Below are 191,888 nucleotides of genomic sequence, written 5' to 3'. Positions count from 1 at the left end.
ATGTACCGTTCTTTCTACTTCTACTGCTTCATTACCATTTGCATCTGTTACATTATACGTAACGATGTATGAACCTATAGTACCTGCAATAACAGCACTATCATCAATAACAATCGTTCCTGTTAACGTAGTATTGTCGTCATAATTATCTGTTGCAGCTGCATTTAACTCTGTATACGCATCTTCTACCTCTAATACTTGTGGGTTTGCTCCTGTTAATGTAATTTCTGGTATTGTTATATCATTAACCGTTATTGAAAACTCACTAGTTAATGTCTCATTACCTGATCCATCGGTTGCAGTTATCGTAAAAGTATACGTAGTACCAGCTACTGCAGCAGCATCTAAAGTAATTATACCATCTACATCAATACCTACTCCAGTTCCTGTAATAGACCAAGTTACATCTTCATCTGCAGAAACAGAGCCTAAAGCTGTAAGACCTTCATTTATATCTGCAACTATAGCAGTTGTTGTAATTACTGGATCTGTTGCGTCATTTATCGTAATGGTAAATGTTTTTGAACTTCCTGGACAACCTTGGGTTTGACTAATAAAATTACCTCCTTCAGAGACAGGAAGTGATCCAACAGTAATAGTACCAACGACAGCCTCAGTTTTTGTATTGATGACAACTACACCATTCCCGCGATTGTTCACATATAATTTAGCACCATCTGGAGTTAAAGAAAGTCCATAAGGACTTGCAACAGAAATATTTTTAGTAACTCTATTAGTTGCTGTATTGATAACAGATACAAAATTACCTTGTGAATTTGCGACATACAATGTCTTACCATCTGGACTCATGCAATTAGAACCAGGGTATAAGCCTCCTACACCTATAGTGGTTATTACTGTATTTGTTGCCGTATTAATTACAGAAACTGATTTTGACTGCGCATTGGTCACATAAACGGTGCTACCATCTGGGGTAATTGATAAGTGTGCAGGAGATACTTGACAAGGTATATTGGCCAATAAGTTGTAATTTATAGTTTCATAAACAACGACCTTAAAATCGCTGGTATTAGCAATATATAATTTACTACCATCAGGTGATGTTATAATTCCTTGGGCATAGCCACTGGATGGCAAAGTAATTGTTCTTGTAACCAAGTTTGTTGCAGTACTGATAATGGCAACTTTGTTAATATTATAACACACATAAAGCGTGCTACCATCTGGACTAACAGTAGATGAAGTAGGATTTGTAAGCGCAATAGTTGCTGTTACCGTGTTTGTTGCTGTACTGATTACAGATATATTGTTTGACTGCTTGTTTACAACATATACTGCACTTCCATTTGGATTTGCAGCTACATTAGATGGTAGAGTACCTACAGGTATAGTGGTAATTACTACATCACTTAAAGTATTAATTACACTAACATCATTGGATTGAAAGTTTGCGATATATGCATATGCTGCATCTTTGGGTGTTACTGTTATAGTAGCAACTATTGGCCCTCCAGTTGTATTGGCAGCCATAAATGATGGAATAGATCCTGTTCCGCTTGAAGCAAGTCCTATACCTGGTTGAGAATTCGTCCAAGTATACCCTTGAGCAGTTCCAGAAAAAGAAATTGCATCAATACTAGTGCCCGAATCTGCTAAAATATTTTCGGGTTGGTCAACTGTAACTAAAGGCTTAACTATAAGTTCTACGTTTTCAGATGTATCAGTAAGAGTGCCTGAAGTAACTGTTCTTCTATACCAAGTGGTTTGCGTTAAACCAGCTGGTGAATAATTATTTGTATTGTTTGTGCCGCTTGCTGGAGTAAATTCATTTATTAAACCTGTAGTTGAGCTTTCCCACAAATAAGTATAATTAGAACCGTCGCCACCTTCGGCAACACTGCCTGTTAAAATAGCAAAATCATCTCCTGCACAAACTGTTTGATTTTCTGAAATTATATTGTTGTTAATTGGTTCTTGTCTATTTACTGTTAATGAATACGTTTTAGTAGAAGCATCTTCCGCTGTTACTATAATTGTAATTGTATTTAAACCATCACTTAAAGCTAAAGCATCCGATGCTGCGCCAGAATTTACTGTTGTTCCGTTTACTGTGATTGTTGCATTTGCATCTGCTGTTGTTGGGGTAACTGTAATACTTGTTGTTGCATTACTAACATCTGCTGTTGTATATTCTAATGTACTTGTTGCAAATATTGGATTTAACGCGCCAGCTGTGGTTGTTAAGGCAGAAAGGTTGGCATTGTTAGATAAAGGAGATACAGGATTGTTTCTTGTTACTGAAACTGAACTCGAAGCGAAATTAGTAATAACAACATCTGTTTTTCCGTCTCCATCCATATCGCCAAGGACTATACCGTTAGGATAGGTATTCCCTGAAAAAATTGTAGCAGCATCAAAAGATAAACTGCCAATAGTACTTGTATTTCTGCGAACTGAAGCATTAGAATAAGTATTATGACTTTGTACAAAATCTGGCTTACCATCTCCATCTATATCGCCTATCTCAAAAAAACCATTATGAGGAAGATCTAATCTAGTATCAAAAGAAAAGCTTCCTGATACGCTAGTATTTCTAAAAATACTAGGGTTTGCGATTAAATCTAGCTTTCCGTCGCCATCCATATCCGCTAATTTCACTGGAGTAGAACGACTGGTGGTCACAATAAGAACCTGAGGTTCAAAGGATATACTACCAGATGTTGTTGTATTGCGTAATAATGAGACTTTATCAAGATTTGAAGCAGTAACCGCAATATCTGGTTTACCATCTCCATCAATATCTCCTACTGCCAAATTATAAGTACCATTACTTGAACCAAAAGTAATTTCAGGACCAAAACTTACAACGCCGAGTGAACTTGTGTTTTTTTGTATACCGACTAGATTTTGTCTACCCAATGCATATACAATATCTAACTTTCCATCACTGTCTATATCACTTAGCTCAACCCAATAAGTCATACCATTTGGACTACTAGAGGCACTAAGAACGTCGACACGATTTCCAAAACTAACATTGCCAAGAGTACTTGTATTAAGATATATACTAACTCCGCTGCCATAATGGCTAGATGCAGCAATATCTAGTTTACCGTCACCATCAATATCTCCTATGGCTACATTTCTTGGTTGCCCAGAAACTGATATGTCTATTTTATCGGCAAAACTAATAGTACCTGGGTTACCTGTATTTCGTAATATAGATAATGTGTTGGCATTAAAATTACAAACGATCAGATCCGGTTTACCGTCGCCATCTATATCTCCAATAGAAACACCACCTGGTTGAGTACCAACAGAAAAACCTAATGAATTATCAAAATCATTTGAGGTGATATTTTCGTTATTGGGTGTAAATGTTGGATTAAAATGGATTCTACTATAAACTGCCAATATAGTTTCTGTATTTAACACAGTAATAGGCGCATACGTTGCACCAGAAGGCACAGTAACTGTTAAGCTGGTCGCTGTTGCAGCGCTAACTACTGCGCTAGTCGCCCCAAAAAATACAATATTATTTGCGGGTGTTGTATTAAAGTTCGTTCCTGTTATGGTAAGCGTTTCTCCTACATCTCCTGATAAGGGACTAAATGAGGTGATTGTTGCTGGTGCATCTACCAATACTGAGTTAGATGATGCTACACTGTTCAAGGTTAATGTTGCATTGTTTGCTGCTGCTCTCCGAATAAAGCTACTGAATTCTGAATCCTGAATAAAAAACGAAAGTTCTTCACTCTCAACTTTACTAGAAAATGCAGTTACACGATTATTTTCAATTGATTTTTTGATAACAGTAAAAATATCATTCTCATAGAAGAATGAATCATTATTACTAAACGTTGCGGTAATTGCAAACAAGAAGCTTACAAGAATAAGTGTAATTTTTTTAAACATAGGTTTGGTTAAGTTTTATAACATTATTAATATCTGTAGATAATTCTACTTTTCAGCGGTGAGGAACGCTCCAATAAAAATGTTTAGGGCCAATCTTATGTTTAAGTAAAAAAACGTAAAGATAATTGCGCAAATATACATTAATTACTTAATTTAAGTATTTTTATTATCAATTAAACCCAAATACTTTATAAAGAATGTTAAAACCTGTTTTTTAATGCTCATAAATAATAGCACATTTTCTAATAAAAGAATAAAAATTGCAACAATTTAAATTCTATTTTTTCTCTTTTAAGATAAACAAAAAAGCTGTCTTAATTTATGAGACGATTTCCTATGCATAGGTTAAGGTCTAGCGCCAGATCATATTAGTATTAATGAAACATTAACAAGTAGTAATTTAGTAAATAAAAAAAACTAGAATACATACTCTGTTTTTCTTTGTGATAATCTTTTGATAAATATTATTTTTTTCACAAACGATCGGCGTACTCCAAATATTTAAAATGGATATTTAAACTTTTAACCCAAGTAATTACGTACTCATAACTTTAAAAATAGCGATAGTCTTCGTAACTTTGCATGTATTATGAACAAATACCTAGACATCATAAAAAACTCTTACACTGGTTATTGGAACTACATCCAAAAATCTGTATTGATGGAGCTTAATTGGGAAAATTATTTCTACGGATTAATCCTAATTTCGTTGGTTGTTTGGGGTTTAGAAATGCTGTTTCCATGGCGCAAAAATCAAGCTATTTTTAGAAAAGATTTTTGGCTAGATATCTTTTACATGTTCTTCAACTTCTTTTTATTAAACCTAATTGTACTTATTGCTTTGTCAAATACAGCGGCACAATTGTTTAATGACGTTTTAGGAGTTATAAATATATCAATTGCTGATTTTCAATTAGTAGAAATCAACGCGCTGCCTTTTTGGGCTAGAATTTTAATCTTTTTTGTGGTGGTAGATTTTGTGCAATGGTGCACTCATAGATTGTTACATCAATTCGAGTTTCTTTGGAATTTTCACAAAGTACATCACTCTGTAAAACAAATGGGTTTTGCTGCTCATTTGCGTTATCATTGGATGGAACCAGTAATTTACAGTTCTATAAAATACATTCCGTTGGCAATTATTGGTGGCTTTTCTGCACAAGATGTTGCACTAGTTCATTTCTTTAATATTACCATTGGGCATTTAAATCACGCAAATATTAATTGGGATTATGGTTTTTTAAAATATGTTTTAAACAACCCAAAAATGCATATTTGGCATCATGCAAAAGAGTTGCCAAAAGAAAGAAGCAATGGTGTTAATTTTGCCATTACTTTAAGCATTTGGGATTATCTTTTTAAAACAAATTACATTCCGTATTCTGGTAGAGATATCGAATTAGGTTTTGACGGTGATGAACATTTTCCGAAAAATTTCATCGAACAAGAATTTTATCCTTTAGAAAAAAAATAAAATTACTTATTACGACCTCTTTCATCAGGATATAAACTTGGTAAACTATCGCTTTGAACAAAAGCTTTTGTATCAATATTTATTCCGGTTACTTTTCCTTTAAAAGCAGCACCAGTATCAATATTCCAAACGTTGGCAATATTCATTGGCCAAGGTTCATTGTAATTTGTTGTTGGTGTATGACCAATATATATTTCTTTATAGTGTAATAATCTCTTCGGATAAAACATAGAGACTTTTTGAATACTTGTATCCATTACCAAAAGCATTTCCCACAAAGATCTATCTAAATAAAAAAGTTCTTGAAATTTTTCATGTTCAACGCCATGAACAGAAGTAAAACCTGCATGCAGAAACAATCTATTTTGATTGTCTAAATAATATAATGGCAAGTTTTCTAAAAAAAGTAGATGCTGTTGTCTTTTTTCATCAGCAAAACCGTCATAACTATCCATTGTTTCTTTACCGCCGTGCATGTACCAAGAAGGGTGCACAACACCAGTTTTTAACCAATTTTGACACCAAAAATCATGGTTTCCTTTAATAATAATGCAATTAAATTTCTCTGAAAGATTGATTAAAAAATCGATGACTTGTGCAGATTCGCTCCAACCATCTACATAATCGCCCATAAAAATAAGTGTATCTTCTTCTTTAATTTCTAGCTTATTTAAAACCTGAAGTAAGGCTTTTAATCCGCCATGAATGTCGCCAATTGCAAAAGTGCTCATGTAATTTTTTTTGTAAAATTAACTATTTATCAAAAAAAAGAAAAGGATTTTGGATTAAAATTAGATTAAAAATCAATCTTGACCGATAAGCAATGACAAGACTGCTATCGATTCTAGCGCCAAGAACCAAAACTTGACTGCAATTAACCATGAACTGTAAATAAAAGGAAAAAATCTCTTTTTTATTGTCTTAAAACGAATTCTAAAAAAATAAGCTGCTCTTTAAAAAAAAACTCTTTATTTCAGAAGTATCTATAAAACTAAACTATTTTTAATAATACAATAATAATTAAAAATATTGCCCAATACCAAAAACCAAGCCTCCTCTTGAATCATTTTGATTATTATTTACCCTAAAACCATAATCGATTCTAAAAGTAGCATTGTATATTTTTTTACTAATAAAGCGCAGCCCAAAACCAGAATACATGTGCAAGTTTTCACTTTTTAAAAAGTCATTAATTTCGCCTCCAGGATTTCTCCAAGCGCCAAAATCTGTAAACAGATTTGTTTGTATTGTTAGCCAATTTTTATCGTAAATTGTGTGTCTGTATTCTGTGTTCCAAACAATGCTTCCTGTTCCTCTATCAACCAAAATACCAACACCTCGCAGGTTCACGTTGTTATCTAAAGCAAAAGGTGCAAAAGGTGTGTTTTCATTTGATGATAAACCAAAACGCATTCTATTTGCCCAATTTCCCTTTTCGCCAATTCTTTTGTAATAGAAAAAATCATTCCAAAAAATATAAAAATCATTCTGATAATCATTTTCTGTAAGCACGTATTGTGCGTACAAGACGCTTTTAAATCCGCATACATATTGATACAAATAATCTAAATCGTCAAACGTATAAACGAGTTTAAAAAGTGTTTTATTGAGATTTAAAGCTTGTGGAATTTCTGGATCTGTAAAGCCAGATAAATATTGATACTTTTCTTTAAAAAGGTTGAACCCGAATTGAATTTGATTTTCAAAATTAATTTGATGCACGCCTAAAACTTCAAAAGAAATATTATTGTACACATAATTTGCGCTCTTATCTTTAAAATACAAGGGCTCTTCGCTCTTCCAGTTTTGATGATTTATTTTTAACCCCCATTTTCTAGAAAACAGATTTGGAGCACTAAAATTAATGGCGTACGAATCAAATCGGTTGTTTTGATAAAATCCGCCGAAGGCAATATTTCTTCCTAAGAAATTATAATCGTACAACCCTAATTTATACGCAAACTGTTTGTTTGTAGTTGTCCAGAAATTAATATCTGGAGTAATCGTTAAGTTTTCTTCAACAGTAATTAAAACGTTGTAATAATTATCATAGTTATGAGAAATTTGGTAGTATGCATGACTAATTGCTGGTAATCTTTTTAACTGAATTATGTCTTTCTCTAAAATCGTTGAATCTAAAGTAGTATTTATTTTGGTGCTTAAAAAGTTTCTTAAAAATGAAATTTTTGTTTTTTTCGCTCCTTTAATTTCAACTTCTAAAACTTTTTTTTCTTGCGAAAAAACAGCCGAAATCAATGTAAAAAAAAGCAAAAAAAGTAGCCAATGTTTAAATTTCATTTTTGTGCAACAACTAATTTTAGTGTGTTCGATTTATCAAATAAGATTCAGCCTTAGAACCTTAAATTATAAACAAAAAATTAAATTTTAAATGTCATAATTGGTAATGCCAAATGATTTGAAATATCTTCAGAAATACTACCCGCAAAAATATGAGACAAGCCTTTTCTACCATGCGTACTTAGCACAATTAAGTCTGAGCCAACTGCGTTTGAAAAACTTAAAATTCCGTTTTCGATAGATTTTGCACAAACAAAATTAACATTTATTAATCTGTCTGTATTTCCTTCTGCTTTCATTAAAAAATTGTTTGCTAAAGCATCCATTTCTGGAGTAGTTTTAAATTTTTCATTGGGTAGATTCACATACAACAGATGCTTTTTTGCGTTTAAAAACGCTAAAGAAGCTAACATTCTATTAAATGCTGGTATGGATTCTTCAGAGAAATCAGTTGCAAAAACGATATCAGAAAAATCTACATCTAACAAATCGTTTTTAATTACCAAGACTGGCAAATCAGAATATCTAATAACTTTTTCTGTATTAGAACCCATAAAGAATTCCTTTAAACCACTAGCGCCGTGAGATCCCATAATAACTAAATCTGCACTTACTTCTTTTGCAATGGCATTTATTTCGCTAAAAACTTTGTAATGTTTAATAATAGGGATAACCTTAACCCCTTTTAAATAGTCTTTTTGCAAAAACTTTTTAAACCGAACCTCTGCTAATTTTAAAAAGAAAACTGCTTTTTCTTGACTAAAGTCTGCGCTTTGAGACAAGTTAACTTCTTGAATATCTAACATATGCAAAGCATAAATTTCTATGTCTACTTTTTTTGATAAAAGTGCTGCAGCTTTTAATGCATATTCAGAATGGTTAGAGAAATCTATAGGTACTATTATTTTTTTCATCATAAAATTTTTAGAGGTTGTAACACAAAGTTACTTATAATTCACTTTTTAATTTACAACATTTATCATATTTAAAAAAGTTATTGTTTGTATAATCTTCTAAGTGTTTCTTCTGCTGGTTTGTTTTGTGGCGTAAATCTGTTGTTGTTTCCGCCACCAACTTCTTGGTGTTTGTGAAACCATTTCCAGGCAAAACCACCAGCAAACCAATCTTCTTTCCAAAATTGATTATGTATAGCTTGCAAGCCATTTACTTGTGCTTGTAAATTAATAGTACCTTCTATATTATCTACAAACCAAGGTTTTTTTGCATTATAATCAACACTTCTATACCCAAATTCTGTAAATAAAATTGGTTTATTATATTGTTTCTGAATTCTTATAATTTCTTGTTTATGAGGTTTCCAGCCAATTTCTAACTCTTGCACAGTTGGTGTTTTTTTATCACTTAAAGGAAAATATGCATCAATACCAATAAAATCGATTTCATTCCAAAAAGGCACTCTTTTATACTCATCCCAATTTGCGGCATAGGTTAGTTTTCCTTTATACACTTTTCTAATTTCTTTAATTAGGCTTTGCCAATATTGAGGCCTTTGCATCACAAATTTTTCTAGTTCTGTTCCTATACAAAACATATCTGCACTTATTTCTTGGGCTGCTTTTGCGTATGTTAAAATAAATGCTGAATACGAATCTTCTAGAATTTTCCATTGCTCATCAGAATGCATTTCTATTAAACCTGTAAACTCTCCTCGCCAAACCCAAATTTGAGGTTTCACCATAATTTTTACATCATTCTTTTGAAACTCTTTTGCATATTGCAACAAGCCATTTTTTGTTTCGCCAAACCACTGTCTGTCTGTATTGTGTGTAATTTTAGGCGATGCCAATTCTTTTATAAAACCAAAAGGCATCAATGCAACATAATTACTTTGAACCTTTAAAACAGGGTTCGTGTGTGTAGTATCAATTTTATCTCTTGACGCCACAAAACTTAGTCCGTTAATCTTTTTGGTTTGACTTTTACAAGATATTTGTAAAAAGATGAGTGCTAAAAAAAGAAATTTCGTTGTTTTCATAAATCTCTTTAAAAATACTAATTTTAATTAAAACAAAGCTCTTAAGCCAATGTTAAAACTTTGTCCTAAACCGGTATCATTTCCTCTTACAAACTTACTATATAAAACCTCTAAATTTAAGGTGGTATTTAGCTGGTATTTTCCTCCAAAACCTACGGATGTAAAGTCTTGATTAAAATCACCTATTCTTTGATAATGTTGTACAAATCCTAAAACAGTTGTTTTATCACTTGGAAAATAACTCATAAAAATACCCGGCGCTAACACAAAAGTTTTGTTTGCAAAACTAGCTTCATCACCAAAATTATACTCTGTATTTAATTCTGTAAATAACTGCCATTTTCCGCTTGGATACGTGTAATCATAGAAAAAACGATTTTGAAATGTAAGTGCAGTTTGATCTAAAAAAACTCCGTTTACATCTATTTCATCAGCAATTAAGGGAATATGGAACGCACTTTGAACAGAAAAATTACCAACCTTTGATATTGGTTGCCATTTTAAAGCGGGTGCAAAAGAGGATACTCCATTTCTTGAACTAGTATCATCAGCAAAATTAAAAACAGTTGTTGCACTTTTACCATTTATTACATTTGTTCTGTATTCTAATAATAAACCAATATTTAGGCGGTTGTTGTCAGAAATACCTGTAAAAATATCTACGGTTGATGTAAAAAAGGTTGCTCTTGCTTTATCCGCTTTAACACCGTTATAATTACCTTTCGTTTCTGTATATAGATTGTTAAAAAACTTAATATCCCACTGACCTTTGTTTAATAATTTTGATGGCGTATACGTTTGTATGTTACTTTTTACACTATCATCTTGTTGAGCAACAGCATTAAAACTGACAAATATCATTGCAATACAGGTACTCTTTAAAAATCTATTTTTCATTTTTCTGATAGTTTTGTAGCTTTACTATTATTCTATTTTATGTCTTTAGAACCTCTAAATACTTACAATTTTTTAAAATGTTTTTCTATTTATAACTATTCTAAATTAGTTTTCGCTATTAAGGTCTTAACTTTAACATCGACTTAAAGCAGAAATCAATCAATTATGGAGCATGTTGTTATTATTGGAAATGGAATTGCAGGAATTACCGCTGCAAGACATATCAGAAAAAATTCTGACAAAAAAATTACAGTAGTTTCGGCAGAATCTAAATTCTTTTTTTCTAGAACTGCGCTTATGTATGTGTACATGGGGCATCAAAAATTTGAACATACGCAACCTTATGAAAATTGGTTTTGGAAAAAAAATCGCATCGATCTAAAAGAAGGTTTGGTAGAAAATATAAATACTGATCAAAAAAAATTAATTTTTAAAGATACTTCTACAATTTCTTATGACCGATTAATTATTGCCACAGGTTCTAAACCTAATAAATTTGGATGGAAAGGTCAAGATTTAGAAGGTGTTATGGGCATGTATCACAAACAAGATTTAGAAAACTTAGAAAAACATGCGCCTAATAATATCGTTTGCAAAAGAGCGGTAATTGTTGGTGGCGGATTAATAGGAATTGAATTGGCAGAAATGCTAGTAAGCAGAAAAATTCCGGTTACTTTTTTGGTTCGAGAAGATAGTTTTTGGAACGGGGTTTTACCTGCTCAAGAATCAGAAATGATTAATAAACATATTTTAGAACATCATATAGATTTACGTTTAAGCACCAATTTAAAAGAAATTAAAGCGGATAAAAACAGTAAAGTAACTTCGGTAATTATAGAAGAAACTGGCGAAGAAATTGAATGTAATGTTGTTGGCTTAACTGCTGGTGTTACGCCAAATATCGATTTTATAAAAGGTTCAAAAATTGACATAAAAAAAGGTGTTTTAGTAAATCGCTTTTTAGAAACTAATATTGCTGATGTTTATGCAATTGGCGATTGTGCCGAACAACACGAAGCAATTGGGCAACGAAGAACTATTGAAGCAGTTTGGTATACAGGTAGAATGATGGGAGAAACGGTTGCGCAAACAATTTGCGACAATAAAACCGAATACAAACCAGGTCATTGGTTTAATTCGGCTAAATTTTTAGACATAGAATACCAAACCTATGGTTGGGTTTTTAGTGAACGAAATAAGCAGGAAAATGAAACTTATTTTCAATGGCAGCATCCAAAAGAAAATAAATGCATTACAATTTCTTATAATGCAAACTCTCGACAATTTTTAGGAATTAATACCTTCGGGATTCGAATGCGCCATGAAATTTTTGATAAATGGTTATCCAAAAATAAAACGATTGAACATGTTTTAGAATATTTAGCGGATGCTAATTTTGATCCTGAATTTTACAAACTGCATGAAGCAGAAATTGTGGCGAAATTCAATCAAGAAAACAATACAAACATCCAATTAAAAAAGAAAAGTTGGAAACGGATTTTTAGTATTTAAGAATCATTAGATAGAAAAAAATTAACCAAATTAATTTATCATAAAACTAATATATTATTGTGAAATTTATAAAAAACATAGGTTTAGTTGTCTTTATTATTGGATTAACAATCTTTACGACATCCATTTTTACAGGTTCATTTAACTTAACGCAAAAAGAATTAAATTCTTATATCTCTGATAAGGGCTATAAAAGTGATGTTTTAAAAGAAGCCCTTTCTAAAGCAATTGTTACCTCTAATAACATTAATATTTTTGAATTTTCGAGCAAAGTAACCGCAGCTTTTGAAACCTCAAATAATTATTATGATGCACAAATTGCAAAATATAGCGCAGAAAAAAACTGGGCTAAAAAAAGTGAACAATACGAATATAAAATCTTTGGAAAACCTCACAGTTTAAGTTACGAATTAGCTAAAAAATCAGGCAAAGGATTCATTAAAGAGAACCCTGGTCTCGTTTGGTTTTTAACTTTTGGACTAGGTATTATCGGTGCTTTATTATTTATTCTTCCGAATCTTATTTTGTTAGGAAAACCAGGTATAAAAAACGACGGAATTTACCACGAATCGGCTACAAATCGTGGTTGGATAGCTTGGTTAGTGCTTGTTTATTTAGTTACTTTTTATTTAGTGCTTTATTTTAGACCAGATTATTTGGTAAACTGGACGTTTATTTTTGATCCAATTAGCAACTTTTTAAATGGCGGCGATGCAAGCCAATGGTTTGTTTATGGCTTTTTATACTGTACAATTATGTTGGTAATGGGTACCAGAATGTACATTAAGTATAGACATAATAAATATCAAATTGTAAGAACAACTTCTGTTTTATTCTTTCAAATTGTATTTGCTTTTTTAATTCCAGAAATAATGACCAGTTTAAATATGCCTGGTTACGATTTTAAAAGTGCCTTTCCTTTAGACTATGATTTTTTCTTTGAATGGAATATAGAAAGTCTTAAAAATAGTGGCGGAATTGGAATCTTTATTTTAGTCTGGGGGATTGTTTTAACCCTGGTAATTGTACCAGTAATGGTATATTTCTTTGGTAAAAGATGGTATTGTTCTTGGGTTTGTGGTTGTGGTGGTTTGGCAGAAACTTTAGGCGATCCTTACAGACAAAACTCAGACAAAACATTAAAATCCTGGAAACTAGAACGATGGTTAATTCATGCTGTTTTAGCATTTTCTTTACTGATGACTGCCGTTACTTTGTATTGTTATTTTTCTGGAACACAGTCTTTTTTAGGCATTAAATCTCAATGGATAAAAGACACCTACAGTTTCTTAATTGGCGCTTGGTTTGCAGGTGTAATTGGTACCGGATTTTACCCTATTTTTGGCAACCGTGTTTGGTGTAGATTTGGCTGCCCTTTAGCGGCTTATTTAGGATTTGTTCAGCGTTTTAAATCGCGTTTTAGAATTACAACAAATGGTGGTCAATGTATTTCTTGCGGAAATTGTTCTACGTATTGTGAGCAAGGAATTGATGTAAGAGCATACGCGCAAAAGGGCGAAAACATTGTGCGTTCTAGTTGTGTTGGCTGCGGAATTTGTTCGGCAGTTTGCCCAAGAGGTGTTCTAAAATTAGAAAATGGACCAGAAGATGGTAGAATTAATCCTACAGAAATTTTGTTAGGAAATGATGTTGATTTAATGTCATTAATTAATAAAAAATAGGTTTTCAGTGATCAATTATCAATTATTGCGAAAAATAAAATGAAATATTTCTTTACACTATATATTATACTATCAACCTTTGGTTTTTCTAATCAGAAGAAATATCAAAAAGAATACTATTCAAACGGACAAATAGAAAAAGAAGGTTGGACATTCAATAGCTCTAAGGTTGATTATTGGAAATTTTACTACGAAAACGGGAGCCTAAAAAAAGAAGGTCTTTTTAAAGATAATTTAGAAACAAAATATTGGTATTTTTACAGCGAAAATGCGGGTAAAGAAAAACAAGGGCATTTTAAATTTGGAAAAAAATATGGTTGGTGGTTATTTTATGATAAAAACGGGAACATTCATCATAAATGTCAATTGCAAAACAATCAAAAAAACGGGTATTGTTTGGTATATCTAGAAGGTAAATTGATAAAAGCTTCTAAATATAAAGACGGAAAAAAGTTAAATGAATGGAGAGATTTTTCATCCTTTAAAAAAGAAAATACCCTTAGCGATTTACAATAAATGAAACCAATTATAAAAGTTATTATTCCTGCTTATAATGAGCAGGATTCTATTGCCAAAGTTATTAATGACATCCCAGAAATTGTAGACGAAATAATAGTTGTCAGTAATAATTCTTCGGATAATACAGAAATAAATGCTAAAAATGCAGGTGCAACCGTTTTAAAAGAACAAAGGAAAGGATATGGTTATGCCTGTTTAAAAGGAATGGATTATATTTCAAAACAAGAAATAAAACCAGAAATTATTGTATTTTTAGACGGTGATTATTCTGATTATCCAGAACAATTAACCGAAATTATAGCTCCAATTATAAATGATAATATTGATTTTGTAATTGGTGCTCGTGTAAAAGAATTAAGAGAAAAGGGTTCTATGACCCCACAACAAGTTTTTGGAAATTGGCTGGCAACCTCTTTAATGAAACTATTGTTTAGAGCAAAGTTCACAGATTTAGGCCCTTTTAGAGCTATAAAGTATGGTAAACTGTTAGCGTTAAATATGCAAGACAAAACTTATGGATGGACAGTAGAGATGCAATTAAAGGCTTTAAAGCAAAAATTAACATATACAGAAATTTTTATGAAATACAGAAACAGAATTGGTGTTTCTAAAGTGTCAGGTACAATAAAAGGTACTATATTTGCAGGAATTAAAATTTTAGGTTGGATTTTTAAATACAGTTTTAAATAATGTTTTTAGAATATTTTATTATCGTCATTTACACCATTTCGTTGTTGCTCATTTTTATGTACGCAGTAGCGCAATTAAATTTACTTTTTAACTATTTAAAGTATAAAAACAAAGAAGATAACTCAGTCAAATTCGATTTCACGAATTCAGAAGAGATTCCTTACGTAACTATACAATTGCCCGTTTACAACGAGTTGTATGTTATGAAAAGGTTGCTAAAAAACATAGCCAAAATAAATTATCCTATTGATAAACTAGAAATTCAAGTCTTAGACGATTCTACGGATGAATCTGTAGAAATGACGGCTAAACATATTAAAAAAGTACAAGAATTAGGTATTGATATTCAGCATATTAGACGAACTAACAGACAAGGTTACAAAGCCGGAGCTTTAAAAGAAGGTTTAAAAACTGCAAAAGGAGAATTTATCGCCATTTTTGATGCAGATTTTTTACCCAAACCTAATTGGTTGTATGAAACTGTTCCTTATTTTAAGGATCCACAAATAGGTGTTGTTCAAACAAGATGGAGTCATATCAACAGAAATTACTCTACACTAACAAAAATTCAAGCATTTATGCTAGATGCACATTTTACCTTAGAACAAGTAGGTAGAAATAGTCAAGGCCATTTTATTAATTTTAATGGAACTGCAGGTGTTTGGCGTAAAGAATGTATTTATGACGCTGGTAACTGGGAAGGTGATACACTTACAGAAGATATCGATTTAAGCTACAGAGCACAACTTAAAAATTGGAAATTCAAATACCTAGAAAAAGTTGAAACTCCTGCCGAACTACCAGTGGTTATTAGTGCTGCTAGAACGCAGCAATTTAGATGGAATAAAGGTGGAGCTGAAAATTTTCAAAAAATGGCAAAACGTATTATTACCAGTAAAAACATTTCTGTTAAAACAAAAATTCACGGTTTATTACACTTGCTAAACAGCTCTATGTTTATCTGCATATTTTTAGTAGCTGTTTTAAGCATACCAATGTTGTACATTAAAAACGAATATGCACATTTAAAAAATTATTTTTATGTGATGAGCTTTTTTGTACTTAGTTCATTAATATTTTTTGTTTGTTATTGGTACATGTACAAAAATATTTATGGCAAAGGATTTAAAAATTTCTTTAGATATATATTTGCTTTTTTCACCTTCTTTTCTGTGGCAATGGGCTTTTCACTACACAATACTATAGCGGTTTTAGAAGGTCATTTTGGTAAAAAGAGTGAGTTTGTTAGAACTCCGAAATTTAATATCATAACGCTAAAAGATGGCTGGAAAAACAACAAATACATCAAGAAAAAACCATCTATTCACGTAATTTTAGAAGGATTATTAGCTCTATATTTTGTTTTTGGAATGTATAGCGCTTTTGTGGTAGGCGATCAAGGTGGTGATTTTGGACTATTTCCTTTTCACTTTATGCTTTTTGTTGGGTTTGGTTACGTATTTTTTAAATCGATTTTTTCAAAAGCATAATGTCTTTTTTTATAAAAAATAAAAATGTGCTACTAACTTTAATTAGCACAATTCTTTATTTTTTATTTGCCTATTTTTTAGAAAGAACAGAATTTTATAAACTCACATTTTTGTGGGTTTTTCTTTTTGGTTGTTTTTACTTTCTGATAAAGCAAAACAATCTATCTTTTACTAGTTTAGCGGCTATTTCTATTCTTTTTAGATTGATTTTTTTATTTTCAATACCTAATCTATCACAAGATTTTTATAGATTTATATGGGATGGAAGGATGATTTTAAAAGGATTTAATCCATATTTATTTGTACCAGAAGTATTTATTCAACAAGAATTTTATCCAATTTCTCAGGCTTCAGAATTGTATCAAGGCATGGGCGAACTAAACGGAAGCCATTTCTCTAACTATCCACCTTTAAACCAATTGTGCTTTTTAATTGCTGCATTATTTTCTAGCAAAAGTATCTTTGGATCAGTAATTGTTTTAAGGTTGCTAATTATTTTTGCTGATATAGGAATATTATATTTTGGGAAAAAACTTTTGGAAACTTTAAACCTACCAATTAAAAATATTTTTTGGTATGCATTAAATCCCTTTGTAATCATAGAGTTAACTGGTAATCTACATTTTGAACCGGTAATGATTTTCTTTTTAATTTGGGCACTGTACAAATTACAACAACAAAAATGGGTTTTAGCAGCAATTTTAATTGCCTGTTCTATTTCTGTAAAATTAATTCCGTTGTTATTTCTTCCTTTATTTTATCAATGGTTCGTAAAAACGAATATTAGTACAAACAAAATGAAGCAATCTGCTTCTGAAAAAGACATAATTTGGAAGTTTACTCAACTAAAAAAAAGGATTCCCCGCTTATCCGAATTAAGTAAATTATTTTTATTTTACAGTATAGTTCTATCAACAACATTATTATTTTTTCTTCCTTTTTACGCATCAGAATTAATTGCAAACTATACAAATTCCGTAAGTTTATGGTTTAAAGATTTTGAGTTTAACGCAAGTTTCTATTACCTTTTTAGAGAAATTGGCTACCTTTTTAGAGGCTATAATGAAATTGCAATTCTTGGAAAAATATTACCAATTTTAACTATTCTTTTTTTAATTGTAATTAGTTTATTTAGAAAGAATAAAACAATGATTCAGTTAATAACTGCTCTTTTATTTGGCTTGTGTTTTTACTACTTTACAGCAACTACAATTCATCCTTGGTATTTAGCAACTCCTATAATTTTATCGGTTTTTACCAAGTATAAATTTCCAATCGTTTGGAGCTTAGTAGTTATTTTAAGTTATCAAGGATATTCTAATCCTACATGGAAAGAAAATTTGTGGATTGTTGCAATTGAATATAGTATCGTGTTTTCCTTTTTAATTTATGAAATAAAAAATATAAACGTTAAAAAGCTTACAATTTAATAATTTATTAAAAAATGAGTGAGTATATTTTTATATATTAGTGGTTAATTTTGTTTCTATGGGAAAGCTTACGATAAAAGATATTGCAAAAGAATTTAATGTTTCTATTTCTACTGTTTCTAAAGCACTGAATGACAGCTATGAAATTAGCGAAGCTACCAAATCTAAAATTCAAAAATACGCCAAAGAACATAATTACAAGCCTAACTTTAATGCACTAAGTTTAAAAAACAGAAGTACTAAAACTATCGGAATTATCATTCCTACCATGTTAAAATATTTCTTTGCACAAGTGTTTAAAGGGATAGAAAAAACAGCTTTAGAAAGAGGTTATAAAGTAATTGCATGCATCTCTAATGAATCGTATACTAAAGAAGTTGAGATTATAGAAATGCTTTCTAATGGCAGTATCGATGGTTTTATTGTTTCATTAGCCAAAGAAACCGAATTAAAAGAAAATTATAAGCACTTACAAGAAGCTATCGATAATGGTACACCAGTAGTAATGTTTGATAGGGTTGCACAAACTCTTGCTTGTGACAAAGTAATTACTGATGATTTTAATGGCGCACAAAACACGGTTGAAACTTTATATAAAAGTGGTCATAAAAACATTGCTTTTGTTTCTACTATGAGTGATTTTCATATTGGGAAGCAACGCTTTTTGGGATACAAAAAAGGATTAGAAAATGTTGGTTTATCATACAATGACAATTTAGTGATTAATATTTTTGAAAGAGATTACAAAAAATATGAAGCTATTTTAATTCCTTTTTTACAAAATAATAAAATCGACAGCATTATTACAACAGGAGAATCTGCGGCAGTTGCTGCCATGAAAGCAGGCTTAAAAGTAGGTCTTGTAATACCTAAAGATTTATCTGTAATTGCGTTCTCTAACGGAATTTTAGCAAGACATTCAAGCCCTAAAATGACAACAATTAGTCAGCATGGTGAGCAAATGGGAGAAACCGCTGCTAAAATCTTAATTGATAAATTAGAAAAAAAACATACAGAAATTGTTACTAAAGTGATAAAGACTGATTTAGTAATTCGAGATTCTACAAGATAAAAATGATTGATTTTTCTAAAGTAAAATTAGTAGTTTCTGATATGGACGGAACGTTACTAAACTCAAAAGGTAAAGTGAGTCCACAATTTTTTACCCTTTTTAAAGAACTACAAAAACACAACATTCATTTTTGTGCAGCAAGTGGCAGACAACATAATAGTATTGTTGATAAATTAGCAGCCATAAAAAATGATATTCATGTAATTGCAGAAAATGGTGCAATTGCTAAAAAAGGTGAAGAAATTCTTTTAATAAATTCTTTAGCATCCCAAAAAATTACGAATATTATTCCTCTTTTAAGAAATATTAAAGATGCAAACATAGTTTTGTGTTCGCAAAATTCTGCGTTTATAGAAAGTAGAGATGAGCGTTTTATTTCTTTATTTCAAGAATATTATCACAGTTTTGAAGTAGTTGATGACTTAATGGAAATTGCAAAAACAACGACTGTTTTAAAAATTGCAATTTATCATTTTGATTCATCCGAAGCTTTTATTTATCCCGTAATACAACATTTAAAAAACGATTATCTTTTAAAAATATCTGGTCAAAACTGGTTAGATATTTCTGATGAAAAAGCCAATAAAGGAAACGCTTTAAGAGAAGTTCAAAGACGATTAAATGTTACCAAAGAAGAAACGATGGTTTTTGGCGATTATCATAATGACATCGAAATGTTGCAAGAAGCCAACTTTAGTTTTGCTATGAAAAATGCTCATAAAGACATTAAAGAATTGGCAAATTATGAAACAGAAAGCAATGATAATTTTGGAGTTGAGGCTGTTTTAGAAGAGCTTATTCAAAGTAAATAGTTGTTTCGCTTAATAGTAATTTCGCAAAGATTCGCAGAGGTTTTTTTTGCAAAGATCCACAGAGAAAAAACATTGATTTGTATTTATATCCCGCAAATTTGTAAAGATTTACGCGGAAAAATTATTTTTCCTATGTTGCTATTTGGTTAGAAATAAAATTAAAATTCATGGGCGTATAATTTTCATAATGTTTTAATTTTGCTTCTGTGAATCTCTGCGAAAAAACCCTGTGTTACTTTGTGGAATATTCACGCAAAAAAATTATTTCTACACCTCAATTGAAACCACCAAACCTTCATTACTTCTCACATTAAAAACAGTTTCATCTTCAAAAATTAAATACTGTCCTTTTATACCAACTAATTTACCGGTATAACTTGGCGTTTTAATTAAGTTTAAACTTTTTGGTTTATCTGGATATTTTAAAACAGGAAAGTTGATATGAGTTTCCGTATTATTTTCAATAAAATACTGTTTTGCTTCATCAGGAATGTATTGTTTTAGCTTTTCTCTCCACTCTAACAAATTTTCATCTTCAATATCATTCTTAAGCATTTTACGCCAATTAGTTTTATCACCAACATAATTTTTTAAAGCAACTTCTGTAATTCCTGCTAAATAACGGTTTGGCACCTCAACAATTTCGATCGCTTCGTGCGCTCCTTGATCAATCCATCTTGTTGGTATTTGCCCTTTTCTAGTTACACCAACTTTTACATTGCTAGAATTTGCTAAATACACAATATGTGGCTGTAATTGTACAGACTTTTCATAGGCCAAATCTCTGTCTTCAACATCTAAATGTGCAGTACTTAATTCTGGTCTCATGATCCAATCTGCAGCATTCGGTATCTCAAAAAAGCAGTTTTTACAAAAACCTTGTCTATAAATTTTCTTTTCTAAGTGACAATTTAAACATTCGTAAGTAACAAAACTAATCGTTACCTCCCTGTTTAACAATTGATTAATATTCAAAAAATCAGATTTCATGTCTAAATAATACTGAATTTCCTCTAAATTTTCAGTTTTCATTTTTTTTAGCACTCCTTGATATTTCATAACCAATTTTTAGTATTTTTAGCTTCGAACAAACTTACGTAAAAAACATAACTTACTTTATGCCTTTTCCTATTGTAAATTCTATAATTTCTTGGTTTTTAAAAAAACGAGTACATCAAATAGAACTATTTGTAAAATATCCTTTTGATGTACAAGAAGAACTTTTATTAAAACTTGTTTCAGCTGCAAAAAACACTGAATTTGGAAAAGAGCACAATTTTTCGTCCATACAAAAATATAGAGAATTCAGGAAAAATGTTCCTATTCAAAAATACGAAAGCATAGAGCCTTTAATTGAACGTTGTAGAAAAGGAGAGCAAAATTTGTTTTGGCCAACACATATAAAATGGTTTGCAAAATCTAGCGGAACGACCAACGCAAAAAGTAAATTTATTCCTGTTAGTGATGAGGCTTTAGAGTATTGCCACATGAAAGCTGGTAAAGACATGTTGTGTTTGTACATCAATAACAACGAGGAAACACAATTATTTACTGGTAAAGGCTTAAAATTAGGCGGGAGCTCGGCTATTTACGAAGACAACAATTCTTACTTTGGCGATTTGTCTGCTATTATTACAGAAAATTTGCCTTTTTGGGCAGATTACAGTTCTGCTCCTAGTCAAGAAGTTGCTTTAATGGCCGAATGGGAAACCAAAATGGAAGCCATAATTGATGAAACTATCAATGAAGATATTACCAGTTTGGTTGGTGTGCCAAGTTGGATGTTGGTGCTTTTAAACAGGGTTTTAGAGAGAACAGGTAAAAATAATATTACAGAAGTTTGGCCTAATTTAGAAGTATACTTTCATGGTGGTGTAAACTTTAATCCATACAGAGAACAGTATAAGAAACTGATTCCGAAAGCAGATTTTAAATATTATGAAATCTATAATGCATCCGAAGGATTTTTTGCAATTCAGGATAGAAATGATTCTAAAGAATTATTACTGATGTTAGATTACGGTATTTTCTATGAATTTATTCCGATGTCAAAGTATCAAGGAGAAAGCTCTAAAACAATTCCTTTATCAAAAGTAAAAACAGGAGTTGATTATGCCTTAATTATCACTACAAATAGTGGATTGTGGCGTTATTTAATAGGTGATACAATTCGGTTTACTTCATTATTACCATTTAGAATTCAGATTACAGGTAGAACAAAACATTTTATAAATGTATTTGGCGAAGAGTTAAATATTGAAAATGTTGAAGATGCTTTAAAATTAGCTTGCGAAAAAACAGGTGCTCTAATTACAGATTATACGGTTGGTCCTATTTTTATGAAAGATAAAAAAAGTGGTGGTCATGAATGGATAATTGAATTTAACCAAACACCAGAAAACATGAACTATTTTACAGAATTACTAGACAATGCACTAAAGTCTATCAATTCTGATTACGAAGCAAAACGTTACAACTCGTTAACACTTGCAATGCCAAAAATTCATGTTGCAAAAGGTGGTTTATTTTACGATTGGTTAAAGAATAAAGGAAAACTTGGCGGCCAACACAAAGTACCAAGATTATCTAATTCTAGAGAGTTTGTAGAAGAATTGTTAGCGTTATAAAACTAAATTTTACGCTCTACAACATAATCAATCATCATCATTAAAGAATTTTTATATGGCGATTCTGGGTAGTTTTCTAAAATAGCTAAAGCCTTATTTTTATAATTGTACATTTTATTTGTAGTGTACGCTATACCGCCATTTTCTTTTACAAAAGCAATGACTTCTTTTACACGTTTTTTGTCTTTATTGTGTTTTTTAATAGAGTTAATAATCCAACTTTTTTCTTTAGATGTACAGGTGTTTAAAGTGTGTATTAAAGGCAATGTCATTTTTTGTTCTTTAATATCAATCCCAGTAGGTTTACCAATTTTTTCATCTGTATAATCAAACAAATCGTCTTTTATCTGAAAAGCAATACCTATGTATTCTCCAAATTTTCGCATTTGCTGAATTGTATCTTGATTTGCACCAACAGAGGCCGCTCCAATTCCGCAGCATGCAGCAACTAAAGTGGCTGTTTTTTGACGAATAATATCAAAGTAAATATCTTCTGTAATGTCTAACTTTCTTGCTTTTTCTATTTGTAATAATTCGCCTTCACTCATTTCACGAACTGCAATAGAAATTAATTTTAACAAATCGAAATCTTCATTATCAATCGATAATAATAATCCTTTAGACAATAAAAAATCGCCTACTAAAACTGCAATTTTATTTTTCCAGAGTGCATTAATAGAGAAAAAACCTCTACGTCTGTTGCTGTCATCAACAACATCATCGTGTACTAAAGTTGCTGTATGAATTAATTCTACTACAGATGCGCCTCTATACGTTCGTTCATCAAAACCACCATCAGAAACCATTTTTGCTACTAAAAAAACAAACATTGGTCGCATTTGTTTTCCTTTTCTTCGAACAATATAATACGTAATTCTGTTTAAAAGCGGAACTTTAGAGAGCATCGAGTCTTTGAACTTTTTTTCAAAAAGTTCCATCTCTTTTTTAATAGGAAGTTTAATAAGTTCTACTGGCTTCATTTATGTTGCAAAAATACTAAATATAACTAAAACCTTACCCATTCTAGGAACTCGTAAAGTCTAAAAATTTGTTAAGTTTTATTCGCCAATTGTCCGCACGCAGCGTCAATATCTTTACCTCTACTTTTTCTTACGTTTACAGTAATATCATTCATTTCTAAATTAGAAATATAATTATTTATAGCTGATGAACTTGCTTGCTGAAATTCGCCATCATCAATAGGGTTGTATTCTATTAAATTAACTTTACAAGGCACCGCTTTACAAAAATCTACCAATGCAATGATGTCTTCTCTTTTATCATTAATCCCTTCCCAAACAATATATTCGTAAGTAATTGCTCGTTTTGTTTTTTCGTACCAATATTCTAAAGACTCTTTTAAATCTTTTAAAGGAAAATTCGTATTAAAAGGCATTATAGAGGTTCTAACCTCATCTATAGCTGAATGTAAGGAAACTGCTAAATGGAATTTAACGTCTTCATCTGCCATCATTTTTATCATTTTTGGCACACCAGAAGTAGAAACAGTTATTCTTTTTGACGACATGTTTAAGCCTTCTGGAGAAGTAATCATTTCGATGGATTTCAGCACGTTTTTATAGTTCATTAAGGGCTCGCCCATTCCCATAAAAACAATATTTGTTAATTTACGATTGTGATATAATCTACTTTGTTTGTCTATAATTACCACCTGATCGTAAATTTCATCCGGATTTAGATTACGCATCCTTTTTAAACGAGAAGTTGCACAAAACTTACAATCTAAACTACAACCTACTTGACTAGAAACACACGCTGTTGTTCTTTTTTTGGTTGGAATTAAAACGGATTCTACTACAAAACCATCGTGTAATTTAATGCCGTTTTTGATCGTACCATCTGCACTTTTTTGCATAGAATCTACCTTAATATGATTGATTACAAAATTTGCTTCTAACATTTCTCTGGTTTCTTTAGAAATGTTGGTCATGTCTTCGAAAGTATGCAAAGACTTGCTCCAAAGCCATTCATAAACTTGATTTCCACGAAAAGATTTATCGCCATTTTCTACAAAAAAATCGCGTAATTGTTCTTTAGTTAAGGCTCTAATGTCTTTCTTGTTATCCAAAATATTACTTTAAAGTTTTAAAAAATTGAAGATTTATTTCTACAAAAATACGCATATAATTTGAGCTTATGAGTGTCTTTTATAAGTACCTCTGCGTTAGCGATTGTAATGAAAATCCTTTTGTGAGGTACAAACAAAAGATTGTAATGGAAAGCGCGCCCTTTTTAGGGAACGCCCAAAACAAAAAAAAACTGACAATTATAAACTGTCAGTTTTTAAATTTTAAATAGTAAAGTTACCTATATAATTAGCATTGCATCTCCATATGTAGAGAATTTATAACCTTCTTTAATGGCAACTTTGTAAGCATCCATTAAAAAATCGTATCCTGCAAATGCAGCAGACATCATCATTAATGTAGATTTTGGTGGATGAAAATTTGTAATCATGCTGTTTGCGATGCTAAAATCATACGGAGGAAAAACAAATTTATTTGTCCATCCTTCATACGCATTTAATTCTTGTTTAGAAGAAACTGATGATTCAACCGTTCTCATTACCGTTGTACCAACTGCACAAATTCTTCTTTTATCAATTTTTGCTTGGTTAATTTTTGTAACGGCTGCGGCAGGAATCACAATTTGCTCAGAATCTACTTTGTGTTTCGATAAATCTTCTACTTCTACAGCACTAAAAGTTCCTAAACCAACATGTAATGTCATCTCTGCAAAATCAATTCCTTTAATTTCTAATCGCTTTAATAAGTGTTTAGAAAAATGCAAACCAGCGGTTGGTGCAGCAACTGCGCCTTCATGTTTTGCATAAATTGTTTGATAACGTTCGTCATCTATTGGTTCTACTTCTCTATTAAGCGTTTTTGGCAAAGGAGTTTGCCCTAATTCTAGTAATTTTTCTCTAAAAGCTTCGTAACTTCCGTCGTATAAAAAACGTAAAGTTCTACCTCTAGATGTAGTGTTGTCTATAACTTCTGCAACTAAACTATCGTCATCTCCAAAAAATAATTTGTTTCCGATTCTAATTTTTCTTGCCGGATCTACCAAAACATCCCACAATCTATTTTCTGCATTTAGTTCTCTAAGTAAGAAAACCTCAATTCTTGCGCCAGTTTTTTCTTTGTTTCCAAACATTCTTGCAGGGAAAACTTTTGTATTGTTTAACATCATTACGTCACCTTCTTCAAAGTAATCAATAACGTCTTTAAACATTTTATGTTCTATAGTTTGGTCTTTTCTATTTAACACCATTAAACGAGATTCATCTCTATGTTCTGCAGGATATACTGCATACAATTCTTCTGGCAATTCAAAATCAAATTGTGATAATTTCATATGTATATTTAGCTATAAAAGAGGCAAATATACGATATCGGAATAGGCGTTGTCAAGTGTTTGGCACTTTATATTTATAGTTTATCTATTTTAATGCCAATTTGTTGCATATCATCCCAAAATTTTTGGTATGATTTGGTAACAACCTCCGCATTTAAAATTTTGATAGGAACTCTTAAAGCCAAAGGTGCAAAAGCCATCGCCATTCTATGATCATTGTAGGTTTTTATAGCAATATTTTTAATAATTGCGGATGATTTATCTAAATGCAAACTTACATCTGTTACAGAAATCGTAGCTCCTAATTTTGTTAACTCGTCATTTAAAGCAATTAATCTGTCTGTTTCTTTAATTTTTAGCGTGTGTAAACCAGTTAAATTACAAGCAACACCTTCTGCAAAACAAGTTACAGCAATGGTTTGTGCAATATCTGGCGCATTTTTTAAATCGATTTCTAAAATTTCTTTAGTACTTGCTTTTACTTTTTTTAGGCTAATGGAATTCTCGCTAAAAGTAGTTTCTACTCCAAAGTGCTCATAGATTTCTGCCAAACAAGAATCGCCTTGTAAACTTTCTTTTTTATAGGCTGATAAATTAATTTCTGAACCAACATCCGCCAAAGCAATAATTGAATAAAAATAACTTGCCGAGCTCCAATCGGATTCTACAACAACCGTTTGTTTTTGTATTTCTTTCTTCGGATAAACCTTTATGGTATTCCCTTCAAAAGAATTCTTAATTTCTAATTGCGTTAACAAACTCAACGTCATATTTATATAAGGTACAGAAGTAATTTTACCAATCAATTCTATTTCTAATCCATTTTCTAGTTTAGAGGCAATCAGCAATAATGAAGATATATATTGACTACTTACATTCCCGTTAATTTGAACTTTTTCTGTAGTAATTTTTGTTCCTTGAATTCTAATTGGCGGATACCCAACTTTGTCTTGGTAACTAATAGTTGCACCTAAATCTTTTAGTGCATTTACCAAGATTTCTATAGGTCTATTTTGCATTCTTTCAGAACCTGTTAAAACAGTTTCTCTACCTTCATTTGCAGCAAAATAGGATGTTAAAAAACGCATTGCTGTACCTGCATGACCAATATCTACAATTTCATCGCTTGTAGAAAGTGCGTGTTGCATGTGCACAGAATCATCTGAATCTGATAAGTTTTCGATAACAATTTCTGGAAATAGTTTTTGTAAAATCAGCAATCTATTCGATTCGCTTTTAGAACCAGAAATGGTAATATTTTCGTTTATTCTTTTATCCGCTAAAACATTTAACAATATGTCCATTCTAAAACCTAATTTTAATTCTTATTTTTAACCTCCAAACTTACAACGAACCAACATGAAAAAAATTCTTTTACTGGTAATTTGCATTTTTTTATCTGCGAATGTCAAAGTTACTGCACAAAAAAAACTTACCAAAGTTTCTGACGAATATTTTAGTGCTGTAAAATGGCGAAATATTGGTCCTTTTAGAGGCGGAAGAAGTGCCACTGTAACTGGCGTTGCTAATAAAACTAACTTATTTTATATGGGTTCTACCGGTGGTGGAGTCTGGAAAACTACCGATGCTGGTAATACTTGGCAGAATATTTCTGATGACTTTTTTGGCGGTTCTGTGGGTGCCGTTGCCGTTTCTGAAGCTGACAATAATGTAATTTATGTTGGAATGGGAGAAAAAACAGTTCGTGGAAATGTTTCGTCTGGCGACGGAATTTGGAAATCTGAAAATGCGGGTAAAACATGGAAACATATGGGTTTAAAAACCTCAAGACATATTCCTAGAATGAGAATTCATCCAAAAAATGCGGATATTGTTTTTGCAGCAGTTTTAGGAGATTTATACAAACCACCTCAAGAAAGAGGTGTTTATAAGTCTGTTGACGGTGGAGAAAATTGGAAAAAAGTGTTGTTTTCTGATGAAAATTCTGGCGCAATAGATTTAATTATCGATCCTAACAACCCAAGAATTTTATACGCTACCACTTGGGATGTTAGAAGAACTCCGTACAGTTTATCTTCTGGTGGAAAAGGCTCTGCAATGTGGAAAAGTATAGACGAAGGTGAAACTTGGACCAATATTTCTAAAAACAAAGGGTTACCAAATGGCATTTGGGGAATAAGCGGTGTAACCGTTTCGCCCGTAAATTCTGATATCATTTGGGCTATAATTGAAAACGAAAAAGGTGGTGTTTACAAATCTACGGATGCTGGAAAAACTTGGACACTTATTAATTCTGAAAGAAAATTACGTCAAAGAGCTTGGTATTACACACGTATTTATGCAGACACGCAAGACCAAGATATTTTTTATGTTTTAAATGTAAATTACCACAAATCTACGGATGGCGGAAAAACGTATAAAACGTATAATGCACCACATGGAGATCATCATGATTTATGGATTGCGCCAGAAGACAACCAAAGAATGATTATTGGTGATGATGGTGGTGCTCAAGTTTCTTTTGATGCAGGCGAAAATTGGAGTACAATGAACAATCAACCAACTTCGCAGTTTTATAGAGTTGCTACAGACAATCATTTTCCGTACAGAATTTTAGCGGCGCAACAAGACAATTCTACCATTCGGATTTCTCATAGAACTTCTGGAAGTTATATTACAAATTCTGATTGGCAAGAAACTGCCGGTGGCGAAAGTGCTCATATTGCTGTAGATCCATTAAACGATGAGATTGTTTATGGAGGTAGTTATGGTGGATTATTAACTAGGATGAATCACAAAACAAATGAAACTCGTGCCATAAACGTTTGGCCGGACGACCCGATGGGCCACGGTGCAGAAGATTTTAAATATCGTTTTCAGTGGAATTTTCCAATTTTCTTTTCACCAAATAATAAAAAGAAATTATATGCGGCTTCTAATCATTTGCATATTACAGAAAACGAGGGGCAATCTTGGGCAGTTATTAGTCCGGATTTAACAAGAAACGACCCAAAAACATTAGGTCCTTCTGGCGGCCCTATTACAAAGGACAACACAGGTGTTGAATATTACGGAACTATTTTTGCCGCAACAGAATCTGCTCTAGAACCTGGTTTAATTTGGACGGGTTCTGATGATGGATTGGTGCATATCAGCAAAAATAATGGTACCACTTGGGACAATGTAACGCCTAAAAACATGCCAGAATGGATGATGATTAATTGTATTGAGGTAAATCCGTTTACAAAAGGTAGCGCATATATTGTTGGTACAAAATACAAAACGGGCGATTACAAACCCTATATTTACAGAACAGAAAATTATGGTAAAACTTGGACAGAAATTACAAACGGAATTGCAAATGAAGACTTTACACGTGCGTTAAGAGCAGATCTAAAGAGAAAAGGGTTGTTATATGCGGGTACAGAAAGAGGTATGTATGTTTCTTTTGATGACGGTGAAAACTGGCAAAATTTTCAGCAAAACTTACCAATTGTTCCAATTACGGATTTAGCTATTAAAAACGATAATTTAATTGCGGCAACACAAGGTCGTTCACTTTGGATTATTGACGATTTAACGCCTTTACATCAGCTAAACGAAGCAACTTTAAAGAAAGAAATAGTTCTATACAAACCAAAAGATGCGTATAATCTATCTGGCGGAAACGGAAAAACTTCTAAAACTGCAGGAACAAATCATGCAGGCGGAGTTGCTGTAAATTATTTTATCAAAAAAGTAAGTGAAAAGGATTCTATTTCAATTTCGTTCTTTGATTTAAATGGTGTTCTTATCAAAAAATATGCTTCAAAACCTGACAAAGAAAAAGAGGAAGAAGAGTTAAAATTAGAAGACGGAAACAATATTTTTAATTGGGACATGACGTATCCTGGGGCAGAAAAAGTAGAAGAAATGATTTTATGGTGGGCGTCTTTAGACGGGCCAATGGCTTTACCTGGCAATTATAAAGTTGAATTGGCAGTTAACGGAAAGAAAGAAACTCAACTTTTCACTATCATAAAAAACCCTATTTCTGAGGCTTCTGAAAGTGAAATGAAAGCACAGTTTGATTTCATAAATGACATCAACACTAAGATGACAGAGATTCATAAAGGCTTAAAAAATATACAAAAAGTAAAAAGTCAGGTGGATGTTTTAAAGAAAGCGATTAAAGACAAAGAAACTCATAAAGCATTATTAGATTTTGCCGATACTTTGCTTAAAGACATGACAAAAATTGAGGAAACTTTATATCAAACAAAATCTAAAAGTGGGCAAGACCCTTTAAATTTCCCTATTCGATTAAACAATAAATTAGCACATTTAAATTCGCTTACAAGTATTGGCAACTTCGCTCCTACTCAACAAGCAATTGATTTTAAAAGCGAGATTGTTGCAGAAATTGATATTGAATTAAAGAAATTGTATTCGTTATTTGACAATAGCGTAAAAGAACTGAATCAAAAAGTAAAAGAAAGTACCATTGATTTGATTCAAATAGACTAGATAAAGATGGGTTATTTGCACAGGTAAATTTTTCAATTATATAAAAAATGATTTTTTTTCCTTCTTAAAGTTGGATTAGAATCATTTTTTTTTGGTGCTTTTTTAAAAAAAAAAGCTATAAAATTCTATTTCCAAAATCTTAAAAAAAACATAAAGTTTTTAACTTTAAATTTATACTCATAGATAAATATCAGCGAACTAAAACGATCACTTAAATACCTAACTAATTACAGATAAATGAATTAAAAATAATCTCCAGCTTAATTACTTTAGTTTTTTCTGTGTATTAGAATCTTTACTTTCCAAATCACAGAAATAAATATTCCATGGAATATACTTTTATTGTTTAAGTTTTATTACTTTTGTCTCAACAAAAAAACAAGAAGTCTGAATATGTCGAAAAAAGACTATAAGATAGAAGTAGACACAATTTAATAATTCAATTATGAAGAAAATTTTATTTTTAATGCTAAGTATCAGTTTATTTATGGTTAGTTGTAACAGCAACGATGATACTGAATCAAAAATGTTAGTAGAATCTTTTACTGTTAGTTTAGATAATGCCAATTCTATACCAATGGTAATGGGCAGAGCAGAAACAGGAACAATTGAAATGAATCTATATGATGACAATTCATTAATGTTTACATTAACAGTAAATAACCTTTCTACCACAGATGCTTTAGTTGCAGCTCATGTGCATACAGGAGACGTTGTTTCTACAGGAGGCGTTGCTATTACCTTAGTTGATGGAACAAACATTGCTTTTTCTGGAAACAAAGCTTCAGGAACATTACAATTAACTGCAGAACAAACTGCTACTTTAAAAGGTAGCGATGTATATGTAAATGTACACTCAACTCAAAGCCCTGCTGGACTTTTAAGAGGTCAAATAGATGTAACTGTAGACAATGCTTATAACGTAATGTTATCGCCTGCAAATGAAATTCCTGCGGTAACGGGAAGAAATGAAACAGGAACTGCTTATGTTAGACTTGTAGGTACAAAAATGTTTTACAAAGTTGTTGTAAACAATTTAGACCCTACGGATGCAATTGCTGCTGGTCATATTCATAGCGGAGCTTCAACTGTAAATGGTGGAGTTTTATTGAACTTAGAAATGACAAACAATGCTCAATTAAACATTACTAAAAGTTTAACCCTAAGTGCAGAAAACGTAACGAAAGTTAATACTGATGCATTATATGTAAACATCCATTCTACAAAGGTAGCTTCTGGTTTATTACGTGGTCAAATTAGATAATAAAATTTCACAGGTATAAAAAATCCATCGCCAAAAGCGATGGATTTTTACTTTAAAAGAACCTTAAAAGTATCTTTATCTATTCTTCTATGAGCGCTATTCTCTTACTTATAATTTAAATCTAGTTTTTATTTAGTTTTCTAGTTTTTGATAAAGATCACAGGCATTTTTTTGTTAATTACATGGTCCATTTAATTGGTTACGTATCTAAACAGGTGCTTTACTTCATTTTTTTATTAGTTACATACAAGGCATAAAAAGCACTAAAAAATAATTTAAAACCAAAGAAATCTTCCCATTTGCCGTCATTGAAGTTAACTTGAGCAACAGCTGCAAAATCGCCTGCAAAAATTTCTCTCCAACTATTCATCAGCAAAGAAATTAGGGTAACAATTATAAAAAAAGGAACCGCCACTTTTACAAAGTTTTGCCAAAAAAGTTTGGTCTGTAATCTTGCAAAAACAATCTTTGCCCCTGCTGTAAAATTTTGAATAAAACTCATTATTTTAATTTTTGGTTATTTTGATGGCGATCGTGATCGCGTTTTGTTTTAATATCTAATTTTTTTTCAAAAGCATCTTGTAAATTAATTCCGGTTTGATTTGCCAAACACAAAACAACAAACACAACATCTGCCAATTCTTCTCCTAAATCTTTATTTTTATCCGATTCTTTTTCACTTTGCTCGCCATAACGTCTTGCAATAATTCGGGCAACTTCACCAACCTCTTCTGTTAATTGTGCCATATTTGTTAACTCGTTAAAATAACGAACTCCATGGTTTTTAATCCAATCATCTACTTGTATTTGCGCATTTTCTATGTTCATTATTCTCTTATTAAGGTATTGAAAATTTAAAAAAATCAAAGATAAAGTATCTTAATTTAATGGGTTTGATTCTCAATTTTAAAATAAAAATTATCCAGCATAAAATGGCATCAAAAAGAAATAACTAAGTGACAAAAAAACAAATATTTTATTCAAAAACTATTCGTTTATTACTATTTTTATTTTCAATATGAATCAGCTACCAAAAATTATTATTTAAAAAAATACAATTTCATTAAATATTAATTTATATTTACAGGTAGTACGTTTTAAAAATATATAACGAGTACTCATTTTATATAGTAAATATTATAATTTTAGTTTAAATCCAAATCCCCCTTGAAAATTGGTAAAAAACAAATACAAAGTACTAGTTATATTTTTTATTTTGATCATTATCTGTAATCAGGTACTAATTAATAATGCTATTTCGCAACAAGGTAATGATGTAGAAACTATAAATATTGCGGGTAAACAGAGAATGTATAGCCAGCAGATTACTAAAATAGCGTTCTATTCTAATAAAATAAGAAACACTTCTTCTTACATTGAAAACATTGAAGCTTTAAAAAAAATAATGCACCGTTTTAAAAAAGCGGATACTTACCTAAAGCAAAAAAACAAAACAACCTACAATAATGAATCTATAAATATTCTTTTTGAAAAAAATATTCTTTATTTTAATGAAATCATTAATTCCTTCAACAATTTAGCAGAAAACCCAGAAAATGAAGTATTTTTTAATCGCTTTATAGCAACAGTTAAAAAAAACGAAGCACCTTTTTTAACAACTATGGATGCTATCGTAAATGAATATCAAAAAATTTCTGAAGATCGATTAAACTTTTTAAAAAAGATGGAATACTTTTTTATCACGTTTACCTCTTTTTCACTTCTAGGTATCGTCTTTTTTATGTTTTTACCAATTTTTAGAAAAAACAAAGAACTTACATCCTTAAATTCAAATTTAGAGCGATTTAAACAAACAATAAAACAAAAAGAAGAAGCTACAAAAAGAGTTGAGGAAATTTTAGACAGAACAAACTCTGTAGCAAGAATTGGTACTTGGGAAGTAGATTTTATAAATCAAAAAGTTTTATGGAGTAAAGTTACCAAAGAAATTCATGACACAGATATAACCTTTATTCCGTCTATAGCAACTGGCATTGACTTCTACAAAGAGGGTTATAGTAGAGATAAAATTACAACTGTAATCGAAAATTCGATTACAAACAATACTTCTTGGGACGAAGAACTACAAATAGTTACTACAAAAGGAAAAACTATTTGGGTAAGAGCAATAGGTAAACCTGAATTTAAAGATGATAAGTGTGTGCGTTTGTACGGAACTTTCCAAGACATTAATACGGTTAAAATAGCACAAATTGAATTAAATAAAGTGAATGAAGAGCTGAATGCTATTTTTGACTCGGGTACTATTTCAATTATAAGAACAGATATAAATGGATTAATTACCTATTTTAATGAAGGTGCAGAATTATTATTAGGATATAAAAGTAAAGAATTAATTAATAAAGAAACTCCTATTATATTTCACGACAAAGAAGAAGTTTTAGAAAGAGGTGAAGAACTTTCTAAAGAATTTAAAGAAGAAATTAAAGGCTTTGATGTATTTACTAAATTAACAAAAGAAAACAGAAAAGAATCTAGCAAATGGAAATATATTAGAAAAAACGGAACCTTCTTATATGTACAACTAAGTATCAATGCCGTAAAGGATAGCTTTGGTACTATTATCGCTTTTATTTGGGTTGGTACAGATATTACAGAAGTTACGGAACAGAACAACCAATTGGCAAATTTTGCGCAAATAGCCTCACATAATTTAAGAGCACCTATTAGTAATTTAAATTCATTACTAGATTTATATGATATTTCTGAGACACAAGAAGAAAAAGATTTTACGTTCGATAAATTTAGAACCGTAATTGATCATTTATCTGAAACGCTGCATACTTTAATAGAAGCAATTAAAATAAGAGCAAAAACAGAGTCTGAAATAGAAGTTAAACCATTGTATTTTAAAGAAATGCTTCAGAAAATAGATGAAAGTTTATCCAAAGATATTAGCAAACTAAATGGCATAATAACTTCGGATTTTTCTGCTATTGATACCATAAACTACAACGAACCTTATTTAGAAAATATTATTAGTAACCTAATTAGTAATTCTTTGCGCTATTCATCGCCAGAAAGAACACCAAAAATAGAATTTAAAACAACCTTAAAAGAAGGTAAAGTTCAACTATTAGTTACAGATAACGGCCTTGGTATAGACTTAAAAAAACACGCACATAGGCTTTTTGGACTTAATCAAGTTTTTCATAGACACAAAGATTCGCAAGGTGTTGGTTTGTATATTATAAAAAATCAAATTGAATCTTTAAAAGGTACTATTTCTTGCATTAGTGAAGTAGATAAAGGAACCACCTTTGTAATAACATTTTAAAATAAAATTATGCTACAAAATCAAAGTATCTGTATTATAGACGATGATGAAGTTTATAAATTCTTTATGCAAAGGATATTAAAAATAAAGAAACTAACAGAAAATATAATTACTTTTCCTGATGGTGAAGAAGCTTATAATTTTATAAATGAAAACAAGCAAAACCCAGAAAAACTGCCAGATCTTATTTTTTTAGATATTAATATGCCCATTATGAATGGGTTTCAGTTTATGGAAGAATACACAAAATTGGCACCCCAAATTGCCAAAAAGATAATCATTTATATGGTTACTTCGTCAATTGACCCTGTAGATTTAGAACGATCAAAAAACTTTAAGGAAATTTCAGATTTTGTAACAAAACCAATAACCGCAGAAGTTTTACAAAAAATTGTCGATTCTTTAAAAGTGTAAATTATTATAGTTTTTGGTTGTTTTATTAAAGCATTGTAATTTTATATTTAAATAAAATTGCTTCTTAAAAATAAGTTAAGATTCATTTTTAGACTAATTATCAAACACAAGATTATTATCATAAACTTCTGTTTTTAGAGTAATTAAAAACTAAAACAATCATGACAACCTCATTAACTTTTTATTGTAAAGTAAGGTATAGGTTAATTATAGTCCGTTTTTATTTGATTTTTAAATCTATCATTTACCTATTATTGTAGCTATTTTAATTTTAAAAGACTAAATTTAAGACAGCCTTTTTAGAAGTTTCTTTTAATGCCTTTGATTGCTATATCGAGCTAAAAAGGCTACCCTTTAAAAAACTTTATCAATTAAAAAATAGATGAATGTAGTTTCTTATACGAGTAATCTGTTCAAAATATTTTAAAATAATTCATCCTGTTTTCTAAAAAACAGCAGAAAACCTATGTTATTAATTAAATTTAAAGTGACTTTTTATTAAAAACACAGTCAAACAATTGTAACTAATTTTTAAACCCTTGAAAAATAAAAATGCGTTCCACGATTTAACAGACGAGGAGCTTGTGCAACAAATAAATGAAACTAAAAATGACTTACTCTTTGGAGTTTTGTACGAGAGATACTCGAACATCGTTTATAATAAATGTTATGGTTTTACAAAAACAAATGCAGAAGCTAAAGATTTGGCGCAAGACGTTTTTGTAAAATTGTATCAAAAATCATCAACTTTTCAAGGTAAATCAAAATTCTCTACATGGATGTATTCCTTAACTTATAATATGTGTGTAGATTATGTAAATAAAAATGTGATAAAAACAGTTAGTTCTAATGAGATGGAACTTGAAGACTTGAATGCTTTTCAAGAAGAAACAGAAGATTATTCTCTTTTTCAAATGAGAGAAAATTTACTAAAGCTTGCATTAGAGATTATAGCACCAGAAGATAAAATGATACTATTATTAAAATACCAAGACGATTTTTCTATAAAAGATATTATGGATATTTTAGAAATTAACGAAAGTGCTGTAAAGATGAGGCTTAAAAGAGCAAAAGCAAGAATAATAATAGCCTACAATAATTTAAAAGACTAAGTAATGGAAGAACAGAACCCATTTAAAAAAATTGCACATCCGCCTCAAGAAACGCCAAGCGATTTTAAAGTAAAAGTCATGTCTGAGATTGCAAGAATAAAATTGTTTCAAGAAGTGGCAAATTTGTTTATGTTCAATTATCCAAAAGCAGCGAAGACCTTTTTTGAAAAAAAGAAGAAAGAATAATCAATAAATTTAAAAGTAACAAAAATGGAAACAATTAGTGATATTAAAAATTTAACAATGACGTCGTTAAACCAAATGGCGCATAACATTGCAGAAGCTGCACCAAAAGTGCTTTTTGCAATATTAATATTAATGATTGGTTGGATACTTACAAAATTAGTAACCTTTCTTTTAAAACGAGCTTTAAAGTTTTCTAAGGTTGATAAATTAACAGAAGTCATCAACGAAAAAAATTTATTTGGCAAAACAGATTTAAAATTTAATGTTACTTCTGTAATTGTTGGTTTTGTAAAATGGGTGCTTTTTTTAGTTTTTTTAATTATAGCTTCAGATATAATGAACTGGGAGATTGTATCTATAGAAATAGGTAAATTATTAAGTTATTTACCTAAATTATTTAGCGCAATTACCTTATTTATGATTGGTTTATACATTGCTAATTTTATCAAAAAAACAATTAAAGGTTTGTTTGAATCTTTTGATTTACAAGGAGGTTCAATTATTAGCAGCTTCGTGTTTTATATAATTATTGTTACAATTACAGTTACGGCAATGAATCAAGCTGGTGTTAACACAGACTTAATTACAAACAATCTTACATTAATTTTAGGCGGCTTATTAACAACTGTTGTAATTGGGTTTGGTTTAGGCTCTAAAGACATTATTAACAGTTTACTTTTTTCATTTTACTCTAAACGCAATTTCGAAATAGGACAATTAATTACTATTGGCGATATCTCTGGTAAAATTATTTCTATAGATAATATTTGCTTAAGTGTTCAAGTTTCAAATGGCGATGAAATTGTAATACCTATTAAGGAGGTTGTTAGCAAAATAGTAATAAAGAAAAAAGAAAAAAATACTAATTAAAAAGGATTTTCTAAAGCGTTTAGTTTAAATTTTATCAATTATAATTAAAACAAATACTTTTAAAGTACGAGAAAAATAAGATCACAAATAATAATAATAATAATAATAATCACTTTTTTAACATAAAATTTAAACAATGAAAACAATAACAATAGCAGTATTACTATTACTTTCTGTAACAATAACTGCACAGAAAAAACAAAAAATTAAAGGAAATAAAGATGTAGTTGAAGTTTACAAAGACTTAGACAGCTACACAGAATTAGAGGTAACAGATGGATTAGAAGTATCCTTAATGCAAACAAACTCTGAAGGGTATCGTTTAAAAACAGACTCGAATTTAGCAGAAGTTATTCGTTTTGAGGTTTTTAACGGAAAATTAAAAATCTCAACAACCAGCAATATTGTATCAAGCAAAAAATTAGAAATTTATGTAACCTTTTTATCACTTAATAAAGTTACTATTGGTCAAAATGCTAAAATTAAAGGTCAAAATAATTTAAAATTAGAGGATGTAGAATTGATAAGTTTAGATGGTTCTGATTTTGATTTAGATATTAAATCGAATAATTTAAGGCTACAAATGAATGGTAACGCTAAGGGAGATTTAAAATTAAATAGTAAAGAAACTACTATGACTTTAAACGACAACGCTAATTTAAAAGGAAGTATTTCTACAGATAATTTTAATTTAGCATTGAACAAACGATCAGATATGAGTATTAAAGGTAGCAGCGACAATTTAAACCTTGTTACTACAGGTTCTTCGGATATTGATGCAAGAAAATTAAAGACTACGAGTGCAGTTATTAATGCTTCCGATTCTTCCAAAATACGTGTAAATGCAAGCAAAGATTTAAATATCTATGCAAAAGGTAAAAGTGATATTTATGTTTATGGAAACCCAGAAATTAAAGTTGAAGGTTTAAACGATAAATCGCAAATTATAAAAAAGTAATTCTATGAAGTTTAAAACTGTATTGGCAATTGTATTTGCTACCGTTATCGTAATATTTTCAATACAAAATGTTGAAGTTACCGATGTTAAGTTTTTATTCTGGAAATTAACAATGTCTAGAGTACTTATTATACTTGGTAGTTTTGCGATTGGAGTAATTGTTGGTATTTTGGCATCTATAAAGAAACCTGTAACAAAAAAGATTGGCAATTAAGTTTACTTAATTTTTTATACAAAAAGACCTAAACTTACATCAAGTTTAGGTCTTTTTGCTTTATGAGCCACCTTTAAAAGAACAATAAATAGTTGCTAAAATCTAGTGAAAATAGTTTGTAAAACAAATTAATAACTTTAAATTTCGCTAAATTCATCCAAAGAAAGAAGGCTAAAAAATTAAATAATTTCGTAGCCTTCTTTTAAATTAAATATGTGTCGATTATTATCTAACTATTATAGAAATTTCAACTCTTCTTGCTTTATCAGCTTTTGCATTGTAATCTATACCGTGGTATTCTGTTAAAATTCTTAATGGATTAACACCTTTTAAAATCAATGCTTTTTTCACAGATTCTGTTCGCATCATTGATAAATTTTCGTTGTACAACGCTGCACCTTTATTACTAGCAAATCCTTTGACAACGAGATCTATATTATTATTTTTAGTAAGAATTTCATTTAATTCATCAATTATTTTAGTGCTTTGGTCGTTTAAAACTTTAGAGTTATTAGAAAAATAAATGTCTTTAGTAAATCCTTTGTATTTATTTATTAAATTTTTATCCACAACAGGTTGTGCAACTTCTTTTAAAGCTAATTCTTTCTTTAATTCTTCAATTCTGTTTTCTAAAGTCTTAAAATCTTTAGTATAATCTGCCTCTTTAAAGTTTTTAACTAAAACAGTAAGGCTATCTAATTGTTTTTTTAGCGCTAAATTTTCTTTGTTTTCAGTTGGTATTTGCTCCTTAATAATTGTTGACACTGGCACTATCTCTGCCTTGGTTACAGCTGGCACTATTTTTGTTTTAGTTACCACTGGCATTATTTCTGTTTTAGTAATAAGTTGAGTTGATGGCACAATAACAGTAAGGTCACTTTTGGTTTTAATTGCCAATTGACTGATAAGATCTCTAAGCTGATTGATGTCTTGCTTAATGCTATTTAGTTCTCTTTGATTTAAACTATTCGTATTATTAATTGCTGCTGAACTCGAGATTGTGCTGTTTTTAGCAGTTTCATACTCTTTTATTTGCGCTTCTAATAAAACAATTTGCTTTTTTAAATACGCTACTTCTAAAATGCTTTTATCTAAAGTGCTAATTTTGGTGTTTGCTGTATTAGCTTTATTTGAAGAAACGCTAGTTGTATAGTTTTTTTTGAGTTCTCTCAATGTATTCGCTAAAGAGATAATATCATCTTCACTCATCACAATTAAACTTTCAGAATTATCTACCTCTACTTGTTGTGCGTTAGTTGTAATTCCCGATAGTGATAAAAAAAGCAATAATAGAATTGTAAGGTGGTTATTAGTTTTCAATTTTCTTGTGTTTTATAGTTACTTAATTATTTGACTGTAAAAAGACTTAAAAGTCACTTTATAAAATATTTTTCAAAAATATAACTTTATTAAGTGACTTATTTAAAAAGTTACAGTCATATAAGAGTAACTATACAAATTATTTAATCGATGAAAACAAAATATGTAATGTATGCTCTCTTTTTAAGTTTATTGATGGCTTGTGGAGAACAAAAATCAAAATCAAATAGTCTTGAAGAATTAAAAAGCAAGCAACAAACTACTGAAACGGTAAAAGTAGAAGTTGTTTCTTATAAAGATTCGATAAGCAATATAAGCGATAAATTAAGCGATTTAAAAAACACTCAGTTATCAGCAAAACAAAAATTAGCAATACTTAATAGAAAAAAAGATTCAGTTTCTAAGTTATTAACAGAAGTTAAAAAATCTTTAGAACAAGTAAATGCTAAGAAAATTGCACCAGGCATTGAAGGTGTTAATTCTAAATTAGCAGAACTTAAAGGGCAAAGAGAAAATGCCTCTGAACAACTAGTATTGCAAGAAAAAGAAACGGTATTAGCTGAAAAGAAAATTGGTTTATTAAACGAAGAAAAAACTGTTTATGACGCGCAACACAGTGCTTTGTGGTCTAAAGGTGCTGCACCAGAAGATTTTAAAGTAGTAGATTCACTTTTAGCTGGTATAAATGGAAAAATAAGAGAACAAACTTTAAAAGTTAAAACCTTAAAAACTACTATTGCAGATGTAAAAGATCAAGTAACATCTATTGATGAGCAACGTAAATCTCTTGGTAATAAAATTAGAAATAATTACACTGCTAAACAAATATTTGACGAGTACGCTAAAGAAGAACAAGGCAGGTTAATGGATCAACTTAAAGTAATAGCCTCAAACTTAGAAACAAACTCAAAAGAAAGCGATTCAATTAACGGTCAAATTCAATATTACTCTGGTAATAAAAATAATTTTGAAACAAAACAATATAATAAGCAAGAGTTAGCAGCTTTAAATATTAGAGAAAGTATTGAAGCAAACGCAGCGTTAGAAAAGCAAAAAACTGATTTAGAAAACGCTAAAAAAGATAAAATGAAGAATACGGCTCTTATTGTTGTAGGACTTATCGCTTTAATTCTTGTGCTATTTTATTTTGTAGGAAAAATGAGAAAATCAAAAAAACAACAATCATAAGAAATTAAGATATAAAAAATTTAGAAAATGAGTACAGAAAATAATAGTACAGAAAATAAAATTATAGAGATTAGTGCCACAGAAACTAGTTCGTCTGAAAATAAAAACACAGAAAAAGAAAGCACTACTAAGCCAAAAAAAGGTTTTTTTAAAAACCTTATAGATAATGTTACAGAAAATGTAATGGAAGGTGCGTCTTATGTAGGTGAAAAAGTGGCTGTTGCAGGTGGTAAAGTTGCAGAAACATCAGCAAAGGCTTATGTAGCTGGTTCAGAGTTAGTTTCTGAAACATCAGATAAAATACACGATTATACAGAAAAGCAAACATTACTTAAAGAAGAAGCAAAGCTGCAAAAACGTCAAATACAACTTAAACACAGTTTTGGTGTTATTTCATTTGATCATTATTTAGAAAACGGCACTTTACACAAACCTTTTTTAACCTCTAGTAACATTGTAGAAATTGTTGAAGAATTTGAAGCAAACAAAAACCGATTATCAGCTATTTTAAAAGAACTTGAAGAATTAGAAAACCACTAAAATGAAATATATAATTATATTTATTTACTTAGCAGTTAATGTTCTACTATTCATTTTTAATATAGATTTGTTTACAACATTTCTTGATTTTGATTTAGGGTTTGGCATAATTTCTACACTGCCTTTAGTAATACTTCAAGTTTTTGGGTTTATTATTCTAGGTGTCTATATGATTTGGGACAAGATGAAAGATTTAAAAAGAGAAGTACTTATTACCAAATTGCAAAAACAAATTATTGAGCTCCAAAAAAATGCTGAAATACAGCAACTTAAAAATGAAGCCAAAAATATTGTAAAAGCTGATGAAAAAATTAATATTTTAGCGGCCGAATTTTAAAAAACAAGAACATCGTTTTTTAAATAGCTAATTTATTAATAATGAACAGCATGAATAAAATTTAAAAAAAAATAATTAATGATGAAAACAAGACAAATAACAATAACACTTTTATTTCTAACCATTTTAGTTAGTAAGGCGCAAGTTAAAGACATCAGTTTTACGCTATCTCCTGCTGCTGAGTATACTTGGTGGGACAATAAAGCTGGTTTTGAAGATAACCTCTTTGTAGGTGGTAAGCTAGGTTTTGGATTTGGAGAATTTGTAGAACTTAGAGCAATTTATTTACAATCTTTAGATTTAAAAACAAATTTTAAAGATTTTGGTATTGCAGGTTATGACGATGCATTGTTTAATTCACAAAATGTTACTGTAACACGTTGGGGTGGAGAATTTAAAGCTAATTTTGGCACAAAAGGCATTAGACCTTATCTTACTCTTGGTGCTGGTGTTCAAAACATTAACCCAGAAAACTCTGGAGACTTTGAACAAGTTTATGGCTCATTAGGTTTAGGAACTAAGTTTAAATTATCTGACCGTATTGTATTCTCTTTAGAAGCAAAAAATACTACTTATAGATTTAATTCTGGTATGCATCTTTTATCAGACGGTAATAAAACAGATTTTGGTGTTACCGATGCTGATTTTGAGAATGAAAGATTAACAAACTGGTCTTTACAAGGTTCTTTACAATTTTACCTAGGCGGTAGAAGACCTGGAATTTTATCAGAATTAGACGAAGCTTATTTACAAAGATTTAAAGGTGGCTTTAAAGGTTTACAATGGGTTATTGAACCTGGTTTAGCGTATACAGATTTTGATAGTAGCTCGTTATTTAGAGACACTTATTGGTTAGGAGGTTTTGCTGGTTTAGATTTAAATGAATATATAGGAATTCGCGCATTTTATTTTCAAGCAACACAGAATGAAAATATTTCTACAGATTTTGATAAAATGGCAATGTATGGTGGTGAATTTAGAGCACGCCTAAACGACGGTAATGGTGTTACACCTTTCTTAATTTTGGGTGGTGGTTATTTATCTCCTGGTAGTGATTATATGCCAATGGCAAATGCAGATGGTAGTTTTTCTGTACTTGAAGGTGGTGAATTTGCAACAGGTGGTTTAGGACTTAACATCCCTTTGGGAAAACATGTTTTAATTAGTGGTGGCGCTAGAGCGATGATTACTTCGGGTGAAAATGTTGCTGACATTGTTAATACAGATGATATACAAACTCATATTTTCTACAACGCAGGACTTAAATTTACTTTAGGTGCAAAATCTAAAGCTCCTAACACCGTTTACAGAGAAAATTTAGATAGAGAAATATCTGTGCAACAAACTATAAGTAGCAACAAGATTGCGCAATTAAAGCAAGATTATCAATCTAAGATTCAAGTTCTAGAAAACGATCTAAAAGAAGCTTACAAAGCTAAAGATGTTGATAAAGCCGTTCAAATATTAGAAGAAAAGAAACAAGTTACCAAGTCTCTTGGAGAAGTTGAAGCTGTAGAAGAAGTGCAACAACAAAAAGAAGCTAAAGTTATGGCTACTACTTCAACTAAAACTTCGGAAAAAGAAGCTGTAAAAAAAGTTGAAAATACAGTAGAAAAGTCTAGACTTATTCAAATGAGTCCAGAACAATTTGAAACTCTTATTCAACGTATTATAAACAATCTTGACGAATCTACTACTTCTTTAAAGAAAAAAGACACCATTACACCTTCAAAGGTTAATGAATCAATTAAAGATGAGAAAATAGAACAGTTAAATAAACGTGTTGAAGTACTTGAAAAACTATTATTAGAACTTAATGCAAAACAAGCTCAAGGAACTACAAAATTAGATAATAACACTTCTAATGATGTAAATGAAAAACAACAAGTTGATAAAATGAATGGTGTTATTCTTGATAAAATTGATGTATTAAACAAAAAAATAGACACAAATAAAAATCAAACCGTACTTGTAGAACCTACAATAGAGACAGAAAGAGAAGTAACTATTAATACTTTTGCTAATGAATCTTTATTAGTATACAATAGCTTTTCTACAATGGTAGGCTTTAATTACGGCGGCGCATCAACAGCTAATTTTGGTGTTCGATTGCATTACGACGTTATAAAAACAAAAATAGAATTTATGCCAGAATTATATCTAGGTTTTGGAGAGTCTAGTACTTGGGCATTATCTGGTAACTTTGTACATCCTATTTCAATTGGTAGCGATAAGTATAAACCTTACGCTGGAGCAGGTCTAGGTTTTGGAAATTTAGTTAATGGAGCTACTGGCTTTTATAATATGATTATAGGTACAAAATTACCAGTACTTCATAAAAACTTATATATAGACTACACAATGCGTAACTCTTTTAAATACAACCAAATAGCAATTGGCTACAACTTAAAATTCTAATAAATAGTAAACAATAGAAATTAAACAATTATGAAAAAAATAATTTTATTATCAGCAAGTATTTTAGTGTTAATCTTTTCATGTTCTAAGGATGACGATGGCCCAATGGGTGGTGGTTCTGCTGATTTGATTGGTACTTGGAATTTAGATTATTATGTTCAAGATGGTAAACTAACAGAAGAAATAATTTGTGATGAATTAGTAGAATATATATTTTCTGCGAATAGAACATATAAAGTAACTACATTTTCTGGATCATCTACTACAAATTGTGCTACTGCAGTGCAAATAAATGGTACTTGGGAAAACATTGGAAATAATGACTACAAGCTTACCCCTAATGGCGGAACTGCTGGACCGGATTTAAATATTACTTTTCAAGATAATTTTAGAAAATTTTCTTCTGAGATTAGCGCTTCAAGAACAGAAGTGTTTTCAAAGAAATAGTTTAAAATAAAATGAAGAAAAAAGAATTAGAATTAAATAATAATTTTTCTAATTTATATCCGCAAAAACCTAAAAGCACTTCATTATACAAATACAAAGTTCATAAACTTTAAATAAATAAAAGGGCTTAGAAGCCCTTTTATTTATTTAAAAACAAAACTATTTTAAACTAAGATGGTCTCGTGTGTAAAAAGCAATTAACAACTACAAGTTTAATCGTTCTTTTAAAAAATAATTAATCCCTAAAATTAAAACCATGTCAAAAATTATATCGGTTCGCTTACTTTCTATTCCAGAAGTAATTGTTGTTAATGATACTGTTAATGATTTAACTGTTGTTGTAGAATTAGAGTTTCATGACTTAGATATTTCTCTTCAGATGGAGTACTATATACATGCTTTTATCTACGATATTCACGGTGAAGAAGATGAGCCTTTAATTTTACCTAATTGGGACGAAAGTAAAGTAATACCTATTTCATTAGATAGAAAAGATGAATATCTTGGGGTATCTTCTCAAAAAGTTTTAGTCGTTAAAAAGAACGAAACAATACAATTACCAATGCAGTTACAATTAGGGAAACTATCAAAAATGAGTTCTCATTTTTCTAAAAAACTAAAAGTATTTGCTACAATTACACCTGCAATTGGAAGAGCATCAAAATGGTCTGAACCATTTAAATCTAAAATTGAATTTTAAAAGATAGCCTTTCTAACTTATTTGGTAAAACAAAAACTACAGTATTTCTATTTAAAGTAGTTTTAAAAAATAGTTTGGTTATACTCTTAAAAATGAATTAACTTAAAAGTATCAATCTTATTTGGCTTTAGTAGAATTAATTAAATAATTTAAATTTTACTATTTTTTCTGTGACATCTTTATTATATTGTGTTAGCACTTTAAAATACACTAACCTTTAGTATACTATTTTAAAAAATCTTGATTACAAATTCTTACAATAATTAATTATATGAACTTAGAAACTGCTTCTAATATTAATAAAAATATTTTATCTAAATTTGAAGGAGTTCTTAATTTATATAACGAAAAACTTAAGGTTACTAAAGACCGTTTAGCGCTTAAATCACTCATTAGTATAGAGTTTAACAATCTTGTTAATTGTTTTATAAAGCTAGGAAATGAGGTTACAGAATATGATTCTGAATCACAAATATATCTAGTAAACTATATTTTAGCCGAAGACTTTAAGACCGTAACAATTTTACACAGAGATGTATTTTTAGAATTAAATAAAGTTTCTATTTATAAGCAAGAAAATCGTCTAGATGATGAACAAATTTCTGAACACTTTCAAGAATCCAAAACTATTTTAGAAACTAAACTAATTGATTTTAAAGAACTTTTTACTCCTAAAAAAGTAAAATTAGGGGACGAGAAAAGTGTTTTAAAAAAAATAGCGAGTACAATCTCGTTACAAAAAAATCCGTGGGAAGTTTATACTTCTCAATACGAAACAATTTTAAGTCAACTTAAAAATATAGATACCCAAAAAGTAATAGCTTTTATTTCTATTACAACCTTTTATGAGCTAAAAAAGGTTGTAGCCGATTTAACAAATGACCACGATATGTTGGTAAGTAAGGTAAGTAATAATGTAAACCTTATATCAAAAAACACCAAAGATAATAAAGATTATAACTTAGTACTTTCTTATGTTGAAGAGCAATTAACACAGCAATCACTTACAGAAAATAAACAATATAATTTCTCTGACAGTGTAAATAATTACATTAATCAATTGCAAAAAATTGAAATGCCAATAAACACTGTAGATGGTTTATTAACAATTAGAGAGGTTGATCTAAAAAAAAGTACTCAAAAATGGTTTGATTATCAAATACTGCCAAAATTCATGGACTTAATTGGATTAGAAACAAATCTAATTAACAAATACAATCTTAACCTTCTTAATTTAAAAAATAGCTTACAACATTCTAAAGAAAGACAAGAAGAAACTAAATTCAACACAATTTTAAACACCTTGTCTCATTTAGAAAACGAGATTTGTGATATTAAAGCAAAAAGTAAAATTATATCAAATACCCTAAAAGAAGATGTAAAAAACGAGTTGCTTATTAGTAATTTTATTGCTGGAAAACCATTTTTAGAGGTTACTTTAAATTCTTCTCTAAATGTTGAAAGTATTACTGTTTTAAAAAAAATTAAGGAAAACATTCAAAAAGGGGCTTCATATTTTAATTCACAATATAAGAAATCGCTTCAATACGAGTCTTTAACCAATTTAGAGCTGTCTATACAATGTATTGCGCACAGAATGTTACAAGACGAAAGTGCACATTATGATTCTTTGTTTCTAAATAAAAAGTTTATTGGAGATTTATTTCTTGTGCCTAGAAAAAATCAAGATTACAAACTAAGGCTTATACTTGATCATTGGAAACAAGGGTTTAATAAATCGGTTTTAGTTACTGGTGATCGATTAAGTGGTAGAAGTACGTTTATAGAATACTCTGCCAATAAATTTTTTGGAAATGATATTGTAACGTTATTACCAAATAGTAATGCAACTATTGACGGCCGTAAGTTTAAAACAACGAATAATTTAAAAGAGGCATTAAGTTATGTTAAAAATAATAATATAAAAAGTACAAAGCCTATTATTATAATTGATGACTTAGAGTTATGGAGAGATGACAAACACAGCCTACTTAGTAATATTAGAGCTTTATTAAACTTTATAGAAACAGAATCTGATAATGCTTTTGTTATGGCATCTACAACACAAATGATGGTGAAACATTTAGACAATAGGTTAAGCTTCTCTAATGCTTTTAGCCACGTTATGAATCTTAATGAGGCAGATGAAAATGAAATAGTAAATGCTATTCTTTTACGTCATGGTGCTGCACATAGAGATATTGTTTCTAAAAATTTAGAAATCATTTCTAACAATAAGCTTCGCATACTTGCTCTAAAACTTAGCAAACAAAACAACTATAATTTTGGTAATACACTTCAATCTTGGACTTTTAACACTTCGGTTGAAGAGAATCAAACAGTATTATATGAAGAATCAGATCATGAGTTTCTAGATTTTTTTACATCCGAAGAAATTATTATACTCAAACAAGCACTCGTATTTACTTTTATTTCTGAATATGGTATTAAAAACGTAACAACAACTTCTTTTGATACAGGTTTTAAATCTGCTTTAAGGCGATTAATGAATGTAAAAATACTGGTTAGACATATTAATGGTTACTTATTTATAAACCCTGTTGTGGTAAATGATATTACAAAAATTATAACTGCTAAAATTAACTTATAATATGGAAACTACTATTACCTGGTTTAAATTCTTTACAATAATAGCAATCTTAATAGGTATCTATATTTTTTTAATACTAGTGCTACGAATTTTACCACATGTATTTAAAAGAAAATCAATACTAAACAAATCTAATTTAATTACAAATAAAGTTATAGAAATTTACAAACCTGTTGCTATACTTACACTTCTTTTAAGCTTTGTAAGTATTAACTATAAAGTTCATGGTGTTCTATTTTTACTATTTCTAATTATTAGCTTTTTACATATTAAGCGATATTTATATGGTGTTTTATTCAAAATAAATCCGCTTGTAAATATCGGTTCTACAATTTCTACTGGTAAATATAAAGGCGACATAAGTAAGTTTATGTTTTTTGGAGTGGTAATAAATGAAGAAGTTGGCAATCGTTTTATTAATTACTCTTATGTAGACGAAAATGGTTTTAGTATTTACCAAAACGACAGTGCTTCGGTTAGAAGAACAATATATATTTATGACCAAGAGAAAACAACGCCAGTTCTAGATCTTCTTTTCGAAAATCCTATTATAGATTACAACAACAAACCAATCTTAAAAAAAATACCAAACCAAAAAATACATCAACTTCAAATTGCGCTAGAAAGTGGGGCTAAAATGGAATCATTGATCGCTTATTTAAATCAACACAACGTAACAACTAGCTTGACTAAAAATTAAAATTTATGGAAATTTTATCATCATACAACCTTATTATCGAGGTTTCATTAATTATTATTATTTCTTTTATTTTTAACGGAATTTCAAAGAAAACAAATATACCTGCAGTTCTTATGCTTATTATACTAGGCGTTGGTCTGCAATACGCATTAAACTACTTTACATCAGATAGTTTAAACTTTTTACCGATACTAGAAGTTTTAGGGATTGTTGGTTTAATAATGATTGTTTTAGAAGCGGCCTTAGAACTAGAATTAAAGCGCGAAAAACTAATGCCTATTTTAAAATCGATGGCAATTGCATTAATTGGTTTAATTAGCTCTGCTTGGGTAGCTGCTTTAATTTTATATAATTTTATACCAGACATGACAATGCAGTCTGCTTGGCTCTACGCAACACCTTTATCAATACTTTCTAGTGCTATTATTATACCAAGTGTTAGTGTTTTAAATGTTACCAAAAAAGAATTTCATATTTACGAAAGCACATTTTCTGATATTATGGGAATTATGATGTTTTACTTCTTAATCGGTAAATTAAATCCTGCAGAAGATTCTGGTGTTATTGGTTTTACAGGAAACATATTACTTACTATTGTTATTTCTTTAATAGCTAGTTATGCCATTATTATTATTTTTCAAAAAATTAAAAGCCAGGCAAAATTATTTTTATTAATAGCTGTGCTGTTACTATTATATGCACTTGGTAAAAAAATGCATTTATCGTCACTTATTATAATTCTAATTTTTGGTTTAGTAATCGCTAATATGAAACTATTTTTTGCCGGAAAGCTAGCAAAATTTCTTGATTTTAAAGAAGCTCATAAAATCTACCACGAATTGCACATTATTACACTAGAAACCGCCTTTGTTGTAAGAACATTCTTCTTTGTTATATTTGGCTTAACAATTGCCATCACATCACTTTTCAATTTAAATGTTGCCTTAATTAGTCTTTTAATTATTGCATCTATTTATATTATAAGATTTATTTTACTTAGAATTTTTATTGGTAGTGATATTTTACCTCAATTATTTATTGCACCACGTGGGTTAATAACCGTTTTACTTTTTTATGCAATTCCTAAAGAAGCAGAAATTGCCTCTTTTGAACCTGGTATTCTTTTATTTGTAATTATTGGCACAAGCCTTATTATGACAGGTGCTATGATTTTTGATATGAAAAGAAGCTCTAAATCTACAAAATTAGCAAACTCTAAACAAGTTGGTAGTATAAAATGGAAAGCACCTTCTATAGACCAAACCGAATTATAAGATATATATATAGTGGCTTTTCTAGTATTTTAAAATACTTTTTTGCTCTAGAACTTTACTAGCTAAAGCTGATAAAAACTAAGTTTTTTAGTATTATCGTTAAAAACATAAATATGGAAAATATAGAACAACTTTATGCAAATCCTTTATTTAGTAGAATATTAACGATTATTTTTGGCCTTGTCATAATTTGGTTTAGTATCAGATTAATTCAAAAAAAACTCTTTAATAAAATTAATGATATTGATAATAGATACAAAGCCAAAAAGATTGGAAGCTTTGTAGGCTATTTTTTTACAATCATTTTAATAGGAATTACTTTTAGCGATAAACTTGGTGGTTTTACAGTAGCATTAGGTGTTGCAGGTGCAGGAATTGCTTTTGCCTTGCAAGAAGTAATTGCATCTTTTGCGGGTTGGCTTACAATTATGTTTGGCGGTTTTTATAAAACTGGAGACAGAGTACAATTAGGCGGAATTAAAGGTGATGTAATGGATATTGGCGTTTTAAGAACAACAATTATGGAAACTGGCCAATGGGTTGATGGCGATTTATACAACGGCCGAATTGTGTTAGTTGCCAATAGTTTTGTGTATAAAGAACCCGTTTTTAATTACAGTGGCGACTTTCCTTTTTTATGGGATGAAATAAAAGTACCTGTTCAGTTTGGAAGTAATTATAAAAAAGCAACTGAAATTTTAGAAAATTGTGGCAAAGAAATTGTTGGTAATTTAACAGAGAAATCTAAAGAAGAATGGGCTGTTTTACAACAAAAATATAAATTAGAAGACGCCCAAACAGCACCTATGGTATCTTTAATTGCCAATGATAATTGGATTGAATTTACATTGCGATATGTTGTAAGTTATAAAAAACGAAGAGCTACAAAGACAGCTTTATTCACAAGTATTTTAGAAAAAATAGAGGGTTCTAATGGCGAAGTAAAATTTGCATCTGCAACTTTTCAATTAGTAGAAGCGCCTGAATTTAAAGTAAATGTAAAACAAGTTTAATTTCCTATTCCCAAATCACAAAGTATCAAAATAATTTAATTTGCTTCTAAACTAAAAAAAAAAGCTACAAGAAATGTTTATCGAAATTTAGCGATTTTTGAAATTGAATTTATTTATAGAATTTTCACACAAACTAAATTCAAAATTAGATAAAACTGAATACAATAACAACCAAAAAATAAAACACGAATTTGCAAAGAGCTTGTATAGAAAAATTACTACTTTTAACCCAAATAAAAGTGTATTGCTTTTTTGCAGAATTCTGAATTTCAGTAGTCAGTTCATTGTTATCAGAAACGCAACTTTCCACAACGCACCCGTGCTGAAAAAAAAATTAAACTAAAAATAGTAATTGACCTCAATCCTAGCTTAATGGAACTTTATAAGTGCATTGGCAAAATAAATTGATATATTATGGAAGAATTAGCCTTTGATGAAAAATATGCGCAAATTTATTTGAATAAAGATGATAAGTATTTAAAAATAGTTTGGGTGGGTTTTTCGAAAAGCGAATATTACAGAAAAGCATTAAATTTTGGTTTAAAGCTAGTGTTCGATAATAACCTTGAAGGATGGTTTGCAAATGTTCTAGACATGAAAATAGTTACACAGAGAGATCAGGATTGGACAAACGATGTATGGTTTCCAGAAATGGTTAAATCGAAACTCACAAAAATGGCTATTCTTACTTCAAAGCATGTAGCTAACCAAATTACGGTAAACAGTATATTAACGAAAGCCACTGAAATGATTCCGTTTGATACAATGAATTTTAACAACGAAGCCAAAGGCATGAAATGGATGTTGTCTAGAGACTAAAATAGAAATATAAATGTTCTTTTTGATTGGATAATACTAAAATTTTAGTCAACAATAAATAACCGCGTTTAAAACATGTATTTATTTAAATCGTTAACAAAATCCATAAAATTAACCTAAAAACCCACAAACTTCTTCATAAAAATCCTTCGGATTTTCTGCATGCAACCAATGACCCGCATTTGAAATTTCTACAACTTTGTTGTTAGAGAAATAATTATCAATAATTATTTGTTCTGATAAAATGATATAACCAGATTTCTCTCCTTTTAAAAATAAGGTTGGTTTTTTAAAAATTAAACCTACAGGCAAAGGTTTACCAACTTCAAAATTATTTTCTGTTAACGATTGTAAATTAAATCTAAAATCTAATTGTCCTTTTTCTTTCCAATAGACGTTTTTCATCAAAAATTGACGAACACCAAGTTCTGGAATATAGTTAGCAAGTTGTTCATCAACTAAATTTCTAGAAGTATGAATTGCAAAATCAATCGAGTTTAAACCTGCTAAAATAGCGTTATGATGTGGCTGATATTCTTTAGGCGAAATATCAACAATAATTAATTTATCAACCAAATTAGGATACGTTACAGCAAATAACATCGCTGTTTTTCCGCCCATAGAATGCCCAATTAAATAAATTTTTTCTAATTGATGATGTTGAATATACGTATACAAATCAGCTACTAAGACTTCATAATTAAATTCATCTGCATGAAAACTTCTTCCGTGGTTTCTTTGGTCAATTAAATGAACTTGAAAATCATCAGCAAACAGGTTTCCCAGCGTTTTCCAGTTATCACTTGCACCAAAATAACCATGTAAAATTAATAACGGAAAACCTTCTCCTTGAATAATTGAATGTAATATTGGGTTTTTTGACATTTTTGTTCTTATAATTATTACACAGCATTTAAACAAGAAAACGAAAGAGATTCGCAGAGTTACTGTGAACTACTACTGCAAACTGAAACTAAAAACTGCTTACTAAATATTACTTCAATCGATGCAAATACATACTTACAACATTCTCTAAACCTAAATACAAACTTTCAGTAATTAGTGCATGACCAATTGAAACTTCGGCCAAATTAGGGATATTTTCTTTAAAGAATTTAATATTATCTAAACTTAAATCATGACCAGCATTAATTCCTAATCCTAATTTATGCGCTAAAATTGCTGCATCCGTGTAAGGTTTTATCGCATTTTTATTCCCTTTATCAAACTCGCTTGCAAAATATTCTGTGTACAATTCAATTCTATCAGCACCAGTTTGTGCAGCAGCTTCGATCAACTTTGCATCCGTATCAATAAAAATAGAAGTTCTAATTCCGTTTTTTTGAAACTCAGCAATTACTTCTTTCAAAAAAGCCTGATGTTTAATGGTGTCCCAACCAGCATTTGATGTGATTGCATTTACCGCATCTGGCACTAAAGTAACCTGCGTTGGTTTTACTTCTAACACCAAATCCATAAAAGATTTAACAGGATTACCCTCAATATTAAACTCGGTTTTAACCATTAGTTTTAAATCTCTAGCATCTTGATATCGAATATGACGCTCATCTGGTCTTGGGTGAATGGTAATTCCGTTTGCACCAAACTCTTCAATATCCGCAGCAACTTTTAATAAATTAGGCACATTACCGCCTCTAGAATTGCGTAAAGTTGCAATTTTATTAATATTTACGCTTAACTTTGTCATTGTATAAAATTAGACTGCAAAGATACCTCATTAAATCATTTTATCCTATATTCGTAGAGAATGAACACAAACGATTACATATTAAAAGACATTACAGCACTTCGTTTAAACGACAGTGTAAAAAATGCACAAAATCTATTTAAAAACTTTCCAATAACCCATTTTCCAGTAGTTGAAAATGACATCTTACTAGGCTCTTTTGCAGAGGATGACGCACAAACTATAGAAAACAAAGAAGATGTTTTAGAAAATTATAGTTATCTATTTAATTCTTTTTTTGCTGAAGAAAAAGCAACAGTTTTAGAATTGATAAAAATTTTTGCTGATAATAATGCATCGATTGTTCCGGTTTTAAATGCTGATAAAAATTACATTGGCTATTATGATTTGAATGATGTTTTAGAAGTTTTTTCTTCAAGTCCTTTTATGCTCGAACAAAGTGAAACTTTAGTTGTAGAAAAATTAGAAAATGATTATTCTATGAGTGAAGTTACTCAAATTGTAGAAACGAACGGTGGTAAAATTTTAGGAATCTATATTTCTGATAGAAAAGATGGTTCTGTACAAATAACGTTAAAAGTAGTATCCAACGAACTCAATGAAATGATGCATACTTTTAGAAGATATAATTACGAAATTATTTCTACGCACGAAAATGATATGTATCTAGAAGATTTAAAAAATAGATCTGAATATTTGCAAAAATACTTAGAAATGTAACCACCTTAGCTGATTATATTAAAACTTAGTTCTAGTGTTTTTTAAAGACAATTAATAAGTATGAAGAAAGTTGCAATTTACGGTCAATCCTATTCAATTTCAGCAGAGAAAGAAATTCAGATTTTATTGGATGTTCTTCTTGAAAATAATATAACCTGCTTAATTGAAAAGCAGTTTTATAAATTATTAGTAGAAGGCAATGTTTTAGAGAAAAAATACCCAACTTTTTCTCATTTTTCTGATTTAAACACCTCTTTTGATGCCTTTTTTACTTTAGGTGGCGATGGCACTATATTAAGAGCAGTAACATATATAAGAGACTTAGGGATTCCTATTTTAGGAATTAACACTGGTCGATTAGGGTTCTTAGCAACCATCAACAAAAACAACATAAAAGAAAGTGTTGAACAAATTTTAAAAGGTGAATTCTCAATTCAAGAAAGAACGCTACTTTCAATAAAAACGGTGCCAGAATTAGCGCCATTTAAAGAACTTAATTTTGCCTTAAACGAAGTTACAATTGCAAGAAAAAACACTACATCTATGATTGGTGTTAGAACTTGCTTAAATAAGGAATATTTAACAAATTACTGGGCAGATGGTTTAATAATTGCTACACCAACAGGCTCTACGGGCTACTCTTTAAGTTGTAATGGTCCTGTAATTTCACCTGGTTCAAAAAATGTAGTCATTACTCCTATTGCACCTCATAATTTAAATGCAAGATCTATGGTAATTTCTGATGAAACTAGTATTCAACTTACTATAGATTCTAGAGAAAAAGACTTTTTAATCTCGCTAGATTCTAGAATTACATCAGTGCCAAAAAACACAAAAGTGTATATAGAAAAAGCTAATTTTACCATTAAAAGTATTACACCCAGCAATCAATCATTTTTAAAGACTTTAAGAAGTAAATTATTGTGGGGAGAAGACACCAGAAACGAAACCAATCTTTAACAAACTAATTACAATAAAACATCAAAATAGTTGTTATTCAAAAAAGACCGATTATTAACTCTTTAAAGCAAATTGAAATACATATATTTGCACGCTATTTTTTGGGATGAAGAACTATATTTTATTACTAATTTTTATGAGCTTTACGGGTATCTCGTTGGCACAAGTGTATGAAATAGGAATTTCTGTTGGGGGCGCTAATTATGTTGGAGATATAGGCAGGACCACTTATATATATCCTAATAAAGTTGCAGGAGCTGCGTTTTTTAAGTACAATAAAAATCCAAGAATGGCATTAAGAGCAACCTATAGTTATTTACCAATTAGTGCAAATGATTTAGATGCAGACACAGATTTTAGACGAGATAGGGGTTTAAGTTTTAACAATACAATAAACGAGTTGGCAGTAGGTTTAGAATTTAATTTTTACGAATATGATTTATCATCACCTGGTAAAACGTGGACACCTTATATTCTTCTAGAATTAGCAGCTTTTAATTATAAATACATAGCTTCCGAACCACAACCAGATCAATATGAATACAATTCGAAAAATTCATTTTCTGTTCCGTTTGGTGTAGGATTTAAATCTAAATTAGCTGGTTCTTTTGCTTTTGCATTAGAAACAAAATTTAGATATACTTTTGAAGATGATTTAGATTATAATAATGAAAAGATAGCGAAACTAAATTTTGGTGGCACCGGCAATGATTGGTATATGTTTACTGGCTTTTCATTAATTTATACTTTTGGACGACCAGCTTGTTACACAAACGGACTATAATATATGGATAAAAAACTACGCATCGATTTACTAAGAGTACCAAAACACGTTGCCATTATTATGGATGGTAATGGTCGTTGGGCTAAAGGTAAAGGAATGAGTAGAATTTTTGGCCATAAAAATGCGCTAACAGCTGTAAGAGAATCTATAGAAACTGCTGCTGATATTGGTGTTGAGGCCATAACTCTTTATGCATTTTCTACAGAAAACTGGAGTCGTCCTAAGATGGAGGTAGATGCGTTAATGAAACTACTAATTAAGTCTCTCAAAAAAGAACTTCCCACATTTCAAAAAAACGAGGTACAAGTTAATGCAATAGGGAATATTGATAGTTTACCAGATAATGCCCAAAAAACATTAGCAGAGGTTCGCGAACTAACAAAAAAAAATACCAGAATCATTTTAACTTTAGCATTAAGTTATGGTTCTAGAGAAGAAATTGTTAAAGCAATCAAAAACATATCTAAAAAAGTTGTTAATAAAGAGCTTGATTTAGAAAATATTGATGAAAATACTATAAATAACCATTTATATACATTTAATTTGCCCAACGTTGATTTAATGATAAGAACTAGTGGAGAACAACGCATTAGTAATTTCTTATTATGGCAAATGGCATATGCCGAATTGTATTTTACAGATATACTTTGGCCAGATTTTAGACAAGAACATTTTTATGATGCAATCATAGAATATCAGAACAGAGAAAGACGATTTGGAAAAACAAGCGAACAACTTACAGAATAAAGTTTACATGAAATTATTTTCTGCAACATTAGTGCTTTTTGCACTTTTTTTTAATTTTAGTGCTACAGCACAAACAAAAAAAGACAGTTTATCGATTGTAAAAAAAGATACTACTCTTAACAGTAATGTCTCCTTCGAAAAAGGAAAAGAATATATTTTGGGCGGAATCACCGTTACAGGGCTGAAAAAATTTAGCGAAGAAACTGTAAAAGTTTTTACAGGTTTACGTGATGGTCAAACTATAAAACTGCCAGGTGACAAACTTACAAGTGCTATCAAAAAATTATACGAAAGCAAACAGTTTAGTAATGTAGATGTTTATTTAGCAAAAATAGATGGCCAGACTGTATATGTGCAGTTTGATGTACAAGAACTACCACAACTAAACAACGTAAAAATTATTGGTATAAAAAAAGCGAAAGCTAAAGAACTTATAAAAGATGCTGAATTAAAAACTGGAGCAATGCTTACAGATAATTTAATTGTAACTACCAAAAACTACATCACCAAAAAATATACAGACAAAGGGTTTCTAAAAACAAAAGTTAACCTCGATGTAAAAAATGACACTTCAGACATTAACACTGTTAACATGAAAGTGTTCATAGATAAAGGTTCTAAAATTAAAATTAAAGATATTCTTTTTTCTGGTAATAAAAAACTATCAAATAAGGCACTTAGAAAAGTGATGTCTAACACCAAAAGAAAGTTTTTTGGCCGTTTTTGGAAAGGATCTAAATATATTGAAGAAGAATATCAAGAAGATTTAGAAAGTATCTTAGACAAGTATAGCCGATTAGGTTTTAGAGATGCTCGAATTTTAAAGGATGAAGTTTCTTGGAATGATGACAATACAATTAACATCAATATTGATTTAGAAGAAGGAAGACAATACAGGTTTGCTGATATTTTATTTGTTGGAAATAAAGAATACACAGACGATCAATTAAGACAAGTTTTAAGGATCGATAAAGGTGATGTTTACAACGGTGCAGTTTTAAAAGAGCGTGTAAAAGGAGATGGAAAACCAACATCTGACGATTTATCTACCCTATATCAAGACAACGGTTTTTTATTCTCTCAAGTAAACGCAGTTGAAACAAGAGTGCAAAACGACTCTATAACTGTAGAAATTAGAATTAGAGAAGACGAAAAAGCCCGTATTAGAAAAGTTACAGTTTCTGGAAATGATAAAACAAACGATCATGTAATATTTAGAGAGTTAAGAGTAAAACCAGGAGATTTATTTAGTAGAAGCGCAATTATAAGATCTATTAGAGAAATTGGTCAATTAGGTTTCTTTGATCAGAATGTAACCCCAGATGTAGTGCCTGATTATCAAAATAAAACTGCAGATATAGATTTTACGGTTGTAGAAAAAGGTGGTAGTCAAATTGAATTGCAAGGTGGTTATGGTGGTGGATCTTTTATAGGTACCTTAGGTTTATCTTTTAATAATTTTTCTATCAGAAATATTTTTAATGGAGAGGCTTACAAACCATTGCCCATGGGAGATGGTCAAAGCTTAGCATTACGTTTACAAACGAGTAGAACTTTTAATACCTATAGTTTTTCATTTACAGAACCTTGGTTAGGTGGTAGAAAACCAAAATCATTGTCATTTTCTGTTTACTCTTCAAGCCAATATCAGTTTAATTTTCAAACTGGAGACGTAGATAAAAATCAAAGTTTAGGTATTATTGGAGCATCGGTTGGTTTAGGACAACGTTTAAATTGGCCAGATGATTACTTTCAGTTATCTCAAACTATAAGCTACCAAAGTTTTAATTTAAACAACTACGGGTTTAGAGTAGGGACAAATATTTTAAATAATGGTACCTTAAACAACCTATCTTACAGTGCTGTTTTTAGCAGAAACTCTGCAGGTCCTAGTTTAATTTTCCCTACATATGGTTCAGAGTTTTCTTTTGCAGTAAAGGCTACATTACCATATTCATTGTTTAGTGATAAAGATTATGCTAATTTAGAAACTCAAGAAAAATATAAATGGTTAGAATACTATAAATTTACCGCAAAAGGAAAATGGTATACTGCTTTTACAGATAAATTGGTATTAATGACAAATGCCGAAATGGGATATTTAGGGTTTTATAATTCTGAATTAGGTCAAAATCCATTTGAAAGATATTTTGTTGGAGGTGATGGTATTGCTCAGTTTCAATTAGACGGTAGAGAAACGGTTGGTTTAAGAGGTTATGAAAACAATAGATTATCATCTGCAGAAGGTGGTACAATATTTAATAAATTTCAATTAGAGTTAAGATATTCTATTACAGATTCTCCTTCTGCATCAATTTATACCTTAGGTTTTTTAGAAGGTGGTAACTCTTATGACAATTTTGAATCATTTAATCCGTTTGAAATAAAACGTTCAGCAGGATTAGGTGTAAGAATATTTATGCCTGCATTTGGTTTATTAGGTATAGATTTCGCGCATGGTTTCGATCCTTTACCAGGATTTACAGAAAAATCTGGTTGGCAAACACATTTTATTATCGGAAGACAATTCTAGAAAAACTTTGCATTTGTAATGTCAACGTTTTTTTGGCACGGTTTTTTCTAATACACTATACAGATGAAAAAAATATTTTTATTAGTCGTTCTTTTATTTACTGCAACAACTTTTTGGTCGCAAAGAAGTCAAATTATAGCTTACATAGACATGGAGTATATTCTAGAAAATGTTCCAGAATACATGCAAGCTCAAAATACTTTAGATGCTAAAGTAGCTAAATGGAAAAATAATTTAGACAAACAAGCACGTCATATAGAAGTTTTAAAATCTGACTTGGCAAATGAAAAGGCAATTTTAACAAAAGATTTAATTGAAGAAAAAGAAGAAGAAATTGAAATAAAACAGGTTGAGTTAAGGAGATTAGAGTCTCTTTATTTTGGCCCAAATGGTGACATGTTTTTAGTAAGAAAACAATTGGTAAAGCCAATTCAAGATCAAGTTTATAATGCGATACAAAGCATTGCAGCAAGGAAAAAATATGATTTTGTATTTGATAAATCTAGCGAGTTGGTTATGCTATATTCAAATAAAAAATACGATATTAGCGAACTTGTTTTATCAACGATAGACAGAACTAGATTGTCTGAGGAAAAGAAGGAAATGATGAATAAAAAGACAGAAGTTCCTAATAAAGATTTAACAGAAAAACAAAAAGAACTAATAGAATTAAAAGAAGAGGCAAAAGATAAAAAAGTAGAAGCTATTGAAAAAAGGGTAGCAGATAACATAGCAAAAAAAGAAGCTATTGCAGAAAAAAGAGCCGCTCTAATTAAAAAGAGAGAAGAACAAAGAAAGATATTAAGAGAAAAAAAAGAAGCGCTAAGAAAACAGAGGGAAGAAGATAAAAAAGAAAATAATTAAATCAAAAAAGGAATAATAATTAAATTAAAACAAGAATGAAAAATTTAAAAACGTTACTATTAATTGCTGTGTTTACTTTGGGTTTAGGTGGTGTTGCAAATGCACAAAAGACGGGTCATATTGACTTTGAAAAATTAGTAGCTGAAATGCCTCAAACAAAAAAATTAAAGCAGGATATCGAAAAGCTTGGTAAAACTTACCAAGATGAAATTGAAGGAATGGCAAAGAAATTAGATGCCAAAATGAAAAAGTATACTGCTGAACAAAATGCTCAGACTCAAGAAATTAATGAAACTAGAGCTCAAGAAGTTCAACAAGAGAGAGCTAGATATGAACAATTGAGACAAACTGCTTATCAAGAAATGCAAAAAAAGCAAGCAGAAGGATTAGAACCTATTATCGAAAAGGCTCAAAAAGCTATTGAAGAGGTTGCAGCTGCTAAAGGTATTTTATACGTTTTAGATGCATCAGTTGGTAAAGGTTTATTAGTTTCTAAAGGAGATGACCTATTTGGAGCAGTAAAAACAAAATTAGGTTTCTAAGAAATCAATAATTAATTAAGATTAAAAACCTACTTTTTAAAGTAGGTTTTTTTATTTTTACAATATGATGAAATCAAACAACCTAGCTATTGGTATTTTTGACTCTGGAGTTGGTGGTACATCAATTTGGAGTGAGATTAGGACACTTTTACCAAATGAAAATACTATTTATCTTTCTGATAGTAAAAATGCTCCTTATGGTGAAAAAAGTAAACAAGAGATTATCGATTTATCTGTAAAAAACACCAATTTTCTATTAAACCAAAATTGTAAATTAATTGTTATTGCATGTAATACAGCTACCACAAACGCTATAAAAATACTAAGAGAAAATTATAAGGTTCCTATTGTTGGTATTGAACCCGCAATTAGACCTGCAGCACTAAAAACTAAAACAAATATAATTGGAATACTTGCCACGAAAGGTACTTTAAATAGCGAGTTATTTGAAATAACTTCTAGCGTAATAAGACAAACAATAACCATCAAAGAAACAGTTGGCACAGGTTTAGTCGAATTAATAGAAAGTGGAGATATTAATTCACTAAAAATAAAAAATTTATTAACATCTTATATAGAACCTATGCTAGAAGAACACGTAGATTGCTTGGTTCTTGGTTGCACTCATTATCCTTATTTAATGCCTATTATTAGAGAAATTGTTGGCGATAAAATACAAATAATAGATTCTGGGGAAGCTGTTGCAAGACAAACAAAAGCTATATTGGATAAGTATCAACTTTTTAATACCGAAACAAAAGGAGGTACATCACAATTCTATATCAATAAAAATAAATCTGTTTTAGAAATGCTTCTTCCTAAAAACAATGATTTTATATCGATAGACGAAACAAACTTTTAGAACCCTCCAAAAGCAGAATTAATATTTGGACAAGCTGCCGCTCTTGGCTCTTTCGTCCATAAATTTATACCTACAGAAACTTGATGAAAACCAGAAGTTGTTAAAACTGTCTCATTCATTTGATTTGTGTATGTATAAGAAAACATTAGATTATCATAATTTAAACCTATAATTGGTGATATAAATTGAGCATTTTCAATACCGTTAGCGTCAAAGTTTTTTCTATAAGATAGTGCTGCCCAAAGTTGAGTATTAGAAATATTTTTATACGCTTTAATATTAAAATCGGCAATTCTTTCTCCTGTTCCTTCTCTAAACTGCAACATTACAGACGGCTCTAATTGAATAGCAAGATCTTCTCCAAAATAATATCCTGTAGAAAAGATATAATTTTTTAAATCTAAAGGTTCCTGAACATTCAAATTATTCTTAGCTGTTAACAATAAGTTTTTAACTGTAAAATATGACGAAAACCCACCTAAGTGATACGCCATGCTAAAATCTGCATTATAATAACTTGTACTCTCTATAATTGCTGCAATTGCTCTATCGCCTGTAAATGTTCTTTGATCTGATTGATTTTGTACAAACGTAAAAGCCAATCCAAAAGAAAGTTGATTAAATATAGTACCATTACTCATAGGTAGGTGATAAGAATAAGCACCTTGTAACCCTTTTTGAGAATGAAAACCGTTTTTATCATTGAATAAGACAAAACCATAACCTGCATTAGAATCTTCGCTTAATCTTGTATGAAAACTCATTGTTTGTAAAGCTGGCGCGTTAGGGATACCCGCCCATTGTTGTCTTGCCGTAAAACGAAGCTTACTAGAATTACCGATACCCGCAGCCGATGGATGCACTAAAAACACATTATCAGAAAGATAATCTTGGTAGATAGGTAACGTTTCTTGAGAATTACTTTTTATTGAAAAAAGAGAGAAAATTAATAAACAAAATATATAGTGGAGTAACTTCATTAAAAGCCAGATTATTTTTAGTTACCAAATATATCGATTTTATAAGAATAAATACTTTTTAACTTACAGTTTTAACATAATATAGCGTGTAAAAAATACTGTTTTAATAAGTATCTAGAATAACCCAAAATAATTTATAATTATGAATCGAATTTATTTAGAATATAATAAAGTTCTAATATTCATTAACTAATGAATAAAATGATAATGATTTATAACGAATGCAACTATCTATATAGATGAACTACTATATTTTTATTAGCTTCGCTAATAATAGTTTTTGCTAATTAATTGAATGTCAATATATTTTATATAATTGTAAAATTTATCTCATTAATAGGATAGTTAATTTTTCTTGCTGCTAAGTAAGGAAAAATATGGATAAATAATCATAAGAGATTTTTGAAGGAGAAATAATATTTCTAAAAGTATGTAACGGATGTAATGTTTAAAATAAAAAAGGGGTAATTCATAAGAATTACCCCTTTTTTAAAAATTTCCTTTATGATTAATTACCAGATCCTTTGGATGCAGAATAACTAATTTTAAGAGCATTTACATCTCTTAATTTTAATCTAATATCAGTAATTGTTCCAACATTTGATTCTTTATCAGCTTTAATTGATGTTGTCATAAAAGGAACCTCTGCTTCAGATACTTTAGTTCTTGCATTAATAATAAATGCAGGCACTTGATCTGCTGAGGCAATCTTATCGTTTAATTGAATTTTATTAAAACCAACTCCGTCTCTGTTAGGATCCTTAGATTTACCAACATAAATAGTACATACCAAACTTTTATGTTCTAACTTTTTAACTTCAGAAGCACTTGGTAATCTTGGGTTTTCAATTCTTAAGTCTGTCTCTCTCATTGTTGTTGTTACCATGAAAAAGAATAATAACATAAAAACGATATCCGGCAACGCAGCAGTATTAACAGCTGGCATTCCTTTTTTCTTCTTTCTAAATTTAGACATATGTTATAATTTAATATTAATTATGATGTTGGCTCTGCATCAGAAATGATTTGAGGATAGCATGTTTTGATATCTTCCACTTTTTTCTTTAAAGCTTCATTTGTTTTGTCAGCATCATAAGCTTCTTCAAGCGCATCAAATGACATACCATAACGTTTCTTAGATAATCTATTTCTAAGATCTGTATATGCTCTTAAAAGCTCATTTTGAACCTGAATATAAGTACCATATTCTGTACCTCTATCACTTTGAACAGATATAATTGCTTTATTTGGATGATCTGATGAAGACTCGCTTCTTTCACCTTCGCAATAATCACAAGATTTACCTGGAGAACCATCTTCACCTGCAGTTCCTACTCCACCACCATTATCAATAAAAGCGATAGCGGCATCTTTCAGATCCTTTACGTCCATTCTTAAATCTTCAACCAATAATTCATTGTTTCTGTTTATAAGAACTACAAATATATTTTTTTCCTTAATAATAGGTGGTACATAATCTGCTGGCGGCTTTTCTGATAACTTCTTAGAGACACCTGAATCTACATTCATTGTCGTTGTTACTAAGAAGAAAATTAATAACAGAAAAGCAATGTCTGCCATAGAACCTGCGTTAATTTCTGGATTTTCTCTTCTTGCCATATTTTTATGATTTTATTAATCCTTTTATTAAATCAAAAACAAAGAATATACTAGCAATACCACCTAAAATGATACTGTACCAAATTCCTGCTCCTACCCAATGATTAATTGATGAACCTGCTTCGCCTCCTGGTTGAACTTTCCCTGCTGCATCGTAAATTACATTACTATCAGATAAGAAATAAGCAACAGCTAAAAGAACTCCTAATACTGCTAATCCTCCTAAAGTTTTCTTTAGGTTTTCTGGGTTTCTAACTAAACTCCATAAAGCGAGTCCAATTGTAATTACAACAGCTGCAATACATAACCAATAAGAGAAAGACACAAGTGGACTTACTAAACTATTTTGTAAATCTACACTCTCTACTATTGCTTGAGAATCTTCCATAAGAACTCTTATGAAAAGAACACCCCCAATAAGCGCTATGGCAGCAATTAAAATATTTAAAATTTTATTACTTTTCATATTGAGTTTTATTTTTTATACTTTACTAATAAATCTATCAAAGAGATAGAAGCATCTTCCATACTGTTTACAATGCTATCGATTTTTGCAACGATATAATTATAAAAAATTTGAAGAATGATAGCTACAACAAGTCCAAATACTGTTGTTAATAATGCAATTTTAATACCACCAGCAACAACTGCAGGAGAAATGTCATTTGCGACAGCAATGTCATTAAAGGCTCCAATCATACCAATTACAGTACCCATGAAACCAAGCATTGGTGCTAATGCGATAAATAAAGAAATCCAAGAAACATTTTTCTCTAGCTGCCCCATTTGAACACCACCATAAGAAACAACTGCTTTTTCAGCTTCTTCAACCCCTTCGTCTAGTCTATCTAAACCTTGGTAAAAAATAGATGCTACAGGACCTTTTGTATTTCTACAAACTTCTTTTGCTGCTTCTACACCACCAGAACTTAGGGCGTCATCTACATTTGCTAATAATTTTTTGGTATTTGTAGTTGCCATGTTCAAATAAATAATTCTTTCAATGGCTATAGCTAATCCTAAGATTAATGCTACTAATACAATTCCCATGAATCCTGGGCCACCGTCTATAAAGTTTTGCTTTAAGATTTGGTGAAATGTTTTTGCTTCTGTTGCCGCTTCTTGAGCGAAAGTTGATTGAATAGCTCCAAAAAACATAAATCCTGTTACAGATAAGGCATTTACTACTTTTTTCATCTCTGTTATAAATTAATTTTAATAGTTAACGGGTTAAAGATATAATTTTCATCTCAAATACAGAAAAAATTGGATACTAAATATTTTTAAAATTTAGGTATCTCGACTCTTTCGTATACGAGACTGCCAAGTAACAAAAAATGTTATGCATAAAAAAATTTATTTTGTGCAATTTGTGTTTTTTTAGCATTTTTATTAAAGAAATCTTTCTTTTTTAATAAATCGATTGAATTTAGGCACTTCATTTATCTGAAATTTCTCCTCTTAAAGATTTTTCGTAATAAAAGGTAAATGTATCCAAGGTGAGGTTTTCGTTTAATAAATACATCAATTTTGCTATTGCAGACTCTGTTGTAATATCTTTTCCGCTTACAACACCTATTTGTTTTAATGCAACACTCGTTTCATAATGACCCTGAATTACATTTCCACCAGAACATTGCGTAACATTAATAATTCTAATATTTTTAGCAATCGCGTCTTTTAATAAGTTTAGGAACCAAATTTCGTCTGGCGCATTGCCAGATCCATACGTTTCTAAGATAACGCCTTTTAAATCTTTAGTATTTAAAATACTTTTTACAACCTTTTCTGTAATCCCTGGAAACAATTTTAAGATTAAAATGTCTGTTACTAGTTTTTTTCTGATGATTAATTTCTTTTTTTCGGCAGATGGTTTATAAATATAATGCTCACTAAAGTTTAAATGAACGCCACTTTCTGCCAGAGGCGGATAATTCATAGAAGCAAAAGCTTCAAATTGTTCTGCATTAATTTTTGTGGTTCTGTTTGCTCTGTATAACTTGTATTCGAAATACAAACAAACTTCAGAAATAATAGGTTTATTGTCTTTTCTGGCGCTTGCAATTTCTATCGATGTAATTAAATTTTCTTTTGCGTCCGTTCTTAAATCTCCAATTGGTAGCTGAGATCCTGTAAAAATTATTGGTTTATGAAGGTTTTCAATCATAAAACTTATCGCAGAAGATGTATATGACATCGTATCTGAACCTGTTAAAATTACAAATCCATCAAAATCGTCATAATTAGCTTCAATAATTTCTACAATATCTTTATAATATTGCGTATTCATGTTGGATGAATCAATAGGAATATCAAAAGAAACACTTTTTATGACACAATTTAACTGCTCTAGCTCAGGTATTTTTTCTAAAATTCGACTAAAATCAAATGCTTTTAATGCATTTGTTTTATAATCTTTGATCATTCCAATAGTTCCGCCTGTGTAAACGATGAATATGTTTGGTTTTTTTGACATTTTGGCATTTTTTTTAATCCAAATTAAAAATGGAATACTTTATGTTGTAAATTTATCGAACAAAAATGAACTAAAATTTTTAAAACAGTATATATTATGATAGGATTTTATATTTTAATAGGTGTGATCTCTTTATTAAGTTGGTTAGTGAGCAATACACTTAAGAAGAAATTTAAAAAATATTCTGAAATTCAGCTACGAAACGGAATGAGTGGCGCCGAAATTGCTGAAAAAATGTTGGCAGATCATGGCATTTATGACGTAAAAGTAATTTCTACTCCTGGTAGATTAACAGATCATTACAATCCTGCTGATAAAACAGTAAATTTAAGTGAATCTGTTTTTAACCAAAGAAATGCTGCTTCTGCAGCAGTTGCCGCTCATGAATGTGGTCATGCTGTGCAACACGCAAAAGCATATGAATGGCTAACAATGCGTTCTAAATTAGTACCAATTGTAAGCCTTACTTCAAACCTTTCACAATGGATGGTTTTTGGTGGTCTTATATTAGGAGCCGGTGCAGGACAAACGGGGATTGGCTTTATGATTGCGGTTGCTGGTTTAATTTTCATGGCATTAGGCACAATTTTTAGCTTTATCACTTTGCCTGTAGAATATGACGCAAGCAACAGAGCTTTGGCTTGGTTAAAAAGTAAAAATATGGTTTCGCAAGAAGAGTTAGCAGGCTCTACGGATGCTTTAAAATGGGCTGCAAGAACGTATTTAGTTGCTGCCTTGGGTTCTTTAGCAATGCTTTTATATTGGGGCTTACAAGTTTTAGGCGGAAGAGACTAGTCTAAAGAACGCCTTTTGTAGCTTAACTCTAATTAAAATTAAAAAATACTCTTGATAAATTTCAAGAGTATTTTTTTTGTGATAATTTTTGAGAATAGTAATTTCTGTTATATATTTAAAAAGTGTAAAGTGTTTTCAAAACCTTATCCTTCCTAAAAAGTTTGCTGGGATTCATGTTTTTATCATAATAAAAAAAGGTAACAGATTAAGCTCAGTTTAAAACAACAATTTTTTTCCTGTCAATTTGAGTGAATTTTAAAAAATTAAGAAATTATATCTAGAACAGATGAAAAAGAACTTCATGGTTCGCAAAAGGTAAATTCAAATAAAAAACCTTTCTGATTTCTCAAAAGGGTTTCTGTCTTATTTCTTAACTCTAAAAGTCTTGGTTCTTTTTCTAGTCATTCAACTTTAAAATTGCCATGAATGCTTCTTGCGGAATTTCTACATTACCCACTTGACGCATTCTCTTTTTACCCTTTTTCTGCTTTTCTAATAGCTTACGTTTACGAGAAATATCTCCTCCATAACATTTTGCTGTTACATCTTTACGCAACGCTTTTGTAGTTTCTCTTGCAATAATTTTTGCTCCAATTGCGGCTTGGATAGGAATATCAAACTGTTGTCTTGGTATTAATTGCTTTAATTTATCTACAATTTTTTTACCAATCGTAAAGGCATTATCTGCATGTAAAAGAGCAGAAAGCGCATCTACAGGCTGTGCATTTAATAAAATATCTACTCTTACCAACTTAGATTCTCTCATACCAATTGGATGATAATCAAAAGAAGCGTATCCTTTAGAAACTGTTTTTAAACGATCATAAAAATCGAATACAATTTCTGCCAAAGGCATTTCAAAAGCAAGTTCAACTCTTTCTGTTGTTAAGTATGTTTGATTTGTAATTTGTCCACGTTTTTCGATACACAAACTCATAACTTGACCAATAAAATCTGATTTTGTTATAATAGTAGCTTTAATAAAAGGCTCTTCTACTCTATCTAATCTCGATGGATCTGGTAAATCTGTTGGATTATTTAGAATGATAATTTCCTCCGGATTTTTCTTTGTATACGCGTGGTAAGAAACGTTTGGTACCGTTGTAATAACGGTCATATTAAACTCACGTTCTAAACGTTCTTGGATAATTTCCATGTGCAACATTCCTAAGAAACCACATCGAAAGCCAAAACCTAATGCGGCAGAACTTTCTGGAACAAAAACCAAAGAAGCGTCATTTAATTGTAGCTTTTCCATTGAAAAACGCAATTCTTCAAAATCTTCTGTGTCTACAGGATAAATACCTGCAAAAACCATTGGTTTCACATCTTCAAAACCATCAATTCTTTCTGTAGTTGGGTTTGCAGCATCTGTAATTGTATCACCAACTTTTACTTCTTTTGCCGTTTTAATTCCTGTAATTAAATAACCAACATCGCCCGTTTTTACAGATTTTTTTACAACTTGGGTCAGTTTTAACGTTCCAACTTCATCTGCAAAATAATTTTTGCCGGTTGACATGAATTTAATTTGTTGTCCTTTTTTAATTTCTCCGTTTAAAACTCTAAAATAAGTTTCTATACCTCTATAAGAATTGTAAACTGAATCAAAAATTAAAGCCTGCAATGGCGCATCTGGGTCACCTTTTGGAGCAGGAATTTTATTAATAATTGCTTCCAAAATATTTTCAACACCAAAACCAGTTTTTCCACTTGCATGGATTACATCTTCTGGGTTACATCCTAATAAATCTACAATATCATCTGTAACTTCTTCAGGATTTGCTGATGGTAAATCTACTTTATTTAAAACCGGAATAATCTCTAAATCATTCTCTAAAGCCAAGTATAAATTAGAAATTGTTTGCGCTTGAATACTTTGTGCAGCATCTACAATTAATAAAGCACCTTCACAGGCTGCAATAGAACGAGAAACTTCGTAAGAAAAATCTACGTGTCCTGGAGTGTCAATTAAGTTTAAAATATATTGTTCACCATTGTGGGTATAATCCATTTGAATGGCGTGCGATTTTATGGTAATACCACGTTCTCGCTCTAAATCCATACTATCTAATAACTGCTCTTTTTTTTCACGATCAGTTACAGTGCCCGTAAAATCTAACAATCTATCTGCTAACGTACTTTTACCATGATCAATATGTGCGATAATGCAAAAGTTTCTAATATTCTTCATTTGTTAAATTTGATTTCTAAAATGTTTGCAAATATAAGCTAATTAAAAAGCAGAAGCAATAAAACATTTTTGCAAAATATTCAAATTTATAGAACTAAAAAACAAAGCTTAATATTGTAAAATTGTATTTCTAAACAAAGACTTTTTATTTAAATAACAACCCGTATAAAGTAAATAATCACTATTTTTAATACTTAATTCAACATCATGAAAATGAAAATTTTATTTATAGTTTTAGGAGTAGTCGCTGTACTTTTTATCTTATTTCAACTCTATTTTGTAATCAGTCAAAAAAATATTGAGAAGTATCCGTATAAAGTGGTTAAAAGTTATGGTGATTTCGAAGTTAGAAATTACGAAGCATCACTTTTTACATCTGTAAAGCTTTCAAACAAAACCTATAAAGAAACTTCTAGCCAAGGATTTTCAATTTTAGCAGGTTATATTTTTGGAGGAAATAATAAAAATGAAAAGATAGCCATGACATCGCCAGTTGCAATGACAATTGATGATGCAACTACAATGATGTTCTTAGTGCCAAAAAAATATACAAAAGAAAGTTTACCAAAGCCAGACGATGGTAATATTGAATTTACAGAAATGCCTGCCAAAAAGATTGCAGCAATTACATTTAGTGGTTGGGCAAATGACGATAAAATAAAGGGTTACAAAGAAAAATTAATTGCTGCTCTAAACAAAAATGGAATAAAATATACTAACAGCTTTTACTTTTTAGGATACAATGCACCCTTCGAATTGCTAAATAGAAAAAATGAAGTTATTGTAGAATTAAAGTAATTAATGACCGCTATCTAATTCTGCTATCGCAACTTTAAATTCGTCTCTATTAATGGTGTCGTCTCCAGATTTATCATAACCTTTTATCATTTCGCCAGCAACAACTCCTCTCAATAGCATGCTAACACCAGCATCTTTTAAGAGCGTTTTAATTTCGTCTCTGTTTAAACGACCATCTTTGTCTTTATCGAAATAAATAAAAGCTTCTTCTGGCGATTTAAATTTTTGGTTGATTAAAATATGAATGTCTTTTAAAATATTTTCTTTTGCGCCCATTGTATTGATTTTTAGATTTCTTTTATTTAATAAAGTTGATTTTAAATTACGGAGATCAAATATGTTAAAAAATATGTTACTTACTTTTTTATTCCTGATTCTTTAATTGCTTGCTGAAATTCTTCCCAACTTACGGTATTATCTTTATTTTGATCAAAACTTTTCATCATAAACTCGGCAACCAAACCCCTTATTAAAACACTAACATTGGCTTCTTTTAATAAGTTTTTAAAATCAGATTTTGTTAACAAACCGTCTTTATCACTGTCATAATGCATAAAAGCTTGTTGCGGAGTTTCAAATTTGCTTCGCATTAAGACCTCTATATTTTCTAATATTTTTTCTCTAGTCCACGCCATCTTAATCTTGCCACTCTGCTATAAATAAATTTGTATCACGGCCTCCTCCATTATTTCTGTTTGATGAAAAAACCAATTTTTTTCCGTCATTAGAAAATACAGGAAAAGCATCAAAAGTTTCTCCGTGCGTAACTCTTTCTAAATTTTTTCCGTCTAAATCTATCATGTATAAGTTGAAAGGAAAACCTCTTTCTGCTTCAAAATTAGAAGAAAATAAAATCTTTTTTCCTGATGGATGAAAAAACGGACTCCAATTTGCGTTTCCTAAATCTGTTAATTGACGAAGTTCAGAACCATCCGCATTACAAATATACAATTCCATTTCTGTTGGTTCCACCAGGCCTTCTGCTAATAAATCTTTGTATGCTTTTATGGCTTCTTTCGTTTTTGGTCTCGAAGAACGAAATATGATTTTTGTACCATCCGGAGAGAAAAAAGCACCACCATCATAGCCAAGTTCATCTGTTATTTGTTTAACATCCGTTCCATCGATATTCATAGTGTATAATTCTAAGTCGCCACTTCTAGTGGATGTAAAAACAATTTTATCGCCTTTAGGAGAAACCGTAGGTTCTGCATCATACCCTTTTTCATTGGTTAATTGTTTTACTATATTTCCTTTTAAATCTGCCACAAAAATGTCGAAACTATCATACACAGGCCAAATATATTTTCCGTTTTTACGCAAAGGCACATCCGGACATTCTTTATCAACTAAATGTGTAGAGGCGTAAATGATGTGTTTGTTATCTGGTAAAAAGTACGCACAAGTAGTACGACCTAAACCTGTTGAAATCATTGGTGGTTTTGAGTCTTTAAAAGTTTCATCAACATTCATTAAAAACATTTGGTCGCAATTGACACCCCAATTTTTATTATTAGACTGAAATACCAGTTGCTTATCATCAAAACTCCAATAAGCTTCTGCATTATCTCCTCCAAAAGTAATTTGTTTCAAGGTTTTAAAATGAATTTCCTCTGGATAAATTAAACTATCTTTTATTTTTACATTTTCATCAGTATTTACAACTTCTGTCTCTTTTTTGTTGTTTTTACAAGCAGTTATTGATGCGGCTATCAACAGTAAAAAAAGTATTTTAAATTTCATTTTTTATAGATTTCAGTAAGTGATAATATTTCTTTAATTTTACAAAAATAATATTTATCATCATGAGAAACACCCTATTTCTAATTTTTTTATCTCTTTTTATATCCTGTAAAGAATCTATAAATCAAGAAACTAGAATTAAAGAAGACGTAACTTTTTTAGCTTCGGATGCGCTAGAAGGAAGACAAACAGGCACAAAAGGCGAAAAAGAAGCTGCCAGTTATATTGTAAAAAGATTTACAGAACTTGGGTTAGCGCCAAAAGGAACCGTAGATTATTTGCAACCTTTTACCTTTAAGCCAAAAACAAATCCGCATGACGAAGTAAAGTTTGATGTAAACGGAGATGGTACAATTACTGGAAATAATGTAATTGGTTTTATAGATAATAAAGCAGAAAACACCGTAATTATTGGTGCTCATTTTGATCATTTAGGTTTTGGCGGCGAAGGTTCTTTATACAGAGACTCTATTAAAGCGATTCATAATGGTGCTGATGATAATGCATCTGGAGTTGCTATTTTGCTAAATTTAGCGGCAAAAATGAAAGGCAAAAACATCAAAAATAATTATCTTTTTATGGCTTTTTCTGGTGAAGAAATGGGTTTATTAGGCTCTAATTATTTTGTGAAAAACCCTACAATCGATACTAAAAAAGTATCCTATATGATTAACATGGATATGGTGGGTCGTTTAAAAAAAGATTCTGCGTTAGCGGTTTACGGCACAGGAACTTCGCCTATATTTAAACAAACTTTAAAATCTCATAACGAAAAGTTTAAATTAATTCAGCAAGAATCTGGCGTTGGACCAAGCGATCACACAAGTTTTTATTTAAATGACATTCCTGTTTTACACTTTTTTACTGGGCAACATGAAGATTATCATAAACCTGGGGATGATTCTGAAAAATTGAATTATGAAGGTATGGAAACCATCAGCAGTTATATTTTTAACATCATTACTGATTTAGATAATAACGGAAAATTACCTTTTAGAAAAACAAAAAATGAAAGTGAAGAAACGCCACGATTTAAAGTTGGTTTGGGTGTAATTCCTGATTATATGTTTGACGGAAAAGGAATGCGTATTGATGGAATATCCGAAGACAAACCAGCACAAAAAGCAGGTTTACAAAAAGGTGATATTGTTATACAACTAGGCGACAGCACTGTTGTTGATATGATGAGCTATATGCGCGCTTTGTCAGTTTTTAAAGAAGGTGATAAAAGCAAAGTGGTTGTAAAAAGAGGAACTGAGGAAGTTGAAAAGGAAATTAATTTTTAAACATATATAATTCTTAAAAAAATCTTTCGAAATGGCAATTTGTCTATAAAAGTTCGTATCGCGAATTGTCAGTTCGAGTGATTCCGATTTTTCATCGGAATTGTATCGAGAATAGTTCAAATATTAAACTTCATGTTCAAAACAAAACAAGATTTTATCAATAAAATACATTTAGTATTCTCTGTTCTAATTGTTGTTCCTGTTTCTTTAGTTTACGGATTTAAACCTGATGCTCAATTTGACATTCATTTAAATACCATTGACGAACATAATTTCTTTAAAGCGATTATGGGTTTGTATTTAGGCTTTTCTATTCTTTGGATCTTAGGTGTTTTTAAAAATCAATACTTAAAAACAGCGATTCAAACAAATATAATTTTTATGTTAGGTTTAGGTTTTGGGCGAATACTAAGTTTTTATATCGACGGAACTCCTACTTTTGGGTATCAATTTGGAACTTTTGCAGAATTATTTTTAGGATGCTACGGAATTTGGGTTCTAACAAATAAAAACACTAATTTTGCAGAAAAATAATCAGTTTTGGTAAAAATAGGCAACATAGAACTTCCAGATTTTCCACTTTTGTTAGCACCAATGGAAGATGTTTCAGATCCTCCGTTTAGGGCTTTATGTAAAGAAAATGGTGCAGACGTTGTGTACACAGAATTTATTTCTTCTGAAGGTTTGATTAGAGATGCTGCAAAAAGCATCATGAAATTAGACATTTACGAAAAAGAACGTCCTGTAGGAATTCAGATTTTTGGCGCTAATTTAGAATCGATGCTACAGACTATTGAAATTGTAGAAAAATCGAATCCAGATATTATTGACATCAACTTTGGTTGCCCTGTAAAAAAAGTAGTTTCCAAAGGTGCCGGAGCAGGTATTTTAAAAGACATCGATTTAATGGTTTCTCTAACAGAAGCCATGGTTAAACATACAAATTTACCAATTACTGTAAAAACACGTTTGGGCTGGGATCATGATTCTATTAGGATTGTAGAAGTTGCCGAACGCTTGCAAGATGTAGGTTGTGCTGCAATTTCTATTCATGGTAGAACCCGCGCACAAATGTATAAAGGTAATGCAGATTGGAAACCAATTGCAGCAGTAAAAAATAATCAAAGAATGCATATTCCTGTTTTTGGAAACGGCGATGTTACGACCCCAGAAAAAGCGATGGAAATGCGCGATAAATATGGTTTAGACGGCGCTATGATTGGCAGAGCTTCTATTGGTTATCCTTGGTTTTTTAATGAAGTAAAGCATTTTTTTGAAACCGGAGAACACTTAGAAAAGCCTACAATTGCTCAAAGAACAGAAATGGCGAGAAGACATTTACAAATGGCAATTGATTGGAAAGGTGAACATTTAGGCGTTGTAGAAACAAGAAGACATTATACTAATTACTTTAAAGGAATTCCACATTTTAAAGAATATAGAACAAAAATGGTCACTTCTGATGATGCAAAGGATGTATTTGCTGCTTTTGATGAAGTAGAAAAAATGTTTGAAAATATGATTATTCCCCAAATCTATTAATTTTTCAATCAATCTTTATTTTTTTGAATTTCATCGATAGTCTTTTGATTTTTAGCTAAATAAACTCAAGAAACTCAATTAATATTGTAAATTTAAATAGTTATTAGAACCGTTCTAATTAATTTAGACTTTTTAATAGTGAAGATTAAATGAAACATAAAGTAAATCTCGATCGCAAAGTATAGAGATCACTAAAAAGAAACATTCTAATCATAAATAACAAATAATTAATCTAGCTAGATTTAATTTTTTAAGCCTTTTACTGATTAAACACTTAACTTGTAAATTAAAGTTGTAATTAATTTTCAAGCTTACAGTATTTGCTATTTCTTACAATTATCGTTCTATAAACTCTTTTGATATTCTACTACTTGCAATTTTAGCGGCTATAAACCCTAAAATAGTAATGGTTGCAATGACTATAAATAAGTTAGTAAACTTAAATTCTACTGGATAAGCCAAGTTTTCTGTAATCATAAATAGTTCATACTTTTTTTGAACAAAAACTAAAATAATTCCTAAAATCAATCCTATGATCATTCCAAAAAAAGTGAGCAGAAATCCCTGAAGTACAAATATTCTTTTAATCTCTTTTACGCTTGCTCCTAAACTAAATAAAGTTTTTAGATTGTCTTTTTTATCAATAATCATCATAATTATTGTGCCAATTACATTAAACAATGCAATAATTACAATTAATGTAAAAATGAGGTACGAAACAAAATTTTCGGTATTGATTACCTTATAAAAAACCTCATTTAATTGCTCTTTGGTTTGCACTTTATAATCGTTTCCTAATTTTTCTTGAAGTTCAGTTGCGATATCATCTGAGTTTTCACTATCGATTAATTTTAATTCTAACCCCGTAATTTGATTTTCTTTAAAATTTAGTAAATCTTTTGCTTGTGATAACGTTACAAAGACAAATTTGCTTTCAAACTCTTCTGTACCAGTATATAAACCAACAATTTGAACTTCCGTTTTATAAAATGCGTTGGTAGGATTTATAAACCCTGTTCCTGGTTTTGGTACCAAGATTTGTAATTGTTCGCCAAAACTTCGTACGCCAAGAGATAACTTTATGGCGATTGTTCTACCAATTACTGCTGTATTTATATACGTTGTATCTAACCAGATACCTTGGCTTAAAACGGAATCTATTTGTGTAATTTTTGGGTAATTATCTTCAACCCCTTTTATATAAGCAATTTCACTTTTGTCATTGTATTCTAAAAAAACTCGTTCTTCAATAACTTTAGAACTTGCTGCTATAGATTGATTCCTATTTAGAATTTGCTGCACATCATCCGTAATTATAAAAGATTTACCTTTTACGGATGTAATTTTAATATCTGGATCGGATGAGTCTAACAAACTATAACTAAAAGTTCGCAAACCAGAAAAACCAGAAAGAATAATAAAAAGTGCTAGTGATCCTACAATTACTCCAAATGACGCTATAATAGTAACAATGTTTATCGCATTATTACTAGTCTTGGTAAATAAATATCTTTTGGCTATGTATAGAGAAAAACCCAATTAAATTGCTGGAATTTATTGTTTTCTACGTCTTGGTAAAACTTCTGGATTTTTAATAGGATCTTCGTCTCCTCCTTTTAAAGAATTATCAATTTTCTCTATATAGTCGAGAGTATCATCACCAAAAAATAGTAATTCTGGCATTCTACGCAATTGATTTTTGGTTCTTTTTGCCATTTCATGACGAATTAAAACCGTGTTAGAAACTACACCTTTTATAATGTCGTCTCTTTTAATTGATGGAAAAACGCTTAAATATACTTTTGCTACTCCTAAATCTGAAGTAACATGTACTTTAGAAACAGAAATAATAACACCTTTCATACCATCTTGCGCTGCTTTCTGCAACACATCTACCAAATCTTTTTGCAGAACACCTGCAATTTTTCTTTGTCTGTTAGTTTCTTCCATTCTGCAAATTTACGACATTTTTAGAGAGTGTAAATTTTATTTTTTATGGCATATGTAACCATCCCAACTCTATTTTTTACATTTAATTTACAAAACAAACTATTTCTATAATTATCAATTGTTTTAGGGCTTAAACACATTTGATCGGCAATTTCTTTGTAGGTTAATTCTGTGCAAGAAAGTTTTAAGAATTGACGTTCTTTATCAGTGATATCAATTTCTTTAACTTCGTTTCCCGACAGGGAATTCATTAATATGGTGGTCACGCTTTTTGTGTGATAAAATCCGTTTTCGGCAATTTCAATTAACGCTTTTTCTAAAACGTCTTTTTCTGTATCTTTTAACAAATAACCAGCGACACCCGCTTTTAACATTTTTAAGATGGTGAACTCTTCATCCTCTACAGAAAGCGCCAATACATTAACTTTTGAGTGGTTTTTACTAATCCATTCAGTCGTTTCTACACCATTCATAATTGGCATATTTATGTCCATTAAAACAATATTAGGTATATTTTCTTGATGAGAAAATTTATCGACTAATTCTTGTCCATTTTTGCATGTGTACAATACAACAAACTTGTTAAATGTGTTTACCATTGCTTGAATTGCTTGCGATAATAATGTGTGATCATCAACAATAACTACTGTAAATTGTTTCATAATTTATACTGTATTTCTAACGATGTTCCTTTCCCTTTTTCTGATTCAAAATTAATTTCTGCGCCAATTAATTCGGTTCTTTTCTTAATATTTATCAAACCAATTCCGCTATTATTACTATCCGAAGAAAAACCAATTCCGTCATCTACGGCTGTAATATAAAGGATTTCATTTTTATAATTTAAAATAACTTTTAAAGTTGATGCCCTTGAGTGCTTGATGGTATTTGAGAAAAATTCTTGCAAAATTCTAAAGATAATAATACTATGTTTTTTATCAATCTTTATTTCATCACCCAAAATAGTTAAGTTAGCATTTATAAAATTTAAACGGTTAAAACGATCTATTTCTAATTGAATAGCTTCTTTTAATTCGATATTATTAATAGCCTCTGGATTAATTAATTTTGACAAAGAACGTACTTCTGCCAATCCTCGGGTAATAGTTTCAGAGACCTCTTTAATGTTTTCTTTAGTAGCGCTCTGCAATTGAATTTTTGCTAATGTTAATAGTTGACCAATATTGTCGTGCAATTCCCAACTGATATTTCTTAAAGTTTCTTCTCTTATTTCAATTTGAGTTTCTGTTAATTCTTTTTCAAACCTTTGTTCCGCCTTTTTTCTCTCCTCTACTAAAGAGTTTTTCTTTTTTTGGAAAACAGTAAACAAAACGATTAGTGCTATCACTGTAAAAAGCACTAATAAAGTTGAAACTATTAAAACTAATCCTCCGTTTTCTTGCATGTAACTAAGCCATAAATAAAACACAAATGAAATACAATAATAAGAGAATAAAGTATAGGAAACATTATTCTCGAATTAAAAAGGTCGGAATATACTAATGTAAAAAATGGTATTGATGTTAAATAAAATAATAAAAATCCAACAGAAACCCAAAAAGGCAACAATTTCTTGTAATTTAAAATTTTATCAGAATTTAATAATTCTCTAAAATAAAGAATTACAAGGACTGTATTTACAATACCTTCAATAACCACAGTGTAATTCTGTAGTTTGATAAAATAAAAGCTTAAAAAATAAATTAGATTAAAAAAAAATGCTAAGTAGAAAAGAATGTTTTTTGAAACTTTTTCTTTGACTAAATTATAATAAATAAGGGCTACTAAATTAAATTCGAAAAAAGTAAATACATTTAATATTTTAAATCCATCATTAAAAAATTCAAACCAATCATCTTTAGGGATTTTTTGAGAGGCTAAGTTTTCAAAGACAACGATTGCCACTAAATAAAAAACGAAGTATTTGTAAAATTGATACTCTTTATATTTTGTAAAAAATAGTAAGGATATAATTAAAGAAGCGTATTCGAAATAGCCATAAAAATCTTCTAACATAATTTTTAATAAGGAGGATAAATATTACCTCTATTTAAAGCTGAACTATTATCATTAGCTATAATATTAAAAGAAAATATAGCTGCCCTATTTACACTTCTTGTAGTTACATCTGCATATTTATCTAAAATACTTTTCATAGAAACGGGTTTCTTAACATCAGACTCTAATGGTTCGTATGCAATATTTTTTTTGTCTCCAATATTTGTTGTTGGTGCTAAAATAAAACAAACTCTATTTTGATATTCTTTTATTTTATAATCTGATGGGTATGCAGAAGTAAAAATTCTAATTCCTGTTAAATCAATTTCTTTTTCTTTAGATAATCTTTCAATATACGCGATATACTGTTTAATTTCAGACAAACTATAAAATTGAGAAATAGTCTCTACACTATCTTTTCCTTCGGATTTCTTTGAGATATACTCGTTTAAAACTACTCTTTGCCCATTATCATATTCTTTAAACATGCTAGCCATTTCTGGATATGTGATAGCTTGTGACGGTCTTTCACTATTTTGAGTCTCTTTCAATTCTTTTTCATGATTACAATCACTTTTGCAAGAAATAAAAAATAGTGATGCTGTAAAAAGTAGTATAAACTTGGTGATTTTAGTTTTCATAAATTGAGTCTTATATTAATTATCTACTAAAATACAACATAAACTATGACACAAATTTTTCTGGGACTAAAAAAGGGGTTTTCCCCTTAAAAATAAAGGGGTTTTTCCTTATTCAATTATTGATTAATTTTAACGAATTTTGAAGTATTATTTGAATAAAAAAATTATTGAATTCGTTAGGGAAAATTGCTAAAAAAACATCTTTTTAATAAAAGATGTTTTTTTTTGCACTAATATAAATGCAAAAAAAATCTCAAAATAGATATCTATTTTGAGATTTTTTATAATATAATACATTGTGTTAATCCGCTAAAATAATAGCCTTATTATCTTTTAACTCTAAAGTTCCAGATTTAATGGCGAGTGTTAGAATTTTATCATCATCAATATGAGGTTCTAAATGTCCACTAATGATATCTATCTGTAAGTGTTCTAATGTATGCACATGAATTTTAACAGTTCCTTCTTTTAAGATAGAGACCACTGGAGCATGATTCTTTAACATTTGAAATTCACCATCAATACCAGGTACAGAGAATGAATCAACTTTTGATGAAAACAAAATAGCTTCGGGTGTTACAATTTCTAAAAACATATATTTATAGTTTTTAGTTGTTAGTTGTTAGTATAAACCGCCAACCTACAACTGTTTAAGCTTCTGCTAACATTTTTTCACCTGCGTCAATTGCATCTTGAATTGAACCTCTCAAGTTAAATGCTGCCTCTGGATATTTATCTAATTCCCCGTCCATAATCATATTAAATCCTTTAATAGTGTCTTTAATATCAACTAAAACCCCTGGTATACCAGTAAATTGTTCAGCAACATGGAAGGGTTGAGATAAGAAACGTTGTACACGTCTTGCTCTATGAACTACTAATTTATCTTCTTCAGATAATTCTTCCATTCCTAAAATCGCAATAATATCTTGTAATTCTTTATAACGTTGTAAAATTTCTTTTACTGCTGTTGCTGTATTGTAATGCTCATCACCTAAAATAGCAGCAGACATAATTCTAGAAGTAGAGTCTAAAGGATCTACTGCAGGATAAATACCTAATTCAGCAATTTTACGAGACAATACTGTTGTAGCATCTAAATGCGCAAATGTTGTTGCTGGTGCAGGATCTGTTAAATCATCTGCAGGTACATAAACTGCTTGTACAGATGTTATAGACCCTTTTTTAGTTGATGTAATACGCTCTTGCATAGCACCCATTTCTGTTGCTAAAGTTGGTTGATAACCTACCGCTGAGGGCATACGACCTAAAAGCGCAGATACTTCTGAACCAGCTTGTGTAAATCTAAATATATTATCAACAAAGAAAAGTACATCTTTACCTTGAGCTTCACCAGCTCCATCTCTAAAATATTCAGCTATTGTTAAACCTGATAACGCAACTCTTGCACGAGCTCCTGGTGGCTCATTCATCTGTCCAAAAACGAAAGTAGCTTTAGAAGCTTTCATTCCTTCTTTATCTACTTTAGATAAATCCCATCCACCTGCTTCCATCGAATGCATAAAGTCATCACCGTATTTTATAATACCAGACTCTAACATTTCACGAAGTAAATCATTTCCTTCACGAGTTCTTTCTCCAACACCTGCAAACACAGATAAACCACCATGTCCTTTTGCAATATTGTTGATTAACTCTTGAATTAATACAGTTTTACCTACACCTGCTCCACCAAATAAACCAATTTTACCACCTTTTGCATAAGGCTCAATTAAATCGATAACTTTGATACCAGTAAATAAAACCTCTGTAGATACAGACAAGTCTTCAAACTTAGGTGCAGATCTATGAATTGGTAATCCATCTTTTCCTTCTTTAGGTAAATTACCTAAACCGTCAATTGCATCTCCGGTTACATTAAACAATCGGCCATATATATCATTCCCAATTGGCATTTGAATTGGACTACCAGTAGCAATAACCTCTGCTCCTCTTTGTAACCCATCCGTAGCATCCATTGAAATTGTTCTAACAGTATCTTCACCAATGTGTTGTTGTACTTCTAAAACTAAAATAGAACCATCCGCTTTTTTAATCTCTAATGAATCATAAATTTTTGGAAGTTCGTTGTTTTCAGTATTGAATTCAACGTCAATAACTGGCCCAATTATTTGAGAAACTTTACCTTTAGCTGTAGACATTTTGTAACTAATTAAATTATTATTTTTTATAAGGATTTTACCCTTTCATTTTCAGGTTGCAAAGATACTTTTTTTGTTTTTAATTAAAAAGAATTTCCAATTAAAAAAACAGTTATAACAATAAAACTCTGCTCAAATTGAGCAGAGTTTTATATAATTATAAGTAAGTTTTAATTATTTATCAGATAATTTAATAACTACTCTTCTGTTTTTACTTCTTCCTGCTGCAGTGTTATTATTTTCTGCTGGATTGTTTTCTCCAAAACCTGCAACTTCTAATCTACTAGCATCAAAACCTTTTTTAACTAAATAAGCTTTAACAGATTCTGCTCTTCTTTCAGATAAGTATTGATTATATTTATCAGCACCTACGTTATCAGCATATCCTTCTACTACAAAAATTACGTTTTCAACAGGGCTAATTAAATCATACACTTTATCTAATTTTGCTGCTGCTACTTTAGTAACGTTAGCTCTATCTGTTGCGAATAAAATAGAATATTGAGATAAAGCTTCCATTTGACTTGCAGACATTGCATCTTCAGGACATCCATTGTTAGAAGCTGGTCCAGCTTCATCTACACATTTATCGTCTTTATCTAAAACACCGTCACCGTCAGTATCTGGCCAAGGGCATCCGTTATTTGCAGATGGTCCTGCAACATTAGGACATTTATCATCTTTATCAACTACACCATCACCATCAGTATCTGGACAACCTTTATTTGCTTTTGTTCCTTTTTCATTAGGACACATATCATCTTTGTCTGCAACACCATCACCGTCAGCATCAGGACAACCGTTCATAGCTGCTAAACCAGCAACATTAGGACAAGCATCGTCAGAATCTTTGATTCCGTCGCCATCAGCATCAGGACAACCATTAAATTCAACTAAACCTGCAACTTCAGGACAAGCATCGTCTTTGTCATAAACTCCGTCACCATCAGTATCTTTTCCTCCAAATTTAATAACTAAACCTAAAGAAGTTTGGTAATGAGCTCTAACTTGATCAGAAAAACCTTTTTTAGTACCTGTTTGAAAATTTAAACCTAAATTCTCACTAAACCAAGTATTAAATCCAACACCAATATTTAACATTCCTTCTGAATTTGAATCAACCGACACAAAATCTCCACCTAGATAAACGAAAGGATCAAACCATTTAGTGTCTCCTATTAAATTATTTATATCATATTTTACGATAGCTCCTAAAGAATAGTAAAGAAAATCTGAATCATCCTCTACTCTAAGATGTGTAATCTTGTTTAAAGAACCCGCTAATTGTAAAGAAAACCCTTTGTCTAGGTATTTTTCAGCAGTTATTCTAGAAATAGTTGGTAGAAAATTCCAATCTTTATTACCAAGTAAATCCTTCATTTGATCTCCAAAATCAGAACCATTGTAGAAGTCTACAATATTAGCCCCAAAGCCCACAGCCCAGGGATTGTTTGCATCTTGTGCATTTACATTGCTAGTTAAAGCAAGAGTAAACAAAGCTATCACAGCTATTTTTAATTGTTTCATTATCAAATTTTTTAAATTAAAAGTTCATTATTATTATGTGCAAAAGTAAGTTCTTAAAAGTTATTAACAAAGACAAACATACAAAATATTCATAAAACTACAAGTTTTTATTAATTCTAAATAACTTTCAATTCTTTTCCTATCTTTTTAAAAGCCGCAATAGCTTTGTCTAAATGTTCTTTTGTATGAGCAGCTGATAATTGTACTCTAATTCTAGCTTTTTCTTTAGGAACTACTGGAAAAAAGAAACCTATTACATAAATACCTTCATCTAACAACTTATTAGCCATGGTTTGTGAAAGCTTTGCATCATACAACATCACAGGAACAATGGCTGCATCTGCCCCAACTAAATCAAAACCGGCTTTTTCCATTTCTGTCCTAAAATAATTTGTATTCCATTCTAGTTTATCTCGTAAAGTAGTGTCGTCAGAAATTAAATCAAACACCTTTAAAGAGGCTCCAACAATTGCCGGCGCCAAAGAATTCGAGAATAAATAAGGTCTTGAGCGTTGGCGTAAAATTTCAATAATTTCTTTTTTACCTGTTGTATAACCACCCATCGCGCCACCTAAAGCTTTTCCTAAAGTTCCGGTAACAATATCAACTCGATCCATTACGTTTTTAAGCTCTACTGTACCACGACCTGTTTTACCAATAAAACCGGTTGCGTGACATTCATCAACCATCACCATAGCGTCATATTTATCTGCTAAATCACAAATCTCATCTAACTTCGCAACAATACCATCCATAGAAAAAACACCATCAGTAACGATAATCTTAAAACGATGATTTTGTTTATTGGCTTCAATTAACTGTTCTTCTAAGGAACTCATGTCATTATTATTGTAACGATAACGAGCCGCTTTACACAAACGAACACCGTCTATAATAGAAGCGTGATTTAAACTGTCAGAAATTATGGCGTCTTCATTAGATAATAAAGGTTCAAAAACACCACCATTTGCATCGAACGCTGCTGCGTATAATATAGTGTCTTCCGTTCTATAAAAACTAGCAATCTTTTGCTCTAACTTTTTATGAATATCTTGAGTACCACAAATAAAACGAACAGACGAGACACCAAAACCATGTGTATCCATTGTATCTTTTGCTGCCTGAATTACTGCTGGATGATTTGATAGGCCTAAATAATTATTTGCACAAAAGTTAATTACTTCTTGGCCAGTAGAAATTTTAATCACCGCATCTTGTGCAGACGTGATAATTCTTTCTGACTTATATAAACCTGCGTCTTTTAGTTCTTGAATTTCTTTATTTAAAGTATCCTTAATTTTACCGTACATTTATTATTGATTTAAGAAGTACAAAGTTACAAAGTTTATTTTTTCTGACTATACTTCAACAACATCAATTTCATCATTCATATAAATTAATATCTTTTTATTAATTTTAAAATTCATCGATTTTAAAACTCTTTCGTATTTTAATAACTGCTGATGATGTTCTTTTGATGGATTCCCTGTCTTATAATCGATAATTACAACTTCCTTATTATCAGTAAAAACTAATCTATCCGGAATTATAACTTGATTATCCACATCTACAATTTCTCTCTCATTATATATAATGACATCTTTTGAAAAATAGTTTTCTAATTTTGGATGCGTTACAACCGCATTTATTGTCTTTCTTATAATTAAAGATTGCGCTTTATCAATAAATCCTTGCTGTTGATATTGCTCAACAACTTTATCAACATCATTTTTAGCACTTATCTTCGCCAACATTTCATGAAATAAGTTTCCGAAATTAATAGCTTCTCCTTGGGTTGTATCCCATAATTTTGAAGCACTTGCTAACAAAACTACATTATGTTCTTGCCACGGAGTAGAAATAAATTTCTGATGCACTTCCGTTTGTGAAATTTCTTGCTTTCTTGCACTAACTCGCATCTCATTACCAAACGAATATTCTAAAACATCCTCATCCCAACGGTTATTCTTACTTAAATAATTGATAAAAACACCTGAATAAAAATTAGTATTTTCTTCTCCTTTTGCAGATATTTTCTTTTCTGTAATTACATGCAACTGCTCTACAGCTCTTGTTAAAGCAACATATAATAAATTAAAGTTATCTAATTCTAACTCTTCTCTTTGCTGATTATAGATTTCTAAACCTCTGCTATTTACTTCGCTTAGACTTTTACTAAAATCGACCAATAATTCTTTGAAATTGTCATAATTTTCTGGCAATTCATCCAACCAAACTTTCGGATTTATTTGCCTGTAAACATCTACATCACAAGGAAAAATAACCACAGGAAACTCTAATCCTTTCGATTTATGAATCGTCATAATCTGAACCGCATTTGCACTTTCTGGCGCAACAATACTTAATTTTTCTTTTTTGATTTCCCAAAACTCTAAAAACGCACCAATATCTGTAGACTTTCTTTGCTGCTCTAAAACCACATCTAAGAAAAATTGCACATACGCATCCGAAGAATTTACCAAGTTAAAACCTCTAATAATTTCTTCTATTTTCTCGTAAAAAGGCAGTTGATGAAACGTTGAAATCTCAAAAGAAACGCCGTAATTTTTTAAGGATTCTAAAATAGTTACATTATCAGATTTTGCAAACTCTTTAAAGAAAACATGTTTTGGCTTTTCTACCTGTAAATGTTGATGTAAAAAATACAGCATTTCAAAACGTGTTTCTTCGTCATTTGGGTTTTGTAAAACTTTTAAAACATCAATAATAAAGCAAACTTTTACACTGTTTTGTATCAGTAATGTTTCTGATGAAATAATGTCAACGCCATTTTCTGATAAATAATTGGCAACTGCTACTCCGTCTTTTTTCGTACGTGTTAAAACACAAATTTCATTTAAAGAAAAACGATCTTTTATCTGATTAATTTTCTCTAAAACTTTCTTCGGATATTTTACTTTGTTTGCATCCTTATCCTCTTCTTTATCTAAAAAAGTAAGGGAGACAAATCCGCCTTTTTTACTGTTTTCAAATTGTTTATTTCCTTCTAAAAAAAGGTTTTTATAGGATTCATTTTGAAGAAAATTTGAAGTATGCTGAAAGAACGAATTATTAAAATTAATAACCTCAGAATAGCTTCTAAAATTAGTTTCTAAATTCTTTATTTCTTTTGGAATGTGAAAAGGGTTTTTAGCATCAGTACCTAGGGCAATGAACTGTTCTGCTTTTCCGCCTCGCCATCTGTAAATTGCTTGTTTACCATCGCCAACCAACAGTAAATTACCGTTTTCTTGCGCTAATGTATTATCAATTAAGGGAATTAAATTTTGCCATTGCAACACCGAAGTATCTTGCATTTCGTCAATAAAATAATGCTGAAAACGCTGCCCAATTCTTTCATAAATAAAGGGCGCAGGTTGTTCTTTTATATTATCAGAAATTAGTTGATTAAATTCTGCATTTAATCTGATATTATTCTCCTCCTTAATTTGCTCTAATTCTAGGTTGATATTGTTTAAAACCGCTAACGGAATAATATTCTTTAACGCCAATTTATTCATTAAAAACTGACTAAAAATATCTTTTGCTTTTTTATATAAATTGATGATTTCTGGAACAACATTTTCTATGGATGAAGCGATTACTTCTGATGTTGATTTTGAATAGTATTGATTATTTTCAATCGCCTTTTCGATAGTTTCTCCTCGTTTTAGAAAATCGATTTTCACAGAAACTACACTCAAATCTGAAAAGAATTTAGGAATCGTTCCGCGCATAAAATCTTTATGCTCTAAACCATGGTTTTCAATTAACTCTAAACATTCTACTCCAATGTTTTTTAACGCTTCTTTTAATTCTTTTTGATGTGTAAAAAGTTTCGATTTTAAGTTCGTAAAATCTTCTAATTGTTTATCCGCTAAAACTCTAAAATGCTTAATGTCATCTTCATTTAAAAGTACTTTTGCAAATTCATTTAAATCTCTAGAAATATCCCAAGATTTATCATCATCTGTTTTATCTAAAGAATAATCTATTAATAATTTTGTGAGTTTTTTATCGGTTCCTATTTTAGAAATTAACACATCTACGGCTTCATTTAAAAGAGAAATTGCATCCATTTCAACTTCAAAATTAAGCGGCAAGCCTAAATCGTACGCAAAACTTTTAATGATTTTATGCGTAAAACTATCAATCGTAGTAATTGAAAAAGCCGAATAATTTTGCAGAATTACTTCTAAAATCTTTTTACTACGAGCTTGAATTGTAGCTTTATCAATTGTAATTTCTTGCTGAATAATTTTAAGTAAATCATTTTCTTTTCCGTCTGCAAAATCTTCTAAATTAGAAAGTACGCGGTCTTTCATTTCACCAGCAGCTTTGTTGGTAAACGTAATTGCCAATACTTTCTGAAACGTAAAAATATCCTCAGAATTCAATAAAACTTTTAAGTATTCTTTTACAAGTGTAAATGTTTTTCCACTTCCGGCAGAAGCATTGTAAACTTCGAAAGTTGCTGGTTTTTGCACAATTTTATTTTTACTGCAAAATACAAAAAGCCAAACAACATTTGTTTGGCTTTTACAGTTATTTTATATCTTTTAAAAAATAATTCTCCAAATTTGTGCCACTAAAAAAGTAACTATAAATCCTGCAATTACAGGTAAAATAGATGCCACAACGGTCCATTTTAAGCTTTTTGTTTCTTGATAAATGGTATAAATTGTTGTGCTACAAGGGTTGTGCAACAAACTAAACAACATCACATTTATAGCTGTTAAGAGCGTCCATCCGCCAGCTTTTAAAATATCCGCAGTTGCGGAAACCGAATCTAACTCAAACATTACGCCAGAGCCAGAACCTGCAGAAATGCCTGTTACCATTACCGTTAACATTAATATTGTAGGAATTACAATTTCATTTGCCGGAATTGCAACAATATAAGCCAATAAAATAACCCCGTTTAAACCTAGAATAAATCCAAATCCATCCATAGAATGCACTAAATATGCTGCGATGCTTTCATCACCTAAAGTAATGTTACATATAAGCCAAATAACGGCTCCTGCAGGTGCAGCAAATACAATTGCACGCCATAAAACGATTAAAGTTCTATCAATTAATGAGGTATAAATTGTTTTCCAAAAAACCGGAGTTCTATAAGGCGGCAGTTCTAAATTAAAGGTAGATACCTCTCCTTTTAAAACTGTTTTTGACAAAGCCCATGAAAAGAAAAACATAAAAAAGATACCTAAAACAGCGATTCCAACAACTGCAGCTAAAGACGCTATACTTGAATACGATTCTGGAACAACAGCACCAATAAAGATAGTTGCTAATAATATTTGCGTTGGCCAACGACCGTTACACAAAGAAAAATTATTAGTAATAATAGCAATTAATCGTTCTCTTGGGCTGTCGATTATACGTGTGGCAACAACGCCTGCAGCATTGCACCCAAAACCCATACTCATTGTTAATGCTTGCTTACCGTGAGCTCCAGATTTTTTAAAAAGTGAATCCATGTTAAAAGCAACTCTTGGTAAATATCCAAAATCTTCTAACAATGTAAATAATGGAAAAAATATTGCCATTGGTGGCAACATTACTGCAATTACCCAGGCAACCGCTAAATAAACACCATCAACTAAAAACCCAGACAACCACCAAGGAAAGCCAATAGCAGCAGTACTTTCTTTTAAAAATGGATGTACAATATCTAACAATAAACTTGACAACATTGCCGATGGATAATTTGCACCAATTATAGTTAACCAAAGAACGAAACCAAGTAAAAATAGCATTAATGGAAAACCCCAAATCTTACTCGTTACGATGTTGTCTATTTTTGCATCAATGCCTAAAGTGCCCTTTTGCGAATTTTGTACCACGGTTTTCTTTACAATTTTAGCCGCGTCTGCATAAATAGCTTCTGTAAGATCATCATGAAAATCATCTCCAATTTGCCAGCGCAATTCATTAGATAAGGCAATAATTTTATCAAATTCTTCTAGTTCTTTCATTTTTATTAGCTAAAATCGCCCGTTTTTAAAGCCTCAATAATATGTGTATCTCCCTCTAAAACCCGAAAAGCTAACCATCGGCTGTTAGAGACTGTTGGATATTGATTTTGAATAGCGGTGCTTAATTTCTTAATCGCTTGCTCTAATTGCGGCGGAATATTTTTAATTTTATGTGGTTTACAGATAATTTTACCCAAAGCAACATCACTAATTGTGGCAATTAACTCCGGAATTCCTTCTTTAGATCGCGCACTTGTTGCTACCACTGGAATACCAAGTTCTTTAGATAAACTTCTAGTATCTATTTGGATGTTATTTTTTTGAGCTTCATCCATTAAATTTAAACACAAAACTGCATTCGATGTAATTTCTAAAATTTGCAAGGTTAAATTTAAGTTTCGCTCTAATCTACTCGCATCCACAACGATTATAGTTACGTTTGGTTTTCCAAAAAGGATAAAGTTTCTGGCTACTTCTTCATCTTCCGATCGAGACATTAAAGAATAGGTTCCCGGCAAATCGATGAGCTTAAATTTTTTCTGCTGATATTCAAAAGCTCCTTCGGCACGCGTAACTGTTTTTCCTGGCCAATTGCCAGTATGCTGTCTTAAACCTGTTAAAGCGTTAAAAACAGTGCTTTTTCCAGTATTCGGATTTCCTGCCAACGCAATCACAAAATCCACATTTGTAATATCGACTCCTAATTTTTTCACGTTTTCTAAACTATGATGAGCACAGGTTTCGCAAGCCGATTTAGGTGTTGTTTTCATTGCCGATATTTTTAGTGATTAAAATTTTTTCTGATTGATCTTTTCTTAATGCTATCGAAGTTCCTTTTATTAAAAATGCAGTTGGGTCGTTTAACGGATTTACTAAATTTATACGCACCTCTGCTCCTTTTACAAAACCTAAATCTAGCAATCTACGCCTGTTTTCTCCTCGGCTTTCTTTAGAAATTCCGATAATTGTTGCAGTTTCATTTATCTTTAAATTAGACAAGCGACTATTATTTACATCTAGAATATTTTCTGGATCTAATTCTTGAACTGTAATATTTTTTGCGACTACTGGTGTTAATTTAAATACAACTCCTTCCGCCTCAAATACAACAATTTGCTCATTGCTTTCAATAACTTTTATTTGAGAATGTAAATGTATTTTTTGCGCTAATATCTCTTTATAAATAGCAGCTGGCTCATCTTCGATATGAATTATTTTTCCGATACTATGAACGGGTAGCCGTGACAAATCGGTTCCTTTTTTTTGAACAATTTTTCCCGATTTTGTAGGAATTGGATCTCCATGTGGATCAAATTTTGGATTGCCTAATAATTTTGCTAATTGATCTAGCTCTTCATCAGATAATTCGTGTTCTTTTTGTTCTGCCCTATCGTGCCATTCTTTTTTATGAAAACCTGTTTTTTCTGATAAATATTTTTCCCATAATCTGTGCGCTCGTATAATTCTTAATGCATATTCTTCCCCTTCATCCGTTAATTGAACAAAATGAGACTCTTTGGCTATTAATTGTTTTGAGAGCATTTTTAACAAGCAACTTTCAATTAACCCGTGAGAATATTCCAATTGCTCAATAATATCAGCTTCTGTAAATCTATCATTGTGATATAATAATTTTAAAATATCTTCAACAGCTGTTTTTTTTGTTGCATTTTTCGTCTTTAAATAAGTGAAATAAACCCCATTTCTAGTATTAAAAACAAGCACTAGTAACACTACTAGAACAAAGAATACTGAAAGATAAATTATTGGATTGTATGAATTCATCGTTTCTTAACAAATAAATTAGTAGCAATTTTTTGTGATATTGATAACTTTTTATCATTAATTAGAATAGATACCGAATCATCAAAATCTTCTTTTTCTAACACTGTAATTTGTTTTCCTAAAGTGATTCCTTTTTTATCTAAAAATTGCAAAAATTCTGATGATGAATCAATGACACCAACACAAATTCCGCTTTCATTTTTAGCTAAAGTAGAAAGTAAGCTTTTTTCTATCGTCTTTAAATTTCCTTTATCGTCGGGAATTGGATCGCCATGCGGATCATGCGTTGGAAAACCTAAAAAAGAATCTAATTCTTGAATCAATTTCTGAGATTTTATATGCTCTAATTGTTCTGCCACATCATGTACTTCATCCCAAGAGAAATTTAATTTTTCCACTAAAAAAACTTCCCACAATCGGTGCTTTCGCACAATGTTTGCGGCGGTTTTTTTACCGAATACAGTTAAAGTAACACCTTGGTATTTTTTATAAATGATTAGTTCTTTTTCTGATAATTTCTGAACCATATCCGTTACAGAAGAAGCCTTGGTTTCTAGTTTTTTTGCAATAGCATTTGTAGTAACCCCTTTACTAGAAACTATTTCTAAATGATAAATTGCTTTTAAATAATTTTCTTCTGATTGACTAAACATTTCTTTAATTATACCACAAAGATACAATATTTTGATTTAATTAAAACAATATTTAGTCAAGACTAAAAATTATTTTATATTTGCATAAAATAAATACTCAATGAAACTAAAAAAATTCATTTTATTCATACTATTCCTAAGTTCAGTTGCTGTTTTTTCTCAAAATAGTTCTATTTCTGGAAAAATTTCTAGTGATTCTGAGGCTTTACCCTATGTAAATATTTATTTAAAGAAAACTAAATTTGGTGTTTCTTCTGATGAAAACGGTTTATACAATCTAAAAAACATTCCTAAAGGAAATTACACTCTTATAATTAGCAGCATTGGCTATCAAACAAAATCAATAAAAATAACTATTGATACGAATCAAAAGTTAACTAGAAATTTTTCTTTATCCGAAGACAATTCTTTGGATGAAATAGTAATTTCTGGAACTTTAAGGCCAGTATCAAAAACAAATAGCCCTGTTCCTGTAGAAGTCTATAGCGAAACTTTTTTTAGAAAAAATCCGACGCCTTCTATCTTCGAGTCTTTACAAAATGTGAACGGGGTTCGTCCGCAATTAAATTGTAGTGTTTGCAACACAGGAGACATTCATATTAATGGTTTAGAAGGACCTTACACCTTTGTTTTAATTGACGGAATGCCTATTGTAAGCGGCCTTTCTACAGTTTATGGGTTAACGGGAATTCCGCAAGCATTGATAGAAAGAGTAGAAATTGTGAAAGGACCAGCTTCTACTTTATACGGTTCGGAAGCAGTTGGTGGTATTATAAATGTTATCACTAAAAAACCTACAAATGCACCATTATTATCTACAGATACATTTGTAAGTTCTTGGGGAGAAGTAAATTTAGATGTTGGTTTGCGTTATAATGCATCAGAAAAGGTGCAAGGTTTATTAGGTGTTAATTATTTCAATTATCAAAATAGAATTGATAACAATAATGACAATTTTACCGATATGACGTTACAAAATAGAATATCAATCTTTAATAAAGTAAATATCGCTAGAAAAAGTAATAAAGTTTTTACCATAGCAGGACGTTATGTATATGAAGATCGTTGGGGAGGAGAAATGGATTGGGAAAGAGAGTTTAGAGGAGGAAACCAAATTTATGGAGAAAGTATCTACACAAACCGATGGGAAACTTTTGGAACCTACGAATTGCCAACTACAGAAAATTTAAGTTTTCAATTTAGTGCAAATGGGCATTATCAAGATTCTTTTTATGGAGAAACTTCGTATGATGCAGAACAGTTAATTGGTTTTGGTCAGTTAGTTTACAACAAACAGTTAGGCGAAAAACATGATTTATTATTAGGTGCAGCCTATCGTTATACTTTTTATGATGATAATACTTTTGCTACTTTAAATGAAAATGGTATTGAAAACAGCCCTTCAATAATTCATTTACCAGGCGTTTTTGTACAAGATGAAGTAAGTTTGACCGATCGAAAAAAAATACTTTTAGGCGTACGATGGGATCACAATAGTGTGCATGGAAATATCTTTTCGCCAAGAATAAATTATAAATGGAATTCTAAGGATAAATCTAATATTGTAAGACTGAGTGCTGGTAACGGATTTAGAGTTGCTAATGTTTTTACAGAAGATCATGCTGCTTTAACAGGCGCAAGAACCGTAGAGTTTGACGGGGAATTAAATCCTGAAACATCTTGGAATGTAAACGTTAATTATGTGAAGAAAATAAATACAGAAAATTCTTTTATCACTTTAGATGCAAGTGCTTTTTATACCTACTTCAATAATAGAATCTTACCTGATTACGAAACCGATCCTAATAAAATTATCTATGCTAATTTAGAAGGATTTTCTGTTTCGCAAGGAATTTCTTTAAATGCAGATTTTCTATTCACAAACGGATTAGCGATAAACGCCGGGGCCACTTTAATGGAAGTTTCTGTAACCGAAAATGAGGTGAAAAGAACACAATTACTAACCGAAAGTTTTAGCGGAGTTTGGTCTATTTCTTATAAATTTAATAGTGATTTTACACTAGATTACACAGGAAACCTATACGGTCCAATGCGTTTGCCTTTATTAGGTGAAAATGATCCAAGAGATGAATATTCTCCTTGGTTTAGCATTCAAAATATTCAATTAAGCAAGAAATTTAGCAACAGTTGGGAAGTTTATGGTGGCGTTAAAAACCTATTAAATTTTACGCCCGCAGCAAATAGTATCAATAATGCAGATATGCCTTTTAGTGATGCTTTTGACCCGAGTTACGTATACGCATCTAACCAAGGAATAAGAGCTTTTGCCGGAGTTCGTTATACTCTTTTTTAAATACTACTGTACCAATTATGAATTTTACAAAAAAAATTATTTTTCTTTTTATTTTCTTCGGATGTTTTACAATCTGTGCGCAAATAAATACAGAAAAAGAAGTTTTAAAAATTCTTAGTTTTGAGGAAGTTGAAAAGTTACAGCAACAAAAACCAAAACCGATACTTATTTTTCTTTACACAGATTGGTGTAAAATTTGTTTTGGGATGAAGAAAACAACATTTAAAAATCAGGAAATAATTCGACTTTTAAATGATGAATTTTATCTTATTTATTTAAACGGAGAGCATAAAAGCAACATCAATTTTATAGGAAAAACCTTTGTTTACAAACCTTCTGGAACTAAAACGGGAATACATGAATTGGCAAAAGAATTAGCCTCGATTGATGGAAAAATAAATTATCCAACAACAACAATTTTAAATTCAGGTTTTGAAATTGATGTACAAGTAAATGGGTACATCAACAGTGATAAAATGAATGCTATTTTAAAAAAATATTTGAAATTAAACCGCTAAAATTTAGTGTTTTCTATCCCACAATCTCATATTCATATTTCTTGGCTTAAAACTATAAACCAACCCAATTGATGAATAAAAATGAGAAAACTGAGTGGTAAATCTAGTTTCCGAAAATCGATACATCAATTGAAAGTTAACACCATAACTAGGTAAAAACCAAAATGTATTACCAACTCCAAAATTTAATGTAGGTGTAAGCTGTTGAGCAGTTATAAGACTTCCTCCTAGCATAACATAAGGCACAACATTGTCGTAAGAAGCGCCAAAATCGTATCGCAAAGAACCATCTAATGTGGTATATTTTTGAGTATCTAAAGCGGAAGTAGCATAAGAGCCAACCATCGTTAAATTATTAAAAAGATATCTAGAGATAGTAAGTCTTGGCGTTTGATTTATAAAGGCACCACCGATTGCTTTTTTATCTTGCTCAAAATACAAAGCAGAAGCTGCACTTACTCCAAAAGTCCATTTATTTGTATCGTTTTGTGCTTTCGTAACCAAAGTAGACACAAAAAAAAGCAAAAAAACCAGTGAAAATTTTAATTTCATTTTTATGGGGTTTTGTTAATGAGATAACTTCCTAACAAACAAATATATTGTATTCTTTAATAAAATAAAGTTCAATTTGGCTTTTTATGCAATTACATAGTACATTTGCATAAAATATTTTACGTTGAGTACCCAGAACATTGTAAATAAATACCAAAAATCTGCGAATGTTTCGCAGTTAATTAAAGCACTTCAACAAGACAGAAACCATTTTCAAATAACGAATTTGGTTGGGTCTTCATTGTCTTTTGTAATTTCTGAAGCTTTTAAAAAATCAGAAAAACCTTATCTTTTAATATTTAATGATAAAGAAGAAGCTGCCTATTATTTAAATGATTTAGAACAATTATTGGGAGAAAAAAATGTGCTTTTTTACCCAGGATCTTACAGAAGACCTTATCAAATAGAAGAAACAGACAATGCAAACGTTCTTTTACGTTCAGAAGTTTTAAACAGAATTAATTCCCGTAAAAAACCTGCCATCATTGTTACCTATCCTACTGCATTATTTGAAAAAGTAGTTACCAAAAAAGAACTTGAAAAAAATACTTTAAAAGTTGCTGTTGGCGAGAATTTATCGCTTGATTTTGTAAACGAAATTTTGTTCGAATACAAATTTACGCGTGTAGATTTTGTAACAGAACCCGGCGATTTCTCTGTAAGAGGAGGAATTATTGATGTATTTTCTTTTTCTAATGACGAACCTTACAGAGTAGAATTTTTTGGCGATGAAATAGATAGTATTAGAACTTTTGATGTAGAAACACAACTGTCTAAAGAGAAACTCAAAAAAATCTCTATCATGCCAAATGTAGAGAATAAAACTTTACAAGAAAGCAGAGAAAGTTTTCTAAAATACATCTCATCAGAAACTGTTATTTTTGCAAAAAACATCGATTTAATCTCCGGAAAACTAGATAAATTTTACACAAAAGCAGAAGAAGCTTTTGCAGAAATATCCAAAGAAATTAAACACGCAAAACCAGAAGAATTATTTTGTGATGGTAATTTCATCAAAAATCAATTACAGCATTTTTCTTTGGTAAATTTTGAAGGATCTAAATCTGATGAAAAATTAGAAATTGCTTTTAAAACAAAACCTCAACCGCCATTTAGCAAACAATTTAATTTATTGATTGATGATTTAAATGAGCATCACAAAGCAGGTTTTACCAATTATATTTTCTGCGCAAACGATCAACAAGCAAAACGTTTTCATGATATTTTTGATGACGCAGAACAAGAAGTTCATTACGAAACACTCGTTTTTCCTTTATACCAAGGTTTTGTAGATATTGAGCAAAAATTAGTTTGTTACACAGATCATGAGATCTTTGAACGCTATCATAAATTCCGATTAAAAAATGGCTACGCAAAAAAGCAAGCCATCACTTTACAAGAATTAAACAAACTTGAAATTGGCGATTATGTTACACACATGGATCACGGAATTGGAAAATTCGGTGGTTTACAAAAAATTGATGTGCAAGGCAAAAAGCAAGAAGCCATTAAGTTGGTTTATGGCGAAAGAGACATTTTATATGTAAGTATTCATTCGCTTCACAAAATTTCTAAATTTAATGGAAAAGATGGTAAAGCGCCTAAAATATACAAATTAGGTTCTGGTGCTTGGAAAAAAATTAAACAAAAAACAAAAGCGAGAGTCAAGCATATTGCGTTTAATTTAATTCAGTTATACGCCAAACGAAAACTTGAAAAAGGGTTTGCTTTTGGTCCAGATACTCATATTCAGCACGAACTAGAAGGTAGTTTCATGTATGAAGATACCCCAGATCAATTTACCGCTACGCAGGATGTGAAAAATGATATGGAAAAAGAACAACCTATGGATCGATTGGTTTGTGGCGATGTTGGTTTTGGTAAAACAGAAGTTGCCGTAAGAGCTGCTTTTAAGGCTGTTGATAATGGTAAACAAGTAGCAATTTTAGTGCCTACAACAATTTTAGCCTTTCAACATTATAAAACATTTACAGAACGTTTAAAAGATTTTCCAATCAAAATTGATTATTTAAACCGTTTTAGAACTGCAAAACAAAAATCGGAGGCAATTAATGGTGTAAATGACGGAAGTGTAGATATTATTATTGGGACACATCAACTTACCAATAAAAAATTACAGTTTAAAGATTTAGGATTGTTAATCATTGACGAAGAGCAAAAATTTGGTGTTGCTGTAAAAGATAAATTAAAAACATTAAAAGAAAATGTTGATACATTAACGTTAACAGCAACTCCGATTCCTAGAACGTTACAATTTAGTTTAATGGCTGCAAGAGACTTATCCGTTATAAAAACGCCGCCACCAAACAGACATCCAATAGAAAGTAATGTAATTCGTTTTTCTGAAGAAACAATTCGTGATGCTATTTCTTATGAAATTTCTAGAGGCGGACAGGTTTTCTTTATTCACAACAGAATAGAAAACATAAAGGAAGTTGCTGGTTTAATTCAGCGACTAGTCCCTTCCGCAAAAGTTGGTATTGGGCACGGACAAATGGAAGGCAAAAAACTAGAGGGTTTAATGCTTGGTTTTATGAATAATGAATTTGATGTTTTGGTTTCTACAACAATCGTAGAAAGCGGTTTGGATGTACCAAATGCAAACACCATTTTCATAAACAATGCGAATAATTTTGGATTGTCTGATTTACACCAAATGCGTGGTAGAGTTGGTCGTTCTAACAAGAAGGCGTTCTGTTATTTTATAACTCCGGCTTTTCATATGATGACGGATGATGCAAGAAAACGTATCGAAGCATTGGTTCTATTTTCTGATTTAGGAAGCGGAATAAACATTGCCATGAAGGATTTAGAAATTCGTGGTGCAGGAGATTTATTAGGGGGCGAACAAAGTGGCTTTATAAATGACATTGGGTTTGATACGTATCAAAAAATATTGCAAGAAGCTATTGAAGAACTAAAAGAAAATGAGTTTAAAGAGCTGTACCCAACAGATACTTTAAAACCAAAAGAATACGTAAAAGAGGTAACTATCGATACTGATTTCGAAATCTTATTTCCTGATAATTATGTGAATTCAATTACAGAAAGATTGAGTTTGTACAGCAAATTATCCAATTTAGAAACAGAAGAAGAATTACTAGTTTTTGAGACTGAAATTATAGATCGATTTGGGAAAATCCCTAAACAGGTTGAAGATTTATTAGATTCCGTTAGAATAAAATGGTTGGCAAAAGAACTTGGTTTAGAGAAAGTTATTCTAAAACAAAAAAGAATGATGGGTTATTTTGTTGCCAATCAACAAAGTGAATTTTACCATACAGAAGCATTTTCAAGAATGTTAAAATATGTGCAGCAAAATGGTAAAAGCTGCGTAATGAAAGAGAAAGAAACTAAAAACGGATTGCGTTTATTAATTACTTTTATTAAGATTGATACTGTAAAAATAGCTTTATCAATATTGAAAAAAATATAAAATGGCTTCATTATTTGGGCATGCATTTATCGCTATGGCTTTAGGAAAAAGTTTTTCTAGAAACCAGCGAACTTGGAAATTAATTTTAATTGCAATTGTTTGTGCAATAATACCGGATGCAGATGTTATTGGGTTTCAGTTTGGCATTCCTTACAATAGTTTTTGGGGACATCGAGGCTTTTCTCATTCGTTTCTTTTTGCATTATTGTTTAGTATTTTAGTGACCGCTATTTTTTATAGAAAACAATTTTTTAGTAAAAAAGGGTTTTTCTTACTATTATTTTTCTTTTTAAGTGTAGCTTCACACTCAGTTTTAGACGCTTTAACAAATGGTGGATATGGAGTAGCCTTTTTTTCTCCCTTTGACAATACTCGTTATTTTTTCCCTTTTACACCTATAAAAGTTTCACCAATTGGTATTTTACGGTTTTTTAGTGAACGAGGTGTTCAAGTTATTCGCAGTGAAATTGTTTGGATTGGAATTCCTGGATTTATTTACATGATTATTGCTTTTCTTGTACGAAAAAAAAGAAATAAAATTTAATGGAGAACTCACATAATAAAAATTTATCCCTTTTACTTTTAGCAACACTTTTTATAAGTACATCTGGCGTTTTAGGAAAATACATTGCATTGCCCGCAGAAGTTATAATTTTGTGTAGAGCAAGTTTTGCAACTGTTTTTATTTATATTTTTTGCAAAATTAAAAAGGTCGATTTAAAAATAAAATCTAAAAAAGATTTTTACTCATTTGTAATCAGCAGCTTTTTTATGGGCGCACATTGGATTACTTATTTTATTGCTTTAAAATTATCGAACGTGGCTTTAGGAATGCTTTCTTTATTTACTTTCCCTGTAATTACAGCGCTACTAGAACCTTTTTTCTCAAAGCAAAAGTTAAACCCGATTCATGTTTTTCTTGCTGCCTTGGTCTTAATTGGTGTGTACATTCTTGTGCCCGATTTATCTTTAGAAAACGACCAGTTAAAAGGAATTTTATTCGGGATTTTATCTGCTTTTTGTTATTCTTTTAGAAATCTTACGATAAAAAAACATGTAAAAAATTACAACGGCAGCATGTTAATGTTGTATCAAATGATCATTGTTTCTGTGTTATTAATTCCGGTTTTATTTTTTAGCGATTTCTCGAATTTTGAAAGTCAGTTGCCTCTTTTAGTATTAGTTGCACTGTTAACTACTGCAATTGGCCACACTATGATGGTAAATTCTTTAAAACATTTTTCTGTGACAACCGCAAGTATTATAGGAAGCATTCAGCCAATATTCGGAATTGTAATGGCTTACTTTTTTGTAAATGAAATACCTAGTTTTAACACGTATATTGGTGGTTCTTTAATTTTGTTGACTGTTGTTATTGAGAGTATTCGAAGTAAAAAGTAAATTTAAATTCTTTTCGAAATTTTATTGAAGGACAAAAAATGTACTATCAAAAGCATTAAAAAAATATTTATTTTAGAAATAACTATAAGCTGGCAAACAAGTATAGCCCTGATTGAAACGGCATCCTTTTTTATTTTTCATAAAAAAGATATAGTAAAAAGCAGGAAATAGCTTCAAAAAATAATTGTTTTAAAATTACAATTTCTGATTCTGTAATAAAAAAATTAGCCACTAAAACAAATCTTTATTACTGATATTTAAATAATTACGTTTAACAAAAGCTAAAATAGTTTCTAGAATTTCGCCCATATTTTGGCAGTCTTTAAACTTAACATCACCAACATATTTTACAAGTTGTTTTTTTAGAAGCGCCACATTTTCTGGAAAAGAAATGGTGTCTGCTTTCATACATTTTATTAAACGGGTAGTTCTTCTTGGTGCGGTTAACATTCTTTTTGCCATAAAAGAGCGTTCTTCTATTTTATACTGTCTAATAGAATCGTTTTGTAATTTTTTACCCACCATTTCTATCATCTTAAAGTTCTCTTTCATAAACTGTAAGTTGTAAACTTTTAAGTTTCCTTCAAAAGATTGCTGATCGAAATCTATGGCTCTAATTTTATAAATAATATGGTCAAAATCGTGCGTTGGTGTAATTACATAATTGTAAGAACGCATATCGCCCAGCAAACGTATTAGACAACGTTCTTTAAATTTTACAAACTCTTTGGCAATTTGAGCTTTTTCTAGTTCTGTACATTTTGGTAAAATATCTCTAATAAAATCGTCGCCAGGAATCCCTGCAATATGTTCTTCTATTAGGGTGTCTTTATACACTAAAAAGTTCATGTTGTGCGGCGATAAAATATGCTCTAATTCTAAACCGTAAATACGCGATGCATCTGCTTTTTTTACATAGAAATATGTAAAATTATCATTTAATATATTTCTAATTTTTATTCTAAATGGTTTTGAATTACCGAATGTACAGTAGTCAATTGCATCTACGTTTAAAAACGGAATGCTCTCAACATTACCATCGGAATGGAGTCTTGCATAAATTTCTTTTAAACTTCGGTCAATTTCTTCTCTATCGTATTGAGAATAATAGGTTCGTACCCAAAGTGTGTCTTCGTCATTCTTGTCATAGACAGTAACTGAGCCTTGAAAACGCAATAAATCATCATAATAAAGAGAGCTTTTAATATTTCTATTGTATTTCTCTAAATAATCATGAAGCATCTCATTTACTGGAAATGTGGGCTTTTTCTTGGACATCAATTTTTTATCTACTGCCATTTTCTTTATTGAATTTTATCAAAAGTAATGAATCTGTTTAGATTATTTCGAACATTTTACCTGGTAAAGGATTTATAATTCCTTTTAACTCCATTTGTAATAAAGTTGATGACAACTGAAACAGCGGAATATTACAATCTATAGCAATAACATCTAATAATTGTTTCCCTTCTTTTAAGAGGTAGTCATAAATAATTTGTTCACCTGCATTTAACTCGATAAATAATTGTTTCTGAATTGCTTTTTTAGGTTTTTCTGATAAATCCCAATTGAGCATTTTTATAATATCTTTTGATGATGTTAGTAAATGTGCTTGGTTGCTTTTGATTAAATTATTACAGCCTTTGCTATACACGTCAGTTACTCTACCTGGCAGCGCAAAAACATCTCTATTGTATGAGTTAGCGATATCTGCGGTAACTAAAGAGCCTCCTTTTTCTGCACTTTCTATTACAATTGTTGCTTTAGAAATACCCGCAACAATGCGGTTTCTTTTTAAAAAATTTTCTCTTAAAGGGTCTTCTTCGTGCCAAAACTCGGTTAAAAAACCGCCATTTTCATTTACTTCGTTAATATATTTTTTATGCACTTTTGGATAAATTTGTTCAAAGCCGTGCGCCAAAACTGCAATAGTTTGCAACTTATGTTTTACTGCCGCTTTATGTGCACAAATATCAACACCATATGCAAAACCGCTAACAATTATAGGATTAAATTCTGCAAGATCTTCTATTAATTTATTGCAAAAATCACGCCCGTAAGAACTCATATTTCTAGTACCAACTATCGAAATAATTTTATTGTTATTTAAATTGATATTTCCATCTTTGAATAACAATATTGGACTATCAATACAATTTAGCAGGTTTTTAGGATACGCATCCTCTAAAAAATAAGAATAGGCAATTTTATTGTTTTGGATGTAAGCAAGCTCTTGTTCTGCAAGTTCTATGTTTTTCTTATCAAATAAATGCGCTATTGTATGGCTACCTATACCGTTAATATTTAGTAAACTAGTTGATTTTTCCTTAAATATTTGTTCAACATCGCCTACTTTAACGATAAGTTTTTTAGCTAAAACATCACCAATAGCTCTACTTTTTTGCAATCTTAGAATTGCAAGTAATTTTTCTTCTTTCAATATTTAACAATTTGAGTACCAATATATAAAATAATTGTTGATAAAATTTACGAGAATCCGTTTTACAAAACACCAAAAAATCTATATTTGTAGATATGAATTTAGCCAACTACATCAACGACTTATTATATAGATACAATTGTATTATTATTCCAAATTTTGGGGGTTTTGTTACCAATAAAATTGGCGCAAAAATAGATGAGGATTCTCATACAATATATCCACCAAAAAAACAGATAACTTTTAATAGTCATCTTAAAGAGAATGATGGTTTATTGGCTAATTATATTGCTACATCAGAAAACATTTCTTTTGAAAAAGCTTCTAAAGCTATAGATTTAGCAGTTATTGAATGGAAAAATAAATTACAAACCACACCTTTACAAATTGGTTCTGTTGGTGTTTTAACACTAAATGAAAGAGACCAAATTATTTTTGAACCTAATAAAACCGTTAATTACTTAACAGCTTCTTTTGGGTTATCGGCTATTGAGTCTGCATCTCTAAAAAGATATCAAGAACAAGTAAAACCTTTAATTCCTGTTATACACACAACTGCTAAAAAAGAGATTCCTGCGTTTATAAAATATGCTGCCACTGCTGCTATTTTGTTAACACTAAGCTTTGTTGGTAACAATATTTATCAACATAACAAACAACAAACTATTTTAGCAAATCAAGAAAATGTAATTGAGAAAAAAATACAATCTGCAACTTTTGTAATTGCAAACCCTTTACCAACTATAGAATTAAATGTTGTAAAAGAAATAGAAATTGTTAAACCTTTTCATATTGTAGCAGGCGCTTTCCAGGTTGCGAAAAATGCAGAGAAAAAAGTAAATCAATTAAAAGAACTAGGCTATAATGCTAAAATTATTGGCGTTAATAAATGGGGATTAACAGAGGTTTCTTTTGATAGTTTTACGGATAGAAATGAAGCAATTAATAGTTTGTACAAAATACAAAAAACTGTTTCTGCAGACGCTTGGTTATTGACAAAATAGTAAGTATTATTTAAGGGCTATCCCTATCTTTGCAGAAATTTTTAAATGGAAGCAAAAACACCTGAAGAATCGTTAACAATTCTAACTGATTTAGTTTTACCCGGAGACACAAATTATTTAGACAATCTTTTTGGAGGAGAATTATTGGCAAGAATGGACAGAGCTTGCAGTATTGCAGCTAGACGTCATTCTAATAGAATTGTAGTTACCGCTTCTGTAAACCATGTTGCTTTTAACAAATCTGTGCCTGTTGGTAGCGTATTAACCATAGAGGCTAAAGTTTCTAGAGCGTTTAAATCATCAATGGAAATTTATGTGGATGTTTGGATAGAAGACAGACAATCTGGCCAAAGAACAAAAGTAAATGAAGGTATTTATACTTTTGTTGCTGTCGATGAGACTGGTAAACCAGTTTTAATACCTCAAATTAACCCAGAAACAGCTCTAGAGATAGAACGTTTTGAAGGTGCTTTAAGACGTAAACAATTAAGCTTAATTTTAGCCGGCAAACTAAAACCTAACGAAGCAACTGCTTTAAAGGCTTTGTTTAACTAATAATAAAAAGAATGGAATTTTTAAATCAATATAAAATTATAGAATCTCTTATTGTTTTTATTCTAGCTTTTATACTGCGCTTATTAATTACAAAATCGCTTGGTAAAATTCAATTAAAATTTGGTTTTCAAAAAGCCAGAATTATCTTAACTAATAAAATAATTACCATACTTATTTACATAACTTTAATTGTGATTACTGCTTTTATTTGGGGAGTTGATGAAAAACAATTACTAATTTACATTTCATCATTTTTAACCATACTAGGAATTGCTTTTTTTGCGCAATGGTCAATTTTATCAAACATTACGGCGGGTCTTATTTTATTTGTAAACTATCCTGTAAAAATTGGTGACAGAATTACAATTCTAGAAAAAGACTATAATATTAGTGGCGAAATTAGAGACATTGGTGCTTTTTTTATCACACTAAAAACTGCTAAAAATGAATTTATTACAGTTCCTAATTCTATAATTCTTCAAAAAAACATCAAATACTATCAGCAAGAAGAATAACCTTGAAAATATTTAGATCTTTAAAAGCCTAAACTCTTTACAAAATAGTATCAAAAACAAGCAAAAAACAGTTAACGAGATAACATCCAAGCAGCAGGATTTAAACGTGTTGTATTCTTAAAAAGCACAAAAACTAAGGTTGTTTTCTCCGTTACTTTGTCTGTAAATATTTTACCTATATTTTGACCCGTTACAATTCTATCTCCTTTTTTAACAAATGTGTTTTCTAGATTATTATAAGATGTAATATAATTACCGTGTCTTATCAATACATTTTTAGTACCTCCAGAGCCTAACAGAATATTTAAAACCTCGCCACTAAAAATAGCTTCAGCATTACTGCCTTTGCTTGTAACAATGTGCAAACCTGTACCGTTTATAGATATTCCTGGAAAAGTTGGATGTGGTTGTTCTCCAAACTTCCTAACCACTAAACCCTCTCTAACTGGCCAAGGTAACCTGCCTTTATTTTGCTCAAATTCGGCTGCTAAAGCTTTTGCTTCTGGCGTTAAAATAAACTCGTTTTCGGAAGTTGAAATGGGCACAGCTACATTATTCTTTTTAGCATTTGCTAGCGCCAATCTATTTGCTCTATCAATTTCTTCCTTTATAATTTTATCAATTTTTGCAGCAACTCTTTTGTCTTCTTTTATGTTATTTTGCAATTCTTTTTTATACTTTCCTTCTTTTCTTTTAATCTCTGTAATTAGTATTTCTTGCTTGCCTTTATCTTTTTCAATTTCTTCCTTCTCGTTTGTTTCCGATAAAATTAAAGTATCTTTTACTTTTTTCTGAACCAATAAAGAATCTTTTAATCCTTTTATAATCGTTGTTTGAACAATAATTTCTTCTCCTTGTTTTTTTCTAAAAGAAGTATATTGTTTCATATATTCTAACCGTTTGTAAGCTTGATAAAAGTTTTGCGAAGACAGCAAAAACATCGTTCTACTTTGTTGCGATTTACTTTTGTAAGATTTAAAAATCATATCGCCATAATCGGCCTTTAAATCTGTAAGTTTTTTATTTAGTTTATTTATTTTTTTTTGGGTTGCTACAATCTCTCTAGACAGAAGTTTTGCTTCTAAATTAATAGTTGCAATAAGTTTATTTCTAGCATCAATTTTTAGATTGATATCTCTTAAATCTTCTAAGGCATTTTTTTCTTTTTTCTTTTCATTAAAAAGCATTGTATTTAGTTGTGCAATAACTGTTTTATATTTTATGCGCTGATTTTCTAACTCGTTTCTAGTTTGACTAAAAACAATACTATTCATCATAAAAACTGATAAAAAAACGAAATAAAAAGTACGAGTATTCATTAAAATTCTAAACGTTTGTAATTATTAGGAATATCATAACTCATTTTTAAATTGGTATTAAATTCAACCGATTTATAAATAATATCAATCTCTGTAAATGAATCTACTGTTTTTGCTTTGATATTTACTTCGGATGGAAAAATAACATTTTCTATTAAATTATATGAAGGATATTTTACATCTAATCGTAAATCTTTATCAACATTAACGATAGTTTGTTCGTCTAATTTAAAATGCGACGGATTAATTGTAAAGAAAATATGAAACAATTCTGCTTGTTTTTCTGGTGATAAAATATACCTATTATTTACAATTTGTAATTCTTGATCTTGCTCTTTTACATTAAGTAATGATTGTCCTAAAAATAGATTTTGTAATTGCTCAAAGTTAATTTCTACACCCAATAGCTGTTTAATCATCGAGAAATCTCCTTCAAAATAATTTTTAGCAAAAGGCGAATAGTAACTTACAGTTGTTGGTGTAATTTTCGCTTTAAAAACAGTAATAAATTTAGTACCTTTTAACCAAATTACCTTGTCTTTTTCAATCATTAAATTAACAGAAAAACTTTGATCAATTTTACCATTATTAAAATTTACTTTTAATTTGGCATCCAACGTTTTTTTATCAAAATTAGCTGCAATATGTTTTTTTGCTACTTTTTTTGCAGAAATCTCTTTTGCAATTGCATTGGCATCAATCATATTTTTTTTTGTTTTGCAAGAGGTTAAAACAAGGGTAATTAGTAAAATATATTTTAAAAACTTCATTTTTTATTTTTTGAGATTTTTAGCTTTTTGCAGGTATTTCATTTCTTCTTTATCATTCCCTAAACCTTTATAGGCTCTTGCTATTTCTAAATAAAAAGCTGCTTCCATTTTATCTTCTATAACAAAATCAATACCACTTTGTAATATTGATAACGCGTTTTTATAATTTTTGGTATCATTTAAAGCTTTTCCGTTTACAAGATATACAGACGCTTGTGCAGGAAAAAGGGCAATTCCTTCTTTACTAAATTTTAATAAATCAACTTGGTTTCCGTTAGATTGTTTTAAAATTTCTACTAATATTTTATATGATTTATCAGTTTTAAACTGATTAATTAAACTATCTAAATCTTTTGACTCCATTTCTTTAACCAGGTCTCCTTCCTTTTCATCTGCCTCTTCTTCAAGATCGATACTAACTGGAAGTTTTTTAATCGAATACTCTTTTCTACTTTCTAAATTAGCTCTTAGCTTTTTTAAATAGGATGATAAAACATTCTCTTTTTCTAATATATCCATTAAAGAAATTGCTTCTTTAATTTGACCATTAAAAACATACAATCTTGCTAGAAATTCTCTTTCTTTAGGATTGATGACAACTATCTTTTGTTGCGCTTTAATGGCTTCTGCGTATTTGTTATCCTTTATATAAATCTGCACCAAATGAGTTAACATCCAAGTATTCATCGGCTCTTTCACTAAAGCTCTTTCTATATATTCTTTAGCTAATAAGGTGTTATTTAAAAATAAGTAATTTTTAGAAAACTCAAAAAAGACAGCAATATCGTTTGATAAAATTTGATTGCAGCTTTCTAAATTTTCAATTGCTTTTTGATAGTTTCCAATCGATTTTTCTGACAAGGCTCTAAAAAAGAATTGCTGAAACTTTAACTCAGTTTCTTCGGTTGTGTCTACTTTATCTGGAATGCTATCTTGCGCTACACTATCCATTGAAAAAAGAAAAACAAAAAACGAAAAAAGAGCCAATTTAAAATAGTTAAACTGCCTCTCTTTTTTATATTCTATGTTCTTTTCTCTTTGTATCACTTATGTTAATTCTGTATAATCGCCAATGCTTACCGAAGAGTATTTTGCATTATATGTTGCATAATTACCTATCATAGCATTGTTTAAGTTTGCGTTTGAAATTGTTACATTAGTTTGTATTAGAGAGTTTACAATAGTAGAATTCGTTACAACACTATTTTCACCAATAGAAACGTATGGGCCAATTTTAGTATCTGTTAACACCACATTTTTACCAACATAACAAGGTTGAATTATTTGTGAGTTATTTAAAACGACATCCGAAGAAACCAAATTTTTACCTGCAGCATATTCAAAACCTAAAGTTTGTTTATTTGTGTCTACCGTTGGGTCTTTCTTACCACAATCCATCCAAGCACTAACCGTTCCTGGAATAAATTTTGCTCCTTGTTGTTTTAAAGATTCTAAAACATTGGTTAATTGATATTCATTATTTTCTTTTAAATCATTATCGATCAAATATTGAATTTCTTCTAATAGTTTTTCACCACTTTTAAAATAATAAATTCCGATAATCGCTAGATCAGAAACAAAATCTTTGGGCTTTTCTATAAAATCGGTAATAAAACCGTCTTGTACCTTTACAACACCAAATGCGCTAGGATTATCAACCTTACTTACCCAAATTGCGCCATCAGCATTTACATCCAACGTAAAATCTGCTTTAAATAAAGTATCCGCATAGGCAACAACACAAGGTCCGCTTAGAGATTCTTTGGCCATATAAATTGCATGTGCCGTTCCTAAAGCTTCATCTTGTATGTAAACAGAACCTTTTGCACCTAATTCTTTTGCTATTTTTAATAATTTTTCTTCAGTATCAGTTGGAAAACCTTTTGCAACTGAACCAATTACAAAAGCAATTTCATCAATCTTTTCATCAATCACAGAAGCAATATCTTCTACCAAACGCTGTACAATTGGTTTGCCTGCAATAACTGTTAAAGGCTTTGGTACCGTAAGGGTGTGTGGTCTTAAACGAGATCCAATTCCTGCCATTGGCACTATAATTTTCATATACTATTTTTTTCAATTAAGTACCCGCAAGATAGTATTAATTAAGAGATTCTAAAAATAGTTTGATGACAAAAACAGGGCTTTTTTGTTGTGTGATAACTGTTTAAAAAATGATTTTTTTAAATCCTTAAAATTAGCGGTTGATTTTGTTTCTTTGCAAAAAATATTACTTGTGAATTATCTTTCGGTAGAAAACATTTCTAAATCTTATGGTGAACGCGTTTTATTTCAAGACATTTCTTTTGGAATAAATAAAGACCAAAAAGTTGCCTTTGTTGCTAAAAACGGAACAGGGAAAACATCAATCCTTAATATTATTGCAGGTTTGGATGTCCCCGACTCCGGACAAATTGTAACTAGAAAAGATGTTTCTATTGCTTATTTAGCGCAAAACGATGTTTTAAATCCAGATTTAACCATCGAAGAAACTATTTTTGCTACGGATAATATTATCCTTTCTGTTATCAATAAATACGAAAAAGCATTAAAAAACCTTGATGATACAGAAGCATATCAAAATGCTTTTGAGTTGATGGAACAATACAATGCGTGGGATTTTGAAACACAATACACGCAAATTTTATCTAAATTAAAGTTAGATGATTTATCACTAAAAATTTCTACACTTTCTGGAGGACAAAAAAAACGTTTGTCTTTAGCAATCGTTTTAATTAGCAAACCCGATTTTTTAATTTTGGATGAGCCTACAAATCACTTAGATTTAGAAATGATTGAGTGGCTAGAATCCTTTTTTGCAAAGGAGAAAATAACCCTTTTTATGGTTACGCACGACCGTTATTTTTTAGAACGTGTTTGTAATGAGATTTTAGAATTGGATGAAGGTAAAATCTACAAATACAAAGGTAATTATTCGTATTATTTAGAAAAAAGAGAAGAAAGAATTCAGTTAGAGCAAGTTACTACAGACAAAGCAAAAAACCTTTTTAAAAAGGAATTAGATTGGATGCGTAGACAGCCAAAAGCAAGAACTACAAAATCGAAATCTAGAATTGATGATTTTTATCAGATAAAAGAAAAAGCAAGTCAGCGAAGATTAGACCATAAAGTTCAGTTAGAGATAAATATGGAACGTTTAGGAAGCAAAGTTTTAGAGCTTCATAAATTGTTTAAATCTTATGGCGACAAAAAGATTTTAGACGGCTTTGACTATATCTTTAAACGGGGAGAACGCATCGGAATTATTGGTAAAAACGGAACGGGTAAATCGTCTTTCTTAAATATTATTACACAACAAAATGAAGTTGATGGCGGTAAAGTTGTAGTTGGAGAAACTGTTAAATTTGGATATTACACACAATCTGGAATCAACATTAAAGAAGGTCAAAAAGTAATTGAAGTTGTTAAAGAGTTTGGTGAATTTATCCCTTTAACAAAAGGAAGAAAAATTTCTGCTTCGCAACTTTTAGAACGCTTTTTGTTTGATAAAAAGAAACAATACGATTTTGTTGAAAAACTTTCTGGTGGAGAACAAAAACGTTTGTATTTATGTGCCGTTTTAATCCAGAATCCTAACTTTTTAATTTTAGATGAGCCAACAAACGATTTAGATGTTGTAACCCTAAATGTGTTAGAAAATTTCTTACTAGATTATCCTGGAAACTTATTGGTAGTATCGCATGACAGATACTTTATGGATAAAATTGTAGATGCTTTATTCGTTTTTAGAGGAGAAGGAATTGTAGAGAATTTTCCTGGAAATTATTCTGATTTTAGAGCCTATGATAGTTCTGATTCTGATGAAACTATTGATGAAAAACCAGTAGAAATAGTAGTTGAAAAAACGGAGAAAAAAGTAACCAAAAATACCTTAACTTTTAATGAAAAAAGAGAGTTTGGTGCTTTAGAAGTAGAAATTGAAAGACTTCAGAAAAGGAAAGCTACGATTGAAAATCAGTTTTTAAATGTAGAAATTGCTGCTGATAACATTTCAAAAAAATCGGAAGAGTTACAAGAAATTATCACTACAATTGAACAAAAAGAAGAGCGCTGGTTTGAGCTTTCTATGAAACAGGAAGATTAAAATTATTACACAGAGATTCTCAGAGCAAATAATAAAATTAAAATCTTTGCGAATCTCAGTGATTTTTTTCTGTGAAATTCGAACTAATAAAGACTAAACTCGAATAATATTTTCGTCTTTTAGTAAAGCTTCATTATTAAAACGCAATAAAATTTGCGCAACAGCAATGGTGTCTTTTTCGCAATAGGTAACAATTCTATCAATATTTTTTTCTTTGTAATAAACGCCTGCAACTTCACTACCTTCAATATCATCTTTTGGCGAAGGAATCCCTAAAATAGACGTTAGTAACTTTAGTGATGTATAGTGTTTGTAGTCGCCAAATTTCCATAGTTCAAGCGTGTCTAAATGCGGAATTTCCCATGGTTTTTTACCAAACAAATTTAGTTTGCTAGGCAATTCTATTTGATGCACAATCATTCTTCTAGCAATAAAAGGAAAATCGAATTCCTTACCATTATGAGCGCATAATACATTTGCTGTTTTTGCAAAATGTTTATTTAATAATGCTTTAAAATCAATTAACAGTTGGTTCTCATTATCACCAAAAAAAGAGGTAATTCTTAATTGTTTTATTTCTTTTACATCTACAAAATAACCCACAGAAATACAGATTATTTTCCCGAACTCAGCCCAAATGCCTGCGCGTTCATAAAACTGTTCTGGAGTAGTTTCTTCTTTTCGCTGGTACTGCGTTTTCTTCTCAAAAAGTTCTTGAGTTGTTTTAGAAAGCAAACTCCAGTTCTCTTCTTGAGGAACAGTTTCTATGTCTAAAAAAAGGATGTCATTTAAGTTATTGGTAAGATTCATAGCAACAAGTTTTTCTTTTTCAAGCTAAAGATACAAAAATAAAAAAAGCTCCAAACATAAATTTGGAGCTTTTAAAACAAGAACCTTTATAGTTCTTAAAATTTTATCTAATAACTAATTTTTTAGTTGCTGTTTTGCCATCTTCAGTTACTTTTAAAATGTAAATTCCAGATGAAATTGCAGAAACATCTACATTCGATTTTACTCCAGAAAAACTTGAAGACAATACTTTTTTACCTAAAACATTATAAATAGTAATTGTTTTTTTACTAGAACTCTTGCTAGTAATTGTAAATGTATTGTTTGTAATTGGGTTTGGATATGTTGTGAAACCTTCTATTGCATTATCTTTTACTGAAGCTACAGTATTATTTACAAAAGAAATATCATCCCAATAAGTAACTGCCCCAGAATAGGTTCTTAATTCAAAATAAAACTGGGTTGCTCCTGCTGGCGCAGTAACAGTAGCCTCATATTTAGACCAAGCCCCTGAGTTATTATCTAAGTAACCATTATCTGGACCTCTTAAAGCACCATCTGTGGCAGCATCTGTTACAGAAGCAGTAGAGGAATCTTGCCAATACGACCAAATACGTGAATCAGTTGCATCGTTTTCTACCACTTTATACCAAATTGTTATAGTATAACTGTTACCAGCGACTATCCCTGTGATAGTTTGCCCTAAGTCTTTGGTTCCGCCAACATGTTTAGCTGAAAATGAACCACCATGTATTTCTGTAGATTCCTTGGTTATTTCTTCAACTTTGGTCCAATCAGTTGGAGCTGTATCTGAATCCCAATTTTCTAAACCTCCATTTAACAACATCTCTTGACCAAAAGAAACTGACGTTAAACAAAGTGTAATCAATAAAGTAAAAATGTAATTTTTTTTCATGTGTGATTTGATTTAAGAATTAGCAGTAAATATAGGAAATATTTGTTTTTTATTCTGATTATAAGTACATTAATTAATTGTTAACAAAGTAAAACTAACTAGCTTTTATTTAAAATATCTCAATGTTATGTAAAAGTAAATTAAAAAAGCCTAGATTAAATGATTGTTAAGAACGTGTCTTTCTATTAGAATTATCTGTATTTTTGATATTCAACACTCAAAAAGATTATGAATAAAAGCGACATTAAAATTTTATTAGTTGATGATGAACCAGACATTCTAGAAATAGTTGGGTACAATCTTAAGAATGAAGGTTATCAAGTTTTTACTGCCGAAAACGGGGTACAAGCTATTAAGGTTGCTAAAAAGAATATTCCCCATTTAATTTTATTGGATATTATGATGCCCGAAATGGACGGAATAGAAGCTTGTGAAAAAATTAGAAAAATAAAATCACTAGAAAACGTAATTATATCTTTTTTAACTGCAAGAGGAGAAGATTACTCTCAAGTTGCAGGTTTTGAGGCTGGTGCAGACGACTATATTACAAAACCTATTAAACCTAAAGTTTTAGTAAGCAAAGTAAAATCTTTACTACGCAGGTTAAAAACCGAAGAAGAAAGTGAAGAAACTTTTAAAATTGGTGATATTGTTATCGACAGAGATGAATATGTTGTATACAAAGCAGGAAACAAAATTGCGCTTCCAAGAAAAGAATTCGAACTATTTTCTTTGCTAACTTCAAAACCAGGAAAGGTTTTTAAAAGAGAAGTTATTTTAGATACTGTTTGGGGAAATGAGGTTGTTGTTGGTGGCAGAACAATTGATGTACATATTAGAAAACTTCGTGAAAAAATTGGTGACGACCATTTTAAAACAGTAAAAGGTGTTGGGTATAAATTTGTTTTAGAAGGCGAAGACTAATTAATAAACTTTGAAATTAAAAAAAACATATTCGTATGCATTTTGGTCGGCAGTGTATTTAACATTGCTCTCTGTAATAATAGCTGCCATTTCCTACTTTTTAATCAGTAAACATCTAGGGATTTTTACAATTATAATTTCTATTATTTTTCTTTTTCTGATTTCTTTTTTTATAATTCAATACAGAGCGGAACATTTTATTTATAGACGTCTAAAAAAAATATATGAAGATGTTTCATTCTTAAACGTAAAAGATCTTAAAAGAGAAAGTGCAACCACAGATGTTGAAATACTTTCTAAAAAAATGGAAAAATTTGTTGAAGGTAAACGACTCGAAATAAAAAACTTAACAGAAATAGATTCTTTTAGACGCGATTTTTTAGGCAATGTTGCACACGAACTAAAGACGCCTCTTTTTACTGTGCAAGGCTATATTTTAACTTTATTAGAAGGCGCAGTTAACGACAAACAAATACGTATGAAGTATTTAGACAGAGCCAATAAAGGTGTAGAAAGATTGGTTGCTGTTATCAAGGATTTAGATATGATTACCAAGTTAGAAAACGATGGTCTGAATATAAATTTTGAAGTATTTAATCTTCTTGAACTGATTCAGAATGTATTTGATTTGTTTGAAATGAAGGCTAAAAAAAGAAATATTACACTTCAATTTGATAAAGTTTATGAGTTTCCAGTTTTTGTAAAAGCTGATGTTGAAAAAATAGAACAAGTACTTATCAACCTTGTTGTTAACTCTATAAAATACGGAAAACCTAACGGCACAACTATTATTGGAGTAGAAAGTTATACAAATCAAAAATTTATTGTGAAGGTAATAGATAACGGAGAAGGTATTAAAAAAATACATCTTCCACGTTTATTCGAACGCTTTTATAGAGTTGACCAAAGTAGGTCTCGAGAACAAGGTGGTTCTGGATTGGGCCTTTCGATAGTTAAACATATTATAGAAGCGCACGACGAAAAAATCTTGCTAAAAAGTACGTATGGTAAAGGTTCAGAGTTTTCATTTACTCTTGAAAAAGCAAGGTAATTTTACAATTTAGACTAAATCAAAACCAATATCTTTTCTGTAGTTCATCTTATCAAAATGAATTTTGTGAATGCTTCTATAACTTTTAGCTAAAGCTTCTTCTATAGAGTCTCCAAGAGAAGTTACTGCCATTACTCTACCTCCGCTGGTTACTACTTTATTGTCTTTGATAGTTGTTCCTGCATGAAAAACGATAGATTCATCAACAGTATCAAGACCAATAATTTCTTTGTTTTTTTGATATGCTTCTGGATATCCACCAGAAACCAACATTACGGTTGTTGCTATTTTATCGCTTACAGCAAAAGATTTTTCATTTAAAGTTTGATTCGCTACACCTTCAAACAACTCAAATAAATCTGATTCTATTCTTGGTAATACAACTTCTGTTTCTGGATCACCCATTCTTACATTGTATTCAACCACAGAAGGATTTCCGTTATCATTCATTAATCCAATAAAAATAAAACCTCTATAATCAATTCCGTCTTTTTGTAAACCTTCTATTGTAGGTTTTACAACCAATTCTTCCACTTTATGTAAAAAAGCTTCATCGGCAAAAGGTACAGGAGAAATTGCACCCATTCCGCCGGTATTTAAACCAGCATCTCCTTCACCAATTCTCTTATAATCTTTTGCTGATGGTAAGATTTTATAGTTTATCCCATCAGTTAACACAAAAACAGATAATTCAATTCCTTTTAAAAATTCTTCGATAACTACGGTAGATGATGCTTCACCAAATTTCTGATTAGCAACCATTTCTTTTAATTCGGATTTTGCTTCATCCAAAGAATTCAAAATTAACACACCTTTTCCTGCCGCTAAACCATCTGCTTTTAAAACAAAAGGAGGTTCTAATGTTTCTAAAAAAGCAAAACCATCTGTTAAATTATCTTTTGTAAATGATTGATATCTCGCTGTAGGAATTCCATGTTTTTGCATGAATTGTTTTGAGAAATCTTTTGAGCCTTCCAACAAAGCACCATCTTTTTTAGGACCAATTACAGGAATGTTTTTCAACTCAACATCCGCTAAGAAAAAATCGTGAACTCCTTCTACTAAAGGTACTTCTGGCCCAACAACAACCATTTTAATGTCGTTTTCTAAAACAGCATTTTTAATCACTTTAAAATCAGAAATATTTATATCGATGTTGGTTGCAATTTTATGGGTTCCTGCATTACCTGGAGCTACAAAAATTTGATTAATTTTCTTGCTTTCTAATAATTTTAAAGTAAAAGCATGTTCTCTGCCTCCAGAACCTAAAATAAGTACATTCATGTTTGTTGTGTTGTTGTGGATGCAAATATATTTTAAATTCTTTGGATACTCAATTTATAAGGAAAGTCAATTTTAAGTTTTAATTAAAAACCCCATTTAATATGCTTTATCTTCTTTAATAAAAACATTGAAAAAAGTTTGGGCAATTATTTTAATATCTAAAAAAAAAGACCAATTTTCGATATAAAAAATATCCAACCTTACTCGGTTATTTATATCAGATTTTTTAATTACTTCGCCTCTATAGCCACTAATTTGAGCTAATCCTGTAATACCAGGTTTTACAGAGTTTCTAAGTAAATAATTATCAACTTCATTTATATATTTTTTGGTATGAAGATTCATATGAGGTCTAGGGCCAACAATACTCATATCTCCAAGTAAAACATTAAAAAATTGAGGAAACTCGTCTAAACTTGATTTTCTTAAAAATGCACCAACTTTTGTTATTCTGGTGTCATTTTTTGATGCCGAAACTTTATCAGCATTGTTATTAACTTTCATAGATCTTAATTTATAACATAAAAATTGAGTTCCGTTTATTCCTTCTCTTCTTTGTTTAAAAAATAAAGGTCCTTTAGAATCTATTCTTATAACAATCCATAAAATAGGCAACATCCAAGTTAAAATAAATACGCAAATAAAAGCAGAACAAATGATATCTAATATTCTTTTTATAATATGCGTTTCAATTTTTTCAAAAGGGAGTCGTTTTGGTTTTAATATAGGCACTGTTCCTAAATATTCTAAAACAAAATCTTTACGATAAATTGCATTATTCTCTGGCATTAATATTAATTCTAAATCTTTTTCTTCAGCAAATTTTCTGATTTTAACTAACAAATTTGGGCTGATCTCTGATGGATCGCAGTACATCTCATCAATTTCATGTTCTTCAATATATTTAAAACCAGATTTTAAATGTCCTAAATAATCTTCTGAATCGTAAATTTTAGATGAGAAGAAACCAATATATCTGTAACCAAAATGATTTTTAAGTTGAAATAAATTCTCTAGTTTTTTTGCTGAATTAAATTCTCCGAAATAAACAACATTTCGATGATTATTTCCTTCAGCCCGATACCTTTTTCTCATAAAATAAATAAAAAATTTCAAAAAAGGAATGATTAATGAAATTATTCCAAAAAATAAAAACTGGTTTTTTATACTTTCACCTTCCATAAAAAGACTAAAAAAACTTAAGTATGCAAGTAAAAAAACAAAGAATTGAGAAACAATTAGAGATAATAAAACATTAACTTGTGTGTATCTGTGCACTTTATAATAGCCTGTATAAAGGGAAATTACTACCCAAGAAATAGAAATATAAGTAAGAAAAGTAAAGTTTAAATATATCTTATCAAATAATATATAAACAATTACATTAATTACTAATAAATCAATTAAGATTATTAATACTCTTATTAATATGGATTTTTTATGTTTCAAATTTAATATTTTTTCCTTTTTTTAATAACTCTAAAATTATAATTAATTAAACATAACACTTTGCGGCAAAGAAATGTGACTAATATATAGGCTACTAATATGATGATTATATAATGTAATAAAAAATAATCTTTAAAAATAATTCTAAAAATTAGAGAAAATCATAAAAATTAAAAACCCCATTTTAAAAAATATTTAATAGCTGATGAAGTATGACGTAAAAATAAATTTAAATCTTTTGCAGAGCCTTGTTTTAAAACATGATAAATTACTTCTTGTGGATAATACAACTTCTTCTTACCCAATTGGTCTATTTTTCTGCAAATATCTACATCTTCCATGTATAAGAAGTAACGTTCATCAAATCCCTCTAATGCGACAAAATCGGCTGTTTTGTATAACTGAAAACAACCTGTAAGATATTCTGCAAAAAATGCACTTGTTAAATTTCTATCTTTATATTGGCCTCTTGAAATTGTAGGATTAAATAATGACATGAAAACTGGAAACCTCCTAACTATTAATTCTAATAAAAGTGGATATCTTCTACAAGAATATTGATGTTCTCCATTGGGAAATAAAACTTTAGGAGCAATCATTGATAAATTGTCATCTTTATTTAATTGTAAAATTAAATTTGGAATCACAGTTTTCTCAAAATTAACATCCGGATTTAATATTAGATGAAAATTAGAGTTATTTTTAATTCTGTCAATAACGATATTATGCCCTGCTCCAAAACCGATATTTTTACCAATTGCAATATATTCTATTTCTTTCTGCTTAAAAAGATGTTGAAAAAGTTTACTTTTAGTATTATCAACTAAGTAAAGTTTCTTTTTTAATGGCACACTTAAAAAAGCATTTATAGTGCTTGTAAGTTCTTCTAAGTTTTCATTATATAGCACTATAGATGCTGATATATCTAGTTTCTCTTTCATGAATCAATATGACTTTTTATCTCTTTTAAAGTCATTCAAATTAATTTTAACATAATCAAATAAGATTATTAATAGTCTAATTAAAACTGAATGTTTATTTTATAAATTAATTTCACTTCTAAACGATTTTTTAAAACTTTCTACTGAAAATTTTAGAGAATGTTGCCTAATATAGCTTGGGTTAAATTTAATACTTTCAAAATTAAGAACTGCTTCTTCTAAACTAGATGTGGTTTGCTCATTAAAAAATACTCCTGTTTTATTTTCTACAACAGTATCTATCGCTCCGCCTGCCCTGAAAGCAATAACAGGAGTTCCACAAACTTGTGGTTCCAACAGTGCAATTCCAAAATCTTCTTTTCCACAGAAAACAAAAGCTTTTGCTTTCTTTAAAAATTCTTTAGATTCTTCGGGGAATAAATATCCTTTAAACTCTATATTACTTTTTGCCCTAGCCTTTAACTCTTTAAATAAAGTACCACTGCCTATAATAACCAATCTTTTTCCGTTATTATTAAATACATCTATTAAAATATCATATCTTTTATAAGGTTCTAAGCGCCCAACTGAAACATAAAAATCATCCTTTTCCTCATGATATTCAAAATCAACAATATTAACTGGAGGATTAATAGTTATTATTTTTCTGTTATATTTTTCTGTTGACCAATTTGAAACAAAATCTGATACCGCAAAAATAATAGTTGGTTTTTTAGACATTCTAATATCAAACCTTCTTAGCGGGGGTATAATAAAAGTTGCAATTTTCCTAATTCCTCTAAAATACAAGTCTTTTTCTTCCCAAACATATTTTAAATTTCTAGCTACAATATACGAAACATGTGTACTGCTTTTTTTAAAACTTATTCCTTTAACTACAGAATGAGAAACACTTATAATAAGTGCATTTTCTTCTTTTACTTTTAATTTTTTAAGTGCGAAAGGAAATAAAGGTAATAAAAATCTAAAATACTTACCAAAATATTGAAGTATCGATGTTTCAACTTCAATTTCATTACCAAAAATTCTTTTTAAGTTATCTTCAGACATTATATTAACAAGTGTATAAACTTTGTCAAACTTAAATTCTTCATGTAAATACTTTGCCACTTTTTCAGCACCACCATAAACATCTAGCCAATCGATAACAAGTATTGTTTTTCTATTTTTCATTTTTTTTTAAAACTATTTTGTGAAATAAAGGGATAATAATACCAAATAAAAATACCCCTAATTGTCTATGGAATAAATTTTCGAAGGTAAAAAATAAAATAAATGATAAAAGTATAAATATTGCATTAAAACTTTCATTAAAAGTATAAGCTAAAGACATTAAAAGTAACAAAAAGAGACTTAAACCAATGATACCTCCATCTAAAAAAACATCAAAAAACTGGTTATGCGTATTAAACTGTGTTTCTATAAAATAATCTCTTTTAGATACATTATCAATACTTACTTTATAACAATTATTTAGTTCTTCTTGGGTAGAATTTCGATTATTATACCCAAAATACATATTAAAATTACTATTTTTTACTTGATCAAAAAAACAAGTCCAAATAACAAATCTAGGCTCTTGATTCTTTACTACTTTTAGGGTTTCACTATAACTATTTTCTATATGCAACCTATTTTTTAAATTTTTATTCAAAGTAAACGCACCACTTAATAAAACAAAAATGGCAAAAAAACCTACAATAGACCTTGTTAGAGAAAACTTAAAATAATTTATAAATCTTATGATTAAATAAATAATTAACAAGAATAAAGACAATCTTGCAACTATAACATACATAAAAAATGCAATTATAAACGCAATGACGATAAAAACAATCTTTTCGTTTTTTAATTTAATTTTAGGCAATAAAACATCTATTAAAATAATTGATAATAAACACATAAAACCAAAATAAGGCCTATGAATTAATAAAAGTTCATGTACCTCTGCAGTGTTACCAAATGGCAATGTTTTAAACTCAAAATAAAAATTAAAAACTTTTAATAAAGAAACAATTACCCCAACAAACAAACCAAATACATAGCCTTTTATAACTATAGAAATATTTTTAATATTATACATTAAAACACTTAATGCTAAAACTATTCCTAAATACTTATAGATCCCAAAATTATCTACTAAAGCATTAAAAAAGAGCGCTTTTATTAAAATATAAAAAACAAAAAGAAATACAAATTTCAAATACCATGTAGTGATAATAATTTTATCTTTCTTAAATAGAAAAACTAAGAAAAGAACAAATAACAATATATTAGGAATTGCCATTGACAAAGACAATGAAAATAATAATATTGAAAAAACAATATCAAATATATGATCAATTCTTTTGGCTATCATTTTTTTAAAACACTTTTTAATTTAATTAAAATTTTTAGTGGCACAATATAAAGCAGAATACTCCTAAAAAGACCATAAATTGGATAAAAACCTACATAAAAATTTTTAAGTATTAATTTGATTCTATTTTCGGCTTGTTTTTTTCTTTGAAGTGTTGAAATACCATTCGGATTAATTTCGCATCTCACTAATACTTGATTAATATTTGCTACTTTACATTTATTTATAACATTAAAAAAAAACGCATAATCTTCTGCTGCTTTATAATCAACAGGATAAAGACCTGTAATTTCTAACATGCTATTTCTAAACATTATGGTTGGATGTATGTGCATTGCATTGATAAACATTTTTTTTCTAATTTGCTTATCTTTTTCTGGCACATTTAAAGTGTACAATAAATTTCCTTTAGTGTCTAAAAAATCTACATTTGTTCCTACTAAAGAAATATCTTGATGTAATTCTAAATAAGTTTCTTGAATTTTAAATCGATCTTTTACACAAATATCTCCACAATCTAATCTGGCAGTGTACTTATATTTGTTTTTTGTACTAAAATTTAAACCTTTATTCAAAGCTATTTCTATTCCACTATTTTCTTTTAAATATTCAAAAAAAACAACTCCATTTCCTATAAATGATGCTCTTATTTTAGTTTCATCAATATCCAAATTGCTACCATCATCTACAATAAGTACATCTAAATTTTCGTTCTTATCTATAGATGACAATGAAGCATATAATCCATCTATATTCTTGTAATGCGGAATTAAAAGAATTATATTATTCCTGTTCATTTGCTGTTTTTTTCTGTTGTACTTGTAATATTAGCAAGGCTAGACAAATCCAAAAACCAAATACTCTAAAGCTATCAAATTGTAACCAATTTATTAAAAAACCTATAAAAGACACTAACAATACAATTGGTATAATTTTTTCAATATATTTTCTGCTTGTAATTAGTTTTTTACACTGATAAAAAATTAAAAAAATAAAAGAAAGAAAAATTAAAAAACCTATGATTCCTGTTTCTGCCAATAATCTTGTAAACATATTAAAGCCTGGCGGAAAAGATTTATCACTTTCATTTAAATAATACTCCTTAAACTCATAATTATTGTGCGTAGCCCATTTTGGATACTTATCTTTTGCATGATAGGCTTGTTGCCCAAAACCAACACCAACGATAGGGTTTTCCGCAAAAATTAATAAGGATGTGTATTGAATACCAAATCTTGATCTATTAGAGATACTGCTGAATAGGTTTTTTTGAAAATTTAAGGTACTTACTTTAAGCTCTATAGCCTCTGCAACTTTTTTACCATTAAAAATAAAAAGCAATATAATTAACGTACTAAATAAAATAAAAAATCGCTGAATAACTTTTTGAAATTTTTTATTGATAGAAAATGCAACCAAAATAAAAATAAAAAATTGAAATAATATTACTATTAGTGCAGTTCTTGATCCTGAGAAAAAAGTAAGCAAAAAGACAATTATTGTTGGTAAGAATTTTTTAATACCAACAGCTGTTAAAACATAGCTAAACATCCATGCTCCAACCGTAATTAAATAAATAGCTAAAAATGGTGGTTCATAAGAAACTGAAGATATCCTTTTAAAAATATAATCTAACTGGGTTTCTGTAAATGGAAAATAATCAAATAGAGAAAACACACCTTTTAAAAATGAAAAGTTAAAAACTAAAATTAAAATCTCAAATAAAGAATAAACAGCAACAAAGATTAATGAGTATAGAAAAATCTTTCTTAACTGAAAAAATATTAATTTAAGTTTAAAATCACTAAAAATATTATACGAAGTAATAAATAAAATTAAAGCAATAAATAGTGATATCATTTGCCTTATAAATCGATTAAAGCCTGATGTTTGTTTTAAATAATTATCATAAACATTTGCACTATTTAACAAAGTAGAAACAAACAACCATCCAACAAAAAGAATTAAAAAGTGAATGAAAATATTTTTTTGAGGAATAATAATTTTACCCTTAAACAATACATCTAATAATAGTGAAAAAAAGGAAAATAAAAAAAAAACAATTGCTCCATCCTTTCTATATTCTCCTAAAAAAGCAATTCCAACATAAGAATTAAAAGGAATAAAGAAAACTCCTAAAAAGAAAAGAAACCTATATGTTTGTTTTAGACTAATTCTCATCTTTATTATTTCTTAAAACTAGAAACGAAATAATTGCTGCTCCAAGATTTATTATTAATTGAGATAAAAAAGTAGAAAAAGCAGCTACTAACATTCCGTATTTTTCAATAAAAAAATAATTAATAATTATATTACATAATATAGCCAAGAATCCTAAAGAAAACAAGTGTTTATATTTTCTATACGCAATTAAAAAAGAAAAAGGAAGTGTTACATAGGTGATAAAAGAACCTAACATTAAAATATTAGTATTCCAAAATGAACTTTTATACTCAAGATAAACATAATTTGTAACAAACCAATTAAATACCAATGTAGCTAAAAATATTACAGAAGAAAACAGCAGTACCTTTCTAAAACTTTTTTGCACAAATAATAAATAATTGTTTTCTTTTGCTATTTCTATCTGTTTTATATTTAATACTGTAAAAATTGGCACTACTAACATTAATGAAATATTATAAATTTTAAGCGAAAAAGAATAAATTCCTAAATCCTCTTCAGTTAAAAAAGCATCTACAAAATAAGAATCTATAAAAGACAACAAAGGAATTAAAGCGGAATAAAAGATTAAAAATTTAGATTGAAACGTTAATTTCTTTAAAATCTGAAAATTTAGATTAAACTCAATTTCTTCTTTTTTCACAAATAAAATAGCGAGAATAACCATTGCGACAAGTGAAACAACAAAATTAAACTCTAATAATTCTATGTAATTATTTGATGTTATAACATAAAAGAAAAAAACTGTTGAACAAAAAAGGCTTAACTGTCTAACAATATCTACTATTCCATATTGATAATACCTTTCTTTTATATTTAGGTAAGACTTTAATATCGCAGAAATAAAATATGTTGCACTAAAACAGATAAACAAATAAAAATGTAAATTTTTATAAAAAAAATTCACCAATAAGAAGAAAAAAGGAATGAGAATTAAACTTAAAAAAAAAACAGCAAAATTGTATTTCTTGTAGTCAAAAACCTTTGAATCTACAAGATAAGCAGATAAAAAAGGGTCAATAATTATTGCTACTAAATTTAACAAAAGATATAAATAACTATATTCCCCAAAATCTTTTACGCTAAGAAACAAAAGTACTAATGCAATATTTGCTAACCCTAAAGACTTTACTATAATATGGGATGTGAAAATTTTAGCAATATTTTTAAACATAAAATAAAACTTTAAAATTCAACAAAGTTGAATTTAATATTACATCGCCTATTACAAATTCACTTTTCAATTGATAAATTCTTTAAATGTTTTTAATTTCTTATCTTTTTCAGATAAAATAATTTCATCTTTTTTAAGTTTCCAATCTATATTTAATTCCAAATCATTGTACAAAACTCCATCTTCTGAATCTTTATTGTAATAATTATCACATTTATAATTTACAATTGTATTTTCTTCTAAAACAGAAAAGCCGTGTAAAAAACCTCTAGGAATAAATAATTGAATGTTATTTTTAGATGATAATTCTAAAGAAAAACTTTTTCCAAAAGTATTAGAATTAGGTCTAACATCTACAATTACATCTAGTATCTTACCACTAATTACTCTTACCAATTTAGCTTGACTATTTTTTCCTGTTTGTAAATGTAAACCTCTAATAGCGCCGTATTTTGATATCGATTCATTCTCTAAAACAAAATCAATATCTTTACTTACCGCTTTATTAAATTCATTTTTATTATAATTTAGCAAAAAACTGCCTCTATTATCATTTATCAATTTAGGCTCTATTATAAAACAATCTATAAACGGGGTTTCTTTTACTATCATTTAATTTCTAATATATTAGTGCCATAACCACTTTTTAAAAGTGGTTTTGCAAGATTATACATCTGCTGTTTAGTAATAAAGCCAGATCTATAAGCAGACTCTTCTAAAGAACCGATTTTTAACCCTTGTCGCTGTTCTATCGCTTGTACAAATTGACCAGCCTGCATTAAAGAATCAAAAGTACCCGTATCTAACCAAGCAATTCCCCTGTCTAAAACTGTTACTTCAAGTTTCCCTTTTTCTAAATAAACCTTATTTATATCTGTTATTTCTAATTCTCCTCTTTTACTTGGTTTTATCTGTTTCGCTATTTCCACTACAGTATTATCATAAAAATAAATACCAGGTACTGCGTAATTAGATTTTGGTTTTAAAGGTTTTTCTTCAATAGAAATTGCTTTAAAATTTTCATCAAACTCAACAACTCCATAGCGCTCTGGATCTGTAACATGGTATGCATAAACAACACCTCCATCTGGCTTATTATTCGCCCTTAATAAACTAGGCAATCCCGATCCATAAAAAATATTATCTCCTAAAATTAGCGCAATATTATCCTTAGCTATAAAATCTTCGCCTATTAAAAAGGCTTCTGCTAATCCATTTGGTTTTTCTTGCACTTTATATTGAAAACTACACCCATATTTTTTTCCATCACCTAATAATCTTTCAAAAAGTGGCAAGTCTTGAGGTGTCGAAATAATTAATATTTCTCTTATTCCTGACAATATTAAAACAGAAATAGGATAATAAATCATTGGTTTATCATACACAGGCATTAATTGCTTGCTTACGGCTAAAGTTAATGGATGTAATCTAGTACCTGATCCTCCTGCTAAAACGATTCCTTTCATTATTTATTGTATTTTTCTAAATACCACTTAATAGTTTTAAGAATTCCAGATTCAAAATTTTCTTGGGCTTTCCAACCTAGTTCTTCTTCTATTTTTGTTGCATCAATAGCGTATCTAAAATCGTGTCCTGGCCTGTCTTTTACAAAACTGATTTGTTCTTTATACGATATTTCTTTAGGCTTTTCTTGATCTAAAATTTCGCAGATCATAGTTGCAATATTTAAATTATTGCGCTCATTTTTACCACCAATATTGTACGTTTCTCCCGATTTTCCGTGGCTATAAGCAAGCTCAATTCCTACACAATGATCTAAAACATACAACCAGTCTCTAATGTTTTTTCCGTCACCATAAATAGGAATATTTTCTCCATTAACCGCCTTTCTTATAATAGTAGGTATTAATTTTTCGTCATGTTGTTTTGGCCCATAATTGTTAGAACAATTTGTCGTAACAACATTTAAACCATACGTATGAAAATAACTTCTTACTAAGAAATCTGATGATGCTTTTGATGCGCTATAAGGGCTATTAGGAGCATAAGGCGTTTGCTCTGTAAACAAACCAGTTTTACCTAAAGTACCATAGACCTCATCAGTTGAAATATGTAAAAACCTTGAGTTTTCAAAACCTTTTTTAAATTTAAAAGGAGATTCCGTCCAATAATTCTTTGCTACATCTAATAAATTAAAAGTTCCAAAAACATTCGTTTTAATGAACGATTCTGGATTTTTAATAGAATTATCTACATGCGATTCTGCTGCAAAATGAATTACACCTGTAAAATTATGAGTCTTAAAAAGCTGTTCTACCAATTTTCTATCACAAATATCTCCTTTTACAAAAATATACCTATCGAAACTTTCTACTTCTTTTAAATTGGATAAATCTCCTGCATAGGTTAATAAATCTAAATTAACAATAGTTAAATCTTTGTTATTCTCTAAGAAATAGGGTATAAAATTTGAACCTATAAAACCTGCTCCTCCAGTTATAAGAACTGTTTGCATCTTTTTTATTTTTTATAGTTTGCTAAAAATGAATTCAACTTAATTAAAAGCAGAAAAACAATCATGAACCCTGCACCAAGAAAACCTAGTAAAAACCCTTTATTTTTGGTTACTCCTTTTATTTCATAACCAATTGGCTGAAAGTTAGAAATGACATTTATAACTTCGTATTTCTGAGATTTTTCTTTAGCAATTTTCTTTAAATCAGCATTGATTTTTCTGTTGGTTTCAAACAACTCTAATTCTTTTGTAGTGTTTTTTTCGCCACCTACATCGATACTTGTACCTGTAGTTAATTTCTTTGCTTCTTCTAACATTACCTGCATATACACCTTTCGTAAAGAATCTATTTGCGTTAGATTTTCACGATACAAAGAATCTGTTCTATTTAGATTTTCGTTGTTTAGAACTTTTAATCTATTAAAGTATTTATTATTGACTACAGATGAAATAATAACATCATCTAATTTGTCAAAAACATTGTTTTTTTCTGCAATAACCGTTACTTTGTGAACCTTATAATCAAAATCTGTGAAAGCAGCTTTAAAATCTTTGTATTCATAACTTTTAATCGTTAACGTATCTACCACTAAAATTAAATCATCATAAGCACTTATAATATCACTATCTATTCTAATGGGTTCTATATAAAATTTCTTAAGTGATGCTGCATCCTCTTCAGCTAAATTAAACGTTTTTTGCAGTATTGCTACATCTTTTTGTTTTACTAAATCATTATAATAATTTATAGTATTGTACAATTGTCTTGCACTTTTAAAATTTGGTTCTAGAAGTAAATCAGAACCATATTTAGAAGGTGTTGTAGTTTCCAAAAAGACACCAGCAGCTACACCAATAACTGCTGCAACACCTATTTTTATACTATTTTCTTTTAAAAAAATTAAACTAGAGATAACTGCATGAAAAAGCCCTTTAAAAATATTTCCTATAAAATTAAAAAAATTAGAAAAACCTTTTCCAATAATTACAAATAAAGATCCTAAATCTACTTCTTCTTCGTTGCTCTTTTGATTTGTTGACATTATTTTAAGTTGGTTGTAAAAATCAATAATTAATTAAAAAATTTGCTCTAATATTCTTTGTGTAATCGCATACGTTGGTGTTACACCTGTCATTCCTAATCCTCCAGAAGCTAATGTTGCACCTGTTTCTAAAGGATTATCAGAGGCATAATATGCATATCGCACTTTTACATTTTCTGATATATTTCCTCTAATTCTAGACGCAGATTGTATTGCTTTTTGATAATGTGCTCCTTCCATTTCTAGACCTATTACATTCCAAGTAGAATCATGAAAAAACTTTAAAAGATCTTTATTTTGCAGTGATGTTCCTAAAACAGAAACCATCGAGCCATCAAAAGCTTTTACTCCAAAACCTTCTAAATCTTCTTTAGATAGCTCATTTTTAAACGGATAATTATCTGCTGTTCCTTCAAAAATATGTGCATCAGGAATCATAATATCTCCTTTACCACCTTCTAAAATACCTGCTTTACCCATAATTGAAACCGACTTCACATCCAAGAAAATCTTCTCATCATCAGCATTATAAGGCTTCAATAATTCATCCATCGTTTCATATGCTTGCTCTCCAAACGCATAATCCATTACTATAATTACGGCATGTTCTTTTATTGAGTGCTCTTTTTTAAACGACGAAACATCAAAGTTTATTTTATCAGTATCTATTATTTGTACATTAATATTTGTTCCAGATGTATCTTCGATATAAATTAAGCCGTTATCAGAGGCGTAATTTTTCACTCTTTTCTGTAATCGTTTGCTATCCACATTACTTAATAATTGGTATAATTCAAAACCTTTAAGGTTTTTTGCTTCTTCTGGCAAAGCTCCTTTTGCATAGATTGAATTTAACACACTGTGCATATTTGCACTAATTATATGTATCGGTCTTTTTATAAGATCGTGTTTTTTTAAGGTGCTTTTTATTTCATTTGCCCAAATTTCCCCATAAATATGGTGTCCAATTTCTTCAATTAAAACAGAGCTAAACGTTATAGTTCTTTTCTTATCTTCATAAACTTCTTTTATGGCTAATTTTCCTAACCAATAAATTAGATTAAAAAATTTATGTGGGTTTTTCTCTGAGCTAAAAGTTTTGTAAATTCTAGAAACTTCACTGTAAGTTCTACCTAAAATATTCCCTAAATGGACTATTAAAACTTCTTTCTCTTTATCCGATATTGGCTTTTTATTTAAAACAATATCTTCTAAATGTTTCCATTCTCTTATAAAATCTTCACCTTCATTCAAAGAAACTCTTGCCTGAATTTTATGCGATTCTATAAACAAAAAAGTTAAATGCGTAAGAATATCATAGATTTCAGAGCGTCCTCGAGTAATCTCTATATTCATTTGATCCTTATCTATTCGATAACAATTTCTTCTTCTTTTTGGCGGAATGATTGCTTCAAAATGCGAGTTTTTATACCCTTCATCCGCTGTTAAATTTATAAATTGGCATTCTTCAATTCCTTCTGGAAGCCTTTCTATTACATAGACTAATCCATTTAATTCTATTCTATCTTCTGCAATAGAACCATAAATTTCTGGTCTTAATTGTAAGAGTGATTTTCGCAAAGTTTCTCCTGAAACTCCCATTGGTTTATAAAAGCCTCTACTAAACAAATGACGCATAGAAATGTATAATTTTTCTATAGCATTGGTAGATTCCTGGGCTCTTGTTCTTTCTATATTTTTAGTTTCTAACATGTGTAATTTTGAGGTGTAAATATAAAATTATTTCCCTGATAAAACCTGTTTGTATTTATCTTGGTTTTTAAGCAATTTAACAGCTTCTTTTATGGTTGCATCATTTTTTAAATGGTGCTGATAAACACCTTCTTTGTAATAATATTTTTCTAGAATTTCTTCTTCTAAAAGCACTCGTAAAATATCTTCATTTTTAGATATTTGCGCTATTTTATCTTCAAATAATTTTTCTTTTATTTTCTGATATTCCTTAGAAATTCCGTTATTTTCTGCGGATAAAAAAGCAGTTTCAAACAAACGTTCTTGCTTGGTAACAAAAGTGGTGTCTAAAACTAAATAGTTTGTAAAATTCTTAAAATCAGTATTTGAAAACTGATAATTTTCTACTGTTGCTATTTTTGGGTTTTTATAAAAATAATCAATTGCAAAATTAAAAATAGCTTTCGAGTCTACTAAAACTTCCGTAGCTTCTGTTTTGTTTGATGTTTCTAGCACTACATCTGGCAAAACACCACCACCATCAAACACTTCTCTTCCGTTTTCAGTTTTAAAAACATTAATTCCTTTATCAGAAAACTTAGGCACTTTACCCGTTTTATCATCTCTATTTGTATAATCTAACTCTTGAATACATCTTCCGCTTGGCGTGTAATATTTAGAAATAGTCAATTTTAATTGCGTTCCGTATGTTAAGGTTCTATAGCGCTGCACTAAGCCTTTGCCAAAAGAACGTTGCCCCATAATTACGGCTCTGTCATAATCTTGCAAAGAACCACTTACAATTTCGGATGCAGATGCAGAGCGACCATTTACCAAAACTACTACCGGAATTTCTAAATCTAAAGGATCATTTGTTGTTTTATAAGTATTGCTCCATTTTTTAATCTTCGCTTTTGTGGTAACAATTACTTTTCCTTTCGGGATAAAAAAGTTTGATATATTAATGGCTTCTTGAAGCGAACCTCCTGGGTTTGATCGTAAATCAAAAACCAATTTGGTCATCCCTTTTTTCTTTAATTCTCTATATGCTTTTTTTACTTCGGATGACGCTTTTTCATTAAACTGTGTTAATGAAATATACCCTGTTTCTGGGTCAATCATTTCATAAAAAGGCACCGGATTAATTTCTACCTGTTCTCGTATTACTTCCTTTTTAATAATTTTTCCTTGACGCTCAATTTCTATAGCTATTTTTGTATCTGGAGTTCCTTTTAAAAACATAGAAAGCTGCTCTCTTTCCATATTTTTTAATGCTTGCCCATCGGCAGAAACAATTACATCACCTGCTTTTAAACCTGCTTTATCTGCAGCATATCCTTTGTAAACTTCGTTAATTTGAATTCCGTTTTTAGTATAATAAACACCAATACCTATACCTGCATATTCTCCTTCTCGTCTAATTTTTGCATCTTCTACATCTTGCTCGTTGTAAAAATTAGTATACGGGTCTAACTCTTTTAAAGTATTTTTAATGGCTTTGTTTGTAAATTCAGCAGGGTTTATTTCATCTACATAATACATATTTAATTCCTTAAAAAGTGTATTATAAATTTCTATCTGCTTGGCAACTTCAAAAAATTTAGACTGAAATGAAAATGATAAAAAAATAGCGCCAGCTACTAAACCTGCAAGTATTCCCTTTTTTGTATTAAATTTTTTCATTTGATTTATTTTTTACTTCTTCAATAAATAAGGTTAATAATTTATTCATTTTAGAAAAAAGTTCTTCATAAGGCATTTCTTCTCTGCCAATATAAGAGATCATAAAAACATAAGGATTCTCTAGATTATCGTACACAATTGCTTTTTGCAATCGATACGTTTCGCGCATTAATCTCTTTAACCGATTTCTGTCAGGCGCTTTTTTAAAGTTCCTTTTAGCTACAGAAACTCCCGCTTGTGCAGGAAAATTAGACGTATGTGCTGTTTGCAAATACATCATTCGTAACGGAAACGCTTTTACAGAATTGCCTTCTTCGTACAAACGTCCAATCAACTTTCTGCTTTTTAAGCGCTCTTGCTTTCCTAAGGTAAACTTCATCAATACAAACTTAAATCAAATCAATAACTTTTTAGCCGTTTATGAGTAGGAACTTTAAAAAATTGCGTATTTTTAATAAAATTTATTTCTTTTTTTTAACAAAAAAATGTTATCAAACGATACAATAATTAATAAATTTGTTGAAAATTACACATTATTAAAAGTTGTAACTTTTAAAGCCATCATTTTAAACAGACTAACTATATGAAACCTGATTTATTTCAAGCCCCAGATTATTATAATTTAGACGATTTATTAACCGAAGAACACAAATTAATTCGTGAAGCTGCCCGAGATTGGGTAAAACGCGATGTTTCTCCAATAATTGAAGAATATGCTCAAAAAGCAGAATTTCCAAAACAAATTATTGGTGGTTTAGCAGAAATTGGTGCATTCGGACCTTATATTCCAGAAGAATATGGTGGCGCTGGTTTAGACCAAATTTCTTATGGCTTGATTATGCAAGAAATTGAGCGTGGAGATTCTGGAGTTCGTTCTACAGCTTCTGTGCAATCGTCTTTAGTAATGTACCCTATTTATACCTACGGAAATGAAGCACAACGTAAAAAATATTTACCAAAATTAGCTTCTGGCGAATGGATGGGTTGCTTTGGATTAACAGAACCAAATCACGGGTCAAATCCTTCAGGAATGGAAACGAAGTTTAAAGATATGGGAGATCATTATCTTTTAAACGGAGCAAAAATGTGGATTTCGAACGCACCTTTTGCACAAGTTGCGGTTGTTTGGGCTAAAAATGAAGAAGGAAGAATTCATGGGTTAATTGTAGAACGCGGAATGGAAGGTTTTTCTACACCAGAAACTCATAATAAATGGTCTTTACGTGCTTCATCAACAGGTGAACTTATTTTTGATAACGTAAAAGTGCCAAAAGAAAATTTATTGCCAAACAAATCTGGGTTAGGTGCGCCATTAGGATGTTTAGATTCAGCTCGTTATGGAATAGCTTGGGGCGCAATTGGTGCTGCAATGGATTGTTATGATACGGCTTTACGTTACTCTAAAGAACGTGAGCAGTTTGGAAAACCAATTGGTCAATTTCAATTACAACAGAAAAAATTAGCAGAAATGATTACCGAAATCACAAAAGCGCAATTGTTAGCCTGGAGATTAGGTGTTCTTAAAAATAATGGAAAAGCTACGTCTGCACAAATTTCTATGGCAAAACGTAATAATGTAGATATGGCAATACATATTGCTAGAGAAGCAAGACAAATGTTAGGCGGAATGGGAATTACCGGCGAGTATTCTATTATGCGCCACATGATGAATTTAGAAAGTGTAATTACCTACGAAGGTACACACGATATTCATTTGCTAATTACTGGTTTTGACGTAACAGGCTTAAACGCTTTTAAATAAAAATGTGAAAAATAGCTTCTATTTCATACTCCTCTTTTTAATTTTTTCATGCGGAAACATGTCAGAATTTGAAGAGGAGTTTGACAGTGAAGTTATCATTACTTTTAAAGACAGCATCATTGATACATCTAATCTAGATAGTATTAATCGCAACAATTTTAAAATATTAGCCCTTGGCGATAGCTACACAATAGGCCAAAGTGTTTGTGAAAAATGTAGATTTCCTGCACAATTAGTAGACTCACTTTTAAAAAAAACAACGAACAAAAGTACGTTTGATTTAAAAATAGTTGCTAAAACAGGTTGGACTACTTCAAACCTGATAAAAGCCATAGATTCAGAAAACCTTACTTCGGATTATAATTTTGTTACGCTCTTAATTGGTGTAAATAATCAATATCAAAATAGGCCTTTTAGCTTTTATGAACAAGAGTTTCCTTTATTAGTAAATAGTGCTATCTCATTTGTAAATGGCAATTCAAAAAAACTAGTTGTTCTATCAATTCCAGATTATGCTTTTACTCCTTTTGGTAACGGAAACACTTCTATTTCTGATGGCGTAAAAAAATACAATGATTTTGCTAAATCTTATTGTAATCAAAAAAACATCACCTTTTTAAACATTACAGATATTACCCAACAAGGTTTAATAAATTCGCTTTTAGTTGCAAATGATGGTTTACACCCATCTAAAGAAGCATATTCTAAATTTGTAGAAAGACTTTTACCTCTTGCTATCGAAAAAATAATGTTAAAATAAAAAAAGGCTTCTTTAAATTAATCAGAAAATATTTTATTGATTTAATTACATTCTTTATTTTCGCTTGTTATGACAAAAGAGGAACAAAACCAAACAAAACTAAAATTCAAATTAAAACATTTACCAAACTTATTAATAGTTAGTGCAAAATCTTGGTTTAATGACAACCCCTTTAATAAAGCAGCAATTATTGCCTATTATGCAATTTTGTCTTTGCCCGCTTTAATAATCATTATTTTTAATATTGTAGGTTCTATTTGGGGACGAGAAATTGTTGAAGGCCAAATTTTAAACCAAATTTCTAGCGCTATTGGTACAGAAACAGCAGAAACTATAAGAGGAATGATGCTTAATGAAGGTAATGAAAAAACCTCACTATTTTCTACAATTATAGGAATTGCAACTTTACTTTATGGATCTACAGGAGTTTTCTTTCAATTACAAAATGTTTTAGACAATATCTGGGAAGCAAAACCAAGATTTAAAAATGGTGTTTTAGAAACCGTTTTTGGAAGATTAAAAAGCTTTGGTTTTATTCTAGTTATTGTTTTTTTGTTATTAATAAGTCTTGTTCTTACTTCGTTACTAAGCACTTTTGCAGAAAATTTAAAACATATTATTTCTGATGAACTAGTCAGTTTTATATTTACGTTTGATGTTGTAATTTCTATAGCAATTATCTATTTTGTTTTTGCTGCCATGTTTAGAATATTACCAAATAAAGAGGTTCCTTGGAAAGCTGTTAGAGTTGGTGCTTTGCTAACTTCTATTCTTTTTGTAATTGGTAAATACTTATTGGCAATTTACTTTAACGAATTAGAACCAGGTTCTACTTACGGCGCTGCAGGTTCTATGATTTTAATAATGTTATGGGTTTCTTATACCAGTTTAATTCTTTTTTATGGCGCTCATTTTACAAAAGCTTATTCCCAAAAATATCTTTTACATCAACCTGAAAAAATTATTAAATAAAAAATTTTCTTTACAATTGTCTTTAAAAGATATCTTGCCAAATAAAAATAACTAAATTTTACAAAAAAAAATGCCTTCTAAAAGGCAAAGTAGGTTCGTTAAATATCTCACAAAGTTCTGTTAAAAGGTAGGTAATGTTTCTTTATTAGTTAAATCTTTGCAAAAATGGTTTAACGTTCTGTTAAATTCAACATACTAATAATGAAGAAAATTTTATTTTTAACATGCTTATTTATGAGCACAGTTGCTTTTTCACAAATAAAAAAAGTTACCATAAAAGGGATTATTAAATCCGAAGAAGATAAAGAACTTCTTGAATCTGCAACTGTTCATATAGAAAGACTTAAAGATAGTAGTATTGTTTCTTATACAATTTCTGATCAAAAAGGTGCTTTTAACCTCATTGGAGAAACATCCGATTCTAAAATGAAATTGGTAGTTTCTTTTATCGGTTTTACACCCTACACAAAAATAATTGATGTTAAAAATCAAGATATTGGGACTTTATTTTTAAAAAATGCAAATGCTTTAGACGGAATCGTTATAAAATCTAGTGCACCAATAACCATTAAAAAAGATACTTTAGAGTTTAATGTAAAATCATTTAAAACAAAAGCAGATGCTAATGTTGAAGATTTACTTAAAAAACTACCTGGTGTAGAAGTAGATTTAGAGGGTAACATAACCGTAAATGGTAAATCTGTGAATAAAATTCTCGTAAACGGAAAACCTTTTTTTGGAAATGACCCAACAATTACCACTAGAAATTTGACGAAAGAAATTATTGAGAAAATTCAAATTACAGATACAAAAACAAATGCTCAAGCTTTTTCAGGAGAAGATTCTGACGGTGAAAATAAAACCATAAATCTTACTATAAAAAAAGAAAACAACAAAGGTTACTTTGGTAAAACAGCAGCAGGTATTGGCACAAATGATAGGTATGAGTATGCAGGAATGATTACTCGCTTTAAAGAAAGTGAACGAATTGGTATTTTAGCAGGGGGTAATAATATTAATTCACCCGGATTTAGTTTTGGTAATCAACGCCTACAATTTGGCGGAAATAGTAGAAGTTTTGGTGGCGGTCAAGGTATTGTAACTTCAGATAATTACGGAGCAAATTATATAAATTCCTTCGGGAAAATATTTGAAGTTTCTGGAGATTATTTTTACAAACAGAGTTCTTCGGATAATAAATCTACTTCTAATAGAGAAACTTTTTTATCAGACGGAACAAGCTTTTTTAGAAGTTCTGAAAACAGTTCTTTAAACGATAGTTATAGTCATGATGCAAGTGTAGATTTTGAAATCGAAATTGATAGTACCTTTAGAATTGATATTGAAACTGATTTTAATAAAAACTTAAACACAAACAGGTTTAATAGCCAATCTGAAACCTTAAACAATAGTAAAACCTTAACAAATAATTCTAAAATTGCATCCATAGCAGATTCAGACAGAGAAAGATTTGACAATGAGGTTAACATAACTAAAAAATTTGGTAGTAAAGGATCTTTTGTAAGAGTTGAATTAACAGCAAATTTAACAAAGGCTTTAACCGATGATTTTGTAAAATCGGAAACTACTATTTTTGGATCTAATCCAGATCAAATCATTAGAGATCAATATTCAGACGGAAGCTCTAATATTACAGAACTTGCAAGTCAAGTAACGTATCGCTTTCCAATTATCTCTAATAAATTATTTTTAGATGCAGATTATACCGTCGGAAACACAAAAACAACAAATAAAAGAAGTACGTTCGATTTTGACCAAACCACAAACGATTATACCAGTTTTAGCAATCTTTTAAGTACCGATTTTAAATACTCAGACAAAGTAAGCAGACCGGGCGTAGAAATAGAATTTAAAAATGATAGATGGTCTGCGTCAACAGAACTTGCCTTTAATAATAGAACGCTCGAAAATAGAGATTATTTAAGACCCGAAACAAACTTAGTAAGAGAATTTAATAATTTAGAATATGGTTTTAGTGTTCGATTTCGAAAAGAAAGAACAACTGGTTATAGGCTGAGTTATGATTTTAGAAATGCAACCCCAAGTTTAAATCAATTACAACCTTTTAGAGATGAATCAAATCCTCTAAATATTATTACCGGTAATCCTGCATTATCACCGTCTAAAATACAAAGTATTCGATTTGGTGTATCTAACTTTAATTGGCAAAACAGAACAGGTTTCTGGTCTTATGGAAATATTTCTTTTACAGATGATCGAGTTGTTGCAAACACAATTATCAATCCAAATACATTAATTAGAGAAACTAGTTATGCAAACGTAGATGGATTTGTGAGTATAAGAGGTGGCGGAAGTTATAGTTCTACAAAAAAATGGGAAGATTTTGGAAGCTTAAAAACAGAATTTAGAGTTTTTGGTGACTACAATAAAAATATTAACTTTAATAATGGCATACAATATTCTAGTAAAATAACATCAATTTCTCCAAATATTGGTTTCGATTTTTCTTGGGATAAAATACTAACAATAAGACCTTCTTACACGGTCTCTTTCAGTAAAAACACTTATGATATTGAGAGTTTTAGCAATAGAAATTTTACAAATCATGATGTAACAGTAGCAACGTCAACCAATTTTTTAAAGAAAATTGAATGGTTGAACGATGTAAATTATAATTACAACCCAAATATTGCCGCTGGTTTTCAAAGAAGTGCGTGGTTTTGGAACACTACGTTACGTTATTCTATTCTAAAGGATAATGGTGCAATAAGTTTAAGAATTTATGATATTTTAGATCAAAACACAAATGCTAGAAGAATCGCTACAGAAGATTATATTCAAGATTCTTCGAGTACGGTTTTAAATCAATATGCCATGTTAAGTTTTACGTGGAAATTTAATAGCTTAGGAAATGCTGGTTCAAAATTTGAGCCTAAAAGTAGAAGCTGGCACAATTAAAAAAATATTTACATATAAAAAAAGGTTGATAAATTAATTTTATCAACCTTTTTCATTTTATCAGGGGACGCTATTTTTTTACTCCTAATTTTAATAAAATTACCTCTAATAAGCACCATTTTGTAAATGCAGACTGAATTAAATTTACACCAATAAATACGGTAAACCACATCCAGTTTTCGTTTACATACAACGTAAGCACTAAACTTAACAAAACCATTACTCCTACGATCACTCTAAAATATTTGTTTAACATTTTTTATTGATTTTTTAATTTATATAAATTTTTCTACCGGAACAACAATCGCTTTTATAGGATTATTCGTTTCCAAATTACTATTAAATTCTTTTATAATACTAAACAGTTTATCAATATGATCCTCATTTGTAAAGGAAAAAAACATACTAGATTCTGTACCATTTTTCTGTCCTGAAAACCAATTAGAAGCCATTAATAATGGAGCTATATTTTTATATCCATCAATATCTAAACTGCTAAAATTTTCAATATTTGCTTTTTTAAAAATGTTTAAAACATCTTTTTGAAACTCTTCTACTGCTGTAACTATTACTAATTTCATGTTTTTTGTTTTTTTCACTCCCGAGGATTGCGCTGATGATCACAAATTTTTTACATTCTCTTTCTGCGGATATCCCTGAAATCGGCGGAAATACTATCAATCTTATTTATAATTTTTCTTTTCAATCATATAATATACTAATGGCACAACCAATAAAGTTAATACTGTAGAAACAATCGTTCCTCCCATTAACGAGATTGCCAATCCTTGAAAAATTGGATCAAATAAAATCACAAATGCGCCAATAACAACCGTTCCTGCTGTCAATAAAATCGGAGTTGTTCTTACTGCTCCAGCTTCAATTACAGCTTGTTTTAAAGGGACTCCTTCTGCTAGTCTTAAGTTGATGAAATCTATCAACAGAACAGAGTTTCGCACCATAATTCCGGCTAAAGCAATCATACCAATAAATGAAGTTGCTGTAAAAAATGCGCCCATAATCCAATGGCCTAAAATAATTCCTATCAACGATAAAGGTATCGCAACCATCATTACAATTGGTGCTTTAAAGTTTTGAAACCATCCAACAATTAAAATATAAATCAAAATAATTGCGCCTAAAAATGCGATTCCTAAATCTCTAAAAACTTCTAAAGTAATTTGCCATTCTCCATCCCACTTCACAGTATAATCATCTTCAAAATCTGGCTGACCTAGATACATTTCGTTTAATTTATAGCCTTCAGGAAGTTTAATTTCTTTTAATTTTTCTTCCATTCCTAAAATTGCATACGCCGGACTCTCTAATTCGCCCGCCATATCTGCCATTACATACACAACCCGTTTTTGGTTTTTACGATAAATACTTTTGGCAGCAATGGTTTCTTTAATTTCAACCAAATCTGCAATAGGAATCATAGTTCCTTGTTTCGATTTTACTTTTAGTTGCGAAATATCAGAAATGGTAGACTTCTCTTTTTCATCCAAAGTTAAAACCAAACCAATTTGTTCAACAGCATTTTCATCATACAAATTTGTAATTGGGCTGTTTGATAATGCCATATTCATGGTATACGCAATTTGCTGAGGCGCAACACCATACAACATTGCTTTTTCTTTATTTATTTCAAACTGATATTCTGTTTGAGCTGCTTCAACCATCCAATCGATATCTACAACATCATTTGTATTGTGTAAAATATTTTTAACGCCATTTGCAATTTTAATTTGCTCTTTATAATCTGGCCCGTAAACTTCTGCAACAATTGTTGATAAAACTGGCGGTCCTGGCGGCACTTCTACCAACTTTACATTGGCATTATATTTCGCTGCTATCCTCTGAATTTCTGGTCTTAACAATCTTGCAATATCATGACTCTGAATAGTTCGTTTTCCTTTATCAATCAAATTTACTTGAATATCTGCCATATTACTTCCGCCACGTAAATCGTAATGACGTACCAAACCGTTAAAAGTAATTGGTGCAGAAGTACCAATATAATTTTGATAATTTACCACTTCTGGTCTTGTAGCTAAATACTGCGCAATTTCTTGGGTAACAACTCCGGTTCTTTCTAAAGTAGTTCCTTCTGGCATATCAATTACAATCTGAAACTCGTTTTTATTATCAAAAGGCAACATTTTTACGGCAACCGATTTCGTAAAAAACAAAACCATTGTAGCCATCAACACCATAAATGTTCCTCCTAAAAACAACCATCTTTTTGTTCTATTTTCGATTAATGGACGCTCAAATTTATCATAGATTCTGTAGATAAAAGTTTCTTCTAAAGGTTTTTCAACTTTCTCAACGGCTCCTTTTTTATCTTTTTCTCTTAAGAAAATATATCCTAAATAGGGAGTAATTGTTAAAGCCACAAACAATGATAAAATCATAGCGATCGATGCTCCAATTGGCATTGGCGCCATATAAGGCCCCATTAATCCAGATACAAAAGCCATTGGTAAAACAGAAGCAATTACTGTAAATGTTGCTAAGATTGTTGGATTCCCAACTTCATTTATCGCATATAAAGCAGCTTGTTTAAATGGTAAACGCTTCATTTTAAAATGCCTGTGCATATTTTCTGCAATAATAATGGAGTCATCAACTACAATTCCCGTAACAAAAACCAACGCAAAAAGTGTAATTCTGTTTAGCGTATAATCTAGCATATAATAACTTAACAAAGTCAAAGCAAACGTAATTGGCACAGATAAAAACACGACCAATCCACCACGCCAACCCATTGCCAACATTACAACCAAGGTAACTGCAAAGATAGACCCAATAAGGTGCCACAATAATTCTGATACTTTATGAGAAGCTGTTTCTCCGTAATTTCTGGTGATTTCTACATGAACATCATCCGGAATTAAAGTTGTTCTTAAATGTGCTACTTTGTCTAAAATTACTTCTGCAATTTTCATTGCGTCTGCGCCTTTTCTCTTCGCTACAGAAATAGTAACTGCCGCATATTCCGATTTATATTCAGCTGCTTTTTCACTTCCTTCTCCAAATCCCAAGGAAACATAATTTTGAGGAATTTCTGGTCCGTCAATAATTTTTGCAATTTGTTTTAAATAAATTGGACGGTTTTGCTGCACTCCCACAACCAAATTTTCTACATCAGCAGCAGACGCTAAAAATTTACCTGTTTGCACCAAAAATTCTGTGTCATTTTTAGTAAAACTACCCGAACTTAATTGGGTATTATTGGCCTTAATCATTTCTGAAACAGACAAAAAGTCCAAACCACTTTCAGCCAATTTATCTTTGTCTAAAACCACTCTTAATTGACGGCTTCTTCCACCAATTTTGTGTGTAATCGAAACATCATTTACTTTCTTAATTTCGTTTTCTAATTCTTGCGAAATTTGACTCAATTGATAATCGTCATATTGCTCGCTCCACAACGTTAAACCCAACATTGGCACATCATCAATAGCACGTGTTTTTACCAACGGAAACGTTACTCCTTGTGGCATTTCATCCATGTGTTTATTAATTTCGTTGTACAATTTTACAAACGAGCGCTCAATATCTTCGCCCACATAAAACTGCACAATTACCATCGCTTTTTCGTTCATTGAAGTAGAATATACATACTCAACTCCTTTAATGTTCGAAATTAATTTCTCTAAAGGTTTTACCACTCTAGACTCCACTTCTGTAGGGCTTGCTCCTGGATACCCTACAAAAATATCTGCCATGGGCACATCAATTTGTGGCTCTTCTTCTCTAGGAATTAAAAACGAAGCGTACACACCAACAACCATAAATACGACCATTAATAATACGGTCAATTTTGAGCCGATAAAGACTTTTGCAATTTTCCCTGCTAAACCTTCTTTCATATTTTTATATTTTTTGGGCGTTTTAACAGGCTATCCGTTTCAATCTTTTTTTGCCATAAATGGCAGCAAAAAAAGGATTTCCACTTCTATCCTTAACGCGATAATTCTTGACTATTATTTTATTTTACTGATAACTAAAACTGCCAACTGATAATTGAAAACTGATTATTGACTACTGAACACGAACCTTTACTCCGTTAAATAACTTTCCATCCGCAGAAATTATATACGATTCATCGGCATTTAAACCCGATAAAACCTCTACTTGATTGCCATAAGTTCTTCCTAAACGCAACCAACGTAAGAGTGCCGTATTACTTTCACTTACTGTGTAAACGCCAGATAATTGACCATTTGTAATAATTGCTTCCATCGGAATTAATATACTTTCTGAGCTATTTTTTTTATCAACCGGGAACTGAACGGTTGTAAACATCCCAGATAAAATAGAAGCATCCGTTTTTTCTAAATTGATTTTCACTAAGTATTGACCACCTGTGTTTTTAGCAGATGTGCTAACTTCTTCAACTTTTCCTTGTAAAGATTTGTTTATAGATTTTACCAAAACGGTAACTTCTGTTCCTGTGTTAATTTGAGAAATTTCTGTTTCTGGCACCATTGCAATCACCTCAAAATCTCCAGGAGTTTCGACACTTATTAAAGACATTCCAGGGTTTGCCATATCGCCAACTTCAATATTTTTACTCGTAATTACGCCACTAAAAGGAGCCGTAATATTCGCGTATTTAAACTGAGCATTAATTTCGTTTTTCATCTGATTTGCAGACTCCAATCCTGCTTTTGCTATTTGATAATTCGCAGTCATATCATCCATTTCTTTTTGAGTAATACTATTACTTTCAAATAAATTTTTAAAACGATTGTAATTTTTTTCAGCATTATTAAAAGCAGTTTTAGCCTGTGTAATTCCTGCGTTTATTTGACCTTTTTTAGCTTGTAAATCAGTATTGTTTATAGAAATTAACAACTGACCTTTTGTTACTTTATCACCCACATTTACGTTTGCTTTGGTAACAAAACCCGTCATTCTTGTGCTTAAATCTGCACTGTTTACTGCTTTAATTTTTCCGCTTACAGATAAAAACTGACCTTTATTATTCAAGGCCACTTTGCTAAGATTTACTTGAATTACTGGTGAATTGTCTGTAATTACTTTTTTCTTATCCGAAGAACAACTTGTTATAAAGAGTGCTGCTGAAATTATTGAAATTAGGTAGATATATTTTTTCATTTGTTTTGTTTTTATTTTTATTGACTGCATACTGCCACTGTTCACTGCCAACTATTTCTAGTTTTTGGTTAAAAATTCTAAATAGGTTTGTGTATAATTATATTCGAAAATAGTTTGATAATATTCCAATTGTTTTTGTGCAAACTGTGTTTCTGCGACCAATAAATCGGATGTTTTTTCTAAACCTTCTTTAAATCTATTTTTTCTGATTCTTAAAGATTCTTTAGACTGTTTAACCGCTAAACCTGTTAATTCTAATCTATTTCTAGCATCGATTAATTGACGCTTTACTTTGTTTAATTCTAAGTTACTTTTAGAAACATATTGATTGTATTCCAATTTAGATTGCTCAAACTCCGCTTTACTTTTTTGAGCTTTACCAAAACGTTTAGAGCCTTGAAAAATATCCCAACTTAACTGAGCACCAATTAAATAACCATTTGCATCGCCTTGAAATACTTTGTTATCATATATTTCATAGCTTCCAAAAGCGTTTAAACGTGGTAAAAAAGTCATTTTATCAGCTTTATTCATTTCTTCATACGCATTTGATGCCAATTGCATTGCCTTAATATCTGCTCTATTTTCAGAAATAATTTTTTCATCCATATTAAAAGGGGCAATCGTTAAATCTTCTAACGGTTCATAAACCACAAACTCTTTATCATTCATTAAAAAGGACAAATAATTGGATGCATTTTGCAAGTTACTTTTCGAAGTTTGTAATTGGTTTTTAACTTCGGTAATTCGTACATCCACATTTAAAATATCTGCTTGTTGCAAATAGCCTTGTTCAAAGTTATTGGTTGCTATTTTTTTATTTGCTTCCGCAGCTTCTAAAGCGAACTCTAAAACCTCTACCGCTTTATATGCTAGCTGTAATTGCATAAATGATTTTTCAACTTCAAACGTTAAATAATCTGCAGTTCTATTAGCTTGCAAAGACATTGCTTCCATTTTAGTTTTTGCTGCTTTTCGCTGATAAAAGCCATCTAAATTGATTAAAGGTTGCTGAATTTCGATCTTGGTTGCAAAGTTTCGTGTCGTTGTTGGATCGTTTAATAAAGCAGGATTAAAATCATTCTGAGTTAAAATTTCTTGATTTAATTTAGACCCAAAAGCCATTAACGGATTTGTAGTAGAAATACCTGTATAACTTGCAGAAATATTTGGTAAAAACACCGCATTTGTTTGATTATAATCTGCCTTTGCTTTGTTAAATTCTTGTTCAGAAATTTTAATAGCAATATTATTTTCTGATACTTTTAATAACAGCGCTGCCTTTGTAATTGGCACTGTTTCTTGCGCTTGTAAAAACAAGGTTCCTAAAAAGAAGTAAAGTATGGATATTGTGTTTTTCATGTATTTATTCTATTAACTAGCACAAAAGTACGTGTAGAATAAATGGTGGTCTGTAACTTATGTTACATGTAAAAAAAAAAATGAGCGCAAAAAAACCATTTTCTTATATGTTTAAGAGATACAGGCTTAAAATTACTGTTTTTGAAAAACGGTTAATTCGATAAATAAAAGGTTTTAGTTCGTTTTTTTATAACTCCAAATAGCCAAACCATTCATAACAATAGCATAAAATAGTGTTTTTAATAGTAATGGAAGAATATCCATAAAGCCAGAACCTTTTAGCATTACCATTCGCATTACTTGTACAAAGTATTTTATAGGATTGAATTCCGTAATTATCTGCGCCCATTTTGGCATACTTTCAATTGGTGTAAACAAACCACTCATCAAAATAAAAATAACGGTAAAAAACCAAGCAATAAACATTGCTTGTTGTTGTGTGTCTGTAAAGTTTGAAATAAATAATCCTATTCCTAAAATTACTAAAATATAAATAGATGTGTATAGATACATGAGTGGCAAACTACCTATAATAGGTATGTTAAAAATAAGTTTTGCAATAGTTAACCCAACAGTTAGCAAGCCCAATCCAATTACCCAAAACGGAAAAAGTTTACCAATTATAAACTGACTTTTTTTAATTGGTGTTACATTAATTTGCTCTAACGTGCCAATTTCTTTTTCACGAACAATGTTCATTCCTGAAAGAAAAAGTGTAATCATCGTTACTAATAAAACCAATATTCCCGGAACCATAAAGGTTTTGTAGTTCAATGTTTCATTATACCAAAAGGAAGGAATCGTTACAATATTTATAGGTTGAATTTTAGGAGAACCCGAAGATTGTATTAAATCTACCAATAGATTCTTGTTAAAATTTTGAATAATTTGTGTTACATATACATTTTCTACACCAGCTGCCGCCCCATCAATCGCATTTATAGTAACGCCTAAATTGTTGTGTTTTTCTTTTTGTAAATCGCGTTCAAAATAAGCTGGAATTTCTAAAACAACATCAACTTCTCCATTTAACATCGCTTGACTTGCTAATTTCTCTGAAGGAAAATCTGTGTGAACATTAAAATAGGTTGACGCACTAAATTTTTCTATTAATTCTCTAGATGTTGATGAGTGATCATGATCTACATACCCGAACTTTATGTTTTTTACATCGAAGGTTGCGGCGTTAGATAAAATTATCAACTGAATTAAAGGCAAAACAAAAATAATTGGTAGCATGCCTTTATTTCTAAAAATTTGCTTGAACTCTTTTTGTATGATGTATAAAATTGTTTTCATATTTATTTTTAGATTAAAGAGAGTAGAACAGAAAAAAAAGAGCGTTTAACAATCTCTTTTTCTTACCTCTATTTTCTATTGTCCGTTTTTATTCCAATCTAATTTTATATTTCTTAACGCTTAACCCAATAAAAAACACTGCCATTCCTAATAAAATCAACGTTTCTTTCCATACATATTGCAATCCTACACCTTTTAACATAATCCCTTTTATAATGATGATAAACCATTTTGCAGGAATAATATTACTGATTATTTGCAATGGTAAAGGCATACTTGTAATAGGAAAAATAAATCCTGATAATAATATAACTGGCAGCATTAATCCCATTAAAGAAATCATCATTGCGGTTTGCTGCGTTGCAGAAATGGTTGATATTAAAATACCTAAAGCCAAAGCAGTAATTATAAATAAGACACTTTCCATACCTAATAAAAACAGACTTCCTTGCACTGGCATTTTAAATATAAAAATGCTCAAAACAATAATAACAATCGCATTAATTATGGATAGAAAAATATAAGGAAACACTTTACCAACAATAACTTGAATTGGTTTTAATGGCGATACTAATAAAATTTCCATCGTTCCTAATTCTTTTTCTCTCGTAATTGAGATAGAGGTCATCATTGCAGAAACTAACATCAAAATGATCGTCATAACTCCCGGAACAAACATATACACGCTTTTTAATTCCGGATTGTACACCATATGTGTTTGTGGCACAATCTGATATACTTGTACACTACTTTTATTTTGTTCTTTTAAATAATTTTGAAGAATAGCATTTACATAATTACTAATCGTATTCGCTGTATTTGGATCTGTAGCATCTGTAATAACTTGAATATTTGCATAATTTTCTTTGATGAGGTTTTCACTAAAACCTTTTTCAAAGTTTAAAACTGCTTTTACTTTTCCTTTTTTAAATACAGCTTCAATATCAGACTCTTTTTCTATAAATTGATGAATGCTAAAATATTTTGAAGAAGCCATCTTGTTGATGATTTCTTTTGTTGTTGCATCTTTTGAATGATCCAAAATAGCAATGTCTACATTGTTTATTTCGTTGGTAATGGCAAAACCAAACAACAAAATTTGGGCAATTGGCATCCCAAAGAGAATAAACAATGAGCGTCTATCTCTAAAGATATGGTAGAATTCCTTTTTTATAAAGCCTATAAATCTTTTCATTTACCTTAAATTATTACACTGAGCCTCGCAGAAAACACACTGAGTTTCAAGGAGTTTTTGAATACTGAAAACTGTGACTGAAAACTAATTTTCAACCTCGCGCTAATTTTAAAAACACATCATTCATAGTATCCACTTTAAACTGTTCTTTCAATTTTTTTGGCGTGTCTAAAGCTTCTATTTTTCCGTTTACCATAATCGAAACACGATCGCAATATTCTGCCTCGTCCATATAATGTGTGGTTACAAAAACAGTGATTCCTTGATGTGATGCTTTGTAAATAAGCTCCCAAAACTGGCGCCTTGTAATTGGATCTACACCACCCGTTGGTTCATCTAAAAACACAATTTTTGGATCATGAATTAAAGAAACCGAGAACGATAATTTTTGTTTCCAACCTAATGGCAAAGAACCTACTAACTTATTTGCTACATTTTCTAAACCTAATTCTTTAATTAAAATAGCTGCCTTTTCCTTTATTCTTTTTCTTGATAAACCGTAAATTCCACCAAAAAAAGTGATATTTTCTTTCACCGTTAAATCGTCATACAAAGCAAACTTCTGACTCATATAACCAATATTTTTTTTGATGTCTTCAGCATTCGTAAACACATCAAAACCTGCTACAGTTGCTTTTCCAGAAGTCGGATTAGAAATACCAATCAACATTTTCATCGCGGTTGTTTTTCCTGCACCATTAGCTCCTAAAAAGCCAAATATTTCTCCTTTTTCAACATCAAATGTAATGGCATTTACAGCTGTAAAATCTCCAAACACTTTGGTTAATTCTTTTACTTGTATAACTTTGTTTGTGTTCATAATTTATATTTTGCCTCATCGAGTGCAGTCGAGATGTCTTAGTAATTGTCGATTGCGATCAAACTGACATCTATTTTGCTAATTCCATAAAAGTATCTTCAATCGTTGCTACCGTTTTTTCTATGGTAATATTAGATAGTTTTTTAGACTCTAAATACACTTTCAATTCAGCTGGATTAAAATCTGATCTACGATCGGTATAATGCACAAATTCGCCAAAAGGATACACGCTATGATTGTATTCGTAGGCTTTTAAACTATTTACTAATTGATACATATTATTTGCACTTACGTTATAAATTGGCTTCAAATAGTGTTTTACAATGGCTGCTGGCGTATCAATTTCCAGAATTTTTCCGCCTTGAATTAAGGCAATTCGGTCACACAAAGCAGCTTCATCCATATAGGGCGTAGAAACCAAAATGGTAATTCCTTTTTGTTGCAAACGCTTTAGCATTTCCCAAAATTCTTTTCTAGAAACTGGATCAACTCCTGTTGTTGGTTCATCTAAAAACAACACTTTTGGTTTGTGAATTAACGCACAACACAACGCTAATTTTTGCTTCATTCCACCAGATAGTTTCCCTGCTCTACGATTTTTAAAAGGTTCAATTTGAATATAAATATCTTTTATTAAATCGTAATTTTCCTCGATAGTTGTTCCAAAAATAGTAGCAAAAAAATCTAAGTTTTCTTCAACTGTTAAATCTTGATACAATGAAAACTTACCAGGCATATAACCAACATTTTTTCGAATGCTTTTATAATCCGTAATTACATCAAAACCAGCAACACTAGCAACACCTTCATTGGCAATTAAAAGTGTGGTTAAAATTCTAAATAATGTGGTTTTCCCCGCGCCATCAGGACCAATTAAGCCAAATAATTCACCAGATTTTACTTCAAAAGAAATATTTTTTAAAGCATTTACTTTTTTGTAGGATTTCGATATATTCGCTATTTTAATACTCATTTTTTAGTTGTTATCCACATTTCTGCAGGCATCCCAATTTTTAAACTTCCATCGTTTAAAACATCAACTTTAACAGCGTAGACTAGCGCAACTCGTTCTTCTTTGGTTTGAATAATTTTAGGAGTAAACTCAGCTTCCGAAGCTACCCAACTCACAACTCCTTTATAAGATTTCATAGCATCTGCATCATCAATTTTAATGTTAACTTCTTGCCCAATTTTAATGTTTGATAATTGCGTTTCACTAATATAAACACGCAATTGCATTGTGCTTAAATCTGCAATTTTATACAACGGTTTTCCAAAAGTCGTAATTTCATTTGGCGCTGCATATTTGGTTAACACGGTTCCGTTTACAGGATTGATAATTTTACTTTTTTGAATTTGATCTGCAATTTGTGCTAACTGAACATCAATGCTTTTTAGCTCATTAACAACAGGTGCATTCATGATTTCAACACTTGTAATTTGACTTTTAATAACATTCATTTCACCAACAACATCGTCTAATTGTTTTTGTGTGCTAGCATTATCTTTTATTAAGTTTTCTATTCTAGCTTTGCTGATTTGAGCAGTTTTTAATTTTGAATTTAACACAGTTATTTGAGATAAAACTCCTTTCGATTTTGAGCTAACGACCGCTTTCGAAACCACAAGTTGCTCATACTTTAAAGCGAGTTGTATCGTATCTATAAAACCAATAAATTGATCTTTTTTAAGTTGATCGCCTTCATCAAGAGCAAACTGCATTAGTTTTCCGTTATTTTCTGCTGAAATAGTTATTTCTGTTGCTTCAAAATTCCCATAACCATCAGCTTTATCATTTTTGTTTCCACAGGAAAAGATGCTTACTGTTATGATGCTTACTGCTAATATGTACTTGTATTTTTTCATCTTTTATGTTTTTTTTGCTCCCGAGGATTTTTATTTTATTCTTTTTTCTGCGGATACCTTCAAAATCTGCGGGAATAACTTTTACTCTCCTTTTATCGTATTATAATTCGCTTTTGCTAATTGTATTTGAATCTGATGTTTTAACATAGTATTTTCTGCTTCAAACAAATTGGTAAATTCGGTAATATATGCGGATGCTGTAACAACTCCGTTTTTAAGTTGAGCATCTAGTGTTTTCAATACTTTTTTTCGAAGCTCAATAATAGCTTCATCAGAATTTATAAATGCTGATATTTTTTCTATTTCCTTTTGCTGCTTGTTTAGTTCTATGTTGGTATTTAGTTTAAAAATTTCAGTCTCATTTTCAATAATATCTTTATTTATTGCAACAGCTTCTTGTTGTTTTTTGTTAGAGTTCCAATCAAAAACATTCCAATGTAATTTAAGCCCAAGTGTATAAAATGTTTGAAAAGAATTATCCAACATATTTAACCCAGGATTACCATAACCACCAGTTGCAAAACCATTTAATTGTGGGGAGTTTTGTTTAGAAATAAGCATTTCATAATTTTTTATTTCCTCTTTTTTTAGTTGAAATAATTCTAATTCAGGTCTATTAATCTCGTTTTGTAATTGAGTTTGAATTAGCGGTTTTTCAAAAATTATATCACTGAGTAAAGTTTGACCAACTAAACTAGAAAGGGTTTCAATTAAAGATGATTTTGCACTTTCTACCTCGATAAATTGTTGCTTAATTTTTAATAATTCGGCTTCTAAAACACTATCCGAAGAAGGTAATAAGACTCCGTTTTTAACGCCAGATTGCACTTCTTTTAATTTTATTTCTAGAAGATTTTTTTTAGCCTCTATCAATTTATAATTTTCTTGTACTAGAAGAATTGAAAAATAAAGTTGATTAATTTGGGTTTTTAATTGGTAAATAGTAGCGTCAACCTGTTTTTGTTTTGTTTTTAATTGCCCCGATTTCACTTTTAAAGTAGCATCCGTTAAACCACCATTGTAAATAAGTTGATTTACGGAAAATGTTGCACGATATTGATCGTTATTTAAAGGTTCTATCGTAGAATTGGGAATGGGAATTTGAATTACTTCTGATAAATAAGTTGCCTGCGCATCCAAATGAATTTGGGGCAATTTCGAATTCAAAATAATTTCCTTATCCAGCTGATTTTGTTGCGCTAATAACTGATGTTGTTTTACCAAAGGATAGTTAATTTCCACCAAACTATAACACTCATTAAGGGTTAAACGTTGTTGCGAGAAAGCAGAAAAGCTTATCATTACTATTAAAATGAATCGTATTTTTTTCATCTTATATTTTTATTGAACTAATTATAAAATCGGCAACTTCCGTTTTACGATTTTCTATTATTTGCTTAAATCCCTCATCATCAGCAGCTATTAAACCCTGAATTAATGGTTTCGCTATAAAAGGAAAAACATTTAACGCCAAAATATTAATGAATAATTGTTGCGCACTTATTTTTTTGATGAGACCTTTTTCAACCTCAACATCCACTTGTTTTTTAAATTTTTCAAGATTTGGAAATGCGCTATTTTCTTTCATTTTTAAAATAAAATCAGGATTTCTATTGAGTTCTTGAATGATGAAATTTGGCAAATAAGGGTGCTTGGCTATAAACGCAATATAATTTGAGGTAAAACTTTTTACCTTCTCTTCTATAGATGAATCATCGTTTAAAACAGCATTTAGTTGAGGTGCTAATAATGAAAATGCATTTTTAAAAACTGCTTCAAAAAGCAATTGTTTACTTCTATAATAATAGTGAAGCATCGCTTTGTTGATGCCAGCTTCATTTGCAATTTCTTGCATACGAGCACCATCCATCCCTTTTGTTTGAAAAATGGACTTTGCAGCTTCTAAAATTATAATTTCAGTATTTTCGTTTTTGTTATTTTTCATATTTAACTAAGTAGTTTAACTAAGTGGTTAGCAAATGTACAAAAAAATTCAATTGCTTTTAAAAGAAACAAAAATAATCTTATAAAATAGAAATTAAAATTTTAAACAACTCTATTTTAACGCTTTAAAAACTTCACAAACAATTCCATTTCTTGTCTGTTATGAAATGAATTGTACGATTTTTCAAAAATATCTAAACTAAAATAAGGTTGAAAATAAGCAAGATACTCTTTTTTTGAACCACCAAAAGGTGGATGATCTTCGTTTAGTTTTGCATCGAAAAGCAACCCAACTAATTTTCCTTTTTCAATTAATAAGTCATTCATTTTTGAGGCATATGTTGCTCGTAAATTGGGATCTATCGCACAGAAAAAAGTTTGCTCTATGATTAAATCAAACTTCATTTCTAAATCAAAAAAATCGGCTTGTATTAATTGCCCTGTTGGAAAATTAGGAACTCTTTTTTTAATATTTTCGATAGCCGTTTTAGAAATATCTACAACGTACACATTTGTAAAACCTTTGTTAAAAAGATATTCTGCTTCGTAAGAATTACCTCCACCAGGAATTAGAATTTTTAGTTCTTTGTTAGATAATTGATCAAAATAGGTTTTTAAAGGTGGCGAAACTTCACCTAAATCCCAGCCTGTTTTGTGTGTGTTGTATTTATTCTCCCAAAAAAATTCGTTTAAAAGCATTGCTAATAATTTTTAGTACTTCAAAAATATAAAATAATCTAATTCTTGTTTGTAACAAATATCACAGAAAATAAGACAATAACCAAATGGTAGCTTTTTTTATCACTTTTAAAAAGTATTCTAAGTTAGTTCTGCTCGTTAAAATTGTATAAATTGATTGATACCAAACTTTGCAAATTAGTTCCTTTTGCAATCCACGAAAATCTTAAAGGTTAATTTAAATATTTCACTTTTAAAATTGCTAATAAATAACGTAGTTTGCATCGAAAAACATAGAATATTTTAAAAAATGGATTCATTAACTCAAATTATTTTAGGTGCTGCAGTTGGAGAAGCTGTTCTTGGAAGAAAAATTGGTAATAAAGCCATGCTTTATGGTGCTATTGCAGGAACTATTCCTGATTTAGATATTATCTCTTCTTATTTTACAGATACAGTTTCTGCGCTAGAAATTCATAGAGGCTTTACACATTCTATTTTTTTTTCTGCCCTTTTTGCACCCATCATTGGTTGGCTTGTTTCTAAGTACGAGAAGTATAAAAGTTTTAAAAATTGGACTTGGTTGTTTTTTTGGTGTTTGGTAACTCATCCTATTTTAGATGCGCACACTACTTGGGGAACACAATTGTTTTGGCCGCTAGATTATAGGCTTGCTTTTAGAACTATTTTTGTTATAGACCCTCTTTATACAGTGCCATTTTTAACGTTTTTACTACTAGCTTTATTTCAAAAACGAACAGCCCCAAAAAGACGATTTTATAATAATGTAGGCTTAATAATTAGCAGTAGTTATTTATTATTAACCTTTGGATTAAAAGCAATGGCGTATAATCAATTTGAAATGGCACTAAAAAAACAGCAAATTGATTATGTAGAACTTGAAACAAAACCGTCGCCTTTTAATACCGTATTATGGTCTGCAAATGTCTCTACAAAAGAGCAATATTTAATTGGTTATTATTCTTTTTTTGATGAAAACCCGATTCAATTTGAAGCCTATCCCAAAAATCATGAACTTTTAGGAGATTTAATTCATAAAGAAAAGGTGCAACAAATGATTCGCGTTTCTAAAGGTTGGTATAGCATTACAGAAGAAAAAGATCGTTTGTATTATAATGATTTACGATTCGGATTGTTAAGTTTACAACCAAAGGCCCAAAACTTTGTATTTAAATATGAGATTAAAGTTGATGATTTAGGACAAGTAACCTTTGTAGAAACTGTTAAGAACCGTGAAGATGCTAAGCAACTTTTAAAAGATCTTTGGATGCGAATAAAAGGGAATTAACAACAAAAAGATGTTATTATTTATAAAAAAGCTTGCTAAACTCATCAAAAAAAATTGATAAAACAGCAGTAGTTCACTGTCAATAAACTATTTATTGCTATTCATCAATTTGATTAAAGCTGCTTTTTGTATCACTCCAGATTCTCTCCAAAGTTGCTTTCCGTTCTTAAATAAAATTAACGTTGGTACACCTCTAACTTGATATTTAGCTGCTAAAGATTGGTTTTTGTCAACATCAATTTTAATAATTGACACTTTATCACCAAGAACCTCTTTTACTTCTTTTAAAATCGGACTCATCATTTTACAAGGTCCGCACCATTCAGCAAAAAAGTCTACTAATACTGGTTTATCTTGCTGTATGATTTCTGAAAATTTGCTCATGCCTAAGAATATTTTATTTATTAAATGTGATACTCCAAATTCCTCTAACTTGATTTTCGCTATAACCAGTTGCTAAATCATTTGGATACAATTTATTTATTTGTGCCAAAGTAAGCGGTTTAATATCTAACGCTGGTTTGCCATGACATTGCAAACACATACTATTTGTTTTGATAGGATAATAGAATTTTACGTTCTCATCCGATGTTACAACGATTGGGTCTGATTCTTTATTTACTGCTGCGTCTTCTTTAAAAATACGGATGTACGCATTTTCTTTAGAATTTGCTAAATTTTCAGGATTTCTAGGTTTATCAGAAACCCTTTTTATAGTTGCATTATGCACAACACTCATGCTATCTGTTAAAAGATATGCTTTTATATTGCAAAATTTAAGCGCAGCTAAAGTACCATCTTTTTGAATTTTGCCCATTAAATTTTTACCCAGTTCTGCTTTTGTTGATAAAGCATAATTTAATCCTTTTTCTGAATAGGATTGAGTTTTGATACTAGTTCCTTGCTGATTTTTTTTCTTACCATGCTGCATTCCGTTTCCGTTTTGCATTCCATTTCCCTCTCCTTTTCCTTTTCCTTTTCCTTTATTGTAATGATCTTCAAACCACTCTGGTTGTTCTATCTCAAAATCAAACATATACGCTGCAATTTGCTGAATCGTTTCTTCAGGAAAAGCTTGTTTTGGCATGAGTCCGAAACGTTTTACAGCACCATACATTTTTGCGTTTTCTTTTGTAGGATTTTTAATCCAATCTTGCATCGATTTTACAAAAGCTGCTTTTGTTGTATTCTCTTTTATGTAATGCTTTTTAATTGCAATCATTGGTGGTGCAATTCTATTTTCTTGAGCTGCAGTAGGACTGTGACAAACATAACAGTTTGTCTGCATTAATTTTTTACCTGCGTGATCTTGTGCATTTAAAACTGTTTCTTTAGCAGCATAAGATGGCTTTTGAGCATCTTTACAACTAAATAAAAAAGCAAATACGATTAAAAGAGTAAGTAGTTTCATCTTTTTTTTTACAAAAATAAGATCTGTTTAGTTGGTATACGGTAACTTATGTTACAGTTCTAAAACTTTAATACTATTTCTAAAAAGCTGAATTTTGCTTTCATTTTCAAGCTTTTTTAAAAGTCTAGAAACAACAACTCTAGAAGTATGTAAATCTTCCGAAATTTGTTTGTGAGTTACTTGTAAAACATCGCTATGTGTTACCATTGCTTTGTCTTTTAGGTATTTAAAAAGGCGTTCATCCATTTTTAAGAAAGCAATTGTATCTACGGCTTCTAAAAGTTCATCCATTCTGTTATGATAACTTTGTAAAATATAAGATTGCCAAGTTTTATAAGTACCTAACCATTCTGCCATTTTTTCTTTTGGCAACATCATTATTTCTACATCTGTTTCTGCAACTGCTCTAATTTTGCTTTTAGTTTGGCCCATGCAACAAGAAAGTGTCATGGCGCAAGTGTCTCCTTTTTCTAGATAATACAATACCAATTCATCACCATTTTCATCTTCTCGTAAAATTTTGATGGCTCCGTTAAGTAATAATGGCATTGTTTTGATGTAATCTCCTATTTCAATTATTGTTGTATCAGCAACAAACTCTTTGTAAATACCTATTTGTTTTATTTCGTCGATAAGAGTATCTTCAAATAAATATCCAAAATTTAGAGCAAACTGATTCATTAAGAGTGTTTTTATTATTAGAATAATTTCTATAAAATTAAGCAAAGAAAGTCTAATAAGAAAATGAATCTAACTTTTGATTGATGAGATAATTAATTTTTAGGCTTATCACTATTCATCAAAAGAAAAACAGCTACAACTAAGCCTATAACCACCAAAACAAAAATACCAATCATTATTGTGCCATTGGTCCAAGAAACTAAGGGTAAATTTAAGTAATTCATCATTTTCTGTTTTTAAATCACAAAATTAATAACTCGTGTTTTTATAAAATATGATAAAAATCATACACTAACTTTTTTACATTCAAGTGTGCATAAAGAAAATTTTTATGTAGCTATAAATTATTGTTCTTGTTATATCTAAAAAGCGCAAACGCCACAAACAATCCTATAATTCCCAAAACAAAAAAACCTTTTAGTATGGTTGTTGTAGTCCAAGAAATTAAAAAAACACATAAAAGATTCATAAAAATTCATTTAATGCCGCAAATTAATAATTACCGCTATTTTAAAATATGATAAAAGTCATATATTAAAAGGTAACATTTAAAATATCCCCACTTAATTGCAGCAATTGTAATTCAATTAATTTGGCATCAAATATTGCATTATTTAAAGCTGTTTTTGCATTTATAAAATTAATTTGAGCCTGTCTAAATTCTATAGATGTTACTTGCCCCAATTTATAACGCTCTTCTGTTCTATCAAAATTGTTTTGTGCAGTTGACACATTTTTATCTTGAGCGCCAATTATAAAAAGCTGATTATTATAATTTTCCCAAGTATTTTTTAAAGTATTGTTAATGGTGGTTTTCTGCTGCTCTAATAAAATTTGCTGATTATCTAACACAATTTTAGCATTGGCAATTCTTGTTTTTGTGGTTCCACCATCAAATAAATTCCAAGATAAACTTAAACCGGTATTTAATCCGTTAGAAGTTGCACCTGCTAAGAATGAAGTTACAGGGTTTTCACTTTTGTTCCAACCATAAGAAGTATTTAAATCTAAGGTTGGTAAATAATTTGCTTTATTAATTTTGATGTTAAACTCGCTAATTGCTACATTTTGCTCATTTTGTTTTAAGAGCGAATTGTTAGCTAAGGTCTTTTGTTGTACATCTTCAAAATTCATAATTTTAGCAAAATCAACATCTGTTTCAACAACATAATTTACTTCTTTATCAATGCCTAAAATAATATTTAAACCACGTTTTACATTATTTAATTGCTGTTTAGCTGTAATTAGTAAAATACTATCATTATTAACATCAACCTCTGCGTTTAGCATTTCTAATTTGGTAGATTGTCCATAATCATATTGATATTTTGCTCTAAGTAAACGTCTTTTAGAAATACTTAACGCTTCGGATAAATTATTTGCATTTTCTGATAAACGTGCTATTTGAAAATAGCTTGTAAACAACTGCAAATAGGTGTTTTCAATGGTTTCTCTAGCTTGTAATTCTGACAAGTTATACGTTTCTTTTAATTGCTGATAATTGTATTTTCGACCTAAACCATCAAAAATTGTATAGTTCACATTTAATGATGCGTTATAAGATTTTGTTACTGCACCTTCTATACTTCTAGACGCACCGTCTTGAAAAGTAACATCTTGGTTATCTCTTCGATAATTAGCACCCGATGAAACAGCCGCAGTTGGTAAAAAACCAGAGTTAAAAATACTGGTATTATTTTTAGCCACCTCTAAATTATTATTGGCAATTTTAATTCCGAAGTTATTTTCTAGAGTAATTTTAAGCGCTTCTTTTTTAGTGAGTATTTCTTGCGAAAAAACTTGTAAACTTGCTACTATAAATAGGATTAAAATAGGTGTTTTTTTAAATTTCATTTTCATCAAATTTAGATTCTATAATTGCTCTTTCTACCTCTTCTTTACTAACTTTTTTATTTGTTTTTAGCCACTTAATGTTAACTTTTATAGAATTTGAAACAGATAATAGTAATGGCAACATTACTAAAGTTAATATAGTAGCAATTCCAATACCATAAGAAATAGAAATTGCCATCGGTTTTAAAAATTGTGCTTGTCTACTTTTTTCTAATAATAGCGGTGCTAAGCCTGCAATAGTAGTTAATGAAGTTAAGAAAATTGCTCTAAAACGAGATTGACCAGACATTATTAAGGCATCGTCAAACGTTATTCCTTCTTTTAAATAACTATTAAATTTACCAATCAAAACCAAGCCATCATTAACCATAATACCTATTAAGGCAATAATTCCTAAAAAGGATAAAATACCAATTGGAAAATCGTGAAAAAAGTGACCCCAAACAATACCAATCATGCTAAAAGGAATCATTATCATTAATAATATTGGCTGACTGTACGAACGAAATGTAAACGCAATTACAATATAAATTAATAATAAAATAATTGGACCAACTACAAATAAAGAATCCGTTGTTTTATTTGCTTCTCTATTTTGACCTTCGTACAAAGGAGAAACTGTTGGATATTTAGACAAGATTTCCGGCATTATTCGAGTTTTAATATCTTCTAAAATATCGGTTGCACTTGTCTTTAAATCTTTTAAATCTGCCGTAATTTGAATTTCTCTTTTTCCTTCTAAGTGGTTAATTGCAATATCACCTCTTGCAATGGTGTAATTTGCTATTTCAGAAAATGCAACTCTATTTCCAGAAGGGGTTAAAATACGCATATCATCTAAATCTTTAATAGAAGATCTGTCTGCTTTATCATAACGCACCCATACTTTTATTTCATCTTGTCCTCTTTGAAAGCGTTGTGCCTGAAAACCAAAAAAACCAAACCGTATTTGCGCCATGATACTTTGTAAATTTAAACCCAATAAATACGCATTATCTTTTAGACTAATTTTAACTTCTTTAATTCCTGCCGGATCATTGTCTGTAATATCTTTTAAAAGGGCATTATTTTCAAACTCTTGTTTTAACTCTTCTTTAGCAGCTTTTAACTCTTTAATATTGTTTCCTAATAAAGAAACCGCAACAGGACTTCCGCCAAAATTACCACCAGAACCAAAAACCAAACTTTCAATTCCATAAATTTTACCTACTTTTTCGCTAATAGTATTGGTTATTTCTGGTGACGAAAAATCTCTAGCTTCGCCTGGCAAAAGATTTACAGTTAGCGTTGCATTTGCACTTCCTGGACCAACTCTTTTTATTATATTCTCTACTACCTGTATATTTCCTGTTTGCTTTTCTGTATACTCTTTATTGGTTAACCATACTTTTTGTTCAATAAAAGAAATAATAGAATCTGTAATTTGCTCATTTGTACCTTGTGGCATTTTTAATGAAATCTGCACAGTATCACTTGCAATTCTTGGAAAAAAGGCAGTTTTTACAATCCCTCCTTCAATTGCCATAAAACTAAAAATTACAATTGCAATGGGTACACAAAATGAAAAAACTTTGTTTTTAAGAGAAAACTTTAAAAATGGCACATAATAATTGTCTCTAAATTTTACCAAGCCTTTATCTGCAACTTCGTTTATCTTATTAAAAAAAGCATTTAGCTTATTTGTCTTCTTTTGTTCTCCTTTTTCTAAACGTTTTCTGTCTAGTGCTTTAGAATGGGCAATGTGCGCTGGCAAAATAAGAAGCGCTTCTATTAAAGAAACGGCTAAAGTTAAAATTACAATTAAAGAAACTTCCCCAAAGAAACTTCCAATTCTACCGTCTACAAAGAAAAAAGTAGAGAAGGCTATAATGGTGGTTAAAATTGCAGAAATAATTGGCGGAATAACTTCTAAAGTTCCATCGATAGCTGCATTAATTTTAGACTTTCCTAAATCGTAATAATGATGGTAAATGTTCTCTCCAATTACAATTCCATCATCCACCAAAATACCGATAACGATAATCATTCCAAAGAGTGAGAGTACATTAATAGTAACGCTAAATTGTGCTGCAAAAATAAACATCCCAAGAAAAGCTACTGGCAACCCAAAAGCAACCCAAATTGCCAACCTAAAGTTTAAAAATAAAGCTAAAAAGAGCAGAACTAAAAGGATACCAAAAATACCGTTTTCTACTAATAATTTTGTTCTTCCGTTTAAAGAAACAGAAGCATCGCTAGAGATATTTAAAGTTACATTTTGTTCTTGTTGATTAAATTTATGAATGTAATCTTTAATTTTTTCTGCGGTTGATAGCAGGTCTTCGTTATTTGTATTGCTTACAGTAATATCTATTGCAAGGTTGCCATTGTAAAACAATCTATCTGGATTTTCTGACCACACATCACCAACATTTGCAATATCTTTTAAACGAATTATTGTACCGTTTTGCTCGGTTCTTACAATTAAATTTTGCAACTCTACGCCATAATAAGAGCGGTTGCTGGCTCTTATTAAATAGTCTTCATCTACAGTTTTAATATTACCGCCCGTGATTAAAATATTTGAATTTCTAACCGCATCTGCAACTTCTGTAAAAGATAAATTATAGGCAATTAAATCATTTTCGCGAACAGAAATTTCGATTTCTTCGTCAGGGAAACCAGAAACGGTAACTTGTGAAATTCCATCAATACCACGAATATCATTTTCTATGTTTCTAGCATATTGTTTTAACGATTTTAAAGAAACATTTTCGCCACTAACGGTAAAACTAATAGTAGGTCTTATACTTTCTACTTTGGCAATAACAGGAGGTTCCATTCCCGAAGGAAAAGAAGGAACTCTATCTACAGCATTTTTTACATCGGATAGAACAACGTCAATATTTTTTCCTTTTTCTACTTCTATATTCACAGAAGCTGCATTTTCACTAGAAACAGATGTTACCCTTTCTACACCAACGATCCCTTTTAAATTATCTTCTATTTTTAGTATTACGCCTTCTTCCATTTCTGCAGGAGAAGCACCAGGATATACCAAACTAATTTTAATTAATTGCGAGTCTACTAATGGAAAATAAGAAGATTTCATACTAAAAACACCTATAGTTCCGAAAATAATAAATGCAAGAATCATTACATTTACGGCAACTGGGTATTTTATAAAATAAGTAATGATTTTTTTCATAGCTTATTTGTTAATTTTTACAATCATACCGTCAATAGCTCCTGGTAAAATTTGCGTTAAAATTTTATCATTATTTTTTAATCCTTTTATAACAATTGTTTCTGCGCCAAAATAAACCGTATTTACTGGTAAAAGCGTTAAAAGACTATCGTTTTTAACAATATAAACAGCCTGATTATTAACCAATAATTTTCTTGAAATTTCAATAGCATCAGATTCTGATTTTGCAACCAAATTTGCCTCTAAAAACATTCCTTCTTTTAAATCTTCGTGTTTTACATCAATAAACACTTTTATAGTTTGCGAAACTTGGTCAACTTTACCATTTACACGCACTACTGTACCTGTGTAATTTTTAGATTTATTTAAAGTTGAAAGCATTACTGAATTACCCACTTTTAATAAATCTGCAAATTCTGAATTTATAGAAACTTCAATTTCGTACACATCGGTATTTATAAATTCTCCCAATTTTTGTCCTGAACGAACCAAAGTTCCCGAAGTAACTAAAACCTCTGTTAAAACTCCAGAAAAAGGCGCTTTAATATTGTGCTTAGATAATCTAACTTCTAAATTTTTAACAGCATAATAGGCCGTTAAAATGCCACGTCCAGAAATAAAATATTTTTCTTTATCCGATGAAAATACTGGCAGTTTTGGTGTAACTTTATTAATATCAAAACTTTGTAAATAACTTTGCCATTTATTAAATTCTGATGAAAAATCTAAACGTATATCTGGTAAAATAGAAGTAACTAAATTAAATAAATTGCTTTTTTGGGATTGCAAACCAGCCGTAAACTCATCACTACTTATACTTAATAAAGTTTCTCCTTTACTGTATTTTTCGCCTGGTTTAAACGACTTATTTGATGATTGAAGAATGCCCTGAACTTCCGAAAAAATTTCAATTTTGTTTTTAGCAACTAAAACTCCGTTAGCAGACAACATAATAGGAATCTCTTTATTCTCGACATTTTCAACAAAAACAGTTTTAATAGTTTTGCTAAATATTGGTTTTGGTTTTTGATTTTTATCGATAAAATAATTTCCTAACAAAATTGCACCCACAACCAAAGCTACACCAAGAACAGATAATATAATATTTCTCATAATTAATTAGTTACACTTTCTTTAGTAAGAAAAAAAAGAAAGTTCGTCTTCTTGCAAAGATACTTTTTTAGTTAGGCAGGCAAATTATAGATGAATAGCAACTTTGTTAAAGAAATGTTATAATTGCTAATTTTTTGACTAAAATTTTTCTACTCATTTTTTTTTACCATCTTTATACCTTTAATATAATTTGAATGTATGTTGGTTTCTTTACACGAAGTTATATTAGAGAAAACGACAGCATACAAAACAACAATTTTAGAAACTTTAACTCTCTTTATAAACTACTATTGAATTTCTGCTCAAATACAAATAACGCTTTATTCTTTTCTTCAGTGGATGAAATTTCTGATGAAATCTGGCGCAATCTTGATTGTGAAAACAACGTTTATTTTCATCCAAGTTTTTTGAAAGCAATTGAAAAAAATCATCCAAAAATTATTTTTTCTTACATTGTTTTAGTGGATAAAGATAAAAACCCAATTGCATTTTCTTCCATTCAAATTGTTGATTTTAATATTGATGCGATCAAAAATGATATCGAAATTTTAATACGAAAAGTAAAGAGTATTGGCCGTAAACTTCATATTATTCCTAATAACAAACCCTTAAAGTTATTAATTTGTGGCAACACATTTGTTAGCGGAGAACATGGTGTTTTCATCAAACAAGATCAAGATAAGAAAGTGCTAATTAAAGAACTAGCAAAAGCAATTTTACATTTTGTAAATGCTGATAAAAAACTAAAAATTGATGCTTTTTTATTGAAGGATTTTAGAAACGAATCGCTATTAATTACCGATGAATTAAAGGATTTTAATTATCATCCTTTTTCTGTAGAACCAAACATGGTTTTATCTTTGGATACAAACTGGCAAAATTTTGATGATTATTTAGCATCCATGAAAACCAAGTTTAGAGTAAAAGCGCGTAAAGCTTATAAACAAAGCGCAGCGATTAAAATTGAAGATGTTACCCAAGAAAAGGTAGCAAATCAATTACCAGAAATGACTGCTTTGTATAAAAAAGTAGCTTCGAATGCCGATTTTAATTTGGGCGATTTTAATCTAGAAACGTATACAAGCCTCAAAGAAAACTTTGGCGAAAACTATATTTTAAAAACCTATTGGCTAAACGATAAAATTGTTGGTTTTATATCCGGAATTATCAATCAAAATTCTTTAGACGCACATTTTGTTGGCATCGATTACAACCTAAATAGAACGTATGCAATTTATCAAAGAATGCTGTACGATTATATAGAAATTGCCATCAGTAAAAAATTAAAAACTATTAATTTTGGCAGAACTGCTAGCGAAATTAAAAGTTCTGTTGGTGCAGAACCACGAGATTTAACGATGTATTTTCGTCACAAAAAAAGCATCACAAACAGAATTTTAAAGCTATTTTTGCAGCGTATACAACCTACACCTTTTCAACAAAAATTTCCGTTTAAAAACGAAAACAATCCCCATGAAAAATAGCAAAGAACTAATAGCTCTTTTAAATTTAAAGCAAATTAATAACAATACTTTTTCTGGCGAAAGTGTAACAATTGGCAGTCCTAATGTTTTTGGCGGTCAAGTTTTAGCACAAGCGGTTAATGCTGCCTATAGAACTATATCAGAAAATCGTTTTTTACATTCGTTGCATTCTTACTTTTTAGAAGCTGGCGATTTAACAATTGCAATAGACTACCATGTAGAAGAAATTAGAGATGGTGGTAGTTTTTCTACGAGAAGAGTTACAGCTAAACAAAATGAAAAAACAATTTTTATTTTAGCGGCTTCTTTTCATAGAAAAGAAGATGGTTTTGAACATCAAACAGCAATGAATAACAGCATAAAGCAACCAGAAGAATTATTAAGCTGGGAAGATATGGTTGCTAAATTTGGAGATTTCTTACCAAAACGTATCAAACATTTTTTAAGTATAGAACGTCCAATAGATTTTAAACCGGTTCGAGTTCCTAATCCTTTAGAACCAGAAAATTTACCAGCAAAAGAAGAAATTTGGTTTAAATTAAAAGGTGAAATTCCTGCGATGGATTTACGTTTAAAACATCAAATATTAACCTATATTTCTGATTATAATGTACTAAACGCTGCGTTTAACCCAAATGCAAAAGAACATAATTTTGGCAATACTCAAACTGCAAGTTTAGACCATTCTATGTGGTTTTTTAGAGATTTTGATTTTAATGATTGGATGTTGTTTTCTGCTGAATCACCTAATACTTTTGGAGCAAGAGGTTTAAGTAGAGGGAATATTTACACCAGAAAAGGCGAATTAATTGCTTCTTTTGCGCAAGAAGGATTAATGAGACCGAAGAAAAAGTAAGCAGTAAGCAGTAAGCAGTAAGCAGTAAGCAAAATTAAAAAAAATTAAATAGTATGGATTCTGTTATATATGTTTTAACCACCAATGGTTTATTATTTTTATTGAGTATTATTTTTTGGAAATTCCCGCCAAAAAAAATCAATAGAATATATGGTTACAGAACTTTTAAAGCAATGCTAAATGAAGAAATTTGGGTCTTTGCAAACACCACATTTAATAAAAATTTTCTTATTTATGCAGGTATCTCATTTTTAGCCGCTTTAATTTTAGCCACCATTTCTGTGCAAGAATTAACTTGGCAGCCAATGATTTTAGTAATGTTATCGCTTTTAGTAAGTGTTATAAAAACAGAAAGAGCTTTATCAGATAATTTTACAGAAGAAGGTAAAAGACTAAAATAATTTAGAAATTAGCCACAAAAGAAAGCGATAAATTTCTACCTGGAGAAGAAACTCCGGAAGCAAACTCAATATAATGTTCATCTAAAAGATTGTCTAATCTTGCTTGTACAGAAAAATTTTGAGTCACAGAGTAACGCCCATTTACACCAAAAGTAATCCAACTTGGTGTACCAAAATAAATATCTTTATCAGTCGTAGCATTTGCATCAACAACCGGTGTTAAGTCATGGTTATCTATACCTTCGGTAAAATTAAAATCTGCAATATCTTTTTTACTATTAAACCTTAAAGCAGCACCAACCTCTATTTTATCTTTTGTATAGTTGATTTCAAACTGACCAAACAAAGGCGGAATGGAAGACATCGGTTCTTCTGTATCGTAGGTTCTTCCTTTTGTGTAAGTTATAAACCCAGATGTGTTAAACGTATTCGACAGTTTGCCCAAATAACTAATTGTATACCCTGTTATATACGCATTACCTCTGTTCTGATTGGCTACTGCATTGCCATATTCGCCATCAAATAAAACTTGATCACTTCCGTTCATGGTAAAGTGATCTCTAATGATATAATTGTCTAATAATGTATAAAACACATTAGCTCCCAAACGGAATTTTCTATGATTAAAATATTTTTGAATTCCGATTTCAGCATTATACGCAAACTCAGGTTTTACATCTATATTTGGCACTGTTACTTCTCCGCTTTTTTCACGAACTCGACCAACATCATCAATATTTGGAGATCTAAACCCAGAAGATAAAACACTATTTAACTGCCAATTTCTGCTAGGCTTATAAACGTATCCCAATGTTGCCGTAACCGCAGAGTTATTAGAACTAATTTCTGTTTGTGGCAACTGTATAAATGTTTGATCAATCCAAATGGCATGTAAATTTGTATTTGTAAATCTAATACCAGAATTTAAAGTTGATTTCGAGTTAATATCTTGTCTATAATCTACATAAAATGCAGAACTTAGGTATTCACTTCCTCCGTCTGGATAGCGTGATTCTACCTTAAAATCATTCGAAAAACCATTAATTTCTCCGTTTACAATATTTAAAGTTTTACCATACGAATTTGAGGAAACTTCGTTGTACGCAAACTCAAACCCATACGATAAGGTTCTTGTTTCATCTTCTGTTAAAGGCACAGAAAAATCGCCATTTACACTAAAAACGTCTACATTTTCTTCTCTATAAGAACGATCTAAACTGCCAAATTTTCTTTGAATTCTACTTTCTTGTAAATTCTGGTAAGCAACAATTAATGTTCCTCTTTCTAACCAATTTTTAGAAGGGTTAATATCTAGTTGAGATGAAATTAAGAGTCTTTTTTGAGGACCGTAATACCATTCTGCAAACTTTAAAGAAGATGCATCCGTTAAACTTTTTAACTCTGTTAATCGGTCAAATCTCTGTATATCTGAAGATGTAGAGTATTGTAGATTAATTTTTAAGTCGGTATTTTTAGACAGTGGCACAAAAAATTTCTGTAACACATCTGTTTGATTATAACCTGTATTTCTTAAAAAATTTGGGTTTTCATTTTTCGTCGGATTTTCGTTGTAATTGCCATTTACATTCTCTGAATAGTAAAATACTTTCCCCCAATCAGAAAAACCGTGGTTTCTATTTTTACCCGCTTTTAAATCGCCAAAATCTGAATATGAAATACTTGTAAAAGATGCCCAATTACTAAAACTTACTTCTGCAGAAACATTGGTTGTTATTTCTTGATTTACTGTTGAAAATCTAGAAAAAAACTGACTAGAAACTTTATCTTCTTCGGATAATTTAGGCGTTTTTGTATAATAATGAATTACGCCACCTAAAGCATCAGATCCATATATTACAGAAGACGGCCCAAAAACAACCTCTGTTTTATCTAATAAATTTGGTGCAATGGTAATTGAACTCTGCAAATGCCCTTTTCTGTAAATTGCATTATTCATCCTAACACCATCAACTACCAACAAAACCCTGTTAGATTCCATACCGCGAATTACCGGACTTCCTCCTCCAAATTGCGATTTTTGAACTTTAATTCCGGGAATCGTTGCTAATAAATCCGCAGAAGTTTGAGCAGATATTTTTTGAATATCTTTAGATGTAAGCACTGCTATTTGTTCTGCAATTCTTTTTGTTTTTTCTTCTCTCTTAAAAACAGATATTACAATTTCATCCAATTCTTCTGATTGTTTGGTTAAGTAAATTGTAAAATTTTGCTTCTTTAAATTTGATTTTTTTATACTACGAATTGAGTAAGATAAATGAGAAATTAAAATTATTTCATCATCTTTGAAAGACGAAACATCAGCTAAACCATAATCGTTAGTGGTTAAACTAATAGTTTTATCCTTGTTGTAAATAGTAACGTTATTTACTTTTTTACCAGTTTTTTTATCTAAAACTTTTATTTCTTGAGCAAATGTTAAGCTGCTAAAAAAAACCACAAATACTAAAACGATATACTTCATCATCAACTAAAAACGATTTCTAAGACTTGTAAAGATTTAGGGTTTCTAAAACTGTCTAAATGTAATTTAAAATACTGTATAATTACCCGTAAAACCAGCTGTCTTTCTTCTTTGCTGTAAGTAACATTTTCTAGTGTATCAAAAATGATGCCTAACAGCTTTTTAAATTGATAAAAATCATTTTTTGATATTACATTTTTTTCATGAATTTGATCAGAAAACATCCCTTCTAATAAATCAAAACCTTTTTTATTTTTGTCGGTTGTATCTGGGTAAAAACCTAAAAAACCAGTTAAATTTAACAAAAATAGTAAATGAAAATTCGCAACTCTATCATGCACATCTAGCCAGATAAATGCAGTTTCTAAATATTCGTAGAGCGCTAAATTCTGCTCTTCTTCTTGTATAGAATTAGACAATACTTCGGATAAAAAAAGCGCAACAGATTGCTTTACAATATCTGTATGAAAGGTTTTATACGGGTGTATTACTTGTACTTCCTTTATAGAATTTAAAGTGTTTTTTGAGTTATGATTGGCAACAATTTTTAATTGTGTTAAGGGCTGAAAGTACGCTGCTTTTAAACCAGCTTTTTTGGGCTTTAAAACACCTCTTACTAAATAGGTTTTAATACCTTCTTCTTGCGTGTAGCATTTTACAATTAAGCTTGTATCACCGTATTTTAAAGAACTTAAAATAATGGCTTTTGTAGTTACAACTGCCATTAATTTACAATTGCAATTTTGGTAGTTGTTGTTTCAGACGCATCATCATTTACTAAAAGAACAATATAAATACCAGAAGCGACTTTTTTACCCGCTAGGTTCTTTTTGTTCCAAACCACTTTACCTCCTTGTAATTCTTGGCCTTCTACAACGTTGGTTTCGTAGACTAAATTACCTGCAACATCTAGTATTTTTACATTGGTTCCTTTTGGTAAATGCGTTCCATTTCTGCCATCAATAGTTATAGTTTCATGGTTTTTTAACGCTGGGTTTGGGTATGCATACACATCGCCTAAAACCTCACCAAAAGCTGCAACTTTACTATTATAAGCCACAATCCCTTTTTCTGTAGCAAAATACACTTTACCATTTGAAGTATCGGTTCTAATTTTTAAAATTCTATTAGATGGTAAAGGAGAATTTACTTTACTAAAATTAGCAATTGTTTTTTGCCCTGAAGGATTTGTATATAACGCGCCACCACTATCTGTTCCAAACCATTTATTATCTGCGCCATCAATGGTAATAGAATTTACTCTTTGATCTCCTAACAAGCGCTCTCCTACTCCGTTTTCTTCAATAATTACAGGTTCTGCATTTAAAACATCTGCCTCAAAGATTCCTGCGGCATTTCTAAACACAACCATGCCAGATCTTGTACCTAACCAAACTCTATTACTTTTATCAACAGCTACGGTTAATACATCTGTATCTGGTAAATTACCAAGATTTGGAGTTGCAACCAATGCTCTTTTTCTATTGCCATTTTCATTAAAAACAAAAACACCATTTCTTCTGGTTCCCATCCAAACATTATTACTTCTATCAATCGCTATTTCACTTAAACCAAATTGCGTATTCGTTTTTAAAGAACTGGTGTTAAATTTAGTCCATTGACCAGCTGTAGATAGTTTCTTAAGTTCACTATCTCTATGAATGTTAGATACCCATAAATTACCTTGATTATCAAAAGCAGATCCACTTATTCTTAAAGTTACTCTATTTGGTTGTGTGGGTTCTAAATCTTCTAATCCGCTATTTAAATGATTGTAAAAAGTTTTAATTTCATCATTTTCTACCACCAATAAACCACCTGTAGAAACACTATTAATAGCGCCTGTATCTCCAAAAGAGCTTATATATACTTTGTTTTCTGCATTTGGATCAATTGAAATATAGTTTAAATCTATTACAGGAAAATTAGGATTGAACTTAGTATTTATCCAATTTTTACCATTAAAATGACTAAAACCTTGTCTTTTTAAAATAGGTGTATATGTACCATCATAACCGCCATAAACTACCCAAAGATTGTTGTCTTTTACAGCTATTGAAAAAATATCGTTAGACAAAGGTCCTTCGGGATGAATCTCTTGATAAACATTTACTTGTGCCAAACTGGTTTTTAAAATTCCGAATTCTTTAGTTGCTAGATAGATTGTATTATTCTCAAAAAAAGCATTTAATAAGGTAAAATCAAATTCTAAATTTGAGACAAATTCAACGACTTGATTTTCTGATAAATTTAAAACAATCGCTTTTTTATTTAAAGCAATCGTTACGTTAGTACTCGACGATTTCAAACCAATAATAGTTTCAAAAAAATCTCTAACCAGCGTTAAGGTACCATTTGTAAGTTTCAATAATTTTGTGCCTTCGGTAATATATAGCTGATTATTAAAAAAAGAAATACTAGTAAAATCACGACCAATAAACTGTTGCTGCCAATTCTTAAAATCTATTAGAAGTTTACTGGTAACCGATGCGTTAAAAATTCCGTCTTCGGTAGCTGCATAAATTTTTCCATCAAAAATCATGGTTTGATGAATCAACAAAGAAGTTGAGCCGTTGCCGATAAAAAAAGTGTCTCCGAATTCTAATTTTTCAATATCATATTCTACAATTGCAAAAGGTGTAGCTAAGTATAAAGTATTGCCAAACTCAGAAATATGATTAATACTTTTTTCACCTGTTTGACTAAAATTTACAATATCCGAAGAAATTGTAACATTTTCATTTTCGTCAATTACCTCAACTAATCCGTTTTGATAGCCAATAACCAATCTTTTAAAAGCAGTGCTGTAATGAATTGAAGACGAAGTTTCACCAGACAAACCTTTTATAGACGAAAGCTTTTTAGTTTCTAAAGTATTTTCATTAAAGGTAAAAATAGCATTATCTACTAAAGCGTAAATAGTTGCATCTACTTTTACAAAATCCTTTACGTTGTTATATGAGTAGAAATCTTCCCAAGAACCGCTGTAATCTACTTGAGAAAAAATAGAGAACGAACTTGCTAAAAAAAGCAGAAAGATTAATTTATTCATGTTTTTGTGTATAAAAAATCAAAGATATTTAATTATAGTTCAATAACGATAAAAACAAGTACATTAGTACAAAAATGCATCCATTTATATGAGTTTAGAAATTGAAAGAAAATTTTTAGTAAAAAACACAGATTTTAAAACAGCATCTTATCAGAAAAAATTGGTAAAACAAGGCTATTTAAATTCTGATAAAAGTAGAACCGTACGAGTTCGAATTGCAGATGATAAAGGTTTTATAACAATTAAAGGAAAATCGAATACAGCAGGTACAACACGTTTTGAGTGGGAAAAAGAAATTAATATTTTAGAAGCCGAACAACTACTTTTATTGTGCGAACCTTCAATTATTGATAAAACACGGTTTTATATAAAAAGCGAACACCATATTTTTGAAGTTGATGAGTTTTATAGTGATAACCAAGGTTTAATTGTTGCAGAAATTGAGTTAAATTCTGAAAACGAAGAATTTAAAAAACCTTCTTGGTTGGGCAAAGAGGTTACAGGAACTGCAAAATATTACAATTCTAGTTTAAGTAAAAATCCTTTTAAAAATTGGTAATTTCTAAAGATTATAAATCGCTATAAAATGACTAAGACTTCCCAACAAGACAAAAACGTGAAAAATAACATGATTAAAAGGCATCTTTTTAACAGAATACAAAACAGCACCTATTGAGTAAAATACACCGCCCGCAATTAAGAACTGAAAGCCTTCTGTAGTTAAATTATTCATTAGTGGTTTTATAAAAAACAACACCTGCCAACCCATTAACAAATACATTGCAGTAGAAATTTTATCAAATCTACCGGTAAAAAAGAGTTTTAAAATAACGCCTGTTACTGCAAAAAACCAAACAAACAGAAACATATACCAACCCAAATTAGAATCTAAACCTACCAAACAAAAAGGAGAATAAGTGCCAGCAATAAGTATGTAAATTGCAGAATGGTCAAAGATATTTAGTCTTCTTCTTTTCTTAGGATTTTTTGCTGCGTGATAAAAAGTAGAGGCTGCATACAAAATGATTAAACTTAAACCATAAATAATAAAACTTGCTGGATTCCAAAAACCATCAAATTCAAAAGATTTAAGTAGTAAAAACGGAAAAGCAATGACGCCTAAAACCAATCCAAAAGCATGCGTAATTACATTCCATTTTTCTTCAATTACACTATAACGGTGATTTAAATTCTCGCTCATTGTTGGGTCTATTTGTATCGTTCATATATTTTTCATCACTCAATAAATCATCTTCCATCATCTTAAAAACCTGCTCTTTCAAGTTTTGCATAGCATCCATTTCTAGGTCTTTAGTTTCTATAAACGCATGTTGATGGATTCTAAAAACACCCGGACTTCCTTTAAAAAAATCCCAAGAAAACAAGCGTTTACAATCGTAGTAAATCTGCGGTACAATTGGCATATTAAACTCTATAGCCAAACTAAAAGCTCCATTTTTAAAAGGTGCTAAAACAATATTTTCTGTGGGCACTAATCCCTCAGGAAAAATAGCCATGCTTATACCGTTTTGCAATCTTTTTTTAGCAGATTCGTACACTTTCTTTCTGCTTTCAGGATTGTTTCTATCTACTAAAATAACAATTCTTTTGTAGAAAAACCCAAAAACAGGTATTTTAACTAACTCATGCTTTCCTACAAAAACAATTGGGTTTTTACTTAAAGCAATTAACACAAAAGCGTCCATTAATGAAGCATGATTAGGGCAAAACATATAACTTTTGTGAATATCTGTATCTTGATCATTTTGTACTTGCAATCTAAAACCCATTGCAAGTAATAAAAATTTTGCCCAAACTCTAATCAACTTCCAAAAAGTAGGATAATATTCTTCTTTAGCAGACAGTATAAATAAAAACGGAGATAATAAAATTAGGGTTCCTAGTATTAAAACGTAAAACCATATTCGCCAGATAAAAAGAAAAGGTAATTTTAGGTACTTCACAAAAACAATTAAAGGTTAAACTTTATTTAAAGTAAGCTGCAAAAATAGTAATATTCTTTTGTTTATTGATTTTCTTAAACAAAACCTTATTTTTACACTCGCAGAGCTTTTAAGTATTTATCTCTTGCGTACATAGATCTAAAAATATACAATTTAATGTCTAGAATTTTAACTGGAGTACAAAGTACAGGAACACCACATTTAGGGAACTTATTAGGTGCTATTTTACCGGCAATAGAGATGGCAAACGACCCTAAAAACGAAGCTTTTTTATTTATTGCTGATATGCATTCTTTAACTCAAATTAAAGACGGAAAGCAATTAAGAGAAAATACTTATAGCACTGCTGCAACGTGGTTAGCTTGTGGTTTAGATATCAATAAAACTGTTTTTTATAGACAAAGTGATATTCCTCAGGTAACCGAATTATCGTGGTATTTAAGCTGCTTTTTCCCGTATCAACGGTTAACATTAGCGCATAGTTTTAAAGACAAAGCAGATCGATTAGAAGATGTAAATTCTGGTTTATTCTCTTACCCAATGTTAATGGCAGCCGATATTTTGTTGTATGATGCAGAAATTGTGCCTGTTGGTAAAGACCAATTACAACATTTAGAAATGGCGCGAGATGTAGCAAACCGGTTTAATCATATTGTTGGCGAAACCTTAGTTGCTCCTGATGCAAAAATACAAGAGCACACAGAATTAGTTCCTGGAACGGATGGTGGAAAAATGAGTAAATCTAGAGATAACATTATTAATATTTTTTTAGCGGATAAAAAACTAAGAAAACAAATAATGGGAATTAAAACGGATAGCACTCCTTTAGAAGAACCTAAAAACCCTGATACAGATAATGTTTTTGCACTTTATAAATTATTAGCTTCGGATGCGCAAATTGCTGTAATGAGAGCAAATTACAAAGGGGGTAATTATGGGTACGGTCATGCAAAACAAGCACTCTATGAATTAATTGTAGAGAAATTTGCAACCATTAGAGAACGTTATACTCATTTTATGGAAAACAAAAATGAAATTGATGATGCACTTAAAATCGGTGCAACCAAAGCGACACTTGTAGCAAATGATGTTCTAAAAAGAGTGAGAGCTAAAATTGGGTATTAAAAAATGAATAAATTCATAAAAAAAATGCCGCCAAAAGCGGCATTTTTTTATTTTAAAATATAAGATTACATTCCGAATTGACAGACTAAACCGCCCATAATAGCTAGCGTTACAATCCAATATCCAGCATTAATCGCTATATATTTTAAGCTCTTTCTCTCAAACATTGCTATGATTGCAATTACTGGTAACGCTAAAAATAACCCAGATAATATTCCATGAAGCGCTCCATGTTTAAAGGTTCTAAAACGATCACCGTAATTTAACAAGAAATCTTGAAAATAAGTAAATGCTTCTCCTGTACTTTCTGCAAAACCAGGTTCTCCTGCTAAACTAGAATACACACCCATTTGATGAATCGTTGCTGGCAATAAAAACATTGCTATAAACAAACTAAATACATAACTTAAAGTTAAAGTTAGCACCCTATTTTGACCTGCTAAAGATTCTTTAGTAAAACCTAATTCTTTCATCCAAGCATTCCCAAATAAAGGACCGTACCAGACAAAACCGATTACTAACGGCACTAAGGCCGCTAAAAAAAAGATGTAAAAATTCATTTCCATGATATAATTGTTTTTGGTTGATTCTCAAATATATGAAATACGTTTTTGACTTTAAGCTTGTTACAAAAAAAAAGTCTAAAACTTATCGTTTTAGACTTTATCTATTTTTAGTTTAAATTAAACTATTGAATCTTCATCGATTTTGCAATTGCTTCTAACTCAAAAATAAAAGCTCTTTTATTAACAGAAGGTGCATACGTAAATCCTTCGAAAATAATTAATCTGTTATTTTTTTTATCAATAATGGTATAATTTAAAAATGGCCCTGCCATAAAATCGTTTTTCACTTCCCATTTTCCACGAGTTTCATAGGCTTTTTTTCCATCAATCGTAGCATCAAAAGTAAAAGGTGTGTAAGCTTCTTCGGTAATCATGTGCTGTGTTTCTGCATCTGTACCAGGAATGTATTTTTCGCCAATACTATCTCTAACTGCCACAATATTGTCTGCCACTTTAGTTTCATCACCCAAAGGAATTGAATATACTAAAATATTATTACTTCCGGTTTTTGCAATTCCGCTTGTTAAATGATTTCTTAGCCACAAAAATTCTCCTGTATCATCGACCGTATTAAACTTTGTAGGTATGGTTAAAGAAATACCTAATTTTTGAAGGGTTTTATAATGGGTATTGTCTTGCTTATCTTTTTCGAAAATACTTTGTGTAAATTTTATATCCGCTTCTAAAAAAACACTTTTAATTTCATTTTTATGTTTTTGTAAAAGTTTTATAATACTTTGATCATCTTTTGCCTGCACATAAACTATAGTTTGTGGTTGTGCATACACGTTATTTTTTATAGAAAAACCTTCGTTATCACTTTCCGAAATAATTAAAATATTTCTACTTGCTTTCATCATGGTACTAAAACCACCAGGTGCAACTTGAGAAATATCTAAAATAGGTTCTGGCTGCGGCAAGCCAACCATTAATTCACCAAAAGAATTACGAACTTCTTTACCCACATCGCCGGTCCAGTCGCTGATTTTAGCAACCACCATTACTTTGTTTAATTTACCAATAGACTCTTTTAATATAAACTTATCATTACCAACGCAAGCCGATAATAAAATTGTGAGTACTAGAATAGAAAGTATTTTTTTCATGAGTTTAGCTTTTATAGATTTTTAGTTTGGTTCCAGGTTTTAAACTCTTAGCACTCCAAATATTGTTCCACTTTTTAATTTCATTGATAGAAACATTTTTAAATTTTTTAGAGATCGTCCAAAGTGAGTCTCCTTTTTTAACGGTGTACACATCATAGCTTCCTTTTTCTGTTGCTGATGATCCTTTTTTACTAGATGTTTCTGCCTGAGATGAAACACCTTGTTTTGAAAATATAGTAAGTCGTTGTCCTATTTTTAAATTACTGGTTTTTAAAGTATTCCATCGTTTTAAATCGCTAACTCTTACTCCAAACTTATCAGCAATCTTACCTAGAAAATCACCATTTCTTACGCGATATCTGGTGCTCTTGCCCATTTCAGAATACTTAAGCATCGGTTTATCCCTAGAGGCTTCATCTGCTGCTGCTAATGCATAAATCTCTTCTTCTTTTTCTAAAAATTCGATAATTTTAGCTTTAGGCAATCGAACTGCATAATTATGGTCTTTTATAAAAGGTATAATGTCTAGTTTATAAACAGGATTTAGAAATGAAATTACATTTTCTTCAACATTTAGTATTTCTCTAATATGGTCAAAGCCAATAGTTTTTTTAACACGAATTGTGTCTGTTTCAAAACTATAAAACTGCGGAAGTTCTGAATGAATATTATGTTCTTCTGCATACTCAAAAATATACATCGTGGCATAAAAAGCAGGAACATAACTTGCCGTTTCCTTGGGCAAATAAGGTCTAATATTCCAATAATTTTTATTTCCGCCAGATCGTTGTATTGCTTTAGATACGTTTCCTGGTCCAGAATTGTAAGCGGCCAAAGCCAAATCCCAATCACCAAATATTTTATACAACTGACTTAAATATTTGCAAGCTGCTATGGTAGATTTTACAGGATCTTGGCGTTCATCTACATAAGATGTAACGTTTAAATCGAACTGTTTTCCTGTTCCGTACATAAATTGCCAGAGACCAGCCGCGCCCGATCTCGATTTTATCTCAGGGTGCAATGCCGATTCTATAATAGCTAAATACTTCATTTCTAAAGGAATATCATACTCATCTAAATATTGCTCAAAAATGGGAAAGTAATATTTTGCTCTCGCCAATAACTGCGGAAAATATTTTCTTCTAGAAGATAAATAACTATTAATTACCTTTTCTAACCCAGGATTGTATGCTAAATTAAAAGGTGTTTTTTCATTTAATAATAATAAACGTTGTTTTAATAAATCGGTTGTTAAGGTTGGTGCAGCACTAGCTACAATATCCTTATCATCGATAACGTATTCTAAACTATCAACGAGAGCCGAATTAAATTTTTCATCAATCAATAAACTATCCATCTCAATTAAATCTTCGCTAGAAAATAAGTCTGACTCAATAACTTTTGGCGTGCTAATCGTTTTAGTATTTTTCGATTTAATAGGCCATAAAGTATCTCTAATTGGCTCAAGAATTGTTCCTTTTGGTTTTTGAGAAAAGATAGAAAGGCTAAAAAGGAGTAAAAATATAAACTTGTTCATAAATTATAGATCTAGTTCTAATGCTATGGGGCAATGGTCTGAATGTTTGGCTTCGGATAAAATATAAGCTCTTGAAATTTTATCCTTTAAAGGTTTGGATACCATGGCGTAATCTAAACGCCAACCTTTGTTATTGGCTCTAGAGTTGGCTCTATAACTCCACCAAGAATATTCTTGTGCCTCCGGATTTACATACCTAAAACTATCTATAAATCCGTTATTAATAAAAGTACCCATCCAAGTTCTTTCTTCGGGTAAAAATCCAGAAACTCCCTTCATTTTTGGATTGTGAATGTCAATTTCTTCGTGGCAGATATTATAATCTCCACAGATAACTAAATTCGGAATTTCTTGTTTTAAATTATGAATGTATTCTTGAAATTCATTCATATAATTGAATTTAAAATCGAGCCTTTCATCGTTTGTTCCAGACGGTAAATACAAACTCATAACAGAAACAGCATCGCTATCTGCGGTGGCAGAAAAATCTACACGTAAATTTCTACCCTCAAAATCCATCGATTCCATTCCTGTTCCGTATTCAACATGATTTGGTTTTTCTTTACAAAAAATAGCTACAGAAGAATATCCTTTTTTTTGGGCAGAAAACCAATAATGGTAAGGATATCCTGCATTTTCAAATTCAGATAAGTCTAGTTGTTCTTTGTGTGCTTTTGTTTCTTGTAAGCAAATTATATCTGGGTTTGCAGCTTGTAACCAATCTAAAAAGCCCTTTTTTAAGGCGGCTCTAATTCCGTTTACATTGTAGGATATTATTTTCATTTAGTTCATCTTTACATTTTTCCAAAAGGGAGAAAACTTATTTTTACTATTGATTTTTAGTTCTCGACTCCGCCCAAACAGACAGAGCTATACCTAAAGACGTTAAACATCCATTTCCGGAATTTCTCCTTCAACGATTAAAGTACCTTCTGTAGCATTTTGAATTTCTTCTACAGAAACTCCTGGCGCTCTTTCTAACAAATGAAAAGCGTTATTTTTAACTTCTAAAACTGCTAAATTAGTAACCACTTTTGTTACGCAACCAACACCTGTTAAAGGCAATGAACATCGTTTTAAAATTTTAGATTCTCCTGCTTTATTTGTGTGCATCATTGCAACAATAATATTTTCTGCGGATGCCACTAAATCCATTGCACCGCCCATACCCTTTACCATTTTTCCGGGAATTTTCCAGTTGGCAATATCGCCATTTTCTGAAACTTCCATTGCACCAAGAATTGTTAAATGAACGTGTTTACCACGAATCATCGCAAAACTCATTGAAGAATCAAAAAAACTAGCACCAGGCATTGTGGTTATCGTTTGCTTCCCTGCATTAATAATATCTGCATCTTCTTCACCTTCAAACGGGAAAGGGCCCATTCCAAGAACACCATTTTCTGATTGAAACTCTACCTCTATATCATTTCTAACATAATTAGCAACCAAAGTCGGTATTCCGATTCCTAAATTCACGTAAAAACCATCTTGAACTTCTTGTGCAATTCGTTTTGCAATACCGTTTTTATCTAAAGCCATAACTATTGTTTTTGTCTTACAGTTCGTTGTTCTATTCTCTTTTCGTACTCTTTTCCTTGAAAAATGCGCTGTACAAATATTCCTGGCACATGAACATTGTTAGGATCTAACTCACCAACAGGCACTAATTCTTCTACTTCTGCCACAGTAATGGTAGCTGCACCACACATATTAGGGTTAAAATTTCTAGAAGTTCCTTTAAAAACCAAATTTCCTGCAGCATCACCTTTCCAAGCTTTTACAAAAGCAAAATCTGCTTTAAACGCGGGTTCTAACACATACATTTTTCCGTCAAAATCTCTTGTTTCTTTGCCTTCTGCCACTTCTGTTCCGTAGCCTGCAGGCGTGTAAAATGCTGGAAACCCTGCTTGTGCAGCTCTACATTTTTCTGCTAAAGTACCTTGCGGCGTTAATTCTACTTCTAATTCTCCTGACAACATTTGACGCTCAAACTCATCATTTTCGCCCACATACGAAGAAATCATTTTTTTAATTTGCTTATTTTGCAGCAATAACCCCAAACCAAAGTCGTCTACACCAGCATTATTAGAAATACAAGTAACCTCTCTAATATCTAATTTTACCAATTCAGAAATTGCGTTTTCAGGAATACCGCATAAACCAAAACCACCTAACATAAAAGTCATTCCGTTTTTTACGCCTACTAAAGCTTCTTGAACATTCGTTACTTTTTTGTTTATCATGTTTTAATTTTTTGTGATTGATTGATTGATTGATTGATTGATGAAATACTGAATTACTAAAACAAATTTAAACTCGATTAAAAATCTGTATCACCGCCAGTATTTGTGTTTTTTTCTTGTTCTGTTTTACCTCTACAATCTAAATTAATGGTTAAATCTTCTGGTTTTACAAAATCTTCTTTACTGATGTTTAGCGTTTTATCTGCATAACATTTTCTCATAAACAAAGCCCAAGTAGGCAACGCCATCGTTGCACCCTGACCTTTTGATATACCTGCAAAATGCACTGCTCTATCTTCACCACCTGTCCAAACACCTGTTGTTAAATTGGGTACAATTCCCATAAACCAACCGTCGGATTGATTTTGTGTTGTCCCTGTTTTACCAGCAATAGGATTTGTAAATAAATAAGGAAAACCTGTAACTGCATCACCACCAGATGACCAAGTTGAACGCAATCTAATACCAGAACCAGATTCTGTTACCCCTTTTAATAAGTCTAAAATTACATAGGCCGATTCTTCACTTAAAACCTCTTGCGTTTGTGGTGTAAAATCTTTTAAAACCGTTCCGTTTTTGTCCTCAATTCTTGTAATAATCATTGGTCTAACGCGTAAACCTTTATTTGCAAATGTACTGTAAGCACTTACCATTTCTAATAATGATAATTCTACAGCACCTAATGCTAATGATGGATTTGCAGGAATCTCTGTTTCAATGCCTGCTGCTTTTGCCAAACGAACCACATTTTCTGGTGTTACTTTGTCTATTAAATTTGCAGAAATCACATTCACAGAAGTAGCCAATGCATCCTTTAAAGTAATCATTCCTCCATATTTTCCGTCAGAATTTTCTGGCATCCAATCTTTAGAAACTCCATATTTTCCTTTCGGAATTGTATATGGCGTATTTGGTAATTCATCACAAGGAGATAACCTTAATTGATTAATTGCTGTTGCGTATACAAATGGTTTAAATGTAGAACCTACTTGTCTTTTTTGCTGAGCAACGGCATCATATTTAAAATGTTTATTATCAATACCACCAACCCACGCTTTTATATGACCGCTTTGTGGTTCTATGGATAATAATCCAGAACGTAAAAAGAATTTATAGTATTTAATCGAATCCATAGGAGACATAATAGTGTCTTTATCTCCTTTCCAAGAAAACACACTCATTTCTGTTTTTGTCTTAAAAATTTTATCAATTTCTTTAGATGAAACTCCTGCTGCTCTTAAACGTCTATATCTTTCTGAACTTTTCTTTGCTCTTTCGTAACTTCTTTCAATTTCATCAGTATCTAAATCGTAAAAAGGCGCTGTCTTGTTTCTTTTTTGTTCAACAAAAAAATACTTTTGTAAATTAGCCATATGCTCACTTACAGCCTCTTCGGCATATTTTTGCATTCTTGAATCTATAGTTACATAGATTTTTAATCCATCACTAAAAATATCATATTGCTCACCATTTGGCTTCGGATTTTCTTGCACCCAAGTTCGCATCATTTTTTGTAAATGCGCTCTAAAATAAGTTGCCAAACCAACATCATGTCTTTCTGGAGTGTAGTTTATATTTAGTGGTAATTTTTGTAATTCAACTTTTTTGTCTTCCGTGATAAAATCATTTTTAGACAACTGTAGTAAAACAACATTTCTTCGTTGTTTTACTAGTTCTGCTCTTCGTAAAGGATTAAAATAGGATGAATTTTTTAACATCCCAATTAACATGGCAGACTCGTTTAATTCTAGGTCTATTGGCTCTTTACCAAAATAAATTCTTGCTGCAGAACGAATACCAACTGCTTGATTTAAAAAATCGTATTTATTTAAATACATGGCAATAATTTCTTGCTTTGTATATTGTTTTTCTAACTTTGTTGCAACGACCCATTCTTTTACTTTTTGCAATACTCTTTTAACTTTATTTCTAGATTTTTCGCCGGTAAATAACATTCTTGCTAGCTGCTGCGTTATTGTACTTGCACCGCCACTTCCTGGTTTTAAAACAGCCCTAGTTAAACCCCTAAAATCGATTCCAGAATGCTCATAAAAACGTTCGTCTTCTGTAGCAATTAGTGCATTTACTAAGTTATCTGGTAACTCATTAAACTTTATGGGAGTTCGGTTTTCTTTTGCATATTTACCAATGGTTACGCCATCTGCAGAAATTACTTCTGTTGCAAGGTTTGATTCTGGGTTTTCTAAGTCTTTAAACGTTGGTAACGTTCCTAAAAAGCCCCAAGATGCAAACAAAAAAGTAAATATAATAATTGTGAATCCGCCAAGGGTAATGCCCCAGAACCATAGTACATACTTTTTAAAACTTGTTTTTTCTTTTTTACTCATCTCATTTTATTTTTTCGATACTTAAACCAACATCTTGCACACCCTCTAAAAACGGAATTACATTTACCGCTCCGTTTTTACGCATTGCATGACGTATGTTTAGCAAATACTTTCCTGATTTAGGAAAAACTTTCTGCTCTTTGTAATATAATTTATTCTCTTTAATTTCTGCAAACCCTTTTCCTAAAAATGCACCCGTTTCATCGGTCATTTCATATTGTAAGGTATCTACAATTTTATTGCCGTTAGGAAAATTTAACTCTGTAATTACATACAAATTACTAAAAGGATATGCATTTGTATTTCTAATATTAATAAACAAATCTTTTGGTAAAATTGTGTCTACAACATCAAACTCAAAAGAAATGTTTTTATTGGCTTGCCAAGAAGAACTTGATACTGATTTGTATTGGGTAAACTCAATTTTATCATTACAAGAAACAAGGAAAAGAAATAGGATTAAGAACCCAAAACCTCTATTTTTCTTGGGAATTCTCTCCATTTTTAGGTTTATTATTTTTTCTATTTCTATTGTTTTTTCTTGGTTTATTTGGACTAGTACCTTCTACTTTTGGTTGATTTGACTGTTTTGACGGGTCTGCAACTTTTGGATGTACTTCCGTTTTTGATTTTACTTCACCTTTTGGTTTTGCAGCAGGTCTTGGCTTTCTAGGCTGAGGCCTCTTTTGTACAATATCTTTTGATGTATTTGCATCCTCTGCAACAGGTCTAGGTTTTCTTTTCTGTGGTTTCTTTTTAACCACATCTTGGGTAGCATTTGCATCCGAAGAAACTGGTCTTGGCTTTCTATTCGGATTTGGTTTTCTGTTTTGCGAAGGCTTGTTTGTGTTTTCTCTTGGAGCGTTTGCCACAGCAGCAACTGGCTTTTTATTCCTGTTATTTTTTCTGCGTTTGCTAGATTTAGGAACATCAAAACGTGTTAAACTATCTTGCCCAACTGCATCCTCAAAACTTACTGCTTTAGGAATTTCTATTTCAGACTCGTACTCTTCTAAAGAAATAGATTTTTCGTTCTTTTTATTTAATTCTATAATTTCCTGAACCTGGTCTAATGTTAATCTAAACCATTTAAAACGTTCTTCTTTATAAGTATACCAAAGATGCTTTTTAAAGATATCCATCTTAATAAAAATAGCTTCTCCTTTTTCGGTTTTTAAAACCAGTTCTTGTTTTGGAAATGATTTTAAAGCATCTAAATAACTATCCAACTCAAAGTTTAAACAGCATTTAAGCTTACCACATTGACCCGCTAATTTTAAAGGATTTAAAGATAATTGTTGGTAACGTGCCGCAGAAGTTGATACTTTTCTAAAGTCTGTTAACCAAGTAGAACAACATAATTCTCTACCACAAGAACCAATACCACCTAATCTTGCAGCTTCTTGTCTTGCGCCAACTTGTTTCATTTCTACACGAATAGAAAATGCACTTGCCAAATCTCTAATTAATTGTCTAAAATCGACTCTTGTTTCTGCCGTATAATAAAAAGTAGCTTTGTTACCATCTCCTTGATATTCTACATCAGAAAGTTTCATTTGCAAACCTAATCTTCCAAGAATCTCTCTTCCTCTTCTTTGTGTTTCTTCTTCTTTATCTCTGGATGCTTGCCAAATATCGATGTCTTTTTGAGACGCTTTTCTGTAAATTTTCTTAACATCTTCATGATCTTCGGTAATATTGCGCTTTTTCATTTGCACTTTCACCAATTCACCGCCTAAAGAAACGGTACCAACATCATGTCCTGGAGAACTTTCTACGGCAACAACATCGCCCATAGAAATGGTTAAATTCTCTGTATTTTTAAAGAAATGTTTTCTCCCGTTTTTAAAACGGACTTCATAAATATTAAAACGTTCTTCTCCACTTGGTAAGGTCATGTTAGAAAGCCAGTCAAAAACAGCTAGTTTTTCACTACCACTTCCACAAGTTCCTGTACCACAATTTCCATTACTCTTGCAACCTTTTGGTACTCCATTTTCTGTTGTACCACAACTTCCACATGCCATGTACTTATATATTATTAGTTGTTGGTTTTGATTAATAGTTACTAGTAATACATCACTAGAAACTTGCACCAAAAAACGAACTACTATTTGGATTTATAATTGATTATCAGATTGATAGAAAAACACAATCTCATAAAGTCTAATCAGTAAATATATGAAATCTTATTGAGAGGCAAAATTTAATTTTTTCACAAAAAAAAACCTCTAAACTGAGGTCTTTAAGTAGTAAATAAATGTGCTATTGCTTAAACTTCAAAACTTCACTTCTCCCTTTTTTAAAGATTTGATTGCTGTTTCCTTTACCTTTTCTTAATTCTTTTTGTTCTTCAAAAGACAATTGAATTACTTCTTGGCAATCTGTAGAACAAGTGTTTTCCATTTTTTCTGAACATGCATCACATTGAATAAACAATAAATGACAGCCTTCGTTTGCACAATTGGTATGCGTATCGCATGCTTTGCCACATTGATGACAATTAGAGAGTACATCGTCTGTAATTTTTTCTGCTCTTCTGTGATCAAAAACAAAGTTTTTACCAATAAATTTATTTTCGACACCTTCTTCGTTTACTTGACGCGTGTATTCTATAATGCCGCCTTCTAATTGAAAAACATTTTTAAAACCTTTGTGTTTGTAATACGCAGATGCTTTTTCGCAACGAATGCCACCAGTACAATACATCAATAAATTTTTATCCTCTTTATTATCTTTCAAATCTTCTTCAATAGTATCTAAAGAATCTCTAAAAGTATCTACATCCGGAGTAATAGCGCCTTCAAAATGACCAATTTCGCTTTCATAATGGTTGCGCATATCTACACAAATAGTATCCGGATTTGCTAACATGTCATTAAACTCCTTGGCGTTTAAATGAACGCCTTTATTGGTAACATCAAAAGTTTCGTCTTGTAAACCATCAGCAACAATTTTGTCTCTAACTTTTACTTTAAGTTTTAAAAACGACTTATTATTGTGCTCTATCGCTACATTTAATCGAATATCTTTTAGAAAAGAAATGGTATCAAGTTGATTTTTTAACGCATAAAAATTTTCTGATGGTACAGAAAGCTGCGCATTGATGCCTTCATAAGAAACATAAATTCTACCCAAAACATCTAATGGATTCCATTCTAAGAACAACTTGTTTCTAAATAATTTTGGATTTTCTATCTTGTAATATTGATAAAAAGAAATGGTGATGCGGTCTTTGCCAGCTTCATCAATTAATGCAGCGCGTTCTATGGCGCTTAACTTATTGTACAGTTGCATGCTATACTTTTTAGGTTTAACGATTTGATTTATTGATTACAAAGTTAGTTTTTTTTGACACAGATTTAATAGATTTTTCTGATAATTACTAGCAAAGACGAAAAGCTAGCAAACAAGTCTAGCCCTGATTGGAGCATTTGTTTGAGCTCTTTTTTGCTTTTTCAGCAAAAAAAGCGAGTGCGGAAAGCAGGAAATAGCTTCAAAAAAGTTTAATTCTAAACATCAAAAAAAAAATTGCTGAAATTTTAAACTTTGACTTATTTATAACATCTTAAGTAATTTATTTCGGTTCTTTTTTTAGCATCTTTGCACTTTAAATACATTTATAATGAAAATAGCTGTAGTTGGTGCAACCGGAATGGTAGGCACAGTAATGTTAAAAGTATTAGAAGAACGTAATTTACCGATAACAGAATTAATACCTGTTGCATCTGAAAGATCTGCTGGTAAAAAATTATCTTATAAAGGTAAAGACTATACCATTGTAACTTTAGAAGACGCTGTAAAAATGAAGCCAGATATTGCTTTATTTTCTGCGGGTGGTGATACCTCTTTAGAATGGGCACCTAAATTTGCGGAAGTTGGTACAACGGTTATTGATAATTCATCGGCTTGGAGAATGGATCCTACTAAAAAACTGGTTGTTCCAGAAATTAATGGTGATGTGTTAACTGCGGATGACAAAATTATTGCAAATCCTAATTGTTCTACAATTCAGTTAGTAATGGCTTTAGCGCCGTTACATGCTAAATATAAAATGAAACGTGTGGTAATTTCTACCTACCAATCTGTTTCTGGAACGGGTGTAAAAGCGGTTCAACAATTAGAGAATGAAGAGGCTGGTATTGATGGCGAAATGGCATATCATTATAAAATAGGACGAAATGCAATTCCGCATTGTGATGTTTTTTTAGAAAACGGATACACAAAAGAGGAAATGAAATTGGTAAAAGAACCAAAGAAGATTTTACGTGACGATTCTTTTTCAGTTACTGCAACTGCGGTTAGAATCCCTACTGCTGGCGGACATTCTGAAGCTGTAAATGTTCAGTTTTTAAATGATTTTGACATTACAGAAGTTCGTAAAATTTTAAGCGAAACTCCGGGAATTATTGTGCAAGATGATTTGGCAAACAATATTTATCCGATGCCAATAAATGCGCATGATAAGGACGAAGTTTTTGTTGGTAGAATTAGAAGGGACGAATCTCAAGAAAATACCTTAAATTTGTGGATTGTTGCTGATAACCTTCGTAAAGGAGCAGCAACCAACACAGTTCAAATAGCCGAATATTTAATAGAAAATAATTTGGTGTAAAACATTTTTTAATGGCAACATTTTACAAAGTAAGCATACAAGAAGTAAAACAAGAAACCGCAGGTGCGGTTTCTGTTTTGTTTAACATACCTCCACATTTAAAATCAGAATTTAATTTTACTGCGGGGCAATATATAACAATACAACAAGAAATTAGAGGCGAAGAAATTAGACGCGCATATTCTATTTGTTCAACTCCAAAAAGTGGTGAAATTAGAGTCGCTATAAAAGCAGTTGAAAAAGGAGTGTTTTCTGTCTACGCAACTTCTCATTTTAAAGTTGGTGATGAAATTGAAATTTCGATTCCCGAAGGACGATTTTTATTAAATCCAGAAGCTAACAAAAACTATATCGCTTTTGCTGCTGGCTCTGGAATTACGCCAATTTTATCGATGGTAACAGCCGTTTTAGAAAGTGAACCAACATCAAACTTTACGTTGGTTTATGGTAACAAAACTGTTGCCGATACTATTTTTTACACGCAATTAAACGCGCTAAAAGAATCTTTTTCTGGCAGATTTAAATTGCATTATATCTTTAGTAGAGAGGATGTGAAAAATGATTTAAGAGGCAGAATTGACGGAAACGTGACCAACTATTTTGTAAAAAACATGTACAAAGAAACTACTTTTGATGCTGCATTTTTATGCGGCCCAGAAAAAATGATTCAAGAAGTTTCTAAAGCATTAAAAAACAACAAAATTGCTAAGGAAAACATTCATTTCGAATTGTTTACAGTTTCTGTAGATGAAGGTGCTGCATCTGCAATTAAAGAAGGAACCACAGAAATTAAAGTTCTTTTAGATGATGAAGAAACTACTTTTACAATGCAACAAACAGACAACATTTTAGCGGCAAGTTTGCGTAATGATTTAGATGCGCCTTACTCTTGTCAAGGTGGTGTTTGTAGTTCTTGTTTGGCTAAAGTTACAGAAGGAAAAGCAGTAATGGTTAAAAATTCTATTTTAACGGATAGTGAAGTTGAAGAAGGATTAATTCTAACCTGCCAGGCGTACCCAACAACATCAAAAATAACAATTGATTTTGATGATGTTTAAAAACTTATAATTATTTAATTAAACCTTATTTAAACTAAGGTTTAATAGCGTTTATAAAATAGAATTTGTTAAAAAGGATGGTTTTTCCATCCTTTCTTTTTATCCTTCAATTAAAAAATAGTATTTTTAGGCAATGGATATTTACGATTTTAAAAATGCTATTCTTATTGGGTTTTTCATGGCTTTTATGATTGGCCCAGTTTTTTTTATGCTCATACAAACTAGTATTTTAAAAGGCGCTAAAGCTGCCATTACGTTCGATTTAGGTGTAATTTTAGGTGACATCTCTTTTATCTTAATTGCCTATTATGGAAGCAGATCTTTGTTAGAGAAAATTAAAGACGATCCAAGATTATTTTTTATTGGTGGTTTGGTGATGATTATTTACGGAGTTATTACGTATCTAGATAAACAGAGTAAAAAAGAAAGTTTAGCCACCACAAAAGACATTGTAGTTCCTAGTGTTAAAAATAACTACTTAAAATTATTTTTAAAAGGATACTTTTTAAACTTTATAAATATTGGAGTTTTGGCTTTTTGGCTAGGAACCGTTTTACTCGTTGGGCCTGCTTTACATATGGATCAACAAGCCATCTTTAGTTATTTTGCAGTAATTATTTTAGCCTATTTTGTTACTGATTTAGGTAAAATATTCTTGGCAAAACAACTAAAAGATAAAATGACACCAAACTTAACCTTCAGAGTAAAAAGAATTATGGGAGTAATTTTAATGGTTTGTGGTGTGTTTTTAATCTTAAAAGGATTTATCCCAAATGAAAGAATTAATGAATTTATTCAATAAAAAAAGCCTTTCAAATTTAAAATTTGAAAGGCTGAATATTATTTAAAATTTGTTTTTATTTCACTTCAAAAATATTGTTACCATCGTTTACATCTGCCATTAATTTAGAAGTATCAATAGCTACCGATTTAACTGTTTTTGCAGCTTTAAATGAATATGTTGGATATGCCCAACCCCAATCTTTAAGAAGCGTAGCCGTTGTTGGTTTGCTACCTCTCATCATTTCTAAAGGAATGTTATAACTTTGTTTTGTATCATCTGTGTAGGTAACTTCTACATCAATTGGCATTGGCATTTGCCCAATTCTTTCTAGTGTAATTTCACTTCCTTCAACCGATTTAATTCCATAATCTATGGTATGTGTAGTTTGTGTCCATTCGTTTAAATACCAACCTAAATCAATACCAGAAACCTTTTCCATACTCCGTTTTATATCATTTGGCGTTGGATGTTTAAAACTAAAATCAATAAAATACTTTTTGATTCCTTTGGCAACATTTTCTTTACCAATAACATATTCTAGTTGCGATAAGAAAATGTTTCCTTTAGAATAACTCGCTGTGCTATATGCCCAATTTGTATCATATCTGTCTGCATGAGTAGCTAATGACTCTTCATAGCCTTTTGCAACAATATTTTTATAGCCTCTGTAAGACCCTTCGTGTGGGTTTTCTTTACCTTCTTTTAAAATTTCATTTGCTGCTTTGTTTGAAATGTAAGAAGTAAAACCTTCATCCATCCAAGGATGTAAACTTTCGTTGGATGCCAATAAAAACTGAAACCATGTGTGCGCCATTTCATGAGCCGTTACGCCAAATAAACTACCATAACTTCTTTGACCTGTAATTAAAGTAGACATTGCATACTCCATACCACCATCGCCACCTTGCATTACCGAATATTGCTTGTATGGATATTGCCCAACATGTTCGCTGTAATATTTCATTAATTCAGCAGTTTTTGGCTGCAACTCTTTCCAGTATTCTAAATATTTTTCATCTAACGTTTTCTTGTAATAGAAGTGTAAATCAATACCGTTATCCATTTTAAAAATGTCATGAATATAAGCTGGGTCTGCTGCCCACATAAAATCGTGAACTCTAGGTGCTTTAAAATGCCACGTTAATTTATCGCCTTTTGGCAATTTTAATTCTTTGCTTTTATCTTCATAACCTTGACCAATTTCTTGCGGATTTTGTAAATATCCTGTTCCACCAACCACGAAACTTTTATCAATATGAAGTGTTACATCAAAATTACCCCAAACTCCTTGAAATTCTCTTGCAATGTAAGGTGGCGTTTGCCATCCTTGAAAATCATATTCTGCCATTTTAGGATACCATTGCGCCATAGAAAGTGCTATGCCTTCGCTGCTGTTTCTACCAGATCTACGAATTTGAACAGGAACTTGTGCATCAAAATCCATGTTAAAAGTTACCCTTTCGCCAGATTTTATTGGTTTATTTAAAGTAACTTCTAAAATGGTACCTACAGTTTCAAAAGTAACTGCTGTACCGTTTTGTTGTAATGTATTAACTTTTATATATCCAATTTCATTTGGCTTTAATTTGCTAATTCTATCTTTAACTCTGCCATCTGGGTCTGCAATATTTAAAGAGCGAACGTCCATTTGAGAACCTGGCTGAAAGGCATTAAAATACAAATGATAAAAAACTTTAGTTAATTCATCTGGTGAATTATTTGTGTAGACTAACTTTTGTTTTCCTTTGTATTGATACTTATTTACATCCATGTCAATATCCATCGTGTAATCTACATGCTGTTGCCAATACGTAGGTATTACTGTTGAATCATTTTGCATGTAGGTTACTTTTTTGGTCTCGCTACAAGAAACAAATACCACAAAAGAAAAAATTATTGATAAAAAAAATTTCATATAAGATTGTTTTTTTAGTTGATTACTTACCATTTACCATTTTGTCTGCCATTAATAAGGCATTGTATGCATTTACAACTCTACCAGAAACTGATAACTCTGTAAAAGGAACTAAATCTCCAGTAGGGTTTTCTCTACTTTGTGAACCTGGCTTAATAACATCAAAAGTAATTAATGTTCCAGAATTCATTAATATATGTTTTACTTGACTTGCTGTTAATTTTGGATAATAAGAACGCACTAATGCTGCAACACCAGCAGTTGAAGGAGCTGCCATTGAAGTTCCGCTAAACTTCTGATACTCATTTTCTGGAGTTGTAGAATAAATTTGAACTCCTGGTGCAAAAACATCCACATTTATTTTACCGTAATTAGAAAAATTAGCTGGTAAATTTTCGTTGTAATATTCGCTCATTGCACCAATTGTGATCACATTATCTGAAATTTCAGTTTTTAAATCTTTAGAATCATTTGGGTACGTTAGTTCTTCGTCAATATTTTCACCATCATTTCCTGCTGCGTTTACAATTAAAACATCTTTAGAAGCTGCATATTTTATAGCATCCCAAACCCATTCTTTCTTAGGCGAATATCCTTTACCAAAACTAGTGTTTAAAACTTTTGCGCCATTATCAACTGCATAACGAATTGCTAAAGCAACATCTTTATCATATTCATCGCCGTCTGGAACCGCTCTTACTGCCATAATTTTTACATTATTTGCAACGCCGTTCATACCTTTTTCATTGTTTCTAACAGCTCCAATAATTCCAGAAACATGAGATCCATGTGCTTCCTTTTTTATTGAATTACCTACTTTATTATCACCATATATAGTAATTTGCATGGTGTTTTCATCATCACCTAAAGCAATTCTGTAATTATTTTGGGCTGCAGTAGCACTTAACACACCATCTGCAGTTTCTACAAGACCTGTAAGTTCATCAATAGCTTGTTGCAAAGAACTTAATCCAAAACTATACATCTGGCCAGCAACTGCAACACTTTGCGCAATGGTCTCTTCTGTTGATGTAATTGCTAAAACATCCTCTTTAGTATATTCGTTTTTATTTAAATGTGTTTTTATGGTTTTATCTGCGTTTGAAACCGCAGCTAACATCTGGCCATATCTTTCTTTATTCATTTCTGCTTCCTTAACCTTGATATCAAAAGCAGCTTTTGCTCTTTCTGCTGTTGCTGCATCTACGATTGACGGATTTGCAATAATACGACTCAACTCAGAATTTTCTTTATAGATTGATCCCAAAAAATTCCATCCGTTGATGTCGTCAATAAAACCATTTTTATCATCATCAATTCCGTTTCCCGCAATTTCTTTTGGATTAATCCAAGCATTATCGCTTAAATCCTCGTGTGTTAAATCTGTTCCAGAATCAATAACACCAACAATAATTTGTTGTCCTTTTTTTCCTGTTAAAAAAACGTATGCTTTCTCTACACTCATGCCCGGAATCGAGTCTTTTAACAAATCTAAATGCTGCCAATTTTGACTTTCATCATCTGTTAAAGGCATTTGTTTTGCGGCTGCAGAAATAGCGATTGTAGATCCTGTTGGAACAGAAATATTTGCAATAGATTTACAACCTGTAAATACTAAAACTGCCAACGCAGTATATAAAAATTGTTTCGTATTTTTCATTTTAATTAATTAAATATATCAGTAAATTTATGTGTTTCGTTTAATCGTACTCCTTTTTCTGTATGTTTTACCGTGCAAATTTCGTTATGCGCATCATGCTCTAAAAACAGGTAATAATTGTTGTCTGCAGCTTCTTTTAAAAAAGCTGCTTTTTCGTTGATTGTAAGCAAAGGCCTTGTATCGTATCCCATAACATAAGGCAACGGAATATGACCTATTGTTGGTAACAAGTCTGCCATAAAAACCAAAGTTTTATCTTGATATTCTATTTTTGGCAACATTTGTTTTTCGGTGTGCCCATCCATAAACAAAACATCAAAACCAACTTGATCTTTAGCGTTTCTATGGATAAAGTTTAACTGTCCGTTTTCTTTTATAGGATTTATATTTTCTTTTAAAAAGGATGCTTTTTCTCTAGGATTTGGTTCTGTTGCCCATTTCCAATGGTTATCATTAGACCAAACTTTTGCATTTTTAAATGCAGGAATAAGCATATCATTTTTATCTCTTTGGATAACCCCTCCGCAATGATCAAAATGCAAATGTGTTAAAAAAACATCTGTAATATCATCTCTATGAAAACCAAGTTTGATAAGTGAAACATCCAAAGAAAAACCACCAAACAAATAATAAAAACTAAAGAATTTATCAGATTGCTTTTCGCCCAAACCTGTATCTACTAAAATTAACCGATTACCATCCTCAATAAGCAAGCAGCGCATCGTCATTTCTATCAAATTATTCGAATCTGCAGGATTTGTTTTTTGCCAAATTGACTTTGGCACAACACCAAACATAGCGCCTCCATCTAATTTAAAATTGCCAGTTTCTATTGGGTATATCTTCATCTTAAGAGTTTAAATCATTCATAATTATTTATAAAAATAATCAATTAATCATGCATGACCACATCAAACCTAAATAGATTTGAATATTTACAAAGATGGATAAAAAAAGATGTTTTTTTGTTAAGAAAAATCTAAAGGTTTTAAGGTATACAACTTTAAAGCAGTTATTTGGTAATAGTATCAGAAATTGTCTAAGTGAACCTTTTAATTTAATAGCTTTTAAGAGTAAATCAAAAGATAAATGTTACTAAATAAAGATTATTAAAGAGAAAGATTGCTAGGTTATTTAATAAGTGATTTTTATGACGGAAAATCGCAAAAAAAAAGGAACAACCAACATAATGTAGATACACAAGAGTTTTATATTTTGTGCTATTGTTAAGTTAAAAAAACTTAATAAGACACCTACTAGAACAGATTTTAATTCACAAAATTATGATGTTTTACTGAGTATAAATAAGAACTAATTTGCTATTGAAATAGCTTTATTATGTAAAGACTTAATAAATAGTAGTTTTCTTAGAAACAAATAAAATATCAAAATAAATATTAGATAACGAACTCAGCTCATTTAGATAAAAATATTTAAAAAAACCCGAAAAAATTATTTCAAAATTATTTTGTAAAACTATTTTTAGGATGGTATAAAATTCTAGTATCTGAAAATATTAATATTTTAACAAGAAATTATTTTTTGGCTTACAAACGATTCTCAATAATGCTTTGTACTACTTCCGGATTTAAAAGGGTGCTTGTATCTCCTAAATTATCCATTTCATTGCACGCAATTTTACGTAAAATACGACGCATAATTTTTCCTGATCTCGTTTTTGGCAGTCCTTCCGAAAACTGAATTTTATCTAATTTTGCAATCGGACCAATATGT

General features: G+C 30.4%; 168 protein-coding genes and 3 pseudogenes. 69 read left to right on the top strand and 102 right to left on the bottom strand.

Annotated features, from left to right (window positions below; genetic code table 11):
- On the bottom strand, positions 1–3,876 hold a 3,876-nt coding region (locus BTO16_RS17690; RefSeq protein WP_170064480.1), incomplete at its 3' end, for an FG-GAP-like repeat-containing protein.
- 589 nt (positions 3,877–4,465) lie between these two features.
- Here BTO16_RS17690 and BTO16_RS15800 point away from each other — a divergent pair.
- Entirely contained in the window at positions 4,466–5,350 is an 885-nt protein-coding gene (locus BTO16_RS15800; protein WP_105022612.1) for a sterol desaturase family protein, read from the top strand.
- Positions 5,351–5,352: 2 nt separating this feature from the next.
- On the opposite strand, the gene BTO16_RS15795 is transcribed toward BTO16_RS15800, so the two are convergent.
- The 5 genes from BTO16_RS15795 to BTO16_RS15775 all read right to left on the bottom strand — a co-directional run bounded on the left by BTO16_RS15795 (position 5,353) and on the right by BTO16_RS15775 (position 10,541).
- Entirely contained in the window at positions 5,353–6,081 is a 729-nt protein-coding gene (locus tag BTO16_RS15795; RefSeq protein ID WP_105022611.1) for a metallophosphoesterase family protein, read from the bottom strand.
- Positions 6,082–6,370: 289 nt separating this feature from the next.
- On the bottom strand, positions 6,371–7,648 hold the full coding sequence (locus BTO16_RS15790) for a BamA/TamA family outer membrane protein (RefSeq protein ID WP_105022610.1): 1,278 nt from the start codon (positions 7,646–7,648) through the stop codon (positions 6,371–6,373).
- A gap of 80 nt (positions 7,649–7,728) precedes the next feature.
- A complete protein-coding gene (locus BTO16_RS15785) occupies positions 7,729–8,562 on the bottom strand; it encodes a universal stress protein (RefSeq protein ID WP_105022609.1) in 834 nt (277 codons plus the stop codon).
- 80 nt (positions 8,563–8,642) lie between these two features.
- A complete protein-coding gene (locus BTO16_RS15780) occupies positions 8,643–9,644 on the bottom strand; it encodes a glycoside hydrolase family 113 (RefSeq protein WP_105022608.1) in 1,002 nt (333 codons plus the stop codon).
- Positions 9,645–9,671: 27 nt separating this feature from the next.
- Complete coding sequence (locus BTO16_RS15775; protein WP_245892132.1) at positions 9,672–10,541, bottom strand: hypothetical protein; 870 nt, start codon at positions 10,539–10,541, stop codon at positions 9,672–9,674.
- A 165-nt stretch (positions 10,542–10,706) separates the two neighbouring features.
- On the opposite strand from BTO16_RS15775, the gene BTO16_RS15770 reads away from it, so the two are divergent.
- Genes BTO16_RS15770 through BTO16_RS15735 form a run of 8 tightly spaced genes read left to right on the top strand, consistent with a single transcriptional unit; the run spans position 10,707 to position 19,748 of the window.
- Positions 10,707–12,053, top strand: coding sequence for an NAD(P)/FAD-dependent oxidoreductase (locus tag BTO16_RS15770; protein WP_105022606.1), 1,347 nt, complete (start codon positions 10,707–10,709; stop codon positions 12,051–12,053).
- Between the two features lie 59 nt (positions 12,054–12,112).
- On the top strand, positions 12,113–13,735 hold the full coding sequence (locus BTO16_RS15765) for a 4Fe-4S binding protein (protein ID WP_105022605.1): 1,623 nt from the start codon (positions 12,113–12,115) through the stop codon (positions 13,733–13,735).
- 39 nt (positions 13,736–13,774) lie between these two features.
- Positions 13,775–14,251 carry a toxin-antitoxin system YwqK family antitoxin gene (locus BTO16_RS15760; protein WP_105022604.1) on the top strand — a complete coding sequence of 159 codons (477 nt, stop codon included), beginning with the start codon at positions 13,775–13,777 and terminating at the stop codon, positions 14,249–14,251.
- On the top strand, positions 14,252–14,944 hold the full coding sequence (locus tag BTO16_RS15755) for a glycosyltransferase family 2 protein (RefSeq protein WP_105022603.1): 693 nt from the start codon (positions 14,252–14,254) through the stop codon (positions 14,942–14,944). It begins immediately after the preceding gene.
- The gene (locus BTO16_RS15750) at positions 14,944–16,434 is read left to right on the top strand and encodes a cellulose synthase family protein (protein WP_105022602.1); all 1,491 of its coding nucleotides are present in this window, start codon (positions 14,944–14,946) and stop codon (positions 16,432–16,434) included. Before BTO16_RS15755 ends, BTO16_RS15750 begins: the two co-directional genes overlap by 1 nt.
- Positions 16,434–17,864: a mannosyltransferase gene (locus BTO16_RS15745; RefSeq protein WP_105022601.1), complete on the top strand. Its 1,431-nt coding sequence runs from the start codon at positions 16,434–16,436 to the stop codon at positions 17,862–17,864. Before BTO16_RS15750 ends, BTO16_RS15745 begins: the two co-directional genes overlap by 1 nt.
- Positions 17,865–17,922: 58 nt before the next feature.
- Entirely contained in the window at positions 17,923–18,936 is a 1,014-nt protein-coding gene (locus tag BTO16_RS15740; protein ID WP_105022600.1) for a LacI family DNA-binding transcriptional regulator, read from the top strand.
- Positions 18,937–18,938: 2 nt separating this feature from the next.
- Complete coding sequence (locus tag BTO16_RS15735) at positions 18,939–19,748, top strand: HAD family hydrolase (protein ID WP_105022599.1); 810 nt, start codon at positions 18,939–18,941, stop codon at positions 19,746–19,748.
- 267 nt (positions 19,749–20,015) lie between these two features.
- Here BTO16_RS15735 and BTO16_RS15730 read toward each other — a convergent pair whose 3' ends face one another.
- Positions 20,016–20,807: a DUF2797 domain-containing protein gene (locus tag BTO16_RS15730; protein ID WP_105022598.1), complete on the bottom strand. Its 792-nt coding sequence runs from the start codon at positions 20,805–20,807 to the stop codon at positions 20,016–20,018.
- A 59-nt stretch (positions 20,808–20,866) separates the two neighbouring features.
- On the opposite strand from BTO16_RS15730, the gene BTO16_RS15725 reads away from it, so the two are divergent.
- Positions 20,867–22,375, top strand: a complete 1,509-nt coding sequence (locus BTO16_RS15725) for a GH3 auxin-responsive promoter family protein (RefSeq protein ID WP_105022597.1) — start codon at positions 20,867–20,869, stop codon at positions 22,373–22,375.
- 2 nt (positions 22,376–22,377) lie between these two features.
- Here the strand turns inward: BTO16_RS15725 and BTO16_RS15720 are convergent, their stop codons facing one another.
- The 4 genes from BTO16_RS15720 to BTO16_RS15705 form a co-directional block, all read right to left on the bottom strand.
- Entirely contained in the window at positions 22,378–23,355 is a 978-nt protein-coding gene (locus BTO16_RS15720; RefSeq protein ID WP_105022596.1) for a polyprenyl synthetase family protein, read from the bottom strand.
- 71 nt (positions 23,356–23,426) lie between these two features.
- A complete protein-coding gene (rlmN, locus tag BTO16_RS15715) occupies positions 23,427–24,464 on the bottom strand; it encodes a 23S rRNA (adenine(2503)-C(2))-methyltransferase RlmN (RefSeq protein WP_105022595.1) in 1,038 nt (345 codons plus the stop codon).
- A gap of 239 nt (positions 24,465–24,703) precedes the next feature.
- Positions 24,704–25,753 (bottom strand): tRNA preQ1(34) S-adenosylmethionine ribosyltransferase-isomerase QueA, encoded by a 1,050-nt coding sequence (queA, locus tag BTO16_RS15710; protein WP_105022594.1) that lies wholly within the window; start codon positions 25,751–25,753, stop codon positions 24,704–24,706.
- A 74-nt stretch (positions 25,754–25,827) separates the two neighbouring features.
- Positions 25,828–27,057 carry a 3-phosphoshikimate 1-carboxyvinyltransferase gene (locus BTO16_RS15705; protein ID WP_105022593.1) on the bottom strand — a complete coding sequence of 410 codons (1,230 nt, stop codon included), beginning with the start codon at positions 27,055–27,057 and terminating at the stop codon, positions 25,828–25,830.
- A 55-nt stretch (positions 27,058–27,112) separates the two neighbouring features.
- On the opposite strand from BTO16_RS15705, the gene BTO16_RS15700 reads away from it, so the two are divergent.
- Complete coding sequence (locus tag BTO16_RS15700) at positions 27,113–30,220, top strand: WD40/YVTN/BNR-like repeat-containing protein (RefSeq protein WP_105022592.1); 3,108 nt, start codon at positions 27,113–27,115, stop codon at positions 30,218–30,220.
- Positions 30,221–30,665: 445 nt separating this feature from the next.
- Positions 30,666–31,484: a CHRD domain-containing protein gene (locus tag BTO16_RS15695; RefSeq protein WP_105022591.1), complete on the top strand. Its 819-nt coding sequence runs from the start codon at positions 30,666–30,668 to the stop codon at positions 31,482–31,484.
- A gap of 220 nt (positions 31,485–31,704) precedes the next feature.
- Here the strand turns inward: BTO16_RS15695 and BTO16_RS15690 are convergent, their stop codons facing one another.
- Both BTO16_RS15690 and BTO16_RS15685 read right to left on the bottom strand, forming a co-directional pair.
- The gene (locus BTO16_RS15690) at positions 31,705–31,986 is read right to left on the bottom strand and encodes a hypothetical protein (RefSeq protein ID WP_245892131.1); all 282 of its coding nucleotides are present in this window, start codon (positions 31,984–31,986) and stop codon (positions 31,705–31,707) included.
- A complete protein-coding gene (locus BTO16_RS15685) occupies positions 31,986–32,312 on the bottom strand; it encodes a nucleotide pyrophosphohydrolase (RefSeq protein ID WP_105022590.1) in 327 nt (108 codons plus the stop codon). Before BTO16_RS15685 ends, BTO16_RS15690 begins: the two co-directional genes overlap by 1 nt.
- Positions 32,313–32,700: 388 nt before the next feature.
- Here BTO16_RS15685 and BTO16_RS15680 point away from each other — a divergent pair, with 388 nt between their 5' ends.
- The 7 genes from BTO16_RS15680 to BTO16_RS15650 all read left to right on the top strand — a co-directional run bounded on the left by BTO16_RS15680 (position 32,701) and on the right by BTO16_RS15650 (position 38,536).
- Positions 32,701–34,782 carry a PAS domain-containing sensor histidine kinase gene (locus tag BTO16_RS15680; protein ID WP_170064479.1) on the top strand — a complete coding sequence of 694 codons (2,082 nt, stop codon included), beginning with the start codon at positions 32,701–32,703 and terminating at the stop codon, positions 34,780–34,782.
- 9 nt (positions 34,783–34,791) lie between these two features.
- Positions 34,792–35,196, top strand: coding sequence for a response regulator (locus BTO16_RS15675; protein WP_105022588.1), 405 nt, complete (start codon positions 34,792–34,794; stop codon positions 35,194–35,196).
- 539 nt (positions 35,197–35,735) lie between these two features.
- The gene (locus BTO16_RS15670; RefSeq protein WP_105022587.1) at positions 35,736–36,308 is read left to right on the top strand and encodes an RNA polymerase sigma factor; all 573 of its coding nucleotides are present in this window, start codon (positions 35,736–35,738) and stop codon (positions 36,306–36,308) included.
- 3 nt (positions 36,309–36,311) lie between these two features.
- Entirely contained in the window at positions 36,312–36,494 is a 183-nt protein-coding gene (locus BTO16_RS15665) for a hypothetical protein (RefSeq protein WP_105022586.1), read from the top strand.
- A 24-nt stretch (positions 36,495–36,518) separates the two neighbouring features.
- A complete protein-coding gene (locus BTO16_RS15660; RefSeq protein ID WP_105022585.1) occupies positions 36,519–37,364 on the top strand; it encodes a mechanosensitive ion channel family protein in 846 nt (281 codons plus the stop codon).
- A 136-nt stretch (positions 37,365–37,500) separates the two neighbouring features.
- A complete protein-coding gene (locus BTO16_RS15655; RefSeq protein ID WP_105022584.1) occupies positions 37,501–38,322 on the top strand; it encodes a head GIN domain-containing protein in 822 nt (273 codons plus the stop codon).
- A 4-nt stretch (positions 38,323–38,326) separates the two neighbouring features.
- Complete coding sequence (locus BTO16_RS15650; RefSeq protein ID WP_105022583.1) at positions 38,327–38,536, top strand: lipopolysaccharide assembly protein LapA domain-containing protein; 210 nt, start codon at positions 38,327–38,329, stop codon at positions 38,534–38,536.
- Between the two features lie 225 nt (positions 38,537–38,761).
- Here the strand turns inward: BTO16_RS15650 and BTO16_RS15645 are convergent, their stop codons facing one another.
- Positions 38,762–39,856, bottom strand: a complete 1,095-nt coding sequence (locus BTO16_RS15645) for an OmpA family protein (protein ID WP_146105420.1) — start codon at positions 39,854–39,856, stop codon at positions 38,762–38,764.
- Positions 39,857–40,006: 150 nt separating this feature from the next.
- Here BTO16_RS15645 and BTO16_RS15640 point away from each other — a divergent pair, with 150 nt between their 5' ends.
- From BTO16_RS15640 to BTO16_RS15590, 11 genes are all read left to right on the top strand, one after another.
- Positions 40,007–41,044 (top strand): coiled-coil domain-containing protein, encoded by a 1,038-nt coding sequence (locus tag BTO16_RS15640; RefSeq protein ID WP_146105419.1) that lies wholly within the window; start codon positions 40,007–40,009, stop codon positions 41,042–41,044.
- Positions 41,045–41,071: 27 nt separating this feature from the next.
- Entirely contained in the window at positions 41,072–41,584 is a 513-nt protein-coding gene (locus BTO16_RS15635) for a hypothetical protein (protein ID WP_105022580.1), read from the top strand.
- A 1-nt stretch (position 41,585) separates the two neighbouring features.
- Positions 41,586–41,921, top strand: a complete 336-nt coding sequence (locus BTO16_RS15630) for a hypothetical protein (protein WP_105022579.1) — start codon at positions 41,586–41,588, stop codon at positions 41,919–41,921.
- A 78-nt stretch (positions 41,922–41,999) separates the two neighbouring features.
- Positions 42,000–44,339, top strand: a complete 2,340-nt coding sequence (locus BTO16_RS15625; protein ID WP_146105418.1) for a hypothetical protein — start codon at positions 42,000–42,002, stop codon at positions 44,337–44,339.
- 30 nt (positions 44,340–44,369) lie between these two features.
- The gene (locus tag BTO16_RS15620) at positions 44,370–44,786 is read left to right on the top strand and encodes a lipocalin-like domain-containing protein (RefSeq protein WP_105022577.1); all 417 of its coding nucleotides are present in this window, start codon (positions 44,370–44,372) and stop codon (positions 44,784–44,786) included.
- Positions 44,787–45,042: 256 nt separating this feature from the next.
- Positions 45,043–45,486, top strand: coding sequence for a hypothetical protein (locus BTO16_RS15615; protein ID WP_105022576.1), 444 nt, complete (start codon positions 45,043–45,045; stop codon positions 45,484–45,486).
- A gap of 271 nt (positions 45,487–45,757) precedes the next feature.
- Positions 45,758–48,097 carry a hypothetical protein gene (locus BTO16_RS15610; protein ID WP_105022575.1) on the top strand — a complete coding sequence of 780 codons (2,340 nt, stop codon included), beginning with the start codon at positions 45,758–45,760 and terminating at the stop codon, positions 48,095–48,097.
- Between the two features lies 1 nt (position 48,098).
- Positions 48,099–48,797 (top strand): hypothetical protein, encoded by a 699-nt coding sequence (locus tag BTO16_RS15605; protein WP_105022574.1) that lies wholly within the window; start codon positions 48,099–48,101, stop codon positions 48,795–48,797.
- 5 nt (positions 48,798–48,802) lie between these two features.
- Positions 48,803–50,071: a cation:proton antiporter domain-containing protein gene (locus BTO16_RS15600; protein WP_105022573.1), complete on the top strand. Its 1,269-nt coding sequence runs from the start codon at positions 48,803–48,805 to the stop codon at positions 50,069–50,071.
- A 113-nt stretch (positions 50,072–50,184) separates the two neighbouring features.
- Entirely contained in the window at positions 50,185–51,084 is a 900-nt protein-coding gene (locus BTO16_RS15595; protein WP_105022572.1) for a mechanosensitive ion channel family protein, read from the top strand.
- A 414-nt stretch (positions 51,085–51,498) separates the two neighbouring features.
- Complete coding sequence (locus tag BTO16_RS15590) at positions 51,499–51,903, top strand: hypothetical protein (protein ID WP_105022571.1); 405 nt, start codon at positions 51,499–51,501, stop codon at positions 51,901–51,903.
- A 111-nt stretch (positions 51,904–52,014) separates the two neighbouring features.
- Here BTO16_RS15590 and BTO16_RS15585 read toward each other — a convergent pair whose 3' ends face one another.
- Both BTO16_RS15585 and BTO16_RS15580 read right to left on the bottom strand, forming a co-directional pair.
- Complete coding sequence (locus BTO16_RS15585) at positions 52,015–52,788, bottom strand: alpha/beta fold hydrolase (RefSeq protein ID WP_105022570.1); 774 nt, start codon at positions 52,786–52,788, stop codon at positions 52,015–52,017.
- A 109-nt stretch (positions 52,789–52,897) separates the two neighbouring features.
- Complete coding sequence (locus tag BTO16_RS15580; RefSeq protein ID WP_105022569.1) at positions 52,898–53,611, bottom strand: pyridoxine 5'-phosphate synthase; 714 nt, start codon at positions 53,609–53,611, stop codon at positions 52,898–52,900.
- A 60-nt stretch (positions 53,612–53,671) separates the two neighbouring features.
- Here BTO16_RS15580 and BTO16_RS15575 point away from each other — a divergent pair, with 60 nt between their 5' ends.
- The 8 genes from BTO16_RS15575 (at position 53,672) to murI (ending at position 61,623) form a co-directional block, all read left to right on the top strand.
- A complete protein-coding gene (locus tag BTO16_RS15575; protein WP_105022568.1) occupies positions 53,672–54,331 on the top strand; it encodes a CBS domain-containing protein in 660 nt (219 codons plus the stop codon).
- A gap of 60 nt (positions 54,332–54,391) precedes the next feature.
- Positions 54,392–55,291, top strand: coding sequence for an NAD kinase (locus tag BTO16_RS15570; RefSeq protein WP_105022567.1), 900 nt, complete (start codon positions 54,392–54,394; stop codon positions 55,289–55,291).
- A gap of 106 nt (positions 55,292–55,397) precedes the next feature.
- The gene (gene porG, locus BTO16_RS15565; protein ID WP_211298241.1) at positions 55,398–56,075 is read left to right on the top strand and encodes a type IX secretion system protein PorG; all 678 of its coding nucleotides are present in this window, start codon (positions 55,398–55,400) and stop codon (positions 56,073–56,075) included.
- Between the two features lie 3 nt (positions 56,076–56,078).
- The gene (locus BTO16_RS15560) at positions 56,079–56,822 is read left to right on the top strand and encodes an isoprenyl transferase (RefSeq protein WP_105022566.1); all 744 of its coding nucleotides are present in this window, start codon (positions 56,079–56,081) and stop codon (positions 56,820–56,822) included.
- Between the two features lie 7 nt (positions 56,823–56,829).
- Positions 56,830–59,355 (top strand): outer membrane protein assembly factor BamA, encoded by a 2,526-nt coding sequence (gene bamA, locus BTO16_RS15555; protein WP_105022565.1) that lies wholly within the window; start codon positions 56,830–56,832, stop codon positions 59,353–59,355.
- Between the two features lie 63 nt (positions 59,356–59,418).
- Positions 59,419–60,219: an OmpH family outer membrane protein gene (locus BTO16_RS15550; protein ID WP_105022564.1), complete on the top strand. Its 801-nt coding sequence runs from the start codon at positions 59,419–59,421 to the stop codon at positions 60,217–60,219.
- Between the two features lie 35 nt (positions 60,220–60,254).
- Positions 60,255–60,761 carry an OmpH family outer membrane protein gene (locus BTO16_RS15545; protein WP_105022563.1) on the top strand — a complete coding sequence of 169 codons (507 nt, stop codon included), beginning with the start codon at positions 60,255–60,257 and terminating at the stop codon, positions 60,759–60,761.
- A 67-nt stretch (positions 60,762–60,828) separates the two neighbouring features.
- Positions 60,829–61,623, top strand: a complete 795-nt coding sequence (murI, locus tag BTO16_RS15540) for a glutamate racemase (RefSeq protein ID WP_105022562.1) — start codon at positions 60,829–60,831, stop codon at positions 61,621–61,623.
- Here murI and BTO16_RS15535 read toward each other — a convergent pair.
- The 6 genes from BTO16_RS15535 to BTO16_RS15510 all read right to left on the bottom strand — a co-directional run bounded on the left by BTO16_RS15535 (position 61,620) and on the right by BTO16_RS15510 (position 66,699).
- Positions 61,620–62,603 (bottom strand): PorP/SprF family type IX secretion system membrane protein, encoded by a 984-nt coding sequence (locus BTO16_RS15535; protein WP_105022561.1) that lies wholly within the window; start codon positions 62,601–62,603, stop codon positions 61,620–61,622. The genes murI and BTO16_RS15535 overlap by 4 nt on opposite strands.
- A gap of 508 nt (positions 62,604–63,111) precedes the next feature.
- Positions 63,112–63,579, bottom strand: a complete 468-nt coding sequence (locus tag BTO16_RS15530; protein ID WP_105022560.1) for an ExbD/TolR family protein — start codon at positions 63,577–63,579, stop codon at positions 63,112–63,114.
- Between the two features lie 20 nt (positions 63,580–63,599).
- Positions 63,600–64,223 (bottom strand): ExbD/TolR family protein, encoded by a 624-nt coding sequence (locus BTO16_RS15525; RefSeq protein ID WP_105022559.1) that lies wholly within the window; start codon positions 64,221–64,223, stop codon positions 63,600–63,602.
- 4 nt (positions 64,224–64,227) lie between these two features.
- Complete coding sequence (locus BTO16_RS15520; RefSeq protein WP_105022558.1) at positions 64,228–64,689, bottom strand: hypothetical protein; 462 nt, start codon at positions 64,687–64,689, stop codon at positions 64,228–64,230.
- An 8-nt stretch (positions 64,690–64,697) separates the two neighbouring features.
- Positions 64,698–65,420, bottom strand: coding sequence for a MotA/TolQ/ExbB proton channel family protein (locus BTO16_RS15515; RefSeq protein WP_105022557.1), 723 nt, complete (start codon positions 65,418–65,420; stop codon positions 64,698–64,700).
- A gap of 241 nt (positions 65,421–65,661) precedes the next feature.
- A complete protein-coding gene (locus BTO16_RS15510) occupies positions 65,662–66,699 on the bottom strand; it encodes an asparaginase (RefSeq protein WP_105022556.1) in 1,038 nt (345 codons plus the stop codon).
- A 96-nt stretch (positions 66,700–66,795) separates the two neighbouring features.
- Here BTO16_RS15510 and BTO16_RS15505 point away from each other — a divergent pair, with 96 nt between their 5' ends.
- On the top strand, positions 66,796–67,494 hold the full coding sequence (locus tag BTO16_RS15505; protein ID WP_105022555.1) for a zinc metallopeptidase: 699 nt from the start codon (positions 66,796–66,798) through the stop codon (positions 67,492–67,494).
- A 397-nt stretch (positions 67,495–67,891) separates the two neighbouring features.
- Here the strand turns inward: BTO16_RS15505 and lepA are convergent, their stop codons facing one another.
- Entirely contained in the window at positions 67,892–69,688 is a 1,797-nt protein-coding gene (gene lepA, locus BTO16_RS15500; RefSeq protein ID WP_105022554.1) for a translation elongation factor 4, read from the bottom strand.
- Positions 69,689–69,901: 213 nt separating this feature from the next.
- Here lepA and BTO16_RS15495 point away from each other — a divergent pair, with 213 nt between their 5' ends.
- Positions 69,902–70,486, top strand: a complete 585-nt coding sequence (locus tag BTO16_RS15495; protein WP_105022941.1) for an SOUL family heme-binding protein — start codon at positions 69,902–69,904, stop codon at positions 70,484–70,486.
- On the opposite strand, the gene BTO16_RS15490 is transcribed toward BTO16_RS15495, so the two are convergent.
- From BTO16_RS15490 to BTO16_RS15480, 3 genes are all read right to left on the bottom strand, one after another.
- Positions 70,487–70,762, bottom strand: coding sequence for an EF-hand domain-containing protein (locus tag BTO16_RS15490; protein ID WP_105022553.1), 276 nt, complete (start codon positions 70,760–70,762; stop codon positions 70,487–70,489).
- Positions 70,763–70,842: 80 nt separating this feature from the next.
- Positions 70,843–71,121, bottom strand: a complete 279-nt coding sequence (locus BTO16_RS15485) for an EF-hand domain-containing protein (RefSeq protein WP_105022552.1) — start codon at positions 71,119–71,121, stop codon at positions 70,843–70,845.
- A gap of 1 nt (position 71,122) precedes the next feature.
- Positions 71,123–72,229 (bottom strand): TolB family protein, encoded by a 1,107-nt coding sequence (locus BTO16_RS15480; protein WP_105022551.1) that lies wholly within the window; start codon positions 72,227–72,229, stop codon positions 71,123–71,125.
- Positions 72,230–72,291: 62 nt separating this feature from the next.
- On the opposite strand from BTO16_RS15480, the gene BTO16_RS15475 reads away from it, so the two are divergent.
- From BTO16_RS15475 to dusB, 3 genes are all read left to right on the top strand, one after another.
- The gene (locus BTO16_RS15475) at positions 72,292–73,515 is read left to right on the top strand and encodes a M28 family peptidase (protein ID WP_105022550.1); all 1,224 of its coding nucleotides are present in this window, start codon (positions 72,292–72,294) and stop codon (positions 73,513–73,515) included.
- 132 nt (positions 73,516–73,647) lie between these two features.
- Positions 73,648–74,049 carry a DUF4345 domain-containing protein gene (locus tag BTO16_RS15470; RefSeq protein WP_105022549.1) on the top strand — a complete coding sequence of 134 codons (402 nt, stop codon included), beginning with the start codon at positions 73,648–73,650 and terminating at the stop codon, positions 74,047–74,049.
- Positions 74,050–74,055: 6 nt separating this feature from the next.
- The gene (dusB, locus tag BTO16_RS15465) at positions 74,056–75,057 is read left to right on the top strand and encodes a tRNA dihydrouridine synthase DusB (protein ID WP_105022548.1); all 1,002 of its coding nucleotides are present in this window, start codon (positions 74,056–74,058) and stop codon (positions 75,055–75,057) included.
- 336 nt (positions 75,058–75,393) lie between these two features.
- On the opposite strand, the gene BTO16_RS15460 is transcribed toward dusB, so the two are convergent.
- The 13 genes and pseudogenes from BTO16_RS15460 to BTO16_RS15390 all read right to left on the bottom strand — a co-directional run bounded on the left by BTO16_RS15460 (position 75,394) and on the right by BTO16_RS15390 (position 91,754).
- Positions 75,394–76,596 carry an ABC transporter permease gene (locus BTO16_RS15460; RefSeq protein WP_105022547.1) on the bottom strand — a complete coding sequence of 401 codons (1,203 nt, stop codon included), beginning with the start codon at positions 76,594–76,596 and terminating at the stop codon, positions 75,394–75,396.
- Between the two features lie 15 nt (positions 76,597–76,611).
- The gene (gene rbfA, locus BTO16_RS15455) at positions 76,612–77,007 is read right to left on the bottom strand and encodes a 30S ribosome-binding factor RbfA (RefSeq protein ID WP_105022546.1); all 396 of its coding nucleotides are present in this window, start codon (positions 77,005–77,007) and stop codon (positions 76,612–76,614) included.
- Positions 77,008–77,027: 20 nt separating this feature from the next.
- The gene (locus tag BTO16_RS15450; RefSeq protein WP_105022545.1) at positions 77,028–77,669 is read right to left on the bottom strand and encodes a response regulator transcription factor; all 642 of its coding nucleotides are present in this window, start codon (positions 77,667–77,669) and stop codon (positions 77,028–77,030) included.
- Entirely contained in the window at positions 77,666–78,412 is a 747-nt protein-coding gene (locus BTO16_RS15445; RefSeq protein ID WP_105022544.1) for a sensor histidine kinase, read from the bottom strand. The genes BTO16_RS15450 and BTO16_RS15445 overlap by 4 nt, the downstream gene beginning before the upstream one ends.
- A 616-nt stretch (positions 78,413–79,028) precedes the next feature.
- The gene (locus BTO16_RS15435; RefSeq protein WP_105022542.1) at positions 79,029–79,646 is read right to left on the bottom strand and encodes a hypothetical protein; all 618 of its coding nucleotides are present in this window, start codon (positions 79,644–79,646) and stop codon (positions 79,029–79,031) included.
- 301 nt (positions 79,647–79,947) lie between these two features.
- Complete coding sequence (locus BTO16_RS15430; RefSeq protein ID WP_105022541.1) at positions 79,948–80,241, bottom strand: F0F1 ATP synthase subunit epsilon; 294 nt, start codon at positions 80,239–80,241, stop codon at positions 79,948–79,950.
- Between the two features lie 55 nt (positions 80,242–80,296).
- Positions 80,297–81,808, bottom strand: a complete 1,512-nt coding sequence (atpD, locus tag BTO16_RS15425) for a F0F1 ATP synthase subunit beta (RefSeq protein ID WP_105022540.1) — start codon at positions 81,806–81,808, stop codon at positions 80,297–80,299.
- 174 nt (positions 81,809–81,982) lie between these two features.
- Entirely contained in the window at positions 81,983–83,335 is a 1,353-nt protein-coding gene (locus BTO16_RS15420) for an OmpA family protein (protein ID WP_105022539.1), read from the bottom strand.
- 116 nt (positions 83,336–83,451) lie between these two features.
- A complete protein-coding gene (gene kbl, locus BTO16_RS15415) occupies positions 83,452–84,645 on the bottom strand; it encodes a glycine C-acetyltransferase (protein WP_105022538.1) in 1,194 nt (397 codons plus the stop codon).
- A gap of 48 nt (positions 84,646–84,693) precedes the next feature.
- Complete coding sequence (locus BTO16_RS15410) at positions 84,694–87,822, bottom strand: UvrD-helicase domain-containing protein (protein ID WP_105022537.1); 3,129 nt, start codon at positions 87,820–87,822, stop codon at positions 84,694–84,696.
- A 72-nt stretch (positions 87,823–87,894) separates the two neighbouring features.
- A pseudogene (gene feoB / locus BTO16_RS17750) lies at positions 87,895–90,086 on the bottom strand (ferrous iron transport protein B).
- Positions 90,070–91,101 carry a metal-dependent transcriptional regulator gene (locus tag BTO16_RS15395; RefSeq protein WP_105022534.1) on the bottom strand — a complete coding sequence of 344 codons (1,032 nt, stop codon included), beginning with the start codon at positions 91,099–91,101 and terminating at the stop codon, positions 90,070–90,072. The pseudogene feoB and the gene BTO16_RS15395 overlap by 17 nt, the downstream one beginning before the upstream one ends.
- Entirely contained in the window at positions 91,098–91,754 is a 657-nt protein-coding gene (locus BTO16_RS15390; RefSeq protein WP_105022533.1) for a metal-dependent transcriptional regulator, read from the bottom strand. The genes BTO16_RS15395 and BTO16_RS15390 overlap by 4 nt, the downstream gene beginning before the upstream one ends.
- Positions 91,755–91,854: 100 nt before the next feature.
- Here BTO16_RS15390 and BTO16_RS15385 point away from each other — a divergent pair, with 100 nt between their 5' ends.
- Both BTO16_RS15385 and BTO16_RS15380 read left to right on the top strand, forming a co-directional pair.
- Positions 91,855–94,068: a TonB-dependent receptor gene (locus BTO16_RS15385; protein WP_105022532.1), complete on the top strand. Its 2,214-nt coding sequence runs from the start codon at positions 91,855–91,857 to the stop codon at positions 94,066–94,068.
- Between the two features lie 17 nt (positions 94,069–94,085).
- Positions 94,086–94,586 (top strand): thioredoxin family protein, encoded by a 501-nt coding sequence (locus BTO16_RS15380; RefSeq protein WP_105022531.1) that lies wholly within the window; start codon positions 94,086–94,088, stop codon positions 94,584–94,586.
- 3 nt (positions 94,587–94,589) lie between these two features.
- Here the strand turns inward: BTO16_RS15380 and BTO16_RS15375 are convergent, their stop codons facing one another.
- A complete protein-coding gene (locus BTO16_RS15375) occupies positions 94,590–95,138 on the bottom strand; it encodes a hypothetical protein (protein ID WP_105022530.1) in 549 nt (182 codons plus the stop codon).
- Positions 95,139–95,262: 124 nt separating this feature from the next.
- Here BTO16_RS15375 and mfd point away from each other — a divergent pair, with 124 nt between their 5' ends.
- The 3 genes from mfd to BTO16_RS15360 are packed head-to-tail and all read left to right on the top strand — an operon-like array spanning position 95,263 to position 99,996.
- On the top strand, positions 95,263–98,595 hold the full coding sequence (gene mfd / locus BTO16_RS15370; protein WP_105022529.1) for a transcription-repair coupling factor: 3,333 nt from the start codon (positions 95,263–95,265) through the stop codon (positions 98,593–98,595).
- Position 98,596: 1 nt separating this feature from the next.
- Positions 98,597–99,139, top strand: a complete 543-nt coding sequence (locus BTO16_RS15365) for a metal-dependent hydrolase (RefSeq protein ID WP_105022528.1) — start codon at positions 98,597–98,599, stop codon at positions 99,137–99,139.
- Positions 99,139–99,996, top strand: a complete 858-nt coding sequence (locus tag BTO16_RS15360) for a DMT family transporter (protein ID WP_105022527.1) — start codon at positions 99,139–99,141, stop codon at positions 99,994–99,996. The genes BTO16_RS15365 and BTO16_RS15360 overlap by 1 nt, the downstream gene beginning before the upstream one ends.
- 231 nt (positions 99,997–100,227) lie before the next feature.
- On the opposite strand, the gene BTO16_RS15355 is transcribed toward BTO16_RS15360, so the two are convergent.
- Both BTO16_RS15355 and dprA read right to left on the bottom strand, forming a co-directional pair.
- Positions 100,228–101,295 carry a hypothetical protein gene (locus BTO16_RS15355; protein ID WP_105022526.1) on the bottom strand — a complete coding sequence of 356 codons (1,068 nt, stop codon included), beginning with the start codon at positions 101,293–101,295 and terminating at the stop codon, positions 100,228–100,230.
- 37 nt (positions 101,296–101,332) lie between these two features.
- Positions 101,333–102,436, bottom strand: a complete 1,104-nt coding sequence (gene dprA / locus BTO16_RS15350; RefSeq protein WP_105022525.1) for a DNA-processing protein DprA — start codon at positions 102,434–102,436, stop codon at positions 101,333–101,335.
- Between the two features lie 95 nt (positions 102,437–102,531).
- Between dprA and BTO16_RS15345 the strand changes: the two genes are divergently transcribed.
- From BTO16_RS15345 to BTO16_RS15335, 3 genes are read left to right on the top strand one after another with little or no spacing between them, the layout of a single operon-like run.
- On the top strand, positions 102,532–103,440 hold the full coding sequence (locus tag BTO16_RS15345) for an HU domain-containing protein (RefSeq protein WP_105022524.1): 909 nt from the start codon (positions 102,532–102,534) through the stop codon (positions 103,438–103,440).
- Positions 103,441–103,485: 45 nt separating this feature from the next.
- Positions 103,486–103,995, top strand: a complete 510-nt coding sequence (locus tag BTO16_RS15340; RefSeq protein ID WP_105022523.1) for an acyl-CoA thioesterase — start codon at positions 103,486–103,488, stop codon at positions 103,993–103,995.
- An 11-nt stretch (positions 103,996–104,006) separates the two neighbouring features.
- A complete protein-coding gene (locus BTO16_RS15335) occupies positions 104,007–104,510 on the top strand; it encodes a mechanosensitive ion channel domain-containing protein (protein WP_105022522.1) in 504 nt (167 codons plus the stop codon).
- Between the two features lie 71 nt (positions 104,511–104,581).
- On the opposite strand, the gene BTO16_RS15330 is transcribed toward BTO16_RS15335, so the two are convergent.
- From BTO16_RS15330 to BTO16_RS15315, 4 genes are read right to left on the bottom strand one after another with little or no spacing between them, the layout of a single operon-like run.
- Positions 104,582–105,829: a murein hydrolase activator EnvC family protein gene (locus BTO16_RS15330; RefSeq protein ID WP_245892130.1), complete on the bottom strand. Its 1,248-nt coding sequence runs from the start codon at positions 105,827–105,829 to the stop codon at positions 104,582–104,584.
- Positions 105,829–106,599 (bottom strand): DUF4292 domain-containing protein, encoded by a 771-nt coding sequence (locus tag BTO16_RS15325; RefSeq protein ID WP_105022520.1) that lies wholly within the window; start codon positions 106,597–106,599, stop codon positions 105,829–105,831. The genes BTO16_RS15330 and BTO16_RS15325 overlap by 1 nt, the downstream gene beginning before the upstream one ends.
- A 3-nt stretch (positions 106,600–106,602) precedes the next feature.
- On the bottom strand, positions 106,603–107,646 hold the full coding sequence (locus tag BTO16_RS15320) for a tetratricopeptide repeat protein (protein ID WP_105022519.1): 1,044 nt from the start codon (positions 107,644–107,646) through the stop codon (positions 106,603–106,605).
- Positions 107,647–108,663, bottom strand: a complete 1,017-nt coding sequence (locus BTO16_RS15315; protein WP_105022518.1) for a sugar phosphate nucleotidyltransferase — start codon at positions 108,661–108,663, stop codon at positions 107,647–107,649. It lies immediately after the preceding gene.
- Positions 108,664–108,835: 172 nt separating this feature from the next.
- Here BTO16_RS15315 and BTO16_RS18055 point away from each other — a divergent pair.
- The 3 genes and pseudogenes from BTO16_RS18055 to BTO16_RS18045 all read left to right on the top strand — a co-directional run.
- Positions 108,836–109,657 (top strand): annotated as a pseudogene (locus BTO16_RS18055) (ABC-F family ATP-binding cassette domain-containing protein); the annotation flags it as partial.
- Positions 109,658–109,849: 192 nt separating this feature from the next.
- A pseudogene (locus tag BTO16_RS18050) lies at positions 109,850–110,164 on the top strand (ATP-binding cassette domain-containing protein); the annotation flags it as partial.
- 150 nt (positions 110,165–110,314) lie between these two features.
- On the top strand, positions 110,315–110,704 hold the full coding sequence (locus tag BTO16_RS18045) for an ABC transporter C-terminal domain-containing protein (protein WP_407675521.1): 390 nt from the start codon (positions 110,315–110,317) through the stop codon (positions 110,702–110,704).
- A 93-nt stretch (positions 110,705–110,797) separates the two neighbouring features.
- On the opposite strand, the gene BTO16_RS15305 is transcribed toward BTO16_RS18045, so the two are convergent.
- Together BTO16_RS15305 and BTO16_RS15300 are read right to left on the bottom strand one after the other, a co-directional pair.
- Positions 110,798–111,514 (bottom strand): 3'-5' exonuclease, encoded by a 717-nt coding sequence (locus BTO16_RS15305; protein ID WP_105022517.1) that lies wholly within the window; start codon positions 111,512–111,514, stop codon positions 110,798–110,800.
- Positions 111,515–111,617: 103 nt separating this feature from the next.
- Positions 111,618–112,409, bottom strand: coding sequence for a T9SS type A sorting domain-containing protein (locus tag BTO16_RS15300; RefSeq protein WP_105022516.1), 792 nt, complete (start codon positions 112,407–112,409; stop codon positions 111,618–111,620).
- Positions 112,410–112,637: 228 nt separating this feature from the next.
- Between BTO16_RS15300 and BTO16_RS15295 the strand changes: the two genes are divergently transcribed.
- Together BTO16_RS15295 and BTO16_RS15290 are read left to right on the top strand one after the other, a co-directional pair.
- On the top strand, positions 112,638–113,333 hold the full coding sequence (locus tag BTO16_RS15295; RefSeq protein ID WP_105022515.1) for a response regulator transcription factor: 696 nt from the start codon (positions 112,638–112,640) through the stop codon (positions 113,331–113,333).
- Between the two features lie 10 nt (positions 113,334–113,343).
- Positions 113,344–114,384, top strand: coding sequence for a sensor histidine kinase (locus tag BTO16_RS15290; RefSeq protein WP_105022514.1), 1,041 nt, complete (start codon positions 113,344–113,346; stop codon positions 114,382–114,384).
- A 9-nt stretch (positions 114,385–114,393) separates the two neighbouring features.
- Here BTO16_RS15290 and purD read toward each other — a convergent pair whose 3' ends face one another.
- From purD to rnpA, 15 genes are all read right to left on the bottom strand, one after another.
- A complete protein-coding gene (purD, locus tag BTO16_RS15285) occupies positions 114,394–115,668 on the bottom strand; it encodes a phosphoribosylamine--glycine ligase (protein WP_105022513.1) in 1,275 nt (424 codons plus the stop codon).
- A gap of 96 nt (positions 115,669–115,764) precedes the next feature.
- Positions 115,765–117,117 (bottom strand): exopolysaccharide biosynthesis polyprenyl glycosylphosphotransferase, encoded by a 1,353-nt coding sequence (locus BTO16_RS15280; RefSeq protein WP_105022512.1) that lies wholly within the window; start codon positions 117,115–117,117, stop codon positions 115,765–115,767.
- A 170-nt stretch (positions 117,118–117,287) separates the two neighbouring features.
- A complete protein-coding gene (locus tag BTO16_RS15275) occupies positions 117,288–118,058 on the bottom strand; it encodes a glycosyltransferase family protein (RefSeq protein WP_105022511.1) in 771 nt (256 codons plus the stop codon).
- A gap of 99 nt (positions 118,059–118,157) precedes the next feature.
- Positions 118,158–119,231, bottom strand: a complete 1,074-nt coding sequence (locus BTO16_RS15270) for a glycosyltransferase (protein WP_105022510.1) — start codon at positions 119,229–119,231, stop codon at positions 118,158–118,160.
- Positions 119,221–120,417, bottom strand: a complete 1,197-nt coding sequence (locus BTO16_RS15265; RefSeq protein WP_105022509.1) for an O-antigen ligase family protein — start codon at positions 120,415–120,417, stop codon at positions 119,221–119,223. The genes BTO16_RS15270 and BTO16_RS15265 overlap by 11 nt, the downstream gene beginning before the upstream one ends.
- A complete protein-coding gene (locus BTO16_RS15260) occupies positions 120,414–121,214 on the bottom strand; it encodes a glycosyltransferase (RefSeq protein ID WP_105022508.1) in 801 nt (266 codons plus the stop codon). The genes BTO16_RS15265 and BTO16_RS15260 overlap by 4 nt, the downstream gene beginning before the upstream one ends.
- Positions 121,201–122,598: an O-antigen ligase family protein gene (locus BTO16_RS15255; RefSeq protein WP_105022507.1), complete on the bottom strand. Its 1,398-nt coding sequence runs from the start codon at positions 122,596–122,598 to the stop codon at positions 121,201–121,203. The genes BTO16_RS15260 and BTO16_RS15255 overlap by 14 nt, the downstream gene beginning before the upstream one ends.
- Complete coding sequence (locus BTO16_RS15250; RefSeq protein ID WP_105022506.1) at positions 122,588–123,775, bottom strand: oligosaccharide flippase family protein; 1,188 nt, start codon at positions 123,773–123,775, stop codon at positions 122,588–122,590. The genes BTO16_RS15255 and BTO16_RS15250 overlap by 11 nt, the downstream gene beginning before the upstream one ends.
- Before the next feature lie 66 nt (positions 123,776–123,841).
- Entirely contained in the window at positions 123,842–124,387 is a 546-nt protein-coding gene (gene rfbC, locus BTO16_RS15245) for a dTDP-4-dehydrorhamnose 3,5-epimerase (RefSeq protein ID WP_105022505.1), read from the bottom strand.
- Positions 124,384–125,241: a glucose-1-phosphate thymidylyltransferase RfbA gene (gene rfbA, locus BTO16_RS15240; RefSeq protein ID WP_105022504.1), complete on the bottom strand. Its 858-nt coding sequence runs from the start codon at positions 125,239–125,241 to the stop codon at positions 124,384–124,386. Before rfbA ends, rfbC begins: the two co-directional genes overlap by 4 nt.
- Complete coding sequence (gene rfbB, locus BTO16_RS15235) at positions 125,241–126,251, bottom strand: dTDP-glucose 4,6-dehydratase (RefSeq protein WP_105022503.1); 1,011 nt, start codon at positions 126,249–126,251, stop codon at positions 125,241–125,243. The genes rfbA and rfbB overlap by 1 nt, the downstream gene beginning before the upstream one ends.
- A gap of 5 nt (positions 126,252–126,256) precedes the next feature.
- The gene (locus BTO16_RS15230) at positions 126,257–127,294 is read right to left on the bottom strand and encodes a hypothetical protein (RefSeq protein ID WP_105022502.1); all 1,038 of its coding nucleotides are present in this window, start codon (positions 127,292–127,294) and stop codon (positions 126,257–126,259) included.
- A gap of 33 nt (positions 127,295–127,327) precedes the next feature.
- A complete protein-coding gene (locus BTO16_RS15225) occupies positions 127,328–129,007 on the bottom strand; it encodes a DUF6909 family protein (protein WP_105022501.1) in 1,680 nt (559 codons plus the stop codon).
- A gap of 27 nt (positions 129,008–129,034) precedes the next feature.
- The gene (locus BTO16_RS15220) at positions 129,035–130,669 is read right to left on the bottom strand and encodes a S41 family peptidase (RefSeq protein ID WP_105022500.1); all 1,635 of its coding nucleotides are present in this window, start codon (positions 130,667–130,669) and stop codon (positions 129,035–129,037) included.
- Positions 130,656–131,048: a ribonuclease P protein component gene (rnpA, locus tag BTO16_RS15215; RefSeq protein ID WP_105022499.1), complete on the bottom strand. Its 393-nt coding sequence runs from the start codon at positions 131,046–131,048 to the stop codon at positions 130,656–130,658. Before rnpA ends, BTO16_RS15220 begins: the two co-directional genes overlap by 14 nt.
- 204 nt (positions 131,049–131,252) lie before the next feature.
- Between rnpA and BTO16_RS15210 the strand changes: the two genes are divergently transcribed.
- The 4 genes from BTO16_RS15210 (at position 131,253) to BTO16_RS15195 (ending at position 137,103) form a co-directional block, all read left to right on the top strand.
- Positions 131,253–132,431: an acyl-CoA dehydrogenase family protein gene (locus BTO16_RS15210; RefSeq protein ID WP_105022498.1), complete on the top strand. Its 1,179-nt coding sequence runs from the start codon at positions 131,253–131,255 to the stop codon at positions 132,429–132,431.
- A gap of 58 nt (positions 132,432–132,489) precedes the next feature.
- The gene (locus tag BTO16_RS15205; protein WP_105022497.1) at positions 132,490–133,191 is read left to right on the top strand and encodes a GDSL-type esterase/lipase family protein; all 702 of its coding nucleotides are present in this window, start codon (positions 132,490–132,492) and stop codon (positions 133,189–133,191) included.
- 69 nt (positions 133,192–133,260) lie between these two features.
- Positions 133,261–134,163, top strand: coding sequence for a YihY/virulence factor BrkB family protein (locus BTO16_RS15200; protein ID WP_105022496.1), 903 nt, complete (start codon positions 133,261–133,263; stop codon positions 134,161–134,163).
- Between the two features lie 234 nt (positions 134,164–134,397).
- On the top strand, positions 134,398–137,103 hold the full coding sequence (locus BTO16_RS15195) for an outer membrane beta-barrel protein (RefSeq protein WP_245892129.1): 2,706 nt from the start codon (positions 134,398–134,400) through the stop codon (positions 137,101–137,103).
- A gap of 70 nt (positions 137,104–137,173) precedes the next feature.
- Here the strand turns inward: BTO16_RS15195 and BTO16_RS15190 are convergent, their stop codons facing one another.
- The 13 genes from BTO16_RS15190 to BTO16_RS15130 form a co-directional block, all read right to left on the bottom strand.
- Positions 137,174–137,359 (bottom strand): YgaP family membrane protein, encoded by a 186-nt coding sequence (locus tag BTO16_RS15190; RefSeq protein ID WP_105022494.1) that lies wholly within the window; start codon positions 137,357–137,359, stop codon positions 137,174–137,176.
- 19 nt (positions 137,360–137,378) lie between these two features.
- Positions 137,379–137,684 carry a hypothetical protein gene (locus BTO16_RS15185; protein ID WP_105022939.1) on the bottom strand — a complete coding sequence of 102 codons (306 nt, stop codon included), beginning with the start codon at positions 137,682–137,684 and terminating at the stop codon, positions 137,379–137,381.
- 102 nt (positions 137,685–137,786) lie between these two features.
- A complete protein-coding gene (locus BTO16_RS15180) occupies positions 137,787–140,981 on the bottom strand; it encodes an efflux RND transporter permease subunit (RefSeq protein WP_105022493.1) in 3,195 nt (1,064 codons plus the stop codon).
- Positions 140,982–141,153: 172 nt separating this feature from the next.
- Positions 141,154–142,233 (bottom strand): efflux RND transporter periplasmic adaptor subunit, encoded by a 1,080-nt coding sequence (locus tag BTO16_RS15175; RefSeq protein ID WP_105022938.1) that lies wholly within the window; start codon positions 142,231–142,233, stop codon positions 141,154–141,156.
- 57 nt (positions 142,234–142,290) lie between these two features.
- A complete protein-coding gene (locus tag BTO16_RS15170) occupies positions 142,291–143,595 on the bottom strand; it encodes a TolC family protein (RefSeq protein ID WP_105022492.1) in 1,305 nt (434 codons plus the stop codon).
- A gap of 174 nt (positions 143,596–143,769) precedes the next feature.
- Positions 143,770–144,894 carry an ABC transporter permease gene (locus BTO16_RS15165; protein ID WP_105022491.1) on the bottom strand — a complete coding sequence of 375 codons (1,125 nt, stop codon included), beginning with the start codon at positions 144,892–144,894 and terminating at the stop codon, positions 143,770–143,772.
- 88 nt (positions 144,895–144,982) lie between these two features.
- Entirely contained in the window at positions 144,983–146,089 is a 1,107-nt protein-coding gene (locus tag BTO16_RS15160) for an ABC transporter permease (RefSeq protein WP_105022490.1), read from the bottom strand.
- A 91-nt stretch (positions 146,090–146,180) separates the two neighbouring features.
- Positions 146,181–146,909 carry an ABC transporter ATP-binding protein gene (locus tag BTO16_RS15155; protein WP_105022489.1) on the bottom strand — a complete coding sequence of 243 codons (729 nt, stop codon included), beginning with the start codon at positions 146,907–146,909 and terminating at the stop codon, positions 146,181–146,183.
- A 70-nt stretch (positions 146,910–146,979) separates the two neighbouring features.
- Positions 146,980–147,882, bottom strand: a complete 903-nt coding sequence (locus BTO16_RS15150) for an ABC transporter ATP-binding protein (protein ID WP_105022488.1) — start codon at positions 147,880–147,882, stop codon at positions 146,980–146,982.
- Positions 147,879–148,775: an HlyD family secretion protein gene (locus BTO16_RS15145; protein ID WP_105022487.1), complete on the bottom strand. Its 897-nt coding sequence runs from the start codon at positions 148,773–148,775 to the stop codon at positions 147,879–147,881. The genes BTO16_RS15150 and BTO16_RS15145 overlap by 4 nt, the downstream gene beginning before the upstream one ends.
- Before the next feature lie 81 nt (positions 148,776–148,856).
- On the bottom strand, positions 148,857–150,107 hold the full coding sequence (locus BTO16_RS15140; protein WP_105022486.1) for a TolC family protein: 1,251 nt from the start codon (positions 150,105–150,107) through the stop codon (positions 148,857–148,859).
- Position 150,108: 1 nt separating this feature from the next.
- On the bottom strand, positions 150,109–150,720 hold the full coding sequence (locus tag BTO16_RS15135; protein ID WP_105022485.1) for a TetR/AcrR family transcriptional regulator: 612 nt from the start codon (positions 150,718–150,720) through the stop codon (positions 150,109–150,111).
- Positions 150,721–150,836: 116 nt separating this feature from the next.
- Positions 150,837–151,418, bottom strand: a complete 582-nt coding sequence (locus BTO16_RS15130; protein ID WP_105022484.1) for a methyltransferase domain-containing protein — start codon at positions 151,416–151,418, stop codon at positions 150,837–150,839.
- Between the two features lie 289 nt (positions 151,419–151,707).
- On the opposite strand from BTO16_RS15130, the gene BTO16_RS15125 reads away from it, so the two are divergent.
- Positions 151,708–152,706, top strand: a complete 999-nt coding sequence (locus BTO16_RS15125) for a metal-dependent hydrolase (RefSeq protein WP_105022483.1) — start codon at positions 151,708–151,710, stop codon at positions 152,704–152,706.
- An 87-nt stretch (positions 152,707–152,793) separates the two neighbouring features.
- On the opposite strand, the gene trxA is transcribed toward BTO16_RS15125, so the two are convergent.
- The 7 genes from trxA to BTO16_RS15095 all read right to left on the bottom strand — a co-directional run bounded on the left by trxA (position 152,794) and on the right by BTO16_RS15095 (position 160,952).
- Positions 152,794–153,090 (bottom strand): thioredoxin, encoded by a 297-nt coding sequence (gene trxA / locus BTO16_RS15120; RefSeq protein ID WP_105022482.1) that lies wholly within the window; start codon positions 153,088–153,090, stop codon positions 152,794–152,796.
- 13 nt (positions 153,091–153,103) lie between these two features.
- Positions 153,104–154,117, bottom strand: coding sequence for a c-type heme family protein (locus BTO16_RS15115; protein ID WP_105022481.1), 1,014 nt, complete (start codon positions 154,115–154,117; stop codon positions 153,104–153,106).
- Positions 154,118–154,168: 51 nt separating this feature from the next.
- Positions 154,169–154,798, bottom strand: coding sequence for a Crp/Fnr family transcriptional regulator (locus BTO16_RS15110; RefSeq protein ID WP_105022480.1), 630 nt, complete (start codon positions 154,796–154,798; stop codon positions 154,169–154,171).
- A gap of 92 nt (positions 154,799–154,890) precedes the next feature.
- Entirely contained in the window at positions 154,891–155,025 is a 135-nt protein-coding gene (locus BTO16_RS17995; protein WP_262503070.1) for a hypothetical protein, read from the bottom strand.
- 307 nt (positions 155,026–155,332) lie between these two features.
- Complete coding sequence (locus tag BTO16_RS15105; protein ID WP_105022479.1) at positions 155,333–156,652, bottom strand: TolC family protein; 1,320 nt, start codon at positions 156,650–156,652, stop codon at positions 155,333–155,335.
- Positions 156,642–159,839, bottom strand: coding sequence for an efflux RND transporter permease subunit (locus BTO16_RS15100; protein WP_105022478.1), 3,198 nt, complete (start codon positions 159,837–159,839; stop codon positions 156,642–156,644). The genes BTO16_RS15105 and BTO16_RS15100 overlap by 11 nt, the downstream gene beginning before the upstream one ends.
- A gap of 3 nt (positions 159,840–159,842) precedes the next feature.
- A complete protein-coding gene (locus BTO16_RS15095; RefSeq protein WP_105022477.1) occupies positions 159,843–160,952 on the bottom strand; it encodes an efflux RND transporter periplasmic adaptor subunit in 1,110 nt (369 codons plus the stop codon).
- Between the two features lie 194 nt (positions 160,953–161,146).
- Between BTO16_RS15095 and BTO16_RS15090 the strand changes: the two genes are divergently transcribed.
- The 3 genes from BTO16_RS15090 to BTO16_RS15080 are packed head-to-tail and all read left to right on the top strand — an operon-like array spanning position 161,147 to position 163,693.
- Positions 161,147–162,436, top strand: a complete 1,290-nt coding sequence (locus BTO16_RS15090; protein WP_105022476.1) for a peptidogalycan biosysnthesis protein — start codon at positions 161,147–161,149, stop codon at positions 162,434–162,436.
- A complete protein-coding gene (locus tag BTO16_RS15085) occupies positions 162,426–163,292 on the top strand; it encodes an acyl-CoA thioesterase (RefSeq protein WP_105022475.1) in 867 nt (288 codons plus the stop codon). The genes BTO16_RS15090 and BTO16_RS15085 overlap by 11 nt, the downstream gene beginning before the upstream one ends.
- A gap of 53 nt (positions 163,293–163,345) precedes the next feature.
- On the top strand, positions 163,346–163,693 hold the full coding sequence (locus tag BTO16_RS15080; RefSeq protein ID WP_105022474.1) for an SdpI family protein: 348 nt from the start codon (positions 163,346–163,348) through the stop codon (positions 163,691–163,693).
- A 1-nt stretch (position 163,694) separates the two neighbouring features.
- Here BTO16_RS15080 and BTO16_RS15075 read toward each other — a convergent pair whose 3' ends face one another.
- From BTO16_RS15075 to porZ, 3 genes are read right to left on the bottom strand one after another with little or no spacing between them, the layout of a single operon-like run.
- Positions 163,695–166,178, bottom strand: coding sequence for a TonB-dependent receptor (locus BTO16_RS15075; protein WP_245892128.1), 2,484 nt, complete (start codon positions 166,176–166,178; stop codon positions 163,695–163,697).
- Entirely contained in the window at positions 166,178–166,900 is a 723-nt protein-coding gene (gene recO / locus BTO16_RS15070; protein WP_105022472.1) for a DNA repair protein RecO, read from the bottom strand. Before recO ends, BTO16_RS15075 begins: the two co-directional genes overlap by 1 nt.
- Positions 166,900–169,227 (bottom strand): type IX secretion system anionic LPS delivery protein PorZ, encoded by a 2,328-nt coding sequence (porZ, locus tag BTO16_RS15065; RefSeq protein ID WP_105022471.1) that lies wholly within the window; start codon positions 169,225–169,227, stop codon positions 166,900–166,902. Before porZ ends, recO begins: the two co-directional genes overlap by 1 nt.
- 88 nt (positions 169,228–169,315) lie before the next feature.
- Between porZ and BTO16_RS15060 the strand changes: the two genes are divergently transcribed.
- On the top strand, positions 169,316–169,786 hold the full coding sequence (locus BTO16_RS15060; RefSeq protein WP_105022470.1) for a CYTH domain-containing protein: 471 nt from the start codon (positions 169,316–169,318) through the stop codon (positions 169,784–169,786).
- Positions 169,787–169,789: 3 nt separating this feature from the next.
- Here the strand turns inward: BTO16_RS15060 and trhA are convergent, their stop codons facing one another.
- Together trhA and BTO16_RS15050 are read right to left on the bottom strand one after the other, a co-directional pair.
- Positions 169,790–170,428, bottom strand: a complete 639-nt coding sequence (trhA, locus tag BTO16_RS15055; protein ID WP_105022469.1) for a PAQR family membrane homeostasis protein TrhA — start codon at positions 170,426–170,428, stop codon at positions 169,790–169,792.
- Entirely contained in the window at positions 170,400–171,191 is a 792-nt protein-coding gene (locus BTO16_RS15050; protein WP_105022468.1) for a lysophospholipid acyltransferase family protein, read from the bottom strand. The genes trhA and BTO16_RS15050 overlap by 29 nt, the downstream gene beginning before the upstream one ends.
- A gap of 156 nt (positions 171,192–171,347) precedes the next feature.
- Here BTO16_RS15050 and trpS point away from each other — a divergent pair, with 156 nt between their 5' ends.
- Positions 171,348–172,316, top strand: coding sequence for a tryptophan--tRNA ligase (trpS, locus tag BTO16_RS15045; protein WP_105022467.1), 969 nt, complete (start codon positions 171,348–171,350; stop codon positions 172,314–172,316).
- Positions 172,317–172,381: 65 nt separating this feature from the next.
- On the opposite strand, the gene BTO16_RS15040 is transcribed toward trpS, so the two are convergent.
- The 10 genes from BTO16_RS15040 to trhO form a co-directional block, all read right to left on the bottom strand.
- Entirely contained in the window at positions 172,382–172,882 is a 501-nt protein-coding gene (locus BTO16_RS15040; protein WP_105022466.1) for a DUF1761 domain-containing protein, read from the bottom strand.
- Positions 172,883–173,004: 122 nt separating this feature from the next.
- Entirely contained in the window at positions 173,005–173,988 is a 984-nt protein-coding gene (locus BTO16_RS15035) for a DUF4837 family protein (protein ID WP_105022465.1), read from the bottom strand.
- 4 nt (positions 173,989–173,992) lie between these two features.
- Positions 173,993–175,528, bottom strand: a complete 1,536-nt coding sequence (locus BTO16_RS15030; protein WP_105022464.1) for a lytic transglycosylase domain-containing protein — start codon at positions 175,526–175,528, stop codon at positions 173,993–173,995.
- A 3-nt stretch (positions 175,529–175,531) separates the two neighbouring features.
- Positions 175,532–176,311: an exodeoxyribonuclease III gene (locus tag BTO16_RS15025; protein WP_105022463.1), complete on the bottom strand. Its 780-nt coding sequence runs from the start codon at positions 176,309–176,311 to the stop codon at positions 175,532–175,534.
- Positions 176,312–176,413: 102 nt separating this feature from the next.
- The gene (locus tag BTO16_RS15020) at positions 176,414–177,070 is read right to left on the bottom strand and encodes a 3-oxoacid CoA-transferase subunit B (RefSeq protein WP_105022462.1); all 657 of its coding nucleotides are present in this window, start codon (positions 177,068–177,070) and stop codon (positions 176,414–176,416) included.
- A 2-nt stretch (positions 177,071–177,072) separates the two neighbouring features.
- Positions 177,073–177,774: a CoA transferase subunit A gene (locus tag BTO16_RS15015; protein ID WP_105022461.1), complete on the bottom strand. Its 702-nt coding sequence runs from the start codon at positions 177,772–177,774 to the stop codon at positions 177,073–177,075.
- A 77-nt stretch (positions 177,775–177,851) separates the two neighbouring features.
- Positions 177,852–180,122 carry a penicillin-binding protein 1A gene (locus BTO16_RS15010; RefSeq protein ID WP_105022460.1) on the bottom strand — a complete coding sequence of 757 codons (2,271 nt, stop codon included), beginning with the start codon at positions 180,120–180,122 and terminating at the stop codon, positions 177,852–177,854.
- A 1-nt stretch (position 180,123) separates the two neighbouring features.
- On the bottom strand, positions 180,124–180,624 hold the full coding sequence (locus BTO16_RS15005; RefSeq protein ID WP_105022459.1) for a gliding motility lipoprotein GldH: 501 nt from the start codon (positions 180,622–180,624) through the stop codon (positions 180,124–180,126).
- Positions 180,599–182,149 (bottom strand): PSP1 domain-containing protein, encoded by a 1,551-nt coding sequence (locus BTO16_RS15000; RefSeq protein WP_105022458.1) that lies wholly within the window; start codon positions 182,147–182,149, stop codon positions 180,599–180,601. The genes BTO16_RS15005 and BTO16_RS15000 overlap by 26 nt, the downstream gene beginning before the upstream one ends.
- A gap of 238 nt (positions 182,150–182,387) precedes the next feature.
- Positions 182,388–183,419, bottom strand: a complete 1,032-nt coding sequence (trhO, locus tag BTO16_RS14995; protein WP_105022457.1) for an oxygen-dependent tRNA uridine(34) hydroxylase TrhO — start codon at positions 183,417–183,419, stop codon at positions 182,388–182,390.
- Positions 183,420–183,747: 328 nt separating this feature from the next.
- On the opposite strand from trhO, the gene BTO16_RS14990 reads away from it, so the two are divergent.
- The 3 genes from BTO16_RS14990 to BTO16_RS14980 all read left to right on the top strand — a co-directional run bounded on the left by BTO16_RS14990 (position 183,748) and on the right by BTO16_RS14980 (position 186,597).
- On the top strand, positions 183,748–184,737 hold the full coding sequence (locus BTO16_RS14990) for an aspartate-semialdehyde dehydrogenase (RefSeq protein WP_105022456.1): 990 nt from the start codon (positions 183,748–183,750) through the stop codon (positions 184,735–184,737).
- 11 nt (positions 184,738–184,748) lie between these two features.
- Entirely contained in the window at positions 184,749–185,795 is a 1,047-nt protein-coding gene (locus tag BTO16_RS14985) for a ferredoxin--NADP reductase (RefSeq protein WP_105022455.1), read from the top strand.
- Between the two features lie 133 nt (positions 185,796–185,928).
- Positions 185,929–186,597, top strand: a complete 669-nt coding sequence (locus tag BTO16_RS14980) for a LysE family translocator (RefSeq protein ID WP_105022454.1) — start codon at positions 185,929–185,931, stop codon at positions 186,595–186,597.
- A 55-nt stretch (positions 186,598–186,652) separates the two neighbouring features.
- Here the strand turns inward: BTO16_RS14980 and BTO16_RS14975 are convergent, their stop codons facing one another.
- The 4 genes from BTO16_RS14975 to BTO16_RS14960 all read right to left on the bottom strand — a co-directional run.
- Entirely contained in the window at positions 186,653–188,494 is a 1,842-nt protein-coding gene (locus tag BTO16_RS14975) for a M1 family metallopeptidase (protein ID WP_105022937.1), read from the bottom strand.
- 22 nt (positions 188,495–188,516) lie between these two features.
- Positions 188,517–190,154, bottom strand: a complete 1,638-nt coding sequence (locus BTO16_RS14970; RefSeq protein WP_105022453.1) for a S8 family peptidase — start codon at positions 190,152–190,154, stop codon at positions 188,517–188,519.
- Positions 190,155–190,159: 5 nt separating this feature from the next.
- Complete coding sequence (locus BTO16_RS14965; RefSeq protein ID WP_105022452.1) at positions 190,160–191,002, bottom strand: MBL fold metallo-hydrolase; 843 nt, start codon at positions 191,000–191,002, stop codon at positions 190,160–190,162.
- Between the two features lie 699 nt (positions 191,003–191,701).
- Positions 191,702–191,888 (bottom strand): hypothetical protein (locus BTO16_RS14960; RefSeq protein ID WP_146105377.1); only part of this gene is annotated, 187 nt, incomplete at its 5' end.

Source organism: Polaribacter glomeratus (assembly GCF_002954665.1).
Taxonomy (GTDB): domain Bacteria; phylum Bacteroidota; class Bacteroidia; order Flavobacteriales; family Flavobacteriaceae; genus Polaribacter; species Polaribacter glomeratus.
The sequence above is the reverse complement of the archived record's forward strand: the minus strand, read 5'-3'. Positions and strand labels throughout refer to the sequence as shown.

Excerpts from the sequence above, each read along its gene's own strand:
- BTO16_RS15800 (WP_105022612.1), top strand. The coding sequence starts at position 4,466 with ATGAACAAATACCTAGACATCATAAAAAACTCTTACACTGGTTATTGG.
- BTO16_RS15795 (WP_105022611.1), bottom strand. The coding sequence starts at position 6,081 with ATGAGCACTTTTGCAATTGGCGACATTCATGGCGGATTAAAAGCCTTA.
- BTO16_RS15790 (WP_105022610.1), bottom strand. The coding sequence starts at position 7,648 with ATGAAATTTAAACATTGGCTACTTTTTTTGCTTTTTTTTACATTGATT.
- BTO16_RS15785 (WP_105022609.1), bottom strand. The coding sequence starts at position 8,562 with ATGAAAAAAATAATAGTACCTATAGATTTCTCTAACCATTCTGAATAT.
- BTO16_RS15780 (WP_105022608.1), bottom strand. The coding sequence starts at position 9,644 with ATGAAAACAACGAAATTTCTTTTTTTAGCACTCATCTTTTTACAAATA.
- BTO16_RS15775 (WP_245892132.1), bottom strand. The coding sequence starts at position 10,541 with ATGAAAAATAGATTTTTAAAGAGTACCTGTATTGCAATGATATTTGTC.
- BTO16_RS15770 (WP_105022606.1), top strand. The coding sequence starts at position 10,707 with ATGGAGCATGTTGTTATTATTGGAAATGGAATTGCAGGAATTACCGCT.
- BTO16_RS15760 (WP_105022604.1), top strand. The coding sequence starts at position 13,775 with ATGAAATATTTCTTTACACTATATATTATACTATCAACCTTTGGTTTT.
- BTO16_RS15755 (WP_105022603.1), top strand. The coding sequence starts at position 14,252 with ATGAAACCAATTATAAAAGTTATTATTCCTGCTTATAATGAGCAGGAT.
- BTO16_RS15750 (WP_105022602.1), top strand. The coding sequence starts at position 14,944 with ATGTTTTTAGAATATTTTATTATCGTCATTTACACCATTTCGTTGTTG.
- BTO16_RS15745 (WP_105022601.1), top strand. The coding sequence starts at position 16,434 with ATGTCTTTTTTTATAAAAAATAAAAATGTGCTACTAACTTTAATTAGC.
- BTO16_RS15740 (WP_105022600.1), top strand. The coding sequence starts at position 17,923 with ATGGGAAAGCTTACGATAAAAGATATTGCAAAAGAATTTAATGTTTCT.
- BTO16_RS15735 (WP_105022599.1), top strand. The coding sequence starts at position 18,939 with ATGATTGATTTTTCTAAAGTAAAATTAGTAGTTTCTGATATGGACGGA.
- BTO16_RS15730 (WP_105022598.1), bottom strand. The coding sequence starts at position 20,807 with ATGAAATATCAAGGAGTGCTAAAAAAAATGAAAACTGAAAATTTAGAG.
- BTO16_RS15725 (WP_105022597.1), top strand. The coding sequence starts at position 20,867 with ATGCCTTTTCCTATTGTAAATTCTATAATTTCTTGGTTTTTAAAAAAA.
- BTO16_RS15720 (WP_105022596.1), bottom strand. The coding sequence starts at position 23,355 with ATGAAGCCAGTAGAACTTATTAAACTTCCTATTAAAAAAGAGATGGAA.
- queA (WP_105022594.1), bottom strand. The coding sequence starts at position 25,753 with ATGAAATTATCACAATTTGATTTTGAATTGCCAGAAGAATTGTATGCA.
- BTO16_RS15705 (WP_105022593.1), bottom strand. The coding sequence starts at position 27,057 with ATGGACATATTGTTAAATGTTTTAGCGGATAAAAGAATAAACGAAAAT.
- BTO16_RS15700 (WP_105022592.1), top strand. The coding sequence starts at position 27,113 with ATGAAAAAAATTCTTTTACTGGTAATTTGCATTTTTTTATCTGCGAAT.
- BTO16_RS15695 (WP_105022591.1), top strand. The coding sequence starts at position 30,666 with ATGAAGAAAATTTTATTTTTAATGCTAAGTATCAGTTTATTTATGGTT.
- BTO16_RS15690 (WP_245892131.1), bottom strand. The coding sequence starts at position 31,986 with ATGAGTTTTATTCAAAATTTTACAGCAGGGGCAAAGATTGTTTTTGCA.
- BTO16_RS15685 (WP_105022590.1), bottom strand. The coding sequence starts at position 32,312 with ATGAACATAGAAAATGCGCAAATACAAGTAGATGATTGGATTAAAAAC.
- BTO16_RS15675 (WP_105022588.1), top strand. The coding sequence starts at position 34,792 with ATGCTACAAAATCAAAGTATCTGTATTATAGACGATGATGAAGTTTAT.
- BTO16_RS15665 (WP_105022586.1), top strand. The coding sequence starts at position 36,312 with ATGGAAGAACAGAACCCATTTAAAAAAATTGCACATCCGCCTCAAGAA.
- BTO16_RS15660 (WP_105022585.1), top strand. The coding sequence starts at position 36,519 with ATGGAAACAATTAGTGATATTAAAAATTTAACAATGACGTCGTTAAAC.
- BTO16_RS15655 (WP_105022584.1), top strand. The coding sequence starts at position 37,501 with ATGAAAACAATAACAATAGCAGTATTACTATTACTTTCTGTAACAATA.
- BTO16_RS15650 (WP_105022583.1), top strand. The coding sequence starts at position 38,327 with ATGAAGTTTAAAACTGTATTGGCAATTGTATTTGCTACCGTTATCGTA.
- BTO16_RS15640 (WP_146105419.1), top strand. The coding sequence starts at position 40,007 with ATGAAAACAAAATATGTAATGTATGCTCTCTTTTTAAGTTTATTGATG.
- BTO16_RS15635 (WP_105022580.1), top strand. The coding sequence starts at position 41,072 with ATGAGTACAGAAAATAATAGTACAGAAAATAAAATTATAGAGATTAGT.
- BTO16_RS15630 (WP_105022579.1), top strand. The coding sequence starts at position 41,586 with ATGAAATATATAATTATATTTATTTACTTAGCAGTTAATGTTCTACTA.
- BTO16_RS15625 (WP_146105418.1), top strand. The coding sequence starts at position 42,000 with ATGATGAAAACAAGACAAATAACAATAACACTTTTATTTCTAACCATT.
- BTO16_RS15620 (WP_105022577.1), top strand. The coding sequence starts at position 44,370 with ATGAAAAAAATAATTTTATTATCAGCAAGTATTTTAGTGTTAATCTTT.
- BTO16_RS15615 (WP_105022576.1), top strand. The coding sequence starts at position 45,043 with ATGTCAAAAATTATATCGGTTCGCTTACTTTCTATTCCAGAAGTAATT.
- BTO16_RS15610 (WP_105022575.1), top strand. The coding sequence starts at position 45,758 with ATGAACTTAGAAACTGCTTCTAATATTAATAAAAATATTTTATCTAAA.
- BTO16_RS15605 (WP_105022574.1), top strand. The coding sequence starts at position 48,099 with ATGGAAACTACTATTACCTGGTTTAAATTCTTTACAATAATAGCAATC.
- BTO16_RS15600 (WP_105022573.1), top strand. The coding sequence starts at position 48,803 with ATGGAAATTTTATCATCATACAACCTTATTATCGAGGTTTCATTAATT.
- BTO16_RS15595 (WP_105022572.1), top strand. The coding sequence starts at position 50,185 with ATGGAAAATATAGAACAACTTTATGCAAATCCTTTATTTAGTAGAATA.
- BTO16_RS15590 (WP_105022571.1), top strand. The coding sequence starts at position 51,499 with ATGGAAGAATTAGCCTTTGATGAAAAATATGCGCAAATTTATTTGAAT.
- BTO16_RS15585 (WP_105022570.1), bottom strand. The coding sequence starts at position 52,788 with ATGTCAAAAAACCCAATATTACATTCAATTATTCAAGGAGAAGGTTTT.
- BTO16_RS15580 (WP_105022569.1), bottom strand. The coding sequence starts at position 53,611 with ATGACAAAGTTAAGCGTAAATATTAATAAAATTGCAACTTTACGCAAT.
- BTO16_RS15575 (WP_105022568.1), top strand. The coding sequence starts at position 53,672 with ATGAACACAAACGATTACATATTAAAAGACATTACAGCACTTCGTTTA.
- BTO16_RS15570 (WP_105022567.1), top strand. The coding sequence starts at position 54,392 with ATGAAGAAAGTTGCAATTTACGGTCAATCCTATTCAATTTCAGCAGAG.
- porG (WP_211298241.1), top strand. The coding sequence starts at position 55,398 with ATGAAGAACTATATTTTATTACTAATTTTTATGAGCTTTACGGGTATC.
- BTO16_RS15560 (WP_105022566.1), top strand. The coding sequence starts at position 56,079 with ATGGATAAAAAACTACGCATCGATTTACTAAGAGTACCAAAACACGTT.
- bamA (WP_105022565.1), top strand. The coding sequence starts at position 56,830 with ATGAAATTATTTTCTGCAACATTAGTGCTTTTTGCACTTTTTTTTAAT.
- BTO16_RS15550 (WP_105022564.1), top strand. The coding sequence starts at position 59,419 with ATGAAAAAAATATTTTTATTAGTCGTTCTTTTATTTACTGCAACAACT.
- BTO16_RS15545 (WP_105022563.1), top strand. The coding sequence starts at position 60,255 with ATGAAAAATTTAAAAACGTTACTATTAATTGCTGTGTTTACTTTGGGT.
- murI (WP_105022562.1), top strand. The coding sequence starts at position 60,829 with ATGAAATCAAACAACCTAGCTATTGGTATTTTTGACTCTGGAGTTGGT.
- BTO16_RS15535 (WP_105022561.1), bottom strand. The coding sequence starts at position 62,603 with ATGAAGTTACTCCACTATATATTTTGTTTATTAATTTTCTCTCTTTTT.
- BTO16_RS15530 (WP_105022560.1), bottom strand. The coding sequence starts at position 63,579 with ATGTCTAAATTTAGAAAGAAGAAAAAAGGAATGCCAGCTGTTAATACT.
- BTO16_RS15525 (WP_105022559.1), bottom strand. The coding sequence starts at position 64,223 with ATGGCAAGAAGAGAAAATCCAGAAATTAACGCAGGTTCTATGGCAGAC.
- BTO16_RS15520 (WP_105022558.1), bottom strand. The coding sequence starts at position 64,689 with ATGAAAAGTAATAAAATTTTAAATATTTTAATTGCTGCCATAGCGCTT.
- BTO16_RS15515 (WP_105022557.1), bottom strand. The coding sequence starts at position 65,420 with ATGAAAAAAGTAGTAAATGCCTTATCTGTAACAGGATTTATGTTTTTT.
- BTO16_RS15510 (WP_105022556.1), bottom strand. The coding sequence starts at position 66,699 with ATGTCAAAAAAACCAAACATATTCATCGTTTACACAGGCGGAACTATT.
- BTO16_RS15505 (WP_105022555.1), top strand. The coding sequence starts at position 66,796 with ATGATAGGATTTTATATTTTAATAGGTGTGATCTCTTTATTAAGTTGG.
- lepA (WP_105022554.1), bottom strand. The coding sequence starts at position 69,688 with ATGAAGAATATTAGAAACTTTTGCATTATCGCACATATTGATCATGGT.
- BTO16_RS15495 (WP_105022941.1), top strand. The coding sequence starts at position 69,902 with ATGAAAATTTTATTTATAGTTTTAGGAGTAGTCGCTGTACTTTTTATC.
- BTO16_RS15490 (WP_105022553.1), bottom strand. The coding sequence starts at position 70,762 with ATGGGCGCAAAAGAAAATATTTTAAAAGACATTCATATTTTAATCAAC.
- BTO16_RS15485 (WP_105022552.1), bottom strand. The coding sequence starts at position 71,121 with ATGGCGTGGACTAGAGAAAAAATATTAGAAAATATAGAGGTCTTAATG.
- BTO16_RS15480 (WP_105022551.1), bottom strand. The coding sequence starts at position 72,229 with ATGAAATTTAAAATACTTTTTTTACTGTTGATAGCCGCATCAATAACT.
- BTO16_RS15475 (WP_105022550.1), top strand. The coding sequence starts at position 72,292 with ATGAGAAACACCCTATTTCTAATTTTTTTATCTCTTTTTATATCCTGT.
- BTO16_RS15470 (WP_105022549.1), top strand. The coding sequence starts at position 73,648 with ATGTTCAAAACAAAACAAGATTTTATCAATAAAATACATTTAGTATTC.
- rbfA (WP_105022546.1), bottom strand. The coding sequence starts at position 77,007 with ATGGAAGAAACTAACAGACAAAGAAAAATTGCAGGTGTTCTGCAAAAA.
- BTO16_RS15450 (WP_105022545.1), bottom strand. The coding sequence starts at position 77,669 with ATGAAACAATTTACAGTAGTTATTGTTGATGATCACACATTATTATCG.
- BTO16_RS15445 (WP_105022544.1), bottom strand. The coding sequence starts at position 78,412 with ATGCAAGAAAACGGAGGATTAGTTTTAATAGTTTCAACTTTATTAGTG.
- BTO16_RS15435 (WP_105022542.1), bottom strand. The coding sequence starts at position 79,646 with ATGAAAACTAAAATCACCAAGTTTATACTACTTTTTACAGCATCACTA.
- BTO16_RS15430 (WP_105022541.1), bottom strand. The coding sequence starts at position 80,241 with ATGTTTTTAGAAATTGTAACACCCGAAGCTATTTTGTTTTCATCAAAA.
- atpD (WP_105022540.1), bottom strand. The coding sequence starts at position 81,808 with ATGTCTACAGCTAAAGGTAAAGTTTCTCAAATAATTGGGCCAGTTATT.
- BTO16_RS15420 (WP_105022539.1), bottom strand. The coding sequence starts at position 83,335 with ATGAAACAATTAAAAATAGCTGTGATAGCTTTGTTTACTCTTGCTTTA.
- kbl (WP_105022538.1), bottom strand. The coding sequence starts at position 84,645 with ATGTACGGTAAAATTAAGGATACTTTAAATAAAGAAATTCAAGAACTA.
- BTO16_RS15395 (WP_105022534.1), bottom strand. The coding sequence starts at position 91,101 with ATGAATTCATACAATCCAATAATTTATCTTTCAGTATTCTTTGTTCTA.
- BTO16_RS15390 (WP_105022533.1), bottom strand. The coding sequence starts at position 91,754 with ATGTTTAGTCAATCAGAAGAAAATTATTTAAAAGCAATTTATCATTTA.
- BTO16_RS15385 (WP_105022532.1), top strand. The coding sequence starts at position 91,855 with ATGAAACTAAAAAAATTCATTTTATTCATACTATTCCTAAGTTCAGTT.
- BTO16_RS15380 (WP_105022531.1), top strand. The coding sequence starts at position 94,086 with ATGAATTTTACAAAAAAAATTATTTTTCTTTTTATTTTCTTCGGATGT.
- BTO16_RS15375 (WP_105022530.1), bottom strand. The coding sequence starts at position 95,138 with ATGAAATTAAAATTTTCACTGGTTTTTTTGCTTTTTTTTGTGTCTACT.
- BTO16_RS15365 (WP_105022528.1), top strand. The coding sequence starts at position 98,597 with ATGGCTTCATTATTTGGGCATGCATTTATCGCTATGGCTTTAGGAAAA.
- BTO16_RS15360 (WP_105022527.1), top strand. The coding sequence starts at position 99,139 with ATGGAGAACTCACATAATAAAAATTTATCCCTTTTACTTTTAGCAACA.
- BTO16_RS15355 (WP_105022526.1), bottom strand. The coding sequence starts at position 101,295 with ATGGCAGTAGATAAAAAATTGATGTCCAAGAAAAAGCCCACATTTCCA.
- BTO16_RS15345 (WP_105022524.1), top strand. The coding sequence starts at position 102,532 with ATGAATTTAGCCAACTACATCAACGACTTATTATATAGATACAATTGT.
- BTO16_RS15340 (WP_105022523.1), top strand. The coding sequence starts at position 103,486 with ATGGAAGCAAAAACACCTGAAGAATCGTTAACAATTCTAACTGATTTA.
- BTO16_RS15335 (WP_105022522.1), top strand. The coding sequence starts at position 104,007 with ATGGAATTTTTAAATCAATATAAAATTATAGAATCTCTTATTGTTTTT.
- BTO16_RS15330 (WP_245892130.1), bottom strand. The coding sequence starts at position 105,829 with ATGAATACTCGTACTTTTTATTTCGTTTTTTTATCAGTTTTTATGATG.
- BTO16_RS15325 (WP_105022520.1), bottom strand. The coding sequence starts at position 106,599 with ATGAAGTTTTTAAAATATATTTTACTAATTACCCTTGTTTTAACCTCT.
- BTO16_RS15315 (WP_105022518.1), bottom strand. The coding sequence starts at position 108,663 with ATGAAAATTATAGTGCCAATGGCAGGAATTGGATCTCGTTTAAGACCA.
- BTO16_RS18045 (WP_407675521.1), top strand. The coding sequence starts at position 110,315 with ATGGATAAAATTGTAGATGCTTTATTCGTTTTTAGAGGAGAAGGAATT.
- BTO16_RS15305 (WP_105022517.1), bottom strand. The coding sequence starts at position 111,514 with ATGAATCTTACCAATAACTTAAATGACATCCTTTTTTTAGACATAGAA.
- BTO16_RS15300 (WP_105022516.1), bottom strand. The coding sequence starts at position 112,409 with ATGAAAAAAAATTACATTTTTACTTTATTGATTACACTTTGTTTAACG.
- BTO16_RS15295 (WP_105022515.1), top strand. The coding sequence starts at position 112,638 with ATGAATAAAAGCGACATTAAAATTTTATTAGTTGATGATGAACCAGAC.
- purD (WP_105022513.1), bottom strand. The coding sequence starts at position 115,668 with ATGAATGTACTTATTTTAGGTTCTGGAGGCAGAGAACATGCTTTTACT.
- BTO16_RS15275 (WP_105022511.1), bottom strand. The coding sequence starts at position 118,058 with ATGAAAGAGAAACTAGATATATCAGCATCTATAGTGCTATATAATGAA.
- BTO16_RS15270 (WP_105022510.1), bottom strand. The coding sequence starts at position 119,231 with ATGAAAAATAGAAAAACAATACTTGTTATCGATTGGCTAGATGTTTAT.
- BTO16_RS15265 (WP_105022509.1), bottom strand. The coding sequence starts at position 120,417 with ATGATAGCCAAAAGAATTGATCATATATTTGATATTGTTTTTTCAATA.
- BTO16_RS15260 (WP_105022508.1), bottom strand. The coding sequence starts at position 121,214 with ATGAACAGGAATAATATAATTCTTTTAATTCCGCATTACAAGAATATA.
- BTO16_RS15255 (WP_105022507.1), bottom strand. The coding sequence starts at position 122,598 with ATGAGAATTAGTCTAAAACAAACATATAGGTTTCTTTTCTTTTTAGGA.
- BTO16_RS15250 (WP_105022506.1), bottom strand. The coding sequence starts at position 123,775 with ATGTTTAAAAATATTGCTAAAATTTTCACATCCCATATTATAGTAAAG.
- rfbC (WP_105022505.1), bottom strand. The coding sequence starts at position 124,387 with ATGATAGTAAAAGAAACCCCGTTTATAGATTGTTTTATAATAGAGCCT.
- rfbA (WP_105022504.1), bottom strand. The coding sequence starts at position 125,241 with ATGAAAGGAATCGTTTTAGCAGGAGGATCAGGTACTAGATTACATCCA.
- rfbB (WP_105022503.1), bottom strand. The coding sequence starts at position 126,251 with ATGCAAACAGTTCTTATAACTGGAGGAGCAGGTTTTATAGGTTCAAAT.
- BTO16_RS15230 (WP_105022502.1), bottom strand. The coding sequence starts at position 127,294 with ATGTCAACAAATCAAAAGAGCAACGAAGAAGAAGTAGATTTAGGATCT.
- BTO16_RS15225 (WP_105022501.1), bottom strand. The coding sequence starts at position 129,007 with ATGTTAGAAACTAAAAATATAGAAAGAACAAGAGCCCAGGAATCTACC.
- BTO16_RS15220 (WP_105022500.1), bottom strand. The coding sequence starts at position 130,669 with ATGAAAAAATTTAATACAAAAAAGGGAATACTTGCAGGTTTAGTAGCT.
- rnpA (WP_105022499.1), bottom strand. The coding sequence starts at position 131,048 with ATGAAGTTTACCTTAGGAAAGCAAGAGCGCTTAAAAAGCAGAAAGTTG.
- BTO16_RS15210 (WP_105022498.1), top strand. The coding sequence starts at position 131,253 with ATGAAACCTGATTTATTTCAAGCCCCAGATTATTATAATTTAGACGAT.
- BTO16_RS15205 (WP_105022497.1), top strand. The coding sequence starts at position 132,490 with ATGTCAGAATTTGAAGAGGAGTTTGACAGTGAAGTTATCATTACTTTT.
- BTO16_RS15200 (WP_105022496.1), top strand. The coding sequence starts at position 133,261 with ATGACAAAAGAGGAACAAAACCAAACAAAACTAAAATTCAAATTAAAA.
- BTO16_RS15195 (WP_245892129.1), top strand. The coding sequence starts at position 134,398 with ATGAGCACAGTTGCTTTTTCACAAATAAAAAAAGTTACCATAAAAGGG.
- BTO16_RS15190 (WP_105022494.1), bottom strand. The coding sequence starts at position 137,359 with ATGTTAAACAAATATTTTAGAGTGATCGTAGGAGTAATGGTTTTGTTA.
- BTO16_RS15185 (WP_105022939.1), bottom strand. The coding sequence starts at position 137,684 with ATGAAATTAGTAATAGTTACAGCAGTAGAAGAGTTTCAAAAAGATGTT.
- BTO16_RS15180 (WP_105022493.1), bottom strand. The coding sequence starts at position 140,981 with ATGAAAGAAGGTTTAGCAGGGAAAATTGCAAAAGTCTTTATCGGCTCA.
- BTO16_RS15175 (WP_105022938.1), bottom strand. The coding sequence starts at position 142,233 with ATGAAAAAATATATCTACCTAATTTCAATAATTTCAGCAGCACTCTTT.
- BTO16_RS15170 (WP_105022492.1), bottom strand. The coding sequence starts at position 143,595 with ATGAAAAACACAATATCCATACTTTACTTCTTTTTAGGAACCTTGTTT.
- BTO16_RS15165 (WP_105022491.1), bottom strand. The coding sequence starts at position 144,894 with ATGAAAACAATTTTATACATCATACAAAAAGAGTTCAAGCAAATTTTT.
- BTO16_RS15160 (WP_105022490.1), bottom strand. The coding sequence starts at position 146,089 with ATGAAAAGATTTATAGGCTTTATAAAAAAGGAATTCTACCATATCTTT.
- BTO16_RS15155 (WP_105022489.1), bottom strand. The coding sequence starts at position 146,909 with ATGAACACAAACAAAGTTATACAAGTAAAAGAATTAACCAAAGTGTTT.
- BTO16_RS15150 (WP_105022488.1), bottom strand. The coding sequence starts at position 147,882 with ATGAGTATTAAAATAGCGAATATATCGAAATCCTACAAAAAAGTAAAT.
- BTO16_RS15145 (WP_105022487.1), bottom strand. The coding sequence starts at position 148,775 with ATGAAAAAATACAAGTACATATTAGCAGTAAGCATCATAACAGTAAGC.
- BTO16_RS15140 (WP_105022486.1), bottom strand. The coding sequence starts at position 150,107 with ATGAAAAAAATACGATTCATTTTAATAGTAATGATAAGCTTTTCTGCT.
- BTO16_RS15135 (WP_105022485.1), bottom strand. The coding sequence starts at position 150,720 with ATGAAAAATAACAAAAACGAAAATACTGAAATTATAATTTTAGAAGCT.
- BTO16_RS15130 (WP_105022484.1), bottom strand. The coding sequence starts at position 151,418 with ATGCTTTTAAACGAATTTTTTTGGGAGAATAAATACAACACACACAAA.
- BTO16_RS15125 (WP_105022483.1), top strand. The coding sequence starts at position 151,708 with ATGGATTCATTAACTCAAATTATTTTAGGTGCTGCAGTTGGAGAAGCT.
- trxA (WP_105022482.1), bottom strand. The coding sequence starts at position 153,090 with ATGAGCAAATTTTCAGAAATCATACAGCAAGATAAACCAGTATTAGTA.
- BTO16_RS15115 (WP_105022481.1), bottom strand. The coding sequence starts at position 154,117 with ATGAAACTACTTACTCTTTTAATCGTATTTGCTTTTTTATTTAGTTGT.
- BTO16_RS15110 (WP_105022480.1), bottom strand. The coding sequence starts at position 154,798 with ATGAATCAGTTTGCTCTAAATTTTGGATATTTATTTGAAGATACTCTT.
- BTO16_RS17995 (WP_262503070.1), bottom strand. The coding sequence starts at position 155,025 with ATGATGAATTACTTAAATTTACCCTTAGTTTCTTGGACCAATGGCACA.
- BTO16_RS15105 (WP_105022479.1), bottom strand. The coding sequence starts at position 156,652 with ATGAAATTTAAAAAAACACCTATTTTAATCCTATTTATAGTAGCAAGT.
- BTO16_RS15100 (WP_105022478.1), bottom strand. The coding sequence starts at position 159,839 with ATGAAAAAAATCATTACTTATTTTATAAAATACCCAGTTGCCGTAAAT.
- BTO16_RS15095 (WP_105022477.1), bottom strand. The coding sequence starts at position 160,952 with ATGAGAAATATTATATTATCTGTTCTTGGTGTAGCTTTGGTTGTGGGT.
- BTO16_RS15090 (WP_105022476.1), top strand. The coding sequence starts at position 161,147 with ATGTATGTTGGTTTCTTTACACGAAGTTATATTAGAGAAAACGACAGC.
- BTO16_RS15085 (WP_105022475.1), top strand. The coding sequence starts at position 162,426 with ATGAAAAATAGCAAAGAACTAATAGCTCTTTTAAATTTAAAGCAAATT.
- BTO16_RS15080 (WP_105022474.1), top strand. The coding sequence starts at position 163,346 with ATGGATTCTGTTATATATGTTTTAACCACCAATGGTTTATTATTTTTA.
- BTO16_RS15075 (WP_245892128.1), bottom strand. The coding sequence starts at position 166,178 with ATGATGAAGTATATCGTTTTAGTATTTGTGGTTTTTTTTAGCAGCTTA.
- recO (WP_105022472.1), bottom strand. The coding sequence starts at position 166,900 with ATGGCAGTTGTAACTACAAAAGCCATTATTTTAAGTTCTTTAAAATAC.
- porZ (WP_105022471.1), bottom strand. The coding sequence starts at position 169,227 with ATGAATAAATTAATCTTTCTGCTTTTTTTAGCAAGTTCGTTCTCTATT.
- BTO16_RS15060 (WP_105022470.1), top strand. The coding sequence starts at position 169,316 with ATGAGTTTAGAAATTGAAAGAAAATTTTTAGTAAAAAACACAGATTTT.
- trhA (WP_105022469.1), bottom strand. The coding sequence starts at position 170,428 with ATGAGCGAGAATTTAAATCACCGTTATAGTGTAATTGAAGAAAAATGG.
- trpS (WP_105022467.1), top strand. The coding sequence starts at position 171,348 with ATGTCTAGAATTTTAACTGGAGTACAAAGTACAGGAACACCACATTTA.
- BTO16_RS15040 (WP_105022466.1), bottom strand. The coding sequence starts at position 172,882 with ATGGAAATGAATTTTTACATCTTTTTTTTAGCGGCCTTAGTGCCGTTA.
- BTO16_RS15035 (WP_105022465.1), bottom strand. The coding sequence starts at position 173,988 with ATGAAAAAAATACTTTCTATTCTAGTACTCACAATTTTATTATCGGCT.
- BTO16_RS15030 (WP_105022464.1), bottom strand. The coding sequence starts at position 175,528 with ATGAACAAGTTTATATTTTTACTCCTTTTTAGCCTTTCTATCTTTTCT.
- BTO16_RS15025 (WP_105022463.1), bottom strand. The coding sequence starts at position 176,311 with ATGAAAATAATATCCTACAATGTAAACGGAATTAGAGCCGCCTTAAAA.
- BTO16_RS15020 (WP_105022462.1), bottom strand. The coding sequence starts at position 177,070 with ATGGCTTTAGATAAAAACGGTATTGCAAAACGAATTGCACAAGAAGTT.
- BTO16_RS15015 (WP_105022461.1), bottom strand. The coding sequence starts at position 177,774 with ATGATAAACAAAAAAGTAACGAATGTTCAAGAAGCTTTAGTAGGCGTA.
- BTO16_RS15010 (WP_105022460.1), bottom strand. The coding sequence starts at position 180,122 with ATGAGTAAAAAAGAAAAAACAAGTTTTAAAAAGTATGTACTATGGTTC.
- BTO16_RS15005 (WP_105022459.1), bottom strand. The coding sequence starts at position 180,624 with ATGGAGAGAATTCCCAAGAAAAATAGAGGTTTTGGGTTCTTAATCCTA.
- BTO16_RS15000 (WP_105022458.1), bottom strand. The coding sequence starts at position 182,149 with ATGGCATGTGGAAGTTGTGGTACAACAGAAAATGGAGTACCAAAAGGT.
- trhO (WP_105022457.1), bottom strand. The coding sequence starts at position 183,419 with ATGCAACTGTACAATAAGTTAAGCGCCATAGAACGCGCTGCATTAATT.
- BTO16_RS14990 (WP_105022456.1), top strand. The coding sequence starts at position 183,748 with ATGAAAATAGCTGTAGTTGGTGCAACCGGAATGGTAGGCACAGTAATG.
- BTO16_RS14985 (WP_105022455.1), top strand. The coding sequence starts at position 184,749 with ATGGCAACATTTTACAAAGTAAGCATACAAGAAGTAAAACAAGAAACC.
- BTO16_RS14980 (WP_105022454.1), top strand. The coding sequence starts at position 185,929 with ATGGATATTTACGATTTTAAAAATGCTATTCTTATTGGGTTTTTCATG.
- BTO16_RS14975 (WP_105022937.1), bottom strand. The coding sequence starts at position 188,494 with ATGAAATTTTTTTTATCAATAATTTTTTCTTTTGTGGTATTTGTTTCT.
- BTO16_RS14970 (WP_105022453.1), bottom strand. The coding sequence starts at position 190,154 with ATGAAAAATACGAAACAATTTTTATATACTGCGTTGGCAGTTTTAGTA.
- BTO16_RS14965 (WP_105022452.1), bottom strand. The coding sequence starts at position 191,002 with ATGAAGATATACCCAATAGAAACTGGCAATTTTAAATTAGATGGAGGC.